Raw genomic sequence first — 226,231 nt, 5'->3', positions numbered from 1 at the left:
GCTGGCTGCATAGAAACGAAGACCCGGAAAACAGTTACACCGCCGCCCAACACAACCCCGAGCAACACGGCATCGTTCTGGCCAGCAAGCTGCGCGACGACAGCGGAAATGTCATAGGCATGGCCGCCGGCGTCATCGCCAACAATTTTTTCCAGGACGAAGTCTCTCGCGTCACCGTGGGTGAACACGGGGAAATCCTGGTGCTGGACCAACGCCAGCTGATGGTGGCGCGCTGGCCCAAACCGCCCAAGGGGCTGGAACGGCAGTTCCGGCCGCTCCAGCCGGCCAAACTACTCAGCCGCGACGGTAATCAGGCGCAATTCAGCGCGCCGTCCAATATCGACGGCGTCACCCGCTTGTACAGCCAAAGCCAGACGGGACGCTACCCGTTTCAAGTGGCGGTGGGCATCGCCCGCAAGGATTTCACCCGCTCCGTGCAGGAAAAGGCGACGCTGGCGCTGCTGGGCTGGCTGTTCATCGCCGGCATGACGCTGCTGGCCTTGCGCAATTATCTTTCCAATCTGCGTCAGCACACGCTGCTGAGCCGTAGCACGGACCTGATCCGGCAAAGCGAGGAAGAAGCCAAGCTGATTCTGGACACCGCGCCGCTGGCGCTGCTGTTGGTCAATCCCAAAACACGCCGCATTCAGCGCGCCAACGCGCTGGCGCGAGCCATGCTTCAGTTGCCGCCGCGCGCGCCAGGGACCAAGGAAGATTCGGACATTCTCAACCTGCCTTTTCGGCTGCAGCCGCTGGAACAGTGGCTGGAAGCCGGCCAGGAAATCGAGAGTCAGGAAATGGAGCTGGAACTGGAGGACCACAGCCGGCTCTGGGTCATTGTCTCCCTGCGTCCCTTGGGCGAGCGCACCCCGCCGTCCACCTTAGTGGCGCTCTACGACATCTCCAGCCGCAAAGAGCTGGAAGAGCAATTACAGGAAAGCAACCAGCAGCTGAGCGAAATGGCGGCCACCGACCCGCTGACCCATCTATACAATCGGCGCTACGCCGACATGATGCTCAAAGACGAAATCAGCCGCTGCGAACGCTATGGACAGTCATTGACCATCGCGGTATTCGACATTGATCACTTCAAGCAATTCAACGACCGGCACGGCCATCAGGCCGGGGACAATGTGCTGGTGGCCGTGGCCAACGCGCTGACAGACACCACGCGCAACACCGACATCAGCGCCCGGGTGGGCGGTGAGGAATTTCTAGTGATTTTCCCCTGCACCCGGCTGCGCGACGCGCAAAAAGTGATGGAACGGGTGCAAGTGGTGTTGAGTCAGACACGCTTCCCGCTGGTGGATCAGAGCGTGACCTTCAGCGGCGGATTAACCGACTGGAGGCCTCACGACACGCCGGAACTGATGCTGGCGCGCGCCGACCGCCTGCTTTACGAAGCCAAGGTCGCCGGCCGCAACATTCTGTTCAATGATCTGGACATGACCTGAACGGCGCCCCATCCTGCCCCGCGACGCCCAAGGCGTCGGACAGCAGCCACAGCATCGCCGCGGTGGCGCCCCAGATGCGGTGGCTCTGCCAGTCCAGCGACAGATAAGCTCGCAGATGGCCGTCGTCCCCCTGATGGCTGTGGCGCTGATAGGCCCCGGTATCCATCAAAAGCGGCAGCGGCGCCTCGAACACCTCCGCCACCTCTCCCGGTTCCGGGCTGAGCTCGAACGGCGGCAGCACCAATCCCACCACCGGCGTCACCACAAAGCCGGTAATCGTCACATAGTCCGGCAAACGTCCCAGCAGCCGGACATGGCTCTCCGCCAGCCCGGTCTCCTCTCGCGTTTCGCGCAGCGCGGCGCGCTCGGCGGAACCGTCGTCCCTCTCCAGCTTGCCGCCCGGAAAGCTGACCTGGCCGGCATGCGCCGGCAGATTTTCAGCGCGCCGGGTCAACAACACCGTCGGCCCCTCGCTATGCCACACCAGCGGCACCAGCACCGCCGCCGGCCGCAGCCCGCCATCGGCCTGCCGGAAACTGAAATCGCCCACCCTGCCGGTAAAGTCATAAGCCGAAAGCCGACCGGCGATCCAGTCGGCCGCTTCTCCCGCCTCCATCGACCACATATTATTGTCCCCTGCCGTCATCCACTCGCCGGGCCAACACGCCAGCGGCATCCTTGCTCCATCTTAGGCCAAATCACGACCTCTCTGTCGGCGCCGCCATGGCTATTAACAAAAAACCCGCGCGCCAAGCACCTGAACGGCGCCGGCGGACGCGGGCAAAAAAAATGCCAGGCGGCGAGCCTGGCACATGGCTGAGCATTTCTGCTTGAAACACTCTTAGAGTCTGTTCTTCATCTGCTGCGCTTCGTGATACGCCCCACGGTGAGTACCGCTTCGAAATGCTCATGTACCACATGACCATTCCGCTTTCTCAGCGGTTTTCGCCTTGTCTCGCTCTTGCTCGCTAGATTTTGAACTGGCTCTTAGCGGCGCATCGAGTCGAAGAACTGCTGGTTCGACTTGGTGGCCTTGATCTTGTCCTGCAGGAATTCCATCGCTTCCAGATCGTCCATCGGGTAGAGCAACTTGCGCAGCACCCAGATCCGCTGCAACTGATCCTGCGGAATCAGCAGTTCTTCGCGGCGAGTGCCTGAGCGGTTGATGTTCAGCGCCGGGAAAATGCGCTTCTCCGCCATGCGGCGCTCCAGATGGATTTCGCTGTTGCCGGTGCCCTTGAATTCTTCGTAGATCACATCGTCCATGCGGCTGCCGGTATCAATCAGCGCGGTGGCGATGATGGTCAGGCTGCCGCCCTCTTCCACATTACGCGCAGCGCCGAAGAAACGCTTGGGGCGCTGCAGCGCGTTGGCGTCCACGCCGCCGGTCAGCACCTTGCCGGAAGCCGGCACCACGGTGTTGTAGGCGCGAGCCAGGCGGGTAATGGAATCCAGCAGAATCACCACGTCCTTCTTGTGCTCCACCAGGCGCTTGGCCTTCTCGATCACCATCTCGGCCACTTGCACGTGGCGGGTGGCGGGCTCGTCGAAGGTGGAAGACACCACCTCGCCCTTGACCGAACGCTGCATCTCGGTCACTTCTTCCGGACGCTCGTCGATCAACAGCACGATCAGCACCGCTTCCGGATGGTTGGCGGTGATGGCGTGAGCGATGTGCTGCAGCATCACGGTCTTGCCGGACTTCGGCGGGGCCACCAGCAGGCCGCGCTGACCCTTGCCGATCGGCGAGATCAGATCAATGATGCGGCCAGTGATGTTCTCTTCGGCGCGGATGTCGCGCTCCAGCTTGAATTGCTCGGTGGGAAACAGCGGCGTCAGATTCTCGAACAGAATCTTATGCTTGGAGTTTTCCGGCGCTTCGCCGTTGACCTTGTCCACCTTGACCAGCGCGAAATAGCGCTCGCCGTCCTTCGGAGTGCGGATCTCGCCTTCGATCGAATCGCCGGTATGCAGGTTGAAGCGACGAATCTGCGACGGGCTGACATAGATGTCGTCCGGGCCGGCCAGATAGGAGGTGTCTGGGCTGCGCAGGAAACCAAAACCGTCCGGCAGCACTTCCAGGGTACCTTCGCCGAAAATGCTCTCGCCTTTTTTGGCCTGGTTTTTCAGCAAGGCGAAAATCAAGTCCTGCTTGCGCAGTCGATTGGCCCCGTCGATCTCGTTGGAAATGGCCATTTCAACGAGCTCGGAAACATGAAGATGTTTTAGATCAGATAAGTGCATAGCAGCCGTAGGTCGACTCGGTAACGATTTAGCGGAACGCTGAATTCGGAGGGTGGCGTAAAAATGGAACGGGCAACGCGTCAATCGCTACCCGTTTTGAGATTTTGCTGGAGAATAGACGCTTTACAGTTGGCTGTCAATGAAGGCGGTCAACTGGCTCTTGGCCAGCGCGCCCACCTTGGTGGCGGCAACCTGGCCGTCTTTGAAAATCATCAGCGTCGGGATGCCGCGAATGCCGAATTTCGGCGGCGTCAGTTCGTTTTGGTCGATGTTCAGCTTGACTACTTTCAGGCGGCCTTCGTATTCCTTGGCCACTTCGTCCAGGATGGGAGCGATCATCTTGCACGGACCACACCACTCGGCCCAGTAATCGACCAGCACCGGCAGGTCGGCTTTCAGAACATCGGTATCGAAACTGTCATCGCTTACGTGGTGGATGAGATCGCTCATGGTTTCCTCGCTAAATATTTTGGTGGTGCATCTACTGCAATTGATGTGTGATGGTAGCAAGCGCGGAGTGCCGGAGCAACCGGAAATCCGGAGCGCGCCGCCGGGTTCGCGCTTCACTCTTCCCTTATATACCACCTGGAACCACTTGGCCTGGCCGACAATGCCGCTGCTGAAACCTCCAGGCTTCGGTATAATGCGCAGCTGTTTATTCCGAGAAGGACTCCAAATGGGCTTTCTGCAAGGCAAAAAGATTCTGATTACCGGCATGATCTCCAACCGCTCCATCGCTTACGGCATTGCCCAGGCCTGTCATCGCGAAGGCGCGGAACTGGCGTTCACCTATGTGGTGGACAAGCTGGAAGACCGCGTGCGCGAAATGGCCGCGGATTTCGGTTCCAAGCTGGTTTTCCGCTGCGACGTGCAGAATGACGAAGAAATCAATAAATTGTTCGCTGATCTCGGCAAGGAATGGGACGGTCTGGACGGTTTGGTGCACGCCATCGCCTTTGCCCCGCGCGAATCGCTGGAAGGCGACTTTTTGGATGCGCTGAGCCGCGAAGCCTTCCAGACCGCGCACGACGTGTCCGCCTATAGTTTCCCGGCGCTGGCCAAGGCCGCGCGCCCGATGATGCAAGGCCGCAACGCCGCTCTGCTGACCCTGTCCTACTTGGGCGCGGTGCGAGCCATCCCGAATTACAACGTGATGGGCCTGGCCAAAGCCAGCCTGGAAGCTTCGGTGCGCTTCATGGCCGCCAGCCTGGGCAAGGACGGCATCCGCGTCAACGGCATTTCCGCGGGCCCGATCAAGACCCTGGCCGCCGCCGGCATTTCCGGCTTCTCCAAACTGCTGGCCATGGCTGCCGGACAGTCCTGTCTGCGCCGTAACGTCACCACCGAGGAAGTGGGCAATACCGCCGCTTTCCTGTTGTCCAATCTGTCCTCCGGCATTACCGGCGAAATCACTTATGTCGACGCCGGCTTCAGCATCAACTCGCTGAACGTTCCGGAAGCCTGATTCAATCGCCGCCATATCGAAATGGACCCGTCGGGTCCATTTTTTTATCCTCGCCGATAAACCGCCACACCGTCATTTGCTCCAAGATTAATCTCATTGAAAATAGATGAGCGGAGCGATATTGCATTCAAAACAATGTGGCTGATATTCAAGGGACGCCAACGCCTGATTATAAAGTCATGCGGCCAAGTCACATTGAATATCGATGATACGCTTCGCAATGGGCCAAGCCGTCATAAACCCGGCCCAATCTGTCGTCAGCAACGAGAACCCAGATCTCTATCCTCTGCCGCCCCGCCCAGCATATGGGTTAGTTCATCGCAGGCGCGCACCATGCCGTCGCGTACACGGAACTCGGCGATGACCAGCATCCGTACCTGACCGCCGGCCCGCTTGTCCGCGGTAACCAAATGACGGGTGAACAGCCGCTCTCCCTGCTCCGCCCAGCTCAGGATTTCAAGGCCGACCCGGCTGCACTCCCGCTTCAAATGGCGCAAATGCCTGACGAAAGCGGGGTAATCCAGATTGCGGCCGTCCGCCTGCTGCCGGTAGTCCGGATGCACCAGTCGGGCCAAGCGGCTTTCGTCTAACTCCGGGCTCAGCAATGCGCATTCGAATAGTTCCCTCACCACAGTGATCGCGGTGTCTTGCATAGTTTTGCTCCTTAGTACCGGTTTACGATCTGCCTCGCGTAGACGATGCGGCGTTGAAACCAGCATTCAAAATGCTCATGCACCACCTGTACATTCCGCTTTCTCAGCCGTTTTCGCCTTGTCTCGCTGGGTCGTAAACACATTCTTAGAGTGGCTAACAAAACTCAGTTTCACGGCTGAGGCAAGGCGCGCCGACGCAGACAGTACATTGAGTACGGCAAGTCCGGACAACGCAGCATCAGGGGTTTTGTTAGCCGCTCTTAGTTAGTAGGGACAGATGTCGATAAAGGGCGACGCGGCCCATGCCTCGCCGCCACCGTGGCCAGTATCACGCCCCGCGGCGGCGGCGCGTTATCGTTATAATGCCTACGGATAGCTCAAACAGGCCAAGACCATGCTGATCGCCGCCAACCGCATCCATCACCACGCCGCCGACCCCGACGCCTGGCACAGCCATGACAGCGGCCAGCTGAGCTTGCTGCGCCACGGCGTGCTAAGCATCGCCACCGACGACGGCCGGCTCTGGCTGCCGCCCGGCCACTTGGTCTGGATTCCTCCCGGCGTGCGCCATGCCTCGCATCGTCACGGCCTGATAGACGGCATCAGCCTCCGCCTTGCCGCAGCGGCCTGCGACCGGCTTCCCGCCTACGCGCAAGCCATCGCCTGCGATGCGCTGCTCCCTGCCATCATGCGGCGCGCGCTGGACTTCGCCGTTCCGCCTCTTCCCAGAGAACAGCGGCTGCTGGAGGTCTTGCTGGACGAATTGGAGCAATGTCCATCCTTGAACCTGAGCCTGCCGCTGCCGCAAGACCGGCGCGCGCGCCGCGTCGCCGACGCCTTGACGGAAGCGCCCGATGACCCCCGCTCGCGCGACGACTGGGCGCAATGGGCTGGCCTCAGCGGGCGCAGCCTGAGCCGCCTGTTTCCAGAACAAACCGGGCTCAGCTTCCAGGCCTGGCGCCGCCGGTTGCGGCTATTGAAGTCCCTGGAATATTTATCGGCCGGCCAAGCCGTCGGCGTCGCGGCCTGGCGCTGCGGCTACGACAGCCCCAGCGCCTTCATCGCCGCCTTCCGCCAGGCCTTCGGCCACACGCCAACCCAGTTATTGGGCTGGTCCGCGGACGCCTTCAGCGAAAACTCAGGCTCTTGAACCCACTGAACAGCCCAGCCAACGCCTCGATCAACAACCCACCCTGAGAGCCTGTTCCACGATCTCGCGAGCAAAGGCGAGACCACAAGAAGTGCGTCGCGACATGAGCGGCGGCCATATCGCATGCCCGCCTTCAAGCCAGCAGCGACTCCAGCGCCGCGGCCAACTTGCCCGCGCTCCGCCGAGCCCATGCGGGCGCGGAGCCTCCGGCGCACAGCTTCTCCTCCAGCGCGTAGGCGCTGCGCACCAGATGATAGCCAAGCCATGGAACCGGTTCCGGAGCCCAACGGCGCACCTGCTCCAAACGCCCTTCAGACATGACCCAGGGCATGGAGGTCAAATCGCCGTCTCGCTCCAGGATCAATTCCGCCAGCGTGCGCCCCATCAAGTTAGACGCCCCCACGCCCTCGCCGCCGTAACCGCCGGCCATGGCGATGCCGGCCCGCCGGTCATACAGCGCATAGGGCGTGAAAGCGCGCGCCACGCCCAAGGTGCCGCCCCAGCGGTACTCAATCTCCGTAGCGCCCAGCGCCGGCAACAATTGACGCAGCAGACGCTCGCGCCAAGCGAACTCATCGCTGCCCGGATCAAAGTTCCATCGTTCACGGCCGCCCAGCCGGTAGCCCCCGCGCGCGCCAAACACCAGGCGGCCGTCCGCGCTGCGTTGCCCGTAAGTCACCATCCGGCTCAAATCGCCGAAAGCCTGACGATCAGCCAGGCCAATCTCATCCCATTGAGCAGACGACAACGGCTCAGTGGCCAACAGCAGGCTCTGCACCGGCAGCAGACAACGCGCCAAGCGGGAAAACTGCCCGGCCGCGCCTTCCAGCGCCGGCACGATGACGTCGGCGCGCAACTCGCAGCCGTCCAACCCCGCCACGCCCGGAGCGAGCCGGCGCACCGGGCTGCGCTCATGAATCCGCACCCCCAGCCGCGCCGCGGCCCGCGCAAGGCCTTGCGCCAGCCTGGCCGGCTGAATCACCGCGCAATGCGGCGAGAACACCCCGCCGCGCACATCGCGCGCACCCAACTGCTCTTGTGCCTCTTTGCGGTCCAGCCATCGAAAGTCGGCTTCGCCGTGCCCCGCCCGTCGCAACTCCCGCAGCCAGTTCCGTCCCATTGCCTCCTGCTCCGGATAGCGCGCCGCCGCGTACAACACCCCGCCATGGGCAAAGTCGCAATCGATGCGCTCCCGCGCCAAGATCTCGGCCACCTCGTCGACAATGCCGAACAACCGCCGCCGCGCTTGTTCACGCCGCTCGCCGTCCAGCCTGAGCAAATGGGCATCCTGATTGGCCAGCCCTCCGATCAGCCAGCCTCCGTTGCGCCCAGACGCGCCATAGCCGCAAGTTTCGGCTTCCAGCACCGCCACATCCAGCTTCGGCGCCATGCGCTTGAGGTAGTAAGCCGTCCAAAGGCCGGTATAGCCGCCGCCGATTACCGCCACATCGCAGTGCGCCGATTGCGTCAACGGCGGCCAATGCGGCTCGGCGGGGCTTTGATCCAGCCATAGACAGGCTTGAGTCAGTGAGGACATGCGCTCTCCTTGTTGCGGCCAACCGGCTAAGAACCTGTTTACGATATCGCGAGCAAGGGCGAGATCGTAAACAGGTTCTTAGGCTCGGCCGTGTCGCCAACGCTGTTATCATGAAGGTCGACCATACCCGTCCATTGCGAGAAGAACCAGCTTATGGAAATTCTGATTTTTCCCGAAGCGGAAGTGCCCGCCGAACTACGCATGCAAGTTCTCGAGCTGCAAAACCTGGCCTGGCCTGGCGAACCGCCAACCCGCCCCGACCCCATCCACGATCCCGCGCTACGGCCGCTGTCGCTGTTGCTGGTGGAGAACCTTCGGGTGCTGTCGGCGCTGGACATCCTCAGCAAGCAGCTAAGCCATGCGGACGAGGACTTCCAGGCCAGCGGCATCAGCTGCATGGTCACTCAGCCCGAGGATCGCAGCCGCGGCTTGGGGCGATTGCTCGCCGCCTCCGCTCGCGAAACCATGCAAGCCAACGGCGCAGATCTCGGCATCTTCACTTGCGACCGTCCCCTGCGGCGCTTTTACCAAGGTTGCGGCTGGAGCGAACTGCCTGGCGCCGTCTTGATCGGCGGCACGCCGGCCTCGCCGTTTCCCAGCAGCCAATTCGACAAAGCGACGATGGCCGGCTTTTTCAGCGACAAGGCCAAGCAAATGGCCGCGCGCTTCGAGCATTGCGAGATTGCGCTCTACCCGGGGGATATCGACAAGCTTTGGTGAACCGCGTGACGCCGTCGGGCCGAAGCCAACGAGTATCCGGCGCGATCAAAACACCAATGCGGAGCGGTAGAATCACTCCTTCCGCGACAAACGCCAGCCTCAGCCCCTACCGGCGCTCTGTTCCGCCAATCCGCAAGCGACCCAGCCACCATGATCGAAACGCCCGACATCATCGAAATCGAGTTATCCGCGCCCTACCGAGTCCAGGGCGAAGCCGCCCGCGGTCAGTCCGTTTGGCTGTTGGCCCGTCTCTGGCATGCCTACCATTTTGGCGACGGCTCGGTGTCCGCCGCCGCCTTGCGGCTCGGCTTCCCTGGCCAAAACAATATCCGCATGCTGATCTCGCGCGCTTTCGCCGATTTCGCGCGCTGGGGCGTGCAAGCGGGCTGGGGAGCCGCTCACGGCCAGCCCATCTCCACCCTGCCGTTGAACGGGCGCAGCCGCGGTCCATTCTGGCTGACGGCCGACATGGCCTCGCGACTGCGTTTCAGCGCCGGCGGTGTAGAGGTGGAGCGGGATTGGCTGGAACACTTTCTGGGCCTGCGCAGGGAGCGGCCGGAAAACCCGGCCGGCGATCTGTCCTACCTGATGCGCGACATGCGCTTCTGGCAGCAGATGGCGCAGGCGATCCGCGATGAATACGACGGTTTCGGACGCCGCCCCAGCCGTCAGGTAGCGGAATCCTTCCACGTTGCGCGCCAGTTCGCCGACGACGATTTTCAACAGGCGCTGGCTTTGATGAAGGAAAGCCTGGCCTGGCGCCGCAGCGCCCAGTTGGACGGCAGCCGCAGCGCGCTGAAACGGCTAGACCGAGTGCTGGACGCCGGCAGCATGCATCACGCCCACCCTACTTTCGCCGCCATGGCTTGCATCGTCAGAGCCTGGGAACGCTACACGCATGGCGATGCCGAAGCGGCTCAGACCATGCTGGAGCATCTGCAAACCTCGCCGGAGCTGCAACCGGTATTCCGCTACAACCCGCGGGTACGCTTCGAATGTCTGAATCTGATGGCGCTGTTGCACAAGCACGCCGCCACCAGCGGCGCGGGCATAGCGCGCCAGCAAGGCCAGGCCGGCGCGGCTCTGCAAGCGCTGAGCGGCGCGCTGGAGGCGGCTTACGAGGCGGATTCGATCGACGCCGCCCAACATGTGGCCGCCAATATCGGTTGGTGCTTGTGGCTGTTCTGGCAGCAAGGTTTGATCGACCCGGAACGAGAACAGCAGGTGAGCGCGGTGCAACTGCAAGCAATGCGCTGGCTTGGCCTATCCGAATGGATTTGCGACCGTTTCGGCTACGGCAGCGGCTCCGCCTGGAACCTGATCTTCATCCTGCGCATCGCACGCGGCAACTGTCCGCCGCCGCGCTCGCGCAGCTTGGCCGCTTTCCGCGCACAACAGCCGCTGGCGCTGGAAACCGCCATCGCCGCCCTGCATCCCTTGCACGCCTCCTTGTCCCCGGCCAAGGGCTTTAGCCGCTGGTCCTCTGCGGCGGTCCTTGCTCTGGACGAGCAGATAGCCGGCAACGCCGCCTTCCCGCCCTTGCAACAAGCCAATCTATTGCTGGAGGCCGCATGGTTTCTGCTGCATGAGCAGGGGGCCGGACGGGAAGCCGCCGACGCGCTCTCCCGCCTCCAAGCCTTGCTTCCCTCCTTGCGCCGCAGCGAGCGCAGCTTTTTTAACGGAGAGTTGCAACGGCTGCCCATAGAAGCGCCGCTAGCCGAGCCCTGCCCAAAAAAATAGCCGGCAAAGCCGGCTGAACACGGTTAGGCCGGTCTAGACCGGGTTCAACACATGCACGGACAGTCCGGCCACCGCGCCCTCGGTCGCGGCGATGAAGCCCCGCAGCGCCGGCGCGTCCAGATGCCGATCCAGCGCGGCCTTGCTTGCCCATTTTTCCATTACCACCAAACTGTCCGCCCCAAACGGCTGCGGAGAATCCGCATGGTCCAGAGCCGGGCCGTATTCAATGCAACCCTCTTCCTCGCGCACCAGGGGCACGATCGCATTCAGCTCTTGCAAGATTACGGCGCGCTGCCCCGGTTTGGCGGTAATCACGGCAACTACATGCAACATGGCAATCCTTACATAAAGTCGACGACACGCCGCCGCGCGCATTCGCGGCGGCCACTGAAATAGGGCAAGCGCCAAGACAAATGGTTCGGCTCCGCCTCAAGCGATAAAAACATATAGACGGAATGACCGGCTGAGTTAGGCCGATTCGTTGCGCCTAACCTGCCGAGTTTGATGTTACTGGAGGAATTTCTAAATTTCGGAGGGGAAAATAAAAAAAGCTCTGCAAATGCAGAGCTTTAAATATTTGATACTTTTGGAATTCTTTGGTCGGGGCGAGAAGATTCGAACTTCCGACCCCCTGCACCCCATGCAGGTGCGCTACCAGGCTGCGCTACGCCCCGACTCGAGAGAAACGTATTCTAAACTGCTTTTTAATTTTTGCCAAGCCCTGAATCGAGCCATTCTAAAATCGCCTCCAACTCGGTTCTCACCTCCTGGGCCGTTGCCGGGCGCACTTCCTGGCCGTCCGCGCCCAATCGCTGGCGGGCTCCGTGAATGGTAAAACCATCGTCATATAACAAACCGCGAATGCGTCTGACCAATAACACTTCGTGATGTTGGTAGTAGCGGCGGTTGCCACGGCGCTTCACCTGACGCAGCTGGGAAAACTCCTGCTCCCAATAGCGCAGCACATGCGGCTTGACGCCGGTGAGCTCGCTCACTTCGCTGATGGTGAAGTAACGCTTGGACGGTATCGACGGCAGATCAGCCTTGCTTGTTGGCATGGAATTGCTCGACCATTCCCTTGAGTTTCTGACTAGCATGGAACGTTACCACACGTCGCGCGGTGATGGGAATCTCTTCCCCGGTCTTGGGGTTGCGACCCGGACGCTGCGGCTTGTCGCGCAACTGGAAATTACCGAAACCGGATAATTTGACGGAATCTCCGGACTCCAAGGCCTGGCGAATTTCTTCAAAAAACGATTCAACCATGTCCTTGGCTTCACGCTTGTTCAGACCCACTTGATCAAACAGCATGTCGGCCAGCTCAGCCTTGGTCAAAGTCATGTCACCCTCTCACACATCAATATTTCTAATCATTCAAAAGCCCGCCGACAAGCCGGCGGGCTCCACGCCTTGGGCTCAGCGCAGCTGAGCGCCCAGCTCGGCGGCAACGCCGTCCAGCAGGGCTTTAAGCGCCGGCTCCACATCTTCGTCGGTCAGCGTGCGGCTATTGTCCTGCAACATCACGCGGAAGGCCAGACTCTTCTTGCCTTCTTCCACGCCTTTGCCGCGATAAACGTCAAACAAAGCCACTTCGCTGACAATGGCGGCGCCGTGCTTGGCGAAGCAGGCCAGCAATTGCTCCGTTTCCACCGCCTCGTCCACCACCAGCGCCAGATCGCGGCGCACCGCCTGGAACTTGCTCACCGGTTGCGCCTTGATAGGCTGCCGAGCTTCCACAGCGGCCAGATCCAATTCAAACAACACCGGAGCGCTGGACAAATCATATTGCTGCGCCCACTTGGGATGCAGTTCGCCAATCACGCCCACCGCCAGGCCATTCACCAGCACCTCGGCGCAGCGGCCCGGATGGAAGGCCGGGTGCTCTGCCTTGCGGAAGCTGGCTTGCTGCGGATGCAGCAGGGCTTCGACATCGGCTTTGACATCGAAGAAGTCGACTCGCTCCGCCTTGACCCCCCACTGCTCGGGCAAGCGCGGCCCCCAGGCGAGGCCGGCCACTTTTTCCGGCTGGTCGAACCAGTCGGCGGATTTCTTGAATACGCGCGCCACTTCGAACACGCGCACGCGCGGCTGCTTGCGGTTGATGTTGCCGACCAACACGTCCACCAAGCCGCCGATCAAGGTAGAGCGCATCACGCTCATCTGCGAGGCGATCGGATTGATCAGGCGCACTGGCTGCTCGTTGGCGGCGAAATCACGCTCCCAGGCTTCGTCGACGAAGGCGTAGCTGACGATTTCCTGATAGTCGCGGGCCGCCAGCAGATGGCGGATTTGATCGCGCGGCCGCAGCTCTTCCCGCTGCGCCAGCATGCGCATGCCGGAACGCGGCGCGTCTGCAGGAATCGCGTCGTAGCCGTAAACCCGCGCCACCTCCTCGATCAAATCTTCCTCAATCGCGATGTCGAAGCGGAAAGACGGCGCCTCCACGGTGAAAACCTCGCCATCCAGGCGGTGAGTCAAACCCAGCCGGCCCAGAATTTCACCGATCTGTTCGCTGCTCAGCGTCACGCCCAACAGCTTGGCGCAACGCGACACGCGCAGCTTGACCTCGCCGCGGCGCGGCAACTCGGCCACGGCTTCCACCACCGGACCCGGTTGCCCCCCGCAGATGTCCAACACCAGGCGGGTGGCGCGCTCCATCGCATCGCGCTGTAGCTGGAAGTCCACGCCGCGCTCGTAACGGAAAGAGGAATCCGAACCGAAACCCAGCTCGCGCGCTTTGCCGGCAATCGCTTCCGGAGCAAAGAAAGCGCTTTCCAGGAAGATGTCTGTGCTGCCGGTGGTCACGCCGCTGTGCTCGCCGCCCATGATGCCGGCGATGGCCAGTGCTTTGCTCTGGTCCGAGATCACCATGTAATCGGGATTGAGCTTGACGGTTTTTTCGTTCAAGCACAGCAGTTCTTCGCCGTCCTTGGCCATGCGCACGACGATGCCGCCGTCCAGCTTGGCCAGGTCGAAGGCGTGCATGGGCTGACCTTGTTCCAGCAATACATAGTTGGTGATGTCGACCACGGCGGAAATCGAACGCAAGCCCGCGCGTTCCAGACGGCGACGCATCCATTCCGGCGTGGCGGCGGCGGCGTTGACGCCCTTGACCACGCGCCCCAGGTAACGACCGCAACCCGATTTAGCGTCGATGCTCACCGACAGCGCATCGTCGATGACCGGCGCCACGGCGGGAATGACCACCGCCGCGAGTTCTGCGCCGGTCAGCGCCGCCACTTCGCGGGCGATGCCGCGAATGGACAGACAATCGGCTCGGTTGGGGGTGATTTTCAGCGTGAACAGCTGGTCGTCCAGGCCCAGGTAGTCGCGAATGCTCTGTCCCGTCGGCGCATCGGCCGGCAGCACCAGCAGGCCGTCGGCCTCGTCCGGCACGCCAAGCTCCTTGCCGGAACACAGCATGCCGTTGGATTCGACGCCGCGCATTTTGGTCGGCTTGATCTTGAAATCACCGGGCAGAGCGGCGCCGGGCAAGGCGCAAGGCACCTTCAGGCCCACGGCGACATTGGGCGCGCCGCAGACGATCTGCACCAGTTCGCCCGTCCCCACGTCCACCTTGGTCACGCGCAGGCGGTCGGCGTTTTCATGCTTGGCCACTTCCTTGACTTCAGCCACCACCACCCCGCTGAAGGCCGGCGCGGCGGCGTTGACTTCCTCCACCTCCAAACCCGCCATGGTCAGCAGGTAGGACAGTTCGTCGGTGCTCAGCGACGGATTAACCCAGCTTCTCAGCCATTGTTCGGAAAATTGCATAGTATTCGGCTCCGTACGCGATCAGTTGAACTGTCTCAGGAAGTTGAGGTCGTTCTCGAAGAACAGCCGCAGGTCGTTGACGCCGTAGCGCAACATGGCGAAGCGGTCGAGACCGATGCCGAAGGCGAAGCCGGTGTACTTCTCCGGGTCGATGTTGACATTGCGCAACACATTGGGGTGCACCATGCCGCAACCGCCCACTTCCAGCCAACCACGCTCGCCCAGCACATCGATTTCCGCCGACGGTTCAGTGAAGGGGAAGAAGGACGGACGGAAGCGCACTTGCAGGTCGTCGCGTTCAAAGAAACGACGTAGAAAATCGGTCACCACCGCCTTGAGATCGGCGAAGGACACGCCCTCTTCCACCCACAAGCCTTCCATCTGGTGGAACATCGGCGAATGGGTGGCGTCGGAGTCGACGCGATATACGCGGCCCGGAGCCACGATCTTGATGGGCGGCTGATTGCTCATCATGAAGCGCGCCTGGATCGGGCTGGTATGCGTGCGCAGCACGTCGCCGCCTTCCACGTAGAAGGTGTCGGCCATCGCGCGCGCGGGATGGTTTTCCGGGATGTTCAGCGCTTGGAAATTATAGAAATCGGTTTCGATCTCCGGACCGTCCGCCACTTCGAAACCCATGGTGCGGAACAGGCCGGCGATGCGCTCCAAAGTCAGCGCCACCGGATGCAAGCCGCCGCCGTTGCTGCCGCGCCCTGGGAGGGTCACGTCCAGCGCCTCGGCGGCCAGTTGCGCCTCCAGCTTGGCGGCGTTCATTTGATCAAGGCGCTGTTTGTGCGCGGCCTCAAAAGCCTGCTTGGCCACGTTAATGGTGGCGCCGGCGGCCTTGCGCTCTTCAGCGGGCAGCTTGCCCAGCTGCTTCAGGAGTTCGGTCAACTCGCCGCTCTTGCCCAGATAGCGGGCCTTGACCTGCTCCAGTTCAACGAGATCGGCCGCCGCGGCTACCGCGGTCAGGCCGGATTGGAGAATCGCGTCAACGTTGTTCATCGTGTTCCACACCGTATGCGAAAGAAAGCTGGCCACACGCGCCCCAGAATCCGAGCGAGTCTGGCCAACCGTCTTGATCTTGAATCATGCTCGCGGCTTGGCCGCATTAAAAAAAGGGAGGCATGTGCCTCCCTTTTGATCCGTCCGGGCGATTAAGCAGCGAGGCTTGCTTTCGCCTTTTCGACGATCTGTGCAAAAGCCGGCTTGTCGAACACGGCCAGGTCGGCCAGGACCTTGCGGTCGATTTCGATAGAGGCTTTTTTCAGGCCGTTCATGAATTTGCTGTACGGCAGGCCGTTTTCACGAGCAGCTGCGTTGATACGAGCAATCCACAGTTGACGGAACTGACGCTTTTTCTGACGACGGTCGCGGTAAGCGTACTGACCAGCTTTCATCACCGCCTGTTTGGCGATGCGATAGACGTTCTTCCGGCGGCCGCGATAGCCTTTCGCCAGTGCGAGGATTTTCTTGTGACGAGCACGAGCGGTTACACCGCGTTTTACGCGTGGCATATCTTAGTCTCCTTAAGCGTAGGGCATCATTGCGCGAACAGAGGCCATGTTGGTGCTATCTACCATGGTAGTGCCACGCAGTTGGCGCTTGTTCTTGGTGGTTTTTTTGGTCAGGATGTGACGCTTGAACGCGTAAGAGCGCTTTACACCACCATTGCCCAGTACTTTGAGACGCTTTTTCGCGCTCGACTTGGTTTTCATTTTCGGCATGGACTGCTCCTGCTGAATTTTGATTAGATTAGACGCGAGGTGGTTGCCAGACGGATCTGGAAACGCTTGAAAAACCATCGTGTCACGCTTTTGGGCAGATCGTTGCCGACCTACAAAATCAACACGGCAGAGCGAACCCTGCCGTGTCGATTTGATGATTATACCGATTATTTCTTCTTCGGCGCAATCATCATGACCATCTGGCGGCCTTCGAGCTTGGGAAACTGCTCAACAACCGCAATTTCGGACAAGTCGGCTTCGACTCGCTTAAGCAATTCCAAACCGATGTTCTGGTGGGCCATCTCACGACCGCGGAAGCGCAGGGTGACCTTGGCCTTGTCGCCGTCAGCCAGGAATCGGGTCAAGTTGCGCAACTTGACGTTGTAGTCGCCGTCGTCGGTACCCGGACGGAACTTGATTTCCTTGATCTGAACCTGTTTCTGCTTCTGCTTGGCTTCGTGACGCTTCTTGGACTGCTCGTACTTGTACTTGCCGTAGTCCATCAGCTTGCATACCGGAGGCTGCGCGGTTGGGGAGATTTCCACCAAATCCACGTCACCTTCCTCCGCCAGCGCCATTGCCTCACGCAGACTGACAACACCAATCTGCTCACCTTCTTTACCTACCAGACGAATTTCACGGGCGGTAATCTCGCCGTTGATCCGTGCTTCGCGTTCCTGAGCTATAGCCAAATCTCCTATTAATCTAAACTCAATGCCTGCCGCCGCCGGAATCAGGCCTCAGGCATCTCAGCCTTGAGGCGCGCAATGAGCGCATCCAGCGTAAGCTGCCCCAGGTCTTCCCCGCGGGAGCGTACGGCAACCAACTCGCCAGCCTTCTCCTTGTCGCCGACGATAATCTGGTACGGCAACTTTTGCAGGCTGTGCTCGCGAATTTTATAGCCGATCTTCTCGTTTCTCAAGTCAAGATCAACGCGGAAGCCTTGTTCGCGCAGTTTCGCGGCCACATCGGCCACGTATTCGGCCTGTGCTTCGGTGATATTCATCACCACCATTTGCACCGGAGCCAGCCACAACGGGAAGGCGCCGGCATGGTTTTCGATCAGGATGCCGAGGAAACGCTCCAGCGAACCCAGCGCAGCGCGATGCAGCATCACCGGGCGCTTGCGGCTGTTGTCGTCGGCCACGTATTCGGCGTCCAGACGCTCCGGCAGCATGAAGTCCAACTGCAGGGTGCCGCACTGCCAGGAGCGGCCCAGCGCGTCCTTGATATGATATTCGATCTTGGGACCGTAGAACGCCCCCTCGCCCGGCAACTCCTCCCACTCCACACCGCAGGCGCGCAGCGCTTCGCGCATGCCTTCTTCAGCCTTGTCCCAGGTTTCTTCGGCGCCGATGCGTTTTTCCGGACGCAGCGCCAGCTTGATCGCCACCTTGTCAAAGCCGAAGCGCTCGTACACTTCCATCACCAGGCGATGGAAATCCTTGGCCTCTTGGTTGATCTGATCTTCGGTACAGAAGATGTGACCGTCGTCCTGCACAAAGCCGCGCACGCGCATGATGCCGTGCAGCGCGCCGGAGGGCTCGTTGCGGTGGCAGGAGCCGAACTCCGCATAACGCAGCGGCAGGTCGCGATAGGAACGCAGGCCACTGTTGAATACTTGCACATGGCCGGGGCAATTCATCGGCTTGACCGCGTAGTCGCGCTTTTCCGACTCCGTGATGAACATGTTTTCGCGGTAGTTGGCGGCATGACCGGAACGCTCCCACAGATGAGCGTCCATCATCATCGGGGTGCGGATTTCCTTATAACCTTCGCGGTTCAACTTGTCGCGCATGTATTGCTCGACGCTCTGCCACAACTGCCAGCCCTTGGGGTGCCAGAACACCATGCCCGGCGCCTCGTCCTGCAGGTGGAACAGGTCCAACTGCACGCCCAGTTTGCGATGATCGCGCTTTTCCGCCTCTTCCAGCATGTAGAGATAGGCGTCCAGGTCTTCCTTCTTGGCCCAGGCGGTGCCGTAAACCCGCTGCAGCATTTCATTCTTGCTGTCGCCGCGCCAGTAAGCGCCGGCCACCTTCATCAGCTTGAACACTTTGAGCTTGCCGGTGGACGGCACGTGCGGGCCGCGACACAGATCGGTGAATTCGCCCTCGCGATACAGGCTCAACACCTCGCCTTGCGGGATGGACTCAATGATCTCGGCCTTATAGGCCTCGCCTATGCTCTTGAAGTAGGCAATGGCCTCATCGCGCGGCAGCTCGTAGCGCTCCACCGGAATGTCCTTTTTCGCCAGCTCGGCCATTTTCTTTTCGATGGCGGCCAAGTCTTCCGGCGTAAACGGGCGCTTGTAGGCGAAGTCGTAGTAGAAACCGTTCTCAATCTCCGGCCCGATGGTGACCTGAGCCTCCGGGAACAGTTCCTTGACGGCATAGGCCAGCAAGTGAGCGGTGGAGTGACGAATAATGGACAGACCGTCCGCATCCTTATCGGTGATGATGGCCAGATCGGCGTTGCGAGCGATGGTGTGGGAAGTATCCACCAGCACGCCATCGACGCGGCCGGCCAGCGCCGCGCGCGCCAACCCGGCGCCGATGGACGCAGCCACTTCATGAACCGTCACCGGTTTATCGAACGAACGGATCGAGCCGTCCGGCAAGCGAATGTCTGGCATGTCAACTCCAACAAGGCGAGAGAGAAATTTTTAGAAAGCGAAGGATAAAAAAAAAGTGCGGCCTGAGCCGCACTTTTTTTGCATGGAACAACCCGCAAGGCTCAGCTAGCGTGAGTATGTCGGGTTGTGGTAGTTCGCAAGTTGTACACTTGTAACGCTCCATGCGTTTGAATTTGGTAGGCACGATTGGACTCGAACCAACGACCCCCACCATGTCAAGGTGGTGCTCTAACCAGCTGAGCTACGTGCCTGTCGTCGAGCTGCGAATACTAAACAAGCCCACCCGTCTTGGCAAGCGTTTTTTTCATCGACCTCAAGGGGAAAATGGGAACAAAGCCCCAGCGGACGCGGCTTACGGTATACTAGCCGGCTGATTTTGCTAAACAAACATACCAGAGCAATCCCCGAATCATGCTGAAGTTTACCGTACATAAAACCTCCGGCGGCGCGCGGCGCGGCACGCTGGAGCTGAACCACGGCACCGTGGAGACGCCGGTGTTCCAGCCGGTGGGCACTTACGGCTCGGTCAAGGCGATGAGCCCGGTCGAGTTGAACGACATCGGCGCCCAGATCATCCTGGGCAACACCTTCCACTTGTGGCTGCGCCCGGGTCTGGAGATCGTCGAACAGTTCGGCGGCCTGCACGAATTCATCGGCTGGGACAAGCCCATCCTCACCGACTCCGGCGGCTTTCAGGTATTCAGCCTGTCCGATATGCGCAAGCTGACCGAGGAAGGCTGCACTTTCCAAAGCCCGATCAATGGCGACAAGCTGTTTCTGAGCCCGGAAATCTCGATGAAGATTCAAACCGTGCTCAACTCAGACATCGTAATGCAGCTGGACGAATGCACGCCGGGCCAGGTGGACCACGCCACCGCGCAGAAGTCTCTGCAGATGAGCTTGCGCTGGGCCGAGCGCTCCCGCCGCGCCTTCGACGATCTGAAAAACCCCAACGCGCTGTTCGGCATCGTTCAGGGGAACCTATATACCGATTTGCGCCAGGAGTCGCTGGAAGGCCTGATGCAGGTGGGCTTCGACGGCATCGCCATCGGCGGCCTGTCGGTGGGCGAGCCCAAACCGGAAATGTACCGGATGCTGACCGAGCTGAAGGACATGCTGCCGGCGGAAAAGCCCCATTACCTGATGGGCGTGGGCACGCCGGAGGACCTGGTGCACGGCGTGGCCAACGGCGTGGACATGTTCGATTGCGTAATGCCAACCCGCAACGCGCGAAACGGCTGGATCTTTACCCAGTGGGGCGATGTCAAAATCAAGAACGCGCGCTACAAGGACGACAAGCGCCCGCTGGATGAAGAGTGCGAGTGCTACGCCTGCCGCAACTTCAGCCGCGCCTACCTGCACCACCTGCACCGCGTAGGCGAAATTCTGGGCGCCCGCCTCAACACCATCCACAACCTGCACTATTACCAGGAATTGATGCGCCAGATGCGCCGCGCTATCGAGGAAGACCGTTTCGAGGACTTCCGCCTGGAGTTCGCCGCCAAGCGCGCCCGCGGCGTCAACTAAGGAACCACTCGCTGTCTCGGTCTGTCACAGGCCTGACCGTTGCAAGCATTGGAAAAAGCGGACCAGCATGGCTACAATGGTCCGTTTATTTTGACCAGCCATAACAAATATATCTAAGGGAGTAGTTTGATGTCCTTTATCAGCCCCGCCTTCGCCAACACCGGCGCCGCAGTAGGAGGTTTCGATCTGATGGGTTTCCTGCCGATGATCGCCATCTTCGTGCTGTTCTGGTTCCTGATGGTTCGCCCTCAGCAGAAGCGCATGAAAGAGCATCAGAAGATGCTGTCGGAAATTCAGAAGGGCGATGAAGTCGCCACCCAAGGCGGCATCGTTGGCCGCGTAGCCAAGATCGGTGAACAATTCCTGACCCTGGAAATCGCCAACGGCGTGGAAATTACCGTTCAGCGCGGCTCGGTTTCCGCCAAGCTGGAAAAAGGCACGCTGAAGTCGCTTTAAGGATTCAGCCGACGGCCACCGCAGCGCGCTGCCGGTGGCCGGTTCATTTTCTTTTCCCGAACTAAAACATGAACCGCTACCCTCTTTGGAAATACCTCGTCATTGCGGTGGCCCTGATCCTTTCCGCGATCTACACGCTGCCCAATTTCTACGGCGAGACTCCCGCGGTCCAGGTCTCCAGCTCGCGCCAATCCATTCCGGTGGACACCGCCGTGATGACGCGCGTGGAAGAGGCGCTGAAGGCGCAGAACATCTCTCCCGACGGCCTGTTCCTTGACGGCGCCAGCCTGCGAGTCCGCTTCAAGGACGCCGACACCCAGTTGAAGGCGCGCGACGCCATCCAGCACGCGCTGGGCGACAATTACATCATCGCGCTGAACCTCCTGTCCGCCTCCCCCGCCTGGCTGACCAGCCTGAAGGCGCATCCGATGTTCCTCGGCCTCGACCTGCGCGGCGGCGTGCACTTCCTGCTGGAAGTGGACATGAAGGCCGCCATCGACAAGACGATGGAACGCTACGCCGGCGACCTGCGCCGCGAGCTGAAGAACAAGAAAGTCCGCTACGGCGCGATCAAACGCAACGGCAACACGCTGGAAGTGCAACTGCGCGACGCCGACACGCTGAAGTCCACGCAGGACGTGGTCTACCGCAGCCTGCCCTCGCTCACCGTCAAGAGCGACGACAGCAACTACCGGCTGACGCTGACCCTGAAGCCGGAGGAGATCACCAAGATCCAAGGCGACGCGGTCAAACAGAACATCACCACGCTGCATAACCGCGTCAACGAACTGGGCACTTCCGAGCCCATCATTCAGCAAAACGGCCCGAACCGCATCGTCGTGCAGTTGCCTGGTATTCAGGACACCGCTCGCGCCAAGGACATCATCGGCCGCACCGCCACCCTGGAAGTGCGCATGGTGGAGGATGACCCGAGCAAGATGGCCGACGCCATGGCCGGCAACGTGCCCGCGGGCTACGAGCTGCTGGACGAAGCCTCCTCGCGCGGCGTGCAGAAAATCCTGGTGCGCAAGGACGTTGAGCTGACCGGCGACAATATCAACGACGCCCAGGCCGGCTTCGACGAAAACGGCGCGCCCGCCGTCCACATCAATCTGGACTCCGCCGGCGCCTCCATCTTCCGTCAGGTAACCGCTGAGAACATCGGCAAGCGCATGGCGATGGTGCTGGTGGAAAAAGGCCGCGCCGAAGTGGTCACCGCGCCGGTGATCCGCTCCGAAATCGGCGGCGGCCGCGTACAGATCTCCGGCAGCATGAACCCGGCCGAAGCCAACGACACCGCGCTGCTCTTGCGCGCCGGTTCGCTGGCCGCGCCGATGAATATCGTCGAAGAGCGTACCGTCGGCCCGAGCCTGGGTCAGGAAAACATCGAGAAGGGCTTCCACGCCACGCTGTGGGGCTTTGCCGCCATCGCCACCTTCATGATCCTGTACTACGGCATGTTCGGCGTGTTCTCCGCGCTGTCCCTGGCGATCAACGTCTTCCTGCTGCTGGCGCTGTTGTCGATGATTCAGGCCACGCTGACCCTGCCCGGCATCGCCGCCATCGCGCTGGCGCTGGGCATGGCCATCGACGCCAACGTGTTGATCAACGAGCGCATCCGCGAGGAACTGCGCAACGGCGTGCCGCCGCACTCGGCGATCCAGGCCGGCTACACCCACGCTTGGCACACCATTCTGGACTCCAACGTCACCACCTTGATCGCCGGCCTTGCGCTGCTGATCTTCGGCTCCGGCGCGGTGCGTGGTTTTGCCGTGGTGCACAGCCTGGGCATCCTGACCTCGATGTTCTCCGCGGTAGTCGTTTCCCGCGGCCTGGTCAACCTGTGGTACGGCCGCCGCCGCAAACTCACCACGCTGGCCATCGGCCAGGTGTGGAAACCGGAAAACAAAGGATAAGGACCGGACATGGAGCTTTTCCGCATCAAACGGGACATCCCGTTCATGAGCTACGGCCGGCTCACCACGACCATTTCGCTGGTGACCTTCATCCTGGCCGTGTTCTTTCTGGCCACCCGCGGCCTGAACTACAGCGTGGAGTTCACCGGCGGCACCGTGCTGGAAGTGCAGTACCAGCAGTCCGCCGACCTGGGCGCCATCCGCGACAAAGTGGACGAGCTGAAGCTGGGCGAATCCACAGTGCAGAGCCTGGGCAGCAGCCGGGATGTGATGATACGCCTGCCCAACAAGCCGGGCGTCACTTCCGCCCAGCTGTCTGAAAAAGTGATGGGCATGCTCAAGGCCAGCGACAGCGCCGTGCAGCTGCGCAAAGTGGACTTCGTGGGCCCCAGCGTGGGCGAGGAACTGGTGACTCATGGCCTGACCGCCACCATCCTGGTGTGCGTGGGCATCATGATCTACCTGGCCATTCGCTTTGAGTGGCGCTTCGCCATCGCGGCCATCATCGCCAACATGCACGACGTGGTGATCATCCTGGGTTGCTTCGCCTTCTTCCGCTGGGAGTTTTCGCTGACCGTGCTGGCCGGCATCCTGGCGGTGCTGGGTTACTCGGTCAACGAATCGGTGGTGGTGTTCGACCGGATTCGCGAGAACTTCCGCAAACCGGGCATGAAGGGCCATAGCGTGGCCGAGGTCATCGACAACGCCATCACCGCCACGATGAGCCGCACCATCATCACCCACTTCTCCACCGAGATGATGGTGGTGTCCATGCTGCTGTTCGGCGGCCCGGCGCTGCACGGCTTCGCCATGGCGCTGACCATCGGCATCGTGTTCGGCATTTACTCGTCGGTGCTGGTGGCCAGCCCGATCGCCCTGTGGCTGGGCGTGAAACGCGAGCACATGATCAAGCCGGTGAAACCAAAAGAAGAAGCGGTCGTCTGATCACTTCTCCAAACGCTGGCCGGCTTGTCCGGCCAGTTTTACATTTAACCCGAGCAGCACCCTTACCGAGCGCAACGACATCATGGAAGCCATCACTTTTCTGATCGACTTCATCCTGCACATCGACACTCATCTGACCCAGCTGGTGGCCGCCTACGGCCTCTGGATCTACGCCATTCTGTTCCTGATCGTGTTCTGCGAAACCGGGCTGGTGGTCACCCCCTTCCTGCCCGGCGACTCCCTGCTGTTCGTCGCCGGCGCGCTGGCCGCCATGGGCCAGATGAACCCGCACTTGCTGGTGCTGCTCCTGATTGTCGCCGCCATCCTTGGCGACGCGACCAATTACGCCATCGGCCGCAATGTCGGCATGAAGCTGTTCGATAAATTCCCGCGCATCCTGAAGCCGCAATATCTGGACCGAACCCACGCCTTCTACGAACGCCACGGCGGCAAGACCATCATCTTCGCCCGCTTCGTGCCCATCGTGCGCACCTTCGCGCCCTTCGTCGCCGGGATCGGCAAGATGCACTACCCGCAGTTCCTGCGCTACAACGTGGTGGGCGCCGTCGCCTGGGTGGTTGGCTTCACTTACGCCGGCTATTTCTTCGGCAACCTGCCCTTTGTTCGCAAAAACCTGGAATTGCTGATCTTCGGCATCATCCTGGTTTCCTTCCTGCCGGGGCTGATTGAAATCTGGCGCCACAAGCGCGCGGCCGCCCGCGGCTGATCCGTAGTAGAATCGACAAGGCCGCCCAAGACCTGTTCAAAGCCTCGCGAGACAAGGCGAAAACGGCTGAAGAAGCGGAGTGTACAGACGGTACACGAGTATTCTGAAGACGATTTCGACGCCGTATCGCCAACGCGCAGCAGACACTGAACAGGCTCTTCGCGCGGCCTTTTGCTTTGACATCACGCCCACATGCCGCTCATGAAACGCATCCAACGCCTGCCCGACCACCTCGTCAACCAAATCGCCGCCGGCGAAGTGGTGGAACGCCCCGCTTCCGCGCTCAAGGAGATACTGGAAAACAGCCTGGACGCGGGCGCCTCCAAGATCACAGTGGACCTAGCCCAGGGCGGCATCAAGCTGCTGCGCGTCACAGACAACGGCAGCGGCATCGCGGCGGAAGACTTGGCGCTGGCTCTGGACCGCCACGCCACCAGCAAGATCGCCTCGCTGGACGATCTGGAAAACGTCTCCACGCTGGGCTTCCGCGGAGAGGGTCTCGCCAGCATCGCCTCGGTGTCGCGGCTGACCCTGGTCAGCCGGCCGCCGGACGCGGAACACGCTCATCAAGTCATCGCCATCGACGGCGCGCTGCACCCGGTGGAGCCTGCGGCCCACTCGCCCGGCACCAGCGTGGAAGTGGTGGATATCTATTTCAACACTCCGGCCCGGCGCAAATTCCTGAAAAGCGAGAATACCGAATACGCGCATTGCGAAGCCGTTTTCGAACGCATCGCACTGGCGCATCCGCACGTTGAATTCATGTTGCGTCACAACGGCAAGGTCATCTGGCGCCTGCCGGCGCAAAGCCTGGCCGAACGCGTGGCCGCGATGCTGGGCAAGGACTTCGTCGCCGCCGCCATCGAGATCGACACCGCCGCCGGTCCGTTGACGCTCAGCGGCTTCGTCGCCTCTCCCACTTATTCCAAGGCCAGCCGCGACGCCCAGTACTTCTACGTCAACGGCCGTTTCGTCCGCGACAAGACCGCGCTGCACGCGCTGCGTCAGGCCTATCGCGACGTGCTGCACCACGAGCGCCACCCCGCTTACGCGCTATTCCTGACCATGGAGCCGTCCGGCGTCGACGTCAACGTGCACCCGACCAAAATCGAGGTGCGCTTCCGCGAATCGCAGGCCATCCACCAATTCCTGTTCCACAGCGTGCACAAGGCCTTGGCCAGCACCACCGCCGGCGCCGCGCCTACCGTTCAGATCGCCAACGCGGATAACGAAGCGGCGGCCGCTCCCGCGCTGACCCAGGGCGAGTCCGCGCCGCTGTTCGACAAATCATTCAGCCGCCCCGCCGCACCGCCTTCCGGCGGCTCCTCGCCGCAAACCGGCTTCCGCTACCAGCAGCAAGCGATGCCGCTGCACGTGGCCAGGGAGGCCACCGGCATCTACGACAAGCTGTTCGGCGGTCTTCGCGAGGAAGAGCGCGCCCAGACCGCCGCGCCGGCGCCCGTGGAATACAGCCTGCCGCCGCAGCGCGTGGCCGCGCTGCCGCAAAGCGCGGACGGCATTCCGCCGTTGGGCTTCGCGCTGGCGCAGCTACACGGCGTCTACATCCTCAGCCAGTGCGAAGACGGGCTGATTCTGGTGGATATGCACGCCGCCCACGAGCGCATCGTCTACGAACAACTAAAAACCGCGCTGGAAGCCGACACCATTCCAATGCAGCCCTTGCTGCTGCCGGTATCCTTCGCCGCCGATCGCATGGAAGTGGCGACCGCCCACGAACACGGCGAGGAAATGAAGCGGCTGGGCATCGAGCTGGCGCCGCTGTCTCCCACCCAGATCGCCGTGCGCGGCGTGCCGGTGTGGCTGAAGGACGGCAACCCGGTGGATCTGGCGCGCGCGGTGCTGAAGGACGTGCGCGAATTCGGCCTCAGCCAGGTGCTGACCGAGCGCCGCAACGAACTCTTGGCCACCATGGCCTGCCACGGCGCGGTGCGCGCCAACCGACAGCTGACACTGCCGGAGATGAACGCGCTGCTGCGCGACATGGAAGCCACTGAACGCTCCGGCCAGTGCAACCACGGCCGCCCCACCTGGACCCGGCTGTCCATGCGCGAGCTGGACAAGCTGTTCATGCGCGGCCAATAAACGATGCGCGTCACCGTTCTGGCGGAAAACCACAGCCTGCGGCCGGACCTGATCGCCGAACCCGGCCTGGCGCTGCTGATCGAGGACGGCGAAGAGCGCATCCTGTTCGATACCGGCCGCAGCGACGCGCTGCTATATAACGCCAGCCAGCTGGGCGTCGATCTCGCCACGCTGAGCCGGGTAGTGCTCTCCCACGGCCATTACGACCACAGCGGCGGCCTGCCGGCGCTAAGCCGGCTGCTGCGCGAACGCGCGGCGCCGCCGCTCCCGCTGCTGGCCCACCCCGAGGCCTTCCAAGCGCGCGAAGCGCGGCTGGGGCCGATCACGCTGCGCAAACTGGGCGCGCCGCTTACCGCCGCCGAACTGGAAACCAGCTTCGAGCTGCAACTGCACGCCCAGCCTCACGCCTTCGCCGACCGCTATGTCTTCCTCGGCCAGATTCCACGGCTGCGCCACGCCGAAGGGCGCGGCACCCTGGGCCGGCTAATCGACGCGCGCGGCCACCGGCCGGACCCGGTGGCCGATGATTCGGCACTGGCCTATCGCGGAAAGCAAGGTCTGATCATCTTCAGCGGCTGCGCTCATTCCGGCATCCGCCACATCGTCGACTACGCGCGCGAAGTGTGCGCCGAACCCCGCGTCCAAGCGGTGATAGGCGGCTTCCACCTGCGCAGTGCCAACCCATGGCGCGTCTGGCAGACCCGCCGCTACTTTCAGCAATTGGCGCCGGACCGCTTGTTCGCCTGCCACTGCACCGGCTACGCCCGTCACGCGCTGACGCTCCAGCATCCCATCGCCGCCGGCAGTCAACTGAATTTCGACTAAACCTGTTTCGACAATTCCTGCCGCGAAAAAACGACAGTTCGCTCGTCTCGCTACTATTCACGGCCAAGGTGCCGCATTGCAGCATTCCGCCCGCCGCGCCTCCTCTCTCCCAAGCCCCCAAACAGCGTAAGCGCCGCCCAGCCGGGCTTTGGCCGGTTGGGAAATTCGCTCCCGCTCTGGCACTAGCAAACAGCCGCGTAAATACACCTGAAAAAAAGAACAGGTGTGTGCTTAGTCCCTCCATGCACATGCTTAGACCCAATACCACTTACATACAACTTTAATACAACTTAAATACAAGTCGGCGCTTCCCGCCGGCCTTTCGCCCCCGCCTTTTTCCAAGAAGGAGATGGACTGTGAGCAAAGCCTTACTGCTGCTGAAAACCGGCCTGGCCGGCACCGCCGTGGCCGGCGCCGCGCTGCTGGCCGCCCAGCACGCCCCCACCGCCGCCAAAGCGCCGGCCTCCACCGCGCGCGACAGCCTGATCAGAACCGCGGCCGCCAGCTGCGCGGACCCGGCCTGGAGCTCCGGATCGATCTACACCGGCGGCCAGCGCGTCAGCTACCAGGGCCAGACCTGGGAGGCCAAATGGTGGACTCAGGGCAACACGCCCGCAGCCGGCGACGCCAGCCCGTGGAAGCTGATAGGCCAGTGCGACGGCGGAGGCGGAAACCCGACCGAACCGCCGCTGGTGCAAGTGCCGCCGCCCACCGGCAACGCGCTGTGCCGGCCGGAAGGCCTGGCGCGCACCGACGGCGTGGACGTGCCGTATTGCGCGGTCTACCAAAAAGGGGGCGCCGAACAACTGGCCAACGGCAGCCGCAAGCGTCTGATCGGCTACTTCACCAGCTGGCGCACCGGCAAGAACGGCCAGCCCGCCTATCTCGCCAGCGACATCCCCTGGGGCAAGCTCACCCACATCAACTACGCCTTCGCCCACGTGGACGGCAACAACCGCCTGTCGGTCGGCGAGAACAATCCCGGCAACCCGGCCACCGACATGAGTTGGCCGGGCGTGCCCGGCGCTGAGATGGACGCCAGCCTGCCCTATAAGGGCCACTTCAACCTGCTGACCCAGTACAAGCGCAAATATCCGGGCGTCAAAACCCTGGTTTCGGTGGGCGGCTGGGCCGAAACCGGCGGCTACTTCGGCGCGGACGGCAAACGGGTCAACAGCGGCGGCTTCTACAGCATGACCATCAACGCCGACGGCAGCGTCAACCAATCCGGCATCGACGCCTTCGCCGACTCCGCCGTTGCCTTCCTGCGCAAATACGGCTTCGACGGCGTGGACATCGACTTCGAATACCCAACCTCGATGAACGACGCCGGCAACCCGCTGGACTGGAGCGTGGCCAACGCCCGCCGCGGCTCGCTGAACAAGGGCTTCAACGCGCTGACGCGAACGCTGCGCGAACGGCTGGACCGCGCCGCCGCCCAGGATGGCCGCTACTACCAGCTCACGGCCGCGGTACCGGCATCCGGCTATCTGCTGCGCGGCATGGAAGCCTTCCAAAGCCTGCGCAACTTCGACTTCGTCAACGTGATGTCCTATGACCTGCACGGCGCCTGGAACGAGTTCGTCGGCCCCAACGCCGCGCTCTACGATGATGGCAAGGATGCCGAACTGGCACGCTGGAGCGTGTACACCACCGCGCAATACGGCGGCATCGGCTACCTGAACACCGACTGGTCCTACCACTACTACCGCGGCGGCCTGCCAGCGGCGCGCGTCAATATCGGCGTGCCCTACTACACCCGCGGCTGGAAAAACGTCAACGGCGGCAGCAATGGACTGTGGGGCACTTCAGTGGGCGGCAACTGCCCGACCGGGCTGAAAACCTGCGGCGACGGCGCAGTGGGCATAGACAATCTGTGGCACGACCTGGACGAACAAGGCCGTGAAGTGGGCGCTGGCTCCAACCCGATGTGGCACGCCAAAAACCTGGAGAAAAACCAGGCCGGCAGCTATCTGTCCGCCTATCTGGACCCGAGCAAGCCGGAAAACCAGCTCAACGGCAGCTACCAGCGCTTTTACAACGACACTCTGAGCGCGCCGTGGCTATGGAACGCCGGCAAGAAGGTATTCCTGTCCACCGAGGATGAACAATCCATCGCCAAGAAAGCCGCCTGGGTCGACGCCAACAACGTCGGCGGCGTGATGTTCTGGGAACTGGCCGGCGACTACGACTGGAAACAGGACCGCAACGGCGGCAAGGGCGAGTACTTCATCGGCACCACGCTGACCAGCCTGCTGTACAACGCCTTCAGCAAACCGGCCGCCGTCAGCGTCAAGCCCGCCTCCGCCGCGCCGGCAGCCACCGCGGCGATCGACGTGGGCTTCTCGCTTGACGGTTTCGCGCTGGGCGACAGCAATTATCCGATCAACCCCAAGCTGACCATCACCAACCGCTCCGGCAGCAGCCTGCCTGGCGGCACTGAGTTCCAGTTCGACGTGCCCACCTCGGCGCCGTCCAATTTCGCTGACCAGTCCGGCTTTGGGCTCAAGGTGATCAGCGTCGGACACAGCGGCAACAATATCGGCGGCCTGAAGGGCGACGCTCATCGAGTCTCGGTCAAGCTGCCGTCGTGGCAAACGCTGGCCCCGGGTCAGAGCGTCAGCCTGGCCGTGGTCTACTATCTGCCGATCTCCGGTCCGCGCAACTTCAGCGTGACCCTGGCCGGCAAGACCTACGCCATCCGCGATGAGGCGCCCTACCTGCCTTACTTACGCTGAACTCCCTCGTTCTCCTCAGTACCTTCCAAGCCGGGTTCGCCCGGCTTTTTTTCTGCGCCGTCTTCCGTCGGCAGTTGCCATTGCATCAGCTCGTTCAAGCTGGCCAGCGCCGCTTGCGGCGTCAGGCCGAGCACCGGCTTTTTGCCATCGAGAAAGCGTCGGTAAAACAATATGATCTGTTCGGTTTTCATCGCTGTGGACTCCCGCTGTGGATGCGAGTATTGTCGGCGCAATATGAGGCAATAAAAATTGCTGACTTTGAATCAGGAAACTTCCTCTTATGTCCGCGCGGCTAACCCAGCAATACCAAAAACTCCACCGCCATTTCGCCGGCCAGACCGAGGCCGTCTCGCTGCAGCAGTTGGCGGACCTGCTGTTCTGCACCCGCCGACACATGCGCAGCCTGCTGCAACAGATGCAGGCTCAAGGCTGGATAGCATGGCAAGCGCGGGCCGGCCGAGGCATGCGCTCGCGGCTGAGCTTTCTGCAAGCTCCGGAGCAGCTGCAACGGGAACGCGCCGCGCAACTGCTGGAACAAGGCAAGGTGGAACAGGCGGTGGACCTGCTGGGCGACGACCGCGGCGAACTGGCGCCCTTGCTGCTGGCGCGGCTGGGTAAACGCTGGAGCCAGGACCGCCAGGTACTGGGCGTGCCCTACTACCGGCCGTTGCCCAATCTCTACCCCGGCACGCCGCTGCGCCGCTCGGAACGCCATCTGGTTGGGCAGATTTTCAACGGCCTAACCCGGATAAACGAGGAAAAAGGGGAAGTGGAAGGCGATCTCGCCCATCACTGGAACCAACACAGTCCGCTGGAATGGCATTTTCACCTGCGCCCGGCGGTACGCTGGCATGACGGCGTCGAACTCAGCGTCGCCGATGTCCAGGCCTCGCTGCTGCGGCTGCGCGCGCAGCCGCTGTTTTCCCACCTGGCTGCGGTGCGGCCGCTGTCGCCGCGCAGCCTGGCGCTGGAATTGAGCGAGCCCGACCAGTGGCTGCCCTGGCTGCTGGCCGACAGCGCCGCTTTGATCTTGCCCGCCGACCACGCCTCGCGCGCCGACTTCGCCTCCCGCCCGGTGGGCACCGGCCCCTATCGCGTGGCCGCCAATACCCGCCACCAGCTGTGCCTGCAAGCCTTCGACGACTACTTCGGCTACCGCGCGCTGCTGGACCAAGTGGATATCTGGATGATGCCGGAGCTGGGCGAGCAGTTGGAGCACGGCGACGGCCAAGTCTGCGGCCTGGAAGTGCGTATCAACCCGCGCGAGCCCAGTGTGCAAACCGAGATGGCGCTGGAGTCCGGCGTGTATTTCTTGCTTGCCGACAGCCGCTCGTCCCTCATGCACGATACGGCGCTGCGCGACTGGCTGGCCCAAACGCTGACCCCGTTGGCCGTCATGCACGAAACCGCGCCGGCGGTGCGCCAGTACTGGGCCCCGGCCGCGGGCTTGCTTCCCAACTGGCACCACGCCCAGCCCCCCCTGAACCTGCAGCCGCCGGCGGGGCTGAGCATGCTGCGGCTGGCCTATTACGAACAGCATCCGGAGTACCAATTGATCGCTGCCGCGATGGCTCGCTGTCTTCTGAGCCACGGCGTGGCGCTGGAGTGCCGCGCGCTGCCTTACGCCGACTGGGAACAGGGGCAGGCCGAGGCCGACTTATGGCTGGGTTCGGTCAACTTCGCCACCCGGCCGGAATACTCTGTGGCCGCCTGGGTGCTGGGCACTCCGCTGCTGCGCCGTTGTCTGGAGCCGGCGCTGCCGCTGACGCAATGGCGCCAAGGCTGGCGCCAGGGCCTGTTTCACGCTCAGGACCTGTCCGCCGCCGTGGTCCAACAACGCTGGATGCTGCCGCTGTTTCACAACTGGCTGCGCCTGCAGGGCCCGGCCCAGATGCAGGGCGTGCGCCTCAACAGCCTGGGATGGTTCGATTTCAAATCCGCCTGGCTGCACCCGGACAGCTGAAACGGAGGATGACAACGACGCTTCATGCATCCGTATAATTTCATATAAAGATACTTGATGTGAAATATCTTCCCAGGAATACATATCCATGGCATAATCACCGCCATGGACAAAATCGACACCATTATTTCCCAGTGGCGACGCGAGCGTCCCGACCTCGATAGCGCCAGCATAGGCATCATTGGCCGGCTGGCGCGGCTGGTCACTCATGTCGAACGGGCGCTGGCCGACAACTTCGCCCGCTTCGGGCTCAAGGACGGCGAATTCGACGTGCTGGCCACGCTGCGCCGCGCCGGCGCGCCCTATCAGCTCTCCCCCACCATGCTGTACACCACGCTGTTGCTGACCTCAGGCGCGATCAGCAAGCGGCTGGACCGGCTGGAAAACGCCGGCTGGGTGGAGCGCCTTCCCGAACCCAACGACCGACGCGGCATGCTGATCCGATTGAGCCCGGCCGGGCTGGAACTGATAGAGCAGGCGATGAGCGCCCACATCGCCACCCAGGAAGCCGCGCTGTCCGCGCTGGCCGAGCCGCAACGCGAGCAACTGGCCGCGCTGCTGAGCCAATGGCTGCAAAGTTTTCCAGGAGAAGCACAAGCCGAGCCCAAGCTCATGCCTAGCCTCGCCCCCACCGAAAGAAAAACCTCATGAAGCAAGACACTCCCGTTCAGCGCCCGCTATGGCTGGCGCTGTCCATCATCCTGGTGGGCCTCAACCTGCGCCCCGCCCTCGCCGCCATCGGTCCGCTGCTGGATCAGTTGCGCCACGCCACCGGCATGAGCTTCAGCGATGCCTCCCTGCTCACCACGTTGCCGGTGGCCACCATGGGCGCCGGCGCCTTTTTGGGGAGTTGGCTGGAACGCCGCGCCGGCGCGCGCCAGGGGGTGGTCATCGCCCTGCTGCTCATCCTCTTGTCCAGCGCGCTGCGCTGGCTGCCCGCCAGCTTCGGCGCGTTGTTGGCCACCGCCTTGATGGCCGGCATCGGCATCGCGCTGGCCCAGGCTTTGATTCCCGGTTTCATCAAGCAGCATTTCCCGCATAAGGTCTCCGCGTTGATGGGCTTCTACATCACCGCCATCATGGGCGGCGCCTCGCTGGCCGCCGCTGGCGCACCGTGGCTGGCCACGCATAGCGCGCACTGGCGGAACGGGCTGGCCGCCTGGGCCGCGCTGGCTGTGCTGGCGCTGCCCTGCTGGCTGCTGAGCGCGCCGCGCGGCGTTCCCGGCGGCGGCTCCGCCGCCCGAGCGCCGCAATTCAGCCAGATTCCGCGCGCCTGGCTGCTGGCCTTCTATTTCGGCATCGGCACCGCCGTGTACGCCAGCTCGCTGGCGTGGTTGCCCGCCTTATTCGTGCAATTGGGATGGAGCCCGCAGCAAGGCGGCCTGATGCTCAGCTTCATGACCGGCATGGAAGTGGTGTCAGGCTTGACCATTCCGCTGCTGTCGGCGCGCAGCCATGACATGCGCGGCTGGCTGACTCTGGTGCTGCTGGCGGTGCTGGCCGGCCTGCTGGGCATGGTGCTAGCGCCGCACGGCGGCCTGCTGTTGCTGTGGGTGGCGCTGCTGGGCCTGGGCGTGGGCGGCCTGTTCCCGCTGACCATGATCCTGACGCTGCACCACTATGAAGACGCGCGCAACGCCGGCCAGCTGTCGGCTTTCGTGCAGGGGATCGGCTATCTGATCGCCGCGGTGGCGCCGTTCGCCGCAGGTTGGATCCGCGATGCCACCTCCAGCTTCAACCTGGCCTGGCTGTGCCTAGCGCTGTTGATCGCCGGCCTGCTGGTGCTGACCCGCCGCTTTGCGCCGCAGGGCTACGCCGAGGCGATGCAAACCCCCGCCGCCGTCGCCGCGCAAACCCGCTAACCCCAGGGCGGCGCTGCGCCGCCCGGCAAACCAGCAGGAGAAAACCGATGAGCAACGCAATCCCCTTTAGCCTGAGCAATCCCGCCGGCCTCTACGACCCAGCGCCCAACGGCTATTCCCATCTGGCCATCGTCAACCCCGGCAGCCGCATGTTGCTGGTGGCCGGCCAGGGCGGCGAAAACGCCGCCGGCGAGCTGGCAGACGGCTTCGAGGCGCAAGTGCGCCAAGCCTTGGCCAATCTGCGCACCGCGTTGGCCGCCGGCGGCGCCGATCTCGCCCACGTCGCCAAGCTGACGGTATTGATCGTCGATCACAGCGAGGCGCGGCTGCACGCCTTCGGCGCGCTGTTAAGCGCCGCCTGGGGCGCGCTGCCAACGCCGACCTGCACCCTGATCCCGGTGCCGCGGCTGGCCTTGGACGGCATGCTGTTCGAAATCGAGGCCACCGCCTTCCTGCCCGCTTGAGGCGGAGCCAACCCGCCATGAACTTGTTCAAGCGCAGCAGGCTTTAAACCGGCGATTAGACCATCAGATATTGATTCCACAGCTGATTGCGGAAACGGCTGGCAGGATCCAATACCCGCTTCAGTGCCAACAGCTTTCCGGCGTCGGGATAGGCCTGGTGGAATTGCTCGCGGCTGGCATGCAGCTGATAAGGCAGGTAATAGCTGCCGCCCTGAGCCAGCGCGGCGTCTATCAATTGGCGGGTCCATTGCCCCACTTGGCGCCGCGCGGCTTCGTCCTTGCCTTGTCGGTAATACAGCACCAGCGAGAACACCTCCTGCCGCGCCCAGGCCAATACGGTGCCAGCGTCCGCCGGTGAATGCCGAACCGACACATTGAGTGCGGCCACCTTGTGCGTTTCCAGAATCGTCGCCATCGCGGCGACAAAATGCTCCAGCTTAGCCACCGGGACAAAGTACTCCTGCAACACGAAACTGTGCTCAGCATCCGCGATGCGGCCCAGCGAGGCTACATCCAGGCTGGCCTCCCTGTTGCGCCAGAGCACGGCGGCGCGGGCGAAGCGCAACGGATCCGCGACCTTCTTGCGCAAGACTGGCCCGCCAGGCAATTCTGCCCAGGCACGGATCGCGCCCTCTTGCAGCCAATAGCGCTGTCCTTGAGGCGTTAGCCGGCGGCTATCCGTCAGCGATTTATCACTCACGCGCCAAGTCACTGCGGTCGCCATCTGGAAATAAGGCGGCGCCAGATCGGCGTTGTGCATCACCGCACGGCTGTCAGCGCGAACATGCTTGAAGAAGAAATCGCGGTAGTCATCCAGACTCATGCGATTGACCTGCCGCTCCAACCGCTGGTTGTCCGTCAGTTCCAGCTCGACTTCGCAGATCACGCCTAGCGCGCCATAAGCGCCTATCGCCGCAAAAAACACCTCCGGCCGCTGTTGGCGGCTGGCCGACAGCAAACTGCCGTCGGCCAACGCGATCACGATGGAGCGCACCGCGTTCACCAGCGGCCCCAGGCCGACGTAACGGCCGTGGGCGTTCACCGACAATGAACCGCCAATGCTGAAGTTGGCATAGCTCTGCATGATTTTCACAGCCAACCCATGCGGGTCTATCCATTGCTGCAGCTCACGCCAGCTCATGCCGGCCTGAACCCGCGCCAAGCGCAAGCGCGGCTCCAGGCTGAGTAGGCGATTGAAGCGTCGCATGTCCAGATGCAAACTACCCGGACTGGCTATCTGCCCGCCCATGCTGAAGCGGCCACCGCCTATCGACACCGGGCCGGGCCACTGCCGCAGCGCTTGCTGAATGTCTGCATTGCTGCGCGGCGTCGCCACTTGCGTCACAGCCACCGGATTCATGCCGGTGATATCGTTGACCACTTCACCGGTGGCTGTCGCCCCCCAGGAGAGCAGCGGCTGGCATAGCGGCGCCGCCGCACTCAACAGCCCGGCTTTGAGCAGGGCGCGGCGCAGCGGATCGACAGTGGAGGCAGGAACGGGACGGGGAGTAAAGGGAGATCTCGGCATGCGCGGCAGTCTACGGCCAGCCCGATGTCATGACAAGCCGGCGCGACACGCGCCGGGTCCGCGTCAACGCCGCGGCATGAAGCGCACGTAGTCCCCTTCGCTCACCTTGCCCTGCGACTGCACCGCGCCGACGGCGAAATTAGGCTGCACCTGACTGATGATGACATCGCCGGCCAAGGTCTCCGGTACGCCCAGCTCGCGCCCGGAGATCAGATCCCGCACCGGTTGCGCGCTCTTGCGCTGGTAGACCAGGAATTTGTCGCCGACCGCAACGCCGTCCAGCGAGCCGGCGTTGATATACACCTGACGCGCGTCGACCAGTTTGACGATGCGGGCGGAGAACGGAATGCACGAGATCACGTCTCCAATCCGGCTCACCGCCTGATCCAGCGCCCGGTTCACCGCCTGGCCGTAATCGCTCTGCCAGAACGCCGCCGAGGCAAACGGCCGCGGCGGATTGGGCGTCACGTCGCCCTTGGCCAGTTCCGACACCCGGTCTCTGGCCAGCAGCGCGCCGGTCAGCGCGTCGTAAACCCAGACTTCGGCGTCGAACTGACGCTCAGTGGGCACGTACTTGACCCCGCCGCCAAACAGGCCGGAGAACGGCCCGTTGTAGAAGGTTCCCTGCTGACTGGTGTTATTGGACTCGTAGAGGGATTTGCGCAGCCCCTTGGCGGTGGCGCCGGTGGCGAGCACCCGCCCGGCCACCACAAACTGTGCGTCTTCGGATTGGCCGATGCGTCGGGCGATCTCCGCGCCGGCGGCCGGTTCGGCCACGCGCGAATCCGGCAGCACCGACACTGTGTTGGCGTCCAGCAGGCTGTACATGCGGTTGGCGCCCAGACGCCGCGACAGCTCGGTGGGCAGCCCGGTGGCCAGCTCCGGCATGTCGGACGCCTCCGCCGGCCGGTCCACCTGGAAATAAGTGGTGACGATCTTGCGACGCAGGCTGCGGCCCGGCGGCATCGCGCAGGCGGGCTCCTTGCCGCGCGCGGCGCCGGAGGGCTTGCCGGTGTCCACCTCCACCAATACATGGTAGAGCTTGCCCTGCTGGAATTCCTGCGTCACTTTGACCGCGCCCTGCGCCGGCGCCAACGGCGTCAGCGAGCCGGACTCGCTGCTTTTACCGTAATCCAGCCCCTGCGAAGCCTCTACTCGCGCGCCCTGGCGCAGCGCCACCATCTTGAGCGCGTCCTGCAACGCCTGCTCGCGCGCGGCGGCGACGCCGTTGTCCAGCGAAGCCACCCCTTCGGCGCGCATGATCTCGGCGCCGGCCGGACAAACAAAAGCCGCCGCAAACGCGGCGGCCAACAGGGTACGGAAACGAAACCGCATCATTGAGCCATGTAGTAGTTGCTGTTGTAGCGCGCCGCGCCGCAATTGCCCTCGGCGCACTGCAGGCCGGACGTGGCGTTTTCCTGCGAAGCCTTCATCACGCTGCCGGTCTTGTCCAGCGCTTGGCGGAACTGCTTGTAGAAATCCTGATCCAGCGTGATTTCGGCCACGGCCTCGCTGGTGCCGTCCGGCTTCATGCTGTTGGAAACGATGTTCACCCCGCGCAGGTAGGCATCCACGTAAGTACGGAAGCTGTCGCTGTTGGCGATCATGTTCGATACCGAGCTATTGCCCACCAGCTTCATGCCCTGTACCTGTTCGGCGATGGCTCGGAAGGCATCCAGCCGGGCGGCGCGCAGGGCCAGCAGTTTGCGCTGCGACGGCGTCAGGCTGGAGGTGTACGGCGCCGCGCCGCTGCCCACCACCCGCACCACGATGGGCTGATAGGGGTTCACCTCCTTGACCACCACCTTGGGGGCCTCGGTTTCAATGCCCGGGCCGACGAAACCGACGCCGCTCGGCGTCATTCCCGCGGCGGCTCGCGGCGCTTCGGCGGCCTGCGGCGAACGCTCGGCGGTGGCGCAGGCGGACAAGCCCAGCAAGACGGACAGAAAGCAGGCAATACTGGGAATCATTTTCATGGCAAATACCGTTGGATGTTGCTGGAATTATGAAGCGATCTAAGCGAACGTCAACCGCAACATCGGCATTCCTATGCAAAACTTGAATAAAAACAAAATCCCGATCGCGTCAGCAAGCGCCTACGCCGGCCCGGTTCAACTGCCGCGCCGAGGAAAACCCGGCAGCCAGCGCGGCCTTCTCCTTGGACAGCCCGGCGCCGCGCCATTGACTGGCCAGCGCCAGCCTCAGCCCGGTGTGATAGTCGTGCACCGATACGCCGGCGTGCTCGCGGAACAAGCGCGACAAATGCCTGGCGCTGACGTGCACCTGGCCGGCCAAGTCCTCCACCCTCCAGGCGCGGGCCGGATCAGCGGCGATCAAGTCCTGCGCCTTGTGCACCGCCGGGTGCAAATGGTTGCGGTGCGTCAGCCACGGCGACAACTCCGGGTCGCCGGCGGAACGGCGGAAATACACCACCATGTGGCGCGCCACATCGCGCGCCAACGACGGCCCGGCGAGCTGCGCGATCAGTTGCAGAGCCAAGTCCACGCCGGCGGTGATGCCGGCGCTGCTGCTGATCGGCCCGTCTTGCACGAATACGCGGTTCTGCTGCACCCTGGCCTGCGGCGCGAGTTGCTGCAAACGCTGCAGCAGAGTGTGGTGAGTGGTGCACTGACGGCCGTCCAGCAAACCGGCTTCCGCCGTCAGCAGGCTGCCGGAGCAAATGCTGGCCACGCGCTGGCGGCTGGGGTCCACCTTGCGACGCAGCCAACGCACGATCTCACGCGCCTCTGGCCGCGCGTAAGCCTCGATCGAATGGGCGGCGCCGCTGATCACCACCAGCGCCTCGTCCGGCAGAACCTCAGGCAATGGCGAGGCGCCCTCAAGGCTCAGGCCCAGCGAGGTGGGCACGCCGGATACCGGCGCGATGAAGTGTGATCGAAACGACGCCCCCAGTTGCGCGGCGATGCGGAAAGCGTCGGCCGGGCCGGCCAGATCCACCAGCAGCAGATTGGGCGGCAACACGAAAAAGATATCAAGCGCCACGCGTCGCCTCCCCCCCGCGCAAGCGCGCCAGCCAGCGCGCGCCGAACACGTTGACCGCCAAGCCGGCCAGCAGCAACAAGCTGCCGGCGGCTTGCAGCGCGCTCAAGCGCTCGTCCAGCAACACACCGGACGCCAACACGCCCACCACCGGCACCAGCAGCGAAAACGGCGCCACCTTGCCGGCCGGGTGGCGCGACAGCAATCGGCTCCACAAGCCGTAACCGAACAAAGTGGCGACAAAGGCCAGATAGGCCACCGCGAACCAGGCTTGCGGCGTGAAATGCCCCAGAGCGGCGGCGATGCGCTCGCCCCCCTCCAGCCACCAGGACAGCAGGAAGAACGGAATCGGCGGCACCAGGCTGGACCACACCACCAGTCCCAACGGCTGCACGCGGTAGCCGGCGCGGCCCATCTGCCGCACCACCACATTGGACAGCGCCCAGCTGAAGGCGGCGGCGATGGTCAGCCCCAGACCCACCGCCGTCATGCTGCCGCCCTTGCTCAGGCCGATCAGCGCCAAACCACACAGGGCCAGCAGCAAGCCGGCCATCTGGCTGGCCTGCCAACGCTCGCGCAACCACAAGCCGGCCAGGATCAAGGTGAAGAAAGCCTGTGATTGCAGCACCACCGAGGCCAGGCCGGCCGGCATGCCCAGCTTGATGGCGGTGAACAGGCAGGCGAACTGGCCGACGCCCACGCACAGACCGTAAAGCAACAGATAGCGCCACGGCAGCGACGGCCTGCGGACGAAGAACACAGCCGGCACCGCGGCCAGGCAGAAGCGCAGGCCGCCCAGCAACAAGGGCGGCACATCGGACACGCCCCATTTGATCACCACGAAGTTGACGCCCCACACCAGCACGATGGCCAGCGCCTGCAGCAAATCACTCCACGGCATCGTCGTCTCCTTGCGCCAACGCGCCCGGCCACACCACCGCCTGAGCGACGATGACGCGCTCGCCGTTGAAGGTTGCCGCCGGCGAACCGTGCAGCCGGTACCCCAAAGCCAGCGCCTCGCTGACGCGACGGCAGAAGCCGGCGTCGTCCGGGCCGGTCAGCAAACGATAGGCCGGCATGTCGTCGGGCGGAAGGATGGACCGCATGCAATTCTCCCATGGCTGCGCGGCGGGCCCCGCCCGCCGCATTCATTTTGTAGCTCGCCTCACACTGAGAGCCTGTTCAAAATCTCGCGAGCAAGAGCGAGACAAGGCGAAAACGGCTGAGAAAGCGGAGTGTACACACGGTACATGAGCATTTCGAAGCTGTTTTTAACGCCGTATGCCAACGCGCAGCAGATCGTAAACAGGTTCTAACATCAGATAGTTGCAATGGCGATGGTCAAATACCCTCGATTCAGCGCGCCAGCTTGGCCAGCGCCTGTTCCACGCGGACAATGTCGGCGAAACGGCCGGCCAGCACCAGTTCGGTCTTGGCGCGAATCTCCGCCGGGCTGAAAACCTGGCCGCTATGCGGATGAGTCATCGCAAACGTCAACGTGGCCTCGGTGACGAAGTCCACTTCGTAGCCCAGGTCGGACGCCACCCGGGTGGTGGTTTCGCAGCATTGCTCGGTGCGGATGCCGGACACGATCAAACGCTGGATGCCGTGTCGAACAAGCCAGGGCTGCAAGCCGGAATCCGTCAAAGCATTGTGCACGTGTTTGACGAAGGTGGCGGCCGGACGGTGACGCAGCCACTCCAGCGGCCGCACCAGGCCGGACGCGGCGGAAAAGGCCTCGTCGCCGTCTTCGTGCAGGATGTTGATCACCGGCGCGCCAAGCGCCTCCGCGCCGGCGATCAATTGCTGCAGTTTGTCCTGAAAAGCCGAGACCTCGTCCTCGTTCCAATACGGGCGGTGGCGGAATGACTCTTGTGCGTCAATCACCAACAAGGCGGTTTTCTTCATGGCGGTTTCTCCCTCGCGTCCAAGCTGGACGCTGTTGAACACAGCCCGAATGCTACGGACTCGCGCGCCTTTATTTAACGCTGATTACGGACAAGCCACTGTCAAATACGGACATCGTGCCCACCGCTTGCGGAGCCGCCGGCGCGGCCGCGATCTCGGCGGCCCTGGCCGGACCGTGCGGCTGGAACTCGTCGTACAGCAACCACAGCGCGGTGGCGGCCATCAATACCCCCATGCTCAGATTAAAACCCAACAAGGCGCGCGGGCTGGCGAGCCAAGCGCGCAAACGTTCGCCGGCCCAGGCCCAGACGCCGATGCACGGCAGGTTGACCACGGCGAACACCGCCGCCAGCATGGCCGCGCCCAGCCAGCGCTGACCGTCCGCAGCCGGCATGAACAGGATGGCGGCGTTGATCACCATCACCCAGGCCTTGGGGTTCAACCATTGAAACAGCGCCGCGCCGACAAAACCCAGCGGCCGCGCCGCCGCGCCCGCCTCAGGTTGGCCGGCGCGGGCGATCTTCCAGGACAGCCACAATAGATAGGCGCACCCCATCAAGGCCAGCGGCAAGCGCGCGGCCTGGATGCCGTCCAGCAACAGCGACAACAGGCTGCCCACCAGGAACACTTGGAAGGCGCAACCCAGGCTGATGCCCAGCATGTGAGGAATGGTGCGACGAAAACCGAAATTGACCCCGGACGCGGTCAACATCAGATTATTGGGGCCGGGGGTGATGGACATCACCGCTACGTAGGACAATAGGGCGAATTCAGGCATGGCGGGCTTCTCTTTCACTTGCTCCGCGCCGTCCATCGACGCGGCATGGCGATACAAGGGGCCGACGCGGCCCCGTTTTCCCAATCCATGCTACGCAGCGGCTCGCAACGCCAACAGCCGCAGCTGTCACCTTTCGCAGTGGTGACAGCGCGGCATTTCCTCAAACTGTCACCATCGCCTATCATGGGTACTGTGTCTGTCTACCGTCGCCCAAGCGCGGCAAGCTGTCCTCATGGAACCCATTGTCGCCCCCCAAGCCCCCACGCTGTATCAGCAACTGGCCGACGATCTGTCGCTGGCCATCAAGCGCGGCACGCTGCCGCCCGGCGCCAAATTGCCGTCGGTGCGGCGCACCTCGCAAAGCCGCCAGCTCAGCCTGAACACCGTGGTGGCCGCCTACCGGGTGCTGGAAGATCGCGGCTTGATCGAGGCCCGGCCGCAATCCGGCTACTACGTGCGGGCGCGGCTGCCGTCGCCGGCTCGGCCGGCGGCCACCCTCAGCAGCCCCGCCGCGCCCACCCGCCCACAGGTCCTGGGCCTGATCGACACCGTGCTGGAGGCGCAGCAGAACGAGGACTACATCGACCTGGCGCTGGCCTGTCCGCACGGAGGAGACTTCTATCCCGGCAGCAAACTGGGCCGGCTGATGGGGCAGATACTGCGCCGCCAGCCCGGCATGGTCAGCCGTTACGCGCTGCCACCGGGCTCCTTGCGGCTACGCACCCAGATCGCGCGCCGCGGCCTGGAACTGGGCATGACCCTACAGGCTCAGGACATCGTGCTCACCCACGGCTGCATGGAAGCGCTGCAATTGGCGCTGCGCGCGGTCACCCGGCCCGGCGACACCGTGGGGCTGGAATCGCCCACCTATTTCAACCTGCTGCCGCTCATCGCCAGCCTGGGTCTGAAAACGGTGGAAATTCCCACCGATCCGCAAACCGGCCTGTCCATCGACGCGGTGGAGCTCTTGCTGGCGGAAAAACGCATCAACGCGCTGGTGGCAATGCCCAATGTGCACAATCCGCTGGGCGCGACCATGCCGCTGGAAGCCAAGAAGCGGCTGGCGCGGCTGATCACTCGCCACCAGGTGCCGCTGATCGAGGACGCCTTGTACGCCGAGCTGCAGTTCGGCGACACCCTGGCGCCGGCGGTCAAGGCCTTCGACGACGAAGGCTGGGTCATCGTCTGCTCCAGCTACACCAAGACGCTGGCGCCGGACTTCCGCATCGGCTGGATGGAAGGGGGCCGTTTCGGTCACACGCTGCGCCAGCTCAAGTTCGCCTCCTCCGTGGCGGAGCCGGCGGTGCTGGCGGAAACCCTGGGCGCCTTCCTGGAGTCCGGCGGCTACGACCATCATCTGCGCGCGCTGAAGCGGCGCTACGCCGCCCACGTGGAGAAGGTGCGCGGCATGATCGCGCGCCACTTCCCGGCCAGCACTCACGCCACGGCGCCTTCCGGCGGCTTTCTGATCTGGGTGGAGCTGCCCGAGGACATCGACGCGGTGGCGCTGTTCCATGCCGCCATCGCGGAGAAAATCAGCATCATGCCCGGCCCGCTGTACTCCCCCAGCGGCCGCTATCCCAACGCCCTGCGGCTGTCCTGCTGCTATCCGCTGGACGAACGCTATCTGGCGGCGCTGGCGCGCGTCGGCGTTCTGGCAGGCCAGCTCCGACGTTCATAACCCCCGTCGGCAACGCCTCTGCGCGTCGGGCTCGGGCATGCCCGCGCTCCGTCACGCGCGACGACATGCCTAAAGGCGCCCGAGGGTTTTTATGAATGACTCATATTGCTATTAAGTAGTTGGCCTTTTTGCAATCCATGCCTAACAATTAAACAAGACCTGAGCGCGCCCGCAGCGGGCTCGAGCGCAAAAAGAGACTTCATGCCGACGACCAAGAAACCAGCCGCCGACAGCAGGTCCGCCGCCGGCAAACACCAGCGCCGTCTGCGCGATCTGCTGAATCGCTACGACGCCGCCTTCTCCGCTGGCGCGTCGCTGGACAGCTTGTTACGCCAACTGGAACAACTGCGCGATTACGCGCTGCGCCACGCCATCGGCGAAGCGCAGATCTTGTCCGCGCTGGCCGCCCAACCCTTCCTGCCTCAGGACAGCGCCGCCGGACGGCAGGCGCGGCAGATGCTGACGGACATGACTCACAATCTGGGACGGCAACTGCTGCAGCCGGCGCAGCCCTCCTCCGCCAAGCCGCTGTCGCCGGCTCAGGCCATGCTGGAACAATTGGAAGACGGCGTGCTGCTGCTAGAGCCTGTAGGCCAGCAAGTGCTGTACGCCAACGCCGCGCTGATGGAGTGGCTGGGCCTCGCCGACGCCCCCGCCTATCCTGTCGCACTCTCCGCGCTGGCGCCCGGCAGCGGGCTGACCGAAGCGTTGCGTCCGTTGCTGGCCTTGCCCAAAGACAAGCCCAGCCAAATCGCCGCGACCCCGCTGCGTCGGCCGGGAGGCGAAGTCGGCCATGCCGACATCCGCGCGCGGCCGTTGCGGGCGGATGATCATGACTGCCTGTTGCTGACCTTTCACGACGCCACCGACCGGCTCACCTCCGAACAATTGCTGACACGCCATCTGGACATCCTCGCGCAACTGGCCGGCCTGTCCGCGGAACTGGCCAGCCAGCCGGCCGAACCGCTGTGGGCGCGCATGAGCGGCCTGCTGGAGCGCGTGGGCCGCTTCCTCGGCGCGGACCATTGCCTGTTGGCCCTGCTCGATGTCGACGGCAAGCAAGTGCGCATCGCCCGCGAGTGGCGGCGCGAAGCGCGAGGAGCCGGCCCTCCGGTCGAAACGCCGGTCATTCCTCGTTCCAAGCTCTACTGGCTGGAACAACAACTGGGCCAGCAGCGCACGTTGCAACTGAACGACAGTGCCGACGCGCCGGAAGCCGCCGACGTGCTGCGACAGCTGCTGGGCGACAACGGCCAGAGCGCGTTGCTAGCCACGCTGCGGCCTCGCCAATGCTGGCGCGGCGTGCTGGCGGTCAGCGCGCCGGCCCCCCACAGCTGGCTGTGGATAGAACAACACATGCTGCAATCGGTGGCGGACATGCTTTCCAACTTCCTGGATCGCAGCCAGCACCACAGCGACGCCCAACGCCGCCAGAGCGAGGCGTTGGCCCAGGCGCGCGTCGGCCATTGGGAATGGCGGCGCGGCGACTCCGCGCCGCATTGGTCCGACGAGCTGTATCAACTGTGGCGGCTGGACCCTGCGCGGCCTCCCCCGCCGCTGACTCAATTGCCCGCGCTGCTGCCGCCCGGCGACTGGCCTCCGCTGCGCCGCTGCCTGCGCCACGTATTGCGCCGGCGCGAAACCGCTCAACTGGACCATCGCATCCTGCTGCCGGACGGCGGCAACCGCTACGTGCGCCATCACATCGCGCTGGAACAGGATGACCGCGGCCGCGTCCTCCGCCTGAGCGGCACCTTGCAGGACATCAGCGAATTCAAGCTCCGCGAGCAGACCCTGCAACAAGCCGCGGCGGTCTACGAGCACACGCTGGAGGGCGTGATGATCGCCGACGCCGACCTGCGCATCCTCGACGTCAACTCCGCTTTCAGCGCGCTCACCGGCTACGCCCGCGCCGATCTTCTGGGGCAAAGCACACGCTTATTGTATTCCGGCCGCCACGACGTCGGCTTCTATCGCAGGCTGTGGCAGGCCGTGACGGAGCACGGCCGCTGGCAAGGCGAGATCTGGAATCGGCACAAGGACGGCAGCGTGGAGCCGGCCTGGCTCACCGTCACCGCGGTGCGCGACGGCTACGGCGCGGTGCGCAACTATGTCGGCGTGTTCTCCGATATCGCCCAGATCAAGAAATCCGCCGCCGAAATGGCGCAGTTGGCCCATTACGACCCCTTGACCACCCTGCCCAACCGGCTGCTGTTTCTGTCACGGCTGGAACATGCCATCCAGACCGCCAAGCGCGAACGCCGCCGCGTGGCGGTGCTGTTCATCGACCTGGACAACTTCAAGCAGATCAACGACACCCGCGGCCACGGCGCCGGCGACCGGCTGCTGGTGGAAGTGGCGGCCCGCCTCAAGGACTGCTTGCGCGCCAATGACACCGTGGCCCGCATCGGCGGCGACGAGTTTCTGATCCTGCTGGAGAACCAGAAAGCCGACAACCCGGTCATCGACATCGCCAACAAAATCGTCAAAGCCTGCTCCCGCCCTTTCCAACTGGAGGAACAAGAGGTGGAAGTGGGCTGCAGCGTCGGCATCAGCATCTATCCGCGCGACGGCCAGGACGCGGAAACCCTGATGCGCAACGCCGACGCCGCCATGTACCAGGCCAAAAACGACGGCAAGGGCGCCTTCCGCTTTTACACCGAGGAGTTGACCCAGCGCGCGCGGCTACGGGTGGAACAGGAGCGCGAACTCCGCCTGGCGTTGGAGAGGCGAGAGCTGTTTCTGGTGTTCCAGCCCAAATACCACCTGCAAAGCGGCGCCCTCGTCGGCGCCGAGGCCTTGCTGCGCTGGCAACACCCAAGCCTGGGTCTGATTGGGCCGGACACTTTCATTCCGCTGGCGGAGGAAACCGGCCTGATCATTCCGATCGGCAGCTGGCTGATCCGCCACGCCTGCGGCATCTTGCGCCGCTGGCAGGATGCCGGCATCTCTCCGGGCGTGCTCAGCCTCAATATCGCCGGGGCGCAAATCCAGCGCGCCCCCATCCTGCAAACGCTGAAACAGGCGCTGCGCGACTGCCGGATTCCGCCGAGGCAGATCGAACTGGAAATCACGGAACGCTTCGTGATGAGCAATCCGGACGCGCATCTGAAAGTACTGCGCGAACTGCGCCAGCTGGGGGTTGGTCTGTCCATCGACGATTTCGGCACCGGCTACTCCTCGCTCAGCTACTTGCGCCAACTGCCGGTGCAAACGCTGAAAATCGACCAATCCCTGGTGCGCGGCCTGCCGGACCACGAGCACGAGGCCAGCATCAGCCTGGCCATCATCTCGCTGGCCAAAACCCTGCGTCTCGGCTTGGTGGCCGAAGGCGTGGAGAACGAGGCTCAGCGGCGTTTCCTGCTGGACGCCGGCTGCGAACACGGCCAAGGCTTTCTCTACGCGCGGCCGCTGCCGGAAGACGAATTCGCAGAACTGGTCAAAAACGGCGGCTTAGCCCCGCCCCACCCCTGAGAGCCTGTTCAAAGTCTCGCGAGCCAGGGCGAGACGCTGAACAGACGCCATGCCGCCAAGGCGAAGAAACCGGCTTGCCGATCAGATTTTCAACACTGCGGCGGCGGCGGCGGATAAATCCATCTCCCTGATTTTTTTGTGAAAACCGCCTCTTCGCCGCGCCTGATTCGGCCATTGCCGGAAAAATCCTTGTATTTTTCTGACAAATCAGTGCGTTAGATATATAATACCGTTCGCCTCAGATTTTCTGATCGTTCCGGCAGCTGCCTGCTGGACGCTCCGCCTTGCCTGAGGGCTGCCTGTGAAGCCAGCCCCTCCCTAGCTTGGTTACCGAATAGACGCGCCAATAGCACCCGCTCGCGGCAGTCCACGTGACTGCCGCTGTGGCTGTTGGCCTACCGTATTAGAAAGGAATCGTAATGTCCAAAGAAGACATGATCGAACTGGAAGGTGTTGTCATTGAAATGTTGCCTGAGTCCCGCTTCCGCGTGCGCCTGGACAACAACGTCGAAATCCTGGCCTATGGCTCGGGCAAGATGAAGATGCACCGTATTCGCGTTCTGGTAGGCGACCGCGTCACTGTAGAGATGTCGCCCTACGACTTGACCAAGGGCCGCATCAATTTCCGTCATCCGACGGCGCCGGCCGGCGGCGGCACTCCTCGTCCGCATCACAACCGACGCCGTTGATCTGCCGGCATGATCCGCTATCGCGGTCATGCCCTGGAGCAACATTTGCGAGTCAATGAACTCAAACCAGGCGATTACATCGCCGAACAACACGATAGCGCCGCGATCACTTTTACCGTGATTGCGGTCCATGCAGCAGGACGTCACTGTCACATCACCTTTTCGTCAGAATTGGGCCTGGATTCCGCCAGCTACCCGCACGACGCCTGGATCAACGCCTCTCGCCCCTGAGACGGCCGCGCAGTTACGATTGACGCCCAAAGCCGCACCCGCCCGGGATCTCACCCCGGCGCCAGCCGCGGCCGCTTCCGCCTTGTTTGTCCGAGCCCGGCTTAGCCGCGGGTCGGCCGCATTGCCGCGTCAATCTGATTCTTCCTCAAAAAGTCATTTGACATATCTAGAATTGGTTCCATAGTGGTATCTATGCCGCGCATCGCGCACGGCAGAAACCACTCAAGGGGCCTAGAAACACCATCGCAAGCGGTGTGTGGAGTCCAGCGCGACGGCGCTGCCGGACCGCGCATTCGGTTTGTCCGGGCCCTTATAAACGGCTGCCCGATTCACGCGGCGTCAACCGCGGCGGCAGCTCGACAACAGGAGCCAACATGCGCAAACCCTTCTCCGCCCTGCTGCTCGGCCTGGCCTGCCAGGCCGTCTTCGCCGCGCCCTGGAACGCCGGCGCCGTCTACCAAGCCGGACAACAAGTCCAATGGCAAGGCCAGGACTGGCAGGCGAAATGGCGCACCCGCGCCGAAACGCCGGCCGCCAATCCCAGAGGCAGTTGGACGCCGGCGGCGGCGGCCAAGGCCGCGGCGCAGGCCGAACCCGGCCAGCCTCAACCGCCCACGCTGCAGCAAGCGCTGCAATACGAGGCAGGCCTGACCGACACCGCTTTCTTCCGCAACGTCAAAGCCTCGATCCGCACCTTGCCCAACGCTCAGGTGGAGCAAGTTGCGCCGGGCCGCGCCGCCAATCCGCTGAACGTGCGCCGGGTGGAGCGTCTGCTGCCGGCAGCCAAGTGGGAGTATTACTTCTCGCGCCGCGACGCCAGCTATAGCTACCAGCGCTTCCTGCAGGCCATCGCCAAGTTTCCCGCCATCTGCGACGACTACAGCGATGGCCGCGACGGCGACGCCATTTGCCGCCACAGCCTGGCCACCATGTTCGCCCACTTCGCCCAAGAAACCGGCGACCACAACCGCAGCGACACGGTGCCGGAATGGCGACAAGGCCTGAAATACCTGCGCGAAATGGGCTGCGACGAAACCGGCCCCGGTTGTGGCTATAACACCGAATGTGCCGACCCGGTATTCAACAAGGTGTGGACCTGCGGCAAAAACACCGACGGCAGCTGGAAAAAATACTTCGGCCGCGGCGCCAAACAGCTGTCTTACAACTACAACTACGGTCCTTTCTCCCAAGCCATGTACGACGGCGACCAATCGGTGCTGCTGAAGAATCCGGACCTGGTGGCCTCCACCTGGCTCAACCTGACCTCGGCCACGTTCTTCTTTGTCTTCCCGCAGCCGCCCAAGCCATCGATGCTGCACGTGCTGGACGGCACTTGGGTGCCCAACGCAGCGGACAAGGCGGCTGGAGCCGGCAACAACTTCGCCACCACCATCCAGATCATCAACGCCGAGTGCGGCGGCGGCACCGAACGTCAAGCGGCGCAGAACCGCATCGACTACTACCGTCAGTTCGCCAAAGATCTGGGCTGGGACTACGGCAACGAACAGCTGTCATGCGCCAATATGCAGCGCTTTAGCGCCGCCAGCTCCGCCGCCTACAACATCTATTGGGAAAAAGACTGGAAATGGGGCAATGACTACAAATGCCAGTTGGTGAGTTACCAGACGCCCTACAGCGCGCTGCAAGCCGGCAACTACCAGCGTTGCGTAGAGGACAACTGGAACATCAAGCTCAAATGAAATCGGCCGGCCCCGCTCACACGGGGCCGGCCTCGCCAACGACTCTTGTTCACCCGTGCATCACCTCCCTGCCCACAGGTTCCGTCTCGTGTTCACGATAAGCCATCGCGACTAAACGCCGCGTCAATCCGGCCGCTGCCGCGCTAAAAATCGCATCAAGAACCTTAGAAGCTGTTTACGATCTGGTGTGCGGCGCTCTATTTGCTCAAAATTGGCCGCCAATGGCGAATGTTACCCAGCGACTGACCCAAGCAGCCAACGATGCGCCTGCTTTAGCCGTTGGAGCGAGCCCGACCCGGATGGTGCCGGCCTCATGAACGCGGCTGGGCGGCGGCGTTTGCGCCCCTGCCGCCGGAGCTGAAACGGGGGCCGACGCGACAGACGGAGCGGGAATATTGAAACTCCGCCAACCAGCACTATGCCGCCGAGACCCGGCGCTGTTACCCTCTGCGCAGACGATAATAATGGATATGTGGATTGGGCTTGAAACAGATAGGATTGCTGCTCGCGGCGCTGGCCGCGCAGCCGGCGACCGCGGCGACGCTGGACATGGTCTACGGCGCGGTGGCCTCGGACCCGTACATGAGCGGCGAAGGCGATCAGGTGCCGCTCCACCCCGGCGCGGTAGTGGAAATGGCGCAGGCGGCGGCCAAGGGCTGCCGGATCGCGCTTAAACTATCGCGGCTGCCGGGCAAGCGCCTGCTCACCGAGATGCAGCACGGCCAGCACGATGCCGCCTTCATGTTTTCACACAATAAAGAACGCGAAGCTTATTTCAACTACCCGATGCAGGGCGACGAGCCGGACCCCCGCTACCGGCTGACCACGCTGGCCTACTCCTTGTACGCGCTGAAAAGCGCGCCGCCGGCCTGGAACGGTCAAAACCTGCCGGCACTGGGCGCCATCGGCGTCAACGCAGGCTGGTCCATCGCCGACGATCTGCGCGCCAAAGGCGCCAGAGTGGAGACGGCAAAAGACACTGAGATGAACTTCCGCAAGTTGCAGGCGCGTCACATTGCCGCCTACGCCACGCAGAACCACATCGGCGACCGCTATGTGGAGGAACACCCTCAAGCCGGCTTAATCCGCCTGCAGCCGCCGCTGTCGCGCAAAGACTACTACCTGGTGCTCGGCAAACGCTGGCACAAGGACAACCCGGCGCTGGCGCGCTGCCTGTGGCAGCAGGTCGGCAAGCTGCGCGAAACCATGCTGCCCGCGCTGCTGCGCCAGCCGTGGTACCGGCAACCCTGAGCCGGAACGCCTGGTTTACTCCTTCCGCGCTTTTCGCTTCTCACCACATAACCCCCGCCCTGCCGAGGCATGCCTCTGGACACTGCCTCTCGCCCAGCGAGGATGTGCGTTTTCCGCGCCGCCGCTGATATGCCGACATTGATTTTCGTCATATTGATTCTTATTTAAATAAGACAAATGATTGCAGATTCATGACGGCATTCGGATAATGCTAAACGTTTATTTAAAATCATCCGGCGACATGCAAGCGCTCTTAAGAACGTGTTTGCGATCTCGCGAGCTAAGTCTAGACAAGGCGAAAACAGCTGAAAAAGCAGACTGTACGCACCGTACATAAGCATTTTGAAGCGGTACTCACCGCCTCACGTCTCACAACGCCCAGCAGATCGTAAACAGGCTCTTAGCGCTCGTCCGTCCCGGCCGGCGTCACAAGGAGATAGGAATGGGTTTCTGGAACAAGGCCGACACCACGCGACAGCAAGCGGAGCTGTTGCAATGCAGGCAGGAAGCCGAGCAACTGCGCACGGAGCTGCGGCACACCCGCGCCCGCGCCGACGAGGCGGAAAGCCAGCTGGCGGCCAGCCAGGCCAAGAATCAGGAACTCCACGGGCTGATCGCCAATTTATCCGCCTTCGCCCAATCGATGACCGATACCCAGCAATCGCTGGCCACTCTCTCCAGCGTGATGAGCCAGGAGAAAGACCGCGCCGTCGCCGCTCAGGGCATTTCGCTGCACAGCCGCCAATCCATAGACCAGATCGCCGCCGATCTATCCAAGCTGGCCGGCGCCTCGCAAGGCGCGGCGGAAAAAGTGGGGGAGCTGGACGCGCGCGCCCAAGAGGTGGGCGGCATAGTGCAATTGATCCGCGACATCGCCGACCAAACCAATCTGCTGGCGCTGAACGCCGCCATCGAAGCCGCTCGCGCCGGCGAGCAGGGACGCGGCTTCGCCGTGGTGGCCGACGAAGTGCGCAAGCTGGCCGAACGCACGGCCACCGCCACCGCCGACATCGCCAAACTGGTGGAGCAGATTCGCGGCGACAGCGCCGGCAGCCGCAGCCAGATGGGCCAACTAGCCGAGCAGGCCGCCCGCTTCAGCCTGGACGGCGAGACCGCCGCCGGCACCATGAAGCAATTGCTGGACATGTCCACCAGCATGGAAGGCAGCATCGCCGCCTCCGCGCTGCGCGGCTTCTGCGAACTGGCCAAGATGGATCACCTGATCTACAAATTCCGCGTCTACCAAGTGATGTTCGGCTTATCCGACGAAGACATCGGCCACTTCGGCTCCCACCAGCACTGCCGCTTCGGCAAGTGGTATTACGAGGGCGAAGGCCGCGCCAACTTCTCCCACCTGCCCGGCTTCCGTGAAATCGAAGCGCCTCACGCCAAGGTGCACACTGCGGCGCTGGACGCCTTGCGCGCCCATGCCGAAGGCGACAGCCGGGCCGCGGTGGCACAGGTGGCGGCGATGGAAGCCGCCAGCCTCCAAGTGTTGGCCGGGCTGGAACACATGGCCGGCGCAGGCGCCGCGGAACCTCGCCATGACTGAAACCACGTTCGCCATCCGTCCGTTGCAAGCCGGCGACTACGCCGATTGGCTGCCGTTATGGCGCGGCTACAACGCCTTCTACGGCCGCGAAGGCGCGACCGCGCTGCCCGAGGAGGTGGAGAGGGAAACCTGGCGCCGCCTGCTCTCGCCGGCGGAACCGGTACATGGGCTGGCCGCGGTCGCCGGCGACGCGCTGCTGGGCATCGCCCATCTGCTCTACCACCGCAGCACTATCCAGATTCAGGATGCCGCCTATCTGCAGGACCTCTACGTGGCACCGGCGGCCAGGGGAAGCGGCGTCGCCCGCGCGCTGCTGCGGGCGGCCGCGGACCGGGCGCGCGCCGACGGCGCCGTGGCGCTGTACTGGCGCACCTCCGGCGACAATCACGCCGCGCGCCGCTTGTACGATCAAGTTGCGGAGCTGGCGGACACCGTGATCTACCGCCAAGTTTTGTGATCCAACCGGATCAGCGCAGCACATCCAGCAAGATATCCGCTATCAATCCGCTGGCCGCCACCAGCACCAGATCCGCGCCCACCGCCCGCCACTCGTAGCCGGGGTGGCGCGGCAGTTGGCTCAGCAAGGGCGCCGGCAATGCCTTCTTGGCAATGCCGGGCGGCAAAGGCTTTCCGCGCGCAAGGCGCTTGCGCATGCCGGGCGGCAGCGACTTATAGCCGGTCACCCCGGAGTCCAGCGCCAAGCGCCGCGCCGCGGCGACGCTGATGCCCGCCGCCGCCAAATCCTTGTCCGTCCGCGCCGGCGACGCCCTATCCTGATCTTTATTCTTGTGCTTGCCCTGCCCTTGGCCCTTGCCTTCAGGCGGATTGGCCAGCGTCGGCGCGGCCAACGCCGCCGCCAACAACAGCGCCGCCCATGATTTCCATCGCTTCATCTTCGTCTCCCGTCGCGCAAAGTCCGCTTTGCATTATCGACCAGCCAAGGATAGAAATTTTCCCCTCCCAGCCAGCCCATCTAAAAAATATATTGATCACTACATAAAATGTAGAATACGCTACATAAAAATGGAGCGCATTCATGGACTGGCTGCTGTTGATCACTTCCTTGCCCACCGAAAACGCCACCGCGCGCATGCGCGCCTGGCGCGCCTTGAAAGCCAGCGGCTCCGCCGCGCTGCGCGACGGCGCCTACCTGCTGCCCGGCGGCGACGCCCGCCTGCAACAGCTTGAGGCCATCGCCGCCGATATCCAGCAACACGGCGGCGTCGCGCGCTTGCTGACCTGCCGGCCGTTGGACGGCAGCGATTTTCCGCCGCTGTTTCAGCGCGACGCCGACTATCAGCAGCTGCGACAGGACATTCAGGAACAGATGCGCGGCCTGGACCCGGACAACGCCGCCGAGCGGCTGAAACAATGGCGGCGGCTGGGCAAGGCTCTGGCCGGCATCGCCGCCATCGACTTCTTCCCCAGCGCCAGCCAAGAACAGGCGCAGGCGGCCTTGCAACAACTGGAAGCCGCCATCCAGCAGCAATTGTCGCCGGGCGAGCCGCATAGCCTGGAGATGCGCATCCCGCGACGCGCCCTGGCCGAGCACCAGGGCCGGACCTGGGCCACTCGCCGCCGCCCTTGGGTGGACCGGCTGGCCTCGGCCTGGCTGATTCGCCGCTTCATCGATCCGCAGGCGCGCATTCTGTGGCTGGCCGCGCCCGGAGACTGTCCGCCGGACGCCTTGGGCTTCGACTTCGACGGGGCCGCTTTCACTCATGTCGGCGACAAAGTCAGTTTCGAAGTGCTGCTGGTCAGTTTCGAGCTGGACTCGCCGCCGCTGCGGCGGCTGGCCGCGCTGGTCCATTATCTGGACGTGGGCGGCGCGCCGCCGCCGGAAGCCAGCGGCGTGGAAACCGTCTTGGCCGGCCTGCGCGCCGCGCTGAACGACGACGATCAACTGCTGGCAGCCGCCTCCAACATCTGGGACGGGCTGTACCAGCAATTCGCCAAGGAAGCCTGAACATGCCGCCCGACCGTCCCCTACCCCCTCCCGCCCCCGTCGGTTTCTGGCAAGCCGTCCAATTTTGGCTCAAGCTCGGCCTGATCAGCTTCGGCGGCCCGGCCGGCCAGATCGCCATCATGCATCAGGAGCTGGTGGAGCGCCGGCGCTGGATTTCCGAACGCCGCTTCCTGCACGCCCTGAATTACTGCATGTTGCTGCCCGGACCAGAGGCTCAACAACTGGCCACCTATATCGGCTGGCTGCTTCACCGCGGCTGGGGCGGCGTCGCCGCCGGCGCGCTGTTTGTGCTGCCGTCCTTTTTCCTGCTAGTGCTGCTGTCCTGGATCTATGTCGCTTACGGCCACCTGGCTTGGATCGCCGGTCTGTTCTACGGCATCAAGCCCGCGGTGGTCGCCATCGTGGCCCAAGCGGCCTGGCGTATCGGCACGCGCACGCTGAAACGGCCCTGGCTGTGGGGTGTGGCGCTGGCCTCGCTGTGCGCCATCGCACTGTGGCAAACGCCGTTCCCGCTGATCGTACTCACCGCGGCCTTGATCGGCGCGCTGGCCGGCCGGCTGCGGCCTCACTGGTTCCAGGCCGGCGGCCACGGCGGCGCGGACGCGCATTTCGGCCCGGCGCTGATCGACGATCACACCCCGCCGCCGGTTCACGCCCGCTTCTCCTGGCTCCGGCTCTGCCGCGCCGCGCTGGCCGGCCTGCTGCTATGGTCCTTGCCGATGGCGCTGCTCGCCGCCGTCTACGGCTGGCACGGCGGCTTTACCCAAATGGGTTGGTTCTTCACCAAGGCCGCCCTGCTGACTTTCGGCGGCGCTTACGCGGTGCTGCCCTATGTCTATCAGGGCGCGGTGGCGCATTACGGCTGGCTGAGCGCCGGCCAAATGCTGGACGGCCTGGCGCTGGGCGAAACCACGCCGGGGCCGCTGATCATGGTGGTGGCCTTCGTAGGCTTCGTCGGCGGCTACGCCAAGGCGCTGCTGGGCCCGGACCACCTGTTCCTGGCCGGCGCGCTGGCCGCGGCGCTGGTCACTTGGTTCACCTTCCTGCCCTCCTTCATATTTATCTTGGCCGGCGGCCCGCTGATCGAACACAGCCATGGCCAAATCCGCCTGACCGCGCCGCTGACCGCCATCACCGCCGCCGTGGTCGGCGTGATCGCCAACCTCGCCCTGTTCTTCGGCTGGCATGTGCTGTGGCCTCAGGGCTGGCGCGGAGGCGTGGACTGGGCCGCCTCCGCCATCGCCGCCTTGGCGGCCTGGGCGCTGCTGAAACGACAGGTCAAAGTGATGCCGGTGATAGCCGGCGCGGCGCTGGCCGGCCTGCTGCTCAGCCTGTGGCGTCTGCCGTGAACGAATTCCCACTTCAAGAAAGGGCCGCGCGAATGCCGCCACGCATCCCCGCCACCATCTGGGCCCTGGGCCTGGTCAGCCTGTGCATGGACATGTCCTCCGAGATCATCCACGCGCTGTTGCCGGTGTTCCTGGTCTCCACCCTGGGCGTCAGCGCGCTGACCCTGGGCATTATCGAGGGCCTGGCGGAATCCACCGCGCTGATCCTGCGCGTGTTCTCCGGCGCCATCAGCGACTACTGGGGCCGGCGCAAAGGCTTGCTGCTGCTGGGCTACGGCCTGGCGGCGCTGAGCAAGCCGCTGTTCCCGCTGGCGCACAGCGCCGAAACCGTGCTGGCCGCGCGGCTGATGGACCGCGTGGGCAAAGGCATACGCGGCGCGCCGCGCGACGCGCTGGTGGCCGATGTCGCGCCGCCGGAAATCCGCGGAGCCTGTTTCGGCCTGCGCCAGTCCATGGACACCATAGGCGCTTTCGCCGGCCCGCTGCTGGGCATCGCGCTGATGTTCTGGCTGGCGGACGACATCCAGCAAGTACTGTGGTGGGCTTGCCTGCCGGCCCTGCTGGCGGTGCTGCTGATCGTCGCCGGCGTGCGCGAACCGGCCGGCGGCGAGCGCAAGCCCTTCCGCTCGCCGCTGCGCCTGGGGTTGCTGCGTCGATTCTCCAGCCGCTACTGGTGGATCGTCGCCATCGGCGCGCTGTTCACCCTGGCCCGTTTCAGCGAGGCCTTTCTGGTGCTGCTGGCGCAGCGCCACGGCCTGCCGCTGAGCTGGTTGCCGCTGGTCATGGTGGTGATGAGCCTGGTCTACGCGCTCACCGCCTACCCGGTGGGCGTGCTGGCCGACCGCTGCAGCAAGAGCATGCTGCTGGCCATCGGCCTGCTGATCCTGATCCTGGCCGATGCCGCGCTGGCGCTGTCCGGCTCCATCGCCATCACCCTGACCGGCATCGCCCTGTGGGGGCTGCACCTCGGTTTCACCCAAGGCTTGCTGGCCACGCTGGTGGCGGAGGAAACGCCGGCCGATATGAAGGGCACCGCCTTTGGCCTGTTCAATCTGGTCAGCGGCCTGTGCCTGCTGCTGGCCAGCGTGCTGGCCGGCTGGATGTGGGACCGCCACGGCAGCGCCAGCACCTTCATTGCCGGCGGCGCACTGGCCGCCGCGGCCTTGGCGGCCACCTTGCTGTGGCATTGCCGGGAGCGGCGGCTTGCCAGTCAAACCGCCTAGCAACCTGTTCAAAATCCCCCGGGCGAGGACGAGACAAGGCGAAAACGAACGCCGCTCCGGCCATGGACAAGAACACGGGCAATGCGGTGAAATACGACATCATAAAAACAGCAAGCAACCGCCATGTCCCACACCTTTGTTTCCTCCATCGTCTGGCAACGGCTGGACGCTTCCGGCCACGATTACGCCGCCTTAGAACACAGTGAACTTGGCCCGCGCCTTAGCGGCTGCGCCGTCTTCGTCGAAGACGGCGTCAACTGCCTGCTGCGCTATCAGGTGGACTGCGCGCCGGACTGGAGCACCCGCCGCGTCGAGGTGAGCGGCTACCGCGGCGGCGAAACCATAGCTTTGCTGCTGGAAAGCGACTCTGACCGCAACTGGCGGCTCAACGGCGCGGAACAGCCGCAGGTGCGCGGCTGCGTCGACATCGACCTGGCCTTCACCCCGGCCACCAATCTGCTGCCCATCCGCCGCGGCCGGCTGGACATCGGCTCGGCACTGGAGCTGAGCGCCGCCTGGCTGCGGTTCCCGGCGCTGACCCTGGCCCCGCTGCCTCAGCGCTACACCCGTCTGTCCGAGTTCGGCTACCGCTACGAATCGCGGCAAGGCGCGTTCCAGGCGGAGCTCAGCGTCAGCCCTGACGGGCTGCCGCGCGAGTATCAGGGCCTGTGGCGGGAGGCGCGCTGACATGGCCGCGACTTGCATCCGCCCGGCCGCGCCGGAAGACTTTGACCGCCTGGCCGAAATCGAACGCGCCGCAGCCGCCCGCTTCGATCCGCAAGACCTGCCGCCGGCGCTGGCCGGCGACGCGTTGCCCCGCGAAGAACTAGCCGCCGCCCACGCCGCCGGCCTGCTGTGGGTGGCCGCCGACGCCGACGGCGCGCACGGTTTCCTGCTGGCGCGCCGCTGCGACGACAGCCTTCACCTGCAGGAAATGGATGTCTGCCCCGGACGCCAGGGGCAAGGCCTGGGTTCGGCGCTGATCGCGCACGCGGAAACCATCGCGCGCGGGCAGGGACTGAGCCGCCTTACGCTGACCACGTTCGAGCATCTGGCCTGGAACGCGCCCTACTACCAAAAGCGCGGTTTCCAGGCCCTCGACGACGCCGGCTGCCCGCCCTTCCTGTTGGCCCTATTGCGCGCCGAGGCCGAACACGGCCTCAAGCGACGCGTGGCGATGCACAAGCCGCTGCGTTGAATCCGCCCGACAACACCGCAAGATTGGTCAGGCGGGCGGCGGCGCGGCGGCGCTAGACTGGCGGCGCCAAGGAGGAAACCATGCGGCACGACACCGCCAGCCCGCGCCTGGACAAAGCGCTAGCCTATATCGACGCCCATCTGGACGCCGACCTGAGTCTGGAACGGCTCAGCCGGGTAGCCGCCTGCTCGCGCTTCCATTTTCACCGCCTGTTCCGCGCCCGCTTCGGCCTCAGCCTGCACCAATACGTGAGGCTATGCCGGCTGCGCCGCGCCGGCGAACGGCTGGCCTTCCGCCGCTGCTCCGTGCTGGATATCGCGCTGGACAGCGGCTACCGCAGCCCGGAGGCTTTTGCCCGCGCCTTCCGGCAAGCGTCGGGCCAGACGCCGTCGGCCTTTCGACGGCGGCCGCGCTGGCTGCCTTGGCGTCAGCACTTCCACGCCCTGTTCCAACTGAGGAGCCTCTCCATGCCATCCCGCCAAATCCCGTTCGCCGTCGACATCGTAGACTTCCCCGCCACCCCGGTTGCCCTGCTGGAACACCGCGGCGATCCCGCGCTTTTGGGCGACAGCCTGCGCGACTTCATCGCCTGGCGGCGGGAAAACCGCCTGCCGCCCAGCGCCGCAGCCACCTACAACCTGCTGTACGAAGACCCGGAAAACTGCGCCCCGGCGGACTACCGCTTTGGCCTGTGCGCCGCTTTCGACGGCCCCATCGCCGCCAACCGACAAGGGGTGCGCGCCGCGCAGATTCCAGCCGGACGCTGCGCCCGGCTGCACCACATCGGCTCCGACGACACTCTGGCCGCCGTCGCGCGGCGCTTGTACTCGGAATGGCTGCCCGCCAGCGGCGAAACTCCGCGCGATTTTCCGCTGTTTCTCCAACGCATCCGCTTCTACCCGGACGTGGCGGAAAACGAAGCCGTCTGCGATCTGTTTCTGCCGCTGCAAACGCTTACGCCGAAAATCGGCTCCGCCGCGACATTAAAACAATAGCAATCCGGATATTCCAAAAACATTCCCTCAAGCGCCTTTTGCCGGCTTTGGGTAAACTAGCTCGCGTTAAATGCAGGGGTAATACACAATGCGCGCTCTTTTTCTGACTCGAATAAAAAAATGGATCATCAGCGTATTCAATCCGCCCTACCAATTGGTACTGTGCGACAGAATGCTCAAGAAGAATTCCAAGGAATATCTCTATCTGTTCAAGCTTTACGGTAGCCACGACTTCGTCAAGCTTTCCCACGCCGACATCCTGGCCAGCAATCAGATTCTGTCCGCCATCCGCCCGCGTGACCTGATAAAAATAGCGCTATTGGAAAACAACCGGAAAGAAGAAGAGAAACGCTGCAAAGTGGAGGAAGAACTGCGCGGCAATCAATACCGGATTCATTTGCACGGCAATAGCGAAACTTTTTCCGGCGAAAGCATCTGCCGGAATATCGACTATTTCGCGGACCTGCATCCGCAGGAAGTCTGTAAGATCGCCTACGCCACAGGGTTTCAGAAAGGCCGCGCCGTCTCCGGCCACATCAGCCGCGCGGCGGCCGAGGCCCGCCGCCAGGACACGCCGGCGGCGGACGGCTCAAGCAAGGTGCTGGCCTTGCGGCGCGCCAGACCGCGCTAAGAGCCAGTTCAAAATCTAGCGAGCAAGAGCGAGACAAGACGAAAACCGCTGAGAAAGCGGAATGGTCAAGTGGTACATGAGCATTTCGAAGCGGTACTCACCGTGCCACGCCTCATGAAGCGTAGCAGATTATGAACAGACTCTAAGAGCCTGTTCAAAGTCTCGCTCTTGCTCGTGGGATCGTAAACGGCCTCTAAATCATCACGGTCTGGCTGCGGAAGCCTGCGGCGTCGAACTCCAGCAGCTTGTAGCCCCGCGCATCCACGGTGTCCAACGCCGCCGTGCCCTTGCGCCACTGAAAACAGCTGGCCGGACAGACTTCCAGCGCCACGCCGCGCGCTTCCAGCCGGTAATCCCCATGCGCATGGCCGCACAGCAGCACTTGCAAGCGCGGCGTTTCCTGCATCAACTCCCAAAACCGCTCCGTGTCTTGCAACATGCAGCTGTCCAATAGCGGCGTGCCCACCGCCGCAGGATGATGATGCAGCAGCACGGCGCAGCGCTTCCCGGCGCTCTCGGCTCCGGCCAGCCGTTGCCGGAAGGCGGCGGCGGCGCGCTCGTCTATATGGCCGTCATCCGTCCCTGGCCGGACCGAATCCAGCGCCAGCAGCAGCCAGTCCGCCGTTTCCAGACGCTCCAGCGGCCGCATGAAGTCGTAGCGGCCCAACACCTCGGCCGCCAAGGGCGCGGCGTCGTGGTTGCCGGCCAGCCAGTACACCGGCAGGCCCGTCCGCTCCAGCCGCTGCGCAAAGCGCTCGTAGGAGGCGGCGCTCTCATCCTGGGAAATGTCTCCGGTGACCAGAATCGCGTCCAGCTCCGCCGCGTGCCGCCGTTCCAATTGCTCCAGCACCCGGTCAAACTCGCGATAAGTGTCGTAGCCCATCAACTGGCCGCCGGCCTCGGCGAACAGGTGGGTGTCGGATATCTGCGCGGCTCTCATTGTCCCTCCTCCGTTGCGTATTTGTTTCTCTTGACGTCTTCGCCGTCCTCCTTGAACACCGCTAAGGGGTTGTAGGACACGCTCCAGTCAAAGTAATCGGTCTTTTCTATCCTCTTCACCACTCCCACCAGGTAATAGCCCACCGGCAGCAAGGCGATGGAAACGAACACTTTGTAAGACCAGGTGGTGGCGATGATGTTGAGCAGTTCCTGCCCGCTATAGCGCGACGACAGACTGATGGGATAGGCCGTCGTCAGCAGCACCGCCTGGGCCAGCATGGACGCAATGACATAGCGGATGAAAAAGAAACGGCCGGCGAAAAAGACCTTCATCCGGGATACGACAAACCCATTGCAAAAATAAGAAGCCGGCACCGAAATCCAGGTACCCACCATCACTCGCCAAAACTCGTTGAACAATAGGTAGTACTGCTTGGAAATTTCGTTATTATCCGGCTGCAACAAGGCGAAAGCATTGATGATCAAAACAAAAAATGTCTGGCACACCACTAGAATCCACACTGTGCGCCCGCCCAGCTTATAGCCATACACCTCGGTGGACACTGTGGACAAAAGATAGCAAAGCGAAAACACAATGCCGCTGGCGGTGATTTTCAAGCCGTAAATGTCCAGCGTCTTGTACACCAGCGAATCGCACACCACCATGATGGTCACCGACAAACCCACAATAAAACCATAAACTCTGAACTGTTCCACACCTTCATCCTGCGCTAAAAGTCTTAATCGCTTTGACCGCCACGCCAAGCACCTTGAAATCCCGGCATACGAAAGGCTGCAAATCATGCATCAAGGAAATGCTTGAAAACAGAAAATGCTCGCCGTCGATGAATATCCGGCGGAAACAAGGCTGCTGGCCGGCCATGCTGACCAAAACCACATCGCCGTCCGTCGGACGCTCCTGCCGAGCCACGATGAAAACGCTGCCCTGGGAAAAACTGGGGAACAGCGAATCATTGTTCAACAACACCGCAAACGCCTCCGCGGCGTCAAAGCCGGCGGCATCCACAAAATAGCGTTCCGGCTCGATAATCATTCCGTCAAAAAACAGGGCCAACTCGGTGAATTTGATCAAGGGCACCGCTATGGCCGCAGGGCTGCCGACGGCTTCGCCTCCCAGATCGCTCTCCACGAAATCGCTCAACTTGACATCGAAAAACCGCGCCAGCTCCATCAAGGTCAGCAAAGTGGGGTTGCCCACGCCGCGCTTGATATTGTTGATCGTCGCCACGCCCAGGCCTATCGCCTCGCTTAATTGCGCGGCGTCTACGCCGGCGCGCCCCATCAGACACGTCAGGTTTTTCGACGCCTTGCTCAACAAGGCGCCATGCTCGGCTTCCTCTTTCCACACCGCCCTGCTCATTCAGCCCTCCATGCAAGTCAAACCCGGTTTGATTCGATTTTTAATTTCATATCCCAACATGCGCGCCCATTTTAAACGCAAGCGCCAAACCAGACGCAAGCATCAAACCATATTGTTCTTGTCAGGTTATTTTTTTGTAATTTCATCACTACTCTTTTAAACAAAAAGACAATATAATAATTTTGCAACACTATATCATTCAAGGCATTGCGCAAGATACTCGCGAGCCATAAATTTAAAAGAAGAAAAATATCAATAAGAACAATTAAAACGACGCAATAGCCCGCCATCGCGCAATGCAGAGGAAACGCTTAAATGAGAATTTCAGAAGATGAATTCGCGCTGGACGTCATTGACGGCGAGCCCGCCATCATTACCCAAGCCAGCGTGATTGGACAGCCGGGCAGCGAATGGGAAGGCTCCCCGATATTCAAGAAAACTTATTTGCTGGAGCTGATCAGCCGCAGCCTGGAGCATGAGGTCATCAAGCCGGAAGATATCCAAAGCCTGATCCGGGTCGCGAAAAAACTCTGATAGCGCCGGACGCCTCTTCTGCCTCCGCTGTTCCCTGCTCCGGGCTTGGGTACGCCGGGCCATTGCAATACAATGGCGTATCCACCGCCGCCTAGCCCTTCCCTCGCCCGCCCGGCACAAGCGGAAGGCGGCTCAACACCACAGGCCCACACATGCCCCATCTGACACTGGAATACAGCGGCAATCTGGCCGGCTTCGCCGCCGCGGACGCGCTACTGGACATCAACCGCGCGCTGCTGGCCAGCGGCCACTTCGAAGAAGCCGACATCAAAAGCCGCGCCGTGGCCTTGGACGCCTGCCGCATCGGCATCCACGATCTGCCCCGCGGCTTCGTCCACGCCAAACTGGCCATACTCAGCGGACGCAGCCCCGAGGAGAAACAGCAGCTGTCCGAACTGAGCCTGCAAGCGCTGGCAGACAGCGCCGCGTTGCCGTCGGGCATGGAAGTGCAATTGTGCGTGGAAATCCAGGAAATAGACCGCGCCAGCTACCGCAAACGCCTCATCGCCCGTTAACGGAGAAACATCCCATGACAGCGCTCAAACTCGCATCCCGCGGCCTGCTGGCCGCCGCCCTGCTCGCCGGCCTGGCCGGCGCGGCCCACGCCGCAGACGACATCGACCGCGTCAACCTGGAAGGCACGCTGGGCCAGGAACGCATCGGCATGAGCCTGCTGGTGAAAAACGGCAAAAGCTTCGACGGCGGCCACTACTTCTACGGCCGCTATCTGAAGGACATCCCGCTGCGCGGCAAGCTGCAAGGCGAAACCCTGCTGCTGAGCGAACCGAGCGGCGGCGTGTTCAAACTGCGCTTCAAAAGCAACGGCAGCGCCGACGGCCAGCCGCTTAGCTTCGACAACAGCGTGGGCCTGGACGGCGACTGGACGCTGAAAACCAAGACGCTGCCGGTGACGCTGACCATGGGCGACATGGCGCCGGCCTCCGAAGGCCGCTGGTATCGGGATGTCACAGAGGAAAGCGACGCCGCTTTCGAAGCCCGGGTGCAAGGCTTCCTGCGCGCAGCGCTTGCCGGCGAGGCTCAGCAGGCCAGCCGCTACGTGCACTTTCCGCTTAGGATCAACCACAAGGGCGGCAGCCGCCAGATCGCCAACGCCCGCCAGTTGCAAGCCGAATGGAGCGATATTTTCACTCCGGCCTATCTGGAGCAACTGAAACAGCCGATGCCGCACAATCTGTTCGTGCGCAACAGCCAGGCGATGCTGGGCAGCGGCGTGGCCTGGTTCGACGCCAAAGGCGCGGCGGCGCTGAATCTGCCGGACTGAAGCCGACGCGCCCAAAAAAACAGAGCGGCCAAAGCCGCTCTGTTTTCATTGGGGCCTGCCCGCTATTGCGAAAAAGCGGCGAAACGCCCGGAAAAATGTTTTGGCGGAGGGAAAGCCAGGTCGCCCGTCTTGCTGGTCCGCAGGCCCAGAGCGACCAGCGACTCCGCCAATACCACCGCCGCTCCCACCCCCTCCACAACCGGCAGGCCAATCGCCTCTCCGATACGGGGAGCCAGATCCGCCATCCCCGCGCACCCCAGCACAATGGCGCCGATGCCATCCTCGTCCCGGGCCTTGCGCGCCTCCTCGACGATAAGCCGGTAAGCGAGGTCGGGGTCTCGCTCCAGATCCAGCACCGGCACCTCTGCGGCGCGCACCCGCCGGCAAAGATGGGCATAGCCATAGCTATGCAATAAATGCTCGGCGATCACGCAAGTGCGGCTCAATGTGGTGACCACCGAAAAACGCGTGGCGATCAAGGACGCCACTTGGAAAGCGGCCTGCGCGATCCCCACAACCGGAGCGCGCACCAGTTCCCGCGCCGCGTTCAAACCGGGGTCGCCAAAGCAGGCCACAACGTAAGCGTCGCAGCCTTGCCGCGCGCCCTCCATGACCTCCTCGCATACCCCGATCACACTGACCGCTTCGTCAAAATGCGACTCAATCGACACCGGCCCATCCTCGGGATTCCTGGCCACAATCAAGGTGTCGGGTCTGGCGGCCCGCATCGCGGCCAAACGGATACGCTCGGTCATATCCGCGGTCGTATTGGGATTAATCACGCAAATCTTCATGAGCACGCTCCATGAACAAACGCCATTTATCGGCCGCTGCGCCGCTTGGCGATACCGTGCAACACAGCCCTCAAATCCGGCCCGGCGGCGCTCTGTTCTTCAAACTGACAGTTGCCCTCCACAGCGTCCAGGTGACGCCGCATCCACTGCACCGCGTCATCCACTTGTCCGTTCTCCATCAGTTCGAGAATCTGCTGATGATCGGCATGGCGGCATGAACCGGCAATCGGCGTGCCGTAGCGGGCAATGATCAAAGAGCTGCGCACAATCAATTCATGCAGGATATCGGTCAAGAGTTGATTCCCGGCGATGGACAATAGCCGCAGATGGAAGGCTCCGGACCACGTAATGGCCGCCGATCGGTTCTGCTCGTGCTGGGCCTTGCACTCTTGCCGCAGCGCGTCCGCCAGCGCGGCCAGATCTTTCTTGCGCAAATTGGCCATGGCCTGCGGCAAAGCGCCGCACTCGATCAACCTTCTGGCGGCGAAAACATCGCGCGACTCCTGCACCGTCGGCTCCGCCACCGAGGCCCCTTTATTCGGACGTAAATCAACCAGCCTAGCAATCGACAGACGCTGCAAGGCCTTGCGCACCCCTGCGCGACTCACGCCAAAAGCCTCCGCCAGCGCATCCTCCGGCAATTTAGTGCCTGGCGGCAACTGCGCCTCGTAAATGGCCGTCAGCAGATGCTCGTACACCAGCGCGTCCCTGGCTACGGCCTCGTCCAAAGTCACGTCATCCTCCTTGCTACGCCCTGACACCATTCCCCCCTTCCGAGCTCCATCCGCGACGCAAAACAACGCCGACCATCAAAACAACAAAATTGTTCACAATAACCAGCAAGATTGTACACAATAAAAAACGCAAAATACAATGCGCCATTAGTGTCCAAATAAAAAAAGCATTTAAATCAGCGGATTGGCAAATGGCCTGCTAAAGCAATGTTTTGTAACAAAATAGACGGCAATCAAGTCTTACAAAACCATAGCAATGGTCCTTTATTTTGTATACGAAAACAAATAAATCGTAGACAAAAAAGGAGAGACTCACCCCCATCAGGAGTCACCCTATGTCAGAGCAACGCCCCGCCAGCTATAGCGACCGGCTATACAATGAAGACCTCGGCGCTCTCAAGCAGCAGAACTGGAACTGGTACAACATCTTTGCCTTCTGGATGTCGGACGTGCACAGTGTTGGAGGCTATGTGTTTGCCGGCAGCCTGTTCGCTCTAGGCCTCAACGTCTGGCAGGTTCTGCTCTCCCTGCTGATCGGCATCTGTCTTGTCAACCTATTCTGCAATCTGGTGGCCAAACCCAGCCAACAAGCCGGCATCCCTTATCCCGTGGTCTGTCGCATGTCTTTCGGCGTATACGGCGCAAACGTCCCCGCCATCATCCGCGGGCTGATCGCCGTGGCATGGTACGGCATACAAACCTTCCTGGCTTCCAGCGCGCTCAACATCATACTGCTGCGCTTCTTTCCTCAACTCGCAGGCCTTACCCACGGCAGTCTTCTAGGCTTGTCATACCTTGGCTGGCTGGGATTCATGATTATGTGGACGCTGCAGGCCATCGTGTTCTGGCATGGCATGGAATCCATCCGAAAATTCATTGATTGGGCCGGCCCCGCGGTGTACGCCGTCATGCTGCTACTCGCAGCGTGGATAGTCTGGCGGGCGGGCCCCTCCAATATCAGCCCCACACTAAGCGAAACAAATCATCAGGGCCTTCTCGCCCTGGGCCAGATGGCGATCGCCATCGCCCTGGTGGTTTCATATTTTTCCGGCCCCATGCTCAACTTTGGCGACTTTTCCCGTTATGGCAAAACATTCGAAGAGGTCAAACGCGGCAATTTCTGGGGCCTACCAGTCAACTTCCTGGCCTTTTCCATCGTCACCGCGGTTATCACTTCCGGAACCCTGCCGGTATTCGGCCGCATGATTACCGACCCCATCGAAACCGTCGGCAGAATCGACAATACGCTGGCCGCCGTGCTGGGAGGCTTCACTTTCGTCACCGCCACGATTGGCATCAACATCGTGGCCAATTTCGTTTCCGCGGCTTTCGACTTTTCCAATGTCGCCCCCAAACACATCAGTTGGCGGACCGGCGGTTTCATCGCGGCTTTTGCCTCGATTTTCATCACGCCCTGGAATCTGTTCAACTCCCCTCAGGTCATCCACTATACACTGGACGTACTGGCCGCTTTTATCGGCCCCCTGTTCGGCATCCTGATTGCCGATTTCTACCTAATCCGTCATCGCGTCATCCATGTCGACGACCTCTACAGCAATCAGGCTGGAGGCCATTACTGGTACCAAAACGGCGTCAACCCCAAAGCCCTTTACGCCTTGGCCCCCTCCGTGCTCATTGGTCTGATCATCATCTTCAGCTCATGGGAAACTCTTGCCAACTTCAATTGGTTCATCGGCTGCGGGTTGGGGTTTTCAACTTACTACCTGCTGATGAGGCGACACGGCAAAACACTTGCCCTGGTCGCGCCGGACGCTGTCACCAGCCAGCCATAGCAGGCCTGTGACCCGCCCCCCTGATTCCGCGTCGCGCCTTCTGGGATCAGGCTCTCCACAAGGTTTGTTCGCGGCTTTCAAAACCTGTTTATGTTCTCGCGAGCCAGGGCGAGACAAGGCGGAAAAGGCTGAGAAAGCGGAATGTACTGGTGGTGCGCGAGCATTTCGACGACGGTTTCAATGCTGTATCGCCAACGCGCAGCAGATTGTGGACGGGTGCTAAGCAGAGCGGCGATCACATCCCAAGGCAAGGGGGACAAAATACCGATTCAAAAACCGAGAACATAGCGAGAGGGCGGCCACGGCCGCCCTTTCTTCATGGCGAAACAATCTGGCGTCAAAATATGCTGCATTGCAGCATGAAACGTTTTATGCTGAAGACTGCCCACCCGCCACCGGAGCCCGTCATGACAGCCGAACTCTCCGATCCGCCCCGCCTCCGCCTTAACGAACACCCGCAGCGCCGGCAACTTAACCGCGAAGCCCACGCCAGGCCAGCGCTGCAGATAGCCGCCGACAACCGGGTCAGCTACCTGGCCTATCTGCACCGCCACATCAGCCGAGAACAGGAAAACTGGCTATGCAGGGAGCTGGCCCAACAGTTAGGCCACCCCGTCCCGGACCCCGAGGCCGGTCAATTTCAACTGGACGCCCCGTTTGGCCTCGTGCGCTGGGAACGGCACGGCGAATTCTCCAGTTTCACCATTCTTGCCCACGGCGCGGAATCCAGCCCCTTCGCCCAACCCGCTTTGCAGGCCCTGCCGGCGGCCTGGCTGCATCTGTTGCCCGGCAACGTGCTGGTGGCCGCGCATGCCGCCTTGCTGTCGCCCGGAGCGCTGCCGCTGCGCATCGAGGACCTGGCCGCCCAATGCTTCAACGGCCATGAACTGGCGGGCGCGGAGATAGGAGACGGCGCCGGCCGCGCTTACACCGATTTCCGCATCCATCCGGACGGTTTCTCCCGCTATCTGCTGGCGGACCTCTACATGGGCCGCCGCCAAGCCGGCCGGATGCTGCAGCGGCTGCTGGAGCTGGAAACCTACCGCATGTTGGCCCTGCTGGCGCTGCCGGTGGCCAAAAGCATCGCCCCGGAGCTGGCCAAAGTGGACGAGGAACTGGCCGAGCTGACCGGCGCCATAAGCGGCGCGGCCGCCGACAGCGAACCGCAGCTGCTGCACCGGCTGACCGAGCTGGCCGGCGCAGCGGAAAACGCGCTGTCCCGCACCGACCACCGCTTCAACGCCTCTCTCGCCTATTACGACATCGTCCGCAACCGCGTCGCCGAACTGCGCGAACGCCGCATCCACGGCCTGCAACCCTTCCAGCAATTCGTGCAACGCCGTCTGGCCCCCGCCATGGACACCTGCCGCGCCGTGGCCTTTCGCCAGCGCGAGCTGGCCGCGCGGGTCAACCGCGCCACCGCGCTGCTGCGCACCCGCGTGGACATCCGCCGCGAACGGCAGAACCAAGCGCTGCTCACCTCGATGGAACGCCGCGCCGCCATGCAGCTGCACCTGCAACAAACCGTGGAAGGCCTGTCCATCGCCGCCATCACTTATTACAGCGCCGGCCTGATCAGCTATCTGTTCAAAGGCGCCAAGGCCGCCGGCCTGCCCATCAACGTGGAATTGGCCACCACCGCAGCGGTGCCTTTGCTGGCGCTGGCCATCGCGCTGGGCCTGCGCCGGGCGCGGTCCGCGCTGCGACGCCATGGCGAAGCCTCCAGCGCGCCAAACGGCTGAAACCTGCCCATTCAGGCAACCGGCCCGCGGCCTCATCGGCTATACCGAAACCATAGACGCGGACCGCCGCCGCGAACTTTGCCGGCGCGGGTCCAGTCAGAAAAACGCCGTCCCCGCTCCAGCCCGACGGACAGAACCCACTGTCCGCGGCCGCGCCGGCCAAAGGAGAAACCGATGAACGACACGCTATGCGCCGCCGCGCAGTCTTCCTTCGCCCTGAGCCCCAGCCTGACCGCCTCGCTGCGGCAACTGGACGCCTACCAGGCCAATCTGAACATCGAGCAGATCCAGCGGTTTCACGATTCGCTGCAACTGAGCCCGGATGATCTGCTGCCCTTCCGCCAATTCAGCGACGAACGCTACCGCCGCAACCAGATCTATCTCAGCCCCTGGTGCGAGCTCTTGCTGCTCTGTTGGCGCAGCACCCAACGCAGCCGCATCCATAATCACCGCGGCAGCCTGTGCGGCTTGCGCGTGCTGCAAGGCACCGCCACCGAAACCGTGTTCGAACGCACCGATCATGGCTTGGTGTACGCGGTGGAGTCGCACCGTCTGGAAAGCGGCAGCCTCACCATCAACAGCCATCTGGACATCCATCAGATCTCCAACCTCCAGCCCTACGGCGACGACTTGGTCACCCTGCACCTGTACTCGCCGCCGCTGCGCAAAATGGAGCTGTTCAGTCTGGAGTCGCCCCAAGTGGAACGCCCCGGCGACTCCATCAGCTGGGTGTACGAAATCTGACGCCGCAGCGGCCTTCTGGCCGCCTTGCTCCGCCGGCTCTACAATACAAATCCCCGCACGCACCAGGCCCAATCATGCCCTCCGCCCTCCCCGCCGAATTGTTCGCCGATCTGCTCACCCACTTTCCCTGGCTGGACAGCGCCCAGCCCCCATGGCAATGGCTCGGCCAGTTGCCCGACAGCCTGGCGCGGCAATGCGCCTTGCTGGACCTCGCGCACTGGGCAGTGGACGGAGACATCGCCATCCATCGCAGCGCCACGATAGAAGCCGGCGCCGTGCTCAAAGGCCCTCTGCTGATAGGCCCCAATTGCCGCGTAGCCGCCCACGCCTATTTGCGCGGCGGCGTGGCGCTGGCCAACGACGTGACGGTGGGGCCGGGATCGGAACTCAAAACCTGCGTCGTCGGCCCCTACTCGCGGCTGGCCCACTTCAACTTCGTCGGAGACTCCGTGCTGGGCGCGGACGTCAATATGGAAGCCGGCGCCGTCATCGCCAATCACTGGAACGAACGCCGCGACAAGACCATCACTCTGCGCTGCCGCCAGCAAGCCTGGACGCTGCCCACGCAGAAATTCGGCGCATTGGTGGGCGACCACAGCCGCATCGGCGCCAATGCCGTTCTCTCTCCCGGCACCCTGTTGCCGCCGCACGCCGTGGTGGCGCGGCTGGAGCGGGTGGAGCAAGACCCAGAACAGGGATAAGCCTAAGCCCTCGCAATCCCCGCGCCGACAAAGCGGCCAGCGGAGTGCGTAGATCGGCTTGAGGGCATAATGACAAACACCCCGCGGCGACGGGGTGCTTCTGCCCTGTTCAAAGCTAGCAAGCAAAGCAAGGCGTGAGCGAAAAGAAGCTCCCGCTCTTACGGAGAATCAACCCCTGCCCATGAAAAACAAGCTCAAACTCTCCCGCTCCATTGTCAGCTATGACGCCCTCAGCGATATCGACGAAACGTTCAACCTTGGCGATGAAACCCTACTGTTCTCCTTGAAGGAAGACATTCTGCAAATAGAGTGCGAGCCACTTGGACTTCTTGTCGATGTTGGCTGGTATCCGGAATTCAATCCGCGCGGTCGTTTTCGCATTTATGTGATTCAGCATGCAGACTGGGATCAACCGCTGGAAGAAAAAACCGCCAAGAACTTGGCACAGCTATTCGACGCGCTGACAGCCATCATTGAGCGGCACGCGTTATGAGCGCCTCCGATCCAGCCGAGACTCAACTAGCCGCGCGGCTTCTACAGTGCCCTGAAAGCCAGAGCGCCTAAGAACCTGTTTACGATCTGCTGCGCCTCTTGAAACGCGGCTCAATGAGTGCGACTTCAAAATGCTCATGTAACTTGTGCACACTCCGCTTTCTCAACCGTTTTCGCCTTGTCTCGCAAGAGCGCAAACAGGTTTAAGCGGAACAGGCGGCTCCCGTCCCGCTTCCGGCAGCGCATCAACGCCCCTGTCTCAGCCCGCCGACGCGCGGCAGGCCAAAACAGGAACTCAGACCAGCTTGGCCAACATCATGTCCGCCGTCTGTAAAGCGCCCTCCACCCAACCTTGGGCGTCGGAATAAGCCTCGCCGCACACATACAGCGGCTGGCCGTCCAGCGGCTGGATGATCTGCTGTTTCACTTCCCAGCTTTTCACCCCGATGTTCCAGCTGTTCCAGCCGCCGCCAAACGGGTCGTCGCCCCAGTCGCGGAAAGCGGCGTTGCGCACTTTGGGCGTGTAGGACAGGCTGTGCATCACCGTCAGTTGGCGGGTAACTTCCTCGGTCATCATGCGCGGGGCCTTGTAGCGGTGCCAGCTCAGTTCATTGGCGCGCACATGGTCATCCGTGCCGATGAAGGGATCGGCCAGCTCCGCCACCTCCAGGCCTTTCTTCCAGGCACTGTGACGACGGCCGCGCAAGCCGTCCCAAAAACCGGTGTTGTCGCCGTCGTCATAGCTGGCCAGCAACATGGCGTGACCGTGCAAGGCGGGCTGGCCATTGCTGCGCGGCCAGTAATAAGTCTGGCGCACCGGCAAATCGGTGACGGAACGGCCGGACTTGACCGGCACGTATTCGCCGTCGGCCTTGCTGTAACCGGTATTGAGCCACCAGGGGCTGTTGTAGGTGGTGAACAGCTTGAACAGCGGCCGCGGGGTGACGCTGGCGGTCAATTGCTGAAAGCGCGCGGACTCCTGCAACCAGGGGCTGGTGGCGGACAGCAGTTCCAGCGCGCGACGCGGCATCGCCAGGATAAGGGTCTTGGCGGACACGGTGCGGCCCTGCGCCTGGAACTGAAAGCCTTGCTCGCTGCGCGTCACGCCGCTGACCGGCGCTTCCAGGCGCACCTCGCCGCCGGCTTGTTCAAACAGCTGGGTCAACACCAGCGGCACTTGCTGAAAGCCGTTGCAAAACCCCATGTATTGAGCCGATACGCTAAAGTCCGACAGAAACCACGGGATGGCGTCGGCGGCGTTCCAGTTGCACAGCGTGGAATCGTAACCGCCGGTGTCTTCGGCGTATTGATAGGCTTCTCCGGTGATCACGCGGAACAACACATTCCAGAAACCCTGCTGGTACAGCGGCACGCCGCCGAAGCTGGCGCCCTGCGCCATTAGCCGGCGTTCTTCCTCGGTCAGCGATTTATTGGTGATGCCAGGCACGATTTGTTCGATGGCGTCGATGATGACGCCGCCGCCGGTTTGGCCTCGATCCAGGAAGTTGAGCCGGTACGGCACTTTGTCCGGCTCGGTGGTGAAGTCTTGCAAGCGCAGGTAAACGCCGCGCAGATAGGCGATGTTTTGCGGCTCGTCCACCGGGAAGCGGTAAAGCTCGATCTGTTCCGGCGCCGGCAGCAGCGCGTTCAATTCCTGGATCAAGTCGTAAATCAGCGGCTGTACCTCCGGCAGGATGCGCATGCCGCCCAGTTCCGCCACCATGTCGGGGATGTCCGGCGGCCGCACCGACAGCAAACGGCCGCCGATGTGATCGCTGGCCTCGAACACCGCGATCTTGCTCTGGGGATAATGCTGTTGCAGCCGCCAGGCGCTGTACACGCCGGACACGCCGCCGCCGACAATGGCGATGTCTATGTTTTCGCTAGCCATGTTTGCTCGTCCTCGCTGAGTGAAGCCGGGATCAGAAAATCACCGGCACATTGGCCGGCTGGCCGTTGTCCGTATTGCGCTGGGCATCCCCGTCCGGAGTGTGGAAGCAATCAAGCCGCGGCTGGTTGCGGTAGCGGGCGTTGGCCTGCTGCGGCGTGGGCGGCGGCTGGTCCAGGCCCACGGTCTGCATGTCCAGCACATAGGCGCGGCCGGCCAGTGCGTGATCCAGCCCGCGCCGCACTGCGGCGCGCACCGCCTCCGGATGCGCCACCACTTCGCCCTCCATGCCGCCAAAGGATTTGGCCAGGGCGACGAAGTCCGGTTTGGGCCGTTGGATGCGCAGGTATTCCGGATCCTGGGTGCGCGCATGCCAACCGTAGCCTGCCGCGTCGCCGTACATCGCCTCCACTTGTTGCAGCCCCATTTGCAGGGTGTGGTATTCGTGATTGTTGGTGATGATGTAGAGCACGCCCAGCTGGCGGTGCTGCGCGGTCCACCAGGTTTGCGGGTAGAACAGCGAGGAGCCGTCGCCGGTGGCCGCCACCACGAAACGGGTGTCGATGCCTTGGCATCCTTGCGCCTCCAGCTTGATGCCCAGGGTGGCGGGCATGGACCAGCCTAAGGAGCCGCCGCCCACGCAGTAGTAGCTGATGGGCGCGGCGGCCTCTTCGGTGAACGGCAACAGGTACTGGAACGGCGCCGGGTCCGACACCGCTTCGTGCACGTAGACGAACTGCTTTTCCAGCCCGCGTTCGCGGATTTCCAGGCGCAAGGCGTCGGCGATCACCACCGCCCAGATTTCTTGCTGCCGCATCGCCTCGCCCAGATACCTATCCCATTGCTCACGCCGCGCTTCGGCCTTTTGCCGCAAAAGCTCATTGCGTTGCCGCGCTGCCGCCGACGGCTGATCGCCGATCTCCCGGTTCAGCAGCGGCAAAGTGGCCTTGATGTCGCCGAACAAGGCGCACTCGCCGTAGTAGTTCTTGCCGATGTCCCAACTGTTGTTGCTCAGGTAAACCTGACGCACCGAGGGTGGAATCAAGGGACCGTCGCTGTACTTGAACACGGTGACCTGGGCCTGATTGCTGAAACCGCACAAAAAAGCCACGTCATGACCGGCAAAAACCTTCTGCAAGTCTTTTTGCCCGCCGGGCAGCTCGCCTTGCCAGTGGTAATCTCCATTGGGGAAGTTGGCCAGGCTGCTGAAGGTTTGCAGCGACACCGGCGCGCCGATCAACTCCGCCAGCGCCTGCAGTTCCGGCCAGGCCTCCGCGTAACCCGCGGCGTCGCCCACCACGATCAGCGGGTTCACCGCCTCGCGCAGCATGGCGGCCGCTTGGCGGATGGCGTCGGCATCGGCGGTGAAGTGCGGGGAGATGCGGGTAATGCCGGGCAGGCGGTCGCCGTCGCCGATGCGCCTCATGGTGAACTCCCAGGGAATGGCGACGAACACCGGCCCGTTGGGCGGCGCCATCGCCTCCTTGAAGGCGCGCTGCAACACCATGGGCAGCTCTTGCTCGGTGCGCACCTCATGCGCCCACTTGGTATATTGCCGCGCCAGGTCCACCAGGTTGGAGGCCAACAACGGCTCTTGGGTGACCAGCTCGTTCTGCTGCTGGCAACACAGAATCACCAGCGGCGCCTGCGAACGCCAGGCGTTGAACAGATTGCCGATGCCGTGGGCGATGCCCGGGGTAACGTGCACCACCACCACGCCGGGCTTGCCGGTCATCCGCGCCGACCCCATCGCCGCGCCCATGGCGATGTTCTCATGCAGGCACTCGATGTACTCCACCTGGTTTTCCGGGTAGGACGTACCGTCGATGATGGGGATTTCATTGGTGCCCGGCACGCCGAAAATGCGATGGATGCCCAACTCGCTCAATGCGTCGAACACATAGTCCCGGGCCCAGCGTTGCTGGCCGTTGCCTTGTTGACTATTCATACCGCCCCACCCCTCTTCATAAGTTGTCGTCGTTATGTGAGTGGTAATCCAGGCGGGCGGAAATTCAATCCGAATAATCTCTGTGTCGAAAACACCAATGCACACGGAGGGAGCCGCGGCCTTCACCCTCGTCTCCTGCGCGGCCAAGGCTTGCGCCGCCGCGGCAAGGTCTCGCCGCCCCATGTCCATCCCCGTCCAAAAGGACAGCAAGATCATGTACAGCCGGCCTCCATCATTGACTTTGCATACCAGCCAAATTAAGGACTTTCCACGTCAAGCCCTGATGGGCTAAGGGTTTCTACTAGGCTCATCGGCTGCGGATACGCTCCGGCGCTTGTGCTAACATGGAGCGTTCCTGTCGCATCGGCCAGGCTCCAACCACGCCGCCCTGCGGGGAAGCGCCCACCGCCTGCCCCGTCCCAAATCATGCGCAATGGATAGAGCCGCCGGCCATGGCGGCGCCAAAATGATAAATAAGCATCCGAGACTGCCAACACAATGAACAAGACCAATACCGTTGACCATCTGCCGGTCTCACAGCGCATCCGCAGCCGCCTGCAGCAAGCCGGCGTCCGTTTTCACGCCAACGACAATATCGCCGCCTATATCGAAGACGGCGAGCTGGACCAGTTGCAAACCGAGGTTCAGGAAAAACTGAAAGCGGTGCTGGAAAGCCTGGTGATCGACACTGAACACGACCACAACACCCAGGACACCGCCAAGCGCGTGGCCAAGATGTTCATCAAGGAAGTCTTCCGCGGCCGCTATGTGGCGATGCCGGCCAGCACCGAATTTCCCAATGTGGAGCAGTTGAACGAGCTGATGATCGTGGGCCCCATCACGGTGCGCAGCGCCTGCTCCCACCACCTGTGCCCCATCATCGGCCGCGTCTGGGTGGGCGTGATGCCCAATGAACATTCCAACCTGATCGGCCTCTCCAAATACGCGCGGCTGATAGATTGGGTGATGACCCGCCCGCAAATCCAGGAAGAAGCGGTATCCCAGATTGCCGACCTGCTGATGAAAAAACTGCAGCCGGACGGCCTGGCCATCGTGATGGAAGCGGACCACTTCTGCATGCACTGGCGCGGAGTGAAAGACAGCAACAGCAAGATGACCAATAGCGTGATGCGCGGCTCCTTCCTGAGCGACGCCAATCTGCGCCGCGAATTCCTGTCCTTGATGCACAAATAAAGCGCCTGTTCAAAGCTTCGAGGGCAGCAGCGAGGCAAGAGCTTGCGGCCGCATCCAGAAGCGCCGCCGGCAGCGGCCAGTTTTACGACGCACAATAGACCTTGAACGGATTCCGTGAGTCAGTTCAAGGTCTTTTTTAGTGCCTTGCAACCTTGCATAGATACATAGGAAACCGCGTATCTACATTGCATTTCATGTGCGCATGCAAGATCGTGAACAGGCTCTAAGGCCAGCGGCAAGACGCCGCGCACCAGCTAAGATGAAAGCGGGGCCTCGCCAGTCTGGCGCGGCGTCTTTCCATCGAAGGGGCACATCATGCTGGTACGCCTGACTTATTGCAGCCGCGCGCACAAATCCATAGACAGCGATCTGGTGGACGACATCATGATCGCCGCTCGCAAATACAATCCGGCTCAGGGCATCACCGGGGTGCTGTGCTACAGCAAGGACGTGTTCGTTCAATCTCTGGAGGGTGGCCGCGCCGAGGTCAACCTGCTGTACCAGAAACTGGCCCACGACCCGCGCCATCAATGTCTGACCCTGCTGGATTATCAGGAAGTGGAGCAACGCCGCTTCGCCAATTGGAGCATGGCGGAGGTGATGATGGAAAAACTCAACGCCTCGCTGCTGCTGCGCTATTCCGCCCAGGCTAGGCTGGACCCGTTCAACCTGCCCGGCGCCAGCACCGCCCTGCTGCTGGAAGCGCTGGCCGAAGCCGGCAGCACCCAGATCCGCCACTAAGAGCCGCTAACAAAACTTCGCAGAGAACCTGAGCCAAGGCGCGCCGACGCAGGCAGTACCAATCGTACGGCAAGGAGGCGCAACTCAGGATCAGGGGTTTTGTTAGCGGGTCTAAGCAGCGCTTACGATCTGTCGGGGCCGTGTGACGCGGCATGGTGAGGGCGTCTTCGAAATGCTCATACACCACGTGCACACTCCAAGCTCTCAGAACCTGTTCAAAGTCTGCTGCGCTTCGTGAAGCCTTGCAGGGTGAGTACAAGCTCAAAATGCTTATGCCCCCCTCAAGCCTTGCGCTTTTTCGCTCGTTTTCGCCTTGTCTCGCCCTAGTTCGCGAGATCGTAAACACATTCATCAGTCACGCGACGGGAACGGCCGGCGTCGGCTCGTCTTGGCTCAGATCCTCTGCGAGCTTTTGTTAGCCGCTCTAAACACCTCGGGCTCCGGGGCCCGAGCGCCGGTCCATTGACTGAATGAGCCGCTCCATGGCCATTTTGCCCCTTCCGCTGTTTTCGCTGTGTTTCGCCCTGAATCGCAAAAATTTTAGCCGGCTCTTAAGGCGCTATTTTTAAGTAGATTCCTAATGAGCTTTACGTAAATTCTTACAGAATTTAGCACCATGCCGCCCATAGAATCTCCTTGCGCTTTTAAAACGACGTCCTCCCATCCTCCATTGCCCATATAGGTAAAGGTAAGAACATCCGGACTTACCACCTCGGTGTATTCCTATGTATGGAATCGCTTTTTGGAAAACTCACTGCCGGTAACAGTTTTTTCTTTTCAGAGTTTTCTTATATTCCAATGAAAATGACGATAAAAACCATTTTGGCATCCACGCTTGCCACAAGCTGGCTGGCGCTAAGCGGAATCACCCACGCGAGCTTTTGTGCGAATGCAGGTCTTAACATTCCCGCCTTCCACTTTAACAAGACGTATCACAACGCAGCGGAAAACCCGGCGGCGGGCACTCTGCTACCAAACGTCCACAGTTGGCAGCTTGATAAATACAGCGCCATTTGTTATTGCTCTGCCAGCAGAACCCCTCGCCGGACCTATTTTTTCACCGACGTCTTGCTAGAAGCAGCAGGTTGGCAGACGGCCAATGGCAAAAGCATCTTTTTTTTCAAGATTAATCCCTATGTGGAAATAGGGATGGAGCTATTTTTGGGCGGGGCGGTTCAACGTTATATGTCGCTGCCCTGGTGGAGCCCCTACACCAACGATGAGGCTCAAGGAGAAGAATCCTGCACATACAATCCCGCAACGAGCAGCTATATAGTGGAGCGCCATAATCTGGATACCGCTAACAGTGGACGAGTGCACCTGCGAATCAGCAAGCCTTTTTCCGGGACCGTCAACGTGCCGGCTTTCACCGTATTTCGGCTTCTGGCCTCGACGGACGATGCCGTCCAGGGCAACATTTTCCCACTGGCAAGTTTAGTCATGAGCCTGAATGTCAGCGTGCCGCAAAGCTGCACGCTGGCGGCCGGACAAGTGGCCAGCATCGACTTTGGCGCGCTGCCGCCCGAGGCGCTGGCCACGCCCGGCGGCGCCGATAAAAACGCGGTCAAACGCACGTTCCAAATCCAGTGCAATAATATTGCTTCCGGGGCCGCCGTCCAGCTATCGCTGGAAGGCCAGCCTCAAGGGCAGGACCCGCGCTACCTGGCCACCTCGCATTCAGCGGTGGGCATCGCTATGGAAAGCAGCGGCAAGCTGGTGCCGCCCACGCCGCCGGGCGCCATTCCGGCCGGCTCTCAACGCATCCCCATCGCGCTAGACTATCAAAGCCAGCAAGCGCAGTTCCAATTGCTGGCCTGGCCGGTGAAGATGACAACGCGGCCCTCGCCGGCGCCGTTCCAGGGCTCCGCCACCTTGAGGTTTGATTTTGAGTAAGCACGATACACAAGAAAACACGGCCAGGAGTGCCGGAACCCTAGCTTATCAGCGAAGCGGCAGGCGAACAGGCGCCTTGCCCCGCCTGGCGGGGGCCATGCGCCCTACCGCGCTGTTGCTGTGCGGATGCCTGAACCTATGGCTGGCGTCCTCGGTGAACGCGGGGCCTTGGGAGACGTATAATAATGCGTGCCATAACCTAAAAGACGCACTGGGCACTAATATTACCTGGGTTGAGGTGGAATCCATCCGGCCTTTTGCCTCGGTGCCAGTGAACGGGGTGCTGGGCCGCGCCAAAATCAGAGGCCCCTCCCTCACTTGCTCAGGCCCGCTTCCCCCACCTGTCGCCAATTTCGCCTTGCAAATACGCCCTGGCACCGGGGAGGCTGGTACGGTTTGCGGAACGGGGTTGGATGGCGTGGGCGTGCGCTTCATCGACACAGATGGCCGAGCCATTTTGTGCAGCGGCTGGGGGGAGTTCCGGCGTTTTAGCGATGTGCAAGCAGGCCAAGTCTTACAGCTTGATGTCCCAGGGGCAATGGAGTTCATCCGCACCAAAGCCATGAGTTCGCTCAAGCCAGGGCGTTATCCCATCAAGCTTTCCCCCTCTTTTGTGATAGATTCTTACTGGCCGGGCTTCACGAGCAGCACAGTGTGGTCCTTCAACCCGCAAGTCGACCCCAACTCACCTCCGCTGATCCTCTCCCAGTGCAGTTTAGCCGGCGTGACCACTACGGTGGACTTCAAGACGCTAACTCTGGCTCAAATCCAATCCAGTCAGCAGGAAAAGCCTTTTACCGTGAGCATAGGCGGCTGCGGAGATCAGACCGCGGCAGAGGTGATCAATCAATACGGCAACTTCAGTTTTAGCTCCGCCACCATCCTGGCGGACGGCAGCTTGGGCAATGAGAGCTGTGCGGATTGCGCAACGGGGGTGGCGATTGAGGTGCTAAAGCAGGACGGCGCCAAAGTAGATTTGAACCGCCTGTACAAATTAAGTCAGGGCCAATTCGCCATCAACGGCGAAACCGTTACCCATTTTTTCCGCGCCCGCTTGAAAGCCACGCCCAGCACGCTCTCTAGCGGCGCGATCAAGAGCGTGCTGGTGGTGGTTTTGACGCAGGAGTGACGGTTTGACGTTTCCCCCCGCTTAAAGCCTGTTCACAATCTCGCGAGCCAGAGCGAGACAAGGCGAAAACGAGCGAAAAAGCGGAATGGTCACGTGGTACATGAGCATTTTGAGCTTGTACTCACCGTGCAACGCTTCACGACGCGCAGCAGATCGTGAACAGGTTCTTAGAGTGGCTAACAAAACTCCGTTTTACGGCTGAGGCAAGGCGCGCCGACGCAGACAGTACATTGAGTACGGCAAGGTCGGGACAACGCAGCATCAGGGGTTTTGTTAGCCGCTCTTAGCCCAGCTGGAAGGGATACACCGAGCCCAGACCCAGAATGCCGCTCAACTCGTCCAAGGCGGTGCGGCTTTCGATCAACAGCTGCGGATCGGCCAAGTCATCGCTGCTCAGGCGGTCGCGGTAGTGGCGATCCACCCAAGCGTTGAGCGTGGCGAACAGCGCGTCGCTCATCAGCACCTTGGGGTTGACCGCGGCAATCTCCGCAGCGGACAGCGCCACGCGCAGCCGCAGGCAGGCGGGGCCGCCGCCGTTCTGCATGCTTTGCTTGAGGTCGAACACCTTCACCTCGTCAATGGGGCCGCCGCTGGCGACCAGCTTGCCGAGGTAAGCCCAGACGCGCGGCTGATTGCGGCACTCCTCCGGCACCACGATGATCATTTTGCCGTCCGGCTTGGACAGCAGTTGGCTGTTGAACAGATAGCTCTTCACCGCCTCCTCTACGCTGACCTCCGCCGCCGGCACCTCCACCGACACGAAGCTGCCGCCGGCGGCGGCCAGCTTGGCGCTCAGCTCGGCCAGCACCTTGTGCTGATCGAGGAAGGATTTCTCGTGGTGGAACAGCACCTGGCGGTTGCCCACCGAGATCACGTCGTTGTGGAACACGCCGGCGTCTATGGTGTCCGGGTCCTGCTGCGCGTAGACCACGCGCTCCGCGCTCAGGCCATGCAGCCGCGCCACCGCCTGGCAGGCTTCCAGAGTCTGCCGCGCCGGGAATTTGGCCGGCTTGGGATAGCGGGCGTCGAAAGCCGCCGCGCCGAACACGAAGAACTCCACGCCCGGGCCGTCGTACTCGGCGCAGAAGCGGGTATGGTTGGCCGCGCCCTCGTCGCCGAAGTGCATCTGCGCCGGCAGCGCCGGATGCACGGCGAAGCGGGCTTCGTCGGCGAACATCGCCCGCAGCAGCCGGCCGGTGGTTGGGTGCTCGATCGAACGGTGGAATTTATTGTTCAAATTGGCCGGGGTGAAATGCACGCGGCCGTCGGCGGTATCGCCGGACGGGCTCACCGTGGCGGCGTTGGCCGTCCACATGCAGGAGGCCGAGCTGGCCGCGGCCAGGATGGCCGGCGCTTCCTTGGCGGCGCGCGCCACCACTTCGGCGTCGCTGCCCGCAAAGCCCAGCAGGCGCAGGCTGGCCACGTCCGGACGCTCGTGCGGGGCCAACACGCCCTGCTTGAAGCCCAGGTCGTGCAAAGCCTTCATCTTGGCCAGGCCCTGCTTGGCGGCCAGCTTGGGATTGGACGCGGCGCTGACATTGCTGGTGGACGCCACATTGCCGAAGGACAGGCCGCTGTAATTGTGCGTCGGGCCCACCAGACCGTCGAAATTCACTTCATAGGCGTTCACAGCGTGATCCCCGGCGAAAGTTGGGCCGGCACGGCCAGGCTGTCGCATTCCAGCGAGGCCACCGGATAGGCGCAGTAATCCGCGGCGTAATAGGCGCTGGCGCGATGGTTGCCGGAGGCGCCCACGCCGCCAAAGGGCGCGGCGCTGGACGCGCCGGTCAAGGGCTTGTTCCAGTTCACCACGCCGGCGCGGCTTTCCAGCAGGTAGCGCTCGTACAGCGCGCGCTCGTCGGACAACACGCCGCCGGCCAGGCCGAAGCGGGTGTCGTTGGCGATGGCGATGGCCTCATCGAAATCGGCGTAGCGTATCACTTGCAGCAGCGGGCCGAAGTATTCCTCATCCGGACGCGCGGCGGCGGTGGTGTCGATGATGCCCGGGCTCAGCAGCGCCGCGTCCGGCGTCAGCCGGCGCATTTCCAGCAACGCCTTGCCGCCGGCGGCCAGCATCGCGGCCTGGGCTTGCAGCAGCGCCTCGGCGGCAGCGCTGGAGATCACCGCGCCCATGAAGGGCGCCGGCTCGGCGTCGTATTTGCCGACGCGCAGCTTGGCTGTCACCTCCACCAGCCGCGCCAGCAGCGCGTCGCCCCATGCGCCTTGCGGCACCAGCAGCCGGCGCGCGCAAGTGCAGCGCTGGCCGGCGGAGACGAAGGCGGACTGGACGATGTGGTGGACGGCGGCGTCGATGTCCTGAACGCCTTCCACGATCAGCGGATTGTTTCCGCCCATTTCCAAGGCCAGGATCTTGTCCGGATGGCCGGCGAAGTTCTTGTGCAGCAGCGCGCCGGTGGCGGAGCTGCCGGTAAAGAACAGGCCGTCGATGCCGGCATGGCCGGCCAGGACCGCGCCGGTATCGCGCGCGCCTTGCAGCAGCGCGATCACGCCCGCCGGCAAGCCGGCTTCGGCCCACAGCCGCACCGTTTCCTGCGCCGTCCACGGCGTCAGTTCGGACGGCTTGAAAATCACCGCGTTGCCGGCCAAGAGCGCCGGCACGATATGGCCGTTGGGCAGGTGACCGGGAAAGTTGTAGGGGCCGAACACCGCCACCACGCCGTGCGGCTTGTGGCGCAGCACAGCCTGGGCGTCGCCCATGGCGGCGGCGCGTTCGCCGGTGCGCTCGTGATAGGACTTCAGCGAGATGTCCACCTTGTTGGCCATGGTGGTCACTTCGGTCAGCGCCTCCCACAACGGCTTGCCGGTTTCCTGGGCGATGACGCGGGCCAGCGCGTCCTTGTTGGCGCTCAGGAGTTCGCCAAAGCGCTTGGCCACCGCCACGCGCGCGTCCAGCGGCGTGCGCGCCCAGTGCTTGAACGCGGCCCGGCCTGCGGCCACGGCGGCGTCCACCTGGGCGGCGTCGGCGGCGCGCCCCTGCCACAGCGGGCTATTGTCCGCCGGATTGGTTTTGCTCAGCGCCGCGCCGGCGCCTTCTTGCCACTGTCCGTTGATGAATAAGCTGCTCACTATGCATTCTCCTTGGGATAGAGCGCGACGCAACGCAGATGGCCGCCCTCTTCCACATTCAGCGCCTGCGCCTGTTCCGGCGTCAGCAGGATTTCATGGGTGGGCGCCAGCGTCTCGGCCAGGATGGCGCGGAAGCCGGCCAGCGAGTCGTTGGACACCAGGTAGAAGTTCTTGTCGCCTTCCGGCAGCGGGTCCGCCAGCCGCGCCGCGGCCACCGCGCTTTCCTTCACCGCGCGGATTTCGCTGGTATAGGCCTGCACCGTCGGGCCGGCGTCGAAGATGTCGACATAGCCTTCGTAGCGGAAGCCTTCGGACTCCAGCATCGCCACCGCCGGGCGGGTGTTTTCGTGAGTCTGGCCAATCACCGCCTGCGCCTCCGGCGGCAGGAAGTCGATGTAGACCGGGTGCTTGGGCATCAGCTCGGCGACGAAGGCTTTCTGGCCGACGCCGGTCAGATAGTCGGCGTGAGCGAAGTCGATGGAGAAGAAATGACGGCCCAGGCCTTCCCAGAACGGCGAGCGGCCGGCTTCGTCGGACACGCCGCGCATCTCGGCCACCACCAGCTTGCCGAACAGCTGCGGGAACTGGGCCAAGAACAGGAAGCGGCTCTTGGACAACAGGCCGCCGTTGCGGTTGGCGCGGTAATCCGGGTGCAGGAACAGCGTGCACAGCTCGGAATAACCGGTATGGTCGTTGGACAGGAACAGAGTGTCGTGGCGCGAATACACGCCCAACTCCTCGGAGGCGTGGACGATGGTCCCCACGCGGTAGTTGTACCACGGCTCCTTCAGGCCCACCGCGGCCTCCAGCGCGCAGATGCCGGCGATGGCGCCGGTTGCGCCGTCTTCCATCACGAAGACATAGCCTTGGTCGGCCTTGTCCAGCTCGCCGGCGAAAGACAGCACTGAGCGGGCGATGCGGCGCGACAGCCGCTCTTCGTTGACCGGCAGGGAGGTCAGGCCGACGCCGGCGCTGCGCGCCAGATTCATCAGGCCATCCAGGTCTTTGTGGGCTACGGGGCGGATGAACATCATGCTACGGACTCCTTCTGCTGCAGGCCGGCCACTTGGACCTGGCCGCCGCTGGCGAGGCCCAGCGCGCGGGCGGCGTCGGGATTGATGAAGGCGACGCCGTCCACCACCGCCACGCGGCACACCGCGGCGGCGAATTCGCTGGATTCGAGATTGCTCAACAGCTGCGGCTGCGCCTGCTCCGGCAGGCTGGCCAGCACTTCCACCGGATAACAACGGCTGGTTTCCAGCGTTTTCAGCCGGTCCACTTCGGCGGTGAGCACCGCGCCGCCGTCGAAGATATCGATGTAGTTGTCGGCCTCGAAGCCCTCGTTGCACAGCAATTGGCAGGAGCGCTCGAAACTGGCGTGGATTTGGCCGATGGCGTGCTGCGCCTCGTCCGGCAGCAGCGGCACATAGATAGGGTAGCAGGGCATCAGCTCGGCGATGAAGGTCTTGCTGTGGCTGACGAAAGCCTGCTCCACCTGCAGGAAATCCATATTGAAGAAGCGGCGGCCGATGGCGTTCCAGAACGGCGATTGGCCGGCGTCGTCGTGAATGCCCTGCATCTCCGCGATCACGCGGCGGCCGAAGCGCTCGCGCTTGCTGGCGATGAACAGCAGCCGGGCGCGCGACAGCAGCTCGGCGGCCAGCGGCTCCAGATGGCTGTCCACGTAGAAACCGCACAGCTGCACCATGCCGGTCAGGTCATGGCACATATTCAGCACGTGCACGCGGTTGTTGACCTTCAGCGCGCGCGAGGCGTGCACGAAGATCTCGCTGCGGTAGCTGTAGAAGGGCTCGTCGAAACCAGCGGAAGCGTTGATCGACGCGGTGCCCAGCACCTGGCCGCCTTCTTCCAGCACGAACATATAGTATTCGCAGCCGGAATCGCCGGTGGCTTCGTGTTCGAAGGCGGATACGGACTGCTGAATGCGTTCGAACAGCTTTTCCCGGTTGTTGGGCAAGCTGGTGACTCCGATGCCGCTGGCCACCGCCATGCGTTCGATGGCGGGCAGATCGGAGGTGCGGACAGGACGCACGGTAAGCATGGGACATCTCCCCTAATCGCTGAAATCCGGCCAGGCCGCGGCGGGACCGCGGCGCAGCATCGCCCGCGCGCCAGCCGGGGGCAGGAACGTGGGGGATAACAGTATTTGTGTCTGGAGCAAGGGCGGCCGCGACGGCCGCCCGGAATCAGTGCCGCGAGGCCCTTATTGAGCGGAGGTCAGCTCGGCGATGGCGGCCTCGAAACGCGCCAGGCCTTCGTCGATGTCCTTATCCTCGATCACCAGCGACGGGGCCAGACGCACCACGCTCAGGCCGGCCACCAGCAACATCAGCCCCTGCTTTTCAGCGGCTTTCAGAAACTCCTTGGCACGGCCGGCGTAAGCGTCGGTCAGTACGCAGCCCAGCAGCAGGCCCATGCCGCGCACGGTCTTGAACACCTGGTATTTGGCGTTGATCGCGTTCAGGCCGTCGACGAAGCGCTGATGCTTGGCGCGCACGCCGTCCAGCACCGCCGGTTCGTTGACCAGTTCCAGCACCTTGTGCGCCACCGCGCAAGCCAGCGGATTGCCGCCGTAGGTGGAGCCGTGGGTGCCGATGCCGAAGCTCTTGGCTACTTTCTCCGTAGTCAGCATCGCGCCGATCGGGAAGCCGCCGCCAATACCCTTGGCGGAGCTGAGAATGTCCGGGGTCACGCCGTATTCCTGGTAAGCGAACAGCGAGCCGGTGCGGCCCACGCCGCTTTGCACTTCGTCGAACACCAAGAGCGCATTGTGCTGGTCGCACAGCTCGCGCGCGGCTTGCAGGAAAGCCTTGTCGGCCGGCATCACGCCGCCCTCGCCCTGGATGGGTTCGATCACCACCGCACAGGTCTGGTCGGAGATGGCCGCCTTGAGCGATTCGATGTCGTTGTATTCGAAGTGGGCGATGCCGCCCGGCACCGGGCCGAAGCCTTCGGTGTACTTGGGCTGGCCGCCCACGCTGACGGTGAACAGGGTGCGGCCGTGGAAGGAGTTCTTGCAGGCCAGGATCTGGTTCTTTTCCGGGCCGAAGTGATCGGACCCGTATTTGCGCGCCAGCTTGAAGGCGGCTTCATTGGCTTCCGCGCCGGAGTTGCAGAAGAACACGCGCTCGGCGAAGGTGGTCTCGGTCAGCAGCTTGCCCAGCTTCAAGGCCGGCTCGTTGGTGAACACATTGGACACGTGCCACAACTTGGAAGCTTGCTCGGTCAAGGCCGCCACCAGCTGCGGGTGGCAATGGCCCAGCGAGTTGACGGCGATGCCGCCGGCGAAATCGATGAATTCGCGGCCGCTCTGGTCCCATACGCGGGAACCCAGGCCCTTGACCGGGATGAAACCGGCCGGGCCGTAATTTGGGACCATGACTTGGTCGAAATCGGCGCGCGTTACAGTATTGCTCATCTTGATGGTTCCCTTCCTGCTCTATCGTCGTTTCTTATCCGTATCATGAAATCCCAAGCGGCGAGCCGGACCGGTCGTGATGCCGGCTTTATCGACGATTTCATGAAGTTTCAATGATTCTAAGGTAAGCCCGTCGCAAATCCATATCCGGTTTGCGACACCGCCGTATACATTCCTTGATACAGCGCAATAAATCTTGTCCGACAACATCCATTACAGAGGGCAACTGTGTCCAATCCTGCTGTAAACGCCGCCCTCCGGCTTGAAGCGGAATGAGCAAGATAGATCAACACCATTGCCTTAATCAACGCCTGAGCGTCTATTCGCAATGAAAAACGCCCGGGCCAACAGCCCGGGCGTCCTTGTCTTGCTCGCATCGGCGCTCAGTCGCGGCCTCGCGACTCCTGCCGGCTAAAGCGCGCGCCATCGCCGCTGACGCCGCGCCAGTAGGACGCTTCCGCGCCCTGGCCCGGCCGGTACGGCGCCCAGTTGCGTCCGTCTGGCGAGAACTGCAGCGCCTGGCCGGGGAATTCCGTCAACACCCCGGCCGACCCGCTCTCCAGGCCCGGCGGCGCGATGCGCAGGCCGATGCCGGCGCCTTCCAGCTTGGCCGCCTCGCGCCAGCCCAGCACCGCGGCGAACTGTTGCCAATCCCGGTTCAAGGCCGTGCGGTCCACCAAATGGCTGACGCCTAGCTGATAACGCTCGCCCTGACGGTAAGGCCGTTCCCAGCCCGCGCGGTGCCAGGCCCGCTCGGCCAATGCCAGCAGCCGCGGATAGGCCATGTATTCAAACTGGGCGTCGCTGCGCATCACCTCGCTCCAGGCTTGGCCCTGAATGCCGGCGAAGCGCGCTGGCGCGGCCTCGCTGGGCACTTCAAAAGCCTTGCCTTGGCGATCCGTCATCACCTCGGCGTTCTGCGGCAGATTATCCGGCGCGAAACTGAACACCTTGTAGCTGTCCGTGGCGCGCGAGGCCCAGTAATAGCCGCGCTCCTTGGAGTTGAGCTCATAGGGGAAGTCGAAGTACAAATAATCCGGCATCGCCAGCACGGTCTGGAAACCCTTGTTGGCGAACTCGTGCGCCTCCTTCGCCGCGCCCCAGAACAAGGTGTCCCACTCGGTCACCATCACCTTGGAGGTGGCGAAGTTCTTGGGCGATTTCGCCCCCTTCAAACCGTCCTGCCAGGCCCCCATCGTGGCGATCCCATGCCGCGCCAGGATGCGGCTGACGTCTTCGGCAAACTGCAAGGGCAGATCGGCGACGGTTTTCCCCGGCTGCTCCGCCAGCAAGGCGCGGCAGGCCGGCGAACGCGCCCAGGGCTTGTCCTGTTCCGCCAACTTGATCTTGCCCTTGCCTGGGTCCTGGCCGGACAGGTCCTGGAAGCCGCCGCCCAGCAGGATATTCTTGGCCTCGTCGCCGCCAAAGTGCCAAGTGGCGAGCGGCGCGCCGGCTTCGCGGTGCATGGCGGCCACTTCCGACACCACTTTGTCGACAAAGCGCGGCACGCCGGGCACGCAGGGGTTGACATAGGTGTGACGGTCGTAGAATTGCACCGACAAGGTATTGGAGCGGTCTTGCGGATCGATCAGCCGGTAAGCCGAAGCCGCCTCCGGCTGACCCAACTGGCTGAGATGTCGGTAGCGCCGTTCCATCGCCATCACCGCCGCGCGCGCATGCGCCGGCATGTCGATTTCCGGAATCACCTCGATAAAGCGCGCCTTGGCGTAACACAGCAATTCCACATACTGTTCGCGGCTCAAATAGCCGCCGCCGGAACGGTTGTCCGGGCCGGAACCCAGTTGCGGCAGCAGGCAGTGGTCCTCGTTCAGATCATGGCAGCGGCGCGCGCCGACCTCGGTCAATTCCGGCAGGCCGTTGATCTGCAAGCGCCAGCCTTCGTCGTCGGACAGGTGCAGATGCAGCTTGTTGAGCTTGTAGGCGGCCATCTGTTCGATCAAGCGCTTAAGCGTGGCCGGCTGGCGAAAATTACGCGCCACGTCCACCATGAAACCACGGTGGCCATAACGCGGCGCGTCTTCCACCGTCAGCGTCGGGATCTCTCCCCCACCCTGCGGGATCAGGCCCAGCAAGGTCTGCGCGCCGTAGAACAGTCCGGCGGCGTCATGCGCGTCTATGCGCGCGCCGCCGCGCTCCACTCGCAGGCGGTAGCCGCCGGCAACGGCGATGTCTGCCGGCAAACCCTTGACCACCGCGCCGCTGACCGGCAGGCCCTGACCGGCCAGGCCCAGTTGGCTGCTGCGCTGGGCCAGCGCCGCGCGCGCGTCCGCGGGCAAGGCCGGCAGCCGCCAGCTCAGGCCGCCGGCAGCCGCCTTGCCGCCATCCCGCTTGACGCGCAGCGCGGCGGGAATCACCCGCGCGGCTACGTCGGCGGCGCCCAGTTGCGGACCGCGGCGCGCAAACTCGCGGTAGCGTTCGGCAGCGTCCATCAAAGGCCGCGCCTCCCCTGCCGGCGACTTCCATTCATCACCCGGCAACGGCAGCAAATAGCTGGCGTCGTCATCGTCATTGCGCGCCAGCACCGCCGGCTCCTGGCCTTCCGCCGTCAAGTAGGGCCGCGGCAGCACGTCGCTGTTATGCAACATCCAGTACTCGGCCACCAGCGGGAGCTCCAGTTTGGCGCCGGCGGCGATGCCGGCGAAGCCGGGCTTGGGGGTCAGCCGGTACAGGTCGCCGGTCAGATGGCTCAGCTCGAAGTCCGGGCTGTCCAAGCGCAGCAGCCGGCGAATGCTGTGCAGATACAAGGTCCAATCCTTGGGCGGCACCGCGGCCGAGCCGTGGTTACGCAGAATCAGCCGCCCTTTAAAACAGCTGCCCCAGTCCGCGCCCAACTCCACGCAGGGCGCGCCGGCGGCGGCCCCCTTATTGCTGTCCACCGCTACAGCCAGAGACAGGTCCCGCGCCAGCGCCGCCACATCCGGCTGCGCCCACGCCAGCGCGCTGGCCGACAACAGGCCCGCCGCCAATAGTTGTTTCGTCCTCATGCTCACCTCTGCGATTTGCGTGGCGCGCCGCGCGGCGGAAACCCTACCGCCGCGCCTCCCATTCGTCATCCGCATGCCACCGTGGGCACAGGCTAACTGGTATTAATGTGGTATTCAATGCTCAAGATCAAAATCGTGCTCTCCCGCCTCGGACTGCTAGCATGATGATGGCGGAATGCAAATATCTGTGAAGCCGGGGAACGCCGGCGTCATGCCGACGGTCTAGCCGCGGTTGCCGCCGAATCCGCCGCCGCGGGCGGATGGCGCGCTATCACTCAACACCAACAGGAACGCATCATGCGCAAGACTCTATCGCTCGGCCTGCTATTGCTGGCCGCTCTGCCTGCAATGGCTCAGGACGCAGCAGACCCGCAAACCTTGTTCAGCCTGCCGCTGACCGCGTTCAAAGCCTCGGACCGCGACGCCTCCCAACGGCTGTACCGTGCGCCGGACGCTCAGCTGAACGCTTACAAATCCATTGTGGTGGAGCCGCTGTATTTCATGCGCCACCAGCCAGACGGCGACTGGCAACTGCTGCAAAGCGGCGAGGAAAACCGGATCGCCGCTTATTTTCAGCGACGGATGACCAAAGAGTTGCATAAGGTCGGCATCCCTGTCAGCCGCGAAGCGTTGCCGGACAGCGCCCGCCTGCGCGTGGCGGTCACCGGCATGGCTCAGGAGCGGCCGGGCGTGGAGCCGCTGGACATCTTGCCGATCAAGGCGGTGTTCAATCTGGGCCGGCTGGCCGCCGGCAAGGAGCCTTATCTGACCAAGGTGGCCAGCATGGGACAATTGGAAGACGCCAATAACGGCAAACTGCTGGCCGGCAGCGTCAATCTGCGCAAAAGCGACAAAAGCCGCCAGCGCGGCGAACCAGTCAAATTGGAGAGCCTGGAAAGCCTGATCGACGACTGGTGCCGCGATAGCGCCAAACTGCTGGCGCGAGGCATGGCGGTCAAGCCCTGAATAATCAGGGTGCCCAGCAAGAGAAACGCCGAGCCCAGAGGCTCGGCGTGAACATCGGCGGCTAGCGCCAACCGGAGGATGCAGAACCGTAGCGCTGATGGTATCGCTCAAAGAGCGCCAGCACCTCGTCAAAGCTCGCTTGCAAGGCGCTGGATGAAATGGCGATCGGGCTGCCGTAACATATTGAATTGAAACGGCTGAATAGCCGCGCCACCGGCCCCAGCTTGTTCAGATACGCCCCCGGAGCCCTCACCTTGACGATCAAAAACTGCTGGCCGCGCACCGCCGAAACCTCCCAATCGGCAATGTCCGACCAGGGAATCAAGCCTACTGCGATCAGGCTGGAGTGATCCCACAAACCCTGCGCGTTGAAAATCAGGGCGGGCTTGTCCTGCATGCATTGACGCAGTCCAAACAGGCAGCAACAGCCAAAGAAAATCATCGCCGCGCCCCCCGAGCCGTAACGCAGGATCAGGCTGTCTTCGGGGTCGGGCTCGGTCCACATGAAATAGCCGATGACGACAAAGGCCAGCCCGGCGACGATCAAGAGCAACACTTTGCCGCCGCTGAACTCAATACGCGTCTCATCCATCGCGCTCATCTCGCAGTCGTAAAAAACCCCCTGCCTTGGCAGGGGGTGATGCTAGCCGGCGGCCGTTCCGCATCGGAACGGGGCCTAGGCTGGCTTACTGGGTTTTCAGGCCGAAGGAGTCGGCAGTTGCCTGCGCGGTCTTGGCTTCTTCTTCCAGCAAAGCCTTGATGGACAGGCGGATGCGGCCGCGGTCGTCCATTTCGATGGCCTTGACTTTCACTACCTGGCCTTCTTTCAGATAGTCGGCCACATTCTTGATGCGCTCGTTGGCGATCTGGGAAATGTGAACCAGACCATCCTTGCCCGGCAGGATGGACACGATGGCGCCTACATTGTTGTCGAGGATCTTGACCACGGTGCCTTCGTACACCTTGCCCACTTCCACTTCAACAGTGATCTCTTCGATGCGCTTCTTGGCGGCTTCCGCGCCTTCGTTGCTGATCGAAGCGATGGTGATGGTGCCGTCTTCCTCGATGTTGATCTCGCAGCCGGTGTCCTTGGTGATGGAGCGGATGGTTTCGCCGCCCTTGCCGATCACTTCGCGGATCTTGTCCGGGTTGATCTTCATCACGTACAGACGCGGAGCGTGAGCGGACAGCTCTTGCGGGCCGTCCACGGCTTCCTTCATCAGGCCCAGGATGTGCATGCGGCCTTCCTTGGCCTGATCCAGCGCCACCTGCATGATTTCCTTGGTGATGCCCTGGATCTTGATGTCCATCTGCAGCGCGGTCACGCCTGCGGCGGTACCGGCGACTTTGAAGTCCATGTCGCCCAGGTGATCTTCATCGCCCAGGATGTCGGTCAGCACCGCGAAGCGATTTCCTTCCAGGATCAGACCCATGGCGATACCAGCCACATGCGCCTTCAGCGGCACGCCGGCGGACAGCAGCGACAGGCAGCCACCGCACACGGAAGCCATCGACGAGGAGCCGTTGGATTCGGTGATTTCCGACACCACGCGCATCGAGTAACCGAACTCGGATTCCGGCGGCAGCACGGCTACCAGCGCGCGCTTGGCCAGACGGCCATGGCCGATTTCACGGCGCTTCGGCGGGCCCATGCGGCCGGCTTCGCCGGTGGAGTACGGCGGGAAGTTGTAGTGCAGCATGAAGCGCTCGGTGTACTCGCCGGCCAGCGCGTCGATGATCTGCTCGTCCTGCTTGGTGCCCAGGGTGGTCACCACCATGGCTTGGGTTTCGCCACGAGTGAACAGCGCGGAACCGTGGGTGCGCGGCAGCACGTTATTGCGGATGCTGATCGGGCGCACGGTGCGGGTGTCGCGACCATCGATGCGGGCTTCGCCGGCCAGGATCTGACCGCGAACGATCTCAGCTTCCAGACCCTTAAAGATGCCCTTGATCTCATTGGCCTTCAGGGTATCGGTGTTTTCGTTGATCAGGCTGGACTTAACCGCGTCCCAGGCTTCGTTGATCGCCACGGTGCGGGCTTGCTTCTGACGCAGGCGGAAAGCGTTGGCCAGTTGCTCGCCGGCGATGGCGCGCACTTGGGCGATCAGCTCTTCATTGGCAACCGGAGCGGCCCAGTCGAACATCACCGGGTTCACTTCGTCGGCCAGTTCGTTGATGGCCTTGATCGCGGCTTGCATTTGCTCGTGGCCAAACACCACGGCGCCCAGCATCACGGCTTCCGGCAGCTCTTTGGCTTCGGATTCCACCATCAGCACCGCGCGCTCGGTACCGGCAACCACCAAGTCCATTTCGGAGGCGGCCAGCTCGGTGCGGGTCGGGTTCAGGATGTATTCGCCATTGGCGTAGCCAACGCGCGCAGCGCCGATCGGGCCGGCGAACGGCAGGCCGGAAATGGCCAGAGCGGCGGAAGCGCCGATCATCGCCGGGATGTCGGAATCCACTTCCGGGTTCAGCGACATCACGGTGGCGACGATTTGCACGTCGTGGAAGAAGCCTTCCGGGAACAGCGGGCGGATCGGACGATCGATCAGGCGGCTGGTCAGCACTTCCTTCTCGGACTGCTTGCCTTCGCGCTTGAAGAAGCCGCCTGGGATCTTGCCTGCGGCGTAGGTGCGCTCGAGGTAGTCCACGGTCAGCGGGAAGAAGTCCTGGCCCGGCTTGACGTTCTTGCCGCCAACCACGGAGACCAGCACCACGGTGTCTTCAACGGTGACGATGACGGAGCCGGACGCCTGGCGTGCGACTTCGCCGGTTTCCAGAGTCACGGTATGACGGCCGTACTGGAAAGACTTAGTGATTTTATTGAACACAGGGTTTCCCTATTTCTTGGTGTGTGACAAATAATCGCAAGCCGAAAAAACAACGGGAACCCCTAAAAATTCTGACCAAGGCATATGGATCCGAATTTTTAGAGGCTCCCCCCGTTGTTACAGCAGTAATGCTCGCGATCTTGATGCGGCATGAAAAAGTCGCAGCACGCTGCGACTTTTCCAAAACCCAACCTTACTTGCGCAGACCCAGACGGGCGATCAATGCGCGATAGCTATCGGCATCGGTGCGCTTCAGGTAATCCAGCAGACGACGACGGCGGCTAACCAGCTTCAACAGACCACGACGGCTGTGGTGATCCTTGGTGTTGGCTTTGAAGTGCGGGGTCAGGTCGTTGATGCGAGCGGTCAACAGAGCCACTTGCACTTCGGACGAACCGGTGTCGCCTTCGCTGCGCTGGAAGTCTTTAACGATGTCTGCTTTTTGAGCGGCGGTCATTGCCATTTTGGGGTAACTCCAAATTATCAGTAGGGGTTTTTCAACCCGACAAGTGCAGCGAGCAAGCAAGGCCGAAACCCCGACAACCCATCAACACTCCGGTTGCGGCCCTAAGGCCGCCGGCGTTCAAGACGTTGCCGCCTTGCTCGCCAGGAGCCGGATCGGATGCAGGCGACCATCGTCGCGCGCCTCGCCCAGCCCCAGAAATTCCCGGCTTCCCTCGCGGTAAATCCGGAAACGCTGCATTTTCGCACATTTTTCGGCAAAACGCACGGGCTGCCCGTGCATGAATTTACCGGCTTCGTCGGCGGCCAACTCAGCTTCCGGCAGATGGCGCACTAGGATGTCCGCCGGCAGCAGCAAAGCCTCCCGCTGCGGCATGTCCAACGCCTCGATGTCGGTCAGCTGCAAGGCCTCGTCCAGCGAAAAACCGCCGGTGGCGGTACGGCGCAAACCGGTCAAATGCGCGCCGCAGCCCAAGGCTTCGCCGATGTCGCAGGCCAGGGTGCGGATATACGTGCCCTTGCTGCACAGCACCTCGATCACCGCGGTGTCGCCGTCCAGGCTGATCAGCTCCAGCCGGCGAATATTCACCCGCCGCGCCTCGCGTTCAATCTCAATGCCGGCGCGCGCATACTCGTACAAGGGCTTGCCCTGATGCTTGAGCGCCGAATACATCGGCGGCACCTGGGAGATTTCGCCTCGGAACGCCGCCATCGCCGCCAGCAAGCCCTCGCGGTCGAAAGCCACCGGGCGCTCGGACACTACCTCGCCCTCTACGTCCCCCGTGGTGGTGACCACGCCAAACTTCACCGTGGCGCGATACCCCTTGTCCGCATCCAGCAAATAGGAGGAAAACTTGGTCGCCTCGCCCAGGCACACCGGCAACAGGCCGGTGGCCAGCGGATCCAACACACCGGTATGGCCGGCCTTGGCGGCGTTCAGCAGCCAGCGCGCCTTTTGCAAGGCGCCGTTGCTGGAGATGTCGTAGGGCTTGTCGATCAGCAGCACGCCGTCTATCTGTCGGCGATTGCTGCGCGGCTTGCTCATTCCTTGCCCTCGGCGCCGTCCCCGCTGGACGGGGCTTCCTGACCGCCGAATTTTTCGGCGTCCTCGCGCACCACCTGATTGATCAGGCTGGTCATGTGCATGCCGCGCTCCACCGATTCGTCATAGACGAAATGCAGCTGCGGCGTAGTGAAGATCTTGATGCTGCGGCCCAGCTCGGAACGCAGATAACCGGCGGAGCTTTCCAGCGCCTCCTGCGTCGCTTCCCGCGTCTTCTCGTCCATCACGGTGTAGAACACCTTGGCGTGCGAGTAGTCCCGGGTCACTTGCACCAGGGTGATGGTGATCCAGCCTGCGCGCGGATCTTTCAAACCCTTGCGGGTCAGTTCCGCCAATTCGCGCTGAATCTGTTCAGCGATGCGGTCGGAACGGGAGAAACCTTTTTTGGCTTTTGCCATATCACTTCCAATCAACTTTGCGCGGCGTCGCCGCCGCTCAAGGCCACGAAACCCACGAAATGACACGGCCTGGGCCGCCATGTCATTTCGTGGTTTTCGCGGCGAAATTAAAAAAGGCGAGCGCCCGCCGACCTCACGGTCAGACCGGCGCCCGCCCCTGGCGTCTCGCTTACAGAGAGCGCGCCACTTCCACGATTTCGAACGCTTCCAGCTGGTCGCCTTCTTGGATGTCGTTGAAGTTTTTCAGCATCAGGCCGCATTCGTAGCCCTGCTTCACTTCCTTCACGTCGTCCTTGAAGCGCTTCAGGGAGTCCAGTTCGCCGGTATGCACCACCACGTGGTTGCGGATCAGACGGATCGAAGCAGTGCGCTTGATCATGCCGTCGGTCACCATGCAACCCGCGATATTGCCCACCTTGGACACCGGGATCACCTGACGGATTTCCACCGTGCCCAGGATCTGCTCTTTCTTCTCCGGAGCCAACATGCCTGACAAGGCCGCTTTCACTTCGTCCACCGCATCATAGATGATGTTGTAGTAGCGGATGTCCACGCCTTCGCTCTCCGCCAGCTTGCGGGCGGCGGCGTCGGCACGGGTGTTGAAGCCGATCACGATGGCCTTGGAGGCGATCGCCAGGTTGACGTCGGATTCCGAGATGCCGCCCACGCCGGAGTGCAGGATGCCCACGCGCACTTCGTCGGTGGACAGCTTTTGCAAGCTGCCGGCCAGCGCTTCGTAAGAACCTTGCATATCGGCCTTGATGATGATGGACAGGGTTTGCACCTCGCCCTCCGCCATCTGCGCGAACATATTTTCCAGCTTGGCCGCCTGCTGCTTGGCCAGACGCACGTCGCGGAACTTGCCGGCGCGGAACAAGGCGATTTCACGCGCCTTCTTCTCGTCGGTCAGCACCATCGCGTCCTCGCCGGCCTGCGGCACGTCGGACAGACCCAGGATTTCCACCGGAATCGCCGGACCGGCGGATTCGATGGCCTTGCCGTTTTCGTCCATCATGGCGCGAACGCGACCGAAAGCGGTGCCAGCCAGTACCACGTCGCCCTTCTTCAGGGTGCCGGACTGCACCAGCAGCGTGGCCACCGGGCCGCGGCCCTTGTCGAGGCGAGCCTCGACGATGATGCCCTTGGCCGGGGCGTCCACCGGAGCTTTCAGCTCCAGGACTTCGGCTTGCAGCAGAATGGCTTCCAGCAGCGCGTCGATGTTCAGGCCCATCTTGGCCGACACTTCAACGAACTGGGTGTCGCCGCCCCAGTCTTCCGGCACCACTTCGTGCGATACCAGTTCCTGGCGGATGCGCTCTACGTTGGCGCCCTGCTTGTCGATCTTGTTCACCGCCACCACCATCGGCACCTTGGCCGCTTTGGCATGGTGAATGGCTTCGATGGTTTGCGGCATCACGCCGTCATCGGCCGCCACCACCAGCACCACGATGTCGGTGGCTTTGGCGCCGCGGGCACGCATCGCGGTAAACGCTTCGTGACCCGGGGTATCCAGGAAGGTGATCATGCCGCGCGGGGTTTCCACGTGGTAGGCGCCGATGTGCTGGGTAATGCCGCCGGCTTCGCCCGCGGCGACCTTGGCGCGGCGGATGTAGTCCAGCAGCGAGGTCTTGCCGTGGTCGACGTGACCCATCACGGTCACCACCGGGGAGCGCGGCAACTCGGTCATTTCCACGGTTTCGCCGCCGCCCAGCTCCAGATAGGCTTCCGGATCGTCGGCCTGAGCCGCCTTCGGCACATGACCCATTTCTTCCACCACGATCATCGCGGTTTCCTGGTCCAGCACCTGGTTGATGGTCACCATCATGCCCATCTTCATCAGCGCTTTGATGACCTCAACGGCCTTAACGGCCATCTTGTGCGCCAAGTCGGCAACGGAAATGGTTTCCGGTACCAGCACTTCGTGCACGATAGGTTCAGTCGGCGCTTGGAAAGCGTGCTGATTGTTCTGCTTGTGACGGTTTTTGCCGCCGCGGGATTTCCAGTCGTTGCCGGCATCGCCGCCCTTGGTCCTCAGACCGCGGCCGCCCTTCTTGCCTTCATCCCAGCGATCGCCGCCCTTCTTGTTGCCGCCGCCCTTCTTGGCGTCGGGACGGCCGGCCACCGTGGCCGGAACCACAGGAGCGCCGGGCGCGCCGGCTGCAGCCGGACGCGGACCGCGGTTGTCGCCCGCCGGACGCGGACCACGGTTATCGCCTGCCGGGCGCGGGCCACGATTGTCGCCAGCCGGGCGCGGACCGCGGTTGTCGCCTGCCGGGCGCGGGCCGCGATTGTCGCCCGTCGGGCGCGGACCGCGGTTGTCGCCTGCCGGACGACGATCGTCGCGGCGCGGTTCGTCACGGCGCGCCGGCTCCGCGGCGCGTACCGGCTCGGGAGCCGGCGGCGGCGGAGGCGGCTGCAGCGCGGCCTGGCGGGCAGCCTGACGGCGTTCTTCGCGCTCGATCTTCTCGCGCATCAGCGCTTCCTGACGGGCGCGGAACGCGGCTTGACGCTTTTCTTCCGCTTCGCGGGCGGCAATCTCTTCCGGGGTCAGGATGGACGCCACGGTGGGACGCTGCGCCGGCGCGGCCGGCTTGGGAGCGGCCGGCTTGGCGGCTTCCTGGCGCGGCGCTTCCGCCGGCTTGGACTCGGGCTTGGCTTCCGCCGCTTTCGGAGCGGGTTCCGGCTTAGGCTCGGGCTTGGCTTCCGCTTTCGGCTCGGGCTTGGCCTCTACCACCGGCGCCGGTTCCGGCGCCTTCACCGGCTCGGCCGGGCGGGATTCCGCCGCGGCGGCGGGCTGAGCCGCGGACGCCTCTTCCGGGCGCACCACGAAACGCTTCTTGCGAGTCTCCACCTTGACGGTGCTGCCGTCGGCGGTCTTGATCTCGCTGGTAGACTTGCGCGTCAGGGCGATGCGCGACTCTTCGTCGCGCGCGCCGTGGGAACGCTTCAGATAGTCTAGAAGCTGGGTCTTGTCTTGCGCGGATAGCGCGTCATCCGGCGAACGCTTGCTCACGCCCGCCGCGCCCAGCTGCTCCAGCAGGCGCTCCGGGGTGAGATTCAGCTCACTGGCAAATTGTTTTACGTTTGTCAAAACCATGCGTCTTCCCAAATTCTGTAAATTCTTTCCGGACAGGCCTTACTGGTCGAACCAGTGCTCGCGCGCCTTCATGATGACGGCGCGGGCGGTCTCGGCTTCCATGCCGGTCATGTCCACCAGATCGTCCACGGCCAAATCGGCCAGGTCGTCGCGGGTGATCACGCCGCCTTCGGCCAGCTTGCGAACCAGCTCGGCGTCCAGGCCCTCGATATCGCGCAGGCCATCGGAAACGCTTTCCACCTTTTCTTCGGACGCAATAGCCTGTGTTAAAAGAGCGTCACGTGCGCGGCTGCGCAGATCGTTGACCAGCTCCTCGTCAAACCCTTCAATCTCCAGCATTTCCGCAATTGGCACATAAGCCACTTCTTCCAAAGCGGCAAAGCCTTCTTGCACCAGTACGGTGGCGACATCCTCGCTCACGCCCAGGGCGCTCACGAACAGATCCCGCACGGCGGCGTCTTCCGCCTGGTGCTTCTCTTCAGCCTCGGCAACGGTCATGATGTTGAGGTACCAGCCGGTCAATTCGGCGGCCAGCTTGACGTTCTGGCCGCTACGGCCGATGGCCAGCGCCAGCTGTTCCTCTTCCACCACCACGTCCATGCTGTGGTTGTCTTCATCCACCATGATGCGGCTGACCTCGGCCGGCGACAGCGCGTTGATCACGAACTGAGCCGGTTCCGGCGCCCACAGCACGATGTCGATGCGCTCGCCGCCCAGCTCCTGGCTGACCGACTGAACGCGCGAACCGCGCATGCCGATGCAGGTGCCCTGCGGGTCGATGCGCGCGTCGTTGGCTTTAACCGCGATCTTGGCGCGCATGCCGGCATCGCGCACGGCGGCCTTGATCTCCAGCAGGCCTTCGTCGATTTCCGGCACTTCCAGCTCAAACAGCTTGGTCAAGAAATCCGGAGAGGTGCGCGACAGCACCAGCTGCGGGCCGCGACCCAAACGATCGATGCGCAACAGGAAGGCCTTGACGCGGTCGCCCACGCGCAGGTTTTCCTTGGGGATCATCTGATCGCGCGGCAGCACCGCTTCCAGCTTGCCGCATTCTACGATGGCGTTGCCCCGCTCGATGCGCTTGATGGTGCCGGTCACAAGGTGCTCGCGGCGCTGCAGGAACTCGTTCAGCAGCTGCTCGCGCTCAGCGTCGCGGATGCGTTGCAGGATCACTTGTTTGGCGGTTTGAGCGCCGATACGGCCAAACTCCACCGCTTCCATCGGTTCCTCGATGAACGCGCCCACTTCAATGCGCGGATCGCGCTCACGCGCGTCGATTACGCCGATTTCCTTGCTTTCCGATTCCAGCAGCTCGTCCTCCACCACCAACCAGCGGCGGAAGGTCTGGTATTGGCCGCTGTGACGGTCGATTTCGACGCGCACGTCCATCTCGTCATCGGTAAACTTTTTCTTGGTTGCCGAGGCAAGCGCCATCTCAAGGGCGGAAAACACCACATCCTTGCTGACATTCTTTTCGCTCGCCAGGGCATCCACCAGCAACAAAATCTCGCGACTCATTCATTCCTCTCCGATTTTTGTCCTTTTGCGTGGCTTTATGGCCGTCCAGACATCAAAACTCAGGCTCCAGCCTGGCTTTGTCGATATTGGCAAACGGAATTGCCACGATACGGCCATCCACATCCAGCTTCACAGAGTCTTCCTCGACCCCGGCAAGACGACCGGTAAATTTCTTCTGCTGCTCGATCGGCATGCGCGTCTTGATCTTGGCAAGCTTTCCGGCGAAGCGGACGAAATCAGCCTCTTTCTTCAGCGGACGGTCCAAGCCCGGCGAAGATACTTCGAGTCGCTCGTAGTCGATGTTCTCGACCATGAAAAGGCGGGTAAAGTGATTGCTCACCTGGACGCAATCTTCCACGGTGATGCCACCCGGCTTGTCGATAAAAACGCGAAAACCGCCCCCCGGGGTCATTTCGAAATCGACCAACTCATAGCCGAGACCCGGCAGGGTGCTGTCCAGCAGCAAACGAACATCCATTGCTTTTTCCACAAATAAAAAATGGGCGAAACGCCCATCCCTAACCGACGCGATTGTAACCTATTCCATTGAAAAAGAAAACCGGCGAACCACCCGCCGCCAACGGACTCGGGCGGCTGTTTGCGCCGGACTTCTTTGCGAGCGGTTCTAGTTACGGTACATTACCGGGCACTCAAACAGCAGTTTGACGTCATGAGCGGCCAAGCCGCCGCGACATAACAAATATTATAGTTACCAAAAGGTACGATGCCCGCCGGCGCGCGACACGCTGGCGCGACTCTCGTTAACCAGCACGATGGAGAAACCGGGATTTATGGAAAAGGTGTGGCTCAAAAACTACCAGCCGGGCGTAGCTCACGAAATCGACATCAATCAGTTTCAATCCGTGGTCGAGGTTTTCGACCGCAGCGTAAAAAAATTCCATGACCGTCCCGCTCTGGCCTGCATGGGCAAAGAGCTCAGCTACCGCGAGATGGATCAGCTCTCCGGTCAGTTCGCCTCCTATTTGCAGCATGAGCTGAAGCTCCAGAAGGGCGACCGCGTGGCGGTGATGATGCCCAATCTGCTGCAATATCCGATTGCGGTGTTCGGCACCCTGCGCGCCGGCGGCACCGTGGTCAACGTCAACCCGCTGTACACCCCGCGCGAGCTGGAGCACCAGTTGAAGGATTCCGGCGCGGAAACCATCGTGATTTTGGAAAACTTCGCCAATGTGCTGGAGCAAGTGCTGCCGCGCACCCAGGTCAAGCACGTGATCGTGGCCTCCATCGGCGAGATGCTGGGCTTCGCCAAGGGCATGCTGGTCAATTTTGTGGTGCGCAAGGTCAAGAAAATGGTGCCGCCGTGGCGCCTGCCCGGCCATGTCCGCTTCAGCGACGCCCTGTCCCGCGGCGCGCGCTCGCCCTACCGCCCGGTGCAGCTGGGCCATGACGACATCGCCTTCCTGCAATACACCGGCGGCACCACCGGCGTCTCCAAGGGCGCAATGCTGCTGCATCGCAATATCGTCGCCAATATGCTGCAGGCGGGCGAATGGGTGAAGCCGGTTATTCGTCCGGGGCAAGAGATCATCGTCACCGCGCTGCCGCTCTATCACATCTTCTCGCTGACAGCCAACCTTATGGTGTTCACCGAGGTGGGGGCGCTCAACATCCTGATCACCAATCCGCGCGACATCCCTGGCTTCATCAAGGAAATGGGCAAGTACCCGGTTACCTGCATGACGGGGGTCAACACCCTGTTCAACGCGCTGCTGAACAATCCCGAGTTCGCCAAGCTGAACTTCTCCACCTGGCGCCTGGCGCTGGGCGGCGGCATGGCGGTGCAAAAAGCGGTGGCGGACAAGTGGAAACAAGTGACCGGCGTCACCCTGGTGGAAGCCTACGGCCTGACCGAAGCCAGCCCGGCCGTGTGCATGAACCCTCTGGACCTCCCCGCCTACAACGGCGCCATCGGCGTGCCGGTGCCCTCCACCGAGATGCAACTGCGCGACGCGAACGGCAATGAAGTGGCGCCCGGCGAACAGGGCGAGCTGTGCATCCGCGGCCCTCAGGTGATGAAAGGCTATTGGAACCGCCCGGACGAAACCGCCAAGGTGCTGAGCCCTGACGGCTTCCTCGCCACGGGCGACATGGCCATGCTGACCCCGGACGGCTTCGTTAAACTGGTAGACCGCAAAAAGGACATGATTCTGGTATCCGGCTTCAATGTTTACCCCAACGAGATCGAAGACGTGGTGGCCGGCCACGCCGGGGTGCTGGAAGTGGCCTGCATCGGCGTGCCGGACGACAAGTCCGGCGAAGTGGTCAAAGTGTTCGTGGTGCGCAAAGACCGCGCACTGACGGAAAAGGACATCATCCAGCATTGCCGCGACAACCTCACCGGTTACAAAGTGCCCAAGCTGGTGGAGTTCCGCGACGAACTGCCCAAGACCAATGTCGGCAAGATTCTGCGCCGCGCGCTGCGGGACGAAAACAACAGCGTCAAATCCGCCTGACGCATGCCGACACCATGAAATCGCCGCCGCCCGTCCTGTCGGGCGGCGTTTTTTTTGGACGCGAGACGGCTACACTTTAAAAAACCGTTTTATTGATAAACCTTGCCGCTTCCGGGTGCACGATTATGTTGATGCTGCCGTTTTTCAAATTGATGGCCGAACGCCGCGCCAGCGATCTGTTCTTCACCAGCTTCTCTCCGCCGATGATCAAGCAGAACGGAGAACTGCTGCCGCTGAATGAAAAACCGCTAACCGCGGACATGGTCAAGCAACTGGCCTACAGCTTGATGAGCGAAGAGGAGATAAGCGTCTTCGAGCAGGAGCGGGAAATGAATCTGGGCCATCCCGTGCCCGGCCTCGGCAGTTTCCGCATCAATATCTTTTGGCAGCGCGGCTCGGTGGGCATGGTAGTGCGCTACATCCTGCCCAATATTCCTTCGTTGGATCACTTGCAGCTGCCGCCGATACTCAGCGAACTGATCAAGCTCAAACGCGGCCTGATCCTGGTGGTAGGCTCCACCGGCTCCGGCAAAAGCTCCACCGTGGCGGCGATGCTGCAAACCCGCAACCAGACCATGAGCGGCCACATCCTCACTGTGGAGGACCCGATCGAGTTTCTGTTCCGCCACGACAAATCCATCGTTAACCAGCGCGAGGTGGGCTTCGACACCCTCTCCTATGCCCGCGCGCTGAAGAACGCGATGCGCGAGGCGCCGGACGTGCTGATGATAGGCGAGATCCGCGATCCCGAAACCCTGACCCAGGCGGTCACTTACGCCCAGTCCGGCCATCTGTGTATTTCCACGCTGCACGGCAACAACAGCTATCACATGCTGAGCCGAGTCATCAATTTCTTCCCGGCGGAAAGCCGCGCCGCCTTGTTGATGGACCTCTCCTCCGCGCTGAAGGCAGTGGTTTCGCAGCGCTTGATTCCCACCGTGGACGGCGCCCGAGTGCCGGCAATTGAAATCCTGATCAACACCCCGCGCATTTCGGAGTTGATCCGAAACGGAGAGATAGACAAAATCAAGGAAGCCATCGAAAACAGCATGAGCGATGGCTCGCAAACCTTCGAACAGGCGTTGTACCGGCTCTACAGCACGGGACGCATCAGCCTGGACGAGGCCCTGAGAAACGCCGACTCGCCCACCAACCTGTACTGGTTGATCAATCAGAGCAAGGAAAAAGCGGCGAGCGGCGACGATAAGCAAGCCGGCGGCGAGCCGCCAAGCTTCGACAGCATCAAACTGGACCTGTAACCCACCCATGATTACTCTTTACGGCATCCCCAACTGCAGCACCGTCAAAAAAGCGCGCCAATGGCTCAGCGACAACGGCCTCGACTACCACTTCCATGATTTCAAGAAACAAGGCGCGGACGCCGCCAGCCTGGAACGCTGGGCCGCCGCGGTCGGCCTCGCCAAGCTGATCAACCGCCAGGGCACCACTTGGCGCCAGCTGCCGGACGAGGTCAAGGCCGGCGCCGATCAACTGCCGGCCGCGCTGGCCTTGATGCAGGCCAATCCCTCAGTGATCAAACGCCCGGTGCTGGACGCAAACGGCAAGATCAGCGTCGGCTTCGTCGAAGCCGACTGGGCGGAGCGCCTGCTGAAATGAGCGCAACCCTGGAACTGGCGCGGCAACTGATCCGGCTGGACTCAGTCACCCCTCGCGACCAAGGCTGTCAGGAACTGATGATAGCCCGGCTGGAAGCCATCGGCTTTCGCGTGGAACGCATGCGCTTCGGCGACGTCGATAATTTCTGGGCGCGCCGCGGCGGCGACGGCCCGCTGGTCTGCTTCGCCGGCCACACCGATGTAGTACCCACCGGCCCGCTGGAACAATGGGACAGCCCGCCCTTCGAACCCACTGTCCGCAACGGCTTGCTCTACGGCCGCGGCGCCGCCGACATGAAAGCCTCGCTGGCGGCCTTCGTCACCGCCTGCGAAGACTTTGTCGCCCACCACCCCGGACACCCCGGCTCCATCGCCCTCTTGATCACCTCGGACGAGGAAGGCGTGGCGGTGGACGGCAGCGTTAAGGTAGTGGACGCACTGGAAGCGCGTGGCGAAACCATAGACTATTGCATCGTCGGAGAACCCACTTCGGACCAAGCTCTGGGCGACACCATCAAAAACGGCCGCCGCGGCTCACTGTCCGGTCAGTTGATCGTGCATGGCATCCAGGGGCACATCGCCTACCCGCATCTGGCCAAAAACCCGGTGCATCTGATGGCGCCGGCGCTGGCGGAACTGGCGGCGACGCGCTGGGATGAGGGCAACGCCTTTTTCCCGCCCACCAGCTGGCAGGTCTCCAACATCCACGCTGGCACCGGCGCAAGCAACATCATCCCCGGCCATTGCGAAATTCGCTTTAACTTCCGCTTCTCGCCGGAGAGCAGCGCGGAATCGCTGAAGGAGCGGGTCTGCGCCATTCTGGACCGCCACGGCCTCGGCTACGAACTGCACTGGCAGTTGTCCGGCCAGCCCTTCCTGACCCAGCCGGGCAAGCTTACCGATGCCCTCGGCCGCGCCATCGCCGCCGTCGCCGGCCGCCAGGCCGAACTATCCACCACTGGAGGCACCTCCGACGGCCGCTTCATCAAACGCATCGCGCGCGAACTGGTGGAGTTCGGCCCGGTCAACGCCACCATCCACAAGCTGAACGAATGCGTGGAAGTGGCCGACATCGAGCCGCTGTCCGCAATTTACCGCCGCACGCTGGAGCAATTGCTGAACACGGACTGAGCTGAATTCCGGCTATGCTGAAACCGGTTGCGCCCAATTGGGCCAACCGGTTTTTTACGTGGAGACGCTCCTGTCTGACGCAGTGCCGACGCTTCCCGTCTCCCGCCTGAATGCGCAGTCCTCCAGCGAAAGGTATGATCCGAACCATGGAAGTCGAAATCGCAAAAATATTCATCGCGCTGCTGGTGCTGGTCAATCCGCTGGGCGCCATCCCCATCTTCATTAGCCTGACGCCCACCTCCAATCAATTGGAGCGCAAGAAGATCGCCAAGACCACGGCCATTGCCGTGGCCATCGTGCTCTGCCTGTTCGCCGTCGTCGGAGAGACCTTGCTGCGCTTTCTCGGCATCAGCGTCGGCTCCTTCCAGGTGGGCGGCGGCCTGCTGGTGATGCTGATCGCCATCGCGCTGATGAACGCCAAGCCGGGCCCCACCAAAACCACCAAGGTGGAGCGCGAGGAGGCGGAAAGCAAGACCAATATCGCCGTGGTGCCCTTGGCGATTCCGCTGATGACTGGGCCGGGCACCATCTCCACCGTGATCATCTATGCGACCACGGCTTCGTCATGGGTACAGGTGATTTACCTTTTGGTAAGCAGTTTGCTGGTGGCCATCACCTGCTACGGCGCGCTGGTGCTGGCCTCGCCGCTGTCGCGCCTGCTGGGACAGACCGGCATCAATATCGTCAACCGAGTGATGGGCATGCTGCTGGCCGCGGTGTCGGTGGAAATCATTGTAGACGGGATTTATCGTCTTTTCCCGCAGCTTGCCAGATAAAATCCCGTAAACCCCACAAACTCGGCAGGTTTATTGTGCGGAGGCCATCAGCACAGTCTCACGCATCCAATACAGCATGAAGCGGGATCGGCCAGTGGAAGCACCCGTTTCATGCATGGAAAACTCATTGTTTTCAATTGAAGTTTCCCCAAATACCCGTCAAGCCCCAGCCCTGATCTGTATATAGACAGACTGCGCTGTATACACATTTTCAAGAGCAACTGTTCATTGTTTGTACCGATCCCAAGCAGTACTAATAAGGGGTTTTCATCCAATGGTCATTTTGCCATGTCTAGCCAGCAAGCCGTCCCCATCAAAATCTATCCGCGCCTGACCACCGGCCGCTTCAACAATGTTCGGGTGTTCATGGTTCTCGCCACCCAACTGGTGTTCTTCGGCCTGCCTTGGTTGCAGTGGAACGGCAGGCAGGCTGTGCACCTGGACCTGGAACAACACCGTTTCCTGATTTTCGGCCTCACTTTCTGGCCGCAGGATTTCATCTTTTTCGCCGCCTTGTTGGTGATCTGCGCGCTGGGCTTGTTCTTGTGGACCGCGCTGGCGGGCCGGCTTTGGTGCGGTTACAGCTGCCCGCAGACAGTCTACACCCAGATCATGTTGTGGATCGAACGGCTGACCCTGGGCGATCACAACGCGCGCCGCAAGCTGGACGCCGCGCCGATGAGCGTCAACAAATTCACGCGCAAAACGCTGGCGCATGGACTGATGGGTCTGTTCTCGCTGATCACCGGCTTTACCCTGGTGGGCTACTTCACCCCCGTGCGCGAACTGGCCGCCGCCGCGCCCAGCCTGGCCTACGGCCCGTGGGAAAGCTTCTGGATACTGTTCTACGGCGGCTTCACCTGGCTGCTGGCCGGCGTGCTGCGCGAGAAAGTCTGCCTGCACATGTGCCCGTACGCCCGCTTCCAGGGCGCAATGTTCGACAACGACACCCTGATCATCTCCTACGACAACCGCCGCGGCGAACCGCGCGGCAAAAGCAAGCAAGCGGCGGACAAGGCGCGCGGCAGCTGCATTGATTGCGGCATCTGCGTGCAGGTTTGCCCCACCGGCATCGACATCCGCAACGGCCTGCAATACGAGTGCATAGGCTGCGCCGCCTGTATCGACGCCTGCGACCAGGTCATGGACAAGATCCATGCGCCGCGCGGGCTGATCCGCTACACCAGCGCCGCCGCGCTGGAAGCCGCCGGCAAGCCCAACCGCCCCAGCAGCAGTCATCGCCCGCGAGTCATCGTTTACTCCAGCCTACTGGCCGGCATCATCGCTCTGTCCACCACCGCGCTGATCTTGAAAAAACCGTTCAAAGTGGATGTGCTGCGTGATCGCGCGGTTCTGGTGCGCGCCACCGACGACGGCCTGCTGGAAAACAGCTACAACCTGAAGCTGATCAACACCAGCGAACAGGCGCAGCGCTTCAAGATCCAAGTGGAAGGCCTGCCCAGCCTGAGGCTGGACAAGCCCGGACAGGTGGTCGAAGTCGCGCCCACCCAGACAGAGACCGTCACCGTGCGGGTGCAGGCCGAGCCCGAGCACGCCACTCGAGGCGCGCACGACATCTACTTTGTGGTCAGCTCGCTGAGCCATGACGGTAGTATGATCAGGGAAAAATCCAGCTTCATCGGCGAATGAATCTAGGATCCGCCGACGTTTTTTCAGCGCAACGCAAACATCGGCGATCCTAGGCAGTCCATCAGGAGTCAAACCGCGGCGCAACGCCGCCGCGGTCCAACCGCCAGGAATACAATGAGCAAGACCAGTCAACTGAGCCAGCGCTTTCGCCATGCCATCGAGCAAGGCCATCTGCGCCCCGGCGATCGCATGCCTTCGCTGCGCAAACTGTGCCTGGACCACAAGGTCAGCATCACCACCGCCCAACGCGCCTACGCCGAATTGGAGAAACAAGGCCTGATCGAATCCCTCCCCCGCTCCGGCTTCCGGGTGCTGGGTCTGTCTTCGCTGTCGCTGCGCCAAGCGCCGCCGCTGCCGGACCACCCTGGGGAGTTCCGCGCCGAGCACCTGACCATGGCGCTGCCCATGCCTTGGGGCTGCCCGTTCATGAACCCGGTGCTGATCAACACCACGCCGCTGACCCGCGCGCTGACCCGCGCGCTCAGCGATTACCGCTACGCGCTGTCCAGCACCGACAGCGAAGGCTACGAAGGCTTGCGCCGAGAATTGGCGCTGCGCTACCTGGCCCAGGGCGTGGAGCTGGACGGCGAGGAAATGCTGATCACCTGCGGCGGTATGGAGGCGCTGAACCTGGCGATCCGCTCGGTGGCCCGCCTCAGCGGCAGCGACTGCATGCTGGTGATCACTCCGGCCTTCCCGCCCATCTTCGAACAATTGGAACACCTGGAACTGCGCGCCGTCGGCTTCAACTGCCCGCCAGGGCAGCCGCTGGACCTGGAACGACTGGAGGCGCTGCTGATCCAGCACCAGCCGGCCGGCATCATCGCCATGCCCAATTTCCAGCACCCCACCGGCCAGGTGATGAGCGATTCGCAAAAAGCCGCGCTGCTGGCGCTGGCGGAGCGTCACCGCGTGCCCATCATCGAGGACGACACCTATCGCGAGCTGTACTTCGGCGAAGGCGCGCCGCTGCCGCTCAAAGCTTTTGACCAGCGCGGCAGCGTGCTGCACTGCTCCTCCTTCAGCAAATCGCTGGCACCCGGCTATCGCGTGGGCTGGATCGCAGCAGGACGTTTCCGGGACAGCATCCTGGGCCTCAAGCTATGCAGTTCGCTGGCCACGCCGCTGCCCAGCCAGATGGCGCTGGCCCGGCTGCTGGCCGGCGGCCATCACGAGGATATGCTCAGCCTGCTGCGCCAGCGCCTGCAAAACAATCTGGCCGCGCTGCAACAGCAAATCGCCGCTCACTTCCCCGCAGACTGCCGGGTGGCCAGGCCTCAAGGGGGCTACTTCCTGTGGGTGGAGCTGCCGCCCGGCATAGACTGTCGCCGGCTGCTGCCGATGGCGATGCAACAAGGGCTGCACTTCGCGCCGTCACAGATGTTCCACACCCCGGGGCAGGACACCGGCAACGCGATGCGGCTGAACTTCAGCTTCTTCGATCCGCTGCAACATCGTTCCGGCGTGCCGCTGCTGGCCGAGCTGCTCAGCCCGACCAAGGTACGCTAAGCCTCGTCAGGCCCGGCCACGCGCTGGGCCAAGTGCTTGCGCTGCCCCAGAAGGGGCAGCAGCAAGGCGCGGACAACAAGGGGGGATGGACAGGGCGAGGAAAAAACCGTTCCAGCCCCAAACATCGATCACCTTGGCCAAGAGATAGCCGGACAAAGCCGCGCCCAAATCGCCGAACGCGCCGATAAAACCGGTGCGGCGCGCGCCGAACTCCTCGCCCAGCCCCCCGTGGTCTGGATAGCGCAGCAGGATGCGCTCGCGCAGCTTTGGCTCAATCACAAGATCCAGCCGGGTTATCAGGGCGTGGTCCGGTTTGAATTGCGAACTCCAGTCAGGACGGGAAGCCAGCAAGCCGCGGCTGCCCACCACCCGTTCCCGAGCGAAGCTCAACCACTACCCTTGGGAATACCGCATCATTCAAACCTCCTTTCACTGCATCACCGCTCTTGTCGTCCACTGGCCGTTCTTGACCTCGGAAATCGTCACCGCCGCCTTGTTGAGATCGCCTTTGGCGTCAAAGGAAAAATCCGTGCTGACCCCGGCGTAGCTAAGCTTGGCCAAGACCGGCATGAAACGTGCTGGTTCCACCGAGCCCGCCTGCTGCATCGCGGCGGCCACCATCATCATTCCGTCGTAGAACTGCGGCCCCAGCCGCACCACGTCCTGTTTGAAGCGCGCCTGATAGCGCTGGCGGAAAGCCTTGCCCGCCGGTCTGTCGTTCAACTGGCCGCCGGGGATGCCGGCGAAGTGGCCGCCCGCGCTGTCGCCGGCCAAGCTGAGGAAGGTAGGCGTTTGCAGCATGTCGCCGCCCAACAGCCTGGCGTCCAGACCCAGCCGCTTCATCTGCTTGACCATAGGCGCGGCCTGAGCGTCGGCCCCGCCGTAAAAGATCACTTGGGGCCGCAAGGGCTTGACCGAGGTCAGGATGGCGGAGAAATCACTGGCCTTGTCGTTGGTGTACTCGCGGCGGGCGATCTTGCCGCCGCTGGCTTGCACCGCCTTGGCGAACTCGTCGGCGATGCCCTGACCGTAGGCGGTGCGGTCGTCTATCACCACGATGCTGGCCGCCTTCAGCGTTTGCACCGCGAAGCGGCCCAGCGCCGCCCCCACCTGACTGTCGCTGCCCACCAGCCGGAAGGCGGTGCGGTAGCCCTGCCGGGTATAAACCGGGTTGGTGGACACCGACAACTGCGGAACGCCGGCGGCGGCGTAGATGCGCGCCGCAGGGATGGATACTCCGGAGTTGAAATGACCGAGCACCGCCTTGACGCCGGAGTCGACGAAGCGCTGAGCCACCTGAGTGCCGATGCGCGGATCCGCCTGATCGTCCTCCGCCAAGAGTTGGAAGCGCACCGGCTGGCCGCCGACCTGCAGCTTGCGCGCGTTCAATTCGTCCACCGCCAGCCGCGCGGCGTTTTCATTGTCCTTGCCGTAATGCGCCTGCGGGCCGGACAAGGGCGAGGCGAAGCCGATCTTGACCAGGGTTTCGGCAGCGGCCGGCCAGGCGCTTATCAGCAACACGGCGCCAGCGAGCGCCGCCCGCAAGGGGATAATGGGTTTCATCTCGTCTCTCCTTTGTTTTGACATGGGTGCTGCCGAAGGCAGCCCGGCGCCGCGTGGGCGACACCGGGCCTGACTCTAGTTCACGTACCAGATGGTCTTGGTCTGTTGATATTGCTCCAGCGCTTCCAGGCCTTTATCGCGGCCGCCGAAGCCGGACTGCTTGAAGCCGCCGAAAGGCGTGGTGATGTCGCCTTCGGAAAAGCCGTTGACCGACACCGTGCCGGCGCGCAAGGCGGCCGCGACGCGCTGCGCGCGCTTGACATCGCGGGTGTACAGCGAGGCGGCCAGGCCGTAGACGCTGTCGTTGGCCAAGCGCACCGCCTCTTCCTCGCTGTCGAAGGTGCTGACCGCCAGGATGGGCCCGAAGATTTCCTCTTGGAAAATACGCATCTTGGCGCTGACCTGATCGAAGATGGTGGGCTCGATATACCAACCGCTGCCCAGCTCGGCATGGATGCGGCCGCCGTGGACCAGCCGCGCGCCCTCGGCCTTGGCCGCTTCCAGATAGGCTTTCACCCGCTCGAAGTGGGCTTGCTCCACCAGCGGGCCGACCTGAACCGTAGGATCGGTGGGCAGGCCCAGCTTCCAGCCGGCCAGCCGCCGCTTGAGCTTCTCAAGCAACTCGTCCTTGACCGCGGAAGCGACAATCAAGCGCGAGCCGCAGCTGCAGTTTTCGCTCATATTCCAGAACGCCGCGGCCAGCACATCGTCGACAATCTCATCCAGCGCGGCGTCCTCGAACACCAGTTGCGGGCTCTTGCCGCCCAGTTCCAGCACCACTTCCTTCAGATTGCTCTCGGCGGCGTATTGCAGAAACAAGCGTCCCACTTCAGTGGAGCCGGTGAAGGACACCATGTCCACATCCGGGTGCCGGCCCAGCGCCTCGCCCACCGCCTGCCCGGAACCGGTGACCAGGGTCAGCGCGGCGGCGGGGATGCCGGCCTGATGCGCCAGCTGGGTGATGCGATAAGCGCTGAGCGAGGTCTGCTTGGCCGGCTTCACCACCACTGAATTGCCGGCGGCCAGCGCCGGAGCCACTTTCCAAGCGTACATCTGCGCCGGGAAGTTCCACGGCAGCACCGCGCCCACCACGCCTATCGGCTCCTTGACGATGAAGCCCAGCGCTTCCGGCCCGGTGGGCGCCACCTTGCCGTAGCACTTGTCTATCGCCTCCGCGTACCAAGCGAAGGTGTCCAGCGTGGCCGGCAGGTCGGTGTTCAGGCATTCGGTGATCGGCTTGCCGGCGTCGATGCAGTCCAGCGCCGCCAGTTCCTCCACGTGTTCGCGCAACAACGCCACCCACCGTTGCATCGCCTGCTTGCGCTCGGCCGGCGGCCGGCGCGACCATTCGCCGGACTCGAAGCATGCGCGCGCCGCCGCCACCGCGGCGTCGACGTCGACGGCGTCGCCGGCGGCGACATGGCCGATCAAGCTATTGTCCATCGGCGTCATATTGTCCAGCCGCGCCCCCCTGCCCTCATGTCCGGGGATCAGCAAGCCGGCCCATAAGCGCCCTGCGCGGGCGCTCTCGAATACTGCTTCCTTGCTTAATGGCATCTCGTTCTCCCGTTAGCGATCAAACGCGGCCAGCGCGTCGAGAAAAGCCTTGGCTTCCGCGCCCGGCAAGGGCAGCAAGGGCAGACGCACATCTCCGGCGTCGACGCCGTGACGGCGCACGCCCAGTTTGGCCTTCTGGTTGTAACCGCCGGACTCCATCGCCTGGATCGCCGGATACATCGCCGCCATCAGCGCGCGCACTCGCGTCCAGTCTTCGGCCTTGGCGGCGTTCAACATCGCCACCTGCTCGCCGGGGAAGACATTGGCCGCGCCGCTGATCCAACTGCGCACGCCCCAAAACAGGAAATCCGCCGCCTGGTCGTCGCAACCGCAGATCACTTCGAAATCCGGCAGCCGCGCCTGAATCAGCGCCAGGGCGCGGCTGAAATCGCCGCTGCTTTCCTTGATGCCGACGATATTGGGCACGCGGCTCAACTCAATCACGCTGGCGACGTCGATGGAGACGCCGGCGCGGGCCGGAAAGTTATAGAGAATGATGGGCAGCGCGCTGGCGGCGGCCACCGCCTTGAAGTGAGCGATGATGCCGGCCTGATCCGGCAGGCTATAAGCCGGCGGCGCCAGCATCAGCGCCTCGTAACCCAGCTCCGCCGCCTGACGCGCGCGCGCTATCGCGCCGCGGGTGGACAGGTCGTTGGCGCCGGCGATCAAGCGCAACCGGCCCTTGCCCGCCTTGGCCACGCACTCCAGCACTTGGCTGCGCTCGCCTTCGTCCAAGGCGTAGTATTCGCCGGTGGTGCCGCAGGCGACGATGCCGGCGACGCCTTGTTCGATGAAGCGCTCGACCAGTTGCCGCAGCGCCGCCAAATCCAGGCGGCCGTCGCGGTCGAACGGTGTAACGATGGGGACCAGAATGCCTTGTTGTTGCATAGGGTGTTTCCTTTGTGCTTGAGGGTGGACGGAAGCCGCGCGGCTCACTCCAGCGTCGCGATGGGGCCGCGGCGCTAAAAACGCGCCAGGCGGTACGGATGCAAATCCAGGCCGCTGGGACGCTGCAACACCATGTCGCGCAGCAGCGCGCCGGTGGTGGCGGCCAGCGTAAGGCCCAGGTGGCCGTGACCGAAGGCGAAATACAGGCCGGCGCGATCCGGCGCGGGGCCGATCACCGGCACGGTGTCAGGCAGCGACGGCCGGTTGCCCATCCACAACGTCATGTCCTCGGTGGAGAAATCGCCGACGATGCCGCGCGCTTTGTCCAGCAGGATCTCGGCGCGCCGCCAATCCGGCGCTGCGTCGCGGTGCGCCAGCTCCACGGTGCCCGCCAGCCGCAGCCCGCCGTCGGCCAGCGGCAGAATCACAAAGCTTTCGCTGGCGCACTGGATGAAATGACGCAAGGCCACGCCGGCCTTGGGCAAGTTGACGTGATAGCCGCGTTCGCTTTCCAGCGGCACCCGGTAGCGGCACTGGCGGGTGAAACGGTCGCTCCAAATGCCGGCGGCGACGATCACCTGCCCGGCAGCCAGCATGCGGCCGTCGGCGCAGACCACGCCGTCCACCTTGCCGCCGCGCTCGCTCAAGGCGGCCGCTTCCGCTTGTTCGAAAACGCCGCCGACGGCGACGAAGGCATCGAGCAGGCCTCGGCTAAATAGATAGGGATCGTCGACATGGGACCAGGCCGCCACCTTGACCGCGCGCGCCCATCCATCCCGCAGCGCCGGCTCGCAATCCTGAACGGCAGCCTGATCCAGCGTCTGCCAGGCCACGCCGTGCTCGGCCTTGCGTCGCCAAGCCGGCAAGGCCCGTTCAAGTTCGGCCGCATCGCGGTACAAGGTCAGCGCGCCGTGCCGCCGCCACATGCCGTCCAGGCCGGCCCGCGCCACCAGCGGCGCGTAGTCGGCGGCGGCTCGGTTCAACAAGGCCGCCAGCGCGCGGGTCAGCGAAGCCACCCGCGCCGGCCGGCTGGCCAGCGCAAAACGCGCCAGCCACGGCGCCAGCGTCGGCAGATAACGCCAGCGCACCGCCAGCGGCCCCAGCGGGTCCAGCAGCCAGCCAGGCAACCGCCGCCAGACGCCGGGCTCGGCCAGCGGGATCACATCACTGACCGCCAGCGCGCCGGCGTTGCCGTAGCTGGTTTCCCGCGCCGGCTCGCCGCGGTCCAGCAACAACACATCCAGGCCGGCCAGCCGCAATTGCAAGGCCGTGGCGATGCCCACGATGCCGGCGCCGACGACAATGACTCGCTCGCTCATGCTCAGGCCACCTCGAAGCCATGAACATAGGGATCGGCGTCGTCCAACAGGATGCGGTTGTACGCTGTGAAGCGCGCCCAGCCCTGCACCGAAGGCACGATTGCCGGGTAATCTCCAACCTGGGTCTCCGCCAGCACTCGGCCAACGAACTGGCTGCCGATAATGCTCTCGTGGACGAAGCTTTCACCAACGGCGAGCAGGCCGCGCGCATGCCGCTGCGCCAGCCGCGCCGAAGTGCCGGTGCCGCATGGAGAGCGGTCTAGCGCCGACTCGCCGTACAGCACGGCGTTGGCCGCGCTGGAGCCGGCGTTCTTGGGCGCGCCGGTCCACAGGCAATGACGGACGCCGCTGATATTCGGGTCCAACGGGTGGACGATGTCGTAATGCCGGTTCAGGTATTCGCGCAGTTCACGCCCCATCTCCACCAGTTGCGCCGGCGAATAATCCGCCATGTCGCGGTAGCCCGGCTGCGCCTCGACAATGGGATAGAAGTTGCCGCCGTAGGCGATATCCACTCGCAAGCGGCCCAACGCCGACACCTCCGCCTCCACGTCGCGCAAATAGAGAAAAGACGGCACATTGGTCAGCGTTACCGCGGCGACCTTGCCGCCCTCCATCCGATATTGAGCCGCCACCTTGCCCGCTGGCGTGTCCAGGTTCAACACCCCGGGCTCGGCCGGCCTCACCAGCCCGTGTTCCAGCGCCATGGTGACCACGCCTATGGTGCCGTGGCCGCACATCGGCAGACAGCCGCTGGTCTCGATGTACAGCACCGCGATATCGCAATCCGCCCGCGTCGACGGATACAGGAAGGCGCCGGACATCTGCGCATGGCCGCGCGGCTCGAACATCAAGCCGGTGCGTATCCAGTCATAGCGACGAATGAAGTCCAAGCGCCGCTCCGCTTGCGTCTCGCCTTCCAACTTCGGGCCGCCGTTCACTACCAGCCTTACGGGGTTGCCGCAGGTATGCCCATCCAGACATTCGAATTCGCGCACCGCCATGTTCTTGCTCCTCGCATGTGATGTGGCCACTCTAACCCCGTCATTTTTTGAATACAATTTTTACAGTTCAAGATGGAGATGCGCCAGCGTAGAGAAAGCATTGATTTACATTAAATTAGATTTTTTATTCAATAAAATCATTGCTTTATGTTTTGTTGCTTTTTATCATCTTGCATTGCAGCATGTTTGATATCATGGAAAATCGTGATAACCATGCAAAAAATCATCAATATTTGAATACAAAAATACACACCAATCCGTAAACAGAACCTACAAAGATCAAAGCCGGCCGCAATCAAGCCGCCCTTGCCTTGCCATTGCCGGCCCACTCCGCGCCTGTGATAATTTGAGGATTCCAACCGTCGACACCGCCATGCCTCGAACCACCGCCCCGCGCCAAACCCTCACCGCCACCACGACCGACACACTGCGCCAGCGCATCTTGCTGGGAGAATGGCCGGCCGGCACTCAACTGCGCCAGGAAGCGCTGTCCAAGGAACTTGGCGTCAGCCGGGTGCCGCTGCGAGAGGCGCTGCGGCAACTGGAGGCAGAGGGCTTGGTGGCGATTACCGAGCGGCGCGGCGCGGTGATCGCCCAACTGTCGCTGCCGGAAGTGATGGAGTTGCTGCGGGTAAGAGTGCTGCTGGAATGCGATATGTTGCTGGAGGCCGTGCCGCGGCAGACTCAGGCGGATCTGGATGCGGCCGGGGCGCTGCTGACGCAATTTGAAGAAGCGCTGCGCCGACGGGATGTCGGCGCCTGGGGCATCCTGAATTCACGCTTCCACCTAGCGCTTTATCAGGCGGCCAACCGGCCGCAAACCCTGGCGCTGATAGAGCAGCTTCACAACCGCACCGACCGCTACACGCGGATGCAGATTCTGCTGACCAATTTCAGCGACCGCGCCCACCGCGAACATAGCGAAATGCTCGAATTGTGCCGTCGCAAGGATGCAATCAGCGCCGCAGCCTTCTTGCGACAGCACATTCTGAACGCGGAAGAGGCTCTGGAGGCCTGGTATCAGGAGCACCAGAGCGAAACCGGCCGCAATGCGCGCAAGCGGCCCTGAAACCCACCTGGAAAAATTCCGCAAGGGCTTGGTTTCAAACAAAAAAGTCCTGAAGCACACTATATCCAATGACTAAAATAATGATATTGACATCATTTTTCAAGCCATTTGATTATAATCAATTAATGTACAGTTTTGAAAATGCTATACGCATTAAAATAACAGAAAAACATATTATTCCAACGGTTTAACAACACGCAAAACCCACACAACTATTTGTTTTTTAATTAAAAACAAATAGACCACCCTCTTGCCGCACTCACTGACGCAGCCAATCTGTATACATCTGATTACAGAAATCTGTACATTGCCTGTATCCATACAATGCGATAACAATGCTGCGACAATTTAAAAGCGATTCATCATAGTTAGACTACGGCAGACGCCATATAGTCTGATTGTCTGACTAAAATCAGACGCGACAAAATCGCTCGCAGCCGGAAAAGACTGTCCACTCTCCGGCACCTCTTTCGTGTCAGCAGAACCAGAACGAGCTATTTCGATGCCAAATTTAGACAGAAAATATGACATTCAGAAATTGAATGCAGATCAAATCGCCATTAACATCAATGGCAACACCGTCGTCGCCGCGCAGGGCGAGACCGTACTCAGCGTGCTCAACGCCGTTGGCTTGCGCCGCGTCAGCCGCAACGACAGCCAGCAAACCATGGGTTCCTACTGCGGCATGGGGGTATGCCACTGCTGCCTGGTGCGCATCGACGGCCGCTACAAACGCCGCGCCTGCCAGACAGTGGTGCAAGCCGGCATGACCGTGGAGACCGCGGCCAACCGCATTGAACTGGAGGGCCTGCAATGAGCATGCGCCCCATCATCGTCGGCGGCGGCCCCGCCGGCATGGCCGCCGCCATCGAGCTGGTCAACCATGGCCAGCCCTGCACGCTGATAGACGAAGCCTCGCGTCTGGGCGGCGTGGTTTACCGCGGCCCCTTGCGTCAAGGCGTGACCCTGGACTACCTGGGCGAACGCTACCGCGACGCCATGCAAGCTCTGCACTCGGAGTTCGCCAAGGTCAGCCACGCGGTAGAAGTCAAACTGAACACCCGCATCGTCGGCGGCGAAGCCGGCCAATGGCTGTACGCGTTGAATGAACAAGAAAAGGTCGAGAAGATCGACTTTGAGCAATTGCTGCTGTCCGCCGGCTGCCATGAGCGCAGCGTGCCCTTTCCAGGCTGGACCCTGCCCGGCGTGATCATGCTGGGCGGGCTGCAATTGCAGATCAAAAGCGGCGTGGTCAAGCCGCTGGGCCGCACCACCATTGTAGGCACCGGCCCCTTGCTACCGCTTGTGGCCTGTCAATTGCACCGCACCGGCGCAGAAGTCCAAGGCGTCTACGAGGCCAGCTCCTTTGGCCGCATCGCCAAGGAAACCCTGGCCATGCTCAACAAGCCGCAGCTGTTCCTGGACGGCCTGAGCATGCTGGCTTACCTGAAACGCCACGGCGTGCCGCTGCACTACGGCTGGGGCGTGGTGGAGGCAAGCGGCCAGCAAGAGGTGCAGGAAGTCACCGTCGCGCCGTACGACGACAACTGGACGCCGGATCTGAACCGCGCGGTCAGCCTGGCCACCGAAACCCTGGCGGTGGGCTACGGCTTCATTCCGCGCACCCAACTCACGCAGCAAATGTGCCTGCGCCACGCTTACGACGCCGACGGCTTCCTCAAACCGGAAATCAACGGCTGGCAACAGAGCAGCGAAGCCCACATCCATCTGGCCGGCGACATCGGCGGCCTGCGCGGCGGCGAAGCCGCCATGCTGAGCGGCCGTATCGCCGCCCAGTCCATGCTCAAACAAAGTGGCGCGATCAGCGCCGAACTGGCCGAGAAAAATCGTCAGCGCTATCTGACGGAGTTGAAGGCGGTGCTGCGCTTCCGCGTGGGCATCGACAGCTTTACTCAGCGCGGCAGCGGCCAGTTGACGCTGCCGCGGGAAGACACGGTGATCTGCCGCTGCGAGAACGCCCTGCGCAAGGATATCGACTCCGCGCTGGAACAAGGGGTGCAGGACTTGATCAGCCTGAAGATGCGCACCCGCGTCAGCATGGGCGACTGCCAGGGCAAGATGTGCGTCGGCTATTGCAGCGACCGCCTGCGCGAGCACACCGGCAAGGCGGACGTGGGCTGGATCCGGCCGCGCTTCCCGCTGGACCCCTTGCCCTTCTCCGCCTTCCAAACCGAAACCGAAGAGGCCTGACCATGAGCAGACAATACGACATCGTGATTGCCGGCGGCGGCGTGATCGGCGCCTCTTGCGCCTACCAGCTGTCCAAACGCAAAGACCTGAAAATCGCGCTGATCGACGCCAAGCGCCCCGGCAACGCTTCGCGCGCCTCCGCCGGCGGCCTGTGGGCGATCGGCGAATCGGTGGGCCTGGGCTGCGGCGTGATTTTCTTCCGCATGACCTCGGCCAAAAACAAGCGCGAGGCGGCCGGCGCCGCCATCGCCGTGGACGCCAGCACCCCGCACATCCTGCCGGAGTCCTTCTTCAATTTCGCGCTGGCCTCCAACGCGCTGTATCCAGCCCTGCATCAGGAGTTGATCGAAAACCACGGCATGGATTTCAAGTTCGAGGAGACCGGGCTGAAGTTCGTGATCTACGACGAGGAAGACCAACTCTACGCCGAACACATCGCCGCGCAGATCCCCCACCTATCCGATCAAGTTCGCTGGGTGGACCAGGCTCAGCTGCGGGAAAACGAGCCCTATATCAGCCACGAAGCCACCGGCGCGCTGGAATTTCTGTGCGACCATCAAGTCAGCCCCTTCCGCTTGACCGACGCCTACACCGAGGCGGCTCGCCAGAACGGCGTTGACGTGTTCTTCAACACCAATGTCACCGGCGTGCTCAAGCAAGGCTCGCGTGTCACCGGCGTTCGCACGCTGGAAGCCGGCGAATTCCACTGCCACACCCTGATCAACGCGGCCGGCTCCTGGGCCGCCGAGCTGAGCCAATGGGCAACCGGCGTCGGCATTCCGGTCAAACCGGTCAAAGGACAGATCGTGTTGTCGGAAAAAATGCCCAAGCTGCTGCGCGGCTGCATCACAACCAGCGATTGCTATATCGCGCAGAAAGACAACGGCGAGATCCTGATCGGCAGCACCACCGAGGACAAGGGCTTCGACGTCACCAACACCTATCCGGAAATCGCCGGCCTGGTCAAAGGCGCTATCCGCTGCCTGCCCGAGATGCAAAACATCAACATCAAGCGCTGCTGGGCCGGCCTGCGCCCCGGTTCGCCGGACGAGCTGCCCATCCTGGGCCCGATGCAAGGCGTTGACGGCTACCTGAACGCCTGCGGCCATTTCCGCACCGGCATTCTGACTTCGGCCATCACCGGCGTCATGCTGGACGCGCTGGTGCGCGGCGAGACGCCGCCGCTGGACGTCACCCCCTTCCTGGCCGACCGTTTCAACGCTCCGGCCACCCAACCGACGACACAGAAAGCCGACGAACCGGCGCTCTCCTAAAACGCGAAAGCCCGCACGCATGCGTGTGGGCTTTCACACTGATTCAGATGTTCCTCTGTTACAGGCCGGCTAGTCCGGCCTGCTTTTTTTGCCCTCCTGGCCAGCCCTACAAAGCGGCTCAAGTCTCGCAAGCAAAGACGAGACAAGGCGAAACCGAACAAATAGCGGAATGGTCAAGTGGTGCATGAGCATTCTGAGCTTGTACTCACCATGCAAGGCTCCACGAAGCGAGGCAGGCTTTGAACAGGCTCTTACTGGCCAATGCCGCGGCGCTCATATACCGCCTGCGCCAAAGTGCCCAGATCGACGTATTCCAGTTCGCCGCCCACCGGCATGCCGCGCGCGATGCGCGTCACCTTCAGGCCACGCTCCTTCAGCAGCTCGGCGATCATATGCGCGGTAACCTCGCCTTCCGCGGTGAAATTGGTGGCGATGATCACCTCCTGCACCGCGCTGTCCGCCGCCCTCACCAGCAGCTTGTCCAGATTGATGTCTCGCGGGCCGACATTGTCCAGCGGCGAGATGCGGCCCATCAACACGAAATACAAGCCATCGAAGCACTTGGCCTGTTCCAGCGTCAGCAGATCCGCCGGCATCTCCACCACGCACAGCAAATCCTGACGGCGCTCCTCGTCGGCGCAGATCGGACACAGCGGCGTTTCGCTGAAAGTATTGCAACGCTCGCAGTGGGTCAGCTGAGTCAAGGCCCGGTCCAGCGCGCGCGCCAGCTTGTCCGCGCCCTTCTTGTCGCGTTGCAGCAGATGGAAGGCCATGCGCTGCGCGGTTTTGGGGCCGACGCCCGGCAACACTTTCAGAGCGGAGATCAGGTGATCTAGAGCGGGAGGGTTCTTCATCGCTTTCACAATCGGTAAAAACGGCGGCGCAAACGCGCATGCCGCCAGGCAAAGACCAGACGGAAAATGCCGTAATGCAGTGTCAAAAGCCAGGGGGCGCGCGGCGCGAAGCCGACGCGATCCACTACTTCGCAGCCATCGGGCAAGGCGCGCACCCGCCGCCGGTGCAGCCAGCGCCGCTGGGTCAGCATGGTCGAACGCTCGTCGAAGGCGCCCGGTTCCAGCCGCGTCAGCCCCAAGTCATCGTATTCCACCGGCAGCAGGCCAAACAGCAGAATCCAGCAACGTCCGATTTGCGCCGGAGCCGTCAACCCGGCAGGCAGGGCCTTGCCCGGCAAGCGCATGTGGAGCCAGGGCCACAATTCGTCGTTGACGCCTGCGGCGCGGGTGGCGTGCGCCCACACCCTGTCGGCATTCACGCTCAGCCGGCTGCGCACGGTGAAATGGGCGAATCGGCGCATGGCTACCCCGGGATCAACGCAAAAATGGCCCGGCGCGCGCCGAGCCATCCGGATGCCGAAATCGTCGCGATCAGAACGGCAGCTTCATGCCGGCCGGCAGGTTCAGACCCGCGGAAAAACCGGACATCTTTTCCTGGGTGGTGGCTTCCACCTTGCGCACCGCGTCGTTGAACGCGGCGGCGATCAGGTCTTCCAGCATTTCCTTGTCTTCCTTGGCGTCGTCCAGCAGGCTGTCGTCCAGGCTGACGCGCTTGACGTCGTGAGAGCAGGTCATCACCACCTTGACCATGCCGGCGCCGGATTGGCCCTCCACTTCCACCTTGGCCAGTTCTTCCTGCGCCTTTTTCATATTGTCCTGCATTTGCTGGGCCTGCTTCATCAGGCCGGCGATGCCACCTTTGCCAAACATAATCGTTTCACTCCTTCACGGGTTGAATGGTTTCGATGAGCAGCGTCGCGTCGAATTCGCGCACCATTTGCTGCACCACCGGATCGTTTTTCATATTCTCGCGCGCGATGTTCAACTGCTCCTGCCGATGGCGAGCGTCTTTCATCGCCGGCGTTTCCAGGCCCAGCTCCTCCACCGTCACGGCCAATTCCACCGGCCGGCCGAAGCGTTCGCTCAGCGCTAACTTGAGCTTGTCCTGATAATCGCGGCTGGTCATGTGGCGGAAGCTCTCCGGCACCGCCAGCGCCAGGCGATCCTGGCTCCAGTCCTTCAATACCGCATTATGGGCCAGCATGCGCGCCGCGCCCAGCTTGGCGCCCAATTCGGTCACCAAGGCCTGCCAGTCGCCGTCAAACTGATAATCGACCGCTTCCTCCGGCTCTTGCTGCAGATAGGACGGCATCTCCTCGTCCGCCGCGGCGCCCTGATCCCAAGGCACATCGTCGGGGCTGACGTCGCCGTCGCTATCATCGTCCTCGTCATCCGCGGCTTCCGGCTTGGCCGGCGGCGCGACCGGGCGGGCCGGAGCAGCTTGCGGCGCGGCTTGCGGAGCCGGCCTGGCTTCCGGCGCGGCAGGCTCGGGTTCGGGTTCCGCCGCCGGGGCGCTTTCCTGTGCCGGGGGCGGCGCGGACTGACGCGGCGCCGGCGAACTCAGGCCGGCGGCCTGCAAAGCGCGCGCGGCTGGCGAAATCCCCCCAGGCGCGGCCGGGGCCGACTGCGCTGGCGGCTGTTGCGGCCGCGTAGACGCGACGGCGGCAGGCCGCGACGGCGCGGACTCCGGCTGCGTGTTGGCCGGGTGGAAGGCCAGCATGCGCAGCAGGGTCATATTGAAACCGGCGTGCTCGTCCGGCGCCAGCGCCAAGTCTTTGCGGCCATGAATGGCGATCTGGTAATACAGCTGCACGTCCTGCGGCGAGATGGCGTCCGCCAGCGCCTGCAACGCGTCGCGTTCCGGCTCGTCCTGGGCGATCGCCTGCGGCACGGTCTGCATCAGCGCCAACTGCTGCAACAAGACCGCCAATTCGCTCAACGCGCCTTCAAAGCTGACGCCGCGCTCGGCCAGGCTGTCGGCTTGCGCCATCAGCTGCGGGCCGTCGCCGGCCGCCAACGCCTGCAGCAAGGCAAACAGGTAACGGCGGTCCACCGCGCCCAGCATCGCGCGCACGCCGTCTTCCTTCACGTCGCCCAGACCGTAGGCGATGGCTTGGTCCAGCAGCGACTGCGCGTCGCGCATGGAGCCGGCGGCCGCGCGGCCCAGCAGGGCAAGCGCCGGCGCTTCGTAGGCGATGCCTTCCACATCCAACATATGGGCCAGATGGCCGGCCACTTGCTGCGGCGTCATATTGCGCAGCGAGAACTGCAAACAACGGCTCAACACCGTCACCGGCACCTTCTGCGGGTCGGTGGTGGCCAAGATGAATTTGACGTGGGCCGGCGGCTCCTCCAGCGTCTTCAGCATCGCATTGAAGGCGCTCTTGGACAGCATGTGCACTTCGTCGATGATGTAGACCTTGAAGCGGCCGGAAGTTGGCGCGTACTGAGCGTTTTCCAGCACTTCGCGGATATTGTCGATGCCGGTGTTGGACGCGGCGTCGATCTCCAGCAAATCGACAAAGCGGCCGGTGTCGATCTGACGACAGGCCGAGCATTCGCCGCAAGGCTCCGCGGTGGTGCCGGTTTCGCAATTGAGGCTCTTGGCCAGAATCCGGGCGATGGTGGTCTTGCCCACCCCGCGCGTCCCCGTCAGCAGATAAGCGTGATGCAGACGCTGTTCTTTGAGGGCGTTGGTCAAGGCGCGCACCACGTGCTCCTGGCCGACCAGATCGGCAAAGCGCTTGGGACGCCACTTACGGGCAAGGACTTGATAGCTCATGGGGGCGGATTTTAATGGCAATTGCCGCGCGTGGCGACAGGTTTCGCGCCGCCGCGGCGGGCGGCGCGCGGCGTCACGGCTGGGCGGCGGCCTGGCCCGCCAGGTAGCGCTGGCGCAGCTGATCCGCGATTTCCTGCACTGCCTTGGCGTACAGCGTGCTGCGGTTGTAGCGGGTAATCACGAAGAAGTTGTTGAGGCCCAGCCAGTATTCGGTCACGCCGGGCGCCGTTTCCAGCGGCACCAGCACCGCCGGCACGTCGTCGGCCACCGGCGACTGCGGCGTCACGCCCATTTTCTTCAACTCGCCCACGGTGTAATGCAGATTGAACTTGTCGGCGATCAGCTGATCGACCTGTGGCCCCGGCTGGACGCTGGCCGGCAGGATGACGTCGTCGCCGTGGCGCCAGCCGTGGCGCTGGAAGTAATTGGCCACGCTGCCGATCACGTCGTCCGGATCGCTCCAGATGTCGCGGTGACCGCTGCCGTCGAAATCCACCGCCCATTTTCGGAAGCTGGACGGCATGAACTGCGGCCAGCCCATCGCCCCGGCGTAAGAGCCCTTCAGCGTCAGCGGGTCCTTGCCCTCCTCCTTGGCCAGCAGCAGGAATTCGGTCAGCTCCTTGCGGAAGAATTCGGCGCGGCGCGGGTAATCGAAGCCTATGGTGGACAAGGCGTCCACCAAGCGGAAAGATCCGGTGTTGCGGCCGTAATGGGACTCCACGCCCAGAATGGCGACGATGAGCTCCGGCGCCACGCCATACTGCTGCTCGGCGCGCGTCAGCGCGGCGGCGTTGGCGCGCCAGAACGCCACGCCGTCTGCGATGGTCTTTTCTCCCACCGTGGAATTGCGGAACTGATACCAGGGCCGCGAGGTGGACGGCTTATCCAGTATCTTGATGATGTTGGGCTTGAGTTCGACGTTGGCGAATACAGCCTCCAGCTCCGGGCGGTTGAACTGGCCGCCTGCCACTTGCTCGTCGATGTAGCGCTGAACGTCCGGACGCGCCAGGAAAGCCGCGTCGGCCTGTGCCAGCTGGAAGGAGAACAGGGCCGCCAACGGGGCCAGTTTAAGCAGAGATTTCATGGGCTGGTTTCTGAATAAGCGTTTTTGACTTAGCCGCGCTTCTTTCAAAAGAGCACGGCGCGAAAACTAAAAGCCACCGAGCGGCCGGCTCCTGGCGTTAGAGCCTGTTTACGAGCTCGCGAGCAAGAGCGAGACAAGGCGAAAACGACCGAAAAAGCAGAATGGCCAAGTGGTACATGAGCATTTTGAACTTGTTTTTAACGCTGTATCGCCGCAGCGCGGCAGATCGTAAACAGGTTCTTAGACCCGGAACGACAAGGCGCTGGACACCAAGCGCGCGGTAATGTCGACAATGGGTATCACCCGCTCGTAAGCCATCCGAGTGGGGCCGACCACGCCCAACGCGCCGACCACCTGCCCGTTGATCCGGTAAGGCGCCGTCACCACCGAGCATTCGTCCAGCGTCACAACGCCTGACTCCTCGCCGATGAAAATGTTCACGCCCTGGGCTTCCCGCCCTTGATTCAGCAGCTTGAGCAGCTCGGTCTTGCGTTCGAACACGCTGAACAACTGGCGCAACCGCGACAAGTCCTCGGACAGGTCGCTCACCTCCAGCAAGCGGCTGCCGCCGGCCACCACCACCGCGGCGCTGCTGGCGGTCATCGAACTCTGCCCCAGGCGGATCGCCGCCGACATCAACTCGGCGATGTCGCCCTGCAACTGACGCAACTCGTCCGCCACCCGGCTGGCGATGCTGCCCAACCCCTGACCGGCGTAATGCTGATTGATGAAATTGCCGGCCTCTATCAGCTCCGACGGCGTGTAGTCGCGCTCAGTCGTCAGCAAGTGGTTCTGCACGTCGCCGTCCAGCGTCACCAATATCATCAGCACGCGCCGCTCGGACAGCCGCAGGAATTCAATCTGGCGGAAAGCGATGTCGGAACGCTGCGGCGTGACGATCACGCCGGCGAAATGAGTCAGTTCGGACAACAGCGAGGACGCGGACTGGGCGACGCGCTGCGGGCTGTCCGGCTGCAAATTCAGCTCCAACTCGTGCAGCGCCGCCTCTTCCAAGGGCTGGATGGTGAGCAGACGATCGACGAACACGCGGTAGCCGCGCGCGGTGGGCACCCTGCCCGCCGAGGTATGCGGGGCCGCGATCAGCCCCATCGCCTCCAGTTCCGCCAGCACGTTGCGGATGGACGCGGACGACAGTTCGACGCCGGGCAGCATTGACAGGGTTTTGGACCCCACCGGCTGGCCGTCGACGATATAGCGTTCGATCAGAACCTTGAGCAGGTGTTGCGCGCGTTCGTTCATCATGATGGCTTCATTGTACACAGGGTGGACACTTGTAAAAGTGGTCGCAATCACAACTTTTTCAAGCGAGATCGCGGTTTCCCGTTCCGAAGGACGGTATCGCCGGCAAGCGGCTCTGCCGTTGACCAAGGCTTTATGAGATAATCGACGACATCTTTTCGACTATCGGCGCGGCAAGCGCGAGCGCGGCGGGGCAGCCCCGCCGGCGCCGCGCAAACCCCTGTCCGGCATCGGGTTTTTCCCGCCGCCATGGACACGGGCCGCCGCTAGCCGACCATTCATTTTGTTTAGCGCCCCCACACTGGAGACAGCATGGCATCCGAAGACAAGAGCAAAGCGTTGGCCGCGGCCCTTGCCCAAATTGAAAAGCAATTTGGCAAGGGTTCGATCATGCGCATGAGCGACAACCAGATCAACGAAAACTTGCAGGTAGTCTCCACCGGCTCGCTGAGTCTGGACTTGGCGCTTGGCGTCGGCGGCCTGCCGCGCGGCCGCGTGGTGGAAATCTACGGCCCGGAGTCGTCCGGTAAAACCACCCTGTGTCTGCAAGCGGTGGCCGAGATGCAAAAATTGGGCGGCACCTGCGCCTACATCGACGCGGAAAACGCGCTGGACCCGCAATATGCGCAAAAGCTGGGCGTCAAGGTCGACGACCTGCTGATCTCGCAGCCGGACACCGGCGAGCAGGCGCTGGAAATCTGCGACATGCTGGTGCGCTCCAGCGGCGTCGATCTGATCGTGATCGACTCGGTGGCCGCCTTGGTGCCCAAGGCTGAAATCGAAGGCGAGATGGGCGATAGCCACGTGGGCCTGCAAGCCCGCCTGATGAGCCAGGCGCTGCGCAAGCTGACCGGCAACATCAAGCGCACCAACACCCTGGTGATCTTCATCAACCAGATCCGCATGAAGATCGGCGTGATGTTCGGCAACCCGGAAACCACCACCGGCGGCAACGCGCTGAAGTTCTACGCCTCCGTGCGCCTGGACATCCGCCGCACCGGCGGCATCAAGAAGGGCGAGGAAGTGATCGGCAACGATACCCGCGTCAAAGTGGTGAAGAACAAAGTATCGCCGCCGTTCCGCCAGGCCGATTTCGAAATCCTGTACGGCGAGGGCATCTCCCGCCAGGGCGAAATCATCGAACTGGGCGTCAAGCACGGCTTCATCGATAAATCCGGCGCCTGGTACGCCTACAACGGCCAGAAGATCGGCCAGGGCAAGGACAACACCCGCGAATGGCTGAAGGCCAACCCGGAAATCGCGGCCGAAGTGGAACGCAAGATCCGCGACGCGGTGGGCATCAAAGTGGAAATCACTGAAGGCCAACCGGACGAAGAGTTCGCGGACGACGCGCTCGACGCCTGATTCCCTGAATGGAAAAAAGCCTGAGGGCGCGAGCCGTCGACCTCCTGTCCCGCCGCGAATACACGCGGCGGGAACTGGAGCGGCGGCTCGCTCCATTTGCGGAAAGCCCGGAACAACTGACCGCGCTGCTGGACGAGCTGGCCGAACGCAGCTGGCAGTCCGATCAACGTTTCGCCCAACAGTTCGCCGACAGCAAGGGGCAACGCTACGGCAGCCGCCGCCTGCAGCAGGAAATGCGCCAGCGCGGCGTGGATGCCGAGCTGATCCGCGACGCGCTGCAAGACCGCGACGACCTTGCCGCCGCCCAGGCGCAGTGGCTGAAGAAGTTTGGCCACCTGCCGGCCACGCCGCAGGAACGCGCGCGCCAGATCCGCTTTCTGGCCGGACGCGGCTTCCCGATGTCGGTGATCGGCAAGGTGCTCAGCGGCGTCGACGACGACGACTTTCCCGCCGACGAGGACTAAGCATGCAAACGCGCAGCATCGCCACCCATATCGACATCGACGCTGCGCCGTCCGCGGTCTGGCGCGTGCTGTGCGACTGGGCCGCCTACCCGGAGTGGAACCCCTTCATCGTCGGCCTGCACGGCCGCCAACAGATAGGTTCGCGCCTGGTGGTCAGCATTCACCCGCCCGGCCGGCCGCGCCTGACCTTCCGCCCGCGGCTGGAAGTCTTGCAAACGACGGATGAACTGGCGTGGCTAGGACGCGCGCTGCTGCCGGGCCTGCTGGACGGCCGCCATAGTTTCCGCCTGGAAGCGCTGGCGGACGGCGGCACCCGGCTGCATCACGGCGAAACTTTCAGCGGCCTCTTGCTGCCCTTGTTCGGCCAGGCGCTGCTGGCCGATGCCCGCAAGGGTTTCGAATTAATGAACCAGGCGCTCAAGCGCCGCGCCGAAACCCTTGCCAGCGCGGGCGCGGCTTGACACAATCAGCTGTCCGCGCCGCTCTGGGCTTGAGCCCCCAAAGCGGCCCAGAATTCGCAATCTTACGAAATCAAACATGAAAACCTCTGAAATTCGCCAGAAATTCCTGGATTTCTTTGCCGGCAAAAACCATCAGGTGGTGCCTTCCAGCAGCCTGATTCCCGGCAACGACCCCACGCTGATGTTCACCGTCGCCGGCATGGTTCAGTTCAAGGACGTATTCCTGGGCTTTGAAAAGCGCGATTACACCCGCGCCACCACCAGCCAGAAATGCCTGCGCGCGGGCGGCAAGCACAACGACCTGGAAAACGTCGGCTACACCGCGCGCCACCATACCTTCTTCGAAATGCTGGGCAACTTCAGCTTCGGCGACTACTTCAAGCAAGACGCGATCACCTTCGCCTGGGAATTCCTCACCGGCGAGCAATGGCTGAACCTGCCCAAGGACAAGCTGCTGGTCACCGTCTACGCCTCCGACGACGAAGCCTACGACATCTGGCACAAGAGCGTGGGCCTGCCGGCCGACAAGATCATCCGCATCGGCGACAACAAGGGCGCGCCGTACGCTTCCGACAACTTCTGGACCATGGGCGACACCGGCCCCTGCGGCCCCTGCACCGAGATCTTCTACGACCACGGCCCGAGCGTGGCCGGCGGCCCTCCGGGCAGCCCGGACGAAGACGGCGACCGCTTCATGGAGATCTGGAACAACGTGTTCATGCAGTTCAACCGCGACGAGTCCGGCACCCTGCATCCTCTGCCCAAGCCGTCGGTAGACACCGGCATGGGCCTGGAACGGCTGTCCACCGTGCTGCAACACGTCAAGTCCAACTACGAGACCGACGCGCTGGCCTGCCTGGTGCGCGCCGCCGCGCGCGAAACCGGCGTTGCCTACAGCCAGGACGTGCCGTCGCTGAAAGTGATCGCCGACCACATCCGCGCCTGTTGCTTCATGGTCGCCGACGGCATCCTGCCGTCCAACGAAGGCCGCGGCTACGTGCTGCGCCGCATCGCCCGCCGCGCCATCCGCCACGGCTACAAGCTGGGCCAGAAAGGCCTGTTCTTCCACAAGATCGTCGCCGATCTGGTGGCCGAGATGGGCGACGCCTATCCGGAACTGCGCGAAAAGCAGGCGCATATCGAAGACGCGCTGCGCGCAGAGGAAATCAAGTTCGCCGAAACGCTGGAAATCGGCATGGGTCTGGTCGACTCCGCCCTGGAAGGCGGCAAGACCGAGCTTGACGGCGACACCATCTTCAAGCTCTACGATACCTTCGGCTTCCCGGTGGACCTGACCGCCGACATCTGCCGCGAACGCAACATCCACGCCGACCTGGAAGGCTTCGAGCGCGCGATGGAAGCGCAACGCGAGCGCGGCCGCGCAGGCTCCAGCTTCAAGATGACCGGCAAGGTCAGCTACAGCGGCTCGGACACCTGCTTCCACGGCTATGAATCCGCCAGCACCGACGCCAAGGTATTGGCGCTGTTCAAGGGCACCGAGGCCGTCTCCTCGCTGGAGGCCGGCGAAGAAGGCATCGTGGTGCTGGACAACACTCCGTTCTACGCAGAAGGCGGCGGCCAGGTCGGCGACGTCGGCGAGATTTCGCTGCAAGGCGGCATCGGCGCGCTGTTCGACGTCAACGACACCCAGAAAATTCAAGCCGCGGTATTCGGCCACAAGGGCAAACTGGCTCGCGGCCGCCTGGCCGTGGGCGACAGCGTGACCGCCACCATAGACCTGCACGCGCGCGCCTCCAGCGCCCGCAATCACTCCGCCACCCACCTCTTGCACGCGGCGCTGCGCCACGTGCTGGGCGACCATGTCGCGCAGAAGGGCTCGCTGGTGAATCCGGAGCGCACCCGCTTCGACTTCGCCCACGGCGAACCGGTCAGCGCCGAGCAAATCGCCGAGCTGGAGCGCGTGGTCAACCGCGTGATCAGCCACAACCTGCCGGTCAAGGCCGAAGTGATGAGCATGGAAGCCGCGCAGAAGTCCGGCGCGATGATGCTTTTCGGCGAAAAATACGGCGATGAAGTGCGCGTGCTGACCATGGGCGACTTCTCCGCCGAACTGTGCGGCGGCACCCACGTGCAACGCACCGGCGACATCGGCCTGTTCAAGATTGTGGCGGAAAGCGGCGTTGCCGCCGGCGTGCGCCGTATTGAAGCCGTCACCGGCGAAGGCGCCATCGCCCACATCCAGGCTCAGGACGCCTTGCTAAAAGAAGCCGCCGGCGCGCTGAAAGCGCAAACGCTGGACGAGGTGGCCGTCAAGATCGGCAGCCTGCAGGACAACGTCAAGAACCTGGAAAAAGAGCTGGCCAAGCTCAAGGGCCAATTGGCCGCCTCCGCCGGCGACAGCCTGGCCGACGGCGCAGCCGACGTCAACGGCGTCAAAGTGCTGGCGGTGGAACTGCCGGGCGCGGACAACACCGCCTTGCGCGAAACGCTGGACAAGCTGAAGGATAAGCTGGGCTCCGCCGCCATCGTGCTGGCCGCCAAGGGCGACGGCAAAGTGGCGCTGGTGGCCGGCGTCACCGCCGATCTGACCGCCAAGCTGAAGGCCGGCGAACTGGTCAACTTTGTCGCCCAGCAAGTGGGCGGCAAGGGCGGCGGCCGTCCGGACATGGCCCAAGCCGGCGGCACTCAGCCGGAAAACCTGGCCGCGGCCTTGGCCGGCGTGCAAGCCTGGGTGGCCGGCAAACTATAAGCCGCACGCCACGCTACGACAAAAGACCGCGCAAGCGGTCTTTTTTTTGCCCGCCTTTTGCCAAATGGGCCAAACCGCGCGCATGCTGTAGCGGGACAACGCAGCGGAAACCGCCATGAACTTGCTCGACACGCTGGAACTGCGCGCGGCGCGCGCCGACGAACTGCCCGCCGTACTGACCTTGATCGCCCTCGCTTTCCAACCGCTGGTCGCGCGTTTGCCCAGCCGTCCCACCGCGCTGGACGAGACCGAAGACAGCTTGCGCCAGCGGCTGGACGCAGGGGGACAAGTCTACATCGCCAGCCGGCAGGATACGCCCTTGGCCTGCCTCATCACCGCGCCGCTGAACGCCGCCGCGGTGGAATGCAAACGCGTGTGCACCCACCCGGACTGGCAGGGCCAAGGTCTGGGCAAGCGCCTGATGCTGCACAGCGAAGCCCTCCTGAAACAACAAGGTCTCATCCGCATCCAGTTGGCCACCCGCGCCAGCATGCCGGCCAATCTGCGCTTTTATCAGGCGCTGGGCTATCGCATCATCGCGGAAGAGCCTTACCCGACAGGCATTGCCGATCTGCGCATCATTCTGGAAAAACAATTGTAGCCGGCGGACGCGGCTTTCTTGTTCCAAATCAAGGGCGCAAGAATTACGAAACCCTAATATTAAGAGGCTTTAATTTTGGCTTCTCCTTTTGTTGTTTGCATTTCAGCCCTGCTCGCCTCTCCGACCAGGGCGTTTTTTTGTGCGCGGACATGAAAAAAGGCGGCCCGAGCCGCCCAGTTACCGTGAAGCCGCGCCGCGGCTCAAAACACCAGCTTGCCCCCTATCACCGCCAACATCACCGCCAGCGCCGGCCGCAGCCAGCCCTCCGCCAACTGCCGCGTCAGCTTGCTGCCCAGCCAGATGCCGGGCAAAGAGCCCGCCAACAGATTAAACAGCAGCGAGAAATCGACATTTCCAAGCCCGGCATGCCCCAAGCCCGCCACCAGGGTCAGCGGCACCGCGTGAGCGATTTCCGTGCCCACCAGCCGCGAAGTCGGCAAGGCCGGATACAGCAGGAACAAAGCCAGCGTGCCCAGAGCGCCGGCGCCGATGGAACTAAGCGTCACCAAGACGCCCAGCACCACGCCGGTGGCCACGGTCAGCCCGACCCGCGGCTCGAACGACAACTCCGCCGCGCCGGAGCGGCCCAGCCAGCGCAGCAGCAAGGGCTTGCCCAGGATGGCGGCGGCGGTCAGCAACAGCGCCGCGCCCAACACCAGCTTGAACAGAGTGTCCAGCATCTTCTCCGGCAGATGCAGATAAGACAGGCCCGCCAGCACCAGCAAGGCCGCCGGCACGCTGCCGACTGTCAGCCAACCTGCGATGCGCCAATCAACATGGCCCTGCCGGTGATGCACCGTCACCCCGCCCATCTTGGTCAGGGCCGCGTACAATAGATCAGTGCCAACCGCGGTGGCCGGAGAAATGCCGAACCACAGCAAGATAGGCGTCATCAAAGAGCCGCCGCCCACACCGGTCAATCCGACAATAAAGCCCACCGCCAGCCCTGCGATCGCATACCCCCACTCCATAAAACCCGCTCCTTGGCCGCGCCATTCGATAGCGGGATGCTACGCCAGTTTCATATAACGATTTATACCGTTTTGAAACAACATTATTCGAAAAGTGATTTACCTCAAAGACTTGCTTCAACCGCCCTCCGAATCATGCTGCGGTAACATCGCGCCGGTAGCGTGAAAAGGCGGAGACGGCAAGCAAACGCAACTTTTGCTTCTAACCGTAACCAGCAGGGCTTTACAAATCTTCAAAATAGCGTCAATGTCAAAGGGTCAGGGTTTGCCCTGGCCTCACACAAGTACGTGACCGAGAGGTGCAAGGATGATGACTTCCCGTATTCCTCTGAGTGTTCGCAGAAAGCAGGCTAGAGACCAGCACGAGAGTTTTCTCTATGCGGTTGCAAAGCCTCAGTTGAGTGATGCTGAGAGGTCGCGCCAGCAGAAAGTGCGCCAACGCGCACATGATCGGGACGATGCCCGGTTCCTGGCCGACCGCTGCGACGACCTGTTCTGAACACCCGCCCGGCGGATTTCCGCCTCATGACGGCTAGCGACCCAGCCTGACGCCAGGCCGCAGCCCTACTCGCTTGCGAGCCGCGGCGCTGCATCTGTTCTGCGCCGCAGCTTTACTGTTTTTCCTCTTTCCCCGCTACCACCCCCGCCAGGCCACTGCCAGCAAGCCGTGTGCGCTCCCTAGACTCATCCCCGCGTATAAAAAAAATCCGTTTTCCCGCCCAAATCTGGCTTGAAATGAAATAAAGGCCAGTTTTTCAAACATTTTTATACGATTTTTATCGGCTACCATGGGGTTTTGTCGGGTTTTTGACGTGCGCTTGCGTACCTTCTCATTACTGATTCGAATGGAGATTTTCATGATGGATGCCGTCTATCTGGGACTCGTCCTGCTGTTTGGCGCGCTGAGCTACGGCTTTGTCGTCGGCTGCCAACACCTGGGAGAAAAGAAATGAGCGTCTGGTATCTGCTTAGCGCGCTGATCGCGCTGGGCCTGCTTGGCTATCTGATCTACGCACTGCTTAAGCCGGAGAATTTTTAATCATGTTCGCCAATTTCATCGGCTCGGCCGCACCCTTGCAGCTGGGCTTGTTCCTGCTGGTGCTGCTGGCGCTGGCCTGGCCCCTGGGCGCCTATATCGCCCGTGTGATGCAGGGCGACAACGTCGGCCCCCTGCGCCTGTTCGCGCCGCTGGAGCGCGGTTTCTACCGGCTGGCCGGCGTCAAGCAGGACGAAGACATGGGCTGGCGCGGCTATGCCGTGGCGCTGCTCTTGTTCAACGTGCTGGGCGCGCTGGCGCTGTACCTGTTGCAACGCGTGCAGGGCTGGCTGCCTTTCAACCCCCAGGGCATGGGCGCGGTGGCGCCGGACTCCGCGTTCAACACCGCGATTTCCTTCATCACCAACACCAACTGGCAAGGCTATGGCGGCGAATCCACCATGGGCTATCTGGTGCAGATGCTGGGCCTGACGGTGCAGAACTTCCTGTCCGCCGCCACCGGCGCGGCGGTGGTGCTGGCGCTGGTGCGCGGCTTCGCCCGTCACAGCTCGGCCAAGATCGGCAACTTCTGGGTGGACGTCACCCGCTTCACTCTCTACGTGCTGCTGCCGCTGTCCTTCGTGTTCGCGCTGGTGTTCAGCCAGCAGGGCATGATCCAGAACCTGTCCGCCTATAAAGACGTGCAGACGGTGGAGACCACCCATTACCAGCAGCCCAAGACCGATGCCCAGGGCAATGCGGTCAATGGCGCCGACGGCAAGCCGGTGATGGTGGACGCCAGCACGCAGAAACAGACGCTGCCTATGGGGCCGGTGGCCTCGCAGGAGGCGATCAAGCTGCTGGGCACCAATGGCGGCGGCTTCTTCAACGCCAACTCCGCGCATCCGTTCGAAAACCCCACTCCGCTGACCAACTTCTTGCAAAGCCTGGCCATCTTCCTGATCCCGGCCGCGCTGTGCTTCATGTTCGGCCGGATGGTGGGCGACCAACGCCAGGGCTGGGCCATCATCGCCGCGATGACGGTGATGTTCGCCTGCGCGGTGGTGGTGGAAACCGGCGCCGAGCAAGCCGGCGTGCCGCAGTTCAGCGCCCTTGGCATAGACCAGCAGGCCAGCCATCTGCAGGCCGGCGGCAATATGGAAGGCAAGGAAGCTCGTTTCGGCATCATCGACACCTCCTTGTTCATCGCGGTGACCACCTCCGCCTCCTGCGGCGCGGTCAACGCCATGCACGATTCCTTGACCCCGATAGGCGGCCTGATGCCCACCTTCCTGATGCAACTGGGCGAGGTGGTGTTCGGCGGCGTCGGCTCCGGCCTGTACGGCATGCTGATCTTCGCCATCCTGGCGGTGTTCATCGCCGGCCTGATGGTGGGCCGCACGCCGGAATACCTGGGCAAGAAGATAGAAACCTACGAGATGAAGATGACGGCAATCACCATTCTGGTGACTCCGGTGCTGGTGCTGACGCTGACCGCCGTCGCGGTGCTGGCCGCCTCCGGCAAGGCCGGCATCCTCAACCCCGGCGCGCACGGCTTCAGCGAGGTGCTGTACGCCTTCACATCGGCCGCCAATAACAATGGCAGCGCCTTTGCCGGCCTGTCCGCCAATACGCCTTTCTACAACATCGCCACCGGCGTGGCCATGTTCTTTGGCCGCTTTTTCATGATCGTGCCCATCCTGGCCATCGCCGGATCGCTGGCCGCCAAGAAGCGTCTGGCCGTCAACGGCGGCACCCTGCCCACTCACGGCCCGCTGTTCGTGGTGCTGCTGATAGGCACCGTGTTGCTGGTGGGCGCGCTCAACTATGTTCCCGCGCTGGCGCTGGGCCCGGTCGTCGAGCAGTTGCAGATGATCAACGGCCGCTGAGCCTGACGGGAGGATGCAGAAAATGAACAATATCAATCATTCCAATATCCAGCCCGCTCAAGCGGGCCACCGGAGCGCGGCCAAGTCCATGCTGGACCCCAGCCTGGTGAAACCGGCCATCATCGACTCCTTCAAGAAACTGTCGCCGCGCACCCAGTGGCGCAATCCGGTGATGTTCGTCGTCTACATCGGCAGCATCCTGACCAGCGCGCTGTGGGTTCAGTCGCTGGCCGGCCAGGGCGAGGCGCCGTCCGGCTTCATCCTGGCGGTGGCGCTGTGGCTGTGGTTCACCGTGCTGTTCGCCAACTTCGCCGAAGCGCTGGCCGAGGGCCGCAGCAAGGCCCAGGCGGCCAGCCTGCGCTCCGCCAAGAAAAACGTGGTGGCCAAGAAACTGTCCGGCCCCAGCCTCGACGCCGGCAAGACCGTGATAGACGGCAGCAGCCTGCGCAAGGGCGACTATGTGTTGGTGGAAACCGGCGACGTGATCCCGGTGGACGGCGAGGTGATTGAAGGCGTGGCCTCGGTGGACGAGTCCGCGATCACCGGCGAATCCGCTCCCGTGATCCGCGAGGCCGGCGGAGATTTCTCCTCGGTCACCGGCGGCACCCGCGTGCTGTCCGACTGGATCGTGGTGCGGATTTCCGTCAACCCGGGCGAAACCTTCCTCGACCGCATGATTGCGATGGTGGAAGGCGCCAAGCGCCAGAAAACTCCGAACGAGATCGCGCTGACCATCCTGCTGGTGGCGCTGACCATCGTGTTCCTGGTGGTCACCGTCACCCTGCTGCCCTTCTCGCTGTTCAGCGTGGAAGCGGCCAAAGCCGGCTCGCCGATCACCATCACCACCCTGGTGGCCTTGCTGGTCTGCCTGATCCCCACCACCATCGGCGGCCTCTTGTCCGCCATCGGCGTGGCCGGCATGAGCCGGATGATGGGCGCCAATGTAATCGCCACCTCCGGCCGCGCGGTGGAAGCCGCCGGCGATGTGGACGTGCTGCTGTTGGACAAGACAGGCACCATCACCCTGGGCAACCGTCAGGCCTCCACCTTCATCCCGGCTCCCGGCGTCAGCGAGCAGGCGCTGGCGGACGCCGCGCAACTGGCCTCGCTGGCCGACGAAACCCCGGAAGGCCGCAGCATCGTTGTGCTGGCCAAAAAGCAATTCAATCTGCGTCAGCGCGAACTGGCCAGCCATGAAGCCGTATTCATCCCCTTCACCGCGCAAACGCGGATGAGCGGCATAGACTACGACGGCCGCCAGATCCGCAAGGGCGCCATCGACGCCATCCGCCGCCATATCGCCGATCAGGGCGGCCAGTTCCCGGACGCGCTGGCCAAGAGCGCCGATGACGTGGCGCGCCGCGGCTCCACTCCGCTCTTGGTGGCGGAAGGCAACCGCGCCTTGGGCGTGATCGAGCTGAAGGACATCGTCAAGGGCGGCATCAAGGAGCGTTTCGCCGAGCTGCGCCAGATGGGCATCAAGACGGTGATGATCACCGGCGACAACCCGCTGACCGCCGCCGCCATCGCCGCCGAGGCCGGCGTGGACGACTACCTGGCCGAGGCCACGCCGGAGGCCAAGCTGAAGCTGATCCGCAGCCACCAGGCCGAGGGCAAGCTGGTGGCGATGACCGGCGACGGCACCAACGACGCGCCGGCGCTGGCCCAGGCCGACGTGGCTGTGGCGATGAACACCGGCACCCAGGCGGCCAAGGAAGCCGGCAATATGGTGGACCTGGACTCCAACCCCACCAAGCTGATCGAGATCGTGGAAATCGGCAAGCAGATGCTGATGACGCGCGGCTCGCTGACCACCTTCTCCATCGCCAACGACGTGGCCAAGTACTTCGCCATCATTCCGGCCGCTTTCGCCAGCACTTACCCGCAATTGAACGCGTTGAACGTGATGGGCCTGAACAGCCCGGCCTCGGCCATCATGTCGGCGGTGATCTTCAACGCCGTCATCATCGTGTTCCTGATCCCGCTGGCGCTGAAGGGCGTCAAATACCAAGCCAAGAGCGCGGCGGAGCTGCTGCGCGGCAACCTGCTGATCTATGGCCTGGGCGGGCTGCTGGTGCCCTTCGCCGGCATCAAGCTGATCGACATGCTGCTGGGCGCGCTGGGCCTGGTATGAGCACTGAAAGGAAAAACCAAATGAAACTGTTACGTCCCCTGCTGGTGGTGTTTGGCGGCCTGACCCTGATCACCGGCCTCGCCTACCCGCTGCTCACCACCGGAGCGGCCCAGGCGCTGTTTCCGTTCCAGGCCAATGGCAGCCTGATCGAGCGCGACGGCAAGATCGTCGGCTCGCGGCTGATAGGCCAGAACTTCAGCGGCCCGCAATATTTCTGGGGCCGCCCATCCGCCACCGGTCCAATGCCGTACAATGCCGGCGGGTCCAGCGGCTCTAACCTGGGCCCCACCAACCCGGCGCAGCTGGACGCGGTGAAAGCCAATGTGGCGCGCATCCGCGCCGCCCACCCGGCGCAAAGCGGCCCGGTGCCGGTGGACCTGGTCACCGCTTCGGCCAGCGGCCTGGATCCGGAAATTTCCGCCGCCGCGGCTTTCTACCAGTTGGAACGCGTCGCCGCCGCCCGCAAGATGGAGCCGGCCGCGCTGCGCAAGCTGGTGGAAAGCCGGGTGATAGGCGAAACCTTCGGCTTGCTTGGCGAGCCGCGCGTCAATGTGCTGGAATTGAATCTGGCGCTGGACCAGGCCGCCAAAGCCTGATCGACCTTCGGCGCCGGGGGCGCAGCTAGGCTTGCTCCGCCTCGTCCCCGGCGCCGATGAATGAATAAGAGCGTGTTTACGATCTAGCGGGCTAGAGCGAGACAAGGCGTTGCGGCTGAGAAAGCGGAATGCGCAAGTGGCACGTGAGCATTTCCAAGATGATTTCAACGCCCTTTTCCATCCATCCTGCCGACGCGCGGCAGATCGTAAACAGGCGCTAAACAAAGCTCGCATATGACCGATTCCCGTCCCGATCCGGACGCCCTGCTCGATGAGCTCAAACGCGAAGAACTGGACGCCCAGCGCGGCCGGCTGAAGATTTTCTTCGGCGCCTGCGCCGGCGTCGGCAAGACTTACGCCATGCTGGCGGCGGCCCGCGCCAAGCGCCAGGACGGCGCGGCGGTGCTGGTGGGTGTGGTGGAAACCCACGGCCGCAAGGAAACGCAGGAACAACTGGCCGATCTGGAAGTCCTGCCGCCAAGACAGATCGCTTATAAAGGCCACGAACTGGCTGAATTCGATCTGGACACAGCGCTGGAACGCCGGCCCCAGCTGATCCTGATGGACGAGTTCGCCCACTCCAACGCGCCCGGCTCTCGCCACCCCAAACGCTGGCAAGATGTGGAAGAACTGCTGGCCGCCGGCATCGACGTTTACACCACCCTCAATGTCCAGCACCTGGAAAGCCTGAACGACGTGGTCGGCCAGATCACCGGCATCGTGGTGCGCGAAACCCTGCCCGACCATGTGTTCGACCGCGCCGACGAAGTGGCGCTGGTGGACCTGCCGCCGGACGAGTTGCTGGGCCGCCTGGCCGCCGGCAAGGTCTATCTGCCTCAGCAAGCCGAACGCGCGGTGAAGAACTTCTTCCGCAAGGGCAATTTGCTGGCGCTGCGCGAACTGGCGCTGCGCCGCACGGCCGACCGCGTGGACGCCCAGATGCGCGCCTACCGCGCCGACCAGGCCATCAACCCGGTGTGGCATGCGCGCGAGCGGCTGCTGGTCTGCGTCGGCTCCAGCGCCGGCATCGACAAGCTGATCCGCAGCGCCAAGCGCCTGGCCGCCAGCCTGGACGCGGACTGGATCGCCGTCTACGTGGAAACGCCCCAACAGCGCAAACTGTCCGAGGATCAGCGCGCCCGCGTGCTCAAGGGCCTGAAGCTGGCGCAGGAGCTGGGCGCGGAAACCACGGTGCTGGGCGGCAGCGAGTTGGCGCCCACGCTGCTGGCCTATGCCCGCAGCCGCAATGTGTCCAAGCTGGTGCTGGGCAAATCCGCCCGCGGCGGCTGGTCGCGGCTGTGGCGCCGCCCATTGGCCGACGAACTGAGCCGCCGTTCCAGCGACGTCGATCTCTTCGTGGTGGCCCACGAGCAGGAAGACGCCTCCGCCAACGCCGCCGCCAAAACCGGCGGCAGCCTGCTGTTCGAAGACCAGGACAGCCCGCGCTCGCGCTTCGGCTATCTCGCCGCCTTCGTCGCCTGCCTGCTGACCACCGCGCTGGCCGGCCTGCTGATTCCGCACGTGGCGCTGGCCAACGACATCATGATCTACCTGCTGGTGGTGGTGCTGGTGTCGGTGCGCTACGGCCGCGGTCCCGGCATGCTGGCCTCGCTGCTGTCGGTGGCCTCCTTTGATTTCTTCTTCGTGCCGCCGCATATGTCGTTCGCGGTGTCGGACACCCAATATCTGATGACCTTCGTGGTGATGTTGCTGGTGGCCTCCATCATCAGCCAGCTCACCGCCCGGCTGCGCTTCGAAGCCAATATCTCCACTTATCGCGAACGCCGCACCCGCGCGCTGTACGACCTGGGGCGCGAACTGGCCGGCGCGCTGACCGCCGCGCAGATTGTCGATACCGCCGTCAGCCGGCTGGAACCGCTGTTCGCCGCCAAGGTCAGCTTGTTCCTGCCCAATAGCGGGGATGAGCTGCGCTCGGCCGGCGAGGGCCGCGGCGATGCCGATATCGGCGTCGCGCAATGGGTTTACGACCATCAGCAGCCGGCCGGCCTGGGCACCAACACCCTGCCCGCCAACGCCGCGCTTTATGTGCCGCTGCGCGCGCCCATGCGCAACCGCGGCGTGATCGCGCTACTGCCGGACATTACCGATCAGGTCTTCTTGCCGGAGCAACAGCGGCTGCTGGAAACCTGCGCCGCCCAGATCGCGCTGGCGCTGGAACGCGTGCATTACGTGGAGGTGGCGCAGGACGCCATCGTGGCCATGGAGTCCGAGCGGCTGCGCAACAGCGTGCTGTCGGTGGTGTCTCACGATCTGCGCACACCGCTGACCACCATGGCCGGCCTGTCCGAGCGGCTGTGCTCGTCCAATATGGACGACAGCCAGCGAGCCGAGATCGCCGCGGCCATTCAGGACGAAGCGCTGCGCATGAACAAACTGGTGACCAACCTCCTGGACATGGCGCGACTGCAATCCGGCGTCAAACTCAACAAAGAATGGCAGATGCTGGACGAGGTGGTGGGCAGCGCGCTGCGCGCCGCCGAACGCGGCCTGCGCGGCCGGGAGCTGACGCTGGAGCTGGCGCCGGACCTCCCTGTGCTGGAGTACGACGCCGTGCTGCTGGAGCGGGTGCTGGTCAACCTGCTGGAAAACGCCGGCAAATACACCCCGCCCGGCAGCCACATCACACTGGCGGCGCGGCGCGAGGGCGCGGAGGTGGTGGTGTCGGTCAGCGACGACGGCCCCGGCCTGCCGCCCAATATGGAAGAGCGCGCCTTCGACAAATTCTCGCGCGGCGCGGCGGAATCCAGCACCCCCGGCGTGGGGCTGGGGCTGGCGATCTGCCGCTCCATCGTGGAAATCCACGGCGGCCGCATCAGCGCGCGCAACCGCTCGCCGCACGGCGCGGAATTCCGCTTCAGCCTGCCGGCAGGACAAGCGCCGGCGCTGCCGGAAGAACGCCCCGAACCGCGAGCCTAAACCTGAGCGAAACCCTATCATGCAAGACGCACCGATCAGCATCGTCGTCATCGAAGACGAAAAACCGATCCGCCGCTTTCTGAGCGCGGCGCTGGAAGAGGAAGGCCTGACCGTCCACGAGGCGGAAACCGGCAAGCAGGGCCTGATCGAAGTGGCCACCCGCAAGCCGGACCTGGTGATTCTGGACCTGGGCCTGCCGGACATGAACGGCCAGGACACCATCAAGCAACTGCGGGAATGGACCGACCTGCCCATCCTGGTGCTGTCGGCGCGCACTCAGGAAACCGAAAAGGTGGCGGCGCTGGACGCCGGCGCGGACGACTACCTGACCAAACCCTTCGGCGTGGCCGAATGCCTGGCGCGCGTCCGCGTGCTGCTGCGCCGCCGCACCCACGGCAGCGCCGCCGCGCAGCAGGTGTTTCAGTTCGGCGACATCAAGGTGGACTTGGTCAACCGTCTGGTGGCCAAGGCGGAGACGGCGGTGCACCTGACGCCGATAGAATATCGGCTGCTGTCCACCTTGATACGCAGTGCCGGCAAGGTAATCACCCATCGCGAGCTCTTGCTGGCGGTATGGGGGCCGTCGTTCTCGGAGCACAACCAGTATCTGCGCGTCTACATGGGGCATTTGCGCCAGAAGCTGGAAGACAATCCGGCGATGCCGCGCCACATCCTCACCGAGACCGGAGTCGGCTATCGGCTGGTGGAGGGTTGAGCAGGCCGCCGCTTAGAGCGGCTAACAAAAATCAGTTTTACGGCTGAGGCAAGGCGCGCCGACGCAGGCAGTACTTGAGTGCGGCAAGTCGGCGCAACGCGGCATCAGGAATTTTGTTAGCCGCTCTTAGAGCCTGTTCAAAGTCTCGCGAGCAAGGGCGAGACAAGGCGAAAACGAGCGAAAAAGCGGAATGTACAAGTGGTACATGAGCATTTTGAGGATGTTTTCAACGCCGTATCGCCGAAGCGCAGCAGACTTTGAACAGGTTCTTAGAAGCTGTTCATGCTCCAGGGAGCCAAGGGCATGTGCAGCCGCTCAAGCACTGCGCCCCACCCCGTTCTCCACCGCGAACACCGCCGCCTGCACCCGGCTGCTGAGGCTGAGTTTCTTCAGGATGTTCTGCACGTGGATCTTGACCGTGCTCTCCGCCAGGTCCAGGCTGCGCGCGATCTCCTTATTGCTCTTGCCCTGGGCCAGAAAACCGAGGATTTCGCGCTCGCGCGGGGTCAGCTTATCCAGCTCCTGCTCCGCCGGCTCCACCGGCGCCGCCGCGCCGTGGCGGAACTGGGCCATCAACTTGGCGGTCATCGAGTCGCTCATTACCGACTCCCCGGCGGCGGCGCGCGCCACCGCCTGAGTCAGAAAGTCCGCGTCGATGTTTTTCAATAGATAGCCGCGCGCGCCGGCCTTCAGCGCCGCGGTCAGGTCGTCGGCCTCCTCGGACACCGTCAGCATCACCACCGCCCGCTTGGGCTGGTCCTGCAGCATCAAGGTCAAGGCCTCCACGCCGGAGATGCCGGGCATGTTCAGGTCCAGCAGCACCACGTCCGGGTCCAGCTGCTTGGCCAGCTTGACGCCCTCGGCGCCGTCGGCCGCCTCGCCGACGACGTCGAAACCCGCCTGGCGCGCCAGCAGAGCCTTGATGCCGCTGCGGAACAAAGTGTGATCGTCCACCAGCAAAATGCGTATGGTCTGTTCAGACATCATCGAGTTCCGGGTCTTTCTAGTTCAGATATGGACAGTATGAGAGCTGTCTTGCCGCCGCGCCAGCAGCTCAAGCGGCCATGCGCCGCGCGCGCGGCAGCAACAGGCTGACCAGGGTGCCCGCCTCCGGGGTGGATTCAATGTCCAGCTGCAAGCCGGCGCGCTGCGCGCGCTCCTGCATGATGGACAGGCCGAAATGACCGTCGCCCTTGTTCCGCACGGTATCCAGATCAAAGCCGACGCCGTTGTCCAGCACGCTGAGCACGAACACCTCGCCGTCGTCGCTAAGGCTGACCGTGACCTGGCTGGCCTCGGCGTGCTTGCGCACATTGGACAGCGCCTCTTGCAGAATAAACAGGATTTGCAGCTGTTGTTCCGGCATCAAAGGCGCGCTGGCCCCGGTGGAGCGCAGCTCCACCCGCAGCCCGGTCTGCTTGCGGAATTTGTCCAGCAAGCTGCTTACCGCCTGACTCAGGCTTTCCGACAGCTTGGAGCGGAAATTATTGAGCAGTTCGCGCACATCATCGTAGCTTTCCTTGACCCCGGCCTCGAACAAGGCCAGCGTGTCGTCCACCAGCCCCGGATCCCCGCTGTCCAGCGCCTGCCGCATGATCTGGGTTTGCAAGTTCAGGAAAGACAGACCTTGCGCGATGCTGTCGTGCAAGCCCTGGGCCACCAGGTTGCGCTCTTCCAACACAGCCAGTTCGCGCTCCTTGGCCGCCAGCCTCAGGTTTTCGATCGCCACCGCCAAATGCTGGCCCAACATCTCCAGCTGCCGCACTTGTTGCGGCAGCAGAATGCGCGCCTGGCGGAAATGCAAATTGAAAATGCCCAGCGTGCGGTTCTGCGTCGACACCGGAAAGGCGCTGACTACGCGGAAGCCTTCGCGGCTGCATTGCTTGTCCGGCAGGCCCCGCATGTTCTCCACCCGGCTCTCGGCTTTGGCTGCGGCTTCTCCGCACAGGCAGTCGCCCACTTTCAGGCAGTGTTCGTCGCGCAGCAGCCCCTCCGGCAAGCCGTCGTCGGCCACCACGAACACCATGCCCTGGCCGTAGTCGGTCAAGCGCACAGCGCCGCCGTCGGCGTCGAAAGCGCGCATCACTCGGGCCAGAAAACCCTTGCACAGCGCTTCCAGCGGCTGGGATTGATTGCAGAAGGACGTGATTTCGTACAGCAGGGCCAATTCCTGGTTTTTCTGCTGCAGGCTGGCCGTCTTGCCGCGCACCCGCTCTTCCAGGGTGGCGTGGGATTCGGACAAACAAGCCGCCATCAGATTGAAGCCGGTGCTGACTTGGCCGAACTCGTCGTCGGTCTCCACCGGCACCCGCACGCTGTAATCGCCTGCAGCCAACTGGCGTATGCCCTGGTGCAACTTGTCCAGCGGCCTCAGCACGATCAGCAGCATCAGATAGATCAGCGCGACGGTGCCCACCACCGCCATGCTGGCGAGCAAGAGCTGCAACAGGCGAAGGTAGTCTGTATTGCGGGCGTTGTAGGCTTCCATGCCGCTGACGAAGGTGTTGATGTCCTCCACGTAGAGCGCCACGCGCTCGGCGAAGCGGGCGGCCTCCGCCGCGTTGTCGCCGGGCCGCGTCAGCGCGTTCAGCAGCACCGGTTTCAGTTGCTCGCGCCACTGCCTTTCCACCTGATTCAGCGCCTGCTGAATGTCGGCCTGGCGGGGCACCAGCAGCGGCCGCGCGGGGTCGCCGCGGCGCAATCGCTGCAAGATGGCTTCGTAATTGACCATGTCGCGACGCAAGGCGTCGGCGCGCGCGCCGTCCTGGCCTCTGAGCTGCAAGTCCAGCGCCAGCCGAGTGACGCGCATGCGCAGGCTGCCGGCGTCGTTGATCGCCGCCGCGCCGCCCTCTTGCTGCCAGGACAGCCACAGCGTGGCGCCGATGGAACCCAGCGCCACCAACAGAAACACCGCCAGCACGCCGACGATCTTGGCGCTGAGCCGTTGCCCCAGCGGGCCGCCCAGCACCGGGGACACGTTCAGCCGCATCGCCGTTGTCCTAGCCACCGGTCATCGACATGAAGCGCACCAGCTTTTGCGGCTTCTCGCTGAATTCATGTCGCTCCGGCTTCAGTTCTATCGCGGTACGGATTGCCGCTTCCAGTTCGGCATCGGAAATACCGGCGCGCAGCAAGGGACGCAGTTCGAAGCTTTCCTCCTGGCCCAGGCACATGTACAAGGTGCCGTCCACAGACAGCCGCACCCGGTTGCAGGTGGCGCAGAAGTGTTGGGAGATGGGGGTGATCAAACCCAGCGAGAAACCGCCGTCCCGGGTTTTCCAGTAGCGGGCCGGACCGCCGCCCAGGGTGGCGGCCTGTTCGACCAGATCGAATTCGGTTTGCAACTGGCGCAGCACCGGCTGCAAGTCCAGATAACTGGCGGCGCGGCCGGTGTCGCCCATCGGCATGGCTTCAATCAGCCGCAGCACGAAGCCATGCTGGATACAGAAGGCGACCATGGCGCCGATGTCGGCGTCGTTGACGTCCTTCATCGCCACCATATTGATCTTGATTGGGGAAAAGCCGGCGTCCTTGGCCGCCATCAAGCCTTCCATCACCCGCGGCAGGCTGTCGCTGCCGGTGATGTCGTGCACGCAGTCGCGGCGCAGCGAGTCCAGGCTGACGTTGACGCGGCTCACCCCCGCGGCGCGCAGCGCCTGGGCGTGGCGCGCCAGCTGAGTGGCGTTGCTGGTCAGCGACAGATCGTTAAGACCGGGCAGCGCGGACAGGCGCGCCGCCAGCTCAGGCAGATTACGGCGCAGCAGCGGCTCGCCGCCCGTCAGCCGCAGTCGTCGGGTGCCCAGCCGGGCGAAGGCCCCCACCACGCGTTCTATCTCGTCGAAGGTCAGCCAGTTGGCCGGTTCCTCGAAGCCTTTGAAGCCTTTGGGCAGGCAGTAATTGCAGCGCAGGTCGCAACGGTCCGTCACGGACAGACGCAGGTATTCGATGGAGCGCCCGAAGCGGTCGGTAAGCATGAGTTCCTCCATGGCAGCCAATGATACCGCTTAGTCGCAACCAAGTGGCCCGGCTGTCGCCGCCAATCTGATATTTCCTGATTCAATTTTACTAGCTAGACCAACTTTTCGCAGTCCAACCAAAGCACGCAGGCCCCTAGTCACTTGTAACTAGGGGCCAGTCGGCTGAATTGAAGCCCGAGGAGCGGAAGAGGTTTACGATCTCGCGAGCAAAAGCGAGACAAGGCCGAAACAACGGAAGAAGCGGAATGTGCATGCGGTACATGAGCATTCTGAGGTTTTTTCAGCGCCGTATCGCCGAAGTGCAGTCAATCGTAAACCGGTTCTCAGATCAAGGCCTGGACAGCATGGCGGGTCCCGATCTCTATCGACTGTTTCTCTTGATTTTCCATGACGATGGAAACCAACACCCATCAATATAGATCAAGCCCGGCCCATGCTGAATACGACAATGTGACTAATGGCTATGGTCGACGGGACACTCAGCAGCGGCCTTTCTTGGCCTGTCCCGGCGGGCAGAAATAGCCCTTGTCGTGGTGGTGACGATGACGGTGCTTGCGATAGCGGCGGCCATCGTCGTCGCGGCGTTCCGACGCCGCCGGCTTGCCGTAGTCGTGGCCGATGGCCGCGCCGGAAGCGCCGCCCACCGCGCCGCCGATGATGGCGCCGTTGCGGCCGCCCACCGCTTCGCCCACTGCCGCGCCGGCCGCGCCGCCCAGCGCGCCGCCGACGATGGTGGAGGTGTCCGCCATGGCGGTGGAGGCCAGTCCGGCCAGGCTCAGCGAAAAGATGACAAGTGCGCGTTTCATGCGGCTAACTCCCGAATTTAAACAGATGGCCCAGCTTAACCGTTTGGTTGACAACGGGCTGTTTCGAATTGTTAGGAATTGTTCGCTCTTGTTATCGCTTCACAACTTATCAAGTTTATATGTAGCCGGACGGCATGAAAAACGGCGAAGCCCCCTTGGACTCCGCCGCATCGCCATGCAAATTCTGGCAAGCCAGCCGGATCAACCCCGCGGCCGCACCAGCTGCCAGGCCCGGCCCAGATACGTCACCGCGCCGAAGCCGCTCCACACGTGCACCAGACGGGTGAACGGGAAGATCACGAACAAGCTCATGCCCATGAACAAGTGCGCCTTGAACACCGGCGAGGCGTCGACGATGAAGAAGGCCGCGTCGCCTCGCAGAGTGACGATGTGCTGAGCCCAGCTCATCAGCAACACCATCTCGTGGCCGTCCAGGTGCTGCGCCGACACCGCGATGGTGCTGAGACCCAACAACAAGGTGGCCAGAATCCACAGCAACACCAGCTTGTCGCGCCAGGTGGTGTTGGCCGCCAGCCTGTCGCAGGTGAAGCGGCGGTGCAGCAGAATCAGAATGCCAATCAGGCACAGGCCGCCCATGATGCCGCCGGCCGTCATCGCGAACACTTGCTTGAAGCTGTGGCTGACGCCCAGCGCGTCCCACACCGCCACCGGGGTCAGCAGCCCCACCAAATGGCCGAAGAACAGGCCGATGATGCCGAGATGGAACAGGATGTTGCCCAGCCGCAACTGACCGCGATACAGCAGCTGCGAGGATTCGCTCTTCCAGCTGTATTGCTCGCGGTCAAAGCGGATCAGGCTGCCCAGCAGGAACACCGCCAGCGCGATGTAGGGGTAGATGCCGAATACGAATTGGTGCAGATAGTTCATGTTGCTCTCCTGGCAGCGGGATTCAGCCCTGCGGCCGCTGCGGGTAAAAATTCACCGGGGCGATGGCCGGCCGCGCCGGCTTCAGCAGCGGCTCCACGCCGTCGGCGCCGGGGCCGAAGGTCTCCAGCATCTCGTCCATGTCGCGCACCGGCGGCACGGTCAGCGCCTCCGGCGTCACCGGCGACAGCAGCACCAGGCTCTGCAGCACGCCGGCGTAGTGGGAGTGACTGTCGGCCAGCTTGCCGGCCACATGGGCGATCACGTGCACCGCGTCCGAAAGCAGCCGGGTGGCCTCTTCCGGCTGGCACTGCGCCAGGAACTCGAGAAACAGCGGCAGATAGTCCGGCAGCTCGTTGCCCGCCGGCTCGAAGCCCTGGGCCTGGTATTCCGCCAGCAGGTCCACCATGGCCTGACCGCGGGCGCGGTCCTCGCCGTGGATGTGCTCGAACAGATGCAGCGAATGGCTGGGGTTGCGGTCGAAGGTCTGCACATAGCGTTCTTGCAGGGTGATCAGATCCTCGCCTTCCAAGGACAGCAGCAGCGGCTCCAGCAGCCGGGCGATGCGCGGCTCCGCCGCGACTTCGACGCGGATGTCGTCCACCGCCGCGACCAGGTCCGGCTCCGGGTAGCACAGCAGCGCCGATAAGGCTTGATAGATACGCATGGCGTTCTCCCTCACTGACCGGAATTGGACTTGCGGTCGCGCCGCATGTCGTGGAACACAATGGGGGTGGCTTTCTTCTTGCCGAACAAGCTGGCGTCGGACTCGCCGCCGGAGCAGCCGTTGCCGAAGGTGAAGCCGCAGGACACCTTGTCCTCGAAAGTGTTTTCCACCAGTTCCTTGTGGCTGGACGGAATCACGAAGCGGTCTTCGTAATTGGCGATGGCCATCACCTGGTACATTTCCTCCACCTGGGCCGGATTCAAATGGGTGCCCTTGAGGGTGGCGGCGTCGGACACCTTCTCCACACTCTTCTTGCGCATATAGCGCCGCATCGCCACCATGGTTTCCAGCGCTTTCACCACCGGCTCTTCCTTGCCTGCCGTCAGCAGATTGGCCAGGTACTGGATGGGGATGCGCAGATCCTTGACGTCCGGGATGATGCCGTTCTCGCCGATCAGGCCGTTTTCCATCGCGGACTGGATGGGCGACAACGGCGGGATGTACCACACCATCGGCAGGGTCCGGTATTCCGGGTGCAGCGGGAAAGCCACTTTCCACTCCATCGCCATCTTGTAAACCGGGGAGCGCCGCGCGGCGTCCAGCCAGCTTTGCGGAATGCCCTGTTTCTGCGCTTCGGCGATCACTTCCGGCGCGTTCGGGTCCAGGAACACGCCCAGCTGCGCCTCGTACAGGCTCTTCGGGTCTTCCACCGCGGCGGCTTCGTCTATCTTGTCGGCGTCGTACAAGAGCACGCCCAGATAGCGGATGCGGCCAACGCAGGTTTCCGAGCACACCGTCGGCTGGCCGCCCTCGATGCGCGGGTAGCAGAAGGTGCATTTCTCGGCCTTGCCGGAGGTCCAGTTGTAATAGATCTTCTTGTACGGGCAGCCGGACACGCACATGCGCCAGCCGCGGCATTTGTCCTGATCGATCAGCACGATGCCGTCGTCTTCGCGCTTATAGATGGAGCCGGACGGACAGGACGCGACGCAGGCCGGGTTCAGACAGTGCTCGCACAGCCGCGGCAGATACATCATGAAGGTGTTCTCGAAGGCCGAGTACATCTCCTTCTGGATGCCTTCGAACAGAGCGTCCTTGCTGCGCTTGGCGAATTCGCCGCCCAGGTCGTCCTCCCAGTTCGGGCCCCATTCGATCTTGTCCATCTTCTTGCCGGTCAGCACCGACACCGGCCGCGCGGTGGGCGGGGTCTGCATTTCCGGCGCGTTCTGCAGGTGTTCGTAGTCGTAGGTGAACGGCTCGTAGTAATCGTCAATCGCCGGCATATTGGGGTTGGCGAAGAGATTGCCCAGGATTTTCAGCCGGCCGCCCTGACGCGGCTCCAGCTTGCCGTTGGGCTTGCGCACCCAGCCGCCCTTCCACTTTTCCTGGTTTTCCCATTCCTTGGGGTAGCCGATGCCGGGCTTGGTTTCCACGTTGTTGAACCAGGCGTATTCAATGCCGTCGCGGCTGGTCCAGACGTTCTTGCAGGTGACCGAACAAGTGTGACAGCCAATGCACTTGTCCAGATTCAACACCATGCCGATTTGAGCGCGGATTTTCATTGTTGCTCTCCTGCCGGACTATCCATCCAGTCCACTGTGTTCATCTTGCGCACCACCACGAATTCGTCGCGGTTGGCGCCCACGGTGCCGTAGTAGTTGAAGCCCCAGGACAGCTGCGCGTAGCCGCCTATCATGTGGGTGGGCTTGGTCACCGCGCGGGTTACCGAGTTGTGGATGCCGCCGCGCTTGCCGGACACTTCCGCGCCCGGCACGTTCACGATCTTCTCCTGGGCGTGGTACATCAGCGTCATGCCCTGCGGCACCCGCTGCGACACCACGGCGCGGGCGGTCAGCGTGCCGTTGACGTTGAACACCTCGATCCAGTCGTTGTCCACGATGCCGGCCTTCTTGGCGTCGTCCTCGGACAGCCATACGTGCGGGCCGCCGCGGCTCAGCGTCAGCATGCGCAGGTTGTCGGAATACGTGCTGTGGATGCCCCATTTCTGGTGCGGCGTCAGGAAGTTCAGCACCAGTTCGTGGTTTCCGTTGCCGTGCTTGCCCAGCACCGCCTGGGTGGTTTTCAGGTCCACCGCCGGCTTGTACACGCACAGGCCTTCGCCGAAGGCGCGCATCCACTGGTGATCCTGATAGAACTGCTGACGGCCGGTGATGGTGCGCCAGGGAATCAGCTCGTGCACATTGGTGTAGCCGGCGTTGTAGCTGACCTCTTCGCTTTCCAGGCCGGACCAGGTGGGCGAGGAAATGATCTTGCGCGGCTGCGCCTGCACGTCGCGGAAGCGGATGCTGTCGTGCTCGCGCGGCTTGGCCAGATGGGTGTGGTCGCGCCCGGTGATCTTGGACAGCGCGTCCCAGGCCTTCACCGCCACGTGGCCGTTGGTTTCCGGCGCCAGAGTCAGAATCATCTCGGCGGCGTCGATGGCGGTTTCCAGCTTGGGCTGGCCCTTGCCGGCGCCCTGGCTCGCCACCTGGTTCAGGCCGCGCAGGATGTCCACTTCATGGCCGGTTTTCCAGTTGATGCCCTTGCCGCCGTTGCCGGCTTTTTCCAGCAAGGGACCGATGGTGGTGAACTTGTCGTAGATCGCGCCGTAGTCGCGCTCCACCACCGTCATCTTGGGCATGGTCTTGCCCGGCACCGGCTCGCACTCGCCTTTTTTCCAATCCTTGGGGTCGAAGGGCTGGCCCAGTTCTTCCGGGGTGTCGTGCATCAGCGGGGTCAGCACCAGATCCTTTTGCACGCCCAGGTAGTCCTTGCCAATCTCGGATAGCTTCTTGGCGAAGCCCTTGTAGATTTCCCAGTCGGTGCGGGACTGCCACAGCGGCTGCACCGCTTCGGACAGCGGGTGGATGAAGGGGTGCATGTCCGAGGTGTTGAGATCGTCCTTTTCGTACCAGGTGGCGGTGGGCAGCACCACATCGCCGTACAGACAAGTGGTGGACATGCGGAAGTCCAGCACCACCAGCAGGTCCAGCTTGCCTTCCGCCGCCGGGCGCATGGTGATCTCGGTGGGCTTGATGCAGTCGTCTTCCGAATTCAGCACCGCGTTCTGGGTGCCCAGCAGGTATTTGAGGAAGTATTCGTGCCCCTTGCCGGAGCTGCCCAGGATGTTGGAGCGCCACACAAACATATTGCGCGGGAAGTTCTGCGGGTTGTCCGGGTCGTTGCAGGCCAGGTCCAGCTTGCCGGACTTGAGGCCGTCCACCACGTAGGCGGCGGCGTCCTGGCCGGCGGCGGCCGCGGCGCGGGTCACATCCAGCGGATTGGCTGACAGCTGCGGCGCGGACGGTAGCCAGCCCATGCGTTCGGCCTTGGCGTTGTAATCGATCAGCGCCATGCCCGCCATGCTGCCGTCGGCGGTGGGCGCAAGGATTTCGCCCACGCCCAGTTTTTCATGCCGCCACTGGCTGGTATGGGCGTAGAAGAAGCTGGTGCCGTTCATCTGCCGCGCCGGGCGGTTCCAGTCGCCGGCGAAGGCCAGCGGCGCCCAGCCGGTTTGCGGGCGCAGTTTTTCCTGGCCCACGTAGTGGCACCAGCCGCCGCCGGACTGGCCGATGCAGCCGCACAGCATCAACATATTGATGATGCCGCGGTAGGTCATGTCCATGTGGTACCAGTGGTTCAGCGCCGCGCCGACAATGACCATGGACTTGCCCTGGGTCTGATCCGCGTTTTGCGCGAACTCGCGCGCCACCTGGATCACCAGCTCCGGTTTCACGCCGGTGTGTTTTTGCTGCCAGGCCGGGGTGTAGGGCACGTCGTCCATGTAGTCGACGGCGACGTTGCCGCCGCCCAGCCCGCGGTCTATGCCGTAGTTGGCCGCCATCAGGTCGAACACCGTGGCCACCAGGGTTTCGCTGCCGTCGGCCAAACGGATGCGCTTGGCCGGCACATTGCGGGTCAGCAGTTCATCGTGCTCGGCGCCGAAATAAGGGAAGCCCACGCCGACTACCGCGTCGCCGTCCTTGATCAGCGACAGCTTGGCGGATACCTCGCGGCCGTTGCCGCCATCCTTCTGCTCCAGGTTCCACTTGCCGGTCTTGCCCTCGGCCTGGCCCCAGCGAAAGCCGATGGAACCGTTGGGCGCGACGATGTCGCCGCTGGCCTCGTCGATCAGCAGGGTTTTCCAGTCCGGGTTATTGTCCTCGCCCAGGCTGCCCTCCAGATGGGAGGCGCGCAGGAAGTAGTCCGGGAGGTAACGCTCTCCGTCTGGCTTCAGGGCCACCAGCATCGGCATGTCGGTGTAGCGGCGGATGTAGTCGGTGAAGTAGCCGGATGGATTATCGAGGTGGAATTCCTTGAAGATCACATGACCCATCGCCATTGCCAGCGCGGCGTCGGTGCCCTGCTTGGGCGCCATCCAGATGTCGCCGAACTTGGCCATTTCGCCAAAGTCGCTGGACACCGCCACCGTTTTGGTGCCCTTGTAGCGCACCTCGGTATAGAAATGGGCGTCCGGGGTGCGCGTCATCGGCACATTGGAGCCCCACACCATCAGATAAGTGGAGTTGTACCAGTCCGCGGACTCGGCCACGTCGGTCTGCTCGCCCCAGGTTTGCGGGCTGGCCGGCGGCAAATCGCAGTACCAGTCGTAGAAGGACAGCGGCACCCCGCCGATCAGGCTGAGGTAGCGGCTGCCGGCGGCGTAGGACACCATGGACATCGCCGGAATCGGCGAGAAGCCCACCACGCGGTCCGGGCCGAATTTCTTGATGGTGAAGGCGTTGGCGGCGGCCACGATCTCATTGGCCTCGTCCCAGCTGGCGCGCACGAAACCACCCTGGCCGCGCTTGGATTTGTACTGCTTGGCCAGTTCCGGCGTCTGACTGATCTTTTCCCAAGCCTCAACCGGGCTCAGGGTCTGGCGCGCTTCGCGCCACAGCTTGGCCAGCCGGCCGCGGATCATCGGATATTTGACGCGCTGGGCGGAGTAGACGTACCAGCTGTAGGACGCGCCGCGCGGACAGCCGCGCGGTTCGTGATTGGGCAGGTCCGGCCGGGTGCGCGGGTAATCGGTCTGCTGGGTTTCCCAGGTGATCAGGCCGTTCTTCACATACACCTTCCAGCTACAGGAACCGGTGCAGTTCACGCCGTGGGTGGAACGCACCACCTTGTCGTGCTGCCAGCGCTGGCGGTAGGCGTCTTCCCAACCGCGATCCTCGTTGACGACGGCGCCGTGACCATTGGCAAAGGTGGAGCGGGTCTTGCCCAGGAAATTCAAACGGTCGAGAAAGTGACTCATCTTGCCTCCAAATATCGGGGTCCGCGCCATGCGGGCCGGCGGCTCCAGCCACCGGGGGAAACGGACCTTTTCACTTGATTGCAAGCTTAGAACGCGCCGGCAAACGCCGACATTCGCCGAAGGTCGACGCCGGGCGGCGCATTGGCACTAGTCGTGGTTAGTACTTTGGCGAGAAGGACTAGCCAGAAAGAACTAGTGCCGACATTCGACCCTTGCCATCGAAAAATAAAATGTTATAACATAACAAAAATGACGAAAGCCAAGCGCTCTCCCCTTCCGCACCGCCATCATCTAATCGGACCCATGCCATGACGCCCAGCCCCTCCTCCGCCGCTGCTTCCTCCACGGATACCAGACTACCGGTCACCGTGCTGTCCGGCTTCCTCGGCGCCGGCAAGACCACCTTGCTCAACCACATCCTCAACAACCGCGAGGGCCGCCGCGTGGCGGTCATCGTCAACGACATGAGCGAGGTCAATATCGACGCCGCCCTAGTCCGCGACGGCGGCGCCGCGCTGTCGCGCACTGAGGAAAAACTGGTGGAAATGAGCAATGGCTGCATCTGCTGCACCCTGCGCGAAGACCTGCTGCTGGAAGTGTCGCGGCTGGCGAGCGAAGGCCGCTTCGACCAGCTGGTGATTGAATCCACCGGCATCGCCGAACCGCTGCCGGTGGCGGAAACCTTCACCTTCGCCGACGACCAAGGCCGCAGCCTAGCCGACTCCGCGCGGCTGGACACCATGGTCACCGTGGTGGACGCCTGTCACTTCCTGCGCGACTACGCCTCGCGCGATCATCTGCGACAACGCGGCGAATCGCTGGGCGAGGCCGACGAGCGCACGGTGGTGGACCTGTTGATTGAACAAGTGGAGTTCTGCGACGTGATCGTGCTCAACAAGACCGATCTGATCGACGCTGCGGACAAGGAGCGGCTGGCCGGCATTCTGCGCCAGCTCAACCCCCGCGCCCGCATCGTTGAAGCCTGTTTCGGCCAGGTGCCGCTGGACGAGGTGCTCAACACCGGCTTGTTCGACTTCGACGCCGCCGCCGACGCCCCCGGCTGGCTCAGCGAGCTGCGCGGCGAGCATACGCCGGAAACCGAGGAATACGGCATCGCCAGCTTTGTCTACCGCGCTCGACGCCCCTTCCACCCGCAGCGCTTCCACGAACTGGCGCAACGGGAATGGCCGGGCGTGCTGCGCTCCAAGGGCTATTTCTGGCTGGCCAGCCGCCCTGCCCACGCCCAGCTGTGGTCGCAGGCCGGCGCGGTGTGCCGCCACGAACTGGCCGGCCAGTGGTGGGCCGCCACCCCGCGCGAATACTGGCCGCAGGACGAGGACAGCCTGCGCCAGATCGAAAGCCACTGGCAGGACGTGATCGGCGATGCGCGCCAGGAACTGGTGTTGATCGGCATCGCCATGGACGAAGCCGAACTGCGTCGGCAACTGGACGCCTGCCTGCTGGACGAGGCCGAAATGGCCGCCGGCCCGGCCGCCTGGGCGCTGCTGCCGGACCCGTTCCCGCCCTTGGAAACCGCCGCCGAGGACGCCGCATGAACGCCCCGCTGCCCGATATCGCGCGCAGCGGCGCCGCCGCCGCGCTACTGCCCTTGAACTGGGTGGGCATGGACGGCATCGCGCTGCCGCTGCGGCTGGCGGACGCCGCCCACGGCCGTGTCGCCGCCCGCGCCAGCGTGCAAGTCAACCTGCCCCGGCCAACGATCAAGGGCATCCACATGTCCCGGCTCTACCGCTTGCTGCAACCCCACGCCGACGCCGCGCCGCTCAGCCCGGCCGCCCTGAGCCGGCTGTTGCAGGCAATGGTGGACAGCCACGCTGACTGCGGCAGCAACGCCGCCCGCGCCGAATTCCGCTTCGAACTGCTGTGCCAGCGCCCGGCGCTGGCCACGCCGGGCCTGTCCGGCTGGAAAGCCTACCCGGCCGCGCTGGGCGCGGAACGGGACGGCGACGGCTGCCGGCTGTGGGCCGAGGTGGAAATCGCCTACTCCTCCACCTGCCCCTGCTCCGCCGCTCTGGCGCGCCGGCTGATCGCCGACGCCTTCCTACAACAAGCCTGCGCGGCCACGCCGGACGCGGTCCACGCCTGGCTCCTGGAACACGCCACCCTGGCCACCCCGCACAGCCAGCGCAGCCAGGCGCGCTTGCGCTTCGACATCCCCGCCGATGCCACCGGCTGGGACTTGGCGGCCCGCATAGACCTGGCCGAACAGGCGCTGGCCACCCCGGTGCAAACCGCGGTTAAGCGTGCCGACGAACAAGCCTTCGCCGCCCTCAACGGCGCCAACCTGATGTATGTGGAAGACGCCGCGCGCCGGCTGCAAGCGGCGCTAGCCGGCCACGGCCTGAGCCGGGTCGACGTGCGCCACCAGGAAAGCCTGCACCCGCACGACGCCGTGGCCGCCAGCCAACTCTCATAACCTATCCACGATCTCGCGAGCAAGAGCGAGACAAGGCGAGAACAGCGGAGAAAGCGGAATGCACATTCGGTACATGAGCATTTCGAAGATGTTCTCAACGCCGTATCGCCACAGCGCAGTAGATCGTGAACACCCCCTCAGAGAGCAGCGCATGATACGCAAGAACCCCTCCGGCCACCTGCCGCTGATCGCCGAATCCGCCTACGTCGACAAGACCGCCATCCTCTGCGGCAAGATCATCGTCCACGACAATGTCTTCATCGGCCCCTACGCGGTGATCCGCGCCGACGAAGTGGACGCCAACGGCGAGATGGAAGCCATCGTCATCGGCCCCCACTCCAATATCCAGGACGGCGTGGTCATCCACTCCAAGGGCGGCGCCGCCGTCACCATAGGCGCGCACACCTCCATCGCCCACCGCTCCATCATTCACGGCCCCTGCGCCGTGGGCGAACGCGTCTTCGTCGGCTTCAACAGCGTGCTGTTCAACTGCCGCGTCGGCGACGGCTGCGTGGTGCGCCACAACGCGGTGGTGGACGGCTGCGAACTGCCGGCCGGCTGCTACGTGGCCTCCACCGAACGCATAGGCGCGGCCAGCGACACCGCGCACCTGCCCAAGGCCAGCGTTTCCGCCGCCGAATTTTCCGAAGACGTGCTGCGCGCCAACAGCGAACTGGTACGCGGCTACAAAGCGCTGCAAAACGAGTTCTGAATGAACGACATCCTGATCCGCAACGCCCGCCTGGTCAGCGACGGCCGCGAGTGGGAAGCCGACCTGCGCGTCGGCAACGGCCGCATCCGCCTCATAGGCGCCAGCCTGCCCGGCCGCCCCGGCGACATCGATATCGACGCCGCCGGCCAATGGCTGTTGCCCGGCATGATCGACGACCAAGTCCACTTCCGCGAACCCGGCGCGCCGCACAAGGGCAGCATCGCCAGCGAATCCCGCGCCGCGGTGGCCGGCGGCGTCACCAGCTTCATGGACATGCCCAACACCCGGCCGGCCACCACCTGCCTGGAGGCGCTGACGGACAAGGAAAGCCGCGCCGCCGCCAACTCGGTGGCCAATTACGGCTTCCATCTGGGCGCCACCCGCCACAATCTGGACCTGATCGCCGCGCTGCCGTCCAACCGCGCCGCCGGCGTCAAAGTGTTCATGGGCGCGAGCACCGGCGACCTGCTGCTGGACGACCCGGCCGCGCTGGAACGGCTGTTCGCCTCTTGCCCGCTGCCCATCCTCACCCACTGCGAACACACGCCGCGCATCCGCGAGCGCGAAGCCGCCTGGCGGCTGCGCTTCGGCGACGATATCCCGCCGGACCAACACCCGCTGATCCGCGACGCCGAAGCCTGCTACCAATCCAGCCGGCTGGCGGTAGACCTGGCGCGGCGTCACGGCAGCCAGCTGCACGTGCTGCACCTGAGCAGCGCGCGCGAACTGGAGTTGTTCCAGCCTGGCCCCATCAGCGGCAAGCGCATCACCGCCGAGGCCTGCGTCCACCACCTGCTGCTGGACGACGGCGACTACGCCCGCCTGGGCCACCTGATCAAATGCAATCCGGCGATCAAAAGCCGCGCCGACCGCGACGCGCTACGCCAGGCGCTGCGCGACGGCCGCATCGATCTGATCGGCACCGACCACGCGCCGCACGCCTGGGAGGAAAAACAGCAGCCCTACTCGCAGGCCCCGGCCGGACTGCCGCTGGTCCAGCACGCGCTGCCGGCGCTGCTGGAACTGGTGGCCGACGGCGAACTGACGCTGCCGCAATTGGTGGACAAGACCAGCCACGCGGTGGCCACGCGCTTCGCCATCGCCGAGCGCGGCTATCTGCGCGAAGGCTATTGGGCCGATCTGACGCTGGTGGCGCGCCTGCCCGCGCCGCGTCCGGTGTGCCGCGACGCCCTGCTGGCCCACTGCGGCTGGACCCCGTTCCCGCATCTGGCCTTCCGCCACGCGGTCAGCGCCACCATCGTCTCCGGCCAGTTGGCCTGGTTCCAGGGCCGCATCCAGCCGGACTGCCAGGGCCTGCCGCTGCGGTTTATGCGTTAAGGGCCGGTTCACAATCTTTACACACAGGGATCATTGCTTAGAGCCGCTAACAAAAACTCGCAGAGAACCACTGAATCCGCTTCACGGATAATGGTTTTGATTGCCGGAGCGTCATCTTGGAACCGGCGGCCCGCGAAGAGACACCCCGCCGGCACCGGCCATTTACACGTGCGTCAACGCAGCGGCATGCAGGCGGAAATTGTTGGCGCGCTGGCGCATTACCTCAGGCCAAGGCGATCCTATTGAAACCGCATCGCCATTCCATTTCCCACCCCTGCCCCAATAAAACCCGCTGCCAATAAAATGCCATAAACATTTAAATACCCACCCATCACGCCAATAGAAACAACAATAAAGTTCTTACAAAACCATCTTTATTTAATACTTTCCTAAATATCAATTTAACAATCAAAATCAATGACATATGGCTGTGAGTATTTACAATTGACCTCAAAAAACAAACACCGAGATACTGTAAATACAAAATTTAATCATTTACAAAAATGATCATAACAATGGCTCGCTCGCTTCATTCCATCACTTAGGAGCGCCATATGCGATTGTATAAAAGCCTTGCCCTTGCCGCGGGCCTGATTCCCTTATTGTCCGCGTGCGAAACCGACGAAGCCAGCCCCTTTGCCGCCGGAACCGCTCAGACCGCCAGTTTCAAGCAGGCCGCCAGTTCCGTCATCAAAACCGATTTCGAAATCTTCAAGCAATGCGCGGACAACTGCATTCTCTCGCCGGCTGAACCAGGCAAATTCATCAGTACCTCGCTGCCGCTGCAAATCACCCCGTCGCCGGACGAAGGCGTGCTGTACTACTCGATGTTCGTGCAAGACCGCTTCGCCGCCGCCGCCAACAACAGCGCCACCATCAAGATCGACGAATTCGCCAAGGTCCGGATCAACGACGGCCAGGGTACCGGCCACGCGCCGGGCACTTTGACCATCGAACTGGCCACCCCGGACGGCAAGGTCAAAAAATTCACGCATAAGCGCCGTACCGAATGGTTCACGCTGAATTGGGTGGTCCCCATCGGCAAAGACGCGCCCACCAGCATCAAGCTGTTCATCATGGACATGGACAGCAATAAGAAGATCGTCGATCACTCGCCGCTGTACAGCGTGGACCTGGACGACGCCGCGCTGGCGCGATGGCCGGACAAGGCCAAGCTGGCGTTCAGCTCCGCCAATCCAAGGAACGACATCATCCTGTCTTGGCCAGGGGTGGGTTACACCGCCGCGCCAACGCAGCACAACCGCCAAAAGCGCTGGAGCGAATGGCATAGCGGCATCCTGCTGTGCTGGCTGGACCCGCTGGACGCCATCTACAACTACGTCACCCAAAACCGCTGCCAGTTGAACAAGACCTGGGAAGGCAAGCTGTACCAGGTAGTCGCCGGCAAGCCGCAGATCAATGAATTCAAACCGCTGGCCAAAGCGCCCATCCAGCACCGGGTGCACTTCAGCAAGGAAAACGCCTTGGGCGCGCTGTCCGCCCACCGCGTCTGCGGCATCCCGCTGGAATCCCTGGCCCGCAGCCGCCAGCCCAGGGGCTGGGAAGAACTGTCCGCTTGCGGCTACCGAGTGGAAAGCATTGTCGGCCTCTACATCGCCACCCGGCTGTCCTTCGACCGCTTCCGCCAGGTGGTCGATGACTTGATCCATTCCCGCCCGGTCAGCGGCGCGCAAGATCCGGAGGCGCTGGAGCAATTGGGCACTGCGGTGCGCGAAACGCCGGAACTGGCCCGTGAAGGCCTCGCCGAGGCGGAGGCTCGTTTGAACGCCTATCGCGCCAACCACGCCGGCGCCAGCGCCGACGACGCGCAAAGAGCGGACGTGCTGTCCCTGACTTGCCCGGCCGACAGCGAGCCTTGCGCCGCCGACAACGCCGACGGCGCTCACGTCAACCGCGAGTACCACCCCGGCTCAAGCTTCTTCGCGCCGGGCGAGCCGGTGGAATTCCTCGCCAACGGCACCACCGGCAACTGGAGCCAGGAACGCCTGCTGGCCACCCATCAGCGGCTGCTGGACCAGGGCTATGTCTTCGCCGGCTATCACGGCGGCTCCCGCGCCGCCGCCACAAGCATCGTCACCGGCGGCATCACCCGCCGCACCCAGGATCTGCAGCCGATCTGGCGCGGCCTCTACATCGCCGGAGATCCGAACGTCGCCTACGGCTACGCGCTGGACAACGACTCCGGCGCCACCGGCATCATGATGCGCGTCTACGTGCCCAGAACCGCCCTCTCCCGCCTGTTCCGCACCAGCCAGCCACTCAGCGACGAGACCGCGGCGCTAAGGGAGATCAGCCGCTTGCTCGGCCGCAACGTCACCTTGAACAGCCTCTTGGGTTATGAGTCGATCACCGGGCCGCAAGACCCCGGCGAGGCGGATGAAACCATTCTGGGCTGGGATCTGGCGGAACACGCGGTGGCGATTCCGTCGATGATTCAGGGCAACAACAGCGTGCGGCCCATCAATGTGCCGGACTACGAAAAGAAGATCAGCGCTCTGCCCGACTACATCACCAAGCGATGACCACCATCAGGCCCTGGGAAAGCGCCTCTGGCTTTCTCTGGGCCTGTTCAAAGTCTCGCTCTTGCTCGCAAGAACCTAAACAGACTCTCACGGCCCTGGCGTAAAAAAGGCCCGCTGTTTCCAGCGGGCCAAGTCTTACCCCAATTTTGATCAAGCGGCTCAAGCTTCCGTGGCGGCCAGTTCGCGCCGCGCGTCCGGCGCCGGCCGCGCCAGCAGCTCCATCCACTTGCGGCAGGCGGAAAGCAGAATCACCAGGCCCAGCGCCAGCATGGCGATGGAGATGGCGGCGTTGAACAGGTTATAGCCCTTGGCCGCCGGGTTCAGATAAACATGCTTGATCATCCAGTAGCCGGCGTAATTGACGGTAACGTAGAGATAAGCCAACGGCACCAGGCAGGTCATCATGTAAGCGCGCTTGTGCGACAGCCGCAGGATGATGGTGGCGCCGATGATCAGGCCGATGGACGCCATCAGCTGATTGGACACGCCAAACAAGGCCCACACCGAATTGATGTCGCCGGAGTTCAGCAGATAGCCCCACAGCAAGCAGGCCACCACCGACGCGCCGATGGCGCCGGGCATCCAGTCGGTGCGCTTGAGCGGCGCCCAGGCGTCGCCAACGAAATCCTGGATCAGATAACGGGCGACGCGGGTGCCGGAATCAATGGCGGTGAGAATGAACACCGCTTCGAACATCACCATGAACTGGAAGAAATAGGACGCCAGATTATGGAACCAGGGAATGCGGGTGAAGATGTCCGCCATGCCCACCGCCAGCGTCACCGCGCCGCCGGTGCGGCCGTACAGGTCCAGGCCGATTTCCTGGGACAGCTGCGGCAGGTTCACCACCTGCATGCCCAGCTTGGCGAAGACATCCGGCGCGGAGTTGATGGCGAAGTAATCCGCAGGATGCAGCGCGGTGGCGGCAATCAGCGCCATCACCCCCACCACGCATTCAGCCAGCATCGCGCCAAAGCCCACCGGCAGGATGTCGCTCCAACGGTCTATCTGCTTGGGCGTGGTGCCGGAGCCGATGAAGGCGTGGAAGCCGGAAATGGCGCCGCAGGCGATGGTGATGGAGATGAACGGCCATACCGGGCCGGCCAGCACCGGGCCGCCGCCGTGGATGAACTGGGTGACGGCGGGGAACTGGATTTGCGGGTTGATGAACACCACGCCCACCACCAACAGACCAAATACGCCGATCTTCATGAAACTGGACAGGCAGGCGCGCGGGGTCAGCAGCATCCACACCGGCAGCGCGGTGGCGAAGAAGGCATAGATGGGCAGCAGCAGGGACACGGTGGACGCCTTCAGCGTCAGCAGTTCGCCCAGCGCGGTGCCCTGGATGTAAGGGCCGGCGAACACACAGGCCATGATGGCGGCGACGCCGACATAGCTGGCGTTTTTCATGTTGCCGGTGACGCGCTCCCACAGGCCGACGGCGATGGCGATGGGAATGGTCATGCTCACCGCGAACGCGCCCCAGGGATTGCGCTCCAACGCATGCACCACCACCATGGACAAGCCGGCCATGGTGATGGTGATGATGAACAGCATGGCCAGGCCGGTGCACCAGCCGGCCCAGGGGCCCAGTTCGGTCTTGGCCACTTCCGACAGCGATTTGCCGTGATGCTTCATCGAGGCGAACAACACCACGGTGTCGTGCACCGCGCCGCCGATCACACAGCCTATCAACAACCACAACATGCTGGGCAGATAGCCGTACTGGGCGGCCAGCACCGGCCCCACCAGCGGGCCAGCCGCCGCGATGGCGGCGAAGTGGCCGCCAAACGCCACCCACTTGCTGGTGGGCACATAGTCCTTGCCGTCCTGTAATTCATGCGCCGGGGTCACGGCGCTATCATCGACACCCAACACCTTGCGCGTGAAGAACACCCCGTACAGGCGGTAGCAGATGGCAAGTATGCAAAGAGTGGCGATCACGAAGGTCAATGCGTGATCCATTTTTGTCAGCTCCGGTGATAGTCTCACTCGGAACTTACGCGCGGGCGCGGCCTCCGTGGGGCGAAAACCGGCTCAGCGGCAACATGGCGCTGCCAGCGGTGGCCAGAGCGGAGCGAACGGCGCTCAGGGCTGCCAATCCTGATAAGGCTTATGCACCTTAACGTAGGCTTTCTGCAGTTCTCCGCTGGCGCGCGCGGAGCGTATGGCCCGATTCAGCGCTTGGTGGACAAAATCGCCACGGCGGTTGCAGTTGAGAAACAGCACATCCGGGTAGTCGTCGAAGCGGGCGCGATGGATATTGCTCAGTTTGAACTTGCGCACCAGATAATCCGCCTCCTCTTGCGCCCACAACACCCCGTCCACCCGGCCCAGGTTCAGCTTTTTCAGCGACAGTTCCAGGTTGACCACGCTCTTGCTGGGGAAGCCCCAGTTCACCGGCGGCGCTTCAATGTCGTACTTGGCCAGATTGGCCATGCGCAGCACGTCCTCCCTGTCCAATGGTTTGTTCTTGTGGGTGTAAAGCACGAAAGTGACCTTGCCCAGCATCTCCTTGGTGAACTGGTAGGGCGTGGCGTCGTCGGCGCCTTCGCGCAGCTTCATGATGGGAAAGCGGAAATCCGCGTTCTTGTCGCTGGTATCCATGTACACGCGCTTGACCGGTTCGATGCTGAAGCTGATCTTGCCTTCCTTGTAATGTCTGGCCACCACATTCAAGAGTTCGGCGAACGGGCTGGTCTGATTGTTTTCCAACAATTGCGGCAGGAAGACGGCAATGCCGTGCAAATCCGGCCGGGTGACGTCCGGCGAACTGTCCTGCGTCGCCGTGCCGTTGCAGGCCAGGAGCAAGCCGGGCGCGCAGCCCAGCGCCCAAGCCGCGCATAGCAGTAATTGTTTTGCCATCGAATGTTCCCCCTGGACTGAGGTGTAGCACACCCGCGGCGGCTGCGTGGCGCATTCGGACGGGTGGACGCTAGCTCGCGATACCCAATGCGTCCTTCAAGGGTTTCAGATAACGGCGGCTGACCGGCAAGCTGTGGCCGTCCAGCGTGCAGACGGTGGCCACGCCGTTGTCGCCGAACAGGATTTCCCGGATCGCGGACAAACGCACCAGGTATTGCCGGTGACAGCGAAACAAATCCGTGCGCTCTTCCAGCGTGCGCAGCGTCAGCTCGGTAAAGCGTTCCACACCGGCGGCGTCCACCACGTACACGCCGCTAAGCCGGGAACAGACATAGGCCACCTCTTCCAGCCGGCACAGCACGATGCGGTTGACGCCCTGGCAGGGAATCAGGCTTAACGGCGCCAAGCCGCATACCGCCGCCGGCGGCGGCGCGGCGCGCTGGCGCAGCCGCGCCAGAGTCTTGGCCAGCCGCGCCGGGTCCACCGGCTTGAGCAGGTAATCGCAGGCGTGTTCCTCGAAAGCCTGCAGCGCGTAGGCGTCGTAGGCGGTGACGAACACCACTTGCGGCATGGACTCCGGGTCCAGCATCGCCAGCATTTCCAGGCCGCTGATGCGCGGCATCTGGATATCCAGAAACACCACGTCCGGCTTGCGGCGATGGATGAAGGCAATGGCCTCCACCGCGTTGCCGCACTCGCCGACGATGTCCAGGCCGCCGGCGGCTTGCAGCAGCTGACGCAACTCATCGCGCGCCAGCGGTTCGTCGTCCACCAGCAGCGCGCTGGGCAGGCCGGCCGCGCTCATGCCGCCGCTCCTGCGCGCTCGGCGTCCGCCCGCGGACAGCGGCAGGGCAGCAGCAGGCTAACCCGGGTGTAAAGCTCCGGCGCGCAATCCACCGCCACCCCGTAGGCCTCGCCGTAACGGGCGCGGATGCGGCGGTCCACCAGCGACATGCCCAGGCCGTCGCTCTGCTCCGGCTTGCGGTAGAGCCCGGCGTTGTCCTCCACCGTCACCCGCAGGCCTTGCGCGTCGCAGCGGGCGGCGATGCGGATGCGCCCCGGCTCCAGCAGTTGGGAAGTGCCGTGCTTGATTGCGTTTTCCACCAGCGGCTGCAGGGAAAACGCCGGCAGCTCGGCCCGGCGCGCCGCCTCCGGCGCCTCGATCTCCACTTGCAGCCGGCCGGCGAAGCGGGCCTCCTCAATGCGCAGATAGGCGCTGACATGGTCTATCTCGTCGCCCAGCGTGGCCATCTCGCTGGAGCGCTTCAGGTTCTTGCGGAAAAAGGTGGACAGGTATTGGACCAGCTGGCGCGCATGCTCCGGGTTGCGGCGTATCACCGCGGACAGCGTATTGAGCGCGTTAAACAGGAAATGCGGGTTGACCTGGGCGTGCAGCAGCTTGATCTCGGTTTGGGCCAGCAGCTGTTTCTGCTGCTCGTACTTGCCTTGCAGAATCTGATTGGACAGCAACCGGGCAATGCCCTCGCCCAGGGTCAGGTTGATGCCGGAAAACAGTTTGTTGCGCGTCTCGTACAGCTTGATGGTACCAATCACCCGTTCGTCCTCGCCGCGCAAGGGAATCACCAGCGAGGAGCCCAGCTTGCACGCCGGGCTGATGGAGCAGCGGTACGGCGTCTCGTTGCCGTCCGCGTACACCACCTGATTGTCGGCAATGGCGCGCTGGGTCAGCGGCGAGGTGATGGGCGTGCCCGCCAAGTGGTGGTCGGCGCCGGCGCCGATGAAGGCCAGCAGCCGCTCGCGGTCGGTCAGCGCCACCGCGCCCACGCCCAGTTCCTCGTACAGGATGCGCGCCATGGTCATGCAATTGTCGCGGTCGAAGCCATGGCGCAGCACGCCCTCGGCGCGGGCGGCGATTTGCAGCGCCTTGGAGGAGAAGGCGGAGGAATACTTCTCCGCCAGCGCGCGCCGGTCCAGCAGGATGCGCATGAACATCGCCGCGCCCAAAGTGTTGGCTATCATCATCGGCAGCGCGATGCTGCGCACCAGATGCCAGGCCGCGGCGAAGGGCTTGACCGCCGCCAGCAGGATCAACATCTGCATGCATTCGGCCAGCAGCGCCACCGCGGCCACCGCCAACGGGTCGAACACCCTTCCCACTTGGCCGCGCCGCACGAAGTAAAGATGCACCAGCCCGCCCAGCAAGCCTTCCGCCATGGTGGACGCCATGCAAGCGCCGGCGGTGACGCCGCCCAGCGAATAGCGGTGCAGCCCGCCGGTGAAGCCCACCGCCAATCCCACCCACGGCCCCCCCAGCATGCCGCCCAGCACCGCGCCGGTGGCGCGGGTGTTGGCGATGGAATCGTCGATGTGCAGGCCGAAGTAAGTGCCCATCACGCAGAACACCGAGAACACCAGGTAGCACACCAGCTTGTGCGGCAGGCGGATGGTGACCTGGGTCAGCGGGATGAACAGCGGCGTCTTGGACAGCAGATAGGCGATCACCAGGTAAACGCACATCTGCTGCAACAGAGTCAGGATCAATGAAAACTCGGTCAGCATGCGGGCAGGAAAATAAGGGTGTGCCGTCGAGCATAGGCGACGGTTCGCCGCCCGACCTTGGTCTGGATCAAACCATTTTCAAGCGCCAGCGGCACAAACAAAAACGGCCGCCGAAGGCGACCGTTTCTTTCATCCAGGCTTTACACCGGGATGACCGGGATCTTGCCAATCTTCACGCGCCACTCGGCCGGGCCGGTGTTGTGCACGCTGGACCCACAGGAATCCACCGCCACCGTCACCGGCATGTCCTTGACCTCGAACTCGTAAATGGCTTCCATGCCCAGATCTTCGAAGGCCACGACCTTGGACGCCTTGATCGCCTTGGACACCAGGTAGGCGGAGCCGCCGACGGCCATCAGATAGACCGCCTTGTTGTCCTTGATCGCCTCAATCGCGATGGGGCCGCGCTCGGCCTTGCCTATCATGCCCAGCAAGCCGGTTTGCTCCAGCATCTGGCGGGTGAACTTGTCCATGCGGGTGGCGGTGGTGGGGCCGGCCGGGCCCACCACTTCGTCGCGCACCGGATCCACCGGGCCCACGTAGTAGATGAAGCGGTTGGTGAAGTCCACCGGCAGCTTCTCGCCCTTGTTCAGCATGTCCACCATGCGCTTGTGCGCGGCGTCGCGGCCGGTGAGTATCTTGCCGTTGAGCAGCAGCACGTCGCCCGGCTGCCAGCTTTGCACTTCTTCCGGGGTGATGGCGTCCAGGTTGACGCGCTTGCCGTTGGAGTTGTCGTAAGTGATGTCCGGCCAGTCTTCCAGGCGGGGCGCTTCCAGCACGGCCGGGCCGCTGCCGTCCAGGTGGAAGTGCACGTGGCGGGTGGCCGCGCAGTTGGGGATCATCGCCACCGGCAGGCTGGCCGCGTGGGTGGGGTAATCCAGAATCTTCACGTCCAAGACCGTGGTCAGGCCGCCCAGGCCCTGGGCGCCGATGCCCAGCGCGTTGACCTTTTCAAACAGCTCCAGGCGCAGTTGCTCCACGCGGCTCAGTTCCGCGCCGCTGTCGGCCTTGGCTTTCAAATCCTGAATGTCCACATGGCTCATCAGGCTTTCCTTGGCCAGCAGCATCGCCTTCTCCGGCGTGCCGCCGATGCCGATGCCGAGGATGCCCGGCGGACACCAGCCGGCGCCCATGGTGGGCACGGTCTTCAGCACCCAGTCCACGATGGAGTCGGACGGATTCAGCGCGTAGAACTTGGATTTGTTCTCCGAGCCGCCGCCCTTGGCGGCACAGGTCACTTCCACGCCGTCGCCTTCGACGATCTCGAAATGCACCACCGCCGGGGTATTGTCCTTGCTGTTCTGGCGCTTGCCGGCCGGATCCAGCAGCACCGAGGCGCGCAGCTTGTTGTCCGGGTTCAGGTAAGCGCGGCGCACGCCTTCGTTCACCATCTCCTGCACCGACAATTCGGCGTCCCACTGCACCTTCATGCCCACTTTCAGGAACACCACGGCGATGCCGGTATCCTGGCAGATCGGGCGCTTGCCTTCGGCGCACATGCGGCTGTTGATCAGGATCTGCGCCATGGCGTCCTTGGCCGCCGGGCTCTCTTCCTTCAGATACGCCTGGTACAGCGCGTCGATATAATCTTTGGGGTGGTAATAGCTGATGAACTGGAAGGCGTCGGCAATGCTTTGCACGAAGTCTTCCTGACGGATGATGGCCATTTCGGGTTTCTCCAGCGTAGGGCGATTTTGGGGTTTGCCCTGTCATTTTATGGAGGCGCGCCGCCCGCGCCAATCCAAACCCTCAACAGTACCCGATAATACCGTCCGCGGCCAGCCAATGCCCCCGCTCCGGACCGGTCCAAAGTCTCGCGAGCAAGAGCGAGACAAGGTGGAAACCGCGGAGAACAGGTCCTCAGGCGCCGCTGCGGTCCTCGCGATCTTCCCTCGGACTACGCCCAAAACGCTTGCGGTAAGCGCGGGAAAAATAGGACGGAGATTCAAAGCCGCAGGCCACGCTGATCTCCACCACGCTTAGCTCCGTCTGGCGCAGCAGCCAGCGGGCGCGGTCCAGCCTCAGCGCGCGGTAGAACTCCGCCGGCGAGGCCTTGAGATGGGCGCGGAACAAACGCTCCAGCTGGCGGCGGGTGGCGCCGCAGCGCGCGGCCAGCTCCTCCGGCGGCCACGGGTCCTCCAGTTGCTCCTCCATCAGCCGTATCGCCTGCGCCAGCTTCTTGTTGTGCACCTGATAGCGGCTGGCCACTTGCAGGCGCTGATGCTCGGACGGGCTGCGCATCTGGCCCTGCACCAGTTGTTCGGACACCGCCAGCGCCAGCTCGCGGCCGTGGCGTCGCGCCAGCAAGGCCAACGCCAAGTCCAGCCCGGCCACCGCGCCGGCGGAGGTGGGCCGCTTCTCGGTCAGGAACAGCTCCTGGCTGGCCGTCACCTGCGGGTAGCGTTCCCGGAAGGCCGGAATCGCTTCCCAGTGCAGCGTCACCGTTTCGCCGCGCAGCAGGCCGGCCTCGGCCAGGATGAAGCAGCCGGTGTCTATCGCCCCCAGGGTCGCTCCCCCGCGCTCCAGCCGTCGCAGCGCCGCGCCCAGCTCCGGCGTGTAATGGCGCAGCGGATGGAAGCTGCTGACCACGAACAGACAGGTGCACGGCCCGGCCTCCGCCAGCGCGCCGTCCACCATCAACGCGATGCCGTTGCTGGCCGCCACCGCCTGGCCGTCCACGGACAGCAATCGCCAGCGGCTGGCGCCGGGCTGAAAACGGTTGGCGATGCGGAAGGGTTCCATCAAGGCGGCAAAGCCGATGAAGGAAAACTCCGGCAATAACAGAAAATGGTATTCGTCCACCGTGCCCTCCCTCCCAGTTCAAAGCCCAGCATAAGCGCGAGCGCCCGGTTCACGTCAATGCCAAATTGTCGCGCAATGAAAAGTAAGCGTCGCCGCCATCCACTCCGCCGCCGCCGGCAGGCCGTTAAATCATCGACAGCCCTCCCCCACTCGCAGGTTTTTGTAAGGAGCCCCGCCATGCAACAGTACGCCGCCGTCCAGTTCCCGCCCGCCGCGCCGCAACTGCCCGCCGATTTCTGCAGCGACATCGACCGTGCTCACACCCTGCCGGCGCGCTGCTACACCGCCGACGAAGTGTTCCAGTACGAAAAAGAACAGATCTTCGCCAAGTCCTGGCTGTGCCTGTGCCACGGCAGCGAGCTGGCCCGGCCCAACGATTACGTCACCCGTCGGGTGATAGGCGAAAACATCCTGCTGCTGCGCGACCGCGACGGCGCGCTGCGCGCCTTCTACAACGTCTGTCCGCATCGCGGCCACGAGTTGCTGAGCGGCAGCGGCCAAGCCAAGAATGTGATCACCTGTCCCTACCACGCCTGGGCCTTCAAGCTGGACGGCCAGCTGGCGCACGCGCGCAACTGCGAACAAGTGGCGGACTTCGACCGGGCCGGAAACCATCTGAGCCCGCTGCGGGTGGCCGAATACTGCGGCTTCGTCTTCGTCAACATGGACCCGGACGCGCCGGACATTGACGTCGAATACGCCGGCCTGCAAGAGCACTTCATGCAAGTGTGCCCGCAAGTGGCGGACTTGAAAGTAGCCGAACGCGTGGTCACCACCACCCCGGCCAACTGGAAAGTCATCGTCGACAACTATATGGAGTGCTACCACTGCGCGCCGGCCCACCCCAGCTTCTCGCAATCGGTGTCCACCGAGGGCTACACCCACAGCTTCCACGGCCGCTGGACCTTGCAGCGCGGCGCCGCCCAGTCCAGCGACAGCAGCTACGCCTTTGACGGCGAGGCCGCCAACCAGGCCTTCAACGGCTACTGGCTGTGGCCCGGCGTGATGTTCAATGTGGTGCCCGGCGACGCGGCGATGACGGTAATCTACGAGTTTCCGGAATCCGCCGGCGTCACCGTCCAGCATTACGACATTCTCTTTCTCAATCAGGATTTGAACGAGGAGCAACGCCGCTTCGTCAGCTGGGCGCGCGACGAATTCCGCCCCGAAGACCTGCGGCTGGTGGAAAGCGTGCAGCGCGGGCTGCAATCTCGCGGCTACCGCGGCCAGGGCCGCATCATGGCGGACAGCCAGCGCAGCGGCATCAGCGAGCACGGCATCGCCTACTTCCACCAGATGGTGGCCGCCGCTTACCGCGGCTGAACCGGAGCGCCGCGCATGTCCGCCATCGTCACCGAAGTCTGCGCCATCGAAGACGTGGCCGCCGGAGTCAAAGCCTTCACCCTGCGGCCGCTGGACGGCCCGGCCCCGCCCTGTCCGTCCGGCAGCCACATTGTGGTGGACATGCCGCCTCCGGGCCGGCCGGCGGCCTACTCGCTGCTGGACCCCGGCGGCGGGGTCTACCGCATCGCGGTCAAGCGCGAGCCGGATTCGCGCGGCGGCTCAAGCTATCTGCACGCGCTGAAGCCGGGCAGCCGCCTGCGCGTACAGGCGCCGGCCAACCGCTTTCCGCTGGCCGCCGCTCCCGGCACGCGGCTCTTCATCGCCGGCGGCATCGGCATCACCCCCTTCATCGCCCATATGGCGGCGCTGGGCAATGACGCCCACTACCAGTTGCACTACGCCTTCCGCGACGCCGCCAGCGCCGCCTTCGCCGCTCAGCTGGCTAACCGAAGCGAACGAGGCGACGCCAGAGTCCACCTGTACGAGAGCCAAGCCGGACACAGGCTGGACCTAGACGCCTTGATCGCCGCCGCGCCAGCGGACAGCCAGGTATACGTCTGCGGGCCGGAACGGCTGATCGCGGCAACGGCGGACGCCTGCGCGCGACGCTTACCCGCCGGCCGGCTGCATTATGAGCGCTTCAGCGCCGACGCGACGGCGGAGGGTGCTAGTTTCGAAGTGGAGCTGGCCCGCTCCGGCCTGCAAGTGCGGGTGGGCGCAGAGGAATCCATTCTGGCGGCGATAGAGCGGCAGACCGCGCTGCGGCCGGACTGCCTATGTCGGGAAGGTTATTGCGGCAGCTGTGAAACCAGGCTGCTGGCCGGCAACGCCGAGCACCGCGACCAATACCTGAGCGAGACGGAGCGCCAGGAGCGCATCATGATCTGCGTGTCGCGGGCGGCGGGGAGCGGGCCGCTGGTGCTGGATTTGTAACTAAGGCCCGCTAACAAAACCCCCTGATCCTGCGTTGCGCCTCCTGGCCGTACCACTTGTACTGTAGCTTCGCAGAAACTTCGTTTTCTGCGTCGGCGCGCCTTGACTCAGGTACGCTGCGCGGTTTTGTTAGCAGGCCTAAGAGCCTGTTCACGATCTCGCGGGCTAAGGCGAGACAAGGCGTTGCGGCTGAAGAAGCGGAGTGTACAAGTGGTACATGAGCATTTTGAGCTCGTCCTCACCATGCAACGCCTCACGACGCGCAGCAGATCGTAAACGGGTTCTTAAGAGGCTGAGTGCGACGCGGCACATCCATGGTCAAACAGCAAAATTAACCACTTTTACGGCCGACACAACAGCTTTTCTAGCGCGGTCTTGGCCAGGAAACCGCTGCGGCTATCGTATTCCGGGTGGGAAGCGACATATTCATCGATACGGTGCAGAAGGTTGGCCGGCAACGTGACATTGATCTTGGTCGCTTTACCCAGATAGCGAGTGATGTCCACATCCACCAGCGCCCAGAGATGGCCGGCAAACTCGGGTTTACCGACATGAGCCTGCGCGCTGCTGGCCAGAGGGATAACGTCCAGGTCTTCCACCAGCCCTTCCAGATGTAGCTCAATGGCTTCGCGGGCATTCCGGATGGCCTCATCCAGAGTGTCCCCGGCGGAAAAGCAGCCGGGTAGATCCGGCACGATGACGCCATAGGCATGTTGGTCGTCACCGGGTTCAACTGCAATCGGGTAGTACATAATGGTTCCTTACTTGAGACCCGCTTGTTTCTTGATGCTGTTCAGCGTGCCTATCGGTATGTCCTTCTTGGGGTGAGGCACCGTCACCCGGCCGGTCTTGATCGGGTGTTTGAACTGTTGATGGCTTCCCTTGGCGGCAACCAGATACCAGCCGTCGGCCTCTATCATGCTGATGACTTCTTTGCTGGTCACGGCGTCGCCCCTACGCTTAGAGTCTGTTTACGATCTGCTGCGCCTCGTAAACACAGTACGGTGAGAACAGCTTCAGAATGCTCATGTAGCATTTCTACATTCTGCTTTTGTTTTCACCTTGTCGTGCTCTGGCACGCAAGACATTTGAGCAGACTATCGGCCAGAGCTTATTGTAGCTTCTACGACAGGCCCGTCAATAACCCTGGGGTTATTTTATCGACAGCCAAGCGCTCTCGCTCTCTACCCGCTACTCAGCTGCGAGGGACGCCATGCCCAGCTCACCCCAACACCGTGCGCGCCAGCTGTATCCCGTGTTTCTTCAACTTGTACTGCAAGGTGGCGCGCGGCAGGCCCAGCCGGCGCGCCGCCTCGGTCAGATTGGCGCAGCCCTCCAGGCAGTCCACCAGCAGCCGGCGCTCATAGCTCGCCATACGCTGCCCCAGCGTGCCCTCGGCGTCCGGCGGCGGCGGCGGCGGCGGCGGGGCCGGCGGCCGACGCTCTTCCGCGCGCCGCTCCGCCGCCTCGCCCTCCTCCTCCAACAGCAGGAAGTCCAGTTCGTCCCCACCCTCGCACAGGATCAGGCTGCGCAACAGCACGTTTTCCAGCATGCGCACATTGCCCGGCCAGTGATAGCGCAGCATGCGCTCCATCACCGCGTGACTGATGCGCTGCACTCGGTGGCCAGTGACCTTGCCGTGCTTGCGTAAAAAGGATTGCGCCAGCAGCGGGATGTCCCGCAACCGCTCGCGCAGCGGCGGCACCGCCAGGCAGCCCACGTTAAGCCGGTACAACAGGTCCGGCCGGATCTTGCGCTCGTCCAGCATCCGCTGCGGCGACTCGTTGCTGGCAGCCACCACTCGCACATCCACGCGCACCTCCGCGCCAGAGCCCACCCGGCTGAACGTGCCCTCCTGCAAGGCCCGCAGCAGCTTGCCCTGGATGGATAGCGGCAGCGAGTTGATCTCGTCCAGAAACAAGGTGCCGCCATGGGCGGATTCCAGCACCCCGCGCCGGTCCTCGGCCCCGGTGAAGGCGCCGCGCACGGTGCCGAACAAGGTGCTTTCAAACAGCGGCTCCGGCAAGGCCGCGCAATTGAGCACCACGAAGGGACGCTCGGCGCGCGGCCCTTCCTGATGCAGCAGCCGGGCGAACAATTCCTTGCCGGTGCCGGTTTCACCGTGGATCAGCACCTGCACGTCGGCGCGCGCCAGCCGCCGAGCCTGGTGGATCAGCTGCTTCATCGCCGCGTCGTCGGTGATGATGCCGGTCAGCCCGCCGTCGGCCTCCTCCTCCACGTTCTGCTGCAAATCCACCAGCGCCTGATGCAGCGGGCTGACCACGGTCAGATCGCGGGACAATTCCACCGCGCCGACGATACGGCCGTCGGCGCGCTTCAGCGGCAGCGTGGTATGCACCTGATGCACCGCCTTGCCTCTGGGATTGCGGTAGCGCTGATAATGGTTGCGGTAACTGCGGCCCTGTCGCAGCGCCTGCAACAAGGTGCTGCTGTTCTCGTCCAGCTCCGGGTACAGCTCCAGCAGATAGGCTCCCAGCGCCTGCTCCGCGGTGTATTCGTCCAGCTGCGAACACTCCTGGTTGTAATAGGCGTAGCGCCCGTCCTGGTCGATGATGGCCACCGACAGGCCGATCGCGTCGAAAAAATCGCCAAACAGCGCAATGCCCTGGCTCAGGTCTGCATCCATGTCTCTCCCTTCCCCTTAAGAACCTGTTTTCGATCTGCTGCGCGTCGTGGAGCGTTACACGGTGAGTACGGCTTCGAAATGCTCATGTACCACCTGTACATTCCGCTTTCTCAGCCGTTTTCGCCTTGCCTCGCGAGATCGTAAACAGATTCTTGGCTGCCAAGCACGGGTGCCAAAAATTCGGCGTTTTTATGAATAGTTGCAGTATTGACGGTTTTTATCGCCGCGAGCAAGCACAAAACCCTTTTAAATTCATGCAATTAAAAAACGGCCCCGCTGGCATGGATGTTGCCACTCCTAGCACGGTCGCACCAAGGTGCGGCTCACAACTACAGCAGGCTGCCACAGCCGCAAGGAGGAGAGATTCATGCATCACCCCACCCCCACCATCCACCCACCTCCCACCCCCATCGTCGCGGTGGAAAACCTGCGCAAGCGCTTTGACAGCCAAGTGGTGCTGGACGGCGTCTCCTTTGCCGCCTCCGCCGGCGAAGTGGTGTCGCTGATCGGCGCCAGCGGCTCCGGCAAGAGCACCTTGCTGCGCTGTCTCAATTTGCTGGAAGTTCCTGACGACGGCCGGGTGCTGATTGCCGGCGAGGAAATCGCCCTGCGCACCGACAAGCACGGCCGGCGCGTGCCGGCCGACCCGCGCCAGGTGGACCGGCTGCGCTCGCGGCTGGGCATGGTGTTCCAGAACTTCAATCTGTGGCCGCACATGACGGTGCTGGAGAACCTGATCGAGGTGCCGGTGCGCGTCTTGCGCCAGCCGCGCGCAGAAGCGGTGGCGCTGGCCGAGGCGCTGCTGGAGAAAGTGGGCATGGCGGACAAGCGCCAGGCCTATCCGGCCTTCTTGTCCGGCGGCCAGCAACAGCGGGTGGCCATTGCCCGCGCGCTGGCCACCCGGCCAGCGGTGATGCTGTTCGACGAGCCCACCTCCGCGCTGGACCCGGAACGGGTGGGCGAAGTGCTGCGGGTGATCCGCCAGCTGGCCGATGAAGGCTGCACCATGCTGCTGGTCACCCATGAAATGGCCTTCGCCCGCGAAGTCTCCAGCAAAGTGCTGTTCCTGCACCAGGGCCGCATAGAGGAAGCCGGCCCGCCGGAACAGATTTTCGCCGCGCCCCGCAGCGAACGCTGCCGCCAGTTTGTCAACGCCTGACACCCCAGGGAGAAACCCCATGAAGCCACTCCGCACCCTCATCGCCGCCTTCGCCGTCCTGTGCTGTGCCGCCGCGGCCGCCGCCAACCCGCTGCGCATCGGCATCGCCGCCGAGCCCTACCCGCCGTTCACCATCAAACAGAGCAACGGCCAATGGAGCGGCTTTGAAGTGGAACTGGTGCGCAAGCTGTGCCAGCGCCTCAAGCAAAACTGTCAGATCACCGAAGTGTCCTGGGACGGCATCATCCCCGCGCTCAACAGCAAGAAGATAGACGTGATCTTCAACTCCATGTCCATCACCCCGGAGCGGGAAAAAGTCATCGCCTTCAGCCTGCCTTACTACTACACCGCCTCTGAGTTCGTCGGCCCCAAGGGCCAAAAAACCGTCCTCAGCCCGGCCGGCCTCAAGGGCAAGACCCTGGGCGTGCAATCCGCCACCACCAACGCCAACTTCCTGAAGAAATACTACGGCGCCGGCTCCGCCATCCGTTACTACAACACCCAGGACGAACTGAACGCCGACCTCGTCGCCGGCCGCGTGGACCTGATGCTGCTGGACGCGCTGGCCGCCAGCGATTTCCTCGGCGGCAAGGACGGCGCCGGCCTGGAATCCAAAGGACTGGCGCCCAAGGACCCGCTGTTCGGCCCCGGCATCGGCGCCGGCCTGCGCAAGGCCGACGTTGCGCTCAAACAGCAGTTCGACCAGGCCATCCTGCAACTGCGCGCCGACGGCAGCTTCGACGCCATCCAGAAGAAATACTTCAAGGTCAACATCTCGCCGGACGCCAAGTGACAGCGCCCCGTCCGCCTGCGCCGCCCCAGGGAGAGCATAGATGCTGGATTCACTGCAACAAGCCTACGACGCCGTAGTCCGCGACTGGGGCCCCGCCCTGCTGCAAGGCGCCGTGGTCACGCTGGAAATCTCGCTGGGCGCTTTCGCGCTCGGCCTGGTGATAGGCCTGGCCACCGCGCTGGTCAAACTGGGCGGCCACCCGCTGCTCAAACGGCTGGCCAACGCCTACACCAGCGTATGCCGCTCGCTGCCGGAGCTGCTGCTCATCCTGCTGCTCTACTACGCCGGCGGGGACGCCATCAACGCGCTGGCGGCGCTGCTGGGCCAGCCGCAAGTGGAGGTGAACGGCTTTGCCGCCGCCATCGTGGTGTTGGGCATCGTGCAAGGCGCTTACGCGGCGGAAATCATGCGCGGCGCGGTGCAGGCGATACCGCACGGCCACATCGAGGCCGCGCGCGCCTTCGGCTGCGGCCGCTGGCTGACCGCCCGCCGCGTGATCCTGCCGGAGATGATGCCCTACGCGCTGGCCGGCCTGGCCAACCTGTGGCTGGTGCTGATCAAGGACAGCGCGCTGATCAGCGTGGTGGGCTACAGCGAACTGCTGTTCACCACCAAACAGGCCGCCGGCTCCACCCGTCAGTACCTGCTGTTCTATCTGACCGTGGCCGCCATCTACTTATTGATGACCCTGCTGTCCAACGCCGGCTTCAGCCTGATTGAACGCCGCTTCCGCCGCTGGCAACCGGCGCTGTGAACGGGAGACCCGCATGAACTTCCAATGGCTGCAAGACTACGGCCCCATGCTCTGGCGCGGCGTCACCATCACCGTGCAACTACTGCTGCTTTCCGGCAGCCTGGGCTTCGCGCTGGCCGTGGCGGTGGGCTTTGCCCGGCTGTCCCGCCAGCCCTTCCTCGCCTGGCTCAGCCTGTCCTTCACCAACCTGATCCGCGGCACCCCGCTGCTGGTGCAGATCTACGTGCTCTATTACGGCCTGGGCAGCCTGTTCGCCGGCTTTCCGGCGCTGCGCGACAGCCCGCTGTGGCCTTACCTGCGAGAAGGATTCTGGTACGTGGCGCTGGCGCTGGCGCTGAGCGTGGCCGGCTATGTGGGCGAAGTGGTGCGCGGCGGCCTGGCCGCCGTGCCCAAGGGCGAACTGGAAGCCGCCCGCGCGCTGGGCATGTCGCGGCTGACCGCGGCGCGGCGCATCTGGCTGCCGCGCGCGCTGCTGATCCTGCTGCCGTCCTTGGCCGGCGAAACCGTGCTGCTGCTCAAATCCACCGCGCTGGCTTCCACCGTGGCGGTGATGGACGTACTGGGCGCGGCCAACCTGGTGCGCGCGCAAACCCTGCGCACCTACGAACCGCTGCTGACCGTGGCGCTGATCTATTTCGCGCTGGCCTGGCTGATAGAACGGGTCTTCCTGCGGCTGGAGAGGAGGCTGCCGGTCCGCACCGCATTCTAAGAGCCTGTTTACGATCTGCTGCGCGAAGGTGATCCCGTCTTGAAAACGGGTTCCAGTGCCGCCTTACCCCATTGTTACGGAGACCTCCATGCGCTTTTCCCCCTTGGTCGAACGCATCGCCGGCGAACGCGTCGATGCCTGGAACATCCACTTTGCTGCGCAACAAGCCGCCGCCCGCGGTGAGGACGTGATCATCCTCAGCGTGGGCGACCCGGAGTTCGCCACCCCGGCCCCCATCATCGAACGCGCGGTGGCCGCGCTGCGCGACGGCGACACCCACTACAGCCCGGTGGACGGCCGCGCCGACCTGCGCGCCGCCATCGCCCGCCGCCATGCCGCCGCCACCGGCCTGGAGATGGACGCCGACAACGTCATCGTGGTGGCCGGCGCGCAAAACGGCCTGTTCTCCGCCGCGCTCTGCCTGTGCCAGGCCGGCGACGAAGTGCTGGTGCCGGAGCCCATGTACCTGACCTACGAAGCCAGCATCCGCGCCAGCGGCGCCACGCTGGTGCCGGTGCCGGTGAAACCCGCGGACGGCTTCCACCTGGACCTGGCCGCGCTGGAAGCCGCCGTCACCCCGCGCAGCCGTGCAATCTTCCTCGCCACCCCCTGCAACCCCACCGGCGCGGCGCTGCGCCCGGAAGAACAGGCCGCGGTGGCCGCGCTCGCCCGCCGCCACGACCTGTGGGTCGTGGCCGACGAAGTCTACGCCGGCCTCAGCTTCGAAGCCCCGCACCACAGCATCGCCGCCCTGCCCGGCATGGCGGAACGCACGCTGACCCTGGGCAGCCTGTCCAAATCCCACGCCATGGCCGGCTGGAGGCTGGGCTGGGCCGCCGGCCCGCGCCCGCTGATCCAGCACATGGGCACGCTGGCCCTGTGCATGCTCTACGGCATCCCCGGCTTCATCCAGCAAGCCGCGCTGCTGGCCCTGCAAGACTACGACGCCTTTGTCGAACCCGTCCGCGCGCTGTACCAGCGCCGGCGCGACCTGGCCCACAGCCTGCTCAGCGGCGTGGACGGCCTGCAATGCCCGCTGCCGGAAGCCGGCATGTTCCTGCTGCTGGACGTGCGCGGCTGCGGCCTGGAAGCCGGGGATTTCGCCTGGAAGCTGTTTGAAGCCACCGGCGTCTCCGTGCTGGACGCCGCCGCCTTCGGTCCCACCGCCGCCGGCTTCATCCGCCTGGGCCTGGTAGTGGACGACGAACGCCTGGCTGAAGCCTGCCGCCGCATCGCCAGCTTCGCCGGCCAACTGCGCACCGCCGCGCCAAGACAAAAGGAATCCGCATGAGCACCACCCTGGGCAGCTACCTCACCGCCTGGCTGGCGGCTTACGGCGTCGACACCGTGTTCGGCATCCCCGGCGTCCACACCATCGAGCTCTACCGCGGCCTGGCCGGCAGCGGCATCCGCCACATCGCCGCCCGCCACGAACAAAGCCTGGGCTTCATGGCCGACGGCTACGCCCGCGTCAGCGGCAAACCCGGCGTCTGCTTCGTCATCACCGGCCCCGGCCTCACCAATATCGCCACCGCCATGGGCCAGGCCTACGCCGACTCCATCCCGCTGCTGGTGATCTCCGGCGTCAACGCGCGCGGCAAGCTGGGCTCCGGCGACGGCCACCTGCACGAACTGCCGGACCAGCACGCGCTGGCCAGCCAAGTCGCCGCCTTCAGCCACACCCTGACCGCGGCGGCGGAACTGCCGCAAGTGCTGGCGCGCGCCTTCGCCGTGTTCGACGGTGCACGCCCGCGCCCGGTGCACATTGAAATTCCGCTGGACCTGATGGCCGCGCCCGCCGACGGCCTGCCGCTGCCGCATGCGCCGGCAACGCGGCTGCTGCGCGGGCCGGCCGCCCCCGCCGCCATCGACCACGCCGCCCGCCTGCTGTCCAACGCGGAACGGCCACTGCTGCTGATAGGCGGCGGCGCGCGCCAGGCCGCGCCGCAACTGACCCGGCTGGCGGAAATGCTGGACGCGCCGGCGCTGATGACCATCAACGCGCGCGGCGCGCTGCCGGACAGCCACCCGCTGGCGCTGTCCTGCAGCCCCTCGCTGCCGGCCGCGCGCCGCCTGATCGCCGCCAGCGACGTGGTACTGGCCGTGGGCTGCGAACTGGGGCCCACCGATTTCGACATGTATGTGGACGGCGGCTTCCGCCTTCCCGGCGCGCTGATCCGCGTCGACATCGACCCGGAACAACTCTGCCGCGGCCGCGGCGCGGATCTACCACTGCTGGGCGACGCCAAAGAAACCCTGCAACTGCTGATACCGCGGCTGACCGACGCCGCCCGCCAGGGCGAAGAACGCGCCGACGCCGCCCGACGCCTGGCCGCCGCCGAAATGGAACCGGAAAACGCGGCCGACCTGGCCTGGCTGCACCGCGTGCGCGACATCCTGCCGCAAGCACGCTGGGTGGGAGACTCCACCCGCCTGGTCTACGCCGGCAACCTGGGCTTTTGCGCGCCGCGCGGCAACAGCTGGTTCAACGCCTCCGTGGGCTTCGGCGCGCTGGGTTACGGCCTGCCCGCTGCCATCGGCGCCGCGCTGGCCGAACCGGACCGGCCGGTGCTCTGCCTGGCGGGCGATGGCGGCTTCCAGTTCACCTTGGCGGAAATGGGCACCGCGATGGAAACCCGCGCCCACCTGATCGTGCTGCTGCTCAATAACCGCGGCTACGGCGAAATCAAAAGCGCGATGCGCGCCGCCCATATGGAACCGCTGGGCGTGGACCTCTACACCCCGGACTTCCCGGCGCTGGCCCGCGCCTACGGCTGGCGCGCCGAAACCCTGGCGCTGGGCACCCCGGAACCGCTGCTGCGCCAGGCGCTGGAACAGGCCGCCGCCGCCGCTAATCCCACCCTGATAGAAATCGAGGCCTAAGAGTCTGTTTACGATCTTGCGAGCTAGAGCGAGACCAGGCGTTGCGGCTGAAGGAGCGGAATGGTCATACGGTACATGAGCATTTCGAAGTGGTACTCACCGTGTGACGTCTCACCACGCGCAGCAGATCGTAAACAGGCTCTAAAGCGCGCCGGCCCGCCCCCGGGCCGCGCGCCGCAAACTCAATTTGCATAGAACCCGGCCGCGGCGATAACATGGCCTATCCACGGCGGCACCCGCCCCGCAAGCAATGCGAGACCGGCTCCGGGCATCCCTATGAGAGAACTCGAAATCGTCGAACAACTGGTCCTGGGCGTAGACCCGGCCGGCCGGCGCGACCCGCTGGGCACCCCCAAGGACCCGGCGCTGGACAAGGCGCGCGCGCTGTATTACGAGCAGCTCAAACGCGTCGCCAAACAACACGCCGCGGACCCACCCTCCGCGCCTGAGCCACAAGTGGCCCCCGGCGGCGCACGCCAGGGCCAACGCTGGACCATAGCCGAAGACAACCGCTTAACCCTGCTGTGGGAAGCCTCCCCCGCACCAGTACGCCAACTATCGGAAAAACTGGGCCGCAGCCCGCTGGCCATCGTCTCCCGGCTGGTCCGCTTAGGGCTATACGAGCACCAGCAAGCGGCGATGCAGGCCGACAACGCCCGCATGCAAGCACTGGACCTGCCGCCGCTCTGGGACGTGCCCGCCGCCACGGAAACCCCGCCGGCCAAACCCGCTGCGCCGCCCACGGCAGACAAGCAAGGCGCGGTCTGGACCGTGGCCGACGACCAGCAACTGAAAACCCTATGGCACAGCCCGGCCCAGCCGGACAGCCAGGCCATCGCCAAACAACTGGGCCGCAGCCGCGGCGCCATCCTCGCCCGCCTGGTGCGCCTGGGCCTGTTCAGCGACCGCGACGCGGCGTATCAGGCGGACCAGGCGCGGCTAACCGGCTAGCCGCCCTCATCCTTTTCTAAATCACCAGTCCAAACGACACCATGGCATTCACCTTCGCAAATATTTTCAAGAATCGTCCCCCACAACAAGCAACTAAACCGGCAGCAGTTCCCGCTCCACAGCCAAGCGCCGCGCCAACGCCGCCGCAAGCCATAACGCCTATCCAGCCCGCTAGCCCAACAAGCGCGCAAACTTCCGTGCCTAGCCTGCCGCCAGTCACAACTCAGCCCTCCCAACCCGCCCCCAGCTCAGCGGAAAAAAAGGGCCATGAGGGCGAGAAAGCGCTCAACGCCTGGTTCAAGCAGCACAAGCTGGCCTATGTCGGCATCTGTCAGAACAAAAACAGCTTTGCCACCCTATTCCATGGCACGGCCAAACGGCCGGACTTCCTGCTCCTGCTGCCCTCGCTGGGCATGATCGCCATCGACGCCAAGAACTACACCCCATCGCGCGGCGAACTCACCCTCAGCCTGGAGGAAGAACTCAAAAAAGCGCTTACCTTCGAGCGGCTATTCCGCCTGCCGCTGTGGTACGCCTATTGCGATAAGGGAAACATGGGCCAGAACTGGTACTGGATAAGCGCGCTGAAAGCGCTGGAAGTGGGCGAAGTGCGCGATGGCAGTAATGGACAATTCCTGGCCATCAAGATGGAGCACTTTGAAACCATCGCTAGCCCCAATGACTTGGCCAAGCTGTATACCCATACTTTGCCGAGTTTGGAGAAGGTGGCGGCGGGGGTTTGATTGGGAAGTTGATGATGGATATATCGTAGGGGTGTTTGTTGGTCGGCTATTCGGCCTGAGCGGTCTGTTAGCTTTGCAACGAAATATAGCCGGTTCTGCTTACAGACCAGCCATTGCCAATCCTAGATCAGGGCTGTCTACAAGAGTTGGGACGATTCAGAGGAGCGATTCAGCCTGTAGTGGCGCCACCAGGCTCTGAGGCAACATTGTCACTCTGTCTTTCGCCCCCTTGCCATCGCGGATCAGAATTTCGCCACGCCCGAAGTCAATGTCTTTGACCCGCAGGCGCATGCACTCCATCAGCCGCATACCGGTGCCGTATAGCAAACGCAACTGCAGCGCGTACAGCCCATCGACCTGCGCCAGCAGTGCCGCGACCTCCTGTCGCGTCAGAACAACTGGCAGATGCCTGGACGGTCTGGCCCGAACAACCTCATCTAGCCAGGGCAAGTTCAGCATCAGCACATCACGATAGAGGAACAGAAACGCAGACATTCTTGATTTTGTGTGGATGCAGACACCAGACCTTCAATAGCCAGATGGGTGAGAAAGCTACAGACCTCCGCAGCCCCCATCTCGCGAGGGTGCCAAGCGCAAAAAGCGACGTCCCCAATGGACGTATTGCTACTCGGTGCGCAGGCTGTAATGCCTGACTCGCAGCGTCTCGCGCAACACATCGAGCAAGCGTGGCGCGGCAGTCCCACGCTGGCTGTGTACTTTCAGGCATTGGCAACTCCAATGGCTTGTAAAACAAATAGAAATGCTTATATCATACCTAGTTATACACACAGATAAACCAAATATACACCTGCAAAGGTGTATATTTTACGTTATACCTAAGGACACTCATGCCCTCAAAATCACTCGCAAACCTCACGGAACGACTGAAGGATATTGATCAGTTGCTCAATGCACACTCGGCAATTACCAAATTCAATAACGCGCAGAACGCAGCAAATCAGGCAGGAGGGCAATTAGCACAAGTAGCAGTCGTATTTAATGCTCTCGTTACGAAGCCGGGAAAAGGGAAACCCAAAGAAGTTGATGCAATCAACCGAGCAGCATATGTACTGCTTGCAGCCCACTTCCAAGGTTTCATCGATGAAATTCACGCTGAGACTGGCAAAATTGTCTTAGCAGGCAAAGTGGCTGATCCTGATGCTGTTATCAAGTTGGTCAAGCCTCCAAGAAGTAATCCTCACGTCAACATTATCAATCAAATGTTTGCTGGCCTTGGCGTCTACGAAATCATGGACTCAATAAGTTGGCAGAAATGCGATAACAAAACGGTTAAGACTCGTTTAACGGATTGCATTGAAACCAGAAATAAGATTGCACATGGAAAGAAAGAGCTGATCACCAAGTCTAAGGTTGTGCAACTCAAGCAATTCGTCGAGCTGCTTGCTCAAAAGCTAGACGCTGAGATTGTTGCCAAGACACAACCTATCCTCGGCAAAGCACCGTGGTAGGTATAACACTGCGCTCAACCGGACCTGCGCAAAAAGCCGTGCAGTCCGGTTAGCTCCACGTTAGGCATCTCAGGATTGCTCATGCCGACATTTTCTCAGCGACACGGTTACTCCCCTCTTGAGAGTGCATTCCAACGAGAGTCTATTGATTCTGCGTTACGCACAAAGCTTTGGAACATTTTGAAGGTCACGATCTGGGATCGTTACGATTCCCATAATCGCAGCTATGACGACCTGACGAAGCGCATCGACTATTTGGTTCGAAGGCTTTGGTTCAACTACTTCAATCGAGACTTGGACAGGCTTCCCAACTTCTACGAACCCTATGGAAAGAAGGGCGCCTATGACGTGCTGAAGGACTACTTCACCAGTTGCCAGTGGTTTGAAATCTACGACCTACTTGAAACAATTGCCAACGACCAAAGCGAGTTGCTTTCGGATGAAACACGTAAGTGGATAAACAACACTCTTGAAGAACACAACGCGGCGTACCGCTTCGTTGGAACCGAGATCGCTGAAATTACTGACAAGAACGAAATCCAGGCAATCGAGGCTGCCTTGGCAACGGCTGATTCACCGGTTCGCACTCATCTCGATGCGGCTCTACGCATGCTCAGCGACAAAGAGGCACCCGACTACCGAAACTCCGTGAAGGAATCCATTTCAGCCGTGGAGGCCGCTTGCCGGCTCGTAACTGGCAACACGTCAGCCACGCTTGGCGACGCACTTAAGCGTGTTCAGAATCTCCATCCCGCCATGTCCAAAGCATTTAGTTCTCTCTACGGGTACACCAACGATGCCTCTGGAATTCGTCACTCGCTTACCGACGAAGCCACCATCACGTATGCAGACGCGAAGTTCATGCTTGTCACTTGTTCAGCCTTCGTGTCGTACCTGAAGGTGGCCGCCGATGCCTAACCCATCAATCCACCGGACCTGCGCGAAAAGCCGCGCAGTCCGGTGAGTTCAGACGTTATGCGGCATATTGGCAAGCGAGCGTGACATGGAGAAGCTCTAGAAATGAAAATGTCAGACTATCTGTTGGAAATCGAATTCGCAGCCAGCCGTATCATTGAGGCAATCTGGGTGGAGAACAATAAACTCGGGGCGCTGGAGGCTGAAATTGCGAAACTCAGAAAGGTTGTGGAAGACAACTATCGGTGCGCGGAGTACATGGCCAGATTCGCCGAGGATCCGGACGACGTTGCTGCTGCAACTGGAATGTATTGGGACAACTATTTTGGGGAAGACAAAGAACAGTTCCATATGGAGCAGGATCGGTCTGCGCTGGTAGCCCAGATCGCGGTGCACGCCTTCTCTGTACAGTCTCTTTCAACCTCCCTACTTCAATACGCAAAGCAAGGAATCTCCATGTGCCATGGGAAGCCTAGCAACTGTCCAGATGGCAGGGCAATTGGAGGGAGTTGCTTAAGAGAGGTGGTTTGGCAGGGTCGTAATCAAGGGATTCATTGGGAAGAAGGCAAACCGAGCGACAAGGTCCAGGTGTGTTTTGACGCGCTCGCGGCAAATGTGGATCAGCGCTATTCGGACTACAAACAGCGGAACATGTCCTTTGATGTCGTTGAGTTCCTAGGTTGGAAGGATTTCGCAAGCGTCAAAGCTGACATGATCTCGTTGGCGTAAGGGTTGCTGTGCTGCCGCATAACCATTCGCTGCAGGCGCGACGGCCCTGGCGGGCCGCGGCCTGAGCTCAAACGTTAGGCCGGACGTGTCCAGTATTCCGTGTAAACCTGTCGCTCCACACTTACCTGTCGAGTGACTGCTTAGGCCGAGTTAGAGACGCTCAACAAATTTGCCTCGACCCACTATTTTGACTACTAACGCCCCCTACTCTATTCATCTCTGCCACATATCAGCAGCAAATCACCACCACCCAAACCTCCAGACCCAGACAAAAAACCCCTCCAATTGAGGAGGGCTTTGCTTATGCGAGGCCGGTGCTATCAGTGCTGATGCCCGTGCTCGCCATGCACATGCTGGTGAGCGATTTCCTCTGCCGTTGCCGCGCGCACGTCCACCACTTTGACAACAAAGCGCAGGGGTTTACCGCACAGCAGGCGGCTACTACCAAAGGAGTAATAAAAAGCCCTCAAAAGAGGGCTTTTCACTTAATCAAACTTGGGCGCTGTTCAGCCCCAGTCCGCGCCACATATCAGCATGAGCATTGGAGCGCTCAAAGAACATCCGAACAGGATATTTTATTTTGCCATTATGGAACCATTCATTCTTGATTTCCATGTAGTCACGATTGTCATCATCGGCACGCATCAGCAAATCGTAATCTTCATTGCCGCCCATAAAATTAAAAATCAATTTCTTGACTTCTTCGCGCTTGGACTCTTTGATGGAGGTTGTAATCAGGATGCGATAGCCTGCCCGATGTGGCCTCAAAGCCGTCAAAACTTGAATCAGATTCCAGTTATAAGAAGAATTTCCGTAGAACTCAGAAACCAAATCAACGCCAGAGATAACGGCTCCAAGCTCAAAAGCCATGTAAGCATTTTCAACAGTCATCTCATTTTCCATTATAAGCACCTCAAGTAAATGTTAATCTTTCAAGCCAAACCCAATGACCCGAACCATAACTAGCATCTTCAGAAATTGAAAAACCTAGCAAAGCCAATCAGCCAAAAACAGTATATCTACAAAGCCCTACCGCTACAGTCTGACAAGTGTCACTACCATTCGAATAGTGGCAATAAAAATACGGCAGCTACTTGGTTACACTCTCGGCATCCATGGTCTTTGCCATCAGGCTTTAGGAATATTTAAACGCATACTCTCAGCTCCTTACCTCAGCTTTTGTAAAGACTCCTGCCTCAGAAATGACAATGAAAAATTTGGAAAGTAGAAGCGACTGAATCTCTGACGAATTCGCTGCAATCAAAAACCACCATCAACACAAAGATCTAAGTTGAGCAATCCAAAAGAAAATGCTTTTATATATCAAAGTTGATATCGCATATGAAAAAGCACTCAACAACAGATAACCACCACCCAAACCACCAAGCCCCAGACAAAAAAAGCCCTCCCAAATTTGGGAGGGCTTTGTTTATATGAGGCAGGAGCTATCAGTGCTGATGCCCGTGCTCGCCATGCACATGCTGGTGAGCGATTTCCTCAGCCGTTGCCGCGCGCACGTCCACCACTTTGACGGCAAAGCGCAGGGTTTTGCCGCATAGCGGGTGGTTGCCGTCCAGCAAAACGGTGGGGCCTTTGATCTTGGTGACGAAGTAGTAACGCGGCTCGCCATCCGGGCCGATGCGCTGGATTTGGCCGCCTACTTTTACGCCGGGCGGGAAGTCCGCCTTGGGCATGGTGGTAACCAGGGCTTCGTCGCGCGCGCCGAAGGTGTCTTCGGTGGCCAGTTCCAGCGTGGTTTGAAAGCCCGATTCCTGGCCTTCCAGCGCGGCTTCCAGCTTGGGAAACAGGTTGTCGTAATCGCCGTGCAAGTAGGAGACGGGCTTTTTGCCATCATCGTAAACCAGGCCCTGGCTGTCGGTGACTTTCATGCGCAGGGTAACGGCGGTGTTGGCGGTGATTTTCATGGCGAGCAATAACAAAAAAATGGAAGCGGGAAGGTTCTCAGTTCAGCGGGGGAGTGTCAACAGAAACACCCCTGCTTTGCTGGATACGAATGTGGCTGTTTTCCGGGGTAACTATCCCCTTCCCAACAGCCAGCCCCAATGGGGCCGGCTGCCCTTCCCGGCTTAGAACCTATTTACGATCTGCTACGCGTCGGCGATACCGCGTTGAAAGCAAGCTCAAAATGCTCATGTACCACTTGACCATTCCGCTTTTTCGCTCGTTTTCGCCTTGTCTCGCTCTAGCTCGCAAGATCGTAAACAGGTTCTTAGCTCCTCTTCTTCCGCCTCGGCTTCCGCTGCAAGGTTTCCAGCTCATCCAGGCTGAGATGGAAGCGTTGCATCGCCTCCACGTGCTGCGCCAGGTCCACCTGTTGCGCCCCCAAGTTCAGCAGTATCTCCAGATAGTTGAAGAAGCTTTTGCACATGCTGCGGCGGTGGCTGCGGTCGCTGAAATCCATATCGCTGGCAATGCGGAACAGCAGCCCGCGCGCAGCGTGCTGGCGGTTGAGTTTCAGCATCTGCGCCAGGTGGGCGGCGTACTGACGGCCCAAGGCGCAGGCTTCAAATTCATCCTTGACTTCGGCCGGCTGCCAATAATGCGGATAGGTGCGGCCAGCAATGCGGCGGATGAAGGGCAGGCTGAGGTCTTTGGCATGGGGGCCGGCAAAACGGTAACGGGAGCGCGGCCCTAGCGGCGGGAGTTGGGATACGGAATCCAGGCGGGTATCTTGGGTTTCAGTAGCGGACGAAGTGAGTTCGATGCCTAGCACCGGACGGACTAGCTTTACCATTTGCAACCTCCTGAGCAGAAGGGCCCGGCCGCAAGGCGGCAGGGCGGGCACATGACAAGAGTTGGTCTACCGGTGAGCTCTTACGAAAGCCGGCGCGCCCATCAGGGCGCCACTTGCCACGGCCCGCCCGAATAGGCAAAGCAATGGCAACGGATACGCTGTAGAAACAGCGCATCCGCTAAGAACTCATAATCGGGAGACCAATCCCGAGCACCGCGATTGCTGCGGCGCGGGGGCTATTGTTGGGGAGGAGCGGGAGGGCGTCAAGCCGGCGGGGTCCGACAAGAGTAGCCGTGCACCGAGTGCCGTGCGTGGCAGGCCATGTACCCTAAACATCATCTGCGCAGCCGATTCAATGTCTTGAACAATACTTCCGATCAGAAAAGGTCGTAAACAGATACTTAAGAGAGAGGCACCGCATCCGCCGCCGAGCCCGCCTGAGCATTAACCAGGGTAACGATGAAGTCCCGCATCCAGCGATGGCCGGGGTGCTGCTGGGTGCGGTCATGCCAGACCATGCCCACTTCAAAGCTTTCCGTGGGCAGCGGAAACTCCACTTGTTTTAGCGCGTCGCCGCGGTCTTGCACCAGGCGCTGCGGCACCAGCGCGACAAAGTCGGACTGCGCCACCATTTCCGGCACAAACAGGAAGGACGCGGCGGACAAGACCACGTTGCGGCGCAGGCCCAGCGCCGCCAGCGTGCGGTCCACCGGGGTGAAGAAGCCGTTGCCGTCCAAGGACACGATGACGTGGTCCAGCGCCGCGTATTCTTCCACGCTCAGCCCCTCCTTCAGGGCGGGGTGGTCGCGGCGGCCAATCAGCACATAGTGTTCGTCAAACAGCCGGCAGCTGTTCAGTTTGGACGGGGCGGCCGGCGGGGTGAGCAGCGCCAGGTCCAGATCGCCCTGCTCCAGCTGCGCCTCTAGCCGGTGCGGGTCCAGCGTGCGCACCGCCACCCGCACGCCGGGCGCGCTTTTGTGCAGTTCCCGCGCCAGCGGGATCAGCAGCGCGGCTTGCAGGTAATCGGTGCAGGCGATAGCCACGGTAAGGTCCGCGCTGGCCGGTTCAAAGTCCTGATGTCCGGCCACGGTGGCGCGCACTTCGTTCAGCGCCTTGCGCAAGGGCTCGAACATTTCCAGCGCCTTGGCCGTGGGGTACATGCCGCGGTGGACGGTCACCAGCAGCGGATCGTCAAACAATTCGCGCAGGCGGTTCAATTGCGCGCTCACCGCCGGCTGGCTCAAGCTCAGCCGCGCGGCCGCGCGCGTCACGTTCTGTTCCACCAGCAAGGCTTCCAGCGTTACCAGCAGATTGAGGTCGAGTCGTTTGGTATCCATCTGATGAATAGTAAGCAATAAAAACCGTGATTTCACGAATTGTTGACCACGCGTCAGACTGACGGCTTTCCACCTTTAAACGCTTGGAGGCCGCATGAACCGACACGCCCTGATCATCCACGCCCACCCGGACCCGGCGTCGCTAACCGCCCAATTCGCCGCGCTGGCGCGGCAGACCTTGCAACAGCAGGGCTGCGAGGTCATGGAGTCCGATCTCTACGCAATGAGCTGGAAAGCCGGCGCCGACGCGCAGGATTTCCCGGACCGGATCAATCCACAGCGCTTATTCCTGATCTCCGAATCCCAGCACGCTTACGCCAATGGCCGGCAGAGCGCCGATGTGGCGGCCGAACAGCAAAAACTGCTGGCGGCGGACTTGGTGATCATGCTGTTTCCGCTGTGGTGGTACGGCTTGCCCGCCTTGCTCAAAGGTTGGATTGACCGAGTCTACGCTTACGGCTTCGCCTATGGCTATCGCAACGAAGGCAACCGCTGGCGCTACGGCGACGGCGCGCTGAGCGGCAAGCGCGCAATGCTAGCCGCGATGGTGGGCGGGCCGGAGCGGGACTACGGCCCGCGCGGCATCAACGGGCCGCTGGAGCAACTGTTGTTTCCCGTGACACATGGCTGCCTGTTCTACCCCGGCATGGAGGTGCTGCCCACCCATGCGGTGTACGACGCCAACCGTCTTTCCGCCACCGATATGGACGCGGCCAAGGACGCCTGGCGGCAAAGACTGCTTGGGGTGTGGGATGAAGCGCCGATTCCCTTCCGCCGCCAGAACGGCGGCGATTACCCGGACGGCCACACTTTGGGCGAGCAGGTCGCCGCCGGCGCCAGCGGGCTGACAGCGCATATCGCCGGCTGATGGCACTGCCGCGGCGCATGCGTATTGCATCGCCGTGGCTTCTGCGTTACCATGCTGGCCTTTCTTTAATCACGCAGCCAAGGAGACCTTCATGCGGCATACAGCATCCTTCCTGGCAGAGCGCGCCCAAGCTTGATCGATTCCCCCACGCCCGGCATTGCCGCCGCGCGCGTCGAATGGCCTCCGGCCCCGGCTCTGCCCTAGCCAACTCATTTCCTTCAATACCGTTTTACTGAACCCTCCGGCTCAGGACCGCATTGCGCCTGCGCGCTCGTTGCGCCAGGCCGCCGCCGTCGCGCCGGATTGGGTGGGATTACTCATGGGCAATTGCATGCAAACCCTGTCCGAGACCGTCACTCTGCTGGCCTCGGACGACACTTGGATCGAGGGCGCCGCGATCCAGCAACTTCACACTAGCGCCGCGCTGCCGGGCATGGCCCGCGTGGCCGGCATGCCGGACCTGCACCCCGGCCGCGGCTATCCGGTGGGCGCCGCCTTCTTCGCCGTCGGCCGCGTGTATCCAGCCTTGATCGGCGGGGATATCGGCTGCGGCATGGCGCTGTGGCGCACGGATCTCGCCGTAAGCAAATTGAGCGCGGACAAACTGGACAAGCGGCTGGGCAATCTGGACGGCCCGCTGGGTGAGGACTGGCGCGAACGGGTGGCGGCGCTGGCGCTGCCGGCCAGCGGTTTCGACAGCGCGCTGGGCACCATAGGCGGCGGCAATCATTTCGCCGAGCTGCAACGCGTGGACCGGATTTACGACGCCGAGCGCGCCGCCGGGCTGGCGCTGGACCCCAAGCGGCTGTTGCTGCTGGTGCATAGCGGTTCTCGCGGCCTGGGCCAGGCCATTCTGCGCGAGCAGGTGGACCGCCACGGCCATGCCGGCTTGCCGGAAGACTGCTCGGACTTCGCCGCCTACCTCACACGCCACAACGCCGGCCTGCGCTTCGCCGAGGCCAACCGGCTGCTGATTGCGCAGCGCATGCTGGAGCGACTGCGCGCCGACGGCGAAGCGCTGCTTGACGTCAACCACAACCTGGTGTCGCCGGCGCGCATAGGCGGCGTCGACGGCTGGCTGCACCGCAAGGGCGCCACGCCGGCAGATGCCGGCCTGGTGGCGATTCCCGGTTCGCGCGGGGATTTCACTTATCTGGTGGAGCCGCTGCCCAGCGAGCTGAGTCTGTTGTCGCTGGCGCATGGCGCCGGCCGAAAATGGATGCGCAGCGAGTGCAAGGACCGGCTGTCGCGGCGCTTCAGCCCGGCGCAGCTGGCGCGTACCCGCTTGGGTGGCCAGGTGATCTGCCAAGATCGCCAGTTGATCTACGAAGAAGCGCCGGAGGCTTACAAGCCGGTGGACAACATTGTCGACACCCTGGTCCAAGCCGGCCTGGTGCGGCCGCTGGCGCGGCTGGCGCCGGTGCTGACCTATAAAACCCGCGGGGAGTGCTGCTGATGATTCTGTTGCAATTTTCCGCCGCCCAGGGACCGGAGGAGTGCTGCCTGGCGGTGGCCAAGGCGCTGGCGCGCCTTCAGGCAGAAGCCGAGGCGCAAGGCGCGCGGCTGGAACTGCTGGAGCGGGAAGATGGCCCGCGGCCGGGCACACTGCGCTCGGCACTGTTGAGCCTGGAGGGCGAAGCCGCCGAGGCGCTGGCCACGCGATGGACCGGCACGCTGCAATGGCGGGCGGCCAGTCCTTACCGGCCGCGCCACCCGCGCAAAAACTGGTTCATCGGCGTGGCGCGCTGCCCGGAGCCAGCCGCCGAACTAGCCGGTGAAATTCGCTTCGAAACCCTGCGCGCTTCCGGCCCCGGCGGCCAGCACGTCAATCGTACGGAATCAGCGGTGCGCGCTACCCATTTGGCCAGCGGGATCAGCGTCAAGGTGCAGTCGGAACGCAGCCAGCACGCCAATAAGCGACTGGCGCTGCGCTTGATCGCACTGAAACTGGAACAACTGGCGGAGCGGGACCAGGCCGGCGCGCGCGCGGCGCGGCGCTTGCTGCACCATCAGGTGGCGCGCGGCAACCCCAGCCGGGTGTTCGTAGGCGAACGCTTCGAGACGCTGGATTGAAGCCACCAGGCGGCCGGACAGGCAGCTACAAACGCCAGCCCAGCCGCATGCCTTCATAGATGGCTTCTTCCGCGGTGCGCGGCACCAGGCAATCGCCTATGGCGTGCAGCTCGGCGCCGCAGCCGCTCAATTCCTCCAATAAACCATCCTCGGCCTGGTGCCCCTGACACAGCACCAGGCAGTCCACATCGCTTTCCACCATGGCTTCCTCGCTGGCGGTGTGCAGCAGATACACGCTGTCGTCGTCGTGGCCGTACAGCCGCGCGTACGGCGTTACCGCCACGCCAGCGCGCTGCAGTTGGCCGGCCAGGTGGTCGCGCACATACATTTGCAGCGCTTCGCCGGCGTGGGTGCCGTTGACCGCCAGCCTTACCTGATGGCCGGCGGCGGCCAGCCGCAGCGCGATGCCGGGGCCAATCCAGTCGCAGCGCCAGTCCGCCACCAGCACCTTGCCCCCTCTCACCGCTTCGCCGCGCAGCACTTGCCAGGCGTCCAGCACTTGCATTGCCCCCCCGCCTTCCAGCGCCGGCCAGCGCGGCCGCGCGCCGGTGGCCACCACTACCGCGTCCGGGGCCAGCCGCCGCACTAGTTCGCGGTCCACCCTGACGTTGCGCCTCACTTCCACGCCAGCCAGTTGCAGCTCCCGTTCCAGATTGGTGATCAGGCCGCCGAACTCGGCGCGGCCGGGCAGCAGTTGCGCCAGCAGCGCCTGGCCGCCCAGTTGCGGGCCCGCTTCGTACAGGCTGACCTGATGGCCGCGCTGCGCCGCGATCACCGCCGCCTTCATGCCGGCCGGGCCGCCGCCGGCCACTAGCACTCGCCGCGGCGCGGCGGCTGGCCGCAGTTCGCCGTATTCCAGTTCGCGGCCGCTTTGCGGGTGTTGGATGCAGGAGATGGGCAGGCCGCGGTGGAAGCGGCCGATGCAGGCCTGGTTGCAGCCTATGCAGGCGCGGATGTCGTCATGCCGGCCCTGCTCGGCCTTGGCCGGCAGTTCCGGGTCGCAAATCAGCGCGCGGGTCATGCCGCAGCCGTCGGCCTGCCCGCCGGCCAATAGTTGTTCTGCTTCCTGCGGCTGGTTGATGCGCCCGGCCAGCAACACCGGGATGCTCAGCGCGCGCTTGAAGCGCGCCGCTTGCTCCGCTAGGTAGGCGGCCGGCAACGCCATCGGCGGCGCGATGTGGATGGCCGCGCCCAGGGTGGCGGAGCTGCCGGCCACCAGGCTGACGTAGTCCAGTTCGCTCTCCAGCGCCCGCGTCGCCGCCAGCGCAAGCTCGGCGTCCATCCCCTCGCCTTCTTCCTCGCCGGCGGAAATGCGCAGACCCACCACAAAGCCCGGCCCGCCACCGGCACGGGCGGCGGCCACCGCTTCGCGCAGGAAGCGCAGCCGGCCGGCCTCGTCGCCGCCATAGCCGTCTTGGCGGCGGTTGACTTGGGGGTTGAGGAATTGCGCCGGCAAATAGCCGTGACTGGCGACGATCTCGGCGCCATCCACGCCGGCGGCGCGCAGCCGCCGCGCCGCCGCTCCGTAGCCAGCGATGATTTCGTCTATCATTTCGCGGCTCAGCGCGCGCGGCTGCACGTGGAAGCGCTCGCTGGGCGTCGCCGACGGCGCGTAGGCCACGCTCAGCAGACCATCGGCGCTTTCCATGATTTCGCGGCCGGGGTGGAACAGCTGGGCAAATAGCTTGCAGCCTTCGGCGTGCACGGCCTCGGCCAGTTGACGGTAGCCGGGCACGCAGCTGTCGTCGGTGGCCATCAAGGCGTGCGAGGTGTAGCGCGCGGTTTCGTGAACGCCGGAGACTTGCAACACGATCAGGCCGACGCCGCCGCGCGCCCGCGCCCGGTGGTAGGCCACCAGCGCTGGGCTGACCCGGCCATCCTCTGGCAGCACGGTGTCGTGGCCGGTGGACATGATACGATTCTTCAGCAGCGCCGGGCCGATGCGCAACGGGGAGAACAGCAAGGGGAACAAGGTGCTCATCGCGTGAACCTTTGATCGGGTTGGCGGACGCCATCGCAGTGGCGCTTTGATTTTGCTTAAATTAAAATTTATTGCAAATTTTTTTAATAAAATTCAAGCATGAACCGCGGCCAAGCGCCGTCGCACAGGATTTCATCGTGAGCAAAAACGCAACATCCGCCGCCGAGGCCCCGCTGCAGCTGGGCGCCCGCATCCGCCAACTACGCAAGCGCCAGGGCCTGACGCTGAGCCGGCTGGCCGAAACCAGCGGCCTGTCCGTGGGCCACATCAGCCTGATAGAACGCGAGCTGGCCCAGCCGTCCATCAATGCGCTGGTCAATATCGCGCGCAGCCTGGGGGTAACGGTGCAATGGTTTTTCAATGACTCCGCCGAGCAAGCCGAGGATGAGAAGGACTACATCGTGCGCCGTGAGCAGCGGCCGCGGCTGGACTACCAGAGCGGCTTCGTCGATCACTTGCTGACGCCCCGGAACCAGCGCCAGCTGGAGATGATCCATTGCCTGATCCCGCCCGGCGCCAGCTGCAACGAGGGCTATAGCCACAACGGCGAGGAGGCCGGCTTTGTGCTCAAGGGCTCGCTGGAATTGTTTGTGGGCGAGCGCCAGTTCCATCTGGAACAGGGCGACAGCTTCGCCTATTCCAGCAGCGAGCCGCACCGCTACCGCAACCCGGGCAGCGGCGAGACCATTGTGATATGGGTGATTACTCCCCCCAGCTTCTGAGAAGCTGTTCAAAGTCTGCTGCGCTGCCTCGCTCTTGCTCGCTAGATCGTAAACACGTTCCAAAAGCCCGTAGGATCTCCGCTGCGCATCGTAAGGCGTCCACGGCGAGTACCGCTTCGACAGACTCCCCCCCCAGCAAAGCCGCTCGCTCAGCGGCTTTCGCCCTCTCCCGCGCAGGCTTGCGCAGCGCCTGTCCCGCTCAAAGCCGGCCAGTGCCGCAACAAATTTTTAATAAAATCAAAATATAATTTACAGTTTTTTGATCGCTTCCTAGACTGTTCAATCCGGCAAGGCTAAAAGCCGCTAACAAAACCACGCAGAGAACCTGAGCCAAGGCGCGCCGACGCAGAAAACGAAGTTTCTGCGAAGCTACAGTACAAGTCGTACGACAAATCGGCGCAACGCAGGATCAGGGGTTGGGTTAGCGGATCTAAGCCGGCTCCGCAGCACAAGAGGAGATTGGTCATGAAACTGACGTATCTGAGCATCGCCGCCAGCCTGCTGGCCGGCGGCGTCGCCTCCGCCAGCGAACTGGTGGTAGTGTCCTATGGCGGCGAGAACCAGGCGGCGCAGTCGCGCGCCTATTACGCGCCCTATCAACGCCAAAGCGGCGTGCGCATCGTCGCGGACGCCTGGAACGGCGAGTTCGCCAAAATCAAGGCGATGGCGGCCACCGGCCGTGCGCGCTGGGACGCGGTGGAGGTGGACGCCGCGGCGCAGGGACGCGGCTGTGAGGAGGGCCTGCTGGAAAAGCTGGATTACAAACGGATAGGCGACAAGGCCGACTTCGTGCCGGGCGCGGCCCAGCCTTGCGCCATCGGCATGTTTCTGGCCTCCATGGTGCTGGCTTACAACGAAGACAAGCTGAAAACCGCGCCGCAAAGCTGGCGCGATTTCTGGGATGTGAAGCGCTTCCCCGGCAAGCGGGCTTTGCGCCGCGGCGCGGCCTACACGCTGGAGATCGCGCTGCTGGCGGACGGCGTGCCGCCCGCCCAGGTCTACAAAACCCTATCCACGCCGGCCGGAGTGGACCGCGCCTTTCGCAAGCTGGATCAGCTCAAGCCTTATATCCAATGGTGGGAAAGCGGCGCGCAGCCGCCGCAATACTTATTGTCCGGCGACGTGGTGATGAGTTCTTCCTACAACGGCCGCATCAGCCTGGCGCGGCGAGAGGGCCGCAAGCTGCGGATGGTATGGCTCAACAACATCAGCGAGTTCAGCTACTGGGCTATTCCCAAGGGCTCGCCCAACAAGGACGAGGCCTTGAAGTTCATCGCCTTCGCCAGCCGGCCGGAACAGCAAAAGCTGTATTCAGAGCAGATGCCTTACGGCCCCAGCAATCGCAAGGCGCTTAGCCTGCTGCCGGCCGCGGTCCAGGCGGACTTGCCCAGCCACCCGGCCAATATGGCCGGTTCGCTGGCAATGGACGCCGCGTTCTGGACCGACAACGGCGAGGCGCTGGAGCAGCGCTTCGCCAGTTGGGCGGCCAAGCGGCCGTAAACGGCGCCGCCCATCCCGCAAACCTTAATCGACCCGCCGCCGCAACGGCGGGTCCGTCAGGCTCAACTCAGGCCAGACCCCAGCGCGTAAAAGCCACGCCCGGCGTCCAGCGGGATTGGACCGATGAGCTTGCCGGCAGCGGTAAAGCAGGCCCTGATAGCTGACGCCGTCGCCCACTTGCCAAGCGTGCTCGTTCAGCCGCTCAGAACCTGTTTACGATCTGCTACGCGTCGTGAAACGCGGCTCGGTGAGTGCAACTTCAAAATGCTTCCGTTCATGGTCTAGCGGCTTGGCCAAGCGCCAAAGCGCCTGGTCCAGCCGCGCGCTGTCTCCACGAGGCGTTGGCAGCGCCGGCGCGGGTTCCGCCGCCGCCAATTGTTGTTCGATGAAGGCATGGATCCGCGGGCGGCGCGGTCCGCGCATGGACTCGCCGCAGGCGATCTTCACCGCCAACAGGCGGTTGATCTCAACCGCCAGCTCGGCGGCGTCCACAACCCCGGCGGCCAGTTGGGCGAAGCGCGTCGGCGGCATGCCTCGCCCGGCGTCCAGCCAGCGCACGGCCAGCAAAGCCCTCAGCACGTACAGGTATTTTTTCAGACAGATACTGTCGCCCTGCAGGTGAGCGTTGAAGTTCTTGCGCGCCATCGCCAGGTAGTGCCAGCGACACTTGAGGTCCGAGCGGAAGTCCGGCGCCAGCCCGCGCAGCAGGCGCAGGGCCTGCGGGTCCGCCCGGTACACCAGCGGCGATTGCAGCCATTCGCACAGCGTGGGATTGGAGCCTTGCAGCAGACGCAGCGCTTTGCGCAGCTCCCAACCGCTGATGTCCAGCTCATTGTTGATCGGCAGTTCGATCACGTCGCGCTGCGGCATCACGCGCAGATACCATTCCGGCTCGTGCACGTAGATGAAGCGCACGTCGTAATCGCTGTCGGGCGACGGAAAGCCCCAGGCGCGGCTGCCGGATTCGCAGGCATAAAGCACCCTCACCCGATGCCGCCGTTCCAGCGTGTCCAGTTCACGCCCCACCCGCTCGCGCATCGCGTCTTCCAGCGGGTGCTGAAATAAAAATTCTTGCATTGTCTCTATCTCCAGGCAGCCGCAGAGCTTCCAACCCTGTTGGCGCCTTTCTTTAGAACCTGTTTCCGATCCGCTCCGCGCAGGGAGATATCACACAGCAAACGCCGCCGCGAAATACCGATGCACCACTTGAACATTCCGCTTTTCCCTGGTTTCGCCTTGTTTCGCCCTTGCTCGCAAGATCGCAAACACGCTCTTTGAACCTGTTCAATGTCCGCCGCGCACCCGCCAAACGGCTAGCAAAGGACGTTAAAAAACGCGCGCGCCGGGCCGGGAACGGGCCTTCACCCTTTCACGCAGACCACCTGGCGCAAGGTATGCACCACTTCCACCAGGCTGGACTGCGCCGCCATCACCGCGTCGATGTCTTTGTAAGCCATCGGGATTTCGTCGATCACGTCGGCGTCCTTGCGGCATTCCACATGGGCGGTAGCTCGCCGCTGGTCTTCCAGATCGAAACGGCGCTTGGCTTCGGTGCGGCTCATCGCGCGGCCGGCTCCGTGGCTGCAGGAACAGAAAGCCTCCTCATTGCCCAGGCCGCGCACGATGAAGCTCTTGGCGCCCATGGAGCCGGGGATGATGCCCAGTTGGCCCTTGTGGGCGGCCACCGCGCCCTTGCGCGTCACTAGCACGTCTCGGCCAAAGTGGGTCTCGCGCTGCACGTAGTTGTGGTGGCAGTTCACCGCTTCCACTTCGGCGTCGAAGGGCTTGGCGATCACGCCGCGCGCGGCGTCCACCACATGGCGCATCATCAGTTGACGGTTTTGACGCGCATAGTCCTGAGCCCACCCCACGGCTTCCACGTAGTCGTTGAAATGAGAGCTGCCTTCTTTGAAATAAGCCAGTTCGCGGTGCGGCAAGTTGGCGATGTGCCGGCGCATATCCGCCTGGGCCAGTTCAATAAACAGGTTGCCGATGGCGTTGCCCACGCCGCGCGAACCAGAGTGCAGCATGAACCAGACCCGATCCGCCTCGTCCAGGCACACTTCGACGAAGTGATTGCCAGTGCCTAGCGTGCCCAGGTGGAGGTAGTTATTGGTTTTCGCCAGCTTGGGATATTTGGCCGCGATGGCGTCGAAGCCCGGCAGCAGCCGCGCCCAGGCGGCGTCCACGCCGGCCGGCGGTCGCTGCCAGGCGCCCTTGTCGCGCCCGGAGCGGGGGGAACTGCGGCCGTGCGGCACCGCGGCCTCGATGGCGCCGCGCAAACCGCCCAGTTGGTCCGGCAAATCCGCGGCGCTCAGCGTGGTACGCGCAGCCATCATTCCGCAGCCAATATCCACGCCCACCGCCGCAGGAATAACGGCGCCCACGGTGGGGATCACGCTGCCGATGGTGGAGCCCTTGCCCAGATGGACGTCCGGCATCACCGCCAGGTGCCGGAAGATAAAAGGCAGCTGCGCGGTTTGCAGCAGTTGCTCGCGGGCGGCGTCCTCCACCGGGACGCCTTGCGTCCACATCTTGATTGGCGCGCCATTGGGCGCTTGCAGGGTTTGGTAGGGATTCACGGTCATATTCTTGTCTTTCTTTGTGCATATCTGTTTTTAGAGCCGCTAACAGAACCGCGCAGCGTACCTGAGCCAAGGCGCGCCGACGCAGAAAACAAAGTTTCTGCGAAGCTACAGTACAAGTCGTACGACAAGGAGGCCCAACGCAGGATCAAGGGTTCTGTTAACGGGTCTTAGAGCCTGTTCACGATCTCGCGAGCAAGAGCGAGACAAGGCGAAAACGAGCGAAAAAGCGGAGTGGTCACGTGGTACATGAGCATTTTGAGCTTGTACTCACCGTGCAACGCTTCACGACGCGCAGCAGATCGTGAACAGGTTCTTAGCGCGCTGCCGGCGCGCTTCGCCCCAAGGGCGGACAGGCTTGCGCCTCCGCACCCATTTCGCTTATTGCCAGAATCGTGCCAGCTTGATGACAACTCAAAATAGAACCAACAAGCCATTGATTAAACAATAACAAACCTTCCACGAGGCAACCAATCTCCGTATTTTGAAGAAACACAGCCAAGTCTTTTTTGATAAAATATTCTATTAAATTATCCAAATAGATAAGATATGCGCGAAAGAGTGGCGATTGGTTTCCTGGGTACGGTGCTGGACCGGCGCGGCCACGGCACCGAGCGCTGGAAAAAATGGCGGCCCTCGGTGGGCATTTGCGCCCAGCCCGAAATGCCGCTGCGGCGGCTGGAATTGCTGCACGACAACCATCATTCTCGGCTGGCTCAGCTGACGGCGCAGGATATCGCCGCGGTGTCTCCGGGTACCGAAGTGCGGCTGCATGCAGTCAATCTGCAAGACCCGTGGGATTTCGAGGAGATGTACGCGGCGCTACACGATTTCGCCTTGCGCTACGCCTTCGACACCGAACGCGAGGATTACCTGGTCCACATCACCACCGGCACCCATGTGGCGCAGATTTGCTGGTTTCTACTCACCGAATCCCGTCACCTGCCGGCGCGGCTGCTGCAAAGCTCGCCGGCGCGCCAGGGCCAGCGGCTGGCCGGCGAGGTCAGCCTCATCGACCTGGATCTGTCGCGCTACGACCAGATCGCGCAACGTTTCCGCCAGGAGAGCGACGACACCGTGTCCTTTCTCAAGTCCGGCATCGCCACCCGCAACCCCCGCTTCAACCGCCTGATCGAGCAAATCGAGCGGGTGGCAGTGCGCTCCGACGCGCCCATCCTGCTCAGCGGCCCCACCGGCGCGGGCAAGAGCCAGCTGGCGCGCCGGCTCTACCAGCTGAAAAAAACGCGTCATCGGCTGGATGGCCGCTTTGTCGAAGTCAATTGCGCCACCCTGCGCGGCGACAGCGCGATGTCGGCCCTGTTCGGTCATGTGAAGGGCGCCTTCACCGGCGCGCACGCGGAACGCTTCGGTCTGTTGCGCAGCGCGGACGGCGGCATGCTGTTTCTGGACGAGATAGGCGAACTGGGACTAGACGAACAGGCGATGCTGCTCAAGGCCATAGAAGAAAAGCGCTTCTTCCCCTTTGGCAGCGATTGCGAGGTGCACAGCAATTTCCAGTTGATTTGCGGCACGGTGCGGGACTTGCGCCAATGGGTGCGCGCCGGCCGTTTCCGCGAGGATTTGTACGCGCGCATCAATCTATGGAGCTTCGACTTGCCCGGCCTGGCCGAACGCCGTGAGGACATCGAACCCAATCTGGAGTTCGAACTGGCGCGCCACGCTGAGCAACATGGCCAACGCGCCCGCTTCAACGCCGAGGCGCGCCGCGCCTACCTCGCCTTCGCCGCGTCTCCGCAAGCGCGCTGGCAAGGCAATTTCCGCGAACTGTCCGCCTCGGTCACGCGGATGGCCACGCTGGCCGACGCCGGCCGCATTGACGAGGAAGGCGTCAACGAGGAAATCGCGCGGCTGCGCCACGGTTGGCAAGAGCAAGCGTCGGACGAGGCCCTGGCGGCGCTCGACCCGGAGCGTCTGACGCGGCTGGACCTGTTCGACCGCATGCAATTGGAAGGCGTGCTGCGCGTCTGCCGCGACGCCGCCTCGCTGTCCGAGGCCGGCCGCCGGCTGTTCGCCGCCTCGCGTCAGCTCAAAAGCCAGCCCAACGACGCGGACCGGCTGCGCAAATATCTGGCGCGCTTCGGCCTGGATTGGGAGCAGGTGCGCCGCCGCGATTTAGGCTGAACGGCCTATTGCCCGTCCGCCGCCGCCAGCGTAGCATTCATAAGGTGTAAAAAATATATACCTTAAAAGGCGACCACCATGCCGGACCCGCTCTCAACCGAACAGCAACAGGAAGTGGACTTGGCGCGCAACTTGCTGCGCCAGGTCATAGACCCGGAAATCGGCGTCAACATCATCGACCTTGGCCTGGTCTATCGCATCGACCCGCAAGCCGAACATTTGTTGATCGAGATGACCATGACCTCGCCCGCCTGCCCCATGGGCGAAATGATCATGGATGAAGTGGAATTCGCGCTCACTCACGGTCTGCCGCCGCAGCGTCGCATCCATGTCAACCTGGTTTGGGAGCCGACCTGGTCGCCGGAAAGGATGAGCGAGGACAGCCGCCGTCATTTCGGCTGGCGGGCATGAGCGCCCGGCTGCCCTGGCTGGGCCTGGCCGCGCTGTCCCTGTTCTGCGGCGCGCTGGCCGGCCTGGCTCGCCTGGGCTGGGCTGCCCCCGCCGCGACCGCGGCGCTGGCCGGTTGGCACGGCGCGCTGATGATAGGCGCGTTCTTCGGCGGGGTAATCAGCCTGGAGCGGGCAGTGGCCTTGAACCGCCGGTGGGCCTTGCTTGCGCCGGCGGCCGCGGGACTGTCCGGCCTGAGCCTGATCGCCGGCCTGCCGCCGCTGACGGCGCAGTTGCTGCAGACGCTGGCCGCGGTTGTCTTGCTGGCCGGCGGCGTCCAGGTGCTGAGGCGTCAGGCCGCCGCTTTCACTCTGACCCTGGCCGCCGCCGCGCTGTGCTGGCTGATCGGCAACCTCGCCTGGCTGCTGGGCAGCGATTTGCAAGCGGCCATCCCCTGGTGGCTGGCCTTTCTGGTTCTGACCATTGCCGGCGAACGGCTGGAGCTGACCCGCTTACTGCCGCTTGCGCCGTCGGCCCGGCGCGGCTTCGCGTTAGCGGCCCTGGCGCTGGGCGGCGGCGCGGCGCTGTCCCTATGGCAGCCGGACGCCGGTCTGAGGCTGTACGCGGCGGCCTTGTTGGCGCTAGCCGTCTGGTTGCTGCGACACGACATCGCCCGGCGCAACGCGCGCCAGCAGGGGCTGACCCGCTACATCGCCGTCGCCCTGCTCTGCGGCTACGGCTGGCTGGCGGTGGCCGGCGCCTTGGGCCTGGCCGGCGCGCTGCTGCCCGGCCACCCTTGGCGAGACGCGGCCTTGCACGCGGTGGGCCTGGGCTTTGTGTTTTCCATGGTATTCGGGCACGCGCCCATCATCATCCCCGCGCTGACACGGCTGAAGCTGCCTTACCGCCCGCTGTTCTACGCGCCGCTGGCGGCCCTGCACCTGTCCTTGCTTCTGCGGCTGTACGGCATGCTGGACGGCGCTTTCGGCTGGCGGCGCGCGGCAGGCCTGCTCAATGCGCTGACCCTGTTGTTTTTCGTCGTCCTGCTGCTAAGCAGCTTGCGACGCGGCCGCGCCCCGGGGGATAGACTCCGGAAAGAAGCCACATCATGAAGCGACACCCCGCCTTGCCGGAATTGTCCCGCGAACACCACCTTGCCTTGAAAATGGCTCGCCAGGCCCGGCTGGCCGTCGAGTCCGACAATCCGGAACGGTAAGCGCAATTAGGCGTCGCGCTGGCGCCGCGCTAAAACCGCCCATTTGTCATCAAACAGGGGCTTTTGTCTGGCAAACTGCCATGCAGTGAACCATCACGCATAACGGACAAAAAATGGTCATACCGGGGACTCTCATCCGCCCGCTGCTGGCGGCGCTTGGCGTATGCTGGGCGCTGTCCGCCGCGGCGGCCGACATCAACGCCTATACCGAGGATCTACCACCGCTCAGCTATGTGGAAAACGGTAGGGTCAAGGGCTATGCCGCGGAGGCCTTGCGCCTGGTCGCGGCGGAGGCCGGGCTCAGCCTGGAAATTGAAGTTCAGCCCTGGCTGCGCGCATACGCCACGGTGCGGAAGACGCCGGACGCGCTGTTGTTCGCCATGGTGCGCACGCCGGAGCGGGAAACACAGTTCCAATGGGTGGGGCCGATAGGCCCGCGCCGCGTCTTCCTGTACCGGCTGTCCGCCCGCCGCGATATCCGCCTGGGCAGCGCGGCCGACGCGCGGCGCTATCGGGTGGGCGCGCTGGCCGGCTCCGCCGCCTTCAACCGGCTGGCGGCGCTAGACCCGCGGCGCGAAGGGCTGGACGCCGGCCAGGACGACGCGGCCAATCTGAACAAGCTGCTGCTGGACCGCGTCGATCTGGTGGCGATGCTGGATTGGGCGATGCGCTGGCATCTGGACAAGCTGAAGCTGCCGCCGCGCACGGCCGCGCCGGCTTATTTGCTGGACGGCGGGGGGCAATACTGGTTCGCGCTCAATCCGGACACGCCGCCGCAGCGCGTCCTGCGTTTGCAGAAAGCCTTGAACCGCGTTGTCGCGGACGGCCGGCTGCGGCTGTTGCGCCGGCGCTATCTGGGCGATTAAGAGCCGCTAACAAAACCGCGCAGAGAACCTGAGCCCAGTACCCGTAGTACGCCAAGGAGGCACAACGCAGGATCAAGGGTCTTGTTAGAACCTGTTTACGATCCGCTGTGCGTCGTGGAGCGGGTGAGTACGGCTTCGAAATGCTCATGTACCATGTGTACACTCCGCTTTCTCAGCCGTTTTCGTCTTGTCCGCCTTAGCTCGCGAGATCGTAAACACGTTCTTAGCGGGTCTAAGCCGTGCGAAACCGGGCGGCGCCAGCTTGTCGCTGCTGGACCTGGCCACATCCTTCGCCCTGCTCTACCACGGGCTGTCGGCCAGATTGGGATGGAGGAGGAAGTGGAGTCGCAGCACTTCGCCTATAGCACGCTGTGCGCCGACGCGGCCGCCTGGGCCGTGTTGCTGGCCTTGCTTGCGGCTGCCTTTGTTCGGCGGCGGGCGATTCAAGCGGGCGGCGGCAACCGCGTCACGGTTTCGATACGGGCGATGCCGCCCTCGTTGCAATGGTGGACCACCACCACTTTGGCGGCCTGGCCCTCGCGCAGCTCGTCCGGCGGCAAGCCCAGGTCTTCCGCCAATTTCTCCAAAGCGACGTTGGGGATCGGGCTGCGTTTCTGCTTGCCGGTGAAGCGCCAGTAATTGATGCGCGACCAAAGTAGCAGGCATAAGCCAATCAGCGCGATCTCTAAGCCGTAGTCGCGCAGCTTGTCCAGATGTTCCGGAGCGTCCTCCGCGCGGAGCGCCGCCGGCAACACGTCCCGGCCCCAGATCAGGTAGCCGACATAGGCCAGGGCCGGCAGCCACAGATAAAGCCACGCCAGCCAGCACACCAGGGTCATCAGCCAGGACAGCAGCCGCTGTAAGGCGCTCATATTGTGCGAGGCCTGGATAATCAGGCCGTCTCCCAGCCGGCTCATGCCCTCACTCCCCGGTCCGGGCTGACCCAGCGCGCGCGCTTGCCCTTTTTGCGGAACACGGCCTGCGGGAAAGCCACGATCGTGGTGCAGACGTTCAGCAGCCAGTAGACCAGCGGATACCACACCATCCAATAGTAGTTCTTGCCCAGTTTGGCGTCGTACTGGCTATCCATCATCTTGCTGATCATGAACTGCAACATGCAAGTGCCGCCCAGCACCATGCCGTGCCAGCGCGGGATCAGCGGCGTGCCGATCTGGGGCAACCAGTCGCCCAACACCAGGCTCAGCAGCCAGTACGCGATGATCCCGGCCATGGTGTAGGACCACACCACGCTGAGGAAGTATTCGGAGTATACCGGCCACATATGGCGGTGCCGCCAAGTGCGCAACACCCAGGCGTTGCGCATCAGCGCCTGGGTGCCGCCCTTGGCCCAGCGCAGCCGCTGCTTCCACAGCCCGCGCAGGGTTTCCGGCATCAATATCCACACCAGCGCGCGCGGTTCGAAGCGCACGTTCCAGTGCTTGAGCTGGAGTTTCCAGCTGATGTCGATATCCTCGGTCAGCATGTCCTCGCTCCAGTAACCCGCCTGGTAAACCGCGGTCTTGCGGAAGGCGGTGATCACGCCGGACACGGTGAACAATCTGCCGTAAGTGCGTTGCGCTCGCTTGATCAAGCCAATGATGGCGGTGAACTCCCCCACTTGCAGCCGCCCCAACAAGGTGGTGCGGTTGCGGATGCGGGGATTGCCGGTGACCGCGCCCACGCGCGGCGAGGTCAGGAAATGGCGCATCAGCCATTTGCCCGCGTACGGGTCCAGCAGCGCGTCGCCGTCTATGCACAGCAGGTATTCGTGGCGTGCCAGCGCCAGCGCGGTGTTGAGCCCCACCGCCTTGCCCTGATTGGTGGCCTGGTGCACTACGCGCAGCCTTGGATGCGCGGCGGCCAATTCGTCCAGGATGGCTCCGGTGGCGTCCCGGCTGCCGTCGTTGACCGCGATCACTTCGAAGTCCGGATAGTCCAGCGCCAGCGCGTAAGCCAAAGTCTCGCGCACGTTGTCTTCCTCGTTGTAGCAAGGCACCACCACGCTCAGGGGCGGATAATCCAGCACTGGCGGCTGGTTCAGCGGCGGATCTTTTCTTTCGTAGTGGAGGTAGTAATGCACCGCCCCCACCATCCACAAATACGCCATGAACAACGGATAAAAAAAGGCATATGCCAGCAGCAATATCAATGCCAGGTCCACAACACGTCTCCTCGCCCCTTGATGCGATGAATCATCAATCGCCTAATGGTTCCACCGCCGCATGGGCGGGGCCCGCCTCCAGCCGCGGCGCGCCTTGTAGCAGGCGCTTGGCCCCCGCCGGAGGCCTTTATTCTTCCGGATGCGCCGTCATCGAAAATACCCGCCTGAACGCTTTCAGCCTGGGTTGATCGTGGAACAAGTCGTCCGGGTAGTAGGCGATATGCCGCGCCCCCAGAGTGTTGAGTTCTCGCACCGTGGCGGCCAGCTCCGCGGTGGGGATAGGCTTGCGGCTGCGCCAGTCCACCGCCTGTAGCTCGAACACGGTTTTTTCCAGCGCGCCCGGCTTGGCCGCCACTTTGTCGAACAGGCGCCGCATCCAGGCCTTGGGATCGGCCGCGTTTTCCATATAAGGCATCGCCATCACCGCCACCCGGTCATAGCGTTTCAGCGCGCTGTCGAAGGACTGAGCGAACCAGGTTTCCGAATCCGGGTTGAGCACCACCTCGGCGTAAAGATTGCGCGCGGTGCGCAAGTCCGGCTGGTATTGGCGCACCACGGCCGCCAATTCCATGCTGAAGTCGTCCAGCAAGGCGGTTTTGGCTCGCGTCCAGCGCGCCATTTGTTCCGGATCGGCGCGCACTTCGGCCACACCGGCAGCCAGGCCCTGCCCTTGCCGCGCCAGACGGGCCGCCTGGCCGGCGTCTTCGAAATCGGACAGAGTGGCATCGTCATGGAACAACAGGCCGCCAAAGCGGGAGCTGCGCGCCAAGTCTTCGTAAATCTCGCGAATCAGCTGGCGCACCGGCGGGGAATACGGAGTCAACCGCGCATAGCCCTGTGTCTTGGCCTGAGCGCCTCCGGCCTGCTCCGCCAGCACCCGCTCGCCTGCCAGCGGATGGCCCGCCGGCAGTACGAAGCCCAAAAGCGGCATCCAGGCGTAGACCCTGACGTTGGCCCGGGTCTGCAATTGCCAGGCGGCGCGGTTGAAGAGGTCCGCGCGCATCGGCAGATGGCGGTTGGGGAAATACAGCGCCTGCGCCACGCCGTCGCCGTCGGGATCGGCGAAAGCCTGCAGGTAGACGGTGCTCACGCCCATCGCCTTGACCCGGTCCAGCAGCCGGCCCAGGTTTTCGTCCTGCCGCTTGGGGTCGGGATCATAGATATAGTCCAGGTCCACGTGCATGATGCGGCTGGGTTCGGGCCGGATGCCGTCCGGCCAGCCGTTCAGCTGCTTGAATTGATAAGCCAGATCGGCCAGGTCCATATTGGCGTCCAGCAGCACCCGGCGCAGCGAGGACAGCGGGGTATCCCGGTCGTTGATGCCCGCGCCCAGCCCCATGGTCACCGGCATGCCTTCCTTCGCCGCCACCTTCGCCGCCTGCGGCGAATAGCTGCCGTAAGGCCACACCATCGCTCTGGGCGCAACGCCCAGCCGCGCCTTGAGCAGCGCGCTGTTGCGGCGCAAATCGTCCTGGATGCGCGCCAGATAAGCCGATTCGCTTTCATAACCGCCAGCGCGGTAGGCGCGGGCAGTCAGGGCCGGCTCAAGATTGCCCTGGGGATTGGCCAGCACGCCCAGGTGAGAGGCATAGCTGTGGCTGGCCACTTCCACCAGGCCGCTGGCCCGCATTTCGCGGATTTGCTCCCAGCTCAGGAATTTGCTCCGCCCCGCCACGCCGTCGCCATAGCTGACTTGGCTACCCTCGGGCGCTTCCAGCCAACTGCCCACCAGCGCAATCACGGCCGGCGCCTGGAACAGCTTCAGCACCGGATAGACATTGGTGTACACGCTGCGATAGCCGTCGTCGAAAGTCAGCAGCACCGCCTTGTCCGGCAAGGGCTTGCCGCCGGCGCGGTCATCCAGCACCTGCTGCAAGCTGACAAAGCTGTAGCCCTGGCCCCGCATCCATTCCATCTGTTTCACCAGCGCGCGGGCGTCCACCGCGAATGGGTCCGACGCGCCGCTGTCGGTCTTGTCCACCTCGTGGTAGCACAGGATCACCAACCGCCCGGCCGCCGCTTGCGCCCAGCCGCTCCACAACAGGCAGGCCGTCATCAGGGCCGCCAGCCATTGTTTCATTTTCATCAGAAGCGCCAATCCAGATTGAGATAAACCTTGTTGCCGGTTTCAGCCTTGCCGTCATAGGGATGACGCACTCGGGTGAAGCCGTAGCGCAGGCTGCCGCGGCTGCCCCAGCGCCACTCTTGTTCCAGCAGCAGACCCCACACGCCGCCGGCGCCGAAATCGCGCTGGGTATAGCTGCCCAGCGTCAAGCCCAAGCGCTGATGCCAGGTGGTTTCGTACTCGCCCCACAGCTTCCATTCCTGCATCGCCGTCACCGAAGCCTCGCCATCGGCGCGCGGGTTGAAGTAGCGGGCGGACGGCACCGCGTCGTTGGCGCTGGCCGCCAGCGTCAGAATGGTGTTGAGCTTGTAGCGCGGGCCGCTGACCCAGCGCTGGTCCCAGTTGGCCGACACCGCGCGGCGCAGATTGCCGTCGGACAAGGACAGCGCTTCGGCTTGCAAGGCGTAGCTGCGATAGTCGTCGGCTCGGTATTGCAGGCTCAGTTGGGACCGGTTGCCGCGCACATCGTCCAAGCGGCCTTTCAACGGCGCTTCGGCGCTGTTCAGCTCGAAGCGAGCGCCCAGCGTCCAATAGTCGTCCGGCGTCCAGTCGTAGCCGGCGAAAGCGCCGCCGCGCCGCCCGCCGTCTATCTGGCCGGTAAGGCCGAATTCGCCGCGCCCTTGTTCGCCGCGCCATTCCGCGCCCATGCCCAGCGCCTCGTAACGGGCCGAGGCCGTCTCGTTCACATAGCTGGCGCGTTGCAACTGGTGCAGACCAAACAAGCGCCAGTGGCCGAACGGCGAGGAATACAGCCGCGCCGAGCTTTCCCAGGCGTTTTGTTCGCCCGCGCCCTGGCCGCCGCTCAAATCCTTCTTCCCCTCCAGCACCAGCTCCGGCCTCCGTTCCAGCCGGGCGCGTTCCCTCAGCTGGCGCACGCCGGCGTTGTCCACATCCAGCTCGTTCAGCCTCAGCAGCTGGCGGTCCGCCTCGTCCAGCTCCTGCAAGTCCAGCGCGGCGCCGGCCAAGCCGGTTGCCGCCGCTTCCGGCTGGTCCGGCTCGTCCACGCTCAGCCGAGTGAATACGCCTCGCGCCAGCCGCGGCCAGCCGCGCATCAGAGCCAGGCTGCCCTGGTTCTGTCGCAATTCGGGATTAAATGACGCTTCGTCCAGCAAAGCCTCCATCTTCTTCCAGCCCCCGCGGGTGTCCTCTTGGTAGGCGGTCACCATCGCGTCCAGCAAGGCCACGCGCTGGAACGCCGGATTGAACACGCGCCGGCCGCTGGCGCGGTCGGTTTTCAGCCGGGGAGCGGCGGCTTGCAACGCGGCCAGCTCCCGGCGGCAGGCGGCGTGCTGGCCGGACTCCAACAGGGCGTAAACCAGGCCGATTCGCCAATCCAGCGCCTCGTCCGCCTGCGGCGCGTCGCGCAGCGCCGAGCGGTACAGCTCCTCTGCGCGCAGCGGCTGGCGCTGGTTGAGATAAGCGTCGGCCAAGGCCGCGCGGGCATACGGCGACCACGCCTGGCCGGCCCGCTGCCGGTCCAGGGCGATGGCCTGCGCAGACAAGCCGCGCTGCTGCAACATTTGCACGCGGTCATCCGCCGCCAGCGCGGCGAACGGCGGCCGCGCGGCTTCAGGCCGCGCCGAGATGTCCTGATTAAGCTTCAGCGCCGCGTCGGTTTGCGCGTGCCGGCCAGGTCCGCTGTCCTGGCTTTCCTGGATGCGTCCCCAACGGCTCAAAGTCGCCGCGCGGTCAAAATCAACCTGCAAGGCCAGCCGGGGATCCGCGATGGACGCCTGACCTGCCTGCCACGGCGCGCCCAAGCGGAGCAAGCAGCCCAGATAACTGCGCTCCAGCTCCGGGTCTCCGGGAAAGCGCGCCCGCGCGCGGATCAGATAGTCCAGCGCCCGGGTCAGGTCCCCGCTTTGCAGCAAGACGTATGCACGCGCTCGGGTCAACTCCAGTTCGTCGGCCGACGAGCCGGCCGGCGCGGCGTCCAGAGTGGCCAGCGCCGTCGCGCCGTGTCCGGCCTCGGATTGGGCCATCGCCAGCCCGGCGCGGTAGCCCGCCGCCGGCTGACGCGCCAACAGCAAACGGTACAACCGTTCGGCCTCCGCGGCATCGCGTTGGTCGCGCGCAACACGCGCCAGCCGCGCCAGCGTGTCCGCCGACATCTCGGCTTCGTGGCCAGGCAGCACCCGCAGAGCCTCCGCGCCGCGCCCGCTCCAGCACAGCAGGGTCAAATAATCGTCCAGCAAAGGCGCGGCCAGCGGTCCGCGCGCGCGCTCCCGCTCCAGCATCGCCAGCGCCGGTGCGGTCTGCCCCGCCCTAGCCTGGACGATGGCCGCCGCGTACTCCGGCTGTTTCCAGACCGGCGTCTCCGCGCCGGCCGCAGCGCCGGCCAACAACAAACCAGCGGTCAGGCTGGTGAATAGATTTCGCGTCATGCTTGACCCGTCATGGCCTCTATCAACATCAAGTTATAAGTTATTAAACGAATACTAAATTTCACTCAATTAGATAGCAAATTTTTTTTCTATTTAAATTTATTATTTAAAATAGTCCGCATGGAAACCTACCCCACTCGCATGAGGCCAATATAGCCGCTGGCGCGCGGCTTGCTGGCTCGACTGACCAATTCAGCTCTCCCAAAAAATTACGCTTGACGTATAGTTTGTATAACGTACTATATGACGACAGGCGGCCGCCTCACCTCATCCCCTTAAGGAATCGAACTATGGCTATCGAAGTATTGGAATTGCACCATCAAGGCTTGCGCATGCCACTGAACCTGGTTGAGGCCATGGGCGCGTTTTACCGCGACGTGCTGGGCCTGGATGCCGACGGCGGCCGCTGGCACATCCCCGGAGTGCCCGGATTTTTCCTGGACCTGGGCAACGACTGCCAGATTCATCTGCTGGGCAACGACGGCGCATCCCCGTATGCGCAGGGCGCGGATCAGGACCCGGTAGACAATCACGTGGCGCTGGCGGTAAGGGACATCGTCCAAGCGGAGGCGGAACTGCTGCGGCAAGGCATCGCTCACTGGAAACAGGCCAACGTCGCCGCGCCGGAACTGACGCAATTATTCCTGCGCGACCCCGCGGGCCACTTGATAGAGCTGCATCAGATCGGCCATTGCCGCTGCAAAGCCAGCGACCGCGACCGCGCCGACGCGCTGGCGGCGGCGGGCGCGCAGCCCAGCGCGCCGCGCTGAAAAACGGGTTCAGTCCGCTTTCAATCTACTCCACACCTTGGCGAGCAAGGACCAAAGCGCCGCGCATTCGCTCTCGTCCAGCGCCTCGGTCAGGCGCTGGCAAGCGCGCCAGAAACCCGGCAGCGCTTGCCGCAGCAGTTCCCGGCCGGCCTCGGTCAGGCTCAGCTCCAGGCTGCGGCGGTCTTCGTCTCGCAATTGTCTTTGCAGCAGGCCGCGTCGTTCCAGCCAATCCAACTGGCCGGTGACAGTGGAGCGGGTCACCCCTAGATAGTCGGCAATCGCCGACGGGGTGAGCGGCCCGTTCCGCCACCACCCCCGCTCTTGCAGCGAAAACAGCATCAACACGTTCAGCTTGCTTTCGGTCACATCCAAGGACCGCAAATCCGCGTTCACCGCGCCCAGCACGTCGTCGCTCAACCACAGCAGCAGCAGGCCGAGCCCGGCGTGGGTCTGGCTCACCTCCTCGCCGGCGCTATGCGTCAGCAATTGCAAATGTGGGGCGATGGCCGGCTCCAGCGCGCGCGTGGCGGCGGAAGCATCAGATGGAGGAAAGGAGGTGGCGGCGGCGTCGGACATGGCTTCAAGACAAGAGGAGGAATCAAACCCGCAGCAGGCTTCGCCTACCGCGGAAACGAGGGCAGCGCGCGGGGCTCCCGCGGCTATCATAGTGGCCGGCCCGGCGCGACGCAAACGTCCGAGGGCCCGATCGCTCAGCCCGCCGGCTCCCTGGCGGATTTGCAAGCGCCCTTCTTGAAGATCTCGCGGTTGCGGTCCGTAGCCGGCGGTTAAGAATCGACGAGGATGGCACGCGTCCAGTGGCCATCGGTGGGATTGGATATCAGAATGAATGGCAGCCCTGATCCATCAGCCGCGCGCGCTCACAAGCTCATCAATGATTGAATCAAGCCTCTCAGAAGGTGTTGACGATCTCGCGAGCAAGACAAAGCGAAAACCGTTGAGAAAGCGGAATGGTCATACGGGGTATGAGCATTTCGAAGCGGTACTCACTGTGTCGAGTCTCACAACGCGCAGCAGACTTTAAACAGGCTCTTAGCGCCGGACCGGCGCGACAAACCAAGCGTAATCGGCCTGCCCCGCATCCAGCTTCATGCCCTCTTCCGCCAGGATCAACACCCGCAGCGGCGCTTGCGGCTGCAAGTCGCGCACATGCAGCGGCACGCCGATGTCGGCGGCGGCATGGTAGGCGCCGGCAATCAGCAAAGCCGGCGCCGGGGCGGCCAACAGCCTCTCGGCCATGCGCCGGTCGCGCGCCTGCTGCACCGCCAGCATCGAGGCCAGGTGCTCGGCCGTGAGCTGTCCACCATGCTCCTCGCGGATCAGTTCGCTCAGTTTGACGCGCACCTCCGGCCGCGTGGACGCCCGCCCCGACAATTGCGCTTGGCTGCGGTATACCGTCCGCATCTCGCTCTTGTCCAGATTGGCTGCCAGCAAGGGATAAGGCGCGCTCAACGCATGCTCGGCCAGCTTGCCGTACAAGGGCCACGGCCAACCCGGCTGCCAATCCACCGCCTGCGCCAACGCCTTGCCGGACAACGGCTTGCCAGCGCGCAGCGCCGCCTGAGTCTGTTCCACCTTGGCTTGTTGCGACGGCGTCAGCATTTCCAGCAGCACGCTGCCCTGCGGCCGGCGCGCCGCCAGTTCCGCCGCCAGCCAGCGCTCAATGCGGTGGTGCTCGGGATTGTCGTGCTTTTCCCCCACCAACAAACGCGGCGCCGGAGCCAGGCGCTGCAACAATTGCGCCGGCTGCAAGGCTTCGCCGCTGTGCAAGTCCACGATGCGGCCAGGCGGATCGGTCTCCTGAGGCAAGGCGGCGCAGCCGCTCAGCAGCACAATGCCCAGCAGCTTCCAAATTGACTTCATAACGGCTCCCTATCGCATCGGCGCTGACGTAAGATTTCAGCATCTTAATTGCAATTGATTCTTATTGTTATTAATAAAATACCTAAGGGAACTGCATTCAGGCCCTCCAAGCCGCCCGCCCGCGCATCGCGGGCACGATGTCTCTCGCAAAGGGGGATAAATTTCTTGAAACTAGACGACCGGTCTAGTAGAATTCAGCCCATGTCACGTCCCAACCAGTTTTCTGATACTCGCGAACACCTGCTGGCCACCGGCGAAGCCATCATTCTAGGCAAGAGCTTCTCCGCCGTGGGCCTGGCGGAAATCCTCGGCGCGGCCGGCGTGCCCAAGGGTTCGTTCTACCATTACTTCCGCAGCAAGGAAGGCTATGGCGTGGAACTGCTGCGCCGTTATTTTGAGCAATACGACGGCAAACTGGTTAGCTTTCTGTCCAAGGACGCCGGCAGCGCCCGCGATTGCCTATTGCATTATTTCGACGGCTGGCTGGAAACCCATCGCTGCGACGAGCCGCAACGCTGTTGTCTGGCGGTGAAGCTGGCGGCCGAGGTGTCCGACCTGTCCGAGCCGATGCGCGAAGCGCTGGCCGAGGGCATGGGCTTTGTGGTGCGCAATCTGGCCGCTTGCATCCGCCGCGGCCAACAGGAAGGGTCGCTGGACGCGGACCTGCTGCCGGACGAAACCGCCAGCGCGCTGTATAGCCTGTGGGTGGGCAGCGCTTTGCTGTTCAAAACCCAACATTCGCGCGCGCCGCTGCTGGCGGCTATGGCGCACACGCAACAGATTCTGCGCGCGCCTTAGCCCTCAGAACCCGCCAAGGCAAGGCCGCTCACTCCCCGCTCCCCGGAGCGGGTTATTTTGAAATTACAACTAGACGACTGGTCTACTTCAAGGAGCCTAAAGCATGAATCAAACACTGGAACTGATGCAAGAGCACCGCAGCGTGCGCAGCTACCAAGACAAGCCCATTCCCGCCGAGGTGCTGGATGCAGTGCTGGACGCCGCCTGGAAAGGCCCCACCTCCATCAACGGCCAGCAAGTGACGCTGGTGGTGGTTCAGGATGCTGAACGCCGCCGAAAAATCGCCGAGATCGCCGGCGGTCAGCCGTGGATCGCCCAAGCGCCGGTCTTTGTCGCCATTGTTCCCGACTTCTACAAAACCCGGATCGGCGTGGAAAAAGCCGGTTCCGAGCAAGTGATACACAATAGCGTGGAAGCCTTCGCCGTAGGCGCGGTGGACGCCGGCATCGCGCTGGGCAACATCATGACCGCGGCCCGCTCCGCCGGCCTCAGCGTGGTGCCCATCGGCGGCATCCGCCGCGATCCGCAGGCCATGGTGGAGCTGCTGGAACTGCCGGAACTGACCTTCCCGCTGGTGGGTGTGGTGCTGGGCTACGCAGATCAGGACAGCGCGATCAAGCCGCGGCTGCCGCGCGCCAGCTTCGTGCATCGTGAACGCTACCAAGCGGCGGAACTGCCTGCAATGATCGCGCAGTACGACGCCGCCATCATGGATTACTGGAAGAGCATTCAGCGCGCAGACGGCCAGCCCTGGTCCGCCAACACCGCGCAGTACTACCGCAACGTGTATTTCCCGCAGGTCGCGCCGGTGGCGCGCAAACAGGGTTTCGGCTTCGATCAGTGATCGCGGCCGCCCCATTTTCTCCCGCTTAGAGCCAAGGAAACCGCAATGCAAGCCGACAAACTGTTCACCCCGCTGCGCGTAGGCGCCGTGACCCTGAAAAACCGAGTGGCGATGGCGCCGCTGACCCGGCTGCGCAACACCGAGCCGGGCGACGTGCCCACCGCGCTGGCGGAAACCTATTACGCCCAACGCGCCGGCGCCGGCCTGATCGTGGCCGAAGGCACCCACATCTCCCCCACCGCCAAGGGCTACGCCGGCGCGCCAGGCATCTACAGCGAAGCGCAAGTGGCGGCCTGGACCAAGGTCAACGCCGCGGTGCACGCCAAGGGCGGTCTGATCGCGCTGCAGCTGTGGCACACCGGCCGCATCTCGCATCGCTCGCTGCAACCGGACGGCGAAGCGCCGGTGGCGCCGTCGGCGATCCAGGCCGACAGCCGCACCAATATCCGCGCCGCCGATGGCAGCCTGGTGCGCGAACAATGCGACACCCCGCGCGCGCTGGAAGTCTCCGAACTGGCCGACATCCTGGAAGACTACCGCCGCGCCACCGACAACGCGCGCCGCGCCGGTTTCGACCTGGTGGAGATCCACGGCGCCCACGGCTATCTGCTGGACCAGTTCCTGTCGCCCCAGGCCAATGTCCGCACCGACGAATACGGCGGCAGCGTGGAAAACCGCGCGCGCTTCCTGCTGGAGGTTGTGGACGCGGTGGTGTCGGAATGGGACGCCGATCACGTGGGCATCCGCATCTCGCCGCTGGGCATCTTCAACGGCATCAGCAACACCGATCAACTGGACATGGCGCTCTACCTGGCCGAAGAGCTGGCCAAACGCAAATTGGCCTTCCTACACATTTCCGAGCCGGACTGGGCCGGCGGCCCGGTGCTGGACGAGGGCTTCCGCCAGGCGCTGCGCCAACGCTACCCGGGGGTGATCATAGGCGCCGGCGCCTATACCGCCGAGAAGGCCGAAACCCTGATCCGCCAAGGCTATATCGACGCCGCCGCCTTCGGCCGCAGCTATATCGCCAACCCGGATCTGGCCGAGCGCCTGCAAAGCGGCGCGCCGCTGAACCCGCCGGACCCTGCCACCTTCTACGGCGGCGACGAGCGCGGTTATACCGACTACCCGGCGATGAATCACTAAGCCCAGCGCTAACCGCCAAACACGCGGCGCGTCTCCCCTCCCGAGGGCACGCGCCGTTTTGCCATTGCCTCACCCATCCGGGCTTGCCGGCCGGCTATTTTCCGCCCAGAGCCGATACCGACCGCGTAAGCAAGCATTGACGGGCTTTTAACGCCCGGCCTGCGCCTTGACCCGGCAGCTGGCAACTGTGCACAATCGCTGCCGTGCCGTTCCTCGCGGCACCGGACTTGGCCGTCCGGCGAACTACACTGCGAACAAGCGCTTGAGTCTTGCGTTTGGATCGCTGCACTCGTGCGCGCTCACAATGGCGGGCCGGGTGGGGACACCTTAGCGGGTGTGCCGGAGTCGTGTAGTCCGGTCGGCCAACCCTGTTCGGTCTGCCACCTCCGCTTGGCCGTGGGGGTGGCAATGAAAAACCGCTACACGGAGGTGATCATGTCGATCAAAACCCCATCCCGCCGCCATTACCGTCCAGACCCGGACCCAACATCCCGCGCGGAATTGCCGTTTGCCGGCAACGCGTCCAACCGGCGCGGCGTCCATTGCTGGCAAGTTCCGCCCATAGACGACCAACACGCCGCACATTTGCTGGGCCGCGAATTCGCAGGACATTTCATCAAGTATTTGCAGGACAACCCCGAAGACGGTCTGCACAATCTGCTCGCTCAAATCGCCGCGGACATCGACTTTAGCGACAACAGCGCCGCCAAAGGCTATTGGGAAGGCTTCTTCAGCCTGCTGGAGCAAGTGCTGGCGCTGACCACCTCTCTTTTGGATGTATTCGACTACATCGACCGGCTCAACGCACGGGAGGCCGCCGAACGCGCGCTAAAATCCGCAGCAGTGCCCGGTACTTAACAATTTCAGCAAGCGCCGAGGCGCCCCAGCATGAAAAAAGGAAGCCGAATGGCTTCCTTTTTTTGCTCCCGGCACGGTGCGCGGAAAATCAGTTGCGGCCGCAGCAGGCCTTGTACTTCTTGCCGCTGCCGCAGGGGCAGATATCGTTGCGGCCCACTTTATCGCCTTCGCGACGCACGGTGCTGGGCGCCTGCTCCTTGGCGCGCCAGTAAGTGTAAACCGCGGCCAAGGCCTCCAGCAGTTCTTCCTTGTAGCCTTCCACTTCCTCGTCGCTGAAGGTCAGCAGATCTTCGCCGTCCTCTTGCTCGAAAGCCCCGCCCAACACCAGCATAGGCATCATCAGGCTTTCAAAACCCTCGTCCTCGTCGGCCACTTCGAACCAGTCGGTGTCCACCACGTCCAGCGCGTAGAGGAAGGCATTGGCCCAAGGCCAGTAGTCCGGCTCGTCGCTGTCGCTATCGTCTTCAGCGTACAGGATCAGATCCAGTTCCTTGCCGCCCGCCAGCGCGGCGGCGGTGGCGTCGTACAGCTTTTGCAGCAGGGTTTTCAGTTCAGCCGCGTCGTCCGCGCTCTCAAAGGCCGGCGCGTCGCCCAGCACTTCCTCCAGCCAGAAATCGGCGTCCACCGCGTCCGGACCGCACGCCAGAGCGGCGAAAAAGCCCTGCACTTCGTCCGGGCGCATGGTACTGCCGCTGGCGGACAAGGGGGTCAGCAGGTTTTCCAGACGCAGCAGATCGGCGTCGTTGAATACGGTAGTCATGATGGATTCCTCAGCTTAAAGATCAGTCTGGCGGCATTGTAAGCCAAAAAGCCCCGGCAAGCCGGGGCTTTTGTTCCCATCGCTTGCGGCGAGTCAGGCGGTTTTGCCGTCCGCCAGCCCCAACTTCTCCTTCATCTTCTCGCGCATGACGAATTTCTGGATCTTGCCGGTAATCGTCATCGGGAAACTATCGACGAATTCGATGTAACGCGGGATCTTGTAATGCGCGATTTGCCCCTGGCAAAAAGCACGAATATCGTCGGCGCTGGCGCTTTCGCCGTCGCGCAACCGGATCCAGGCGCACAATTCCTCCCCGAATCTATCGTCCGGCACTCCAATCACCTGCACGTCCTGAATCTTGGGATGGCGGTAGAGAAACTCCTCCACCTCGCGCGGGTAAATGTTCTCGCCGCCGCGGATCACCATGTCCTTGACCCTGCCCACAATATTGACGTAACCGTCGGCGTCCATCTCCGCCAGATCACCGGTGCGCATCCAGCCGGCGGCGTCTATCGCCTCGGCGGTCTTGGCCGGATCGCCCCAATAGCCCGGCATCACCGAATAACCGCGGGTGTGCAGCTCCCCGCTCTGGCCACGCGGCACGATGCGCCCTTCCACGTCCACTATCTTCACCTCCACGTGCGGGTGAATGCGCCCCACCGTGGCCACGCGCTTGTCCAACGGCGTGTCGGTGGCGCTCTGAAAGCTCAGCGGGCTGGTTTCCGTCATGCCGTAGCCTATGGTGACCTGGCTCATGTTGAGCTGGCTGGTCACCCGCTTCATCACCTCGATGGGACACGGGCTGCCGGCCATGATGCCGGTGCGCAGCGTGGACACGTCGTAATCGGAAAAATCCGGGCGGTCCAGCACCGAGATGAACATTGTCGGCACCCCGTGCAAGCCGGTGCACCCCTCTTCCTGCACCGCGCGCAGCACCTCCTGGGCGTCGAAGCTCTCCGCCGGAAACACCATGGTCGCGCCGTGGGTCAGACACAGCAAGGTGCCCAGCACCATGCCGAAGCAGTGGTAAAGCGGCACGGGAATGCATAGCCGGTCGTCCGGGCCGAACGCCATCGCCGCGCCGGCGAAGTAGGCGTTGTTCAGAATGTTGTGATGGGTGAGGGTGGCGCCCTTGGGGCTGCCGGTGGTGCCAGAGGTGAACTGAATATTGATCACATCGTCGAACTGCAGCGTCTCGCCCAAGCGCTGCAACCCGGCTTTCTCCTCCGCCGACGGCACGGCCATCAAATCGGCGAAATTGAGCATGCCCGGCGTGCGCTGCTGGCCCAGGCGGACCACGATCTCCAACTGCGGCATGGCGGCGGACTTGAGCCGGCCCGGCTCGCAAACGGCGAGCTCCGGCAGCAGATCGGCCGCCATCGCCAGGTAGTCGCTGCTCTTGAAGCTGGGCGACAGGACCAGCGCGCGACAGCCCACCTTGCTCAGCGCGTACTCCAACTCGGAGCGGCGGTAGGCCGGGTTGATGTTGACCATGATCAGCCCGGCCTTGGCGGTGGCGAACTGGGTCAGCACCCATTCGGCGTTGTTCTGCGACCAGATGCCGATGCGGTCGCCTGGCTTGAGCCCCAGCCGGATCAGGCCGCAGGCCAGCCGGTCCACATGCTCTCGCAGCTCCTCGTAGCTCCAACGTATCTGCTGGTGGCGCACCACCAAGGCTTCGCTGCGCGCATGCTCGCGGCAGGTCTGGTCAAACAACTGGCCGATGGTCTGACCGATCAAGGGCTGCGGGCTGGCGCCGTGGACATAGCTGGGCAGGGTCATCGAATCTCTCTCTCCTGGTAGACGGTACGTATCGCTTTTGTTTTTTTCATTCATCCCACAAGTTGACGATTACGTAAACGTAAATCATGCTAGAGCTGAGAACGCGTTAAAAAAAAGCTACAATCGCCGCTTGCCTTGGAACACACCATGACCGAACCCGAATTCTTCAGCATCTCCGACCTGGCGCGCGATTTCGACGTCACCCTGCGCACCATCCGCTTCTACGAAGAACAAGGCCTGATAGAACCCCAGCGCGACGGCCGCCAGCGGGTATTCAACCGTCGCGACCGCGCCCGGCTCAAGCTGATACTGCGCGGTAAGCGCATCGGTCTATCCTTGTCCGACATCCGCGAAATCCTGGACATGTATGAACTGGCCCACGACGAGGCCAGCCAGTCGCAAAAACTGCTGGACTTGGTACTGGAGCGCCGCCGCCAGCTGGAAGAGCAACGCCGCGACATCGACGCGGTGCTGGAAGAAATCACCCGCCTGGAAAACCACTGCCGCACGGTGCTGGCGCAGCCGCCAGCCGCGCGCAGCGCCTGATAGCGGCGGACTTAGCGTCCGGCTCTCAAAACCAGCTCACGATCTTTCGATTAAGAGTGGTAAAGCGTCGCTAGATACATAGGAAACCACGTATCCGATGCGCCCCAGGTCCCTTCAAGCCTGCCGGCGGGTGGCAGGCCCGAGGTTTTAGCTACGCAGAAACTTCGCTACGCTCGTTTTAAGCGGCTGCTTGTTCGAGCACCGCGACGTTAGCGCGCCATCACTGAGCGAATCTTTGATTCGCTCAGTTGATAGGGGAATTTGGCCGCGCAAATTCCCCTTTCCGTTCGCGGGGCGGAACCGGCCCTAAATCATCATCCGCGTAGCGGACTCAATGCCTTAACAATACTTCCGATCAAAAAATATCGTAAACAGACCATCAAGCCCACACCATCACCTCGGCCACCGGCCGGCGCGGCTTCTGCGGCCAATTGCCGCCCGCCGCCCGCCCCACCGTCACCAGCATCACCGGCAACTCGTCCGCGCCCAGGCCAAACTCCCGCGCCACCGCGACCGCGTCGAAACCGCCCATCGCGCAACTGGCCAGGCCGCGCTCCTCGGCCGCCAGCAGCAAAACCATCGTCGCCAATGAGGCGGAACGGATCGCCTCGTCGTGCTGCGCGCGCGCGTCGTCCCGGAGGGCCTTCTCCGCTGCGCGCAGCCAGCTGTCGCTGACCTCCGGCGGCAGGATGCCGGCGTCCACAGCCGGCCGCAGCGACGCCTCCAGCCCGCGATGCGCGTTCAACGTGCCGCAGCAGATGAAGGTCACCGCCGCGTCCGCCACTTTTTACTGGCCGTAGCTGGCTGCCTGCAAACGACGCTTGGCCTCGGCGCTGCGCACCGCGACGAACTTCCAGTTCTGCAAATGGTAGGCCGACGGCGCGCGGGTGGCGGCGTTCAGCAACTGCTCGATCTCCGTGTCCGCCAACACATGGGAGGGATCGAAGTGATTGGCCGACACACGCTGGTCCAGCAGGGTTTGCAAAGCGCTCTTCATGAACAGACTCCTTATCTGATTGTTTCTGATTGATTCCATTACCGCTCAAGACCGCGCGCGCGCCGCGCCGGCCATGATCTGCTTCTCCGCCGGCGGCGACGCGGCCATGCTACGCTGCACCGCCAGCACGCTGGCCAGCACCGTGGCCAGGCCCGCCAGCTGCAAGGGCCCCAAGGCCTGCCCCAGCAGCAGCCAGCCCAACAGCACCGCCGTCAGCGGGCTGAGCAGGCCCAGCGAGGACACCGCCACCGGCGACAGCCGCGCCAGCCCGCGAAACCACAATAAATAGGCCAGCAAGGCGCCGAACAGGCAGAGATAGCCGTAACCCAGCCACTGCGTCGCGCCCAGCGCCGGCAAGGCCGGGTCCAGCACCCAGGCCAGCGGCGCCAGCATCAGCCCGCCCAAGGCCAGTTGCCAGCCGGTCAAGGCGGCGAGCGGCGCGCTCGGCCGCCAGCGCCGGGTCAGATAAGTGCCGCTGGCCATCGCCACCGCGCCGCCCAGCGCCGCCAACATGCCTACGCCGTCCCAGACAGCGCCCGGCGACAACAGCAAGGCCGCCATGCCCGCCACCCCGGCGATGCCGGCCCAGGCGGCCACCCGCGCCGGGCGGCGGCTGTCCAGCCCCCAGGCCAGGCCCATCACCAACAGCGGCTGGGTGGCGCCCAGCACCGCGGCCAGGCCGCCCGGCAAACGGTAGGCGGCCACGAACAACAGCGCCTGGAACACGCCGATATTCAAGGCGGACAAAACCAGCAGACGACCCCACTCGCCGCGCCGCGGTAGGTGGCGGCCGGCCAGGATCAACAGCAGGCCGGCCGGCAACACCCGCAGCAAGGCGGCGGTGAACGGCCGGTCCGGCGGCAGCAACTGGGTGGTGACGATATAGGTGGAGCCCCAGATCGCCGGAGCCAGCGCGGTCAACAATACATCGCTCCAACGGGAGGCCATCAGGCGCACAGACATGGGCATTCCTTTCGCAATCGCTTATAATCGCATCGAAAACTAACTTGAATTCAAGATAAAATTGCCTTGAATTCAAGACAAATAAAACATTGAATTCAAGATAAAGGAATGCGTATGACGCAACAGAACGCCGGCGACGCCGTGGACGCCATCCTGGCGCAGTGGCACCGGGAACGGCCGGACCTGGACGTGGCGCCGATGGGCCTGATCGGCCGGCTGCGCCGCTGCTCCGCGCTGCTGCAGCACAGGCTGGACGCCACTTTCGAGCAATTCGGGCTCAGCGGATGGGAGTTCGACGTGCTGGCCACGCTCAGACGCGCCGGCGCGCCGCACAGCCTGGCGCCCACCGCGCTGTTCTCCTCGCTGATGATCAGCTCCGGCACCATGACCCACCGGCTGAAAGTGCTGGAAAGCAAGGGCTGGATCGAACGCGCCGCCTGCGCCGAGGACGCGCGCAGCACTCTGGTGCGCTTGACCGAGAGCGGGCTGGAACTGATAGACCGCGCCGTCACCGCCCACGTGGCCAATGAGCACGCCATCCTGTCCGGCCTCAACCAGCGCAGCCAGGACGCGCTGGACCGCAAGCTGGCGGAATTGCTGGCGGTCTTGGAGCCTCCAGCGTCATGACGCCCGCCTAATCTGCGCCCACCTGCGGTCAAAGTGTCCCGCATGGCTTAAAATCAGGGCTTGAGGCTGGCCCGACCGGGCGCGGCCGCCCCGCTCCCGACGCCATGATAGAAAACCAAACCATGCTGCTGGCGGTGTTCGAACGGGCGGCGCTGATGTTGATGGCGCTGTTCTTCCTTACCCGCACCCGCCCGTTTCAACATCTGCTGCGCAAACAAGACCACAGTCCGGCCGAACTGGCGGCGGTATCGCTGCTGTTCTGCCTGTTCGCCGTGTTCAGCACCTATACCGGCATTCCGGTGGACGGCTCGCTGGTCAATGTGCGCATCATCGCCATCCTCTCCGGCGGCATTCTGTTCGGCCCCTGGGTGGGCATACCGGCCGGCATCGTCTCAGGCCTGCACCGCTACCTGATAGACATCAACGGCTACACCTCGCTGCCCTGCCTGATCTCCAGCGTCTGCGCCGGCCTGCTGGCCACCTGGATACACTTCCGCGCCGGCAGGAGCCGGCTGTGGCTGTACGGCATTTTGGCCGGCATGTTGTGCGAGGGGCTGACCATGGGCCTGATCCTGCTGTTGACCGATCCAGCGGTGGGCGTGCCCATCGTCCGCCACATTGCCTTCCCGATGATCTTCGGCACCGTGTGCGTCGGCCTGATCATCAAGCTGGTGCAAGACGTCAACGACGAAAAAGAGCTGCTGGCCGCGCGCCAGGCCAAGCTGGCGCTGACCATTGCCAACCGCACCCTGCCCTATTTCCAGAATCTGGACCGCGACGCTATGGTCCAGGTCTGCACCGTGATCCGGGACCAGTTGGACGCCGACGCGGTGGCCATTACCAACACCTCGGACGTGTTGGCCTATGTGGGCCTGGGCAAGGACTACTACGAGATGGACGAGCACTCCGCCATCGGCGCCATCACCCGTCAGGCCATCGCCGGCGACCAGATCATCATCGAAAACAATCTGCAGCAATACCACCTGGCGGACTTCCACTCAGTGATCATCATCCCGCTGCGCGAAAAAGCCGGCGTCAGCGGCACCCTGAAAATCTTCTACCGCAAGAGCCACGGCATCAGCACGCCGTTGCGCGAAGTGGCAGTGGGCCTGTCCCAGTTGATCTCCACCCAGATGGAAGTGTCGCGGGTCAAACAACTGGAAGAGATGGCGCGCAAGGCGGAATTCAGCGCGCTGCAAAGCAAGATCAACCCGCACTTCCTGTTCAACGCCCTGAATGCCATCTCCTCGCTGATCCGCATTCAGCCGCAGCAGGCGCGCCAGCTGATCTCCAACTTGGCGGACTACCTGCGCTACAACCTGTCGCTGGGCGACCGGCTCATCGACATCCAGGAAGAACTGCAACAAGTGCGCGACTACGTGGCGATAGAACAGGCGCGCTTCGGCGCCAAGCTGACGGTGGAATTCGATATCGACGACGTGCACGTGCGCATCCCCAGCCTGCTGTTGCAGCCGCTGGTGGAAAACGCCATCCTGCACGGCATCCAGCCGCGCAAGGAGCCGGGCCGGGTCAACATCGCGGTCAAGCGCGACGGCGCCAAGGTCCATGTCTGCGTGCGCGACACCGGCTACGGCGTCAGCCAGGAAGTGCTGGACGGCGTGGCCGCCGGCACGCTGTCCAGCCGCAGCATAGGCCTGAGCAATGTCAACCAGCGGCTCAAACTACTGTACGGAGAAGGTCTACGGCTGACCCGGCTGGAGCCCGGCACCGCCGTTTGTTTCGACCTGCCCGCCGCCGAGGAGCCGACATGCTGAAAGCCCTGATCGTGGAAGACGAGTACCTGGCGCGCGAGGAGCTGGCCTATTTGATCCGCGAGCACAGCCGCATCGACATCGTCGCCAGCGTGGAGGACGGGCTGGAGGCGTTCAAATTCCTGCAGGAACACGAAGTGGACGTGGTGTTCCTGGACATCAACATCCCATCCATAGACGGCTTGCTGCTGGCCAAGAACCTGCACAAATCGTCGCGGCCGCCGCGCATCGTCTTCGTCACCGCTTACAAGGAGTTCGCGGTGGAAGCATTCGAAGTGGAGGCTTTCGACTACATCCTCAAGCCCTACAACGAAGCCCGCATCATCAATCTACTGGCCAAACTGGAAGCGCAAACACCGCCGGCCGCCGCCGCGCCGGCCGAGGCCCCAACCGCCAGCCGCACCGTCAATCTGGTCAAGGGCGACAGCATCATCGTCACCCCCTGCGAGCAGATCTATTACGCCGAGGCCGATGAGAAAGTCACCCTGGTCTACACCGCGCACGACCGCTATGTGATGTCGATGAGCATCAGCGAATTCGTCGCCCGCCTGCCGGCCGACAGCTTCTTCCGCTGCCACCGCTCCTACTGCGTCAACATCCACAAAATCCGCGAAATCGCGCCCTGGCTCAATAGCACCTACATCATCAAGCTCTACGACCTGAAGGCGGAGATTCCGGTCAGCCGCAGCAATATCAAGGCTTTCCGGCAGTTGATGCATCTTTGACCAACGAGAAAGCCAAAGCAGCCCAATAGGGCTGCCAGCGGCGACTACTGATTCAACTCACAACCGTACTGTCGAATTGCCGCCTGCTCTTCTTCATTGATTCGCGCCAATTCAACATTTTTCAACAACACCAGCTTGATCGGCAGTGACTGTAATACTGCGGCATGCAATGCTCGATGCACTTTTCTAAAGCCCTCCGGTTTACTTCGCCGGTATGGGAGGCCCGCTAATAAGCGGCGTACATTTCTCGAGTAATGCTTCAACGGTCGTCTGCTTCCCTTACTCGCTTTCCCGATATAACGCAGACCGCCGATTTCCCACAAATAGAGCAAAGGCAGTCCCTCGTCCACACCATTGCTCTCAAACTCAAACTGAAAGTCCATCCCCCCCCCGCTAATTCCATTGGCAAGCAAGCATCGCAATGTAAATGCCAAGCGCCCATACGCCCCATTCTCAGGGTCTGCAACTGGTTCGCCGTCCTCTGCACTTCATTCCGCGCCGCCTGCATCTCATGCCGCCGCCGCGCCCCCTACATAAGCACAGGCTTATAGTCACACTAACAGTAATGACTTTAAGCGAGCAGCGCCATGAACGCCTCAAACTCTATCCGCTACCGTACCCTGGCCGGCACCGTCCTCACCCAGTTCGCCCTAGGCTCCGTCTATACCTGGAGCCTGTTCAACGCCCAACTCTCCGCCAAGCTGTCCGAGCCGGTCAGCCAGGTGGCTTTCGCCTTCGGTCTGCTGAGCCTGGCGCTGGCGGTGGCCTCCTCGCTGGCCGGCAAATTGCAGGAACGCTTCGGCGTGCAGCGCGTCACCCTGGGCGCCGGCCTGATGCTGGGCCTGGGCTTCTTCCTCACCGCCCAGGCCAATAATCTGGTTATGCTTTACCTTTGCGCCGGCGTGCTGGTGGGCCTGGCCGACGGCGCCGGCTACCTGCTGACGCTGTCCAACTGCGTCAAATGGTTCCCGGAGCGCAAGGGCCTGGTGTCTGCCTGCGCCATCGGCGCTTACGGCCTGGGCAGCCTGGGCTTCAAATACATCAATCTCGCGCTGCTGGCCCGCTTCAGCCTGGAAACCACTTTTGAACTGTGGGGACTGATCGCCATGACCATGGTGGTGGCCGGCAGCCTGCTGATGCGGGACGCGCCGCAGCAACAAGCCGCCGCGCAACAGAGCGCCAGCCATGACTACACGCTGGCCGAGGCGATGCGCCAGCCGCAGTACTGGATGCTGGCGCTGATGTTCCTGACCGTGTGCATGAGCGGCCTGTACGTGATCGGCGTGGCCAAGGACATCGGCGAAAGCTATGTGCACCTGCCGGCGCTGACCGCCGCCAACGCCGTGGCGGTCATCGCGGTGGCTAATCTGTCCGGCCGCCTGGTGCTGGGCATCCTCTCCGACAAGATGCCGCGCATCCGGGTCATCTCCATCGCCCAGATTGCCGCGCTGGCCGGCATGCTGACCTTGTTGTTCGTGCCCTTGAACGCCACCCTGTTCTTCCTGGCCATCGCCTGCGTCGCCTTCAGCTTCGGCGGCACCATCACCGTCTATCCGTCGTTGGTCAGCGATTTCTTCGGCCTCAACAACCTGACCAAGAACTACGGCGTGATCTATCTGGGCTTCGGCATCGGCAGCATCGTCGGCTCCATCGTCTCCTCGCTGTTCGGTGGTTTCCTGGCCACTTTCCACCTCATCCTGGCGCTGTTGATCGTCGCGCTGTTGTTCTCGCTGACCATTCGTCAGCCGGGCGCCGCCAAGGACGAGGCATTCGAAGCCGAGCCGCATCTGGGCAAAGCCTGATTCCCGCGCCGCTCTCTGCAACGCCCCCGCTTTGGGGGCGTTGTTGTTGGGGAGCCGGAAGGGATCCCTGGCGGGGATCGCCTGCGGCGCCCCGCTCCTCCACAACAGCTGCCGCCTCAGCCCCGCCGCTTGGCCAGCCAGATATCCAACTGACGGGCGAAAGCCTGGCGGTCCGCCTGACTCAAGGGCGGCGGGCCTTCGGTCTGCACGCCGCTGGCGCGCAGCGTGTCCATGAAATCCCGCATCGTCAGCTGCGCGGCGATGGTGTCCGGCGAATACACGTCGCCACGCCAGTTCAGCGCCTGCGCGCCCTTGCCCAAGGCCTCGGACGCCAAGGGGATGTCCCCGGTGATCAAGAGATCGTTCGCCGCAATGCGGCGGACAATCTCGTTGTCCGCCACGTCAAAACCCTTGGGAACCTGCAAGGCGCGGATGTTGGGCGCTTTCGGCACCGCCAATAGCTGATTGGCGACAAACACCAGCTCCACGCCGGTGCGCTGCGCCGCCCGGCACAATGTTTCGCGGATCACCTTGGGACAGGCATCCGCGTCCACCCATATCGTCATTGTCTGTTCTCTGCATGCAAACCCGGCCATGATA

General features: G+C 63.2%; 201 protein-coding genes, 2 tRNA genes and 2 pseudogenes (1 of these 205 only partly in view). 105 read left to right on the top strand and 100 right to left on the bottom strand.

Translation table 11 applies throughout. The features are described 5' to 3' along the window. Positions 1-1,454 carry the 3' portion of a sensor domain-containing diguanylate cyclase gene (locus ACUXV1_RS11695; RefSeq protein WP_043633790.1) on the top strand. Its footprint begins 427 nt before the window's first position, so the window shows 1,454 of its 1,881 coding nt (coding positions 428-1,881); its start codon lies beyond the left edge, outside the window; it ends in the stop codon at positions 1,452-1,454. On the opposite strand, the gene ACUXV1_RS11690 is transcribed toward ACUXV1_RS11695, so the two are convergent. The 3 genes from ACUXV1_RS11690 to trxA form a co-directional block, all read right to left on the bottom strand. After that, positions 1,432-2,130, bottom strand: coding sequence for a CoA pyrophosphatase (locus ACUXV1_RS11690; RefSeq protein ID WP_446015470.1), 699 nt, complete (start codon positions 2,128-2,130; stop codon positions 1,432-1,434). The genes ACUXV1_RS11695 and ACUXV1_RS11690 overlap by 23 nt on opposite strands. A 311-nt stretch (positions 2,131-2,441) precedes the next feature. Next, positions 2,442-3,698, bottom strand: a complete 1,257-nt coding sequence (gene rho / locus ACUXV1_RS11685; protein WP_043591613.1) for a transcription termination factor Rho — start codon at positions 3,696-3,698, stop codon at positions 2,442-2,444. Between the two features lie 123 nt (positions 3,699-3,821). Continuing rightward, positions 3,822-4,148, bottom strand: coding sequence for a thioredoxin TrxA (gene trxA, locus ACUXV1_RS11680; protein ID WP_039755088.1), 327 nt, complete (start codon positions 4,146-4,148; stop codon positions 3,822-3,824). A gap of 226 nt (positions 4,149-4,374) precedes the next feature. On the opposite strand from trxA, the gene fabI reads away from it, so the two are divergent. Continuing rightward, positions 4,375-5,163, top strand: a complete 789-nt coding sequence (gene fabI, locus ACUXV1_RS11675; RefSeq protein ID WP_043591772.1) for an enoyl-ACP reductase FabI — start codon at positions 4,375-4,377, stop codon at positions 5,161-5,163. Between the two features lie 257 nt (positions 5,164-5,420). On the opposite strand, the gene ACUXV1_RS11670 is transcribed toward fabI, so the two are convergent. Then, positions 5,421-5,816: a nuclear transport factor 2 family protein gene (locus ACUXV1_RS11670; protein WP_194426720.1), complete on the bottom strand. Its 396-nt coding sequence runs from the start codon at positions 5,814-5,816 to the stop codon at positions 5,421-5,423. 394 nt (positions 5,817-6,210) lie between these two features. On the opposite strand from ACUXV1_RS11670, the gene ACUXV1_RS11665 reads away from it, so the two are divergent. Beyond that, positions 6,211-6,966: an AraC family transcriptional regulator gene (locus ACUXV1_RS11665; RefSeq protein WP_446015469.1), complete on the top strand. Its 756-nt coding sequence runs from the start codon at positions 6,211-6,213 to the stop codon at positions 6,964-6,966. 133 nt (positions 6,967-7,099) lie between these two features. Here the strand turns inward: ACUXV1_RS11665 and ACUXV1_RS11660 are convergent, their stop codons facing one another. After that, on the bottom strand, positions 7,100-8,503 hold the full coding sequence (locus ACUXV1_RS11660; protein ID WP_446015468.1) for an NAD(P)/FAD-dependent oxidoreductase: 1,404 nt from the start codon (positions 8,501-8,503) through the stop codon (positions 7,100-7,102). Between the two features lie 153 nt (positions 8,504-8,656). Here ACUXV1_RS11660 and ACUXV1_RS11655 point away from each other — a divergent pair, with 153 nt between their 5' ends. Further along, a complete protein-coding gene (locus ACUXV1_RS11655; protein WP_446015467.1) occupies positions 8,657-9,223 on the top strand; it encodes a GNAT family N-acetyltransferase in 567 nt (188 codons plus the stop codon). A gap of 150 nt (positions 9,224-9,373) precedes the next feature. Continuing rightward, complete coding sequence (locus ACUXV1_RS11650) at positions 9,374-10,963, top strand: hypothetical protein (protein WP_446015466.1); 1,590 nt, start codon at positions 9,374-9,376, stop codon at positions 10,961-10,963. Positions 10,964-10,996: 33 nt separating this feature from the next. Here the strand turns inward: ACUXV1_RS11650 and ACUXV1_RS11645 are convergent, their stop codons facing one another. From ACUXV1_RS11645 to ACUXV1_RS11595, 11 genes are all read right to left on the bottom strand, one after another. Then, on the bottom strand, positions 10,997-11,296 hold the full coding sequence (locus ACUXV1_RS11645; RefSeq protein ID WP_043633807.1) for a putative quinol monooxygenase: 300 nt from the start codon (positions 11,294-11,296) through the stop codon (positions 10,997-10,999). Positions 11,297-11,560: 264 nt separating this feature from the next. Next, positions 11,561-11,637: transfer RNA gene (locus tag ACUXV1_RS11640), tRNA-Pro, on the bottom strand. 30 nt (positions 11,638-11,667) lie between these two features. Continuing rightward, positions 11,668-12,021, bottom strand: a complete 354-nt coding sequence (locus tag ACUXV1_RS11635) for a MerR family transcriptional regulator (RefSeq protein ID WP_019103244.1) — start codon at positions 12,019-12,021, stop codon at positions 11,668-11,670. Continuing rightward, positions 12,002-12,304 (bottom strand): integration host factor subunit alpha, encoded by a 303-nt coding sequence (locus tag ACUXV1_RS11630; RefSeq protein WP_019103243.1) that lies wholly within the window; start codon positions 12,302-12,304, stop codon positions 12,002-12,004. The genes ACUXV1_RS11635 and ACUXV1_RS11630 overlap by 20 nt, the downstream gene beginning before the upstream one ends. Positions 12,305-12,379: 75 nt before the next feature. Beyond that, a complete protein-coding gene (gene pheT / locus ACUXV1_RS11625) occupies positions 12,380-14,737 on the bottom strand; it encodes a phenylalanine--tRNA ligase subunit beta (RefSeq protein ID WP_446015465.1) in 2,358 nt (785 codons plus the stop codon). Between the two features lie 21 nt (positions 14,738-14,758). Continuing rightward, positions 14,759-15,742, bottom strand: a complete 984-nt coding sequence (gene pheS / locus ACUXV1_RS11620; RefSeq protein ID WP_043633812.1) for a phenylalanine--tRNA ligase subunit alpha — start codon at positions 15,740-15,742, stop codon at positions 14,759-14,761. Positions 15,743-15,894: 152 nt separating this feature from the next. Then, positions 15,895-16,254: a 50S ribosomal protein L20 gene (gene rplT, locus ACUXV1_RS11615; RefSeq protein WP_019103240.1), complete on the bottom strand. Its 360-nt coding sequence runs from the start codon at positions 16,252-16,254 to the stop codon at positions 15,895-15,897. Between the two features lie 12 nt (positions 16,255-16,266). After that, entirely contained in the window at positions 16,267-16,464 is a 198-nt protein-coding gene (gene rpmI / locus ACUXV1_RS11610) for a 50S ribosomal protein L35 (RefSeq protein ID WP_019103239.1), read from the bottom strand. A gap of 167 nt (positions 16,465-16,631) precedes the next feature. Further along, the gene (gene infC, locus ACUXV1_RS11605) at positions 16,632-17,156 is read right to left on the bottom strand and encodes a translation initiation factor IF-3 (RefSeq protein ID WP_081556240.1); all 525 of its coding nucleotides are present in this window, start codon (positions 17,154-17,156) and stop codon (positions 16,632-16,634) included. 41 nt (positions 17,157-17,197) lie between these two features. Next, a complete protein-coding gene (gene thrS, locus ACUXV1_RS11600) occupies positions 17,198-19,099 on the bottom strand; it encodes a threonine--tRNA ligase (RefSeq protein WP_446015464.1) in 1,902 nt (633 codons plus the stop codon). Positions 19,100-19,273: 174 nt separating this feature from the next. Then, positions 19,274-19,350, bottom strand: a tRNA-Val gene (locus ACUXV1_RS11595). A gap of 160 nt (positions 19,351-19,510) precedes the next feature. Between ACUXV1_RS11595 and tgt the strand changes: the two genes are divergently transcribed. From tgt to ACUXV1_RS11555, 8 genes are all read left to right on the top strand, one after another. After that, the gene (tgt, locus tag ACUXV1_RS11590; protein ID WP_019103236.1) at positions 19,511-20,626 is read left to right on the top strand and encodes a tRNA guanosine(34) transglycosylase Tgt; all 1,116 of its coding nucleotides are present in this window, start codon (positions 19,511-19,513) and stop codon (positions 20,624-20,626) included. A 129-nt stretch (positions 20,627-20,755) separates the two neighbouring features. Then, entirely contained in the window at positions 20,756-21,082 is a 327-nt protein-coding gene (gene yajC, locus ACUXV1_RS11585; RefSeq protein WP_043633815.1) for a preprotein translocase subunit YajC, read from the top strand. Positions 21,083-21,150: 68 nt separating this feature from the next. Then, on the top strand, positions 21,151-22,998 hold the full coding sequence (gene secD, locus ACUXV1_RS11580; RefSeq protein WP_043591625.1) for a protein translocase subunit SecD: 1,848 nt from the start codon (positions 21,151-21,153) through the stop codon (positions 22,996-22,998). A gap of 9 nt (positions 22,999-23,007) precedes the next feature. Further along, positions 23,008-23,943, top strand: a complete 936-nt coding sequence (gene secF, locus ACUXV1_RS11575) for a protein translocase subunit SecF (protein WP_043633823.1) — start codon at positions 23,008-23,010, stop codon at positions 23,941-23,943. Between the two features lie 82 nt (positions 23,944-24,025). Continuing rightward, on the top strand, positions 24,026-24,670 hold the full coding sequence (locus ACUXV1_RS11570) for a DedA family protein (RefSeq protein WP_114154432.1): 645 nt from the start codon (positions 24,026-24,028) through the stop codon (positions 24,668-24,670). Positions 24,671-24,871: 201 nt separating this feature from the next. Further along, positions 24,872-26,773 (top strand): DNA mismatch repair endonuclease MutL, encoded by a 1,902-nt coding sequence (mutL, locus tag ACUXV1_RS11565; RefSeq protein WP_043634376.1) that lies wholly within the window; start codon positions 24,872-24,874, stop codon positions 26,771-26,773. Positions 26,774-26,776: 3 nt separating this feature from the next. Beyond that, on the top strand, positions 26,777-27,598 hold the full coding sequence (locus tag ACUXV1_RS11560; RefSeq protein WP_446015463.1) for an MBL fold metallo-hydrolase: 822 nt from the start codon (positions 26,777-26,779) through the stop codon (positions 27,596-27,598). 356 nt (positions 27,599-27,954) lie between these two features. Beyond that, the gene (locus ACUXV1_RS11555; RefSeq protein WP_446015462.1) at positions 27,955-30,336 is read left to right on the top strand and encodes a glycosyl hydrolase family 18 protein; all 2,382 of its coding nucleotides are present in this window, start codon (positions 27,955-27,957) and stop codon (positions 30,334-30,336) included. Here the strand turns inward: ACUXV1_RS11555 and ACUXV1_RS11550 are convergent. Continuing rightward, entirely contained in the window at positions 30,324-30,527 is a 204-nt protein-coding gene (locus ACUXV1_RS11550; protein WP_446015461.1) for a hypothetical protein, read from the bottom strand. The genes ACUXV1_RS11555 and ACUXV1_RS11550 overlap by 13 nt on opposite strands. An 89-nt stretch (positions 30,528-30,616) precedes the next feature. Here ACUXV1_RS11550 and sgrR point away from each other — a divergent pair, with 89 nt between their 5' ends. From sgrR to ACUXV1_RS11530, 4 genes are all read left to right on the top strand, one after another. Beyond that, positions 30,617-32,299: an HTH-type transcriptional regulator SgrR gene (sgrR, locus tag ACUXV1_RS11545; protein ID WP_446015460.1), complete on the top strand. Its 1,683-nt coding sequence runs from the start codon at positions 30,617-30,619 to the stop codon at positions 32,297-32,299. 105 nt (positions 32,300-32,404) lie between these two features. Further along, a complete protein-coding gene (locus ACUXV1_RS11540) occupies positions 32,405-32,950 on the top strand; it encodes a MarR family winged helix-turn-helix transcriptional regulator (protein WP_446015459.1) in 546 nt (181 codons plus the stop codon). Next, positions 32,947-34,161, top strand: coding sequence for a cyanate transporter (locus ACUXV1_RS11535; protein WP_081556235.1), 1,215 nt, complete (start codon positions 32,947-32,949; stop codon positions 34,159-34,161). The genes ACUXV1_RS11540 and ACUXV1_RS11535 overlap by 4 nt, the downstream gene beginning before the upstream one ends. Before the next feature lie 47 nt (positions 34,162-34,208). Continuing rightward, complete coding sequence (locus tag ACUXV1_RS11530) at positions 34,209-34,625, top strand: RidA family protein (protein WP_043633842.1); 417 nt, start codon at positions 34,209-34,211, stop codon at positions 34,623-34,625. 55 nt (positions 34,626-34,680) lie between these two features. On the opposite strand, the gene ACUXV1_RS11525 is transcribed toward ACUXV1_RS11530, so the two are convergent. The 8 genes from ACUXV1_RS11525 to ACUXV1_RS11490 all read right to left on the bottom strand — a co-directional run bounded on the left by ACUXV1_RS11525 (position 34,681) and on the right by ACUXV1_RS11490 (position 41,839). Next, positions 34,681-36,153, bottom strand: coding sequence for an FAD-binding oxidoreductase (locus ACUXV1_RS11525; protein WP_446015458.1), 1,473 nt, complete (start codon positions 36,151-36,153; stop codon positions 34,681-34,683). A 63-nt stretch (positions 36,154-36,216) separates the two neighbouring features. Next, positions 36,217-37,488, bottom strand: coding sequence for a flagella assembly protein FlgT middle domain-containing protein (locus ACUXV1_RS11520; RefSeq protein WP_081556253.1), 1,272 nt, complete (start codon positions 37,486-37,488; stop codon positions 36,217-36,219). Beyond that, on the bottom strand, positions 37,488-38,129 hold the full coding sequence (locus ACUXV1_RS11515) for an LPP20 family lipoprotein (RefSeq protein ID WP_446015457.1): 642 nt from the start codon (positions 38,127-38,129) through the stop codon (positions 37,488-37,490). Before ACUXV1_RS11515 ends, ACUXV1_RS11520 begins: the two co-directional genes overlap by 1 nt. Before the next feature lie 109 nt (positions 38,130-38,238). Beyond that, on the bottom strand, positions 38,239-39,156 hold the full coding sequence (locus tag ACUXV1_RS11510) for a GlxA family transcriptional regulator (protein ID WP_114154445.1): 918 nt from the start codon (positions 39,154-39,156) through the stop codon (positions 38,239-38,241). Beyond that, on the bottom strand, positions 39,146-40,054 hold the full coding sequence (locus ACUXV1_RS11505) for an EamA family transporter (protein WP_043633852.1): 909 nt from the start codon (positions 40,052-40,054) through the stop codon (positions 39,146-39,148). Before ACUXV1_RS11505 ends, ACUXV1_RS11510 begins: the two co-directional genes overlap by 11 nt. Next, the gene (locus ACUXV1_RS11500) at positions 40,041-40,259 is read right to left on the bottom strand and encodes a DUF1737 domain-containing protein (protein WP_043633856.1); all 219 of its coding nucleotides are present in this window, start codon (positions 40,257-40,259) and stop codon (positions 40,041-40,043) included. The genes ACUXV1_RS11505 and ACUXV1_RS11500 overlap by 14 nt, the downstream gene beginning before the upstream one ends. A 250-nt stretch (positions 40,260-40,509) precedes the next feature. Continuing rightward, the gene (locus ACUXV1_RS11495; RefSeq protein ID WP_446015456.1) at positions 40,510-41,061 is read right to left on the bottom strand and encodes an isochorismatase family protein; all 552 of its coding nucleotides are present in this window, start codon (positions 41,059-41,061) and stop codon (positions 40,510-40,512) included. 70 nt (positions 41,062-41,131) lie between these two features. Then, positions 41,132-41,839 (bottom strand): LysE family translocator, encoded by a 708-nt coding sequence (locus tag ACUXV1_RS11490; protein ID WP_114154499.1) that lies wholly within the window; start codon positions 41,837-41,839, stop codon positions 41,132-41,134. Between the two features lie 232 nt (positions 41,840-42,071). Here ACUXV1_RS11490 and ACUXV1_RS11485 point away from each other — a divergent pair, with 232 nt between their 5' ends. The 9 genes and pseudogenes from ACUXV1_RS11485 (at position 42,072) to ACUXV1_RS11445 (ending at position 52,874) form a co-directional block, all read left to right on the top strand. Further along, positions 42,072-43,520 carry an aminotransferase-like domain-containing protein gene (locus ACUXV1_RS11485; RefSeq protein ID WP_446015455.1) on the top strand — a complete coding sequence of 483 codons (1,449 nt, stop codon included), beginning with the start codon at positions 42,072-42,074 and terminating at the stop codon, positions 43,518-43,520. Between the two features lie 201 nt (positions 43,521-43,721). After that, positions 43,722-46,994 (top strand): EAL domain-containing protein, encoded by a 3,273-nt coding sequence (locus tag ACUXV1_RS11480; protein WP_446015454.1) that lies wholly within the window; start codon positions 43,722-43,724, stop codon positions 46,992-46,994. A 419-nt stretch (positions 46,995-47,413) separates the two neighbouring features. Next, positions 47,414-47,683 (top strand): translation initiation factor IF-1, encoded by a 270-nt coding sequence (infA, locus tag ACUXV1_RS11475; protein WP_019104365.1) that lies wholly within the window; start codon positions 47,414-47,416, stop codon positions 47,681-47,683. A gap of 9 nt (positions 47,684-47,692) precedes the next feature. Continuing rightward, the gene (locus ACUXV1_RS11470) at positions 47,693-47,914 is read left to right on the top strand and encodes a hypothetical protein (RefSeq protein WP_019104364.1); all 222 of its coding nucleotides are present in this window, start codon (positions 47,693-47,695) and stop codon (positions 47,912-47,914) included. Between the two features lie 374 nt (positions 47,915-48,288). After that, positions 48,289-49,614, top strand: a complete 1,326-nt coding sequence (locus ACUXV1_RS11465) for a glycoside hydrolase family 19 protein (RefSeq protein WP_446015453.1) — start codon at positions 48,289-48,291, stop codon at positions 49,612-49,614. Between the two features lie 483 nt (positions 49,615-50,097). Next, positions 50,098-50,865 (top strand): hypothetical protein, encoded by a 768-nt coding sequence (locus ACUXV1_RS11460; RefSeq protein ID WP_446015452.1) that lies wholly within the window; start codon positions 50,098-50,100, stop codon positions 50,863-50,865. Positions 50,866-51,715: 850 nt separating this feature from the next. Further along, a pseudogene (locus ACUXV1_RS11455) lies at positions 51,716-51,976 on the top strand (methyl-accepting chemotaxis protein); the annotation flags it as partial. 15 nt (positions 51,977-51,991) lie between these two features. Beyond that, positions 51,992-52,417: a CZB domain-containing protein gene (locus ACUXV1_RS11450; RefSeq protein WP_446015485.1), complete on the top strand. Its 426-nt coding sequence runs from the start codon at positions 51,992-51,994 to the stop codon at positions 52,415-52,417. Further along, the gene (locus tag ACUXV1_RS11445) at positions 52,410-52,874 is read left to right on the top strand and encodes an N-acetyltransferase family protein (RefSeq protein WP_446015451.1); all 465 of its coding nucleotides are present in this window, start codon (positions 52,410-52,412) and stop codon (positions 52,872-52,874) included. The genes ACUXV1_RS11450 and ACUXV1_RS11445 overlap by 8 nt, the downstream gene beginning before the upstream one ends. Positions 52,875-52,884: 10 nt before the next feature. Here the strand turns inward: ACUXV1_RS11445 and ACUXV1_RS11440 are convergent, their stop codons facing one another. Next, the gene (locus ACUXV1_RS11440) at positions 52,885-53,310 is read right to left on the bottom strand and encodes an anti-virulence regulator CigR family protein (RefSeq protein WP_446015450.1); all 426 of its coding nucleotides are present in this window, start codon (positions 53,308-53,310) and stop codon (positions 52,885-52,887) included. A gap of 143 nt (positions 53,311-53,453) precedes the next feature. Between ACUXV1_RS11440 and ACUXV1_RS11435 the strand changes: the two genes are divergently transcribed. From ACUXV1_RS11435 to ACUXV1_RS11405, 7 genes are all read left to right on the top strand, one after another. After that, positions 53,454-54,383 carry a chromate resistance protein ChrB domain-containing protein gene (locus ACUXV1_RS11435; RefSeq protein ID WP_446015449.1) on the top strand — a complete coding sequence of 310 codons (930 nt, stop codon included), beginning with the start codon at positions 53,454-53,456 and terminating at the stop codon, positions 54,381-54,383. A gap of 2 nt (positions 54,384-54,385) precedes the next feature. Beyond that, positions 54,386-55,732, top strand: a complete 1,347-nt coding sequence (gene chrA / locus ACUXV1_RS11430) for a chromate efflux transporter (RefSeq protein WP_446015448.1) — start codon at positions 54,386-54,388, stop codon at positions 55,730-55,732. Between the two features lie 32 nt (positions 55,733-55,764). Then, complete coding sequence (locus tag ACUXV1_RS11425) at positions 55,765-56,955, top strand: MFS transporter (RefSeq protein ID WP_446015447.1); 1,191 nt, start codon at positions 55,765-55,767, stop codon at positions 56,953-56,955. Positions 56,956-57,078: 123 nt separating this feature from the next. After that, a complete protein-coding gene (locus ACUXV1_RS11420) occupies positions 57,079-57,642 on the top strand; it encodes a putative glycolipid-binding domain-containing protein (RefSeq protein WP_446015446.1) in 564 nt (187 codons plus the stop codon). A 1-nt stretch (position 57,643) separates the two neighbouring features. Beyond that, entirely contained in the window at positions 57,644-58,153 is a 510-nt protein-coding gene (locus tag ACUXV1_RS11415; protein ID WP_446015445.1) for a GNAT family N-acetyltransferase, read from the top strand. 80 nt (positions 58,154-58,233) lie between these two features. Further along, positions 58,234-59,148, top strand: a complete 915-nt coding sequence (locus tag ACUXV1_RS11410; RefSeq protein ID WP_446015444.1) for an AraC family transcriptional regulator — start codon at positions 58,234-58,236, stop codon at positions 59,146-59,148. 172 nt (positions 59,149-59,320) lie between these two features. After that, entirely contained in the window at positions 59,321-59,779 is a 459-nt protein-coding gene (locus tag ACUXV1_RS11405; RefSeq protein WP_043633890.1) for a hypothetical protein, read from the top strand. Positions 59,780-59,972: 193 nt separating this feature from the next. Here the strand turns inward: ACUXV1_RS11405 and ACUXV1_RS11400 are convergent, their stop codons facing one another. The 3 genes from ACUXV1_RS11400 to ACUXV1_RS11390 are packed head-to-tail and all read right to left on the bottom strand — an operon-like array spanning position 59,973 to position 62,099. Further along, positions 59,973-60,719: a metallophosphoesterase gene (locus ACUXV1_RS11400; RefSeq protein ID WP_446015443.1), complete on the bottom strand. Its 747-nt coding sequence runs from the start codon at positions 60,717-60,719 to the stop codon at positions 59,973-59,975. Further along, positions 60,716-61,435: a VUT family protein gene (locus ACUXV1_RS11395; RefSeq protein WP_052370365.1), complete on the bottom strand. Its 720-nt coding sequence runs from the start codon at positions 61,433-61,435 to the stop codon at positions 60,716-60,718. Before ACUXV1_RS11395 ends, ACUXV1_RS11400 begins: the two co-directional genes overlap by 4 nt. Positions 61,436-61,439: 4 nt before the next feature. Continuing rightward, on the bottom strand, positions 61,440-62,099 hold the full coding sequence (locus tag ACUXV1_RS11390; RefSeq protein WP_043633896.1) for a helix-turn-helix domain-containing protein: 660 nt from the start codon (positions 62,097-62,099) through the stop codon (positions 61,440-61,442). 315 nt (positions 62,100-62,414) lie between these two features. On the opposite strand from ACUXV1_RS11390, the gene ACUXV1_RS11385 reads away from it, so the two are divergent. From ACUXV1_RS11385 to ACUXV1_RS11375, 3 genes are all read left to right on the top strand, one after another. Beyond that, complete coding sequence (locus tag ACUXV1_RS11385; protein WP_043633899.1) at positions 62,415-62,633, top strand: hypothetical protein; 219 nt, start codon at positions 62,415-62,417, stop codon at positions 62,631-62,633. Positions 62,634-62,785: 152 nt separating this feature from the next. Then, complete coding sequence (locus tag ACUXV1_RS11380) at positions 62,786-63,148, top strand: 5-carboxymethyl-2-hydroxymuconate Delta-isomerase (RefSeq protein WP_043633904.1); 363 nt, start codon at positions 62,786-62,788, stop codon at positions 63,146-63,148. 14 nt (positions 63,149-63,162) lie between these two features. Beyond that, positions 63,163-63,915, top strand: coding sequence for a hypothetical protein (locus ACUXV1_RS11375; RefSeq protein WP_446015442.1), 753 nt, complete (start codon positions 63,163-63,165; stop codon positions 63,913-63,915). Positions 63,916-63,977: 62 nt separating this feature from the next. Here the strand turns inward: ACUXV1_RS11375 and ACUXV1_RS11370 are convergent, their stop codons facing one another. Continuing rightward, a complete protein-coding gene (locus ACUXV1_RS11370; protein ID WP_446015441.1) occupies positions 63,978-64,709 on the bottom strand; it encodes an aspartate/glutamate racemase family protein in 732 nt (243 codons plus the stop codon). Positions 64,710-64,735: 26 nt separating this feature from the next. Further along, a complete protein-coding gene (locus ACUXV1_RS11365; protein WP_446015440.1) occupies positions 64,736-65,443 on the bottom strand; it encodes a GntR family transcriptional regulator in 708 nt (235 codons plus the stop codon). 335 nt (positions 65,444-65,778) lie between these two features. On the opposite strand from ACUXV1_RS11365, the gene ACUXV1_RS11360 reads away from it, so the two are divergent. The 5 genes from ACUXV1_RS11360 (at position 65,779) to ACUXV1_RS11340 (ending at position 70,916) form a co-directional block, all read left to right on the top strand. Next, entirely contained in the window at positions 65,779-67,236 is a 1,458-nt protein-coding gene (locus ACUXV1_RS11360; protein WP_043633915.1) for an NCS1 family nucleobase:cation symporter-1, read from the top strand. Positions 67,237-67,643: 407 nt separating this feature from the next. After that, on the top strand, positions 67,644-68,978 hold the full coding sequence (locus ACUXV1_RS11355; RefSeq protein ID WP_446015439.1) for a DUF3422 family protein: 1,335 nt from the start codon (positions 67,644-67,646) through the stop codon (positions 68,976-68,978). Between the two features lie 174 nt (positions 68,979-69,152). Further along, positions 69,153-69,722, top strand: a complete 570-nt coding sequence (locus ACUXV1_RS11350; protein WP_052370367.1) for a cysteine dioxygenase — start codon at positions 69,153-69,155, stop codon at positions 69,720-69,722. A gap of 74 nt (positions 69,723-69,796) precedes the next feature. Then, positions 69,797-70,423: an LpxA family transferase gene (locus tag ACUXV1_RS11345; protein ID WP_446015438.1), complete on the top strand. Its 627-nt coding sequence runs from the start codon at positions 69,797-69,799 to the stop codon at positions 70,421-70,423. 181 nt (positions 70,424-70,604) lie between these two features. After that, positions 70,605-70,916: a hypothetical protein gene (locus ACUXV1_RS11340; RefSeq protein ID WP_446015437.1), complete on the top strand. Its 312-nt coding sequence runs from the start codon at positions 70,605-70,607 to the stop codon at positions 70,914-70,916. A gap of 294 nt (positions 70,917-71,210) precedes the next feature. On the opposite strand, the gene ACUXV1_RS11335 is transcribed toward ACUXV1_RS11340, so the two are convergent. Continuing rightward, the gene (locus ACUXV1_RS11335) at positions 71,211-72,806 is read right to left on the bottom strand and encodes a flavin monoamine oxidase family protein (protein WP_446015436.1); all 1,596 of its coding nucleotides are present in this window, start codon (positions 72,804-72,806) and stop codon (positions 71,211-71,213) included. A gap of 31 nt (positions 72,807-72,837) precedes the next feature. Continuing rightward, positions 72,838-74,751 (bottom strand): thiamine pyrophosphate-binding protein, encoded by a 1,914-nt coding sequence (locus tag ACUXV1_RS11330; protein WP_446015435.1) that lies wholly within the window; start codon positions 74,749-74,751, stop codon positions 72,838-72,840. 498 nt (positions 74,752-75,249) lie between these two features. Between ACUXV1_RS11330 and folE the strand changes: the two genes are divergently transcribed. The 4 genes from folE (at position 75,250) to ACUXV1_RS11310 (ending at position 79,708) form a co-directional block, all read left to right on the top strand. After that, entirely contained in the window at positions 75,250-75,945 is a 696-nt protein-coding gene (gene folE, locus ACUXV1_RS11325; RefSeq protein ID WP_043633935.1) for a GTP cyclohydrolase I, read from the top strand. A 315-nt stretch (positions 75,946-76,260) separates the two neighbouring features. After that, complete coding sequence (locus ACUXV1_RS11320) at positions 76,261-76,686, top strand: BLUF domain-containing protein (RefSeq protein WP_043633938.1); 426 nt, start codon at positions 76,261-76,263, stop codon at positions 76,684-76,686. A gap of 729 nt (positions 76,687-77,415) precedes the next feature. Beyond that, a complete protein-coding gene (locus tag ACUXV1_RS11315) occupies positions 77,416-78,579 on the top strand; it encodes a fimbrial protein (RefSeq protein ID WP_446015434.1) in 1,164 nt (387 codons plus the stop codon). Positions 78,580-79,003: 424 nt separating this feature from the next. Then, on the top strand, positions 79,004-79,708 hold the full coding sequence (locus ACUXV1_RS11310) for a fimbrial protein (protein WP_446015433.1): 705 nt from the start codon (positions 79,004-79,006) through the stop codon (positions 79,706-79,708). Positions 79,709-79,991: 283 nt separating this feature from the next. On the opposite strand, the gene astB is transcribed toward ACUXV1_RS11310, so the two are convergent. The 6 genes from astB to ACUXV1_RS11280 form a co-directional block, all read right to left on the bottom strand. Then, complete coding sequence (astB, locus tag ACUXV1_RS11305) at positions 79,992-81,338, bottom strand: N-succinylarginine dihydrolase (RefSeq protein WP_081556318.1); 1,347 nt, start codon at positions 81,336-81,338, stop codon at positions 79,992-79,994. Continuing rightward, positions 81,335-82,795 (bottom strand): succinylglutamate-semialdehyde dehydrogenase, encoded by a 1,461-nt coding sequence (astD, locus tag ACUXV1_RS11300; RefSeq protein ID WP_446015432.1) that lies wholly within the window; start codon positions 82,793-82,795, stop codon positions 81,335-81,337. Before astD ends, astB begins: the two co-directional genes overlap by 4 nt. Continuing rightward, a complete protein-coding gene (astA, locus tag ACUXV1_RS11295; protein ID WP_043633954.1) occupies positions 82,795-83,829 on the bottom strand; it encodes an arginine N-succinyltransferase in 1,035 nt (344 codons plus the stop codon). The genes astD and astA overlap by 1 nt, the downstream gene beginning before the upstream one ends. Beyond that, complete coding sequence (gene aruF / locus ACUXV1_RS11290) at positions 83,826-84,857, bottom strand: arginine/ornithine succinyltransferase subunit alpha (RefSeq protein ID WP_446015431.1); 1,032 nt, start codon at positions 84,855-84,857, stop codon at positions 83,826-83,828. The genes astA and aruF overlap by 4 nt, the downstream gene beginning before the upstream one ends. A gap of 162 nt (positions 84,858-85,019) precedes the next feature. After that, on the bottom strand, positions 85,020-86,234 hold the full coding sequence (locus tag ACUXV1_RS11285; RefSeq protein WP_043633961.1) for an aspartate aminotransferase family protein: 1,215 nt from the start codon (positions 86,232-86,234) through the stop codon (positions 85,020-85,022). Between the two features lie 383 nt (positions 86,235-86,617). Further along, the gene (locus tag ACUXV1_RS11280; RefSeq protein ID WP_446015430.1) at positions 86,618-89,239 is read right to left on the bottom strand and encodes a family 20 glycosylhydrolase; all 2,622 of its coding nucleotides are present in this window, start codon (positions 89,237-89,239) and stop codon (positions 86,618-86,620) included. Between the two features lie 297 nt (positions 89,240-89,536). On the opposite strand from ACUXV1_RS11280, the gene ACUXV1_RS11275 reads away from it, so the two are divergent. Continuing rightward, positions 89,537-90,205, top strand: coding sequence for a DUF3313 domain-containing protein (locus ACUXV1_RS11275; protein ID WP_446015429.1), 669 nt, complete (start codon positions 89,537-89,539; stop codon positions 90,203-90,205). 61 nt (positions 90,206-90,266) lie between these two features. On the opposite strand, the gene ACUXV1_RS11270 is transcribed toward ACUXV1_RS11275, so the two are convergent. The 8 genes from ACUXV1_RS11270 to rimP all read right to left on the bottom strand — a co-directional run bounded on the left by ACUXV1_RS11270 (position 90,267) and on the right by rimP (position 100,052). After that, positions 90,267-90,806, bottom strand: a complete 540-nt coding sequence (locus ACUXV1_RS11270; RefSeq protein WP_446015428.1) for an STM3941 family protein — start codon at positions 90,804-90,806, stop codon at positions 90,267-90,269. 85 nt (positions 90,807-90,891) lie between these two features. Continuing rightward, entirely contained in the window at positions 90,892-93,036 is a 2,145-nt protein-coding gene (gene pnp, locus ACUXV1_RS11265) for a polyribonucleotide nucleotidyltransferase (protein ID WP_043633977.1), read from the bottom strand. Between the two features lie 193 nt (positions 93,037-93,229). Next, entirely contained in the window at positions 93,230-93,499 is a 270-nt protein-coding gene (gene rpsO / locus ACUXV1_RS11260; protein ID WP_019104449.1) for a 30S ribosomal protein S15, read from the bottom strand. Between the two features lie 120 nt (positions 93,500-93,619). Next, the gene (gene truB / locus ACUXV1_RS11255) at positions 93,620-94,543 is read right to left on the bottom strand and encodes a tRNA pseudouridine(55) synthase TruB (RefSeq protein WP_337883089.1); all 924 of its coding nucleotides are present in this window, start codon (positions 94,541-94,543) and stop codon (positions 93,620-93,622) included. Continuing rightward, positions 94,540-94,959, bottom strand: a complete 420-nt coding sequence (rbfA, locus tag ACUXV1_RS11250) for a 30S ribosome-binding factor RbfA (RefSeq protein ID WP_446015427.1) — start codon at positions 94,957-94,959, stop codon at positions 94,540-94,542. The genes truB and rbfA overlap by 4 nt, the downstream gene beginning before the upstream one ends. 169 nt (positions 94,960-95,128) lie before the next feature. After that, positions 95,129-98,056, bottom strand: coding sequence for a translation initiation factor IF-2 (gene infB, locus ACUXV1_RS11245; protein WP_446015426.1), 2,928 nt, complete (start codon positions 98,054-98,056; stop codon positions 95,129-95,131). A gap of 39 nt (positions 98,057-98,095) precedes the next feature. Continuing rightward, complete coding sequence (nusA, locus tag ACUXV1_RS11240; RefSeq protein WP_114152467.1) at positions 98,096-99,574, bottom strand: transcription termination factor NusA; 1,479 nt, start codon at positions 99,572-99,574, stop codon at positions 98,096-98,098. 52 nt (positions 99,575-99,626) lie between these two features. Beyond that, on the bottom strand, positions 99,627-100,052 hold the full coding sequence (gene rimP, locus ACUXV1_RS11235) for a ribosome maturation factor RimP (protein WP_043633992.1): 426 nt from the start codon (positions 100,050-100,052) through the stop codon (positions 99,627-99,629). Positions 100,053-100,365: 313 nt separating this feature from the next. On the opposite strand from rimP, the gene ACUXV1_RS11230 reads away from it, so the two are divergent. The 7 genes from ACUXV1_RS11230 (at position 100,366) to ACUXV1_RS11200 (ending at position 108,730) form a co-directional block, all read left to right on the top strand. Continuing rightward, positions 100,366-102,048 (top strand): long-chain-fatty-acid--CoA ligase, encoded by a 1,683-nt coding sequence (locus ACUXV1_RS11230; protein ID WP_446015425.1) that lies wholly within the window; start codon positions 100,366-100,368, stop codon positions 102,046-102,048. 131 nt (positions 102,049-102,179) lie between these two features. Beyond that, positions 102,180-103,307, top strand: coding sequence for a PilT/PilU family type 4a pilus ATPase (locus tag ACUXV1_RS11225; RefSeq protein WP_231138223.1), 1,128 nt, complete (start codon positions 102,180-102,182; stop codon positions 103,305-103,307). 7 nt (positions 103,308-103,314) lie between these two features. Further along, positions 103,315-103,665 carry an arsenate reductase gene (locus tag ACUXV1_RS11220; RefSeq protein WP_081556308.1) on the top strand — a complete coding sequence of 117 codons (351 nt, stop codon included), beginning with the start codon at positions 103,315-103,317 and terminating at the stop codon, positions 103,663-103,665. After that, complete coding sequence (dapE, locus tag ACUXV1_RS11215; protein WP_081556307.1) at positions 103,662-104,795, top strand: succinyl-diaminopimelate desuccinylase; 1,134 nt, start codon at positions 103,662-103,664, stop codon at positions 104,793-104,795. The genes ACUXV1_RS11220 and dapE overlap by 4 nt, the downstream gene beginning before the upstream one ends. Positions 104,796-104,941: 146 nt before the next feature. Further along, the gene (locus ACUXV1_RS11210) at positions 104,942-105,571 is read left to right on the top strand and encodes a MarC family protein (RefSeq protein ID WP_043634009.1); all 630 of its coding nucleotides are present in this window, start codon (positions 104,942-104,944) and stop codon (positions 105,569-105,571) included. A 288-nt stretch (positions 105,572-105,859) separates the two neighbouring features. Further along, positions 105,860-107,221 carry a cytochrome c oxidase accessory protein CcoG gene (gene ccoG, locus ACUXV1_RS11205; RefSeq protein ID WP_114152515.1) on the top strand — a complete coding sequence of 454 codons (1,362 nt, stop codon included), beginning with the start codon at positions 105,860-105,862 and terminating at the stop codon, positions 107,219-107,221. A 114-nt stretch (positions 107,222-107,335) separates the two neighbouring features. After that, entirely contained in the window at positions 107,336-108,730 is a 1,395-nt protein-coding gene (locus ACUXV1_RS11200) for an aminotransferase-like domain-containing protein (RefSeq protein ID WP_043634016.1), read from the top strand. A gap of 6 nt (positions 108,731-108,736) precedes the next feature. Here ACUXV1_RS11200 and ACUXV1_RS11195 read toward each other — a convergent pair whose 3' ends face one another. The 6 genes from ACUXV1_RS11195 to ACUXV1_RS11170 all read right to left on the bottom strand — a co-directional run bounded on the left by ACUXV1_RS11195 (position 108,737) and on the right by ACUXV1_RS11170 (position 115,061). Beyond that, on the bottom strand, positions 108,737-109,120 hold the full coding sequence (locus tag ACUXV1_RS11195) for a hypothetical protein (protein WP_446015424.1): 384 nt from the start codon (positions 109,118-109,120) through the stop codon (positions 108,737-108,739). A gap of 39 nt (positions 109,121-109,159) precedes the next feature. Continuing rightward, on the bottom strand, positions 109,160-110,293 hold the full coding sequence (locus ACUXV1_RS11190) for a branched-chain amino acid ABC transporter substrate-binding protein (RefSeq protein ID WP_081556304.1): 1,134 nt from the start codon (positions 110,291-110,293) through the stop codon (positions 109,160-109,162). Positions 110,294-110,368: 75 nt separating this feature from the next. Next, on the bottom strand, positions 110,369-111,850 hold the full coding sequence (locus tag ACUXV1_RS11185) for an aldehyde dehydrogenase (protein WP_446015423.1): 1,482 nt from the start codon (positions 111,848-111,850) through the stop codon (positions 110,369-110,371). 12 nt (positions 111,851-111,862) lie between these two features. Further along, complete coding sequence (dapA, locus tag ACUXV1_RS11180) at positions 111,863-112,738, bottom strand: 4-hydroxy-tetrahydrodipicolinate synthase (protein WP_081556302.1); 876 nt, start codon at positions 112,736-112,738, stop codon at positions 111,863-111,865. Positions 112,739-112,812: 74 nt separating this feature from the next. Beyond that, positions 112,813-114,057: an NAD(P)/FAD-dependent oxidoreductase gene (locus tag ACUXV1_RS11175; RefSeq protein WP_446015422.1), complete on the bottom strand. Its 1,245-nt coding sequence runs from the start codon at positions 114,055-114,057 to the stop codon at positions 112,813-112,815. A 2-nt stretch (positions 114,058-114,059) separates the two neighbouring features. Next, positions 114,060-115,061 carry a 4-hydroxyproline epimerase gene (locus tag ACUXV1_RS11170; protein ID WP_446015421.1) on the bottom strand — a complete coding sequence of 334 codons (1,002 nt, stop codon included), beginning with the start codon at positions 115,059-115,061 and terminating at the stop codon, positions 114,060-114,062. Between the two features lie 373 nt (positions 115,062-115,434). Between ACUXV1_RS11170 and ACUXV1_RS11165 the strand changes: the two genes are divergently transcribed. The 4 genes from ACUXV1_RS11165 to hcnC all read left to right on the top strand — a co-directional run bounded on the left by ACUXV1_RS11165 (position 115,435) and on the right by hcnC (position 119,615). Then, positions 115,435-116,130, top strand: a complete 696-nt coding sequence (locus tag ACUXV1_RS11165; protein ID WP_043634040.1) for a GntR family transcriptional regulator — start codon at positions 115,435-115,437, stop codon at positions 116,128-116,130. A 538-nt stretch (positions 116,131-116,668) separates the two neighbouring features. Beyond that, complete coding sequence (locus ACUXV1_RS11160; RefSeq protein ID WP_275888038.1) at positions 116,669-116,947, top strand: (2Fe-2S)-binding protein; 279 nt, start codon at positions 116,669-116,671, stop codon at positions 116,945-116,947. After that, positions 116,944-118,341 carry an FAD/NAD(P)-dependent oxidoreductase gene (locus ACUXV1_RS11155; protein ID WP_446015420.1) on the top strand — a complete coding sequence of 466 codons (1,398 nt, stop codon included), beginning with the start codon at positions 116,944-116,946 and terminating at the stop codon, positions 118,339-118,341. The genes ACUXV1_RS11160 and ACUXV1_RS11155 overlap by 4 nt, the downstream gene beginning before the upstream one ends. A 2-nt stretch (positions 118,342-118,343) precedes the next feature. After that, positions 118,344-119,615 carry a cyanide-forming glycine dehydrogenase subunit HcnC gene (gene hcnC, locus ACUXV1_RS11150; RefSeq protein ID WP_446015419.1) on the top strand — a complete coding sequence of 424 codons (1,272 nt, stop codon included), beginning with the start codon at positions 118,344-118,346 and terminating at the stop codon, positions 119,613-119,615. Between the two features lie 251 nt (positions 119,616-119,866). Here the strand turns inward: hcnC and recR are convergent, their stop codons facing one another. The 6 genes from recR to hrcA form a co-directional block, all read right to left on the bottom strand. Next, positions 119,867-120,469, bottom strand: coding sequence for a recombination mediator RecR (gene recR, locus ACUXV1_RS11145; RefSeq protein ID WP_043591737.1), 603 nt, complete (start codon positions 120,467-120,469; stop codon positions 119,867-119,869). Between the two features lie 5 nt (positions 120,470-120,474). Next, a complete protein-coding gene (locus ACUXV1_RS11140) occupies positions 120,475-120,930 on the bottom strand; it encodes a hypothetical protein (protein ID WP_446015418.1) in 456 nt (151 codons plus the stop codon). Positions 120,931-121,000: 70 nt separating this feature from the next. Next, entirely contained in the window at positions 121,001-121,339 is a 339-nt protein-coding gene (locus tag ACUXV1_RS11135) for a YbaB/EbfC family nucleoid-associated protein (RefSeq protein WP_019100549.1), read from the bottom strand. 7 nt (positions 121,340-121,346) lie between these two features. Next, entirely contained in the window at positions 121,347-123,251 is a 1,905-nt protein-coding gene (gene dnaX, locus ACUXV1_RS11130) for a DNA polymerase III subunit gamma/tau (RefSeq protein WP_446015417.1), read from the bottom strand. A gap of 73 nt (positions 123,252-123,324) precedes the next feature. Continuing rightward, the gene (gene mltB, locus ACUXV1_RS11125; protein ID WP_446015416.1) at positions 123,325-124,335 is read right to left on the bottom strand and encodes a lytic murein transglycosylase B; all 1,011 of its coding nucleotides are present in this window, start codon (positions 124,333-124,335) and stop codon (positions 123,325-123,327) included. Positions 124,336-124,575: 240 nt separating this feature from the next. After that, entirely contained in the window at positions 124,576-125,598 is a 1,023-nt protein-coding gene (gene hrcA, locus ACUXV1_RS11120) for a heat-inducible transcriptional repressor HrcA (protein ID WP_043634063.1), read from the bottom strand. 309 nt (positions 125,599-125,907) lie between these two features. Between hrcA and recA the strand changes: the two genes are divergently transcribed. The 5 genes from recA to ACUXV1_RS11095 all read left to right on the top strand — a co-directional run bounded on the left by recA (position 125,908) and on the right by ACUXV1_RS11095 (position 131,196). Continuing rightward, positions 125,908-126,960, top strand: coding sequence for a recombinase RecA (recA, locus tag ACUXV1_RS11115; RefSeq protein WP_043634066.1), 1,053 nt, complete (start codon positions 125,908-125,910; stop codon positions 126,958-126,960). A gap of 8 nt (positions 126,961-126,968) precedes the next feature. Next, positions 126,969-127,424, top strand: a complete 456-nt coding sequence (recX, locus tag ACUXV1_RS11110) for a recombination regulator RecX (RefSeq protein ID WP_446015415.1) — start codon at positions 126,969-126,971, stop codon at positions 127,422-127,424. Positions 127,425-127,426: 2 nt separating this feature from the next. After that, the gene (locus ACUXV1_RS11105; protein WP_043634071.1) at positions 127,427-127,885 is read left to right on the top strand and encodes an SRPBCC domain-containing protein; all 459 of its coding nucleotides are present in this window, start codon (positions 127,427-127,429) and stop codon (positions 127,883-127,885) included. A 76-nt stretch (positions 127,886-127,961) separates the two neighbouring features. After that, entirely contained in the window at positions 127,962-130,595 is a 2,634-nt protein-coding gene (gene alaS / locus ACUXV1_RS11100; protein WP_194426772.1) for an alanine--tRNA ligase, read from the top strand. Positions 130,596-130,710: 115 nt separating this feature from the next. Further along, positions 130,711-131,196, top strand: coding sequence for a GNAT family N-acetyltransferase (locus ACUXV1_RS11095; protein WP_446015414.1), 486 nt, complete (start codon positions 130,711-130,713; stop codon positions 131,194-131,196). Between the two features lie 200 nt (positions 131,197-131,396). On the opposite strand, the gene ACUXV1_RS11090 is transcribed toward ACUXV1_RS11095, so the two are convergent. Both ACUXV1_RS11090 and ACUXV1_RS11085 read right to left on the bottom strand, forming a co-directional pair. After that, complete coding sequence (locus tag ACUXV1_RS11090; protein ID WP_043634085.1) at positions 131,397-132,167, bottom strand: sulfite exporter TauE/SafE family protein; 771 nt, start codon at positions 132,165-132,167, stop codon at positions 131,397-131,399. A gap of 634 nt (positions 132,168-132,801) precedes the next feature. Next, positions 132,802-133,026 (bottom strand): hypothetical protein, encoded by a 225-nt coding sequence (locus ACUXV1_RS11085; RefSeq protein ID WP_143330317.1) that lies wholly within the window; start codon positions 133,024-133,026, stop codon positions 132,802-132,804. 90 nt (positions 133,027-133,116) lie between these two features. Between ACUXV1_RS11085 and kdpF the strand changes: the two genes are divergently transcribed. The 6 genes from kdpF (at position 133,117) to kdpE (ending at position 141,414) form a co-directional block, all read left to right on the top strand. After that, complete coding sequence (gene kdpF, locus ACUXV1_RS11080; protein ID WP_019103745.1) at positions 133,117-133,206, top strand: K(+)-transporting ATPase subunit F; 90 nt, start codon at positions 133,117-133,119, stop codon at positions 133,204-133,206. Positions 133,207-133,208: 2 nt separating this feature from the next. Then, complete coding sequence (gene kdpA, locus ACUXV1_RS11075; RefSeq protein ID WP_446015413.1) at positions 133,209-135,032, top strand: potassium-transporting ATPase subunit KdpA; 1,824 nt, start codon at positions 133,209-133,211, stop codon at positions 135,030-135,032. Positions 135,033-135,054: 22 nt separating this feature from the next. Continuing rightward, a complete protein-coding gene (gene kdpB, locus ACUXV1_RS11070; protein ID WP_446015412.1) occupies positions 135,055-137,166 on the top strand; it encodes a potassium-transporting ATPase subunit KdpB in 2,112 nt (703 codons plus the stop codon). A gap of 20 nt (positions 137,167-137,186) precedes the next feature. Continuing rightward, complete coding sequence (kdpC, locus tag ACUXV1_RS11065) at positions 137,187-137,762, top strand: potassium-transporting ATPase subunit KdpC (RefSeq protein ID WP_043591748.1); 576 nt, start codon at positions 137,187-137,189, stop codon at positions 137,760-137,762. Between the two features lie 234 nt (positions 137,763-137,996). Next, positions 137,997-140,699: a DUF4118 domain-containing protein gene (locus ACUXV1_RS11060; protein ID WP_446015411.1), complete on the top strand. Its 2,703-nt coding sequence runs from the start codon at positions 137,997-137,999 to the stop codon at positions 140,697-140,699. Positions 140,700-140,718: 19 nt separating this feature from the next. Beyond that, positions 140,719-141,414 (top strand): two-component system response regulator KdpE, encoded by a 696-nt coding sequence (gene kdpE, locus ACUXV1_RS11055; protein WP_019103750.1) that lies wholly within the window; start codon positions 140,719-140,721, stop codon positions 141,412-141,414. Between the two features lie 315 nt (positions 141,415-141,729). Here kdpE and ACUXV1_RS11050 read toward each other — a convergent pair whose 3' ends face one another. From ACUXV1_RS11050 to ACUXV1_RS11015, 8 genes are all read right to left on the bottom strand, one after another. Then, complete coding sequence (locus tag ACUXV1_RS11050; RefSeq protein WP_081556639.1) at positions 141,730-142,398, bottom strand: response regulator; 669 nt, start codon at positions 142,396-142,398, stop codon at positions 141,730-141,732. Positions 142,399-142,468: 70 nt separating this feature from the next. Next, positions 142,469-144,403 (bottom strand): type IV pili methyl-accepting chemotaxis transducer N-terminal domain-containing protein, encoded by a 1,935-nt coding sequence (locus ACUXV1_RS11045; protein ID WP_446015410.1) that lies wholly within the window; start codon positions 144,401-144,403, stop codon positions 142,469-142,471. 10 nt (positions 144,404-144,413) lie between these two features. Then, entirely contained in the window at positions 144,414-145,388 is a 975-nt protein-coding gene (gene moaA, locus ACUXV1_RS11040; protein WP_043634108.1) for a GTP 3',8-cyclase MoaA, read from the bottom strand. Between the two features lie 482 nt (positions 145,389-145,870). Next, on the bottom strand, positions 145,871-146,197 hold the full coding sequence (locus ACUXV1_RS11035; protein ID WP_043634110.1) for a glycine zipper domain-containing protein: 327 nt from the start codon (positions 146,195-146,197) through the stop codon (positions 145,871-145,873). 201 nt (positions 146,198-146,398) lie between these two features. Continuing rightward, a complete protein-coding gene (narI, locus tag ACUXV1_RS11030) occupies positions 146,399-147,085 on the bottom strand; it encodes a respiratory nitrate reductase subunit gamma (protein WP_019102299.1) in 687 nt (228 codons plus the stop codon). A gap of 22 nt (positions 147,086-147,107) precedes the next feature. Beyond that, the gene (narJ, locus tag ACUXV1_RS11025) at positions 147,108-147,749 is read right to left on the bottom strand and encodes a nitrate reductase molybdenum cofactor assembly chaperone (RefSeq protein ID WP_446015409.1); all 642 of its coding nucleotides are present in this window, start codon (positions 147,747-147,749) and stop codon (positions 147,108-147,110) included. 11 nt (positions 147,750-147,760) lie between these two features. Then, the gene (narH, locus tag ACUXV1_RS11020; RefSeq protein ID WP_446015408.1) at positions 147,761-149,311 is read right to left on the bottom strand and encodes a nitrate reductase subunit beta; all 1,551 of its coding nucleotides are present in this window, start codon (positions 149,309-149,311) and stop codon (positions 147,761-147,763) included. Next, entirely contained in the window at positions 149,308-153,009 is a 3,702-nt protein-coding gene (locus ACUXV1_RS11015) for a nitrate reductase subunit alpha (RefSeq protein WP_194426779.1), read from the bottom strand. The genes narH and ACUXV1_RS11015 overlap by 4 nt, the downstream gene beginning before the upstream one ends. A 308-nt stretch (positions 153,010-153,317) precedes the next feature. Here ACUXV1_RS11015 and zigA point away from each other — a divergent pair, with 308 nt between their 5' ends. From zigA to ACUXV1_RS10990, 5 genes are all read left to right on the top strand, one after another. After that, positions 153,318-154,565, top strand: coding sequence for a zinc metallochaperone GTPase ZigA (zigA, locus tag ACUXV1_RS11010; RefSeq protein ID WP_194426780.1), 1,248 nt, complete (start codon positions 153,318-153,320; stop codon positions 154,563-154,565). Next, on the top strand, positions 154,562-155,446 hold the full coding sequence (gene folE2, locus ACUXV1_RS11005) for a GTP cyclohydrolase FolE2 (protein ID WP_446015407.1): 885 nt from the start codon (positions 154,562-154,564) through the stop codon (positions 155,444-155,446). Before zigA ends, folE2 begins: the two co-directional genes overlap by 4 nt. A 151-nt stretch (positions 155,447-155,597) precedes the next feature. After that, the gene (locus ACUXV1_RS11000) at positions 155,598-156,158 is read left to right on the top strand and encodes a carbonate dehydratase (RefSeq protein WP_043634131.1); all 561 of its coding nucleotides are present in this window, start codon (positions 155,598-155,600) and stop codon (positions 156,156-156,158) included. Beyond that, positions 156,159-157,496: a dihydroorotase gene (locus tag ACUXV1_RS10995; RefSeq protein WP_446015406.1), complete on the top strand. Its 1,338-nt coding sequence runs from the start codon at positions 156,159-156,161 to the stop codon at positions 157,494-157,496. Between the two features lie 554 nt (positions 157,497-158,050). Further along, positions 158,051-160,039, top strand: a complete 1,989-nt coding sequence (locus ACUXV1_RS10990; protein WP_114153068.1) for an exotoxin A binding domain-containing protein — start codon at positions 158,051-158,053, stop codon at positions 160,037-160,039. Between the two features lie 159 nt (positions 160,040-160,198). Here the strand turns inward: ACUXV1_RS10990 and ACUXV1_RS10985 are convergent, their stop codons facing one another. The 6 genes from ACUXV1_RS10985 to ACUXV1_RS10960 form a co-directional block, all read right to left on the bottom strand. After that, positions 160,199-162,007: a carbon starvation CstA family protein gene (locus ACUXV1_RS10985; RefSeq protein ID WP_043634136.1), complete on the bottom strand. Its 1,809-nt coding sequence runs from the start codon at positions 162,005-162,007 to the stop codon at positions 160,199-160,201. A gap of 123 nt (positions 162,008-162,130) precedes the next feature. After that, a complete protein-coding gene (locus tag ACUXV1_RS10980; RefSeq protein WP_081556627.1) occupies positions 162,131-162,907 on the bottom strand; it encodes a hypothetical protein in 777 nt (258 codons plus the stop codon). Between the two features lie 70 nt (positions 162,908-162,977). Continuing rightward, complete coding sequence (gene btsR, locus ACUXV1_RS10975; RefSeq protein WP_240314973.1) at positions 162,978-163,712, bottom strand: two-component system response regulator BtsR; 735 nt, start codon at positions 163,710-163,712, stop codon at positions 162,978-162,980. Next, entirely contained in the window at positions 163,709-165,409 is a 1,701-nt protein-coding gene (locus ACUXV1_RS10970; protein WP_279625728.1) for a sensor histidine kinase, read from the bottom strand. Before ACUXV1_RS10970 ends, btsR begins: the two co-directional genes overlap by 4 nt. A gap of 158 nt (positions 165,410-165,567) precedes the next feature. Next, complete coding sequence (locus ACUXV1_RS10965; protein ID WP_081556625.1) at positions 165,568-167,094, bottom strand: fumarate hydratase; 1,527 nt, start codon at positions 167,092-167,094, stop codon at positions 165,568-165,570. Between the two features lie 193 nt (positions 167,095-167,287). Beyond that, a complete protein-coding gene (locus ACUXV1_RS10960; RefSeq protein ID WP_240314972.1) occupies positions 167,288-168,229 on the bottom strand; it encodes a GlxA family transcriptional regulator in 942 nt (313 codons plus the stop codon). Positions 168,230-168,406: 177 nt separating this feature from the next. On the opposite strand from ACUXV1_RS10960, the gene ACUXV1_RS10955 reads away from it, so the two are divergent. Continuing rightward, the gene (locus tag ACUXV1_RS10955) at positions 168,407-169,552 is read left to right on the top strand and encodes an aromatic ring-hydroxylating oxygenase subunit alpha (protein WP_052370372.1); all 1,146 of its coding nucleotides are present in this window, start codon (positions 168,407-168,409) and stop codon (positions 169,550-169,552) included. A gap of 15 nt (positions 169,553-169,567) precedes the next feature. Next, complete coding sequence (locus ACUXV1_RS10950; RefSeq protein WP_446015405.1) at positions 169,568-170,506, top strand: PDR/VanB family oxidoreductase; 939 nt, start codon at positions 169,568-169,570, stop codon at positions 170,504-170,506. Between the two features lie 341 nt (positions 170,507-170,847). Here ACUXV1_RS10950 and ACUXV1_RS10945 read toward each other — a convergent pair whose 3' ends face one another. From ACUXV1_RS10945 to ACUXV1_RS10935, 3 genes are all read right to left on the bottom strand, one after another. After that, positions 170,848-171,258, bottom strand: coding sequence for a type II toxin-antitoxin system HicB family antitoxin (locus tag ACUXV1_RS10945; RefSeq protein ID WP_107731681.1), 411 nt, complete (start codon positions 171,256-171,258; stop codon positions 170,848-170,850). Positions 171,259-171,267: 9 nt separating this feature from the next. Then, entirely contained in the window at positions 171,268-171,450 is a 183-nt protein-coding gene (locus tag ACUXV1_RS10940; RefSeq protein ID WP_043634155.1) for a type II toxin-antitoxin system HicA family toxin, read from the bottom strand. A gap of 278 nt (positions 171,451-171,728) precedes the next feature. Continuing rightward, positions 171,729-173,153 carry a sigma-54 interaction domain-containing protein gene (locus tag ACUXV1_RS10935; RefSeq protein ID WP_446015404.1) on the bottom strand — a complete coding sequence of 475 codons (1,425 nt, stop codon included), beginning with the start codon at positions 173,151-173,153 and terminating at the stop codon, positions 171,729-171,731. Between the two features lie 367 nt (positions 173,154-173,520). Between ACUXV1_RS10935 and ACUXV1_RS10930 the strand changes: the two genes are divergently transcribed. From ACUXV1_RS10930 to ACUXV1_RS10895, 8 genes are all read left to right on the top strand, one after another. Beyond that, on the top strand, positions 173,521-174,312 hold the full coding sequence (locus tag ACUXV1_RS10930; RefSeq protein ID WP_194426786.1) for an ABC transporter ATP-binding protein: 792 nt from the start codon (positions 173,521-173,523) through the stop codon (positions 174,310-174,312). A 19-nt stretch (positions 174,313-174,331) separates the two neighbouring features. Further along, positions 174,332-175,105, top strand: coding sequence for a transporter substrate-binding domain-containing protein (locus ACUXV1_RS10925; RefSeq protein WP_081556620.1), 774 nt, complete (start codon positions 174,332-174,334; stop codon positions 175,103-175,105). A 40-nt stretch (positions 175,106-175,145) separates the two neighbouring features. Beyond that, entirely contained in the window at positions 175,146-175,859 is a 714-nt protein-coding gene (locus ACUXV1_RS10920; RefSeq protein WP_052370374.1) for an ABC transporter permease, read from the top strand. Between the two features lie 13 nt (positions 175,860-175,872). Further along, positions 175,873-176,568 (top strand): ABC transporter permease, encoded by a 696-nt coding sequence (locus tag ACUXV1_RS10915; protein ID WP_043634166.1) that lies wholly within the window; start codon positions 175,873-175,875, stop codon positions 176,566-176,568. Between the two features lie 88 nt (positions 176,569-176,656). Further along, the gene (locus ACUXV1_RS10910; RefSeq protein ID WP_446015403.1) at positions 176,657-177,859 is read left to right on the top strand and encodes a pyridoxal phosphate-dependent aminotransferase; all 1,203 of its coding nucleotides are present in this window, start codon (positions 176,657-176,659) and stop codon (positions 177,857-177,859) included. Then, positions 177,856-179,451 (top strand): 5-guanidino-2-oxopentanoate decarboxylase, encoded by a 1,596-nt coding sequence (locus tag ACUXV1_RS10905; protein ID WP_446015402.1) that lies wholly within the window; start codon positions 177,856-177,858, stop codon positions 179,449-179,451. The genes ACUXV1_RS10910 and ACUXV1_RS10905 overlap by 4 nt, the downstream gene beginning before the upstream one ends. 276 nt (positions 179,452-179,727) lie before the next feature. Then, the gene (locus ACUXV1_RS10900; RefSeq protein WP_081556616.1) at positions 179,728-180,402 is read left to right on the top strand and encodes a hypothetical protein; all 675 of its coding nucleotides are present in this window, start codon (positions 179,728-179,730) and stop codon (positions 180,400-180,402) included. Between the two features lie 197 nt (positions 180,403-180,599). After that, positions 180,600-181,145, top strand: a complete 546-nt coding sequence (locus tag ACUXV1_RS10895; protein WP_446015401.1) for a hypothetical protein — start codon at positions 180,600-180,602, stop codon at positions 181,143-181,145. A gap of 156 nt (positions 181,146-181,301) precedes the next feature. Here ACUXV1_RS10895 and ACUXV1_RS10890 read toward each other — a convergent pair whose 3' ends face one another. Both ACUXV1_RS10890 and ACUXV1_RS10885 read right to left on the bottom strand, forming a co-directional pair. Further along, entirely contained in the window at positions 181,302-181,640 is a 339-nt protein-coding gene (locus ACUXV1_RS10890; RefSeq protein ID WP_446015400.1) for a tyrosine-type recombinase/integrase, read from the bottom strand. Next, complete coding sequence (locus ACUXV1_RS10885; RefSeq protein ID WP_446015399.1) at positions 181,604-181,720, bottom strand: hypothetical protein; 117 nt, start codon at positions 181,718-181,720, stop codon at positions 181,604-181,606. Before ACUXV1_RS10885 ends, ACUXV1_RS10890 begins: the two co-directional genes overlap by 37 nt. Before the next feature lie 273 nt (positions 181,721-181,993). On the opposite strand from ACUXV1_RS10885, the gene ACUXV1_RS10880 reads away from it, so the two are divergent. From ACUXV1_RS10880 to ACUXV1_RS10870, 3 genes are all read left to right on the top strand, one after another. Next, positions 181,994-182,614 (top strand): HEPN domain-containing protein, encoded by a 621-nt coding sequence (locus ACUXV1_RS10880; protein WP_446015398.1) that lies wholly within the window; start codon positions 181,994-181,996, stop codon positions 182,612-182,614. 81 nt (positions 182,615-182,695) lie between these two features. Continuing rightward, the gene (locus ACUXV1_RS10875) at positions 182,696-183,532 is read left to right on the top strand and encodes an AbiJ-NTD4 domain-containing protein (protein ID WP_446015397.1); all 837 of its coding nucleotides are present in this window, start codon (positions 182,696-182,698) and stop codon (positions 183,530-183,532) included. A 108-nt stretch (positions 183,533-183,640) separates the two neighbouring features. Further along, the gene (locus ACUXV1_RS10870) at positions 183,641-184,258 is read left to right on the top strand and encodes a hypothetical protein (RefSeq protein ID WP_446015396.1); all 618 of its coding nucleotides are present in this window, start codon (positions 183,641-183,643) and stop codon (positions 184,256-184,258) included. A gap of 489 nt (positions 184,259-184,747) precedes the next feature. Here the strand turns inward: ACUXV1_RS10870 and ACUXV1_RS10865 are convergent, their stop codons facing one another. The 4 genes from ACUXV1_RS10865 to ACUXV1_RS10850 all read right to left on the bottom strand — a co-directional run bounded on the left by ACUXV1_RS10865 (position 184,748) and on the right by ACUXV1_RS10850 (position 188,350). Further along, a complete protein-coding gene (locus tag ACUXV1_RS10865) occupies positions 184,748-185,161 on the bottom strand; it encodes a phosphatase domain-containing protein (RefSeq protein ID WP_227107409.1) in 414 nt (137 codons plus the stop codon). A gap of 545 nt (positions 185,162-185,706) precedes the next feature. Then, entirely contained in the window at positions 185,707-186,183 is a 477-nt protein-coding gene (locus tag ACUXV1_RS10860; protein ID WP_114152881.1) for an FKBP-type peptidyl-prolyl cis-trans isomerase, read from the bottom strand. Between the two features lie 305 nt (positions 186,184-186,488). Then, complete coding sequence (locus ACUXV1_RS10855; RefSeq protein ID WP_446015395.1) at positions 186,489-187,013, bottom strand: hypothetical protein; 525 nt, start codon at positions 187,011-187,013, stop codon at positions 186,489-186,491. Positions 187,014-187,414: 401 nt separating this feature from the next. Next, positions 187,415-188,350, bottom strand: coding sequence for a LysR family transcriptional regulator (locus ACUXV1_RS10850; RefSeq protein ID WP_043634192.1), 936 nt, complete (start codon positions 188,348-188,350; stop codon positions 187,415-187,417). A 94-nt stretch (positions 188,351-188,444) separates the two neighbouring features. Between ACUXV1_RS10850 and ACUXV1_RS10845 the strand changes: the two genes are divergently transcribed. From ACUXV1_RS10845 to prfH, 3 genes are all read left to right on the top strand, one after another. Then, entirely contained in the window at positions 188,445-189,218 is a 774-nt protein-coding gene (locus tag ACUXV1_RS10845) for an NAD(P)H-dependent oxidoreductase (protein ID WP_446015394.1), read from the top strand. Positions 189,219-189,549: 331 nt separating this feature from the next. Further along, positions 189,550-190,674 (top strand): RNA ligase RtcB family protein, encoded by a 1,125-nt coding sequence (locus ACUXV1_RS10840; protein WP_446015393.1) that lies wholly within the window; start codon positions 189,550-189,552, stop codon positions 190,672-190,674. Then, positions 190,674-191,291, top strand: coding sequence for a peptide chain release factor H (prfH, locus tag ACUXV1_RS10835; protein WP_081556641.1), 618 nt, complete (start codon positions 190,674-190,676; stop codon positions 191,289-191,291). The genes ACUXV1_RS10840 and prfH overlap by 1 nt, the downstream gene beginning before the upstream one ends. 25 nt (positions 191,292-191,316) lie before the next feature. Here the strand turns inward: prfH and ACUXV1_RS10830 are convergent, their stop codons facing one another. Further along, complete coding sequence (locus tag ACUXV1_RS10830; RefSeq protein WP_446015392.1) at positions 191,317-193,272, bottom strand: oxidoreductase; 1,956 nt, start codon at positions 193,270-193,272, stop codon at positions 191,317-191,319. Between the two features lie 137 nt (positions 193,273-193,409). Between ACUXV1_RS10830 and ACUXV1_RS10825 the strand changes: the two genes are divergently transcribed. After that, complete coding sequence (locus tag ACUXV1_RS10825; RefSeq protein ID WP_446015391.1) at positions 193,410-193,994, top strand: cupin domain-containing protein; 585 nt, start codon at positions 193,410-193,412, stop codon at positions 193,992-193,994. A gap of 465 nt (positions 193,995-194,459) precedes the next feature. Beyond that, complete coding sequence (locus ACUXV1_RS10820; RefSeq protein WP_081556609.1) at positions 194,460-195,494, top strand: ABC transporter substrate-binding protein; 1,035 nt, start codon at positions 194,460-194,462, stop codon at positions 195,492-195,494. A 24-nt stretch (positions 195,495-195,518) separates the two neighbouring features. On the opposite strand, the gene ACUXV1_RS10815 is transcribed toward ACUXV1_RS10820, so the two are convergent. The 3 genes from ACUXV1_RS10815 to ACUXV1_RS10805 form a co-directional block, all read right to left on the bottom strand. Continuing rightward, positions 195,519-195,671, bottom strand: a complete 153-nt coding sequence (locus ACUXV1_RS10815; RefSeq protein ID WP_370624304.1) for a carbohydrate-binding protein — start codon at positions 195,669-195,671, stop codon at positions 195,519-195,521. Between the two features lie 36 nt (positions 195,672-195,707). Next, entirely contained in the window at positions 195,708-196,571 is an 864-nt protein-coding gene (locus tag ACUXV1_RS10810; protein ID WP_203391069.1) for a nucleotidyltransferase domain-containing protein, read from the bottom strand. Positions 196,572-196,855: 284 nt separating this feature from the next. Continuing rightward, a complete protein-coding gene (locus ACUXV1_RS10805; protein WP_203391070.1) occupies positions 196,856-198,082 on the bottom strand; it encodes an RtcB family protein in 1,227 nt (408 codons plus the stop codon). A 546-nt stretch (positions 198,083-198,628) separates the two neighbouring features. Between ACUXV1_RS10805 and rtcR the strand changes: the two genes are divergently transcribed. The 4 genes from rtcR (at position 198,629) to ACUXV1_RS10785 (ending at position 202,690) form a co-directional block, all read left to right on the top strand. Further along, a complete protein-coding gene (gene rtcR / locus ACUXV1_RS10800) occupies positions 198,629-200,221 on the top strand; it encodes an RNA repair transcriptional activator RtcR (RefSeq protein WP_203391071.1) in 1,593 nt (530 codons plus the stop codon). A 78-nt stretch (positions 200,222-200,299) separates the two neighbouring features. After that, positions 200,300-200,632 carry a metal-sulfur cluster assembly factor gene (locus ACUXV1_RS10795; RefSeq protein WP_337882444.1) on the top strand — a complete coding sequence of 111 codons (333 nt, stop codon included), beginning with the start codon at positions 200,300-200,302 and terminating at the stop codon, positions 200,630-200,632. After that, positions 200,629-201,720 carry a hypothetical protein gene (locus tag ACUXV1_RS10790; protein WP_446015390.1) on the top strand — a complete coding sequence of 364 codons (1,092 nt, stop codon included), beginning with the start codon at positions 200,629-200,631 and terminating at the stop codon, positions 201,718-201,720. Before ACUXV1_RS10795 ends, ACUXV1_RS10790 begins: the two co-directional genes overlap by 4 nt. Positions 201,721-201,937: 217 nt before the next feature. Continuing rightward, positions 201,938-202,690: a substrate-binding periplasmic protein gene (locus ACUXV1_RS10785; RefSeq protein WP_081556013.1), complete on the top strand. Its 753-nt coding sequence runs from the start codon at positions 201,938-201,940 to the stop codon at positions 202,688-202,690. Between the two features lie 443 nt (positions 202,691-203,133). Here ACUXV1_RS10785 and pgaD read toward each other — a convergent pair whose 3' ends face one another. From pgaD to pgaA, 4 genes are all read right to left on the bottom strand, one after another. Continuing rightward, complete coding sequence (gene pgaD / locus ACUXV1_RS10780; RefSeq protein WP_081556014.1) at positions 203,134-203,607, bottom strand: poly-beta-1,6-N-acetyl-D-glucosamine biosynthesis protein PgaD; 474 nt, start codon at positions 203,605-203,607, stop codon at positions 203,134-203,136. Next, positions 203,604-204,851, bottom strand: a complete 1,248-nt coding sequence (gene pgaC, locus ACUXV1_RS10775; RefSeq protein WP_043634213.1) for a poly-beta-1,6-N-acetyl-D-glucosamine synthase — start codon at positions 204,849-204,851, stop codon at positions 203,604-203,606. Before pgaC ends, pgaD begins: the two co-directional genes overlap by 4 nt. A 127-nt stretch (positions 204,852-204,978) precedes the next feature. Next, positions 204,979-206,937 carry a poly-beta-1,6-N-acetyl-D-glucosamine N-deacetylase PgaB gene (gene pgaB, locus ACUXV1_RS10770; RefSeq protein ID WP_156038839.1) on the bottom strand — a complete coding sequence of 653 codons (1,959 nt, stop codon included), beginning with the start codon at positions 206,935-206,937 and terminating at the stop codon, positions 204,979-204,981. Beyond that, a complete protein-coding gene (gene pgaA / locus ACUXV1_RS10765; protein ID WP_446015389.1) occupies positions 206,937-209,360 on the bottom strand; it encodes a poly-beta-1,6 N-acetyl-D-glucosamine export porin PgaA in 2,424 nt (807 codons plus the stop codon). The genes pgaB and pgaA overlap by 1 nt, the downstream gene beginning before the upstream one ends. 290 nt (positions 209,361-209,650) lie before the next feature. Here pgaA and ACUXV1_RS10760 point away from each other — a divergent pair, with 290 nt between their 5' ends. Next, positions 209,651-210,130 carry a VOC family protein gene (locus ACUXV1_RS10760; RefSeq protein WP_446015388.1) on the top strand — a complete coding sequence of 160 codons (480 nt, stop codon included), beginning with the start codon at positions 209,651-209,653 and terminating at the stop codon, positions 210,128-210,130. 9 nt (positions 210,131-210,139) lie between these two features. On the opposite strand, the gene ACUXV1_RS10755 is transcribed toward ACUXV1_RS10760, so the two are convergent. Both ACUXV1_RS10755 and ACUXV1_RS10750 read right to left on the bottom strand, forming a co-directional pair. Next, the gene (locus ACUXV1_RS10755) at positions 210,140-210,706 is read right to left on the bottom strand and encodes a MarR family winged helix-turn-helix transcriptional regulator (RefSeq protein ID WP_043634222.1); all 567 of its coding nucleotides are present in this window, start codon (positions 210,704-210,706) and stop codon (positions 210,140-210,142) included. A gap of 474 nt (positions 210,707-211,180) precedes the next feature. Beyond that, positions 211,181-212,011, bottom strand: coding sequence for a ChaN family lipoprotein (locus ACUXV1_RS10750; protein WP_446015387.1), 831 nt, complete (start codon positions 212,009-212,011; stop codon positions 211,181-211,183). A 201-nt stretch (positions 212,012-212,212) separates the two neighbouring features. On the opposite strand from ACUXV1_RS10750, the gene ACUXV1_RS10745 reads away from it, so the two are divergent. From ACUXV1_RS10745 to ACUXV1_RS10730, 4 genes are all read left to right on the top strand, one after another. After that, positions 212,213-212,809, top strand: coding sequence for a TetR/AcrR family transcriptional regulator (locus ACUXV1_RS10745; protein WP_446015386.1), 597 nt, complete (start codon positions 212,213-212,215; stop codon positions 212,807-212,809). A gap of 103 nt (positions 212,810-212,912) precedes the next feature. Beyond that, positions 212,913-213,653, top strand: a complete 741-nt coding sequence (locus ACUXV1_RS10740; RefSeq protein ID WP_043634233.1) for an NADPH-dependent oxidoreductase — start codon at positions 212,913-212,915, stop codon at positions 213,651-213,653. Between the two features lie 45 nt (positions 213,654-213,698). Further along, the gene (gene nemA, locus ACUXV1_RS10735) at positions 213,699-214,799 is read left to right on the top strand and encodes an N-ethylmaleimide reductase (RefSeq protein WP_446015385.1); all 1,101 of its coding nucleotides are present in this window, start codon (positions 213,699-213,701) and stop codon (positions 214,797-214,799) included. Between the two features lie 435 nt (positions 214,800-215,234). Next, a complete protein-coding gene (locus ACUXV1_RS10730) occupies positions 215,235-215,657 on the top strand; it encodes a hypothetical protein (RefSeq protein WP_143330295.1) in 423 nt (140 codons plus the stop codon). An 88-nt stretch (positions 215,658-215,745) separates the two neighbouring features. Here ACUXV1_RS10730 and ACUXV1_RS10725 read toward each other — a convergent pair whose 3' ends face one another. Together ACUXV1_RS10725 and ACUXV1_RS10720 are read right to left on the bottom strand one after the other, a co-directional pair. After that, entirely contained in the window at positions 215,746-216,417 is a 672-nt protein-coding gene (locus tag ACUXV1_RS10725; RefSeq protein ID WP_043634249.1) for a UPF0149 family protein, read from the bottom strand. A 93-nt stretch (positions 216,418-216,510) separates the two neighbouring features. After that, positions 216,511-218,199, bottom strand: a complete 1,689-nt coding sequence (locus ACUXV1_RS10720) for an AMP-binding protein (RefSeq protein WP_446015384.1) — start codon at positions 218,197-218,199, stop codon at positions 216,511-216,513. A gap of 147 nt (positions 218,200-218,346) precedes the next feature. Between ACUXV1_RS10720 and ACUXV1_RS10715 the strand changes: the two genes are divergently transcribed. After that, the gene (locus ACUXV1_RS10715; protein WP_194426807.1) at positions 218,347-218,745 is read left to right on the top strand and encodes a MerR family transcriptional regulator; all 399 of its coding nucleotides are present in this window, start codon (positions 218,347-218,349) and stop codon (positions 218,743-218,745) included. Positions 218,746-219,124: 379 nt separating this feature from the next. Here ACUXV1_RS10715 and ACUXV1_RS10710 read toward each other — a convergent pair. Together ACUXV1_RS10710 and ACUXV1_RS10705 are read right to left on the bottom strand one after the other, a co-directional pair. Next, positions 219,125-219,742: pseudogene (locus tag ACUXV1_RS10710) on the bottom strand (nitroreductase family protein). A 45-nt stretch (positions 219,743-219,787) separates the two neighbouring features. Further along, a complete protein-coding gene (locus ACUXV1_RS10705; RefSeq protein ID WP_446015484.1) occupies positions 219,788-220,690 on the bottom strand; it encodes an EamA family transporter in 903 nt (300 codons plus the stop codon). 129 nt (positions 220,691-220,819) lie between these two features. Between ACUXV1_RS10705 and ACUXV1_RS10700 the strand changes: the two genes are divergently transcribed. The 3 genes from ACUXV1_RS10700 to ACUXV1_RS10690 all read left to right on the top strand — a co-directional run bounded on the left by ACUXV1_RS10700 (position 220,820) and on the right by ACUXV1_RS10690 (position 223,829). Beyond that, a complete protein-coding gene (locus tag ACUXV1_RS10700) occupies positions 220,820-221,332 on the top strand; it encodes a MarR family winged helix-turn-helix transcriptional regulator (RefSeq protein ID WP_114153070.1) in 513 nt (170 codons plus the stop codon). 104 nt (positions 221,333-221,436) lie between these two features. Further along, positions 221,437-223,107: a LytS/YhcK type 5TM receptor domain-containing protein gene (locus tag ACUXV1_RS10695; RefSeq protein WP_446015383.1), complete on the top strand. Its 1,671-nt coding sequence runs from the start codon at positions 221,437-221,439 to the stop codon at positions 223,105-223,107. Then, positions 223,101-223,829: a LytR/AlgR family response regulator transcription factor gene (locus tag ACUXV1_RS10690; RefSeq protein ID WP_194426810.1), complete on the top strand. Its 729-nt coding sequence runs from the start codon at positions 223,101-223,103 to the stop codon at positions 223,827-223,829. The genes ACUXV1_RS10695 and ACUXV1_RS10690 overlap by 7 nt, the downstream gene beginning before the upstream one ends. Before the next feature lie 44 nt (positions 223,830-223,873). Here ACUXV1_RS10690 and ACUXV1_RS10685 read toward each other — a convergent pair whose 3' ends face one another. Further along, positions 223,874-224,212 (bottom strand): hypothetical protein, encoded by a 339-nt coding sequence (locus ACUXV1_RS10685; protein WP_043634267.1) that lies wholly within the window; start codon positions 224,210-224,212, stop codon positions 223,874-223,876. A gap of 204 nt (positions 224,213-224,416) precedes the next feature. Here ACUXV1_RS10685 and ACUXV1_RS10680 point away from each other — a divergent pair, with 204 nt between their 5' ends. After that, positions 224,417-225,631 carry an L-lactate MFS transporter gene (locus ACUXV1_RS10680; protein ID WP_446015382.1) on the top strand — a complete coding sequence of 405 codons (1,215 nt, stop codon included), beginning with the start codon at positions 224,417-224,419 and terminating at the stop codon, positions 225,629-225,631. Between the two features lie 116 nt (positions 225,632-225,747). Here ACUXV1_RS10680 and ACUXV1_RS10675 read toward each other — a convergent pair whose 3' ends face one another. Next, positions 225,748-226,197: a YaiI/YqxD family protein gene (locus tag ACUXV1_RS10675; protein ID WP_043634273.1), complete on the bottom strand. Its 450-nt coding sequence runs from the start codon at positions 226,195-226,197 to the stop codon at positions 225,748-225,750. Positions 226,198-226,231: the final 34 nt, after the last annotated feature.

The organism is Chromobacterium sp. W521, assembly GCF_052805975.1.
The sequence above is the reverse complement of the archived record's forward strand: the minus strand, read 5'-3'. Positions and strand labels throughout refer to the sequence as shown.

Excerpts from the sequence above, each read along its gene's own strand:
- ACUXV1_RS11690 (WP_446015470.1), bottom strand. The coding sequence starts at position 2,130 with ATGCCGCTGGCGTGTTGGCCCGGCGAGTGGATGACGGCAGGGGACAAT.
- rho (WP_043591613.1), bottom strand. The coding sequence starts at position 3,698 with ATGCACTTATCTGATCTAAAACATCTTCATGTTTCCGAGCTCGTTGAA.
- trxA (WP_039755088.1), bottom strand. The coding sequence starts at position 4,148 with ATGAGCGATCTCATCCACCACGTAAGCGATGACAGTTTCGATACCGAT.
- fabI (WP_043591772.1), top strand. The coding sequence starts at position 4,375 with ATGGGCTTTCTGCAAGGCAAAAAGATTCTGATTACCGGCATGATCTCC.
- ACUXV1_RS11670 (WP_194426720.1), bottom strand. The coding sequence starts at position 5,816 with ATGCAAGACACCGCGATCACTGTGGTGAGGGAACTATTCGAATGCGCA.
- ACUXV1_RS11665 (WP_446015469.1), top strand. The coding sequence starts at position 6,211 with ATGCTGATCGCCGCCAACCGCATCCATCACCACGCCGCCGACCCCGAC.
- ACUXV1_RS11660 (WP_446015468.1), bottom strand. The coding sequence starts at position 8,503 with ATGTCCTCACTGACTCAAGCCTGTCTATGGCTGGATCAAAGCCCCGCC.
- ACUXV1_RS11655 (WP_446015467.1), top strand. The coding sequence starts at position 8,657 with ATGGAAATTCTGATTTTTCCCGAAGCGGAAGTGCCCGCCGAACTACGC.
- ACUXV1_RS11650 (WP_446015466.1), top strand. The coding sequence starts at position 9,374 with ATGATCGAAACGCCCGACATCATCGAAATCGAGTTATCCGCGCCCTAC.
- ACUXV1_RS11645 (WP_043633807.1), bottom strand. The coding sequence starts at position 11,296 with ATGTTGCATGTAGTTGCCGTGATTACCGCCAAACCGGGGCAGCGCGCC.
- ACUXV1_RS11635 (WP_019103244.1), bottom strand. The coding sequence starts at position 12,021 with ATGCCAACAAGCAAGGCTGATCTGCCGTCGATACCGTCCAAGCGTTAC.
- ACUXV1_RS11630 (WP_019103243.1), bottom strand. The coding sequence starts at position 12,304 with ATGACTTTGACCAAGGCTGAGCTGGCCGACATGCTGTTTGATCAAGTG.
- pheT (WP_446015465.1), bottom strand. The coding sequence starts at position 14,737 with ATGCAATTTTCCGAACAATGGCTGAGAAGCTGGGTTAATCCGTCGCTG.
- pheS (WP_043633812.1), bottom strand. The coding sequence starts at position 15,742 with ATGAACAACGTTGACGCGATTCTCCAATCCGGCCTGACCGCGGTAGCC.
- rplT (WP_019103240.1), bottom strand. The coding sequence starts at position 16,254 with ATGCCACGCGTAAAACGCGGTGTAACCGCTCGTGCTCGTCACAAGAAA.
- rpmI (WP_019103239.1), bottom strand. The coding sequence starts at position 16,464 with ATGCCGAAAATGAAAACCAAGTCGAGCGCGAAAAAGCGTCTCAAAGTA.
- thrS (WP_446015464.1), bottom strand. The coding sequence starts at position 19,099 with ATGCCAGACATTCGCTTGCCGGACGGCTCGATCCGTTCGTTCGATAAA.
- tgt (WP_019103236.1), top strand. The coding sequence starts at position 19,511 with ATGCTGAAGTTTACCGTACATAAAACCTCCGGCGGCGCGCGGCGCGGC.
- yajC (WP_043633815.1), top strand. The coding sequence starts at position 20,756 with ATGTCCTTTATCAGCCCCGCCTTCGCCAACACCGGCGCCGCAGTAGGA.
- secD (WP_043591625.1), top strand. The coding sequence starts at position 21,151 with ATGAACCGCTACCCTCTTTGGAAATACCTCGTCATTGCGGTGGCCCTG.
- secF (WP_043633823.1), top strand. The coding sequence starts at position 23,008 with ATGGAGCTTTTCCGCATCAAACGGGACATCCCGTTCATGAGCTACGGC.
- ACUXV1_RS11570 (WP_114154432.1), top strand. The coding sequence starts at position 24,026 with ATGGAAGCCATCACTTTTCTGATCGACTTCATCCTGCACATCGACACT.
- mutL (WP_043634376.1), top strand. The coding sequence starts at position 24,872 with ATGAAACGCATCCAACGCCTGCCCGACCACCTCGTCAACCAAATCGCC.
- ACUXV1_RS11560 (WP_446015463.1), top strand. The coding sequence starts at position 26,777 with ATGCGCGTCACCGTTCTGGCGGAAAACCACAGCCTGCGGCCGGACCTG.
- ACUXV1_RS11550 (WP_446015461.1), bottom strand. The coding sequence starts at position 30,527 with ATGAAAACCGAACAGATCATATTGTTTTACCGACGCTTTCTCGATGGC.
- sgrR (WP_446015460.1), top strand. The coding sequence starts at position 30,617 with ATGTCCGCGCGGCTAACCCAGCAATACCAAAAACTCCACCGCCATTTC.
- ACUXV1_RS11540 (WP_446015459.1), top strand. The coding sequence starts at position 32,405 with ATGGACAAAATCGACACCATTATTTCCCAGTGGCGACGCGAGCGTCCC.
- ACUXV1_RS11535 (WP_081556235.1), top strand. The coding sequence starts at position 32,947 with ATGAAGCAAGACACTCCCGTTCAGCGCCCGCTATGGCTGGCGCTGTCC.
- ACUXV1_RS11530 (WP_043633842.1), top strand. The coding sequence starts at position 34,209 with ATGAGCAACGCAATCCCCTTTAGCCTGAGCAATCCCGCCGGCCTCTAC.
- ACUXV1_RS11525 (WP_446015458.1), bottom strand. The coding sequence starts at position 36,153 with ATGCCGAGATCTCCCTTTACTCCCCGTCCCGTTCCTGCCTCCACTGTC.
- ACUXV1_RS11520 (WP_081556253.1), bottom strand. The coding sequence starts at position 37,488 with ATGCGGTTTCGTTTCCGTACCCTGTTGGCCGCCGCGTTTGCGGCGGCT.
- ACUXV1_RS11515 (WP_446015457.1), bottom strand. The coding sequence starts at position 38,129 with ATGAAAATGATTCCCAGTATTGCCTGCTTTCTGTCCGTCTTGCTGGGC.
- ACUXV1_RS11505 (WP_043633852.1), bottom strand. The coding sequence starts at position 40,054 with ATGCCGTGGAGTGATTTGCTGCAGGCGCTGGCCATCGTGCTGGTGTGG.
- ACUXV1_RS11500 (WP_043633856.1), bottom strand. The coding sequence starts at position 40,259 with ATGCGGTCCATCCTTCCGCCCGACGACATGCCGGCCTATCGTTTGCTG.
- ACUXV1_RS11495 (WP_446015456.1), bottom strand. The coding sequence starts at position 41,061 with ATGAAGAAAACCGCCTTGTTGGTGATTGACGCACAAGAGTCATTCCGC.
- ACUXV1_RS11490 (WP_114154499.1), bottom strand. The coding sequence starts at position 41,839 with ATGCCTGAATTCGCCCTATTGTCCTACGTAGCGGTGATGTCCATCACC.
- ACUXV1_RS11485 (WP_446015455.1), top strand. The coding sequence starts at position 42,072 with ATGGAACCCATTGTCGCCCCCCAAGCCCCCACGCTGTATCAGCAACTG.
- ACUXV1_RS11480 (WP_446015454.1), top strand. The coding sequence starts at position 43,722 with ATGCCGACGACCAAGAAACCAGCCGCCGACAGCAGGTCCGCCGCCGGC.
- infA (WP_019104365.1), top strand. The coding sequence starts at position 47,414 with ATGTCCAAAGAAGACATGATCGAACTGGAAGGTGTTGTCATTGAAATG.
- ACUXV1_RS11470 (WP_019104364.1), top strand. The coding sequence starts at position 47,693 with ATGATCCGCTATCGCGGTCATGCCCTGGAGCAACATTTGCGAGTCAAT.
- ACUXV1_RS11465 (WP_446015453.1), top strand. The coding sequence starts at position 48,289 with ATGCGCAAACCCTTCTCCGCCCTGCTGCTCGGCCTGGCCTGCCAGGCC.
- ACUXV1_RS11450 (WP_446015485.1), top strand. The coding sequence starts at position 51,992 with ATGAAGCAATTGCTGGACATGTCCACCAGCATGGAAGGCAGCATCGCC.
- ACUXV1_RS11445 (WP_446015451.1), top strand. The coding sequence starts at position 52,410 with ATGACTGAAACCACGTTCGCCATCCGTCCGTTGCAAGCCGGCGACTAC.
- ACUXV1_RS11440 (WP_446015450.1), bottom strand. The coding sequence starts at position 53,310 with ATGAAGCGATGGAAATCATGGGCGGCGCTGTTGTTGGCGGCGGCGTTG.
- ACUXV1_RS11435 (WP_446015449.1), top strand. The coding sequence starts at position 53,454 with ATGGACTGGCTGCTGTTGATCACTTCCTTGCCCACCGAAAACGCCACC.
- chrA (WP_446015448.1), top strand. The coding sequence starts at position 54,386 with ATGCCGCCCGACCGTCCCCTACCCCCTCCCGCCCCCGTCGGTTTCTGG.
- ACUXV1_RS11425 (WP_446015447.1), top strand. The coding sequence starts at position 55,765 with ATGCCGCCACGCATCCCCGCCACCATCTGGGCCCTGGGCCTGGTCAGC.
- ACUXV1_RS11420 (WP_446015446.1), top strand. The coding sequence starts at position 57,079 with ATGTCCCACACCTTTGTTTCCTCCATCGTCTGGCAACGGCTGGACGCT.
- ACUXV1_RS11415 (WP_446015445.1), top strand. The coding sequence starts at position 57,644 with ATGGCCGCGACTTGCATCCGCCCGGCCGCGCCGGAAGACTTTGACCGC.
- ACUXV1_RS11410 (WP_446015444.1), top strand. The coding sequence starts at position 58,234 with ATGCGGCACGACACCGCCAGCCCGCGCCTGGACAAAGCGCTAGCCTAT.
- ACUXV1_RS11405 (WP_043633890.1), top strand. The coding sequence starts at position 59,321 with ATGCTCAAGAAGAATTCCAAGGAATATCTCTATCTGTTCAAGCTTTAC.
- ACUXV1_RS11400 (WP_446015443.1), bottom strand. The coding sequence starts at position 60,719 with ATGAGAGCCGCGCAGATATCCGACACCCACCTGTTCGCCGAGGCCGGC.
- ACUXV1_RS11390 (WP_043633896.1), bottom strand. The coding sequence starts at position 62,099 with ATGAGCAGGGCGGTGTGGAAAGAGGAAGCCGAGCATGGCGCCTTGTTG.
- ACUXV1_RS11385 (WP_043633899.1), top strand. The coding sequence starts at position 62,415 with ATGAGAATTTCAGAAGATGAATTCGCGCTGGACGTCATTGACGGCGAG.
- ACUXV1_RS11380 (WP_043633904.1), top strand. The coding sequence starts at position 62,786 with ATGCCCCATCTGACACTGGAATACAGCGGCAATCTGGCCGGCTTCGCC.
- ACUXV1_RS11375 (WP_446015442.1), top strand. The coding sequence starts at position 63,163 with ATGACAGCGCTCAAACTCGCATCCCGCGGCCTGCTGGCCGCCGCCCTG.
- ACUXV1_RS11370 (WP_446015441.1), bottom strand. The coding sequence starts at position 64,709 with ATGAAGATTTGCGTGATTAATCCCAATACGACCGCGGATATGACCGAG.
- ACUXV1_RS11360 (WP_043633915.1), top strand. The coding sequence starts at position 65,779 with ATGTCAGAGCAACGCCCCGCCAGCTATAGCGACCGGCTATACAATGAA.
- ACUXV1_RS11355 (WP_446015439.1), top strand. The coding sequence starts at position 67,644 with ATGACAGCCGAACTCTCCGATCCGCCCCGCCTCCGCCTTAACGAACAC.
- ACUXV1_RS11350 (WP_052370367.1), top strand. The coding sequence starts at position 69,153 with ATGAACGACACGCTATGCGCCGCCGCGCAGTCTTCCTTCGCCCTGAGC.
- ACUXV1_RS11345 (WP_446015438.1), top strand. The coding sequence starts at position 69,797 with ATGCCCTCCGCCCTCCCCGCCGAATTGTTCGCCGATCTGCTCACCCAC.
- ACUXV1_RS11340 (WP_446015437.1), top strand. The coding sequence starts at position 70,605 with ATGAAAAACAAGCTCAAACTCTCCCGCTCCATTGTCAGCTATGACGCC.
- ACUXV1_RS11335 (WP_446015436.1), bottom strand. The coding sequence starts at position 72,806 with ATGGCTAGCGAAAACATAGACATCGCCATTGTCGGCGGCGGCGTGTCC.
- ACUXV1_RS11330 (WP_446015435.1), bottom strand. The coding sequence starts at position 74,751 with ATGAATAGTCAACAAGGCAACGGCCAGCAACGCTGGGCCCGGGACTAT.
- folE (WP_043633935.1), top strand. The coding sequence starts at position 75,250 with ATGAACAAGACCAATACCGTTGACCATCTGCCGGTCTCACAGCGCATC.
- ACUXV1_RS11320 (WP_043633938.1), top strand. The coding sequence starts at position 76,261 with ATGCTGGTACGCCTGACTTATTGCAGCCGCGCGCACAAATCCATAGAC.
- ACUXV1_RS11315 (WP_446015434.1), top strand. The coding sequence starts at position 77,416 with ATGGAATCGCTTTTTGGAAAACTCACTGCCGGTAACAGTTTTTTCTTT.
- astA (WP_043633954.1), bottom strand. The coding sequence starts at position 83,829 with ATGATGTTCATCCGCCCCGTAGCCCACAAAGACCTGGATGGCCTGATG.
- aruF (WP_446015431.1), bottom strand. The coding sequence starts at position 84,857 with ATGCTTACCGTGCGTCCTGTCCGCACCTCCGATCTGCCCGCCATCGAA.
- ACUXV1_RS11285 (WP_043633961.1), bottom strand. The coding sequence starts at position 86,234 with ATGAGCAATACTGTAACGCGCGCCGATTTCGACCAAGTCATGGTCCCA.
- ACUXV1_RS11280 (WP_446015430.1), bottom strand. The coding sequence starts at position 89,239 with ATGAGGACGAAACAACTATTGGCGGCGGGCCTGTTGTCGGCCAGCGCG.
- ACUXV1_RS11275 (WP_446015429.1), top strand. The coding sequence starts at position 89,537 with ATGCGCAAGACTCTATCGCTCGGCCTGCTATTGCTGGCCGCTCTGCCT.
- ACUXV1_RS11270 (WP_446015428.1), bottom strand. The coding sequence starts at position 90,806 with ATGAGCGCGATGGATGAGACGCGTATTGAGTTCAGCGGCGGCAAAGTG.
- rpsO (WP_019104449.1), bottom strand. The coding sequence starts at position 93,499 with ATGGCAATGACCGCCGCTCAAAAAGCAGACATCGTTAAAGACTTCCAG.
- truB (WP_337883089.1), bottom strand. The coding sequence starts at position 94,543 with ATGAGCAAGCCGCGCAGCAATCGCCGACAGATAGACGGCGTGCTGCTG.
- rbfA (WP_446015427.1), bottom strand. The coding sequence starts at position 94,959 with ATGGCAAAAGCCAAAAAAGGTTTCTCCCGTTCCGACCGCATCGCTGAA.
- infB (WP_446015426.1), bottom strand. The coding sequence starts at position 98,056 with ATGGTTTTGACAAACGTAAAACAATTTGCCAGTGAGCTGAATCTCACC.
- nusA (WP_114152467.1), bottom strand. The coding sequence starts at position 99,574 with ATGAGTCGCGAGATTTTGTTGCTGGTGGATGCCCTGGCGAGCGAAAAG.
- rimP (WP_043633992.1), bottom strand. The coding sequence starts at position 100,052 with ATGGATGTTCGTTTGCTGCTGGACAGCACCCTGCCGGGTCTCGGCTAT.
- ACUXV1_RS11230 (WP_446015425.1), top strand. The coding sequence starts at position 100,366 with ATGGAAAAGGTGTGGCTCAAAAACTACCAGCCGGGCGTAGCTCACGAA.
- ACUXV1_RS11225 (WP_231138223.1), top strand. The coding sequence starts at position 102,180 with ATGCTGCCGTTTTTCAAATTGATGGCCGAACGCCGCGCCAGCGATCTG.
- ACUXV1_RS11220 (WP_081556308.1), top strand. The coding sequence starts at position 103,315 with ATGATTACTCTTTACGGCATCCCCAACTGCAGCACCGTCAAAAAAGCG.
- dapE (WP_081556307.1), top strand. The coding sequence starts at position 103,662 with ATGAGCGCAACCCTGGAACTGGCGCGGCAACTGATCCGGCTGGACTCA.
- ACUXV1_RS11210 (WP_043634009.1), top strand. The coding sequence starts at position 104,942 with ATGGAAGTCGAAATCGCAAAAATATTCATCGCGCTGCTGGTGCTGGTC.
- ccoG (WP_114152515.1), top strand. The coding sequence starts at position 105,860 with ATGTCTAGCCAGCAAGCCGTCCCCATCAAAATCTATCCGCGCCTGACC.
- ACUXV1_RS11200 (WP_043634016.1), top strand. The coding sequence starts at position 107,336 with ATGAGCAAGACCAGTCAACTGAGCCAGCGCTTTCGCCATGCCATCGAG.
- ACUXV1_RS11190 (WP_081556304.1), bottom strand. The coding sequence starts at position 110,293 with ATGAAACCCATTATCCCCTTGCGGGCGGCGCTCGCTGGCGCCGTGTTG.
- ACUXV1_RS11185 (WP_446015423.1), bottom strand. The coding sequence starts at position 111,850 with ATGCCATTAAGCAAGGAAGCAGTATTCGAGAGCGCCCGCGCAGGGCGC.
- dapA (WP_081556302.1), bottom strand. The coding sequence starts at position 112,738 with ATGCAACAACAAGGCATTCTGGTCCCCATCGTTACACCGTTCGACCGC.
- ACUXV1_RS11175 (WP_446015422.1), bottom strand. The coding sequence starts at position 114,057 with ATGAGCGAGCGAGTCATTGTCGTCGGCGCCGGCATCGTGGGCATCGCC.
- ACUXV1_RS11170 (WP_446015421.1), bottom strand. The coding sequence starts at position 115,061 with ATGGCGGTGCGCGAATTCGAATGTCTGGATGGGCATACCTGCGGCAAC.
- ACUXV1_RS11165 (WP_043634040.1), top strand. The coding sequence starts at position 115,435 with ATGCCTCGAACCACCGCCCCGCGCCAAACCCTCACCGCCACCACGACC.
- ACUXV1_RS11155 (WP_446015420.1), top strand. The coding sequence starts at position 116,944 with ATGAGCATGCGCCCCATCATCGTCGGCGGCGGCCCCGCCGGCATGGCC.
- hcnC (WP_446015419.1), top strand. The coding sequence starts at position 118,344 with ATGAGCAGACAATACGACATCGTGATTGCCGGCGGCGGCGTGATCGGC.
- recR (WP_043591737.1), bottom strand. The coding sequence starts at position 120,469 with ATGAAGAACCCTCCCGCTCTAGATCACCTGATCTCCGCTCTGAAAGTG.
- ACUXV1_RS11140 (WP_446015418.1), bottom strand. The coding sequence starts at position 120,930 with ATGCGCCGATTCGCCCATTTCACCGTGCGCAGCCGGCTGAGCGTGAAT.
- ACUXV1_RS11135 (WP_019100549.1), bottom strand. The coding sequence starts at position 121,339 with ATGTTTGGCAAAGGTGGCATCGCCGGCCTGATGAAGCAGGCCCAGCAA.
- dnaX (WP_446015417.1), bottom strand. The coding sequence starts at position 123,251 with ATGAGCTATCAAGTCCTTGCCCGTAAGTGGCGTCCCAAGCGCTTTGCC.
- mltB (WP_446015416.1), bottom strand. The coding sequence starts at position 124,335 with ATGAAATCTCTGCTTAAACTGGCCCCGTTGGCGGCCCTGTTCTCCTTC.
- hrcA (WP_043634063.1), bottom strand. The coding sequence starts at position 125,598 with ATGATGAACGAACGCGCGCAACACCTGCTCAAGGTTCTGATCGAACGC.
- recA (WP_043634066.1), top strand. The coding sequence starts at position 125,908 with ATGGCATCCGAAGACAAGAGCAAAGCGTTGGCCGCGGCCCTTGCCCAA.
- recX (WP_446015415.1), top strand. The coding sequence starts at position 126,969 with ATGGAAAAAAGCCTGAGGGCGCGAGCCGTCGACCTCCTGTCCCGCCGC.
- ACUXV1_RS11105 (WP_043634071.1), top strand. The coding sequence starts at position 127,427 with ATGCAAACGCGCAGCATCGCCACCCATATCGACATCGACGCTGCGCCG.
- alaS (WP_194426772.1), top strand. The coding sequence starts at position 127,962 with ATGAAAACCTCTGAAATTCGCCAGAAATTCCTGGATTTCTTTGCCGGC.
- ACUXV1_RS11095 (WP_446015414.1), top strand. The coding sequence starts at position 130,711 with ATGAACTTGCTCGACACGCTGGAACTGCGCGCGGCGCGCGCCGACGAA.
- ACUXV1_RS11090 (WP_043634085.1), bottom strand. The coding sequence starts at position 132,167 with ATGGAGTGGGGGTATGCGATCGCAGGGCTGGCGGTGGGCTTTATTGTC.
- ACUXV1_RS11085 (WP_143330317.1), bottom strand. The coding sequence starts at position 133,026 with ATGAAAATCTCCATTCGAATCAGTAATGAGAAGGTACGCAAGCGCACG.
- kdpF (WP_019103745.1), top strand. The coding sequence starts at position 133,117 with ATGAGCGTCTGGTATCTGCTTAGCGCGCTGATCGCGCTGGGCCTGCTT.
- kdpA (WP_446015413.1), top strand. The coding sequence starts at position 133,209 with ATGTTCGCCAATTTCATCGGCTCGGCCGCACCCTTGCAGCTGGGCTTG.
- kdpB (WP_446015412.1), top strand. The coding sequence starts at position 135,055 with ATGAACAATATCAATCATTCCAATATCCAGCCCGCTCAAGCGGGCCAC.
- kdpC (WP_043591748.1), top strand. The coding sequence starts at position 137,187 with ATGAAACTGTTACGTCCCCTGCTGGTGGTGTTTGGCGGCCTGACCCTG.
- ACUXV1_RS11060 (WP_446015411.1), top strand. The coding sequence starts at position 137,997 with ATGACCGATTCCCGTCCCGATCCGGACGCCCTGCTCGATGAGCTCAAA.
- kdpE (WP_019103750.1), top strand. The coding sequence starts at position 140,719 with ATGCAAGACGCACCGATCAGCATCGTCGTCATCGAAGACGAAAAACCG.
- ACUXV1_RS11050 (WP_081556639.1), bottom strand. The coding sequence starts at position 142,398 with ATGTCTGAACAGACCATACGCATTTTGCTGGTGGACGATCACACTTTG.
- ACUXV1_RS11045 (WP_446015410.1), bottom strand. The coding sequence starts at position 144,403 with ATGCGGCTGAACGTGTCCCCGGTGCTGGGCGGCCCGCTGGGGCAACGG.
- moaA (WP_043634108.1), bottom strand. The coding sequence starts at position 145,388 with ATGCTTACCGACCGCTTCGGGCGCTCCATCGAATACCTGCGTCTGTCC.
- ACUXV1_RS11035 (WP_043634110.1), bottom strand. The coding sequence starts at position 146,197 with ATGAAACGCGCACTTGTCATCTTTTCGCTGAGCCTGGCCGGACTGGCC.
- narI (WP_019102299.1), bottom strand. The coding sequence starts at position 147,085 with ATGAACTATCTGCACCAATTCGTATTCGGCATCTACCCCTACATCGCG.
- narJ (WP_446015409.1), bottom strand. The coding sequence starts at position 147,749 with ATGCGTATCTATCAAGCCTTATCGGCGCTGCTGTGCTACCCGGAGCCG.
- narH (WP_446015408.1), bottom strand. The coding sequence starts at position 149,311 with ATGAAAATCCGCGCTCAAATCGGCATGGTGTTGAATCTGGACAAGTGC.
- ACUXV1_RS11015 (WP_194426779.1), bottom strand. The coding sequence starts at position 153,009 with ATGAGTCACTTTCTCGACCGTTTGAATTTCCTGGGCAAGACCCGCTCC.
- zigA (WP_194426780.1), top strand. The coding sequence starts at position 153,318 with ATGACGCCCAGCCCCTCCTCCGCCGCTGCTTCCTCCACGGATACCAGA.
- folE2 (WP_446015407.1), top strand. The coding sequence starts at position 154,562 with ATGAACGCCCCGCTGCCCGATATCGCGCGCAGCGGCGCCGCCGCCGCG.
- ACUXV1_RS11000 (WP_043634131.1), top strand. The coding sequence starts at position 155,598 with ATGATACGCAAGAACCCCTCCGGCCACCTGCCGCTGATCGCCGAATCC.
- ACUXV1_RS10995 (WP_446015406.1), top strand. The coding sequence starts at position 156,159 with ATGAACGACATCCTGATCCGCAACGCCCGCCTGGTCAGCGACGGCCGC.
- ACUXV1_RS10990 (WP_114153068.1), top strand. The coding sequence starts at position 158,051 with ATGCGATTGTATAAAAGCCTTGCCCTTGCCGCGGGCCTGATTCCCTTA.
- ACUXV1_RS10985 (WP_043634136.1), bottom strand. The coding sequence starts at position 162,007 with ATGGATCACGCATTGACCTTCGTGATCGCCACTCTTTGCATACTTGCC.
- ACUXV1_RS10980 (WP_081556627.1), bottom strand. The coding sequence starts at position 162,907 with ATGGCAAAACAATTACTGCTATGCGCGGCTTGGGCGCTGGGCTGCGCG.
- btsR (WP_240314973.1), bottom strand. The coding sequence starts at position 163,712 with ATGAGCGCGGCCGGCCTGCCCAGCGCGCTGCTGGTGGACGACGAACCG.
- ACUXV1_RS10965 (WP_081556625.1), bottom strand. The coding sequence starts at position 167,094 with ATGGCCATCATCCGTCAGGAAGACTTCGTGCAAAGCATTGCCGACGCC.
- ACUXV1_RS10955 (WP_052370372.1), top strand. The coding sequence starts at position 168,407 with ATGCAACAGTACGCCGCCGTCCAGTTCCCGCCCGCCGCGCCGCAACTG.
- ACUXV1_RS10950 (WP_446015405.1), top strand. The coding sequence starts at position 169,568 with ATGTCCGCCATCGTCACCGAAGTCTGCGCCATCGAAGACGTGGCCGCC.
- ACUXV1_RS10945 (WP_107731681.1), bottom strand. The coding sequence starts at position 171,258 with ATGTACTACCCGATTGCAGTTGAACCCGGTGACGACCAACATGCCTAT.
- ACUXV1_RS10935 (WP_446015404.1), bottom strand. The coding sequence starts at position 173,153 with ATGGATGCAGACCTGAGCCAGGGCATTGCGCTGTTTGGCGATTTTTTC.
- ACUXV1_RS10930 (WP_194426786.1), top strand. The coding sequence starts at position 173,521 with ATGCATCACCCCACCCCCACCATCCACCCACCTCCCACCCCCATCGTC.
- ACUXV1_RS10925 (WP_081556620.1), top strand. The coding sequence starts at position 174,332 with ATGAAGCCACTCCGCACCCTCATCGCCGCCTTCGCCGTCCTGTGCTGT.
- ACUXV1_RS10920 (WP_052370374.1), top strand. The coding sequence starts at position 175,146 with ATGCTGGATTCACTGCAACAAGCCTACGACGCCGTAGTCCGCGACTGG.
- ACUXV1_RS10915 (WP_043634166.1), top strand. The coding sequence starts at position 175,873 with ATGAACTTCCAATGGCTGCAAGACTACGGCCCCATGCTCTGGCGCGGC.
- ACUXV1_RS10910 (WP_446015403.1), top strand. The coding sequence starts at position 176,657 with ATGCGCTTTTCCCCCTTGGTCGAACGCATCGCCGGCGAACGCGTCGAT.
- ACUXV1_RS10905 (WP_446015402.1), top strand. The coding sequence starts at position 177,856 with ATGAGCACCACCCTGGGCAGCTACCTCACCGCCTGGCTGGCGGCTTAC.
- ACUXV1_RS10900 (WP_081556616.1), top strand. The coding sequence starts at position 179,728 with ATGAGAGAACTCGAAATCGTCGAACAACTGGTCCTGGGCGTAGACCCG.
- ACUXV1_RS10890 (WP_446015400.1), bottom strand. The coding sequence starts at position 181,640 with ATGTCTGCGTTTCTGTTCCTCTATCGTGATGTGCTGATGCTGAACTTG.
- ACUXV1_RS10885 (WP_446015399.1), bottom strand. The coding sequence starts at position 181,720 with ATGGGGGCTGCGGAGGTCTGTAGCTTTCTCACCCATCTGGCTATTGAA.
- ACUXV1_RS10880 (WP_446015398.1), top strand. The coding sequence starts at position 181,994 with ATGCCCTCAAAATCACTCGCAAACCTCACGGAACGACTGAAGGATATT.
- ACUXV1_RS10875 (WP_446015397.1), top strand. The coding sequence starts at position 182,696 with ATGCCGACATTTTCTCAGCGACACGGTTACTCCCCTCTTGAGAGTGCA.
- ACUXV1_RS10870 (WP_446015396.1), top strand. The coding sequence starts at position 183,641 with ATGTCAGACTATCTGTTGGAAATCGAATTCGCAGCCAGCCGTATCATT.
- ACUXV1_RS10865 (WP_227107409.1), bottom strand. The coding sequence starts at position 185,161 with ATGGAAAATGAGATGACTGTTGAAAATGCTTACATGGCTTTTGAGCTT.
- ACUXV1_RS10860 (WP_114152881.1), bottom strand. The coding sequence starts at position 186,183 with ATGAAAATCACCGCCAACACCGCCGTTACCCTGCGCATGAAAGTCACC.
- ACUXV1_RS10855 (WP_446015395.1), bottom strand. The coding sequence starts at position 187,013 with ATGGTAAAGCTAGTCCGTCCGGTGCTAGGCATCGAACTCACTTCGTCC.
- ACUXV1_RS10850 (WP_043634192.1), bottom strand. The coding sequence starts at position 188,350 with ATGGATACCAAACGACTCGACCTCAATCTGCTGGTAACGCTGGAAGCC.
- ACUXV1_RS10845 (WP_446015394.1), top strand. The coding sequence starts at position 188,445 with ATGAACCGACACGCCCTGATCATCCACGCCCACCCGGACCCGGCGTCG.
- ACUXV1_RS10840 (WP_446015393.1), top strand. The coding sequence starts at position 189,550 with ATGCAAACCCTGTCCGAGACCGTCACTCTGCTGGCCTCGGACGACACT.
- prfH (WP_081556641.1), top strand. The coding sequence starts at position 190,674 with ATGATTCTGTTGCAATTTTCCGCCGCCCAGGGACCGGAGGAGTGCTGC.
- ACUXV1_RS10830 (WP_446015392.1), bottom strand. The coding sequence starts at position 193,272 with ATGAGCACCTTGTTCCCCTTGCTGTTCTCCCCGTTGCGCATCGGCCCG.
- ACUXV1_RS10820 (WP_081556609.1), top strand. The coding sequence starts at position 194,460 with ATGAAACTGACGTATCTGAGCATCGCCGCCAGCCTGCTGGCCGGCGGC.
- ACUXV1_RS10810 (WP_203391069.1), bottom strand. The coding sequence starts at position 196,571 with ATGCAAGAATTTTTATTTCAGCACCCGCTGGAAGACGCGATGCGCGAG.
- ACUXV1_RS10805 (WP_203391070.1), bottom strand. The coding sequence starts at position 198,082 with ATGACCGTGAATCCCTACCAAACCCTGCAAGCGCCCAATGGCGCGCCA.
- rtcR (WP_203391071.1), top strand. The coding sequence starts at position 198,629 with ATGCGCGAAAGAGTGGCGATTGGTTTCCTGGGTACGGTGCTGGACCGG.
- ACUXV1_RS10795 (WP_337882444.1), top strand. The coding sequence starts at position 200,300 with ATGCCGGACCCGCTCTCAACCGAACAGCAACAGGAAGTGGACTTGGCG.
- ACUXV1_RS10790 (WP_446015390.1), top strand. The coding sequence starts at position 200,629 with ATGAGCGCCCGGCTGCCCTGGCTGGGCCTGGCCGCGCTGTCCCTGTTC.
- ACUXV1_RS10785 (WP_081556013.1), top strand. The coding sequence starts at position 201,938 with ATGGTCATACCGGGGACTCTCATCCGCCCGCTGCTGGCGGCGCTTGGC.
- pgaD (WP_081556014.1), bottom strand. The coding sequence starts at position 203,607 with ATGAGCCGGCTGGGAGACGGCCTGATTATCCAGGCCTCGCACAATATG.
- pgaB (WP_156038839.1), bottom strand. The coding sequence starts at position 206,937 with ATGAAAATGAAACAATGGCTGGCGGCCCTGATGACGGCCTGCCTGTTG.
- pgaA (WP_446015389.1), bottom strand. The coding sequence starts at position 209,360 with ATGACGCGAAATCTATTCACCAGCCTGACCGCTGGTTTGTTGTTGGCC.
- ACUXV1_RS10760 (WP_446015388.1), top strand. The coding sequence starts at position 209,651 with ATGGCTATCGAAGTATTGGAATTGCACCATCAAGGCTTGCGCATGCCA.
- ACUXV1_RS10755 (WP_043634222.1), bottom strand. The coding sequence starts at position 210,706 with ATGTCCGACGCCGCCGCCACCTCCTTTCCTCCATCTGATGCTTCCGCC.
- ACUXV1_RS10750 (WP_446015387.1), bottom strand. The coding sequence starts at position 212,011 with ATGAAGTCAATTTGGAAGCTGCTGGGCATTGTGCTGCTGAGCGGCTGC.
- ACUXV1_RS10745 (WP_446015386.1), top strand. The coding sequence starts at position 212,213 with ATGTCACGTCCCAACCAGTTTTCTGATACTCGCGAACACCTGCTGGCC.
- ACUXV1_RS10740 (WP_043634233.1), top strand. The coding sequence starts at position 212,913 with ATGAATCAAACACTGGAACTGATGCAAGAGCACCGCAGCGTGCGCAGC.
- nemA (WP_446015385.1), top strand. The coding sequence starts at position 213,699 with ATGCAAGCCGACAAACTGTTCACCCCGCTGCGCGTAGGCGCCGTGACC.
- ACUXV1_RS10730 (WP_143330295.1), top strand. The coding sequence starts at position 215,235 with ATGTCGATCAAAACCCCATCCCGCCGCCATTACCGTCCAGACCCGGAC.
- ACUXV1_RS10725 (WP_043634249.1), bottom strand. The coding sequence starts at position 216,417 with ATGACTACCGTATTCAACGACGCCGATCTGCTGCGTCTGGAAAACCTG.
- ACUXV1_RS10720 (WP_446015384.1), bottom strand. The coding sequence starts at position 218,199 with ATGACCCTGCCCAGCTATGTCCACGGCGCCAGCCCGCAGCCCTTGATC.
- ACUXV1_RS10715 (WP_194426807.1), top strand. The coding sequence starts at position 218,347 with ATGACCGAACCCGAATTCTTCAGCATCTCCGACCTGGCGCGCGATTTC.
- ACUXV1_RS10705 (WP_446015484.1), bottom strand. The coding sequence starts at position 220,690 with ATGGCCTCCCGTTGGAGCGATGTATTGTTGACCGCGCTGGCTCCGGCG.
- ACUXV1_RS10700 (WP_114153070.1), top strand. The coding sequence starts at position 220,820 with ATGACGCAACAGAACGCCGGCGACGCCGTGGACGCCATCCTGGCGCAG.
- ACUXV1_RS10695 (WP_446015383.1), top strand. The coding sequence starts at position 221,437 with ATGATAGAAAACCAAACCATGCTGCTGGCGGTGTTCGAACGGGCGGCG.
- ACUXV1_RS10690 (WP_194426810.1), top strand. The coding sequence starts at position 223,101 with ATGCTGAAAGCCCTGATCGTGGAAGACGAGTACCTGGCGCGCGAGGAG.
- ACUXV1_RS10685 (WP_043634267.1), bottom strand. The coding sequence starts at position 224,212 with ATGGACTTTCAGTTTGAGTTTGAGAGCAATGGTGTGGACGAGGGACTG.
- ACUXV1_RS10680 (WP_446015382.1), top strand. The coding sequence starts at position 224,417 with ATGAACGCCTCAAACTCTATCCGCTACCGTACCCTGGCCGGCACCGTC.
- ACUXV1_RS10675 (WP_043634273.1), bottom strand. The coding sequence starts at position 226,197 with ATGACGATATGGGTGGACGCGGATGCCTGTCCCAAGGTGATCCGCGAA.